This window comes from Dyadobacter psychrotolerans (assembly GCF_004349265.1).
In the GTDB taxonomy this organism is placed as follows: Bacteria; Bacteroidota; Bacteroidia; order Cytophagales; family Spirosomataceae; genus Dyadobacter; species Dyadobacter psychrotolerans.
The window spans coordinates 1-167970 of the sequence record NZ_SMFL01000015.1; the positions used below are offsets into that span (position 1 = coordinate 1).

The window sequence follows — 167970 nt, forward strand, 5'->3', positions numbered from 1 at the left end:
TGCTGAGTTTGCCCCACCAACGGTCTGAATATGTTGATAGTAATTCCTTAATTCCGCCCTTAACATAACTATTCCAAAGCCGTTGTGATTGTCGTTCGCCCAATCCAATCGCAGCACCTGCACGAGCTTGGCTACGATACTCTCCCATTTTTAGCGATCTTATAAATCGAATTCGATCACGACGCATTGCATTCTTTTCACGCTTTTCCATGAAAAGCAAATCAGCTATACTTTCCTTAATAATGTCAGCATATTTCATATATAAATATACGACTTTTTATTTTGAAATTAGTATTATAAGCAGAAATGATAAATGTTTCAATGGCGAGGAGTTAAAAGTCAGATGTTCTTTTGGGGCAATATCGTTTATAGAAAGATAAATTAATGCAATTTATTAAACACGTTGCCTCATCATTTCAAATAATACGTTAAACTTAACTTTGCAAAAAAAGGGCTTCCGGCAGTAAAATGTATTTCGTTGACCGGCTCCGTTTCATTTTTTAAACGGCTTTCCGTAGCAAACTGCGTTTGTTTCCATTTGGTGTTCAAAATATTCATCACCGATAAACCGATGTTGTATCTCGATTTGGTATAATTTACCAGCGCATCTGCAATAAAATATCCTTTTGCGACAATGCTGTTATCTTCGTTTGCAGGACGGTCGCCTAAATACCGGTAGCGCAACGAACCGTTCCATCCGTTGGATTTTCGGTATGTAAAACCTCCTGTTGATGAAAATACCGGAGCTAACGGAATATAGTCATTACCATTTTCTTCGTCAATAGAGCGGGGTTTTGTCACGTTTAGGTCCGTGTCAAAAAACAAATTATTAGCCAGCTGATAACGGATAGTCAGATCAATTCCCTTGCGAACTGTGCGGCCGCTGGGTTCCACCACACCCTCATCGCCTACGTAAACAAATTCCTGTTTAAGCCACAGATACCACGCCGCCGCATTGATGTACAGTTTTGGAATTGGCTTCCAGTTAACTCCCAAATCTGAGCCGTAAGCAGCAGGCAGAATATCCTTTCCTTTTTGTTCTACAACGAGCGGAACGCCGCCCGCACGGGAATCATTGGAATGAAAGCCTTTTCCCACATTCACATAAAGCTGAATATTCTTTACCGGCGCGTAGTACAAATTGACTTTTGGGGAAACAATACCTGCATGTGCCTTTCCCTGGTGTGCTGTTAAAAGGTTTAGATATTGATTGTTAAACCAATCATAGCGAATACTGGCATTTAAACTGATCTGACTGGTTAGGTTTACTGTTTGGTTCAGATAAAAACCCATATTCATCTCATTGATATCGCCCAGCATCAGTGCACTGGTTGTCGTTGTTCGGTTAATTGTTCTGGAAAGTTCAGTATTGTTGGTTACATCCTGACGATAACTAATGCCAACAGAGGTTTCCAGAGTTTTGCTGCCGATATATCCGGTGTGGCTGTAACTGCCATTGTAACCAAACAAATTGCGTTTTTCCTTTTGTTTGATCTGATCGCCGTTGAGAGGATCAACCAGAAAAAATGTAAAATTTGAAAAAAGCTCGAAGTTGTAATTTGAATAAAAAAGCTGGTTTTTGATGATATCGCCGTCTGCGGTTTTTGTTGTGAGTTTCAAATTGGCATTCGTTCGGGAAGTAAGTCCGCCTTCCTTGTCGTCGATGGCTCCAAAATGAGAAATGAGGCCCGATTCAACCGCCCTGTCAGGAATTTGACCGGAGTGATTCCATTTCGACCAAAAGTGTGAGACAGAGGCATTGAAAATGGAATTGTCGCCGATTTTAGCGTTATATTTTGCAATACCGTTGATGCGCTGGAAATTTTGAGGAGAGTCAAAATAACTGTTGCTGAAATTATATTCACCAGCGATGTAGGCCGATTGTCTATTTTGTTTATCACCGAGCAGATCAAAAGTACCCAATGCCCGGTATGTATCAAACTGGCCAAGTTCAGCTTTCATAAAACTTCTGTCAAGCACATCTTTTGTCTGAAACTCCACCCAGCCAGCGGTCGCAAAGTTTCCTTTTTCGGCAGTGTACGGACCTTTTTTGAATGCTACATTATCAATCAGCTCAGGTATGACAAAGTGAAGATCGGCATAACCCTGGCCATGCGCATGTGACACCATGTTAACAGGCATTCCATCGGCCATGATGCTGATGTCAGTTCCGTGGTCAATATCAAAACCTCTTAAAAATATCTGCTCTGCTTTTCCGCCACCCGCGTGCTGCCCAATAAAAAGTCCCGGAACCATCCGCAACACTTCCTGTGAATTGTTGACCGGACGCAATTTGATATCAATCTGACTGATAAGCTGTTGGGTGTGTGTGTTGGGAGCCTGTACTTTTATTTCTGACAAATCAATCGAGCCGTTTGTCATATTAAAAGTAAGTGAAGTAGTTTCTCCGTCTGAAATTTTAAACGATTGAATCACCGATTGAAAACCAATGAAAGATATTTGTACCTGATAGTTTCCGGGATCAATATTCTTGATTTTAAATTCTCCCAAATCATTGGTGTAGGCTGAAAAGTCTGTACCTGCAATGTGAACTGAAGCACCTTTAAGCGGAGTTTTTGTAGCCGCGTCGTAAACAAACCCTTGTAATGTGCCCTGGTGTGCAAATGCTGTTAAATAAATTAAACAGAAAAGTATGGTTAAGTAAGGTGTTTTCATAAGCGCATTTTTATTCGCCTGCAAGTTTACCATTTTATCTGTTTATGAGATGAAAATAGTTACCATAACCTTATTTGTGGTGGTTAAAAGCCAATAACCTGTTTGGCCTTTGGATAAAATCGAAGTGGCTATATCCTCTTAAAATCCATCCCGTCAAATACCAGCGTATCTACTTTTCCGGTGGCACCGAGCGTAAAACGGGCTGTGGCTTTTCCGTGCCACGCTTTTTCAAACGGGCCGTTAAAAACGTCGTAATGCCAGTGGTAAAGCTTTGCTTTTAATACATTATTTACATTGACGTACAGGATGTTGTCCTCCACTGTAATTGTCGCATCGCCGTATAAAGGGCTGGTGTACCGGCCTGCATATTGCGCAAAAGGCAAGGAGGGAAAAGTATTCGGAGAGCGTTTTGCTATAAGTTCCAGCGCCTTCTTTTTGCTGTCGAGCTTCATCTTATCATAAAGCGCTTTAAACTCTGCATTCCAGTCGCGTTCCCCGCCGAGTGCAAAATGGTCAAATGCCTTGTACATCAACACATGACGAAGCTCTGCGTGATCGTAATTGCCAAAAACAAAAATACCCAGATTTTCTTCGGGAAGCTGAGCCGTGATGGCCGTTAATCCCGCATGACTGCCGGTATGAAAATTGATCTTTTTTCCTTTATAATCGTGTTGATACCAGCCCAGTCCGTAAGTCATCCAGTTGGGTTTGACAATTTTTAGCGTTGGATATTCTTCGACAGGAAACATGGTTTGCGGTTTGAAAATCTCTGTCCACGATTCCGCGCTGATCAGTCTTCCACCTTCATATTTACCGCTGTCGAGCATACAAATCACCCATTTGCTTATATCATCCGCACACGACCAGACAGCACCTGCAGAACCGATTTCACTGTCTATTCCATAATCGATGACCTGAATCGTATCGTTAATTTTATAGTGGGGCCTGGTCTGGTTTTGGGTTTTGATAAACTTTCGTTTTGGCGCCGTAGAGGTCATTTTTAAAGGTGTAAAAATCCTTTCCTGAATCACATCAGACCAGAGTTTACCGGTTAACCTTTCGATTATACGGCCTGCTGCGGAGTACATAATATTTTGGTATTCAAATCCTGCACGCATTGAATATTGCGGTTTGATCAGCGCCATACGCCGGAACATTTCGTTTACAGGAATGTTCATCGCTCCGGTAAAAAAATCGGTATTGCCCAATCCGCTGTCATGAATCAAAAGGTCGCGGATTTTAAGTTCGCGTGTTACATAGGAATCGTAAAGCTGAAGTTCAGGCAGGTATTTGTAAACCGGATCATCCCATTTAATTTTTCCTTCATCGACCAGCATTGCCATCAGCGCCACAGTCATCGCTTTGGTCGTTGAAGCGCAGGCAAATAAGGTTTGTGTATCGACAGGATCAGGTTTTCCGATTTCTTTTACGCCGTAGCCTTTTTTGAAAATAACTTTTCCGTCCTTAACAACTGTGATAGACAAGCCTGGCACTTCCCATTCTTTTCTGACGGTTTCGACGTATTTGTCAAACTCTTTAATCTGTTTCCGCGAGATACGGTCCTGGGTAAAGCCGTTTAACGCGGTTAAAATCAAAAGAATAGTCAGTAGATTTTTCATGCAGGAAGGAATGGTATGGTTAGGCTACTGAAAAAGAAAATAGTCATAAATGGAACGTGTAAGATGAGCAATGGTTTGCTCTCGTTGCTCAATTGGCTGCTCCGAGTCCGCTACAAAAATAGCAATTGCAATATGTCCTGCTCCGTCCGGCAGGGTTATAATCCCCACGTCGTCGGTCGCGGTGGCATTTAACGAACCTGTTTTGTGCGCAACCAGTGTGGATGGCGGAAGGTAACCTTTTAGCCTCGCTGCACCGCCACGACATCTTTCCATTACTGCCAAAAGGTTATCCCGGCTTTCCGGTTTTAATACTGTATTCTGGTAAATTCCCGTTAGCAGATTGACCATTGCCAGTGGGGTAGCGGTATCACGGGGATCTTTTCTGAGTTTCATTTCTGCCGCCGTTCTGGATTCGGCTGTCGTATTTTTTAATAATTTATCATAAAATCCAAGCCTCCATTCAGACTCTGCGGGCAAAGTCACACCTTCCAGATCAGCAATGAGCTCCACAATGGTCCGGTCAACAGACATTCCCTGAATTCCAAGATCTTTAATTTTTTGATCAACCGCCTTTGGGCCACCAGCCAGCCGAAGTAGAATATCTGTCGCAGAATTATCACTGATCACCATCATCAGTTCCAGCAGGTTTTGAACAGAAAGCTGTACGCCCGGTTTGGCAAACAATACGTCCAGCGTGCCGCTCCCGGGATGAAGATCCGAAGGCTGCAAATCCACCATCGTCATCAGAGAAATTTCTCCTTTTTCGATTTTATTAAAAAGCTGAACGGCGATGGCAACCTTAACGGTGCTTGCCATTGCATAAGCTTCATTTAGGTTCAGACTGATTTGTTTCCCACTTTCCAAATGGCGCGCACAAACTCCAACTCTTCCTTTGGCAAGTTTGGCAATGCGTTCAAGCTCATTTTGAAGCCTTGGTGAAACAATCTCAGCAGTATTTGTAACTTTTTGCTGTGACTGCGCGGAACTGGCAAAAAGAAGAAGTCCCAAAACAACAAGATGTCTCAAAGCTAAATTTTTCCGGATCATCGCAATCTGTTTTTTTTAAATTTAAGGTACAATGTCTCAAATGCAATGCGTTGAAAATAGCGCATTTAAAATCGCTTATGAGTTGAAATAAATTATTGATTATCAACAACAAAACTTAGTGCCTGTTCAATATCTGCGATCAGATCTTCAACATTTTCAATCCCAACAGAATAACGGATCAGACTCTCCGGAATGCCCAGCAGCGCTCTTTGTTCTTCGCTAAGCTCTACATGGCTTGTCGTCCGCGGAGGACCTGCTAGTGTGCTTACCGAACCAAGGCTGGCGGCAAGATGCACCAGTTTTAATTTTGGTAAAAATGTTTTTACAGAATCGTAACTGCCTTTTAATGAAAAACTTAAAACGCCGCCAAATCCCGACATTTGTTCTTTTGCAATTTCATGTCCGGGATGTTCTTCCAGTCCAGGGTAAAAAACCGAATCTACCTTTTCGTGTGCTTTAAGATAGTTGGCGATAATCATTGCCGAAGCATTTTGACGTTCTATACGCAGTTCCAGTGTTTTCATACCGCGAGCAATAAGGTAAGCAGCATCTGCCTGAAGACTTGCACCATTGATTTCCCGGAAAGCATAAACTTTTTTAACAAGTTCTTTTTCGCCGCAAAGCAGTCCGCCCATCGCATCCGAATGTCCGCAAAGGAATTTTGTTGCACTGTGGACAACCAGATGCGCACCGAGTTTTATCGGGTTCTGATTGATTGGTGTACCAAAAGTATTGTCGACTACCACAATAGCTCCGACTTGACGCGCAGCGGCAGAAAGACGTTTGATATCAATGACTTTCAGTGTCGGATTAGTAGGCGTTTCCAGATATAAAATGTCACAGCCCTTGGCTACTTCTGCTTCAATCTGCTCATGATCCGTTGTTTCGCAAAGCGTTACTTCTACATTGTAATGAGGGAGAAATTCGAGAAACAATTTACTGGTGCCACCGTAGGTATCTTTAATGGAAACCACTCTTTTTCCCGGTCCCAGCAGCGCAAACAAAGTATTACTGATGGCTCCCATGCCCGTTGCAAAAGAAGTAGCTGCTTCGGCGCCTTCGAGCAAACGGATTTTTTCTTCCAGAACATGAACAGTCGGATTGGTGTTTCGGCTGTAAATATGTCCTTCTGATTTGCCGGTTGCCACCGCATACCATTCGTCAAGATCATCATAGGAAAAAGCAACGCTTTTAACGATCGGTGTTGTAGTAGCTCCGTCGGCGAAGCGCTCTGTTTCACCTGCCCATACAGAAGTGGTTCCTTTTTTTGCGTTCAATTCACTCATTATCTTATGTTTGATAAATATCTTTTTTGATTAAATTAGCTGATCATTCCGTTTGGCAGATCATCGGTTGGTAGTTGCGAAGGATGGCTTGTATCGTTGTCTTTGAGTGTCACGCCAGTAATCTGTAACCTGAACGCTTCACGGACAAGATACATAATTTTGTCTACCGCCAAAGCCGCTGAAAGTCCTTTTTGCCGAATATTAGAAATGCAGTTACGTCTTTCGTCGGTAAGTCCCGGCGATGGTGCGTAGGTAATGTAAGCGCCCATGCTGTCAAAAGAACTTAACCCCGGTCTTTCTCCTATAAATATAATACTCATTTTTGCTTTGAGTAAACCGCCGATTTCATCCGCGATGGCCACGCGGGCCTGTTCAACCAGCGAGATGGCTGATACAGAAAATCCCAGTTTTTTTGCTGCCTGAATCAGTAAACTTACAACCGGCCAGGCATTTTCATTGATTGCAGAAGCAGACAAACCGTCGGCAAGAATGATGCATAAATCGGCAGGCTGAACGTGCAGCTGCTGAAGTTTTCTGACTGAATCATCGGCCAGCCTTCTGCCCAGGTCGGGTCTTTGCAGATAAATGTCACGGTTTGCTGCCTGGCTGTGCAGCGAAACCACCGGCTGATGTATTTCTTTTAGCAAATCAATCAAAGGCCCCTGATCCAGAGAGGAATAAACAGCATCTTTGGCATGGGCGTGGGCTAGTTTAAACGCCAGCGACTCGGCCATTGGAATCGATACACCGGTTTTCCCCAAGGCAATACGCGCGTCAGTATATGCTCTCAGCGATTGCCATTCGTCGGGTTCTATATTTGTTTTTAAGATTTTGTTCATGCTTCAAAGAGTCCTGCGTAAAGACTTTTTTGGTTGCCGGTAAATAGCCGGTTGCTGTCCGAATCCATAATTCCCTGCCGAAGCAGCCAGCTTTCAAACTCAGGTGCGGGTTTGAAGCCTAAGACCCGTCGCAGATAGAGTGCGTCGTGAAACGAGGTGGACTGATAATTGAGCATAATATCGTCTGCTCCCGGGACGCCCATAATGAAGTTGATGCCGGAAACGCCCAGCATCGTCAGCAGTGAGTCCATGTCATCCTGGTCGGCCTGGGCGTGATTGGTATAACAAATATCCATTCCCATTGGTAAGCCCATCAATTTTCCGCAAAAATGGTCTTCCAAACCGGCGCGGATAATCTGTTTTCCGTCAAAAAGATATTCCGGACCAATAAAACCCACGACCGAATTGTGCAAAAATGGCTTGAACTGCCGCGCTACTGCATAGGAGCGGACCTCGCAGGTTTGCTGATCGAGTCCCAGGTGCGCATTGGAAGACAGAGCACTTCCCTGGCCGCTTTCGAAGTACATGACATTGTTACCAACTGTACCGCGGTTCAGAGAAATGCCTGCCTCGTATCCTTCCTGCAAAATGGCCAGGTTGACGCCAAAACTGGCATTCGCCTTTTCCGTTCCTGCAATAGATTGAAACACCAGATCCACCGGAACATTTTGTTCGATGAGTTCAATGGTAGTAGTGATATGACTTAAAATGCAGCTCTGGGTCGGGATTTCGAAACGCTCTCTTAGATCGTCGATTAAATAAAGCAGTTTAGCGGTCGCGGCCGGACTGTCTGTGGCCGGATTAATGCCAATTACTGCATCGCCACTTCCGTAAAGCAAACCATCAAGCACGCTGGCCGCGATACCCCGAACATCGTCAAGTGGATGATTTGGCTGAAGGCGAACAGACAAGTGGCCTTTTAAACCAACTGTATTTCGAAAACGGGTGATGACTTCGCACTTTTTTGCAACCAAAATTAAATCCTGGTTACGCATCAGTTTTGAAACTGCGGCAACCATTTCCGGTGTCAGCCCCATCGTAAGCTTTTGCAAAGCGATCGTATCTGCCTGGTCGCTAAGAAGCCAGTCACGAAGTTCACCAACCGTAAAATGACTTACAGGAGCAAAGGCATTAAAATCGTGCGAATCGATGATCAGCCTGGTGACTTCGTCACTCTCGTAAGGTATTATCGCTTCGTTTAAAAATCTTTTTAGAGGTACATTGGAAAGTGCCAGCTGAGCGGCTACACGTTCTTCGTAGGTTACAGCAGCCAGTCCCGCCAGCACATCGCCGGAACGAAGCGGGCTGGCTTTGGCAAGCAATTCCCTCAGGTCATCAAAACGGTAGGTAAACCCTCTGATTGTATATTGATAAGACATGGAAATCTATGTTTTAGTCTGCCGTAACAGCTGACTCAATTATTTTACGGTGCATACCAGTTGCGAAGAAAATCGCCGAAATGATGGCAAGTCCGCTAAAAAATATCAGTCCCAGCCAGGGATAGAAATACATCATTGCAATCAGTGCTACCAAGGCTAAAAGCAGAGCAATAGCAGGAAAGTACGGATAAAAAGGTGCCTTGAAAGGCCTTTCCATATCAGGCTGGCTGCTTCTTAATTTGAACAGAGAAAGCATACTGATGACATAAACAACTACCGCTCCAATGGTGGAAATGATTACCAGTTTCATGGTATCCAAAAGCAGCAGCGCAATGATACCCAGGATAGCACCTGCAATTAACGCCAGGTAAGGAACCTGTTGTTTTTTACTTACTTTCGAAAGTCCTTTTGGCAGGTAACCTGCGCGGGCAAGGGCATACATTTGTCTGGAATAAGTGATGATGATGCCATGAAAAGAGGCGATCAGACCAAAGAGGCCCACACTGGCAAATAATTTCGTCAACGCATTCTCACGTCCTAAAACAAGTGCAATCGATTCGGGAAGAGGATAATCCAGATTGTCCAGATTTTCCCAATGTGCAATTCCACCGACACTTATCATCACAGCCAGTGCAAGTACAGTCAGTGTTAAAAGCGCAGAAATATACCCTTTGGCAATTGCCTTTTTTTCGTCTTTCACTTCTTCTGCAACCATGGCTACGCCTTCCAGACAAACATAAAGCCAGATTGCAAAAGGCATGGCTGCAAAAACACCTCCCCAGCCGAAGGGCATCGGATTGTGCATGAAAGTCTCCAGCTTAAAATGGGGAGCAACCACGCCAATAAACAGCACAAGTTCGCCAATGGCAAGCAGTGTCATAATCAATGAAAACCAGGCTGCTTCTTTGATTCCAAGTAAATTAATGACCGTAAAAAGTATAAATGAAATGATCGATGCCATCAGCACCGGAACGGTGGGGTATAGGAAATGAACATAACTTCCCAGTGCCAGTGCAATGGCAGGTGTAGCAAACAAAAATTCGATCAAAGTGGCATAACCTGCCACCAGCGCCCCCAACGGGCCAAACGCTTTTAGTGCATAGGCAAAAGGGCCACCTGCGTTTGGAATGGCAGTTGTAAGCTCCGTGAAGCTGAAAATGAATGTAAAATAGAGCAGGGTAATTACCAAGGTTGCGATTAAAAGGCCGATTGTCCCAGCCACGCCCCAGCCGTAATTCCAGCCAAAATATTCTCCCGAGATGACGAGTCCAACGCCTATGGCCCACAAATGAATGGGTTTTAGTGCTTTTTTAAGCGTAACCTGCTCGTTTTCCATCGGCTATTAATTTAAAGAACTATTATAATTGGTGTAAATGAACAACGGAAAAGCGGTAGCCTGTCAGCCATCCGCTTTCCCGTTTTAAGTTAACAGTATTTTACTTAAGAATATACATCTGAAGGTTCACATCATCACTTCCGCCGTACTGGCTGCTGATGGCCTGTTTAACATTCTCGGTATTGTAATCAAGTTCTTTCTGCGGATACAGCCAGCGAATCGGCATTTTTGTTGCAGGTGTATTTCCGTTTGATGCCGGGTTGATCGGGAACGCCGGGTAGCCGGTACGTCTGTTTTCAAAAAAAGCATTGTACGGAGCCTGTAAAAACGTCGCCAAATATTTCTGGGTGATAATCTGGCTGAGTTGCTGTTCGGTTGTACCAGCCAGTTTCACTTTGTCTGAAGCCACGTAGGAAGCAATATAAGCATCCGTCATTTTCATGTTGTGGTGATACAAAGCATTGTCAGGCGTGTAAGACGCTGTGAATTGCATTGCTGCTGTTATTCCCTCTGAATAATAGGCCGATGCTGTTGAGGTTGTGACCCATCCGCGAAGCGCCGCTTCTGCCAGGATAAACTTCATCATGGGGTAGCTCAAAAGAAATACAGGCTCTGAGTTGGGTAGTTCTGTATAACGGCTGTTGAGCGGAGAGTAATTTTTGGTACCAAAAATACTGCTGATCGAAGAATAAATCATCGAAGGATCTGTTCCAATGTAAGCAGTTGGATCGTTCACAGCAGAACCTGAGGCCACTTTAACTGGTGAAGGATTTGCGTAATAATACAAACGATTATCATCCAGTGATTTTAATTTTCCAACAATCGTTTCAGATATCATTGGATAAATCACCGCGGGATTACCCAGTTTGTAAAACGGGTAACGCTGGCCGGCCTTGTCAGAATATACCAGCTGAAAATTATCAGCATTGCTGGTAAAAATTGGTCTGCTGGTAACAATTTCTTTAAAACGCTCCACAATACGGAGATCAGTTTCCGCTGTTTTTTTATAGAGATTTAAAAGAACCTGAAGTTCAAAGGTATTAACCAGTTTGCGCCATTTGGTAATATCTCCTGCATAAACCGGATCTCCGTCAAATTTTGTACCCGCGGCAAAAAGTTTATCCGCCTCATCAAGCTCCGTCAAAATACCTGCAAATACCTGTTTCTGCGTATCGTATTTGGGAGCCACAGTACCTTTTTCTCCGCTTAGTGCATCGCTGTAAGGAATATCACCCAAACGCATTGTTAAATCGAAAAATTTCCATGAACGGATGAATTTACCCAAAGCCGTATAAGAATTTTTCAAGGGTTCGGTCGGAGCAAAAGCAATCATTTTCTCGATGTTTGTCAAGGTCGGTATGCCGTCGTAATTAGTCCTGCCCAGATAATTGTATTGTAAATCTTCCGCAAACTCGGTGTAAATGACGGATTTACTAAGAAAATGAGGAGAAAGAAAACTTTTTCCCGATGCAATGGTAACGTCGGTGATATTCAAAATCAGTCCTGTTGCCAGCATGGAAGAACTGGTTTTGACAGCGGCGTCAGGATTGGTGTTGAGTTCATCAAAACCTGAACAGCCAACCAGGGACAGCACAGTCAGTCCTATTGCTATATATTTTTTAGATAATGTTCTCATTGATAAATGCTTTAAAGTTTTCAATTAAAATGTCAATTGAAGGCTACCTCCCAGATAGCGTACAGAAGGAGCTGTCAGCTGCGTATCGTCAGCCTTGTCCGGATCTGCAAAACGGAATTCTTTTGTCCACATCCATACATTCTGGCCCGTAACAGAAACCATGATCGAACGTGCTCCCAATTTTTTAGATATGAAACCCGGAAGTGTATAGCCGATTGAAACCTCACGCAATTTCAGAAAGGTCGCATTAGTTACACCTCTTGTGCCATCACCATAAGAACGGGCGTAATCCTGGTAGGAAACTTTGGTTTCATTTTTGGCATAGGTTCTCGTATCGCTGGTGATGTTTCCGTAGCTGTCGAATTTCACTTCACCGGAAGCTACAACAACTCCGGTTCCAACATAAGATTTGTTTTTATTAACCACTTCATCGTATCTGTATTGATTATCCGAATCAGGGTGTGAGCCGGTATCCCACATTTTATATGAGGTGTAGTTGTTAAGGAAGCCACCAACACGACCGTCAAAGTTTACACCGAAACGGAAGTTATTCCAGCGAATGTTGTTGGCCAATCCAAAGATGAATTTAGGGTCTGTGTAGCCATAAAGGTAGTTGTAGTCACTTGCCAGTGCCAGACCATTTGTTCTGTGAATGACATTGCCCTCAGGATCTTTGAGCCATGTTTTTCCCGTGTAAGTATCATAACGTCCGCCCTCTGTTGTCCACAGGTTTTTAGCCGAGAAAACAGGATCTAGTGTTTTGTAGTAGCGGTGGTTATAAGACCAGTTCGCTGATGCATCCCACTGCAGACTGCTTTTCTTTACAATCGTTGCGTCCAGGGTGAGCTCCACACCTTTGCGGATATAAGTCTCATCAATATTAATCAAGGTGGTGTTAAAGCCTGAGGCAGAAGATACATTGGCACTTCTTTGAATGTTGTAATTATACTTATTAAAATAGGCTGCGTCAAATCTCAACCGCTTTTTCAAAAAGTAAGCTGCTGTTCCAATTTCCCAGGTACGGTTGGTTTCTGGTTTTACAGAACCGCCAATAATGGTTCCGGGATAAAAAGCAGAATTCAGTGCATCCCAGTCTGCTGTAACGGTCGAGTAAGTTTGATTTGTAGCGTAAACACCTAAGTCAGACTTTGAAACGGTCCATGATCCCCGCACTTTCCAAAAATCCAGAAAATTAGGTAGTGATTTAAAAAATTCACTTATGACCACACTACCACCGACTGAGGGATAAAAGTAGGAACGCGAAGTTTTTGGCATAGTCGAACTCCAGTCATTACGGCCGGTAACATCCAAAAAGATACGGTTTTGATAAGAAATTGTGGCTTTTCCAAGCAAGCTGTTTACCTGTTTTCTTCCAAGAAAGGTGTTATCAGAAATGTTTTTGTTAACTGTTACATCAGGACGTTCCACTGAATTGTTTAATGAATAGTAGCCGGGAATAACAAGTCCACCTCTGGTCGCACTATAGAGCCCTTTATTTTGATACCGGTAAATAGTACCGCCGGCAAGCGCGTCAATTCCTATTGGTCCAAATGTCTTGTTATAGGTTAGCAAGGCATCACCATTAAAACTGTAGCCTGTTCTTTTATCCAAAGAATACAAACCCGCAGCATCCCATCCTCTGGTTGAAAGGATATTTGGTGGGTTTCGTTTGGTTTCATCATTTTGGTAAAGATCAAAACCTGGTCTGATCATCAGTTTAGCTCCCGGAAACAGCTCGTAGTTGATGGTAAGACTGCTATTCATCTTGTTTTGTTCAATACCATTCAGTTTTTCATAGGCCATCAAATAAGGGTTGTCGTACCATGCCTTGTAATGCCAGTTTTGCTGTTGGTCTTTCACCAGCCAGTAATCTTTGTATTGGCTCAAATCGTATTCCGGGCCCATCCAAACCAGGATGTTGTAAATATAACCTTGTGCACTATACCCTGCCCCGGAAATCTGCGGAGCAGTTACACGATTGTATCCAACCTGAGAGGATAGTGTCAGTTTTTCACCAATCTTTATATCTCCGCTCAAAGAGAAGTTAATTGTATTGGATTTAAGGTTAGGAAATTGTCCTTTGTTGTAAATATGATTTAACGAAACCCGAAGACTTCCGTTTTCGCCTGTCTGGCTCACACTGATGTTGTTATTACTGATCATACCCGACACAAGGAAGTCCTTAAAGTTATCCCTTCCGCGTGAAGTAAGTTCTGTATTTTCCATTTGTTTGGTAATCGGATTCCACTGATTAGCCATTTGTCCGATATCCAGTTTTGCTCCCCAGATATAGTCGGTAGGGTCATAAACACCACCCAAGCCGGCACTGTAGCTTTTTTGGTTGTCAGGAAGCATCAAAAATCCTGCATTGAACATGTTGTTCGTATTAACCGTAACGGTCAGGCCTTTTGAACCCGCCCCTCTTTTTGTGGTCACGATAATTGCACCGCTTCCTCCGCGTGAACCATAAAGGGCCGCAGCAGTAGGTCCTTTCAAAACATCAATACTTTCAATGTTGTCCTGTGGTATACTTCCCAGGTTCATATTTCCAAAAGGCACACCGTCGATGACGAGCAATGGCGTTTCCCCGCGAAGACTGATAGTTGGTGCTTCGTTAAATTCAGAACTGTTTTTGATCCATAGACCGGCAACACGGCCAGTCATTGAGGTTGCCACATTAGTTCCTTTCACCGTTTGAAGAGTGGAGCCGCTAATCTTCTGAACAGCGTAACCAAGCGATTTTTCGTCGCGTTTGATACCAAGTGCAGTTACAACGACTTCGCTAAGCTGCTGCTGATCATCTGCCAGTGAAATGTTGATTTCGGTTCTGGTTCCAACAATTTCCTCTTTGGTTACGTAACCGATGAAAGAGAAAATCAGGACGTCTTCGCTTTTCGGAACGGTGAGTTTGTAATTACCATTTGCATCAGTAGTCGTTCCGATTGTTGTCGCTTTGACGATCACGTTCACACCAGGCACTGGCTGATTGGTTTGAGAATCCTTAACCTGACCGCTTACGGTTATTTCAGCAACAGCTGATTTTGTTTGATGCAGGGGAGAATGTTTTGTTACCGAATGAGCGAGGGAAGCTGAGGCCGTCAGCGAGAAAAAAATCAGCTGAAAAAGCGAATATTTAAGGAATGCCTGCCGGCAGACCTTGTTAGTTAAAGGTTGTTTCATACATTTACATGGTTTTATTTCTAGAAAAAATAGGACAATGGATTCCTTTAATTATCCGGGTAGATAATAACATCGAAAGGATCTACCAATTAGGGCTGGCTGCGGTAGGACGCAGTCAGCCTTTTGATATAGGTGGTTTAATCAGGTAGTGTTTTATATCATAGGTTAATTTTAAGTTTGGTCGGATATCTGCATTACTTCAAAAAATCGTTAACAGGCCATTGAATGCAGGATTTATGTTGGAAAATTACCAATTGCCCGAAACGATTTGATTTCAAATATAAAGAAAGAAATAAGTGTGCAGTATTACCAAGACGTTATTTTTTTATGATCTGATTAATTATCGCAAAATTAAAGATAGGTGAAATGAAAAAATGTAAACTTTTCTATAATCTGTTCTAAAAAATATAAATATCAGAAAAGTTAAATTAATTTACCTTAGGGCACAAATTACAAAAAGCGGAGTGTGTTCGAGAACAAACACACTCCGCTTTTTGTAAAATCCAGGACAAATGACTCGCTAACCTGAAATCTGTTCCAGGGCTTCCCGGACACTTTCTACCGGCAGCTGACAGGTTTTATCAAAACAAACATAAATTAAGGCCTTGCCATTTCTGTCCGTCCGGCCCTGAATCAGAGGAAGACCGGAAGTTGTCGCAGTTCCTAAAACCACTTTATTCGGAATGAAAAACCGGTCCAGATCTTTCCGGAGCGAATCAGCATCACTACCTACAAAAACAACTTCTGCTGTTGGAGTTAAACGCAGGCAATACAATGCTCCCCAGTTGGTCACCCATTGGAGATCCGTTTTTAAAATTTTGTGCATCTTCAATAACATCTGATCCGAAAGTGACAGATAATCTTCGCGATCCAGAATTTTACCAAGCGTATACATATTTGTCGCCATAATAGAATTGGAAGCCGGAACGACGTTGTCGAATAGTTCCTTTTTCCTGGCAATCAGCGCTTCACCCTGCGCATCGGTAAAGAAAAAGTAGCCATCCGTTTGATCGTAGAAGTTATCAATGGTGTAATCGGCCAATAAACGCGACTGATTTATCCAGCTTTCATCAAATGTGATTTGATACAGGCCAAGATATCCTTCCATGACGGCAGCATAATCTTCGAGAAATCCGGTGATGGATGCTTTTTGATTTTTGTAACTATGTCTTAACTGACCATTTAGAGTGACTTTTGACGCAATAAATTTTCCGCAGGACACCGCCATTTCACGAATAGATTCATCACCCAGCGCACGGTAAGCATCAGTCAGTCCTTTTATCAGCAGACCATTCCAGGAAGTAAGGATTTTGTCGTCAAGACCCGGGCGGATTCGTTCGGCTCTTTTTATAACAAGTTTCTCAAGGGCTGCTTTATACTTTGCTTCAAACTGCTCCGTATATATTCCCAGCGCTTTCGCTGTTTGGGATGCAAAGTTCGTGAGGTGCAGATGATTGTAGCCATGCTCCCAATTACCATTTTTGCTTACGTTGTAAAGTTTGGCAAACCAGCTGAAATCTTCTTTCAGTATATCTTTCAGTTCATCTTCTGTCCAGATATAAAATTTGCCCTCAATGCCTTCGCTATCCGCATCCAGAGCAGAATAAAAACCGCCACCCTGACTTAACATTTCATTTTTCAACCAGCTGATCGTCTGACGGATTCTGTCGGAATATAATTCATTTTGCGTCAGCATAAACGCTTCCGAATAGATACTTAGCAGCTGAGCGTTATCATACAGCATCTTCTCAAAATGCGGTATAAACCAGTCTTCGTCCACCGAGTAACGCGCCCATCCGCCGCCTGCATGATCGTAAATACCCCCAAGCGCAATGCGGTTCAGTGATAGTTCAAGCTGTGCAAGTGCTTCGGGGTTCTGAGTAACGTCGTAATACCGCAGCAAAAATTTATAAATGGATGGCATCGGGAATTTTGGTGCCCGGTCCGTGCCTCCGTTTTCCGTGTCAAAATGTTTTTTCAGCTGTTCAAACATTTCGTCCAGGTCATCGACTGAATAGTTACCGTTTGCAGCATTCAATCCATATTTTTCAGTCTCTGATAAAACCATGTTATCGACAAACCCCTGAGCAGATCCGGCCAGTTCGTCGTAATGATTAGTGAAAGCGTTATCTATACTTTTCAGGAGTTGTACCCAGTTTGGAGCAGGTAAATAAGTGACTCCGTAAAAAGGCTTGGCATCAGGGAGCAAAAAAACATTCAGTGGCCAGCCCCCGCGTACACCCATCGCCTGGACGGCGTCCATGTAAACCGCATCAACGTCCGGCCGCTCTTCCCGGTCTACTTTAATACAAACGAAATGTTCGTTCATTACCGCAGCAATGTCTTCCTTCTCAAAACATTCCCGCTCCATCACATGGCACCAATGACAGGCCGAATAGCCAATACTGACCAGAATAGGCTTGTTTTCTGACTTTGCTTTGGCCAGCGCTTCATCCGACCAGGCATACCAGTCAACAGGATTATAAGCATGCTGGAGAAGATACGGGCTGGTTTCCTGGCTTAAACGGTTCATAAGTTGATTGTTTTAAAATAAGATTGCTCTTCGGGAGCGTTAAAAAAGCCATTCCTGCAAGCTGATCTCAAATATATTACTGAATCACAACCACCTTTCTGGTGAAAACGCGGTTCTGGTTTGAAAAGCGGGCAATATACATCCCGGAAGCAAGTTTGGGAAGGGGAATGAGTTCTTTGGTTTCCCCGGCAAATGATTTTATTGTCTTTTGCATGATCAGCTGCCCCTGAATATTGAACAGCGAAAAGTCAACATCAGCCATACCGTTTACGCCGGTAAGCAACACATTCAGATCTTTTCCGGCCGGGTTGGGGAAAATGGCTACCTCCGCTAAAAAAGGTGCCGTCGAATTAATGGTATCATTCAGGTCAAATTTGCATAGAAAAACTTCCTTCCCTTTCAGCGTAATCGTTCGGTACCATTTGTTGTAATAAACATTTACAATCGTTTCGGCGTTGTCGGCCGCATAAGGATTTTGAGCTGCGATAACGATATCGGTTCCTTTTACTACGCCACGCCAAACCGGATTTTGCTGCTCCATATTATCCCGTGCCGATTGCGGGATCACCAGCTGATGGGTTCCTTCGAACATATCTTTGAATTCAGAAAGTCGATACAGTCCATAAATGAAATGCTCATAAGCTGCATAATTTTCCTGACGGGAACCTGGGAAAAACGGATTTTCCCAAAGCCAAAGTCCGGTAGCTCCTGAGAAAAAAGGAAATATTGCGGTCGCCTCTGCCATAAAAGGCGTAATCATCGGCGTATTCGGATCGTAACTGTCATGAATCCTGAGCCAGACAAACGGCACAATTGGTTTGTCGCTCCAGGCCCGGTTCACTTCGATATGAAAAAGCAAATAGGAGAGGTAGTCCTTGCCAAAAGGGTTGTCGTATCCGTAGTAGTAGTAAGGAGAAGGTGAAAGAATGGTGAGTTCATTTTGGTAAAGGCCTCCAACTTTGCCTGCATTATCCTGATTTAAATAATGGGTTCTTGCCACGTTGGTGGTCCAGTCCTGCCAGCTGTTGGAAGTGATATTGAGCCAGGTATTACGGACCGGTACATCGCTGTACGCGCTTATGAGCGTTGCAGGATCAATTTTAGCCTTTAATCTTTTCACTGCCTCAGCGTGCCACCAGCGGATATCTCTTTTGTAGGTGGCAAGAAATTCATTGTCAGACAGGTTACGGTACTGTAACGGAATCTGTGCGTTGGTTTTCAGGGCAAGAATATCACGGTCTTCACGTTGCATACGTTCAATATCGAGACTAACAATATCGGCCTGGACCGTACTTGCGAAATTATCCCAATAATTTCGGTAAACGGTTGTATCATTCCCCCAGGGGCTGCGTAAAACATTGTCCGCCCAGGGTTGCTGGCCGGCATTGGTAGCCACGCCGTACCAAAGTACAGCCCGGTTTTTCACCGGAATTGAACCCGGTTCTGGTCCGCTATATGCGGCTATATGTGAGAATCCGTGTTTTAGCGGCTGCGATTGGGTATCACCAAAACGGGGACCGCTGTATATAATTTTAAACGGAAGACTGAATTGAGGGAACTTGCTCCACTCGATATTATTGTTGGAGCTAACCGGATTGAGTTTATAGGCTGGCTCGCAATTTTGGGAAAAGCAATAAATAGGGTTGATTATCAATAGTATAATTAACACAGAGTACTGCAGTAAGTTCATTTTTGTAATATGTATCATAAGATTGCCCGAACAAATTCGTTAATTTTGCAGAATCTGTTTTTCTGCTTGTATCAAATCGCCAGTTAGTCAGGTTAATTTGCCTGCGTTTTTTTTACAGATATTTAAATGGATATCAATAAGTTGAGTACTATTACCAAACACAACATGAAACGAATTTTCACTCTGATACCGGTCTTGGCCATCCTATTTTTTATCTCGTCCTGTAAGGACAAAGATAACAACCTACCAACCGAAACAGACAAAATACTTGTTAATTATCCCTGGAACCTAACCAGCGTAACCGATTTGTCAGGAAAAACCATATCCCCAACCCAGCTGAACGAAACAACAAGATTTCTTCCTCTGATGAACATTGAGTTTCAAACTGGAAACAAGGTTGTTGCCAGAGGGATCGGAGATTCTCAGGTTATTAATGGCGGAACCTGGTATTTAATCAATGAAAATAAAATGATAGATATTAACGTTTCGGGCTTTAAAGGGCAGTTTGGCCTTGAGGAATTATCCAACAGTAAAATGAGACTGAAAAGTACGATGCCGGTTGGCGGGGTAGACCAGGAAGCGATCATGGTTTTTACTCCAGTGATCAAATGAGTTTTAGTGGCAGGTAAAGATAATGTTTTGAAAAGCGGCGGAATTAATCTGCCGCTTTTCTTATTTTGCAGGAAATTTCCCCTTCATGCAAAAAAATAATCCCCGTATCGTCAATGCCTGGTGTATGTACGACTGGGCTAACTCGGTACATGCGCTGGTAATCGTTTCTAGTATTTTTCCTGTTTACTTCACTGCCACTGCACTGAGCGCCTCCGGTACGCCGGAGACAGACTTTTTTGGTTTTACAATCAAGAGTTCTGTTCTTTTCTCCTACACGGTTTCTCTTTCTTTTCTAATCACCGCAGCACTCATTCCGCTTTGTACGGCTGTTGCAGATTACACAGGAAGCAAGAAAACTTTCATGAAGTTCTTCTGTTATACCGGTGCGCTGAGTTGTATGCTGCTGTTCTTTTTTACCCGGGACACGCTGACTTTTTCCATCCTTGTTTTTGGTCTCAGTCTGATCGGATGGAGCGGGAGCATCGTTTTTTACGATTCTTATCTTCCCGAAATTGCTACCGAGGATAATTTCGACCGTTATAGTGCCCGCGGTTTTTCGATGGGTTATCTGGGAAGCGTGCTCCTGCTGCTTTTTAACCTTAGTATGATTCTGTTTCCCAAATTATACGGAATAACAGACAAAGGAACACCGGCAAGAATTTCATTTTTTACGGTGGGTGTCTGGTGGATATTATTTGCACAGATACCTTTCCGTTATCTTCCGTCTGGTAAAAAAAATAGTTCGGTAAAGCAGGGAAACTGGATATTTAATGGCTTTAAGGAGCTAAAAAAAGTTTACCACGATCTTCACCGGCAGCCTTATCTGGCTAAATTTCTCTCTGCCTTTTTTATCTACACCATGGGACTGAGAACGGTCATGTACGTTGCAACGATCTTTGGAGCCACAGAACTGAAACTTCCCTCTCAAAGTTTGATCATAACCGTTCTTTTAATTCAGCTTGTAGGAATAATAGGTTCTTTTAGTTTTGCCTGGTTATCCGGAAAAATTGGAAATATTTATGCGCTGATGATAGGTGTGGCCATTTGGATCGGCATTTGTACCGGAGCCTATTACACTACCCAGGCCATGGAGTTTTACGTACTGGCCTGTACGGTTGGGATGGTGATGGGCGGTATCCAATCACTTTCCCGTGCGACCTATTCCAAACTGATTCCAGAAAACACAGAAGACAGCGCATCCTATTTTAGCTTTTATGATGTAAGCGAAAAGCTGGCTATTGTGCTGGGAACCTTTATTTATGGAGTAGTGGAACAACTCACAGGCAGCATGCGAAACAGCATTCTGGCACTTTTACTGATTTTCGTAGTAGGTCTAATCTTGCTTTCTCGAATTCCTTCGAGAAAAGTTTATCAATATCAACCAGAAAAAGCAAAATAATTGGATATAGTCTCAATAAACTAGTTGTTTTCCGTGATTGCTTTATAAATTTCTACAAGCTTTGTAGAAGTTTCATAATCTTTATTACATTTGTTGCAGTGAGGGCCTTGTCAGGGCCTTTTCTAAGTGAAATAGTGTTGTAAAATGGTAAGCTCGGAACACTTTGAGTTTACTATTTTTGTGTACGGGCTTTTTTAAGTTGTGAGCAGTGGACTGAAAAGCTTCCTGAAAAATATGACAGATCAAAAAATAAGGAACCATAAGTCCCTTATTTTAAAATGTATACTCCAAAAATTACTTCTCACTAAATCGTTATCCTTTCACATCGCCGACCATCTCATAGGCGACTTCGCCGTTGTTATCTTCATGGCCGTTTTTTTAAACTATGCAGTCAATGCATATTCATTTGAGATCAGGTAGGGATAGTTTTCCCTGATAAGCTGCTGCAATCTCACACGCGCCCGTACATAATGCGACCTGATTGTGGCTTCATTGATCTGTAACATTTCCGCTATTTCTCTATGGTTATAGCCGTCTACCACATGCAACAGAAAAACTGTTTTATAATGTGGTTTGAGCTGCTGGATGAGCTCCAGAATTTCATCAGCCGTGATCTGGCTAATAACATCGTCTTCCATTTTTATGTAAGGCGCATCATCCAGTGCCATCCTGTTCTCGCTGTGCTTTTTATGTTTACGATAATAGCTGATCGCTGTATTGATCATAATCGTTCTGATCCAGCCTTTAAAAGGGAAGGTTGAAACATAAGTTTTCAGATTATTGAATACTTTCAGAAAGCCTTCGTTAAGTACCTCTTCGGCTTCTTCGGTGCTTGACGTGTAACGCAGGCAAATGCTTTTACAGTAACCAAAATATTTTTTGAACAGATAGCGCTGCGACTGACTATCACCGGCAATACAGCCGGCAATTACCGATTCGAAATCGTTTAAGTTATATGTTGGTTTATTTGAAAAGGAAAACATAGAATTTGTCAGGAAAATGATACACGAGAACTTTTGCTTTTTGTTCTATACAAATTGAATCAAAACCGATTTTAAAAGAAAACAGCTTAGACACATAGGGAAAATCTCCTGACAGAGAGTCAAAATTTCCCGTCGAAACCGGCTTTGCCGAAATCGCTGAGCAGGTCCATACGGAATCTGACTTTTAACGGGCAAATATCTTTATCTAACCTGATAAATCGGTTTTCCGTCGAATGTCTTTTGATGTGGACACAGCTATGCCAATCTTGCGGTTTAATTATTTAAAATGGGAAACGAAAAACCGAAAAGAGGAGTAGTCGTGGCGGTCCATCTGCTTGCCTGGATATTGCTCGGATTTGTACTTATGTTTTACCAGCCATTGTCGTGGGGCGTAAAGCTTCCGATCGCTTTCTGGGTTAAGCAGCTGCTTAATTTTGGATTACTGGCCGGCTTGTTTTATATCAATGCGCTGGTGATGGTGCCGTCGTTTCTTTTAAAAAATAGAATTTCGGCTTTCGCCTTATGGATTCTTGTTTCAGTGATCCTGCTTTTAATAATTAGTAAACTAATTGACCTGCAGCTGAATATATGGCAGGAAATGCACGCAGTAATGCCTCGCCCGGGCCCTAAACACCGCGGCGTGATTGATGGTTTTTTACTGATGACCTCTTCTCTGGTGCTTGGAATCAGTACCAGTCTGGCTGTGATCCAGCGCTGGCAGACAGATGCACAGATCAGAAACCAGGCTGAGAAACAGAACATTTCAACGGAACTAGCTCTTCTAAAAGCACAGATTAACCCACATTTTTTCTTTAATACACTCAATAATATTTATTCCTTAACCTATACAGATGTTCCCCTTTCCAGGGACGCGATACTAAAACTTTCGAGGATGATGCGGTATTTGTTGTATGAAACCAGCCAGGATTCTGCGCTGTTAAGTCAGGAAATATCTTTTATGAAAGACTATATTGAGCTTATGAAACTGCGTCTTCAGCAAAACACAGAGGTGATTTTTACTGAACCGAAAAAGGAAAAAGATTACGCAATTGCTCCCATGCTTTTATTACCGTTTATCGAAAATGCTTTTAAACATGGTGTCAGCAATATGCAAAAATCACACATTGTTGTCAATCTGGACGTTGAAGATGACGTACTTACATTGTATATTGTCAATCAGATCTTTCAGGATAAAAATGGCTTAAATGTAGAAAGCGGCGGAATCGGTCTTGCCAATACACAGCGTAGATTGCAGCTGCTTTATGGTCCAAAGCATTCTTTAAAAATAGCGGAAAATAAAAACGAAAATTCTTTTCAGGTTACCTTAAAAATTAATCTGCTTTAAAGCCGTTCCAGTCATGAAATTGAATTGTATTGCAGTTGACGATGAGCCGCTTGCGCTTTCACTGGTTAGCTCGTTTGTGGAGCAAACACCGTTTTTAAATTTATCAGGAAAATTCGGCAACGCTGTGGATGCACTGGACGCGATCCATAGCCTGGAGGTTCATCTGGTGTTTTTAGATATTCAAATGCCGGATCTGAATGGGATGGAACTGGCACGCGTGCTTAGTCAGAGCAATTCTACTTTTCATACCAAAATTGTTTTTACAACGGCTTACAACCAGTTTGCTGTAGAAGGATATAAAGTCGATGCATTGGGTTATCTGTTGAAACCTTTTGGATACGAGGAATTTTTGGCGACTGCTATGAAAGCGAAAAATTACTTTGAGCTTATTCAGGATAATCAATCCGCACCCGAACCGGAGGTTAAGGATAATTTTTTGTTTGTTAAGTCGGATTATAAACTTGTGAGAATCGACTTTGATACAATTTTATACATCGAATCATTAAAGGATTATGTGAAAATTCATCTGGCCGCTCCTGCGAGCCCGGTTGTTTCTCTGAGTAGTTTAAAAGCAATAGAAGAAAAGCTGCCTGCTTCGAAATTTCTTCGTATTCACCGTTCTTTTGTGGTCAATATCAGTAAAGTGGATTCTATTAGTAAAAACGCCGTTCACATTTCTGCAATGGATATTTCGGTTGGAGAGCTTTACCGGGATGCTTTCAAAGAGCTGCTTTCCAGGTGGAATTAAGCGTAGTTTAAAAATCTTAAAAAACCTTAAAAGCAGTTCGTCACGCCACAATGTGTACTTACTTGCAGTATGGATAATTAACAGTATCCCGCTTTGGGATAGTTTATTTTTTTCTATATAATCCAAAATTCTGCCTGTATACGGTGCTCACATGAAATAATCTTTACCGGAAATTTTCCAGTTTTATTCAAACGATTTTTTTATGAATGAGCAACTTCGTGCTTTACTGGCTGCAAATGCCGGCCTTCCTTATCAATCTGTAACAGATGACTCACATCTTTCAAAGGATCTTGGCCTGGATAGCCTTGACACCGTAGACATTGTTTTACAGCTTGAAGACATGTTTCAAATTGCCATACCGGATGAAGATTATCAGCAGCTGCAAACCGTGCGACAGTTTTCAGAATATCTGCATAAAAGACTGACAGCTGTGCCTAACAGTTACTCGCCTGTAAATAATTGGCTTTATCCGGCCGTTTAACACACTTGTTTGTAAAATTGAATCGGGATGATTTAAGAGTAAATGAGGATCGTTTTTTGCCTTTGTTTGTTTTACCTGAAAGTATCAGTTAGGCACTAGAGGGTTGGCTGAAATTCATTCGTTTTAAATCATGAAAAAATTACTGATTATTTTTTTGTTGTGCATCTCTGTTAACGTGTTTGGACAAAATTATGATGAGGCAAAAGTCGCGGCTTATACTTTGCCGGACTTACTGATGTCGGTAAACAAAAAGAAAATTACAACGGTAAAAGACTGGGAGAACATCCGGCGGCCGGAAATCCTTTCACTATTTGAAGAAAACGTGTATGGCAAAATGCCAAGGCAATTTGATAACATAGTCTTTGAGGTCAAAGGTGAAAACAAAAATGCGATGAATGGAAAAGCGCATTTGAAAGAAGTTGAAATTGCAGTCACCAGCAACAAAAAGACTGTACGAATCAATTTGATCCTGTTTGTGCCTTCAAAGATAAAAGAACCGGTCGCGGCCTTTCTTTTAATTAACAACAGAGGTAAGGAAAATACTTCACCGAATAGAGAAGTAATCAGTGGTTTTTGGCCGGCTGAACGTCTTATTGAGGCAGGATATGCAATTGCAGCGTTTCATTACAGCGATGCAGCCCCGGACAATGAGGACACTTTTCAAAATGGCGTACTGAGATTATATCCTGAACAATTATCAGCTGGTGACGGAATGAAGGCGGTAGGTGCATGGGCCTGGGCGGCCAGCAGAGTGATGGATTATTTTAAACAGGACAAGGATATCGATGCGTCGAAGGTAACCGTGGTAGGACATTCGCGTGGCGGAAAAGCTTCGCTGTGGGCAGCAGCACAGGACACCCGTTTTGCTATGTGTGTCACCAATTGTTCCGGTAATACGGGTGCTTCGTTGTCGCACCGGCGGTTTGGCGAAACAATTGAGCGGATTAACACCAGCTTTCCTCATTGGTTTGCTGACAATTATAAAAAATATAACAGCAATGAGAAGGGGCTTCCGCTGGATCAGCACATGTTGCTTGCACTTGTAGCACCACGGCCTTTATATGTAACCAATGCTTCGCAGGATCTTTGGGCAGATCCGAAAGGAACATATCTGTCTGAAAAAGAGGCTGAGAAAGTATATCGTTTATATAAGCTTACATCCAGCCTGCCCGTTTCACCGCCTGCGGTAAATATGCCTTTTGTTAAACCACCTTTGGCATATCACATCCGTGAAGGCAAACATGATCTAACAGAATACGACTGGGCACAATTTATCAAACTGGCAGATAACCATTTTGGCAAAAAGAAATAAGATCCTTTTTATACCAGGTTAATTAGCCACTATTCAACTATTTATCAGATCCTTTCGGAATGCAGCCGGTGTAACGCCTGTTTTATTTTTGAACAAACGGTTAAAATACTGCGGATACTCAAACCCCAGTTTAAAAGCCGTTTCATTAATGGATAAATTGGTAGTCAGTAAAATCTGTTTTGCCTTTTCAATCAGCAGATTGTGGATGTGCTGCTGTGCACTGAGACCGGTGAGCGAGCGTAGCATATCACTTAGATAATGCGCCGAAACGTTCAGTTCGTCGGACAGCTCCTGTACGCTGGGAATTGATTTTATGTCATCCTGCTGAAAAATATTTTTGATCAGTATTTCAAAACGGGCCAGAGGTTCCTGTTCAGAACTTTTGCGGGTGATAAACTGACGGTTATAAAATCGGTTGCAATAATTGAGTAAAACTTCAATGTGCGAAACAATAACATCCTGACTGAAACCATCAATTGGCTGCCGATACTCAGAGCGTATATCGTGTGTAATTCTTGCAATGAGCTCTTCCTCTTTTTCAGACAAGTGCAGCGCCTCGTTAATGTTATAGGAGAAAAAACCGTAATTTTCTATTTTGGCGGCCAGCGGATATTGCCTGATAAAATCAGGATGTATTAAAAGCATCCAGCCCGTAAGCCGGGAATAATCCAGGTTTCTGTTAATTGTAAAAACCTGCATAGGTAATGAAAATCCCATCAAACCATTACTGAAATCATAATACTTACGACCATAACCGATCGTACCGTCGATATTCTTTTTAAGAAAAATCGTATAAAAATTATAGATAAGCTTGTTATCCGGCAGATCGATCAATTCGGCACGACATGCCAAGTCGATTACACTGATAAGCGGATGTTCCGGCTCAGGCAGATCAAGTAGTTTGTGATATTCTGCTATGGAATTAATAATGTGTGGATTAGCTGAGGATTTCATGGGAGTATCCATTTAAACACAGGAAAGTCAACCTCTCCTGTGCTAAGTTTATCTGTGATTTTAAGCTTAAAGGTTAATACCCGACATGGAAGTCTGATCGTAGCGGTCACCGGAGGTTTTTCCAACCGGCACGATTGATTCAAGCGCTGCAAGTTCTTCGGAAGTAAAAACGATATCCGCTGCTGCATAGTTTGCTTCCAGATTTTTTACCCTTCTCGTTCCCGGGATCGGAACCGTTCCCTTGGTCAATGTCCAGGCAATAGCAAGCTGTGAAGGTGTAACAGACTTTTCTGCGGCCAGTTTTTGTATTTCCTTTACCAATTCAAGATTTCTGTAAAAATTTTCTCCCTGGAAACGTGGAATGCTGCGACGGAAATCATTGGCATCAAAATCATCCGGGCTTTTTAAGTCACCGGTTAAAAACCCGCGACCCAGAGGAGAGTAGGCAACAAAGCCGATACCAAGTTCTTCAAGTGTATCCACCAGGGCATTTTCTTCAGCGCTTCGTTCAAATAGCGAATATTCCGTTTGAACAGCGGTGATCGGATGTATATTATGCGCCTTTTTTAACGTTTGAGCCGAAACTTCCGATAACCCAATGTACTTTACTTTACCGGATGCGACAAGTTCCGCCATTGCGCCAACGGTCTCTTCAATAGGTGTTTCAGGATCAACCCGATGTAAATAATACAAGTCGATATAATCTGTTGCCAGGTTTTTAAGCGAACGTTCAACAGCTTTTTTTACATAATCTGGCCTGCCGTTGATACGCCAGGTTAGTTGTTCATTGTCATCGACCTCGTAGCCAAACTTTGTAGCTATAATGTATTTTTCTCTTTTTGAGAAAATGGCTTTTTTGATCAGCCTTTCGTTCAAAAGAGGGCCGTACAAATCTGCCGTATCCAAGAAATTGATTCCCAGTTCCAAAGCGCGGTGAATCGTTGCAATTGCTTCTTTTTCATCTGCACTTCCATATATTTCCTGTCCGGCTAAGGTAGTCATGCCCATGCAACCAAGTCCTTCAACCGGTACTTCGAGTCCCTGACCTCCAAGTTTTATCGTTTTCATGCTGCTCATAATTTTGCTGTAATAACTGTAATTGTAACAGCACAAAGGTCAGCATATTAAAGTGGGTAGGGTTATACAAATCAGTGTAATTTGTATACAAACCGGAGCATATCGGAATGGGTTGGTTTAAGAGATACGTCGTAAAAAGTTAGCCGATTATTAAGAAAGAAATTTTTGTATTACCTTCTGAACGATCTCAATAAGACCCTTAAATGTATTAGGCTTGATAAAATATTTATTAATGCCCGATTTAATCGCTCTACCCGCTAGTACCGGATCATTGGACGTGGAAATCATTACAGCAGGTACTTCGTCCAGTTCCGGGTTAATTCTGATTGCCTCAATGGTTTCCAAACCGTTCATTACGGGCATATTCATGTCAAGCATAATCAGTGAAGGATCCGGTATTTCAGGGTCCTCAATCTGATCGAGCAATTCGGCCCCATTTTCCGCTTCAACAAAATTTACATCAGGATTTACCTGAGTCATTGCCTCTTTAATGAGGAACCGGTCATCAGCATCATCATCTGCAAGGTAAATCGTTTTTGGTTTTTCCATTTTGGCAAACGACCTATGAATTGTGAAAGGTAAATTTTAATCAAATGTAGCAAAAAAAATGCAGGCACGATATTTTATAAAATATGTATATTGGACAGGATGTGGTGTAATTTTCCCCTAGTAATGAGAGATTCTTTTAAACTATTGGTGATTGATGATGATCAGGATGATCATGAAATCTTTCGTGGTGCCTTGGATATTGCCTTCCCAAAGGCATTTTGTGAGTTTGCGTTAGATAGAGCCGACGCAATAAAAACCCTGAGTAACAATAAAAACGTTGCTCCGGATTATATTTTCATGGATTGGAATATGCCCAAAATGGATGCTGAGGAATTTATGAGACAGCTCAGGTTACTGCCGGATATGCAGGGTGTGGGTGTTTTTGTACTTTCTGGTTCTGCTCCTTATGTTGAGCTGGAACATCTTCATGCTCTTGGCGTTAAAAAAGTGTTGATGAAGCAGGCTTCCATTGCACTTCTTTCACACGAACTTATTAATGCAATAGGTTCAGGTGCAAATTAAATTGAATAATTTTTAAGATATAATAAGGTTACTATCCAATAACAGAAAAGCCGGCTCCGAATATTCGGGCCGGCTTTTCTGTTATTGGGCTTTTATATTTTAAAGCGTTCTCTTTACTTCACGTAATTCAAAGCTTTCGATAATATCACCAACTTCGATATCATTGTAATTTTTAATACTTAAACCACACTCATATCCGTTTCTAACTTCCTGAACGTCATCTTTGTAACGTTTTAATGAGTCAATTTCACCGGTTAGAAGTACGATACCGTCACGAACAATTCTGATTTTGTTGTTTCGTTTCACAAAACCATCTGTTACGTAGCAACCTGCGATTGTACCAATCCTGCTGATTTTGAATACTTCACGTATTTCAATGTTACCGGTAATAATCTCTTCAATAGAAGGTGCAAGCATACCGGTCATCGCATCTTTGATCTCATCAATAGCACTGTAAATCACAGAGTAGTGACGGATCTCGATCTGATCCTGCTCTGCCATTTTCTTGGCATTTGCAGATGGACGAACCTGGAATCCGATCACGATCGCATCGGAAGCAATCGCAAGGTTCACATCCGATTCAGAAATTTGACCCACACCTTTGTGAATAATATTTACTTGAACCTCAGAAGTAGATAGCTGCAATAATGAGTCAGAAAGTGCTTCAACAGAACCATCCACGTCACCTTTTACGATCAGGTTCAATTCACGGAAGCTACCGATTGCCTTACGACGGCCGATTTCTTCAAGTGTAATATGTTTACGCGTTCTGATTGTCTGTTCGCGCTGTATTTGCTCGCGTTTAACTGCAATCTCACGGGCGTCACGTTCATTTTCAAAAACGTTGAAACGATCACCAGCCTGCGGAGCACCATTTAATCCCAGCAACTGCACCGGCATAGACGGTCCTGCTGTTTTCAATTTTCTTCCCAGGTAATCTGTCATCGCTTTCACTTTTCCGAAGTGTGCCCCTGCAAGAACCACATCACCAAGTTTCAAAGTACCGGTTTCGACAAGAAGTGTTGTTACATATCCACGGCCTTTGTCAAGTGAAGCTTCCACAACCGTTCCGTTTGCACGGCGGTTCGGATTTGCTTTCAATTCCAAAAGTTCTGCTTCAAGGAGTACCTTTTCAAGCAACTCATCAATACCAAGTCCTGATTTGGATGAGATTTCCTGAGTCTGGTATTTACCACCCCATTCTTCTACAAGCAGGTTCATGTTGGCAAGTTCCTCACGGATCTTCTCAGTATTGGCGCCAGCTTTGTCCACTTTACTAAAAGCAAACACGATAGGTACACCAGCAACCTGTGCGTGATTGATTGCCTCACGTGTCTGCGGCATGATACTGTCGTCCGCTGCAATAACGACGATAACAACGTCAGTTACTTTGGCACCACGGGCACGCATCGCTGTAAAGGCTTCGTGACCCGGCGTATCCAGGAAGGTAACCTGCTTGCCTACTTTTGTTTTTACGCTGTATGCACCGATGTGCTGGGTAATTCCACCCGCTTCACCGCTTGCTACGTTTTCTTTACGAATATAATCCAGTAAAGAAGTTTTACCGTGATCTACGTGACCCATGATCGTTACGATTGGAGCCCTTTCAATCAGGCTTTCTTCGGTATCCACTTCTTCAACAACGTCATTCTGAACTTCTTCCTCTGCCGAGATAAACGCTACTTCAAAACCAAATTCATCAGTAATAAAAGTAATCGCTTCCGCATCCAGACGTTGGTTGATCGAAACAAACATACCCATGCTCATACAAACAGAGATAACCTCCTGCACGGTAACGTCCATCAGTGACGCCAAATCGTTGGCTGACACAAATTCGGTTACGCGCAATACTTTTGTTTCTTCCTCATCCTGTGCGTTTGGATCGTTCTGATCTGCACGGTCACGGCGTCTGAGGCCTCTTCCTCTACCTGCCGATTTAGAGTTACTGCCACCACCCATACGGGCCATGGTCGCACGGATGTTATCTGATACTTCTTTGTCAGATACTTCTTCGCGTTTTCCTCCTCTGCGGTTATTTGCGGCTCCGCGTGCTCCTGTTTTGGAAGCTGCGCTGCCTGTACCAGCTGCGGGAGTAGTTCCCGGTGCAGCCGGGGTTCCAGGAGTTCCCGATGCCGGTCTGTTACCGGTTCTGTTTCCTGTTGAAGGCGTAGCAGTGCCTTCGTTTGTGTTACGCCTTGGTGCAGTACCAATAATTGGTCCCTGCGGAGCCGGTGTTGTCGTTGCCGGTTTGGCAGGATCGCCAGGTACTGCAACTCCGTCACGAATGCGTTTTCTCTTACGACGACGTTTTTTATCTGCGGCTGTATCACTGCTGGATGCAACCGGATCTTTTTTCTTGAATTTGTCAGAAGGAAGTTCAATCTTTCCAATTACACGCAGTCCGCGTAACTGTTCTCCTTTGGCTTCAATCAGTTCCGATGCTCCCGATTCATCAGGAGTAGCTTCTGCTTTAACCTCCGTTGGCTGCGGTTGTGCCGGCGCATCAGCCGGTTTATCAGCAGCAGGCTGCTCAGCTACAACTTCTGTTTTCTGTACAGGTTGTGGTTGCTCAGCAGGTTTTTGTTCAGGGACGACTGGTTTGGCTTCGGCAGGAACCTCAGCTTTTACTTCTTCTTTTTTCACCTCAGCTACAGGAGCAGGTAATTCTTCCTTAACCGGTTCCTGTACAACCTGTGGTTTTTCAACCGCAACAGGTGCTTTTACCTCTTCCTTTTCAGGAATGACAACAGGAGCAGTTTCAGGTTTTTTCTCTTCAGCTACTGGTTTTGCAGCTTCTGGTTCAGGTTGTTTTACAGCAGGAGTTTCCGGCGCTGTGTAAGCGGGCTTTTTAGCATCCAGGTCAATTTTTCCAACTACCTTAATTCCAGGCAGACGGTTTTCAAAAGCAGGAGCAGCCGTTTCTTGTTTTTCCTCAACCTGAGGTTTTTCTTCAGCAGGTTTTGCAGCGTTGTTTCTGAAATACAGGATTCCGTCTACGTCGCTTTTAACCTTTTCTTCTTTTATTTCCACAGGTGCTTCAACCGGGGCTGGACGCGGAACCATCGAGGTTCTCAGGTCATCCGATTTGAAATCCTTTGCAAGAAACTCAATTTGATCAGAATTAATTTTGGTATTAGGGTTACTTTCCACCTTATACCCTTTGGCAGACAGATGATCTACGATCGTAGTAATTCCTACGTTCAGGATCCGTGCCACTTGGCTAAGGCGCATCATTTTATCTTCTGCCATATTAGCAATTAATAGAAAAAGTTTTGCATTTGCGGACTTGCTAACACCAGTGTCAGTTCATCCAAATTTATTATTCAAATTCTTTACGCAGGATATCCAGAATCTCTTCAACAGCTTCTTCTTCCAGATCCGTACGTCTTACAAGTTCTTCTTTATTGAGGGCGAGAACACTCTTCGCAGTATCCAAACCGATCTTATGCAATTCTGCAATCATCCAGTCCTCAATTTCATCAGAGAATTCAGACAAGTCAACATCCTCGTCGTTGTGTTCTTCAATATCTCTGAACACATCAATTTCCATTCCAACAAGCTTGCCCGCCAATTTTATATTCTGCCCTCCTTTACCGATTGCCAGTGAAACCTGATCCGGTTTTAAGAAAACGGAAACACGTTTTGAATCACGGTCAATCTGCATCGAACTTACTTTTGCAGGGCTAAGTGCTCTGCTGATAAGTAACTCAAGGTTTTCGGTGTAGTTGATCACGTCAATATTTTCGTTGCCCAGCTCGCGAACAATCGAATGGATACGTGAACCTTTCATGCCGACACATGCTCCAACCGGATCAATTCTGTCATCGTAAGATTCAACCGCCACTTTTGCACGTTCCCCTGGTTCACGAACAACTCTTCTTACAGAAATAATTCCATCATAAATCTCAGGAATTTCAACTTCGAAAAGTCTTTCAAGGAAAACGGGAGAGGTTCTTGAAAGTGTTATTTTCGGAGAACCATTGTTCATGTCAACCTTGTGTATCACTGCTTTGACCGATTCGCCTTTACGGAAACGATCTTTTGAAATCTGCTCCGTACGTGGAAGAGAAAGTTCATTTCCTTCACTGTCCATGATGATTACTTCATGACGCAGGGTTTGGTAAACTTCTCCGCTGATCATTTCGCCCACCTGATCTTTGTACTTTTCATACATGATCTCCTTCTCCATATCTTTTATTTTCTGGATCAGGGTCTGGCGGGCTGTCTGAACAAGCCGGCGTCCGAATTCAACAAGTTTAACTTCTTCGGCAACTTCTTCACCGACTTCAAAGTCATTCTGGATTTTACGCGCTTCAGCAAGAGGAATTTTATTATAATCCCATATATCTTCCGAATTGTCATCAACAATTTCGCGAGTCCGCCACATTTCAAGGTCTCCGCTTTCAGGGTTAATGATTACATCAAAGTTATCATCGGTGCCATACTTTTTGCGAATCATTGTACGAAATACTTCCTCTAACACACTGATCATCGTCGGACGGTCAATGTTTTTCGAACTGGCAAACTCTGCGAATGATTCAATTAATACTCCGCTATCCATTTTTATGTTAAAGAATATTTGCTGATACTAAGTTAAACATATTATATACTACATCACAAATCAACCAACAGGCTGAGACGTAAATTATTTAAACGAGATCTCAATCATTGCTTTTGCAACATCACCCAGACTAATTTCTCTGATCATGGATGCGGGATCAACAGGTACTTTGGATTTCTTTTTTGGCTCAGGCAACTGTAGCTTTAAATTATCTTCTCCAACTTCAATCAGATTTCCCGAAACAGCTTCACCCGTTTTTAAGGTCACTTTCAGGTTTCTGCCAATATTTTTTCGGTACTGTCTCAGCAAAACCAATGGCTGGTCAAGACCCGGAGACGATACTTCCAGTGTATAAGCTTCTGCGAAAACTTCAAGTTCTTCGAGTTGTTTCGCTAATCTTCTGCTTATTGAGGTACATTCCTGAATCGTAATGCCTTCATCACTGTCGATCAGAATGATCACTTTTTGACTTACCTTGGAAGGTTTAATGATGAGATCTACAAGAAACAAGTCGCCTTCCTCCAACATTGGATTCAGTAAAACTTCTAAATGCTCTTTTATGGACATGTATGGCTTGGTACAAATAAAAAAGGGGATTTAAGACCCCCTCAATCAACCGATCAACTCGAATTATGATGCAAAGGTAAAACTATTTTATCATTTGTACAAGTTATGGTTTCAGGTTCTGAAAGGTTAAGCTATTTTTGTTGGCAATTCAAAACAACCTCCATGAAAAGAATTAAGAAGACTTTTTCCTTTTTTTACAAATGTTTTGTCATCTACACACTAGTTGTTTACGCACTGCTTTTCTGGTTTCCGTTCAAAGGCTGGTTTTGGGGTTTTGTCATGATGTCCTTCCCGGTAGTCATCGCCGGGCATTTGATCATTCTTGCCTTTTCTCTTTTTTCCAGCCGTAAAAATGTACTTCTCCCTTTGCTAGTGCTTTTACTGGGGTGCATTTTCCTGCCGCGTACGTATTCTTTCAGATCTGGTCCGGAAAAGGTAACATCCAAACAGGAAAAATCATTCAAGGTGATGAGTTATAATGTACATGGTTTCCAGCACAATTCTCAGGCTTCCAAAGATCAGGTTAACCGTGACATTAAGGAAATGAAAGAATGGATTGTCAATACAAAGGCGGATATACTTTGTCTGCCGGAATACATCAACTACTCCAATACTGAACTAATGGATGCGACACTGGAGTTGAAAAGGGCAGGTTATAAACATGTAGCTTACCTCAACCAGACAAAATGGAACATGCCACACAGTTACTGGGGAATGGCCATGTTTTCGAAATATCCGATCATAGCGCAAAAGGATACTGTTTTTGAGATGCAAAATGGAATGATCCAATCCGATATTAAAGTGCAAGGCAATACTGTCAGACTTATTTCTCTGCATCTGCTTTCTATGACCTTGAAATTGAATGCGTTCAGGCAGCAAAAAACGTTAAAAGGTGTTGCCCGTGAGTCTAAAAAAACCACTAAGTTAATTAAAAGAGGTTTTGACAACCATGCGCTGGAAATGACCGTACTGGAATCCTGGATTAAAGAGTCGCCCTATCCGGTAATCGTGTGCGGTGACTTTAACGAAACACCTTACAGTTATGTCTACGGGAAAACAAGGTCATTATTAAAAAGCACATTTGAAGAGAAGGGCAGGGGCTTTGGTTTTACATTTAATAAGCTCCCATATTTTATCCGGATTGATCACCAGTTCTATGACAAAAATAAATTAGACCTTGTGGATTTTCAAACTGTTGATTCGGTAAGATACTCCGACCATTATCCACTTATCGGAACCTATGAGTTTGCCAAGGCCAGGGACTGATTTCGATAAATAGCTATAAATGAGAAAAGCCCCATGTCGGGGCTTTTCTCATTTATAATTAACTCCTAAACTATCCAGTTCTTCGAGCGTGACAGTAGGCGGAAAAACCGCATGCTCTAATTTGTAAATGACCAGACCGGCCGTTTTTAATGCCAGCTCTTTACTTTCAAAACTTTTTGTACCCGGCACGCCAGGCAAAAAAGGTTGTTCTATAATGGCTGTGGTGTCCTGTAAAATCAGGTATCCCCAGCCAGTTTCTCTTTGAAATGCCTCCGCTTTTAAATTGCGAAAGCCTTCGCTGCCCGGCCCATTACTTACTTTCGAGCGGTTCGAGAAGTAAAAAAAGGCTGCAACAGCAAAGGCTATCAGGCAGATCAGAACAATTATATTTTTGTTTCTGCTGCTCACGGTATTTTAGTTATTATCGTCAGCGTTGACCGGTGAAGTAGGATCAAATGCCCAGAAATCATCCACATTGATAGATCCAGAAACACCTGTTCCGATAAATCCGATATCTCCGAAACTGAATCCTGCTGCATAACTTCTTGCAGAGCCTGATTCAAATGGTGTCATAGCTGTCCAGGTATTGGTTGTTGGTGCATACTCCCAAACATCAGAAAGTCCTGTTCCGCCTACGATATAAGCTTTGTTGTTGATAACCAGCGTAAATCCAAATGCACGTGCTGTAAGATCCGTCCAGGTATCTCCGGTATCCACCATCTTATTCCATGAGCCCAATCCGCTATTTCCGGCTGGATCAAACTGGTAAAGGTCTTTTGTGTTGGCGGTAGAGTTGTTCTGGCCAAAACCAACATAAGCTTTTCCGTCAATCACAAATGAATTTGCTCCACGGCGTTTACCACCTGTAAAGGTTGCAACTTCAGCCCATTTATCCGTTGCCGGGTCGTAGCTGTAAAAATCCTGATAGAAGTTTGTTCCGTTGTATCCCAGACCCACATAGCCTTTTCCGTTTACAACAAATGCAGATGCGTTGTTACGTGTTCCGGCAAAGTCAGCAACTTTTTTCCACAAGTTGGTAGCAGGATCGTATTGGTAGAAATCTTTTTTGTATCCGTTGTCTACCAAAGTATTTCCATCGTAACCTGTTCCTACGTATGCTTTTCCGCTGATTACGAAGGCAACTGCATCATGTCTTCCTGTGCCTGTGTAATCTGCGATCTGTGACCAGATTTTAGTGCTAACATCATAAGCCCAAAAGTCCTTAACACGGGAAACGGTTTCGCTTGTACTTCCTGTTCCGATGTATCCCTTACTGCCGATTGAAAAACTAACTGCACGGCTTCTTGCAGATCCTCCGAAGGACGGCAGTCCAGCTTTGTACCAGTTTCCAACTTTGTCTGCTTCTACATCATCGTTATTACAGCTAAACTGAAGTAAGGCAGTAGACGCAACCAGGAGGGCTAATGAGGTCTTTTTTAAAGTATTAAACATGAAAAAATTATGGTTTGACTAATTGTTACAAATGAATTATTCTACTTGGTTTTTAAACTTAACTTAAATATCGTGGATATTTCCGTCGGGCAGCACGGAGGTTTTCCAATGAAATTTTCTGCAAACATAACATCTTGAACCTGCTAAGAGAAATATATATGTACTTTTTAACAAAAGTTATGATACCTGATTGAATTTTTAACGCATAATAGTTCGTTATGTTGTTCGGAAAAGGTGTTCATATATCAAAATTCAACGCCTCAGCTAAATGCTAAATAATGCAGTCAGGGATAAACAGGTTATGTTTTCTTTCCTAATTTTTAGTGTCTGCCACTATTTCCGGTCAGTCTGCGTAGTGTTGTAAAACGCAGGTGAATTACATTTATATACTTTTCCATTCACATTAATTATCAATACGCCCCGGCGTTTTGTTTTGTTGCATAAACGTTGATATTCATAAATTTTACCTTTTATAGTAATTACATCTTGTTATTAACGTTACATCTGATAATTTTGCACTTTTACCGTTCTTGCCTTAAATGAAATTTATTTCCTCTTGTTTCAAAACGTTTTCCGCTGTTGTTCCTAAATTTCTGGTTGTAACAGGTTTAAGCCTTGCTTTTGCGGGCTGTCAGTGGGGCGACCAAATAGAAGCCATCGAACAACCAAATCCGGATGACTTTACTGCTTTATACTCCGATACCACTTCTATAAGTATATCAACCGTTGCACCGGACTCGGTTATGACAGGTTCTTCTTCCAGATTATTCTTTGGGAGATATAAAGATCCGTATCTGGGAAAAATGCACGCGGCTTCCTTTTTTCAGCCATCTCTGGGAGAATCTTCCATAGCACTGGCGGATAAGGCTGTCTATGACTCACTGATTTTGTCACTGCGTTATGATGGCTATTATTATGGTGATACAATGAAAGTAATGAACATGTCGGTTCATGCGCTGACGGAAGACATTACACTTAAAAATGCCTATTATAACAGCAATACAACTCCCTACGAGGCACAGCCAATTGGGAAAATCAGCTTTTACCCAACACCCAGACCAAACGTCAACAATGCGAGAAGAGATTTAAAAATCAAACTGTCTAATACGCTTGGACAAAAGATTTTCGATATGGCTAAGGCTAATTTGATAACTAATAATACGGAGTTTATTAATGTATTAAAAGGGATTGTAGTACTTCCCGGTGCATCAGATAACGGATCGGTTGTTGGCTTCAAGACAATAGACGCCAATACTTCTATTCAACTGCACTATCATACTCCGGACATTGAAGGTGTAACCAAAGATTCTACAGTCCTTCAGCTTGCAGCACTTTACAATCAGCTTGGCGGTGATAGGAGCCAGACAGCTTTGGCTAAATTGCCTCATACGATTCGTGTCGCACTTCCCTCTGCCCAGACGCAGAATATGAGTTTCATTCAGGCAGGACCAGGCATTATGACACGTGTTGATCTTCCAACGGTTCGTCAGCTAAAATATAATAACTATTCCTTTGCTAACCGGGCATACATTTACATTGAGCCTTTGAAGTTATCCGCGGAATATCCGTTTGTGGCGCCCCAAACATTATATGTGTATTTGTGTGATAAGAACAATGAATACATCCGAAGCGCTGGCTATCCGGTGGAACTTTCTACACTCAGCGGTGCCCCTGTAACAGCTACATTAACCAACGACCTGGTCAACAACAAATCATTTTACCGTATTGACGTCAGTCAGTATGTAAGCGATATTCTCAGAAGTGATTCCGAGGAAATTTATGGATTGCTTTTAAGGACTTCTGCAATTTCTACAACTGATCCTTCTTTTCCGGATTTAAATACGGAATTCAGCAAAGGTTTTAACAGGCTGATCATTGGAAATCAGGCAAACCAGAATGGGAAATTGAAACTGGAATTGTATTACACAACAGTGAAGATCAACTAGAAAGAAACATAGAGTAGCTTTTTCAGGCCTGCAATTTTTCGAAATTGCAGGCCTGTTTTTGTTACATGACGTAACCGTTCTTTGGCAAAATCTTATCCGGAATATTTTCGTCTCCGATCAGCTGGAGCAAATTGATCTCTATGGTTCTGCATAAAGATGTCATTGGAATGTCGTTTGGTACATTTTCGAAAGGACTTTGCATTACATATGAAATGTTTTCCATATAGAAAAATAGGAATGAAATCAAAAATGTAATTGGAATGGAGATACGTCCAATACTTTCTATAAGTCCCATTGGTAAAATAATGGTAAACAAAAAGATGACCAGATGGACAAAGAAACTGTATTGCGTAGGAAATATTGTATTCTTGATCCGCTCACATTTACCCATGGAGTCGCACAGGCGGGCAATGGTGCCATCCAGACTCTGAAACAGGATCCGGTCGATTTCTCCTCTTTGAAAAGAGTTTGTCAATCTTTCCTGTATAAGCTGTAAAATCGCATTGGGTATGTTGTCATGCCCTTTTACGTAAAGTAATTCATCTGCCTTTAAATGAAGATCTGCCATAATTAAAATGGGTTCTTTTCTGAGGGAGTTGCTCAATGCATAACACCATGCGATTTGTAAATGCGTTACATTTTCAATTATTTCAGTTCTTTCCCTGGCCTTGGGATCGATAAAAGACATTGCCTGCCGGATTAATGTCCTGCTGTCATTTACGATTGCTCCCCATATCTGGCGAGCTTCCCACCAGCGGTCATAAGCTGAGTTGGTACGAAACCCCAAAAGCAGGGAAAGTGCCGTACCGACTATGGTAATCATGGAAATCGGGAAAACCAAAAAGTCCCAGTTGTGATATTGATAAAGATAAAAAACCAGCGCAGCGTAACTCGTAACACCAACGACGCCAATCCAAATGCCTTTCAGCAGCCGCCAGATTGAAAATACTTCTTTAACGTACATAAAAACAGGTAGGAAGATGAAATAATAAAAGGGCTGATTCGTACTGAAAGAAAAACAATTATACCAATGTAGTCTAAAGCAAACAAGCACGGAACAATTGCCCCGCGCTTGTTTAAAATTATTTATTATTTTGTTCAAACAGCTTTGTTTTCCTCGGCAGCTTTTTTGAATTTCTTTTTATTTGCTATTTTTTCAATGGCTACAAAAAGAACCGGAACTACGAAGATCGCCAGTGACGTTGCCGCAAGCATACCGCCGAATACAGTCCAGCCAATTGTTTTACGAGATTCAGCTGCTGCACCGCTGGCAAATGCCAAAGGAAGTACCCCAAGTATAAACGCCAGTGAGGTCATGATAATGGGCCTTAAACGAAGCTGCACTGCTTCCAGCGTCGCTTTGACAAGCTCCATACCACCATCTACACGCTCTTTGGCAAATTCAACGATCAAAATCGCGTTCTTAGCCGCAAGCCCAATCAGCGTAATCAAACCAATCTGCGCGTAAATGTTATTGGTAAGGTTTGGAAGCAATGTTAAAGTGATAATCGAACCGAGTGCACCAATAGGAACGGCGAAAAGTACAGAGAACGGAATCGACCAGCTTTCATACAGTGCAGCCAGAAACAGGAATACAAAGACAATCGATATGGCAAAAATGGTGATCGTACTGTCTCCCGCCTTTATTTCCTCAGAACTCATACCGGAGAACTCATAGCCATAACCGGCCGGTAATGTAGATGCAGCTACTTCGCGGAAGGCCTGGATTGCCTGGCCGCTACTGAATCCCGGTTTAGGAACTCCGTTAATTTCTATGGATCGGTAGATGTTATAGTGAGAAATCAAAGCAGGGTTTTCAACGACCTTCGAGCTAACCAATGCACTAAGCGGGATCATGTTTCCTTCTTTATTTCTGACATAAAACTTATTGATCTGATCCAGGTTGGAGCGGAAACTGCTGTCAGCCTGCACCATCACACGGAAGTTACGTCCGTAAAGGTTAAAGTCATTGATATAACTGCTACCCAAAAGTGTCGATAACGTACTAAAAACATCATTCACCTGAACGCCCAGTTTTTTGGTTTTGTCGCGATCTACGTCAATCTGGTAACTTGGTGTTCTGGCATTAAAGAAGGTATATGCCATCGCAATTTCAGGACGCTGATTTATAGCAGCCAAAAACTTTTTGTTAACCGCTTCAAACTGCTGGATGTTATCCGTGCTCGTGGTCTGCTGAAGTTCAAAGGTAACCCCCGAAGTTTGCCCAAGTCCCGGGATAGCCGGCGGTGCAATAGCAAGTACACGTGCTTCTTTTATGTCTGCGGTTCTTTCCGAAATTTGTTTAATCACTGACTGCACATGGTGTTCTGCTCCTTTACGGTCAGCCCATGGGTGCAGGTTTACAAACATGGTACCAACATTGGATTTGTTCGAGAAACTAATAACGTTCAATCCTGCAAGACCACCCACTGTACGCACTTCCGGAATAGCCGAAACACGTTTCATGATTTCCTTGATCATCGCGATGTTACGGGTCGTCGATGTTGCTTCCTGCATCTCATAAGTCACGAAAAGACGGCCTTCATCTTCAACCGGGATAAATCCTGATGGTTTGTTTTTGAAAAGAAATACAAGACCAACAATCAGACAGATCATCATGATCACAACGTACGGAGTTCCTTTAATCCATTTGGCAACTCCACGTGTGTAAGAATGGGAGACTTTATCAAACCAGCTGTTAAAGCGGTCAAAGAATTTTTCCAGCCAGTTCTTTTTCTCACCTGCTGCCTTGGTAGGTTTCAGCATGATGGTACATAAAGCAGGAGTAAGAGAAAGGGCTACAAATGCAGAAAGCAAAACGGAAACCGCGATGGTAATTGCAAACTGTTGATAAAGCCGCCCGACAATACCCGGGACAAAACTCACCGGAACAAACACGGCTGCCAGAATAAGCGCAATCGCAATAACGGGACCGGATATTTCGGTCATCGCTTTATGTGTAGCATCCTTCGGTGACATCTTCTCATGGTCAATATTATGCTGTACGGCTTCCACAACCACAATAGCATCATCCACCACAATACCAATCGCAAGTACAAAGGCAAACAGGGTAAGCGTATTGATCGTAAAGCCGAAAGGAATAAAGAAAATGAATGTACCGATCAGCGAAACAGGAATAGCCAAAATAGGGATCAGCGTAGCACGCCAGTTCTGAAGAAACAGGAACACCACAATCACAACCAGGATCATCGCTTCCGCGAAAGTATGCAGTACTTCTTCAATCGAAACGCGCACAACCGATGCAGTCTCAACCGGAATTACATAATCAACATCCTTTGGAAATGTCTTTTTCATTTCTGTCAGTGTTTTCATCACACCGTCGTAGGTATCCAACGCATTAGCACCGGGAGCCTGGTAGATCAAAACAAAAGCAGCTGGTTTACCATCTACGAAAGCATTGCTGCCGTAATCAAATTTTCCCAGTTCAACACGTGCGATATCTTTCAGATAAACAACACTTCCTTCCGAAGGAGACGAGCGTACAACAATGTTTTCAAACTGGTCTTTCGTATTTAAACGGCTGTTTGTCAAAACGCTGTACTCAAAGCTCTGCTGATTAGGCTGTGGATTTCCGCCAACTGTACCGGCTGCAACCTGCAAATTCTGCTCTGCCAGCGCTGCTGAGATATCGCTCGGGGTCATTCTTAAGCTGGCAAGTTTTTCAGGATTTAACCAGATACGCATACCAAAGTCATCCGCTCGGGAAACGATATCACCCACACCTTTTACACGCTGCAAGGCATCTTTAAGATAGATGTTTGCATAATTCCCTATAAACTGAGCATCATGTGTTCCCTTTGGAGAGTAAAGCGCCAACGCGATCATGATCGAAGGCTGTCTTTTACGAACCGTTAAACCAAGTCTTTTTACAGCATCCGGAAGGGCAGGTTCTGCTACACTCACACGGTTTTGTACATCAAGCGCTGCAATGTTTACGTCTGTACCAACATCAAAAACGACGTTGATACTGCTTTGGCCGCTACTGGTTGAGTTGGAAGACATATAACTCATACCAGGCACACCATTCACCTGGGTTTCAATTGCTGTTGTCGTAGTTTGCTCTACGGTCTGAGCGTCGGCTCCGGTAAAGTTACCGGTAATTGTAACCGTGGGAGGGGTTACATCCGGATACTGTGCTACCGGCAGGGTTGTTAAGGCAATAAGACCAACCAATACGAGCACAACCGAAGTAACGATCGCCGTAACGGGTCTTTTTATAAAAATATCTGCAATCATTTTTTTAGTATTTAAGAGAATCAGAAGGAGTGAAAGACTTCATAAGCCAACATTCCGTATTGCTTATTTTTTAGCAGGCGATCCGGCCGCAGGCGCACCGGCAACGGGAGCAGGCTGTGTGTTTATCACAGCACCTTCGCGCAGGTTCTGAACACCCTCCACAGCAATTTTTTCACCTTCTTTTAAACCTTCTTTAACAATGATGCTGCTTCCAAGCGGCTGGCCAAGAACAAGTCTTCTCTGGCTCACCTTGTTGCTGTCTCCGGCAACGTAAGCAAAGAATTCGCCAAGTTGTTCAGTTACCGCCTTGTAAGGAATAACCACCGATTTGGCAGCTGAATTGTTAAGCACACGTACGGTTGCAGTCATACCGGAGCGAAGCAGATTGTCATTGTTTGGGAAAACAAGACGCGCTTTAATCGTTCCGGTCTGCGGATCTACTGCACGGTCAAGAAGCGTTAACTTTCCTGTATACGGATAGATGTCCGTTCCGAATGCAAGTGTAAAGGTTGAATCTGATGTTTTTGCTTTACTGAGAAGACTGGTAAAACGGAAAATTTCTTTTTGGTCTACATTAAAATCAACCGCAAGCTGTCCGTCAGAAGAAACCGTATTTAAAACCGTTTGTCCGGCAGTAACTGCCGCGCCAACTTTAACCAGCGAGATTCCGATTGTTCCGTTAAATGGAGCAAAAACTTTGGTATAACGCACGCTGGTTGAAGCCGCAGCGATAGATGCTTTTGCAGCGTCAGCCTGTTTTTTTGCAACTTCAAGTGCTGCATCTGCATTGTCTACCAATTGTTTGGCAACCGCGTCATTTTTATCCAGTTCGTGATAACGGTCAGCATCTTTTTGCGCTTTTACGACATTGGCCTGCTGTACGTTCAGGTTTGCAACAGCCTGGTCGTAGTTGGCAGAATAAAGCTGCGCGTCGATGGAATAAAGCAGTTGTCCTTTTTTAACTTTCGCTCCGTCTTTAAAATGAACACCTGTAACAAATCCAGTCACCTGTGGACGAAGTTCAACCTCATTGAGTGCTGTAACACTGGCTGGATATTCATCATGATAGGCTGCTTCGCTGGTTGTTACTTCCTGCAAAGTCACATTTACGGGCGGGGGGCCTTGCTGAGCTGCTGCCTGTTTGTCGTCTTTTTTTCCACAGGAAGCCAGTATTAGAACTGATAAAGCCGCGGTATAATATGTTGTTGTATTTAAAAACATGGTATCAATGTGGTTTCAATAATTAATAATTAAGTTGGCCAAGGGCTCTTTGTACGTCAATTTTATTTGCAAGTACCTGATAAAGTGCGTTGTAATAATTGATTCGGGCCAATCGAAGGTCTGTTTCGGAAGTTATCACTTCCAGGTAGGTTTTGATACCCGATTTATACTGCAGCTGGATCACATCATAAACTTCGCGGGCCAGGTCAACATTCTCTTTTTGTGCAATCAGGTTGGCAAGACTGCCTTTATAATAGCCCAGTGCGTTTACATATTCTGAGTTGACATTCATCTGAAGGTTTTTAATATCCAGGTCAGCTCTTTTTACCTGCCACTCTGCCGAGTTGATATTGGCTTTCCGTTTTCCTCCCTGATACAAAGGCAGCGAAAGTGTCAGCGCGGCAAAAGAGTTTGGGAAATTATTGCCATATAACTCACCCAGACTATTATTAAGATAGTTGAAGTTATAAGCACCGTTTGCAGAAACCGTAGGAAGGAAACTCCACTTGTTGTAAAGCAGGTTAGCTTCCAGAAGTCTTTTTTGTGTACTCAAAAGCTGATACTCTATGCGTGAAGTAATCTGCGGGCTTTGCAGCGTATCCAGCTGAATATCCCTTTCCATTTGCAGACTGTCATAACTGATCTTTAGCTCCTGATTGGCGGGATAACCCATCAATGCTTTCAGATACTCAACTTTTCCTTTGAGAATTTCTTCGTTGCTTTTCTTGGCAGCCTTGGTGTTGTTCAGGGAAATGGTAGCTCTTTTAAAGTCAATCTTATCGGTAATGCCTGACTTGTACTGATTCTGCGCGTCCTTCAAACTTCTTTCCAGACGTAGAATATCCTCAGTGGAAACGTCGATTTGCTGGGTTGTTGCCAGTACATCGTAAAAGGCTTTTGAAACATTTACCGCTAAGTCTGTCTTGTTGGCAGAAGTGTTTTGGCTGGCCTGAAGGCGAACGTCGTTTCTGCTCCTTTTGGCAAGCAAAACATCCCGGTTGAAAATAGCCTGGGAAACTGTAAACTGTGCACCTGAAGTATTAGCCACACCCAGCTTTACGGGATTACCCGCGATGATGCTGGTCTGTACGATAAAGTTGTGCTGAAGGTTGTAACCAAAATTAATTTGGGGATACCAGTCAGCCAGTTTGCTCTTAATCGTATTTTCTGTAATACGTTCGTCAATAACAGACTGCTGAATCAAAGGTTGATTTTTAATGGCGTACTGAATGACTTCTTCCAATGTGCCGGTGCCAATCGTATTCTGCTCAGATGTGCTCACAACCGTATTTCCCGTTTGAGAAAATACAAATGCCGGAGCCAGTAGCAGAAGTGAAATACTAAGTGCTAAAAGTCGTATGCTCTTAGCTTTTAAATAAAAATCCATGTAAAGGAGAACGTTAATTTGATAATAATTTTGATGGTGTTAATGAATCTTCAGGAGGTTGGTTTACGTCATTCAACTATCCGCGGGCAGGTTTAATTCCTTTTGAAGTGTATCCCTAAACAATTTTTTCAGGTGAATACTTAACCTTTTCCTGATGTCCTCTTCCAAATAATCTTCGGTAACATCCTGCATATCATTGATAATCCGGTAAAAAGGTTTGGTTGAAAGCGCCTGATTAATTGTTCCGAATAATGCAGTGGAAAGCATTAAAACATCAACGTCCGGCCTGAACACACCTAGTTTTTGTCCATTGTGAATGATGTTTTCCATAGCCCTTAAATTGTTAACTTTAAGATCCCGCAGAAGGGCAGATATAATTGGTGTTCTGCTGTCTGTCATCAGCTGTTCCCTTGCGACAATGTTATGAAAACACTGTTTTTCAATCAGACGGTCAATGATGCCGTCGATCATAAGGTTCACCTGTTGAAAGGGGGACAAATCGACGTTCATCAGCAGATCTTCCAGCCGTTTTCTAAATTCAACAGCCCGGACTGTAAACAGCGCTTCGATCAGCTTTTCTTTGGATCCGAAGTAGTAGGAAATCATCGAAACGTTGATATCTGCTTCCTGTGAAATATCCCGTATGGAGGTGCCTGAAAATCCTTTTGCTGCAAACAGTCTTTCTGCTACGGCGATAATTTGTAATTGTTTTGGATTGTATTCCATTTGAAACTTTCACCGCTTGCTTAGGTAGATCAAGTGCAGCGAACGACCAAAGGTATGGGAATAAAGAAAGTAAATCAAACGTTTGTTTGAATTTAGTAAACACTTATTTGATTATTTAAAAATATTATTTGTTAAACACCAAACTTGTTTTTATCCTAAATCTGTGAAGGCAATTTAATAGAAGAATTATTCAATTTTTGCGGCCAGATTGTCTCGATAATCCAAGCAAAGCCAATGACTAGCACGCATCCGATAAGGTTAAGCCACAGAAATGCGGTAAGATCCAATATGTAACTTATGATCACGAAAACTTCACCAAGCAACGTTCCCCAAAATACTGCGCGACCTCCGATTTTCTTAAAGTAAAAGGCAACCAGAAAAATTCCCAGTATTACACCATAGAATAAAGAACCCAGAATATTGACTGCTTCAATCATACTGCCCAACCGTGAAGCATATTGTGCAACAGCAATACAGAAAATCCCCCAGAAAAAAGTAGCCCAGCGAGAAGCGGTAACGTAGTTTTCGGTGTCCTGATCTTTCCGGTACATTCTTTTGTAAATATCCACAACCGTACAAGAAGCAAGTGAATGATATGCCGAAGCGACAGATCCCATAGATGCCAAAAGAATGACGGCAATAAGAAGACCCACCATGCCGACAGGTAAGTAATCAATCACAAAACGGAGGAAAATGTAGTTAACGTCATTTACATCCGAGCCGGTTGCCCTGGAAAGTAATGTTTCAGCTTCCTTACGAACCTCCTTTACTTTGGATTCGGTATCTGCAAGAATAGTTCTTGCTTTTTCAATAGCCGGCTGATCATCCTTTTTTACGGCTTCAGTGAGTGCCATCACCTGCTGATGTTTTCCGCTTTGGATTAGTGTATGTTTTTTTTCAAGATCCTGGTATTGCGGTGCATAGGCTGTCGTTTTGATCTTGTTAACCGCTGTTTCATTAAAAAACAAGGGCGGTGTTGTAAACTGATAAAAAGCAAAAACGAGCACACCTACCAGCAAAATCAGAAACTGCATGGGAATCTTCAAAAGCCCGTTCATGGCCAGTCCCAGTTTGCTTTGTCCTTCGGAGCTGCCGGTTAGAAAGCGTCCCACCTGCGATTGATCTGTACCAAAATAGGAAAGCTGAAGAAAGAATCCGCCTATCAATCCTGACCATACGTTGTAGCGGTTATTGAGATCAAAAGTAAAATCGATCACATTCGTTTTACCCATTTTACCCGCAACGTGCAGCGCATCAGTGAAAGAAACCTGCTCTGGCAGCATGTGTACAACCATGAAACCAGCCACAACCATACCGATTGTAATTATAGCCATTTGCTGCATGTGGGTATGTGAAACAGCACCTGAGCCTCCGGAAATGGTATAAAACATGACAATTCCGCCAGAAATAATGTTTGTCCAGGTAATATCCCAACCCAGGATGGTCGATAAAATCAGTGAAGGAGCATAAATGGAAAGACCGGTAGACAAACCGCGCTGTAAAAGAAAAAGAAACGATGTAAGTGCACGGGTCCGCAGATCAAAACGGCTTTCAAGAAACTCGTAGGCAGTAAATATTTTAAGCTTATGAAATTTTGGAACGAACGTGATGCAAAGAATAACCATCGCCAGCGGAAGTCCGAAGTAAAACTGCACAAAGCGCATCCCGTCGGTATATGCCTGACCGGGAACAGATAAAAAAGTGATCGCACTGGCCTGGGTAGCCATCAGCGAAAGCGTTACGTGATACCACGGTAGCGACTGTCCTGCCAATAAAAAAGAATCCATTGTCTGCTTTTCCCGGCTTCGGTAGATGCCATAGGAAACGACAAAGATCAGTGTAAGCGCAAGTACAATCCAGTCAAGGTAGTTCATTGAAAATGTTTCATGAATAAATAGAAGAAAACGATCAGCACGACCAGCGTACCCAATAGCAGTCCATAGAGCTGGGGCCAGTTTTTAACAAATGGCGGAAGCCCGTCGCGATCCTGCGGCGTGTTTTCATTTTCGTTCATGAGCAGCTGAGGTTTGGAAAAAAATCCGGTCAAAGGTTACATTGGCAAAAATAGAACGCTTTTTAGATTGTTTTAGCATAAAATCGGAAAAAGGTAGGTTGGTAAGAGATTGGAGCAGGGAAAGATGTAAGGAATGGCGAGGATAATTTTCCAAAGGATATAATTGCCCATTCAAACTGAATAATGTTTTTCGCGGAGCCTTTCAGCTTTGATTACAACACCATTTACAGCTATAGTTGTATTTAAATGATAATATATTGTCATGACAATTTAATTGACTCAAAATGGTGACTATGGCATGATCTTTCGTCTCTATGATTCTCATCAAACCAAAAATCACAATGAAAATTAGATTTTTAACTATGTCGCTTGGCGTATTGTTATCATGCGGCGGGCTGTTTGCACAGGTTGTTTCAAAGGATTCAATTCAGGCGCTGGAGCAGCAAAAAGACGCAATAGAGCTTAGTAAGGATGTTAATGATAAAAAAACACAACTCGCTAAACTTCAAAATGATCTTGAAAAGAAAAATAAGGAAGCTCAGGAATCGGCAGCAAAAGCGGAACGGTCGGCAAGAGAAAATCAGACAGCTGCTGCCAGGTTGAGCAGCAATGCCCAGGATAAAAAATTAGCTGACCAGGCAAAAAACAGCGCAAGACGTGCAGAACGTGATGCAAAAGCTGCAAGAAAAGCCGCAGATAACCAAAAAAGCACCCAGGAAGATATCGCCAAACTACAAAGCGAAATCTCTGAGCAGGAGTCTAAAATAATTGCTGTCCCGGCCGCAACGTTTTCAGGTAATGCAGTAAACACAGCTGCCGGAGCACCAACCGCTGTAACTTCGGCTCCATCACCGCAGCCATCAACAACTTCAACTGTGAATCCTGTAACTTACCGTGTAGATACAACTGCCTCCTCTAACGCTGCTGTAAAAAACATTACCGACAGGGTAATTGAGTCTACTTACAGGAACTATCCTCAGCAGCAGGGGCAGCCATCCATTATCATTAATAATATCATCATTCCTTCGGATTATGAACGTCCGGCGGCAAAGCCTGCCGACAGAGACAGATTGCCACAAAGAAATGCGATGCAGGCTGACGAGAGGAGAAACGATCCGGAATATGAAGAATTCCTTCGTTGGAAAAACGAAAGAAGAAATTCACAGCAATCTGCTTACCGGGCGAACACAATAGCTCAGGAAGACCGGCAACAGGAAATTACTTCTCATAAAATGGGTTTTAAAGACCGTTTTGGAGAGATGCCAAAACGTAAATCCGGATTATGGGTCATTCCGCTGGTTGGTATTCATGCTTCCGGTTTTGATGCGGATTTTACAAGCAGCGAAGCAGAGGGACGCACAGGCTGGAATGCAGGTCTTGATTTCAGGTTTCATGCAAAACGCTTTTTCATCCAGCCGGGAGTACACTATTTCAATTCGTCTCTTCGTCTGACAGACAAAGATAGTTTGTCAAGTGCACCGTTGCTGGATGGCCCCAGAATCCATTCGTTGAAAGTTCCGTTAATGCTGGGTGTTTATCTGACAAAGGCAAACAGCGGTTTCTTTAAATTCAACATTAAAGGTGGTGCAACTGGTAACTATATTATTGCAGTTGATAAAGACAGCAGGAGTACTTTCCAAAAAGATGATGTAGAAGAATATTCTTACGGTCTTGCGGCAGGAGTAGGACTTGAATTTGGTCTGATTACTTTGGATCTTTCCCATGAGTGGGGAATGAGCTCATATCTTAAAAATACGGATGTAAAAAATAACGTGCTTCGGGCAACTTTGGGTTTGAAGCTTTAAGGAATTGATGTTGACTTTAGATAAAAATGCCTGCTTTTCAGCGGGCATTTTTTGTATCCCATGATTCCTGCAAAAACCTTACAAAGTATATCCGACTTTCAGCGTTGCGTAATCCCTGTTATTATAAACCTTTTCATCTATCAGGTGCACTTCTATCGCTACCGAAAAAGCTCTGACATTCAAACCGATACGCGGCGAAACACCTAACCGGGTGCCTAGTCTTTGGCTTTTTGTTGGAATTTCATGTGCAGGATCATTTTCAACCATACGCTCACCACTCCCTAAAAAATAAGCACCAGCTCCTAATCCGATAAACGGCGCATACTGGTTTTTCCAAAGTCTAATGACATCACCGGTAAAAGAAAGAGAACCAATCGGATCGGCTTTAATCCTGCCGCCGCCTGACAAATTGGATTTTGCGAAAGTATACTCTGCCCTTGCACCTACGGCAATGTAATTGGTAAGTCTGTAACTCGGCTCTGCTGACACTGATAGCGTAGCAACATCCAGGAAATTTCCTTTATGGCGCCATGTTGTTCCCATTCCGGCTCCAAGTCTAAGATTCCATCTGTTTCTATATTGAAGAAAATCCGGTGATTTTTGATCGTAGTTCAGTGGACGAACATATTCCTCTATATTTTGCCCAAAGGCTGAATTTATAACGAAAAGTAAAAAGGCAGTTTTGATTATTTTATCCATTTTATGAATTTATTGAGTAAAGCCAGGGTATTCAGGATTGGTGAGAAACTTCTACCCGCATACCACTGGCTACATTTTTATGCCAAACGCATTGCTTTTTTTTCTAAAATATTTATTTAGCGGTCGATTTTTACTGCAAAGTTGTATCCGCTTATATACTTGACGAAAATCCCTTTTTTATCAATTATCCATACGAAATTTGGCATTCGGTTGTGGCAGGCAACATTTATGACCATGACAGCACAGGGTAGTTGTGTTAAAAATAATCATTTATTTTCGGCGAATATTACAAACGCGTAGCTTCCAATTTCTAAACCTGTTATCTGTGAAAAATTTTCTTCTTGTCTTATTGTTTCTTTTTTGTGTTGAAAAATACCCCACAATAGCCCAGCAGCTACCTCCGATTTTTGATAAGACCTATGAATCCCAAAAAGACTCCCGGATCAGACAATATCTGAGTCCGAAACGGATCGTTTGGATGTCGGATAAAACAGGACAGAGTATCATTGATCCTCAGAATCTGATCAAATTGGGTACCGGACAGGCAGATCTGGTTCATCGGAATATTAGCAGGCTGGTAAGCACACACGAAGTGCGTCCGGGACTGGTGCTCGATTTTGGAAAAGAAATACAGGGAGGTTTACAGCTTATTACAGATCAGCCCGGCGATCATCGTCCGATCAAAATACGTATCCGGTTTGGCGAATCGGTAAGTGAAACGATGTCTGATGTGGATACCATTAGTGGTGCAACCAACGACCATGCAATGCGGGATTTTATTATTGATGTTCCCTGGCTGGGTATGATGCAGATTGGGAACACTGGTTTCCGTTTTGCGAGAATCGATCTTGTGGATCCCAATCGCGACCTTCAGTTAAAAGAAGTAAGGGCGGTTTTTGAATATCGTGACATTCCTTACCTGGGTTCCTTCAAAAGTAATGATGACCGTTTGAACCAAATCTGGAACACTGGTGCTTACACAGTTCATTTGAATATGCAGGAATATCTTTGGGACGGAATCAAACGTGACAGGCTCGTTTGGGTAGGAGATATGCATCCGGAGGTGATGACGATTAATGCCGTTTTTGGCAAAAATGATGTGGTTGCAAAAAGTCTTGACCAAGCCCGGGATATTACGCCTCTTCCTGGCTGGATGAATGGCATTAGCGCCTACTCGATGTGGTGGGTTTTGATTCACAGAGACTTATACAAAAATCAGGGTGACCTTGAATATCTGCGTAAGCAACAGAAATATCTGGTTGCACTGCTTGACCAGATTATGCAGAAGACAAAGGATAACAAAGAAAACCTGGACGGCGGACGTTTTCTGGATTGGCCATCGAGCGAAAATCCTTTGGGCGTTCACGCCGGATTACATGCCATGATGGTGATGACGCTGGACGCCGGGGCCGAGCTATGCACCATTCTTGATGAACCTGCACAGGCTGCCAAGTGCAAAGAGGTTTCAACAAACCTGAAACTATATGTGCCGGATGCCAATAATTCCAAACAGGCTGCTGCGCTGCTTTCTCTGGCCGGGCTGGTCGATGCACAAAAGGCAAATACGGAAGTGATTTCACAAGGAGAATGCGAGCGGTTTTCAACCTTCTACGGTTATTACATGCTCCAGGCAAAAGCCAAAGCAAAAGATTATCAGGGCGCAATGGATTGTATACGGAATTACTGGGGTGGCATGCTTGACATGGGCGCGACCACATTCTGGGAAGATTTTGATTTGGCATGGACTAAAAATGCAGCACCTATCACTGAGCTTGTTCCGGAAGGTAAGGATGACATTCACGGAGATTTTGGTGCATACTGTTATAAAAATCTGCGACACAGTCTTTGTCATGGATGGGCTTCGGGACCGACTTCCTGGCTGACCGAGCATGTCCTGGGTGTAAGTGTGGTAGAACCGGGTTGCAAGGTAATCCGCATTCAGCCAAATCTGGGAGATCTGCAATGGGTTGAAGGAACATTCCCGACTCCAATGGGCGTAGTGAAAATCCGTCACGAAAAACAGGCAAACGGAAAAATTAAATCGGATATCGATGCGCCGAAAGGGGTTAAGGTACTTCGTTAACAATTCTGACGCTCGGGCCCATTTTCAGCTATGCATAATTCAGAAATGATTTAACTCAATAATATCTTCTGTATGAAATTCATTTTTTGCTTTTTACTTCTTTCTCTGACGATTTTTAATCTCGCAGCAAAAGGTTTGAAGCCGGTATATCTGCGTTGCGAATACAAGGAAAATCCGGTGACCGACGCTGCCGCTCCAAGATTAAGCTGGGAGCTAACTTCTGCCGAAAACGGACAGTTACAAACAGGATATCAGATCCTGGCAGCAAGTTCGGAAAGTAAACTTACCGAAAGCCTGGCTGATCTTTGGAATTCCCAAAAAGTAAACGGCCGGGCTACTTCACAGGTTGAGTATGCCGGTAAGCCGCTTTTGTCCAGACAAATCTGTTTCTGGAAAGTGCGCAGCTGGGATAAAAACGGTACGCCGGGAGAGTGGAGCTCAACTGCAAAATGGGAAATGGGACTTTTGGATAAAAAACAATGGATAGCCGACTGGATTGGCCTGGACTTGGACAATCTTGGAAAAGGAAAAACCTATCATTTGCCGCCCGCGCCTTATTTAAGAAAAACCATTAATATAAAACCCGGCTTTGTAAAAGCAAGGCTTTACGTGACAGCGCTGGGTTTATACGAATTCTCGATCAATGGGAAAAAAACGGGTGACGACTTTCTGACCCCAGGCTGGACCGACTATGACAAGCGGGTTTATTACCAGACGTATGATGTAACTTCTCAGATCAAAGCCGGGGCGAATGCGCTTGCTTCGCAGCTTTCCTATGGCTGGTATGCAGGTTATCTGGGCTATTCACTTTTAGTTGGTAATCCTGTTGTGCGTACGTTTTACGGAAAAGTCCCTCTTTTAAAAGCGCAGCTTGAAGTGGAATATGTAGGAGGAAAAATAGAAACTTTCGCAACAAGTGGCCAGTGGAAAGCTTCCGTCGGGGCACTGCTGGAATCAGATCTCCTCAATGGCGAAACCTATGACGCAAGAAAGGAATTTTCCGGCTGGAACATTGCAGGTTTCAAAGATCAGGAATGGCAGAACGTGCAGGTTTATCCCGATAAAGCGGATCGGCAGATTCAGGTTTACCCTGGCCCGCCGGTTAAGGTTACTCAGACACTTGCTGTGAAAAATACAATTGCCCGCCCTGAAGGAAGTTACATTTTTGATATGGGACAAAACTTTGCAGGCATCATTCGTTTGAAAGTTAAGGGAAGTGCAGGTGATACAATCAGACTTCGGTTCGGAGAAAAGCTGCATCCGGATGGCAGGCTGATGACGGAGAATCTTCGTATGGCCCGGGCAACAGATACCTATATTTTAAAAGGTGATGCAAAAGGTGAAATGTGGGAGCCAAAATTTACCTATCACGGATTTCAATATGTAGAGATAAAGGGTCTGAAGGAAAAACCATCCGAAAGTACATTGACTGGCCTTGTGATTGGTTCGGATACGCCGAAGGTTGGTTCTTTTGAAACGGACAATAAAATGATTAATCAGCTGTACAGTAATATCGATTGGACCCAGCGTGCAAACTATGTGGATATTCCCACGGACTGCCCTCAACGTGACGAACGTGTAGGCTGGACCGGTGATGCGCAGGTATATGTGAAATCAGCGACTTTTAACCGGGATGTTGCCTCCTTTTTTACCAAATGGGTTGTTGATCTGAATGACGGGCAATATGAAAATGGCGCTTATCCGCTTTATGCACCAAGACCTAATCTTCGTAAAACAGATACATTTTCCCCTGGCTGGATGGAAGCAGGTATTATTTGTCCTTATCAGGTATACCGGAGTTATGGAGATACCAGGATGATCAGTCAGGGCTGGCCGTACATGGTCGCATTTATGGATTTTCTGGAAAAGCGTGGTAAAGGCAACGGTGTTTTTAAGGAAAAATCTTTTGAGGACATCGATCCAAAAGGCGGGTTTGGCGACTGGCTTTCATTTGGTAAAAAGACGCCACCGGATATGCTCGCTTCATTCTACTATACCTATTGCGCCGATTTGATGGCTGAAATGGCAGGCGCAATAGGTAATGTAAAAGATCAGGAAAAATTTACAAGCACAGCGGCGAAAGTACGTAAAGCAATACTGGAACATTACACGGATGCGAGCGGTAGGTTTGTCTGTGATTCAGCGGCTTATGGCAATGGAGCGGGTTATGTAGATGGCCAGCTTGGCTTTACAGGAAATACACAAACCGCCTACGCCAACGCGATTTACATGAACATTCTTTCAAAACCTGATCAGCGAAAAGCAGGACTTTATCTTACAGAACTGCTTGAGAAAAACGGCGGAAAACTGGCGACTGGCTTTTTGGGTGCCAAGCCTTTACTTCCGGCGCTTTCTTCCACAGGACATTCAGATGCAGCCTATAAATTATTTCTCAGTAAAGAATTTCCTTCATGGGGTTTTGAAGTCGAAAATGGATCTACAACAATCTGGGAACGCTGGGACAGCTTTACAAAGGAGGATGGCTTTAAGTACAACGCGGCAATGAATTCGTTTAGTCATTATGCTTTTGGGGCTGTGTGCGAATGGATGTTTGGAAACGCCGCAGGGATACAAGCCTCCAAACCCGGCTTTGCTGAATTTGACATAAGACCTGAAATCGCTCCGGATGATTTGGGCGATGGCGGGATCAAACATTTGAAGGCCAGTTACCACAGCATCAACGGTACAATCCTCTCCGAATGGCAAAAGCAGGCTGACAAGCTTGTTTTAAAAATATCGGTCCCGGTAAATACCGTTGCAAATGTGTATGTTCCGGGTAAAATGTCGGACCAGTTGCTGGTTGACGGCAAAAAAATCGGTAGCTCCGCTTTTGTCAAATTAAAGGGAGAACAAGCCGGTTATGTTATTTTGGAAGTTGGTTCCGGGAGCTATTCCATTGAAAATAAACGATAAGATTTTCCATGTTTTAAAAATGAAATGCTTGCAGGATAATGGTACGGTTTACCAAAAATCACTTTAACTGTATTTAAAAGAACAACAGCGGTCGTAAAGAGCGCCAGCAATATAGCCAGAGGAGCGAAAGCCAGCAGTGGAATCAGGATTACAAGCATGCTCAATTGAAAGTTGATCACATCAATGCCTTGTTCTTTGATTCCCCTGACACGGTCCTTCTCGAAAAGCCAGATCATTAAAGATGGTAAAAAAAGCAGACCGCCTAAATGCAGCCAAACCAGCAGACCTTTGTTTTCCGGCACTGTTTCTTGTCGCATAGGCGCTTCTTTAATATCTGAGTAGAATGTTGCCGGGTCACAGCCAAGAACTTCCGCAATCGTGTGAAGGGAATGCAGCCTGGCAGCGACTTCTCCGCTTTCAATTCTTTGGATTGTACGTACATTAATGTTGGTCTTATCCGCAAGCTGTTGTTGGGTAAGACCTTTACTTATTCTTAAAGCTCTGATTTTTTCTCCCTGGCTCATAAATATTTGTTTTAAATGACACCTGCAATTTACAACAGGATCGCTAATCTATGTTATGGCATCACCCGGCATTTACACGTCATTTAAAAACCTGCTGAGGATCAGGAACAGAGGATCATTACCATGGAGAGGTAGCCGATTTTTTCACGAAGGATACGCAGACATTTACTGATGTGAAATTCAATCGTCTTTTGGGTGACGCCCTGCATCCGGGCAATTTCTTTATTGGAAAGTCCGCTCCGGCTCAGTGCAAACACTTCTCTGCTTTTTTCCGGCAGATTGCTCAGTTCATAAGCATACTGTTCTTCGAGTTCTTTTAAACTTACCCAATCGTCCACAAAATTCGATGATTGTTTTAGTAAGGTTTCCGCATCCAGTTCATCGAGTGGGATCGCTTTCCGGATCATTTGTTTTCTCAGATGTGAAATAATCCGGTTTTTAATTGCTGAAAACAAATACAGGTTCACAGCCTTTTCAATCGTAATATGAAAGCGATTATCCCAGAGTGCTATAAAAAGATCCTGAACCAGATCCTGAGCAACCTGCTGATCTCCGGTCTTTCTGGAAGCAAGCGTGTACAATTGTTGTGAAAATCTTCGGTGTAGCTCAGCGAAAGCCGCCTGATCAGACTGTTGCTTTATCAGTTCCCATAACCACCTGTCGTCTGCTTTTTCCAAATTGTAACCCATACATAACCAAACAGCATTGTAATCAAAAGTTACTGTTGGGTAATTTAAAATATTATAATATTTCTTCAAATCTCACTAGGGTATGCGGTTTTCTGTGCGTCCTTCTTATATAAGGCTAATTTAATCAGTGTTTTATTTAATAAATAAATGCATAACAGTCAAGTGGATCCCGAGCTTTTGCGGAAATATTTACAGGGAAAGTGTAATCCTCAGGAATCGTTTTTAGTCGAGCAGTGGTATGCTGCGATCAATAAAGAATCAGCATCGGACGAGCCATTTGATCAGCAGGCACATTTGAAATCAATTCAGGAAAAAATCGGTCTTAAAATCGATTCCGGTGATGATTCGGATGAAAAGATTAAGAAATTTTGGCCTAAACTTACCCGATATGCTACTGCTGCATTCATTGTCCTGGTGTGTGGAGTCAGCTTTTATTTATACCGGTCCGGAGGTCTCAAAACCATGCCGCTGAACAACGCGCTGACTACAATTGCAAACACCCATAAACAGGTAAAAAAACATTTTTTACCAGATGGCAGTGTTGTCTGGCTTAATCCGAATGCTGTTTTAAGTTATTCGCCCGAAGCCTTTTCTGCGACATCCAGGGAGGTGAACATCCAGGGGGAAGCTTTTTTGGACGTAACCAAAGATGCTTCCCGGCCTTTTCTGGTGCGTACCGCCGGTTTACTGGTTAGGGTGTTAGGAACCAGTTTTAATGTGAAAGCCAACGACAGGCAAAAACATTATGAAGTTTCCGTCGTCAGCGGTAAAGTGCAGGTTTCAACAGCTGCCGAAATGGAGCCTAAAAAATATGTGATGCTTCTTCCGACACAAAAAGCGGTATTTCAACTCAACACTGGTGTGATGACAGCCACACAGCTCGGGTATGCGGAGCAGAAAGCAGAAACCTGGCAGCCGGTTTCGCTCACATTTGAAGACGAAAACCTGGGTGAAGTTATCAAAAGGCTTCAAACCAAATTTGGGATTTCGATTCGTCTTGCAGATAAGGATTTAAATAACTGCTTCCTGAAAGCCACATTTGAAAACAACCGCCTTTCGGAAATTCTGGAAACAACCACCCAAATGCTGAACGCCAGCTATGAAATGGAAGGCGATTCAATCGTGATCTACGGCGAAGGATGTCAGCCCGAAGAAGATAAATCCATGTAAATATCAGACTGGTTCTATTACCAAAATTTTAATTAAATGCTCAAACATTTTAACAATCCGTTTCAACTAACCTAAACCCATGCCATCTTTACTTAAAAGCAAAAAGCCAAATAGTATTATGAGGCTTTCAATTCCGCAGTTTTTACTTGTTTTACTTTTAAGCACGGCTATCGGCGCAAGAGGTAAAGACGCTCATCAGGATCTGCTCGGCCAAAATGTAACTGTAAACCTGAAAAACGTCGCGCTCTCAAAAGCACTTTCAGAAATTGAAAAGCAGGGAAAAATTCGTTTTGCTTACAGCAGGAGTTTAATTCCGGTAAAACAGATCGTCAGCGTGAATGCCGACGGACAGCCATTGTCTTTGGTTTTGGATAAGTTGCTGCTTCCTTTGGCAATAGAATATCAGTCTGTAAAGGGGCAGATTATGCTCAAAAGGAAACCTGTCTCCGAAAGTGTCACACCGCAGCAAAAGACTTTAAACACTGAGTCGTCCCCCGAACAACCGGCTGATTTAAACATTTCCGGTAAGGTCACCGATGAAAAAGGCGACGGACTACCCGGCGTAAGTATCATCGTGAAAGGCACGCAAACCGGCAGCACAACCAATGTGGATGGAACCTATTCACTGGCAGTGCCCGACAGCAAAGCTGTGCTGATTTTTTCCTTTGTAGGTTATTTAAGCCAGGAAGTTATTGTTGGAAGCCGCAGCGGTGTTGATGTGGTTTTAAAAGTCGATGAGAAGGCGCTTGAAGAAGTGGTTGTGGTCGGATACGGAACCCAGAAGCGGTCAGACATTACAGGAGCGATTTCTTCGATCAATGTAAAAGACCTTGATGGTGTACCTTTAAGATCGATGGATCAGGCTTTACAGGGACGAGTTGCGGGTGTGTTTCTGACATCCGGAGGCGGACAGCCAGGTGCTGCAAACAGCATCCGGATCAGGGGTGGGAACTCTATTAACGGAAGTAATGAGCCGCTGTATGTTATCGATGGTATCCCTATTTATGTTGCGCCAACCGACGGGGCAGCCAACAGTCTGAATCCGCTAAACTCGATTAGCCCGACGGATATCGCCTCCATTGAAGTATTGAAAGATGCTTCTGCGACAGCGATTTACGGAGCGCGTGGAGGGAATGGGGTTGTTTTGATTACCACCAAAAGAGGAAAAGCGGGTGAAAGCAGAATTGATCTGGATGTTTCTTATGGTTTTCAAAAAGAACTGAAAAGATATGATCTGCTTAACGCCAAGCAGTTTGAAACGCTGGCCAACGAAGCCAGCCAGGCAGATGGCGGTCCGTTGTTGTATGACCCAAATGCTAACCCGGAAACCACCGACTGGCAGAGCTACATTTTTCGACGGAATGCTCCGATTAAGGACTACAAATTGTCGGCTTCCGGCGGAGATAAAAGCACGCAGTATCTTTTAACTTTTGGTTATTACAAACAGGACGGTGTGATGAAAAACACCGATATGGAGCGTTATTCACTTCGCCTAAATGTTGATCGTCAGATCAAAGACCGTATTAAAATCGGCAATAATCTTACGTTCAGCAACGTGCAGTCAAACAGAAGCAGGACGTCAACCATTCTCTTAAATGCTCCGGATTTACCGGTTAGACAGCCCGATGGATCCTACACCCGTTATGACAAAGACGGTGTGGGTTTCAACAATCCGGTTGGTTTGCTGAACGATTCAAGAAGTCTCAATAAGGTTTTCAGAGGTTTGGGTAATGTATTCGCAACGGTTGAAATTTTAGAGGGATTGAATTTTAAAACCATGTGGGGGCTCGATGCGAGCTTTAATAAAAACGATTCTTATACACCCCAGTCGGTACACACGGGCGCCGAGGTAGGTGGAAATGCATCTGTAAATACAAATCAGAATCTGGTCTGGCTAAACGAGAACACTCTTGATTTTACCCGTGCTTTTAAAGATCATAAGATTAACATTCTGGCAGGTTACACACAGCAAAGTGCCCGTTACGAAGCGCTGAGTGCTTCTGCAACAGGTTTTCTCAATGACAATACCGGTAGTAACAACCTCGGTCTGGGTAATCCTGGCCAGGCCGTTCTTCCGGGTTCTTCAACAGCTGCCTGGTCGATTTTAAGCTGGATCGGAAGGGCAAACTATACTTTTAAAAGCCGCTATCTCTTTACGGTTACGGGCAGGTATGATGGATCTTCCCGTTTTGGAAACAACAACAGCTGGGGCTTTTTCCCATCGGCAGCACTGGCCTGGCGAATTATTGAGGAGCCTTTTATGAAGAATCTAAAGGATATCAGTGATTTTAAACTACGTGTAAGCCATGGTGTGACCGGAAACCAGGATGGTATCGGGAATTATCCGGCGCTGGATCTTTGGGGAGCGGCCAATTATGTACTGAATAATCAGGTTGCAACTGGTATCACTCCCACCCAACTTGCCAACAAAAACCTGAGGTGGGAATCAACTGCGTCCACCGATATGGGTTTGGAGCTGGGATTGTTTAATAACCGTCTGAGTTTTGTTTTTGACGCTTATTATAAGAAAACGTCAAATTTACTGCTGAACATAAGCGTCCCTGCGACCTCGGGTTTTATCAATGGAACAAAAAACATCGGTTCGGTTCAAAACAAAGGTTTGGAATTTACAGTCAATGCCATTCCTGTTGATGGCCAGTTTAGCTGGAATACCAGTTTTAACGTTGCTTTGAACCGTAACAAAATTCTGAACCTGGGTGGAAGCGATGAGATCATTCCTTCCACGGACAAAAAATCAGCGCTGTTGAAGGTTGGACAGCCGCTGGGTAATTTTTATGGATATATCAGTGACGGACTGTTTCAGTCGGCTCAGGAAGTGAAAGACGGAGCGCAGCCTTTAGCAAAACCGGGAGATGTACGTTTTATCGATTATAACGACGACAAGATTATTAACGCCACCGACAGAAGAGTGATGGGAAATGCGCAGCCAAAGCTTTACGGTGGATTTACCAATACTTTCTCTTACAAAGGGATTGAGCTCTCTGCCTTCTTACAGTTTGTGTATGGCAATTCAATTTATAATGAAAACACATTGAACCTTGAAAATATGCTGGGATCTGCCAATCAGAGTATCACTGTGCTTGACAGATGGACGCCGCAAAATACGGATACAAACATTCCCCGGGCTACAACTACAAAACCAACGGGTGATCCTTACGACCGCTATGTGGAAGACGGATCGTATCTGCGGCTGAAAAATGTACAGTTATCTTATAACATCCCGCTGAAAAAGCCATTGCTTATCGGCATACGCACAATAAAGGCTTACATGAATGTACAAAACCTGCTGACTTTTACAAAATACTCCGGCCTGGATCCCGAAGTAAACAGGTATGGCAGCAACAATGTGCTTCAGGGTTACGATCTGTCGCCTTATCCAAATGTTCGCACCACAACCTTTGGGCTTAATATCGGTTTTTAATTTCGCATGATAAATCCAGAAAAAATGTATAATCATATCAGACCATTAATCCTCGTGCTGCTCCTGACTTCATGCGCTCAGCTCGAACAAATTCCCGACGGAACCAATACGACGGCCGGTTTATTCAAAAATCAAAAAGATGCGGAAGCAGCCGTGAACGGCATGTATTCCGCACTGCAATCTCAAAATTTGTATAACCAGTTTAATGAAACCATCCAGTCTCAGGGAACCGACGACGCCGAGTGGGGTTTCGGCCGGAATACCAATAATACCGACAAGCTGGCGCTGGACAAATTTACCTACACGGCTTCCACCAACCTGGCTTATGCTTACTGGCGCACGCTGTATCAAAATATTAACAGAGCCAATCTGGTCCTGAAATATGTTGCGCCTATGAGTATTCCCGAAGCTAAAAAACAGCAGTATCTGGGCGAGGCGCACTTTATCCGGGGACTGATGTATTTTACTCTGTCGCGATTGTATGGAAGTGTTCCCATTGTCACCGAAGCAACAGAAGATCTGGATGATCTGGAAGTGGCCAGGTCCCCTCTGGAAGCAGTTAACCAGCTAATTGCGGAAGATTTTCTTTACGCAAAGGCAAACCTGCCGTTGACTTATCAGACCATTGACAGGGGAAGGGCTACCAAGGGAGCAGCCATGGCGCTTTTGGCAAAGGTTTATTTAACTGGCAAACAATACCAGAAAACGGTCGATGAGTGCAAGGAAATTACGGCTTTGGGCATTTATGAACTTTGGCCGACTTATGAAGAGGTGTTCAGGATTACAAATAAAAATCAGAAGGAATCGATTTTCGAAATTCAGTTTAGAAGTCTGGGAAGTATTGGCAATAATAATGGCTCGACGTACAACGGCTTTTTCAAGCCACCGGCAACAGTTGTGCCCGTTCCGGCAGGGAAGTTTGCAGGTTACGGCGACAATCCGGTAACTGAAAATCATTATAAAGCCTATCCGGCGGGTGATCTGAGGCGTGAAGTAAATGTGAAATATTATCCGAATGCGCCTAAATCGATCCTGTATCCGTATTATGTCAATAAGTACGTCGATCCTGCTGCATTCAATGTCAATGATGGAGGAAATAACTATTTCATCGCCAGGTATGCCGATATTTTGCTAATGCAGGCCGAAGCACTGCATGAAATCACGGTAGGCAGTAAGGAAGCCTATGAGCTTTTCAACAAAGTAAGAAGGCGTGCATACAGTCTTCCGGTTAGTGTGGTATCGATACATGATTTGAAAGAAGGACTGACTGTCGAGCAGTTCCGCGACACCATTCTTTTGGAACGCAGACTTGAATTTGCATTTGAAGGACATCGCCGTTTCGATCTTTTGCGAATGGGTAAATTAAAACAGGCAATGGCTGTTCAGGATCCATCAATTGTGGTGGCAGACAGGCACCTTTTGCTGCCTATTCCTCAGGATGAATTAATTGTCAATCCATTACTGGACCAGAACCTCGGTTATTAAACCAATAGGGGCGCTATGCTATAATCCTCGTCAGTTAATCAATCTGCATGCAGCCTAAAAAACTGTATGCAGATATTTTGTTTGTTGAGGCAGATGACGAACTTTGACATCCGTCTGAAATTTTGCCGGTTTAAAATTAAGATCTCACAAATCAAGTATGTTTTAATCTATACGCGGCTTTTGAAGAGGTTAAGCGAATCTATCATTTGGCATTTAATATGTTTATTATTTTTAATTACTTAAAAAAACACCTGACGGCTGTTGGGATATCAGTTTTACTTCTGGGCTCGGTTTTGCTGACGGGTTACACCGATAATAAAGACTTTACTCTAAACAGTGCTGATTCCCTACAGTTAAACCCTTTTGTAGAGCCTGACTTCCCGTTTATTTCTACTTCGCTTGATGCGCGCAAACTGGGCAGTTCATTTCCAACTGATAACATGTCGGCCAGAAGTCTTGCCTTGCAGCTTGGTGACAGCGCTTATGTTTGTTTTGATACGGATTTGCTCAGATGGACGGCCGGCTGGACTGGTAAATTTCTGCCGATGGTGCTTATGGCCCAGATTTCTTACAAAGATTTTTTTAATAAAAATAATAAAGTAACAACCGTTCTGGGATCGCCAAAGATTGCTACCGGGCTCTATCCGGGCTGGTCTGAGGGGAAGCCTGTTTTTGAAGATATTCGTCCGGCAGCAGAGCGGCCGGGTGAACCTAAATGGGGAGCGATTGCAGCTGACAAGGGACGCTGGAAAGGTCTTTATACTTATGGTGAAAAGGCTGTTTTGAATTACTCGGTAGGAAGTGCAGATGTTTACGAAATGCCGGGTAGTTTTCGTTTTGACGACCAGACTGCCTTTACAAGAGCGCTTCAAATTGAAGGCGGTGTCTCTGATTTATATCTTACTGCTGCTGAAATTGACCATGCAGCAGGTTCCGACTCAAAGGGAAATGTGGTGTACATTTATCAGGGTGTGAATAACGATACGGTCACAGCAATCGGAATTTTGGCAAAAGGCCAGTTGAAAATGAAACCTGCTGCAATCGATAACCGGTATCTGACAGTGCATGTTTCGGCAACAGCAAAAAGAGCAGAAGGTACGGTGGTTGTTTGGAAAGGTCCAACGAGCAAAAAATCTGCTTTTGAAAAGTTTATGCGTAAAAAACATGCTGCACTTCCTGATTTCAGAAAAGGCGGAGCGCCTCATTGGAAAGAGACTGTCGCAACGGCCGGGAAAATTTCACCTGATACCGCCACGTTTGTTACTGATAAACTTACACTTCCTTTACCAAATCCCTGGAAAAGAAACGTACGTGTTGCCGATATGGCCTTTTACAGTGACGGAAGAGCCGCGGTCGTTACTTTTGAGGGTGATGTTTGGATGCTGGAAGGTATCGATAAGGAGCTTAAAAATATCAAATGGAAACGATTTGCTTCCGGCCTTCATGAGCCTATGAGTATAGAAGTTGTTAAAAACGAAATTTATGTTTTTGGCAGGGAAGGTATTGTCAGGCTGCACGATTTGAATGCAGATGGTGAAGCGGATTTTTATGAAAATTTTTCCAATGTCATGGCCCAGTCTCCTGAATCCAGAGAATGGGCAGGGGACATGGTTTACGGACCTGACGGCTGTTTTTATATTGCAAAAGGCGGAAGCCAAAGTAATGGTCCCGGTGTTACTGCACAGGTAGCAAAGGGTTTCAGAGCCGGGTCGCAACACAACGGCACAATCATGAAAATTTCAGCGGACGGCCGCGATTATGAAATGATCGCAACGGGTTTGAGAGGACCCTATCTGGGAATGCATCCGCAAAAAGGAACAATTACTGCTTCGGATCAGCAGGGGAATTTTGTTCCGTCCACGCCGATTTATCTGATTAACAAGGGCGATTATTATGGAGTACCTGCAACGGCTCACCGCAATGATAATCCGCCGATTGCTCCGCCACTTACCTGGATACCGCATAGTGCCGATCGTTCCAGCATAAGTCAAACCTGGATTACATCAAACAAAATGGGGCCTTTGAACGGCGATCTGATCCATTTTTCATTCGCGCATCCGGGATTGTTTCGTGTATTAATTGATAGCTCGTCGAAAATCACGCAGGGTGGTGTTTCCTTCATAAAAGCAGATTATCCGGCTCCAACTTCAAAAGGCGTGATCAGCCCGGCAGACGGACAGCTTTACATTACCGGTTTTAATCTTTGGGGATCAAGCTCAACGGGAATCAGTTCACTTTTGCGGATGCGTTACACAGGTAAACCAAGTTACATGCCTAATCAGTTTAAGGCAACCGGGCAGGGTGTAATGCTGGGTTTTGACTGCGAGCTGGATGCAGCTAGTGTGAATCCGGCAAGTTTTGCGGTGAAACGCTGGAATTACAAACGGACACAGGAATACGGGTCGGGGCACTTCAAAATGGATGGAACAACAGGACAGGAAACCATGCAGGTAGCAGCAGCTTATCTCTCGTCAGACAAGAAAAAGGTTTTTCTTTTAATTCCGGAGATGAAAGAAGTGATGCAGATGGAAGTCACGTACAAACTGACTGCAAAAGATGGCAAAAAAGTTGATGATGTCTTTTGGTTTACTGTAAACAATACTTCTGAAGCTAAACCTGAAAAAGAGGGCTTTTCCAATGTTGATCTGGCGCTGTTGACAAAGAAAAAAACAGAAGAGGTAGTTAAAACTGATCTTGCATCGGTAGAAGCGGGTAGGGAAGTGTTTCAAAAAATGGCATGCTCAGGATGTCATTCGGAAGGGTTGAAAACCAAGGGGATGTATGGCCCTCCATTTCAGAATCTCTATAAATCGGAAAGACATTTTGAGGACGGAACCACGGCGATTGCAGATGAAAAATATATCCGTGAATCAATTCTGACGCCTTCGGCCAGGGTAGTGAAAGGCTACAACGAAGAAATGCCATCTTTTGTAGGTATCCTCTCCGACACGGATATTGCCTCTGTAACGTTGTTTATTAAATCACTTAAAAAGTGAAATTTGTGCGATCAGTTATGTGTCCGAAACTTTCAGAATAAGAGCGTAACTGATCGAATAAATGCCTCGATTCAGGTTTTGAAAACTGCGTTTAATTCAAAAAAGCCAGTTTAATAACGGAACCTGAATTTTCTCCTGCCTTAACCTCCAGTTTGATTTTTAGAAGAATGCACAAGTCTTTTACAATAATGAGTCCCAATCCCTTGTGATCTGGCAGCTCATAATCGCGCATCCATTCATCGTAGCTTTTATAGTTTTTATTAAGCCACACCACTATTTCGTTGGAAAGGCCTTCTGCTGTATCTTCAATAACGATGCATCTCCCGGTTTCTGTCATCTCAAAGGAAACCGTTACGATTTCCTCGCTCAGCTTAACTGCATTGTCCATTAAATTTTGAACAATGATGGATAAAAGTTTGGCATCACTTCGTACAGTCGCTCTTTGACCTACTTTGTTCACCAGGGTTACATCTCTGAAATTCGCAGTTCCGGTCAATAACTGACATGTTTGTGATACCAAATCAAAAACATTTACCTCCGACAGGCTGATATTGGCAATGTCATTTCTGTTCTGGCTTTTAATGTATTTAAGAAGGTTAGTAGTATGTGTACGTGCGCGGTTGATCGTATCAATGGTTTCCGTGCTCAGTCTGCTAATAAAAGCGTTTTCCGGATTGTTTTCTGTTACAAATTTATGAATCTGTGACACCGAGCCGGCAATGTAATGAAGCGGAGTTTGTATGTCATGATTAATGGCAGCAACAACCTGATTACTAATATGGTAACGCCGGTGAAGACTTTTCGTTTTTTGCTTTTTTAACAGAAAGCTGGTATGGGCCTTTAATATAAGCCAGAAAACGCCAAGCAGCAAAATGGCCGTAGCGATCCGGAAAAGCCAGGTTTCATACCAGGCTGGAACAATATAAAATTTAAAGACATCATAAGAAAAATTATTTGGCCCAAATCCGTTTTGTTTTCGAACCGTCAGCAAATGCTCACCATAAGACCTGTTGGGGATCAGTACGGTAAGATCAGACAGAACCGGCAGCCAAACCGTGTTTTCATCCTTTTTTGCAAGTGAATAGGAGATATGCAGGTTGCTTATATCGCCAAAGTAAGGAGTTGTCAGAGTAAGTTTTAATTGCTCAAAATCTCTGGGGACATTACCAAGATCAGCAAGCGGAATTTCTTTTCCATCAAGTTCTACATTTCCAATAAACAGATTGTTATCGGGCAAATCGGTTTTTATGTTTCCCGGTTTAAACCATACCAAACCGTCAATTGATGGAAAAGAAATCATCTGACCCCCAAGCTGTAAGCCACAAGGCTGGCAGCCTCCATTGAATTCATTGGAGTTAAAACCGTTGCGTTTATTGTAATAAAAATAAAAAACCTCTGATTGCTTTTTATTTGCATAAGCGATCAGGTCACTTTTTAATACCTGAAAAAGTCCTTTATTGGTCGTTATCCAGAAGAAACCTTCTTTGTCTTCAATGACGCAATGTGCTGTTGCCATGAACTGCTTTTTATCCATGGGTAGCTTTGTCAGGTTGCCGTTTCTAAGCAGGTAAAGCCCGTCACCATAGGTTGTTATCCACAAACCCTCTGCTGAATTATACAGGCTTCTGATATTAAAATTCTCAAATCCTTTAACCGGTACAGGCTGAGCATCATTCCTTTTATACTGAAAGAGCCCCTTTTTTGTACCCAGCATCAATCGGTTATCAGGCAATAGCAACATGCAGGAGATCTCTCCAAAGTTTCCATGGGTAATAAGTTTTGGAGTGGCCTTTTTATCAATCGAATTGATAGCATAAAGTGAGTCTTTCTCACCACCAATCCAAAGTATATCGTTATCATCCACATAAAGAGCCTTAATTCTGGTAGAAAACCGATAGGCTGAAATTATTTTTCCGTTGTGAGGATCATAATTATTGAGCTCGGGCGAAATCGCTTTCCAAATGGCACCATCTTTACCTTTTGCCAAAAAAAATTTACTTTCTTCCGGATGTCCCCAAAGCCGCTTTTGGTCGGTTCTTTTTAACAACCCTTGTTGTTCTCCGAATACTTCGCCTTGAGAGGATAAAATCACATGTTCCGCCAACTGGACCTGAGCATAAAACTCATTTCTGTTGTTTATTCTCCGATTACCGGTTGTCGCAAAATCCTTCGGACGAAGGACATATAATCCGAGCGTATTACTTCCTAAAAAAAGATAATTATGACTTTTATCCTGATAAACCGTAGTAATATTGGCAGTATCAAAATCGAAATCTTTCACAAGCAGGGTGGTGGTCAACCCGCTGTGGTTATTTCCTCTAAGCAATGAATAAAATCGCCTGTTGCAGTACATGTAGGCTTTCTGGGCAATGTTATTCCAAAAAAGCTTGTAGCCTGAGCCAGTTAATCTAAAGGATTTATCATTCAAAATATCTCCTGTAATACTGACAACACCCGGTGTTTTTGCTGCTGTGATATGCACCAGTTGCCCATCACTCATTTTCCCGTAAGGATGAGAATCGATCAGAAAAAACTCTTTCAAATTTATTTTAACCGAATATGAAATTTTATTCCCGGTGTAAAACTGAATTTTATCCTTGCACCAGACATAATAGGTATTGTTGCCGGCGGGGAATAGAAACGGCTCGTGTTCAGTGGAAATTTCATTGATGGAAGGCAGACTTCGCATCACAAAAAGGCCTCCCCTGACTTGTCGTCCAAAAGGTGTTTTTAGTTCATGATTCCGCGCATACATTGTATCCAGGCTAACACCACCTGCATTGTTTATATTGATGTACTGAATATTTTCAGTGATAGCCAGAAAATCCGGACTGGAGATATTATAGCGGTCCTGAGACGGAACGAAACCATGGATTCTGTTTCCGGTAAGAGGAGAATTGGTTTTATTAAATGTGAAAAAATTTTGTCCGTCAAACCTAGCCAGGCCGTCTTCCGTAGCAAGCCAAATAAATCCGTTTGGATCCGGCATAATTGCTTTTATACTATTCTGCGGCAGTCCGTTTTCATCAGTATAATGGATTACAGAAAAGTCAGTTATTTCTGTAATTTGTGCTAAAATTTTACCGAAATGGAGAAGGAATAATAGTGTTATTCCTGTTTTAATAAATCTCATTCAGCGACCCTGCTGTGTATACGTGTTATGAACTTATCTGCCCCAAATTAAGTCTATTCTGTCTATTAACCTTCAAGGGTTTAAAATATTAGGAGTTTTTTTGCAATAATTTAAATCTTACCCCTGAAAAATAAGCTCATCTGGCTTAGTTTGAGAACAGAACCAGGTGGCGTCACAAAAAATCAAACCTCCGGAAATATCCAGAGGCTGAATGTTTTCTCAACAATACCAACTCTGTGAATCGATTCTTTATCCGAAAGCAGGCTGCCTCTCTTCAAAACATGTATTATCAGATCCGGTGTGTTTAAGTGACGGCTATTTCTGAATTTTTTTCTTCGGATTGGTGCCGTAAATCATACCCCGTCAGTTCGGAAAGATCCAGTGATTCGGGGCATTCATTTAATATTAATTGCAGTATATCGGGACAAAAGTAACGTCTGCCATTCAGTACCGTATGGATGCATTTCAGCACTTCCGAAAGCTCATTTGTCTTAAGAACATAACCTTTAATTCCTTCGGTTATTCCGGCTACCGCTGTGTTATAATGAATTTTTCCAACCAAAAATATAATACCTGTTTCAGGATGGTTTTTGCGGATAGTTCGTAGTTGATCAAAATTTATTTCCGGGCATTCTTCGGAAATGCCCACAATAATCAGATCCGGTTTTTGTTCATGAAACAGGTTAATGAAAACTTCGAGGGTACATATTTGTACTAACTTCAGGTTTGGAAACGAATCCCTGAGCAGCAAATTAATACCTCTGCGAAGAATTGGATGCTGGTCAATTAGGGTGATGTTCATTTTATTTCTATCGGACTGCAAAAGTAGTATTTCTAAAATCCGGAGTTTTCGAACAAAATTTTATTGCAGTTAAACAGAATTTTGAATTACTTTAACAAAAGTTTATCGCTGTTAGAAGTAGTTCTAATACATTGTAATATCATAGGGACCTGCAGCCTACCTACAATAATGAATGCCGACTGTGTGAAAAAGATTTTAGTTGCAGAAGATCACCCTCTTGTACTGATGGGGATTCAACAAACTATTGAAGAGATTTTACCCGGGTCAACCGTGTCGAAAGCAGATAATTTTCCAAAAGCTTTAAAATTACTTGGAACCGAAAATTTTGACATGATGATTATGGATATTAATATTCCGGGTGGAGATAAGGTTTCCATGATAGAAGCCATTCGTCTTAAACAGCCGGCACTTCCTGTTTTGGTTAATTCCAGTTATGACGAACAGCTGTATGCTTTGCCTTTTTTAAAAGCAGGTGCAAATGGATTTATATCTAAAACAGCTCCAAACAGAGAATTCAAAAATGCAATTGATGCTGTTTTAAAAGGAAAGGTTTATGCCAGTTCTTCGGTGCTTCAGAATGCATTTTCCTTGCTTGCTAACCCGGGCAGTTCCAATGATCACGTTACCTCAAAACTTACTGATAAAGAACTGGAAATTGCCAAACTACTTTCAAAAGGAATGAGTACAAAAGCAATTAGTGAGTCTTTAAACCTGTCATCTTCGTCGATCAGCAATTATAAAACCCGTATTTTTGATAAACTCGGCGTGGGCAATGTCATTGAACTGACAACCTACTTTGAATTGAATTGATACTTTACAGATCAAATTTGATTCCGGACTTTGATTCCAATTGAAAAATATCCGACAGAACCTCATTCGCCCTGTCGGATATTCTTAATTTTAGTCTTCCTCGGGCTCGGTACCTTTTGCAACAATAACACCGTCCTGAAGTTTTACCGGTTTGCCTTCCTTTGCTGATTGATAAATAGCTTCCATCAGAATATGATCCTGTAGGCCTTCTTCACCGGGGGTAAGCGGCATTTTGTTGCTGATAATACAATCTGAAAAATAGTCCATTTCGGTTGCGAACTGGTTCTTTTCTGCCAACCCGATATTTTGCTGTAATTCAAGTTTTCCATCAGCCTTAGCACCGGTCAGTTGCTGTCCTTTGTAAGCATAAGCCTTGTCCATATTCAGCCATCCTCTTTCACAAAGTACCCGGTAGTGGCGGCTTTCATGTACGTTGTAGTGGGTCGAACAGTTTGCCACAACGCCGCTGGGAAAGCGCATTTGCCATGAAACCATTTCTTCTACTTCGGTAAAAAGCGGATTGCCAGGTGTACTGTATTGGTATGCAAATACTTCTGCTGGTTCCTCTCCCAATACGAACCGCGTTGTGTTTAGGCAGTACAGTCCGATATCGGGCAGTGCGCCTCCGCCGGCGAGTTTAATCTTATGTCGCCAGTGGTCCGGGTTGGCGCTGCTCTGGCAGTTGGAAGCTTCTATAAATTTGGGTGCTCCGAACTCTCTCTTTTGCACCATTTCCCTAAGTTTACGGTTATGAGGCTGATACTGAATCCGATATGCTACCATCAGCTTTACCGCAGCTTTTTTACAGGCATCGATCATCCCCCTGCATTCCTCTGAGGTGTTTGCCATCGGTTTTTCACAAAGAATGTGTTTACCTGCTTTTGCACCACGGATCACATACTCTTTGTGCATTCCGTTCGGCAGCACAATGTAAATTACATCTACTTCCTTGTTATTTTTGAGCTGGTCATATGTCTGATAGGAGTAACAGTTCTGTGATTTGATGCCATACTGAGCTGCAACCTTTTTCATTTTTTCCGGCGTTCCGCTAACCAGCGCCACCAGCTTTGATTTTTTACAGCTGAATAAGGCAGGAATAATTTCTTCCAAAGACAAATGTCCAAGCCCAACTACTGCATACCCGATCCTTCGGTCCGGCGGAAGAGGAGTGGGCACCGGGCCGGATTGCTGGTCTACATCCGACTTCCATTGTTCCAGCACAATAGGTTTGTCGTCAATGGGTGCTGGTGATTTTGGCGGCGTCTGAGCGTTCGCATCACCTGTGATCGAATTGCCGAATACGAAACTTCCCACCGATCCGATGGTTACAAATCGGGTTGTTTTGGAAAGAAAGTCTTTACGGGAAATATTAGATTTGAAATTCGCGTCTGTGTTTATAAAAGGCTCATTGGGCCGGGTTATTGGTTCCATTGTTTGTTGATTAAGTTTTTCAAAAAGGCTTTTGAAAACCGTCAACAATAATTGTTCCTGTCCTGATAAACTTCTTTAATCTGCTTACGAACAATTTAAATAAAATTAGAAAACAGACTGGATGAATCTGTTTTCTAATTGGCAAATCAGGCCGGCTGCATTGCATTCAAAGCTTCTGCCGGTGAGCTTAAATAAAGGTCATAAATGTGTTGTGTGTTGCCTACCCGGATCTCATATAGATCGTTTTGAAGCGCTTCTATAAAATCACTGGCAACTGCCGAAGCGGCCATTCCGTTTTTACCGTTGATGGGTGCCGAGAACTCAGTATCTACTAAAGGTGGCATAAGCTCAAAAACTTTTACGTCGCTGGTGCGGGCAAGCGCGATACGAAGAGACTGAGAGTAGGAGTGAAGCGCGGCCTTACTCGCAGAATAAGTCGCCAGACTTCCCGGCACAAACGCAACCACAGAAGATACATTAACAATAGCGGCTTCTGTCCGAGATTTGAGCAAAGGTAGAAGTTTTTCATTCAAGCGAATGACAGCCAGGTAGTTGGTTAGTATTTCATCTTCAGCTTTTTCGAAAGCTCCTGCACTATTTGACACATCGTATAAATATGCCTGGCCGGCGTTGTTGATGACAATGTTAAGATCAGGAAAATCATTTACTAAAGTTTCTACCAATGCTTCAGTGTCCTTGCTGTCGCTAACATCAGAGACGATCCCGGTTGCGTTGTTTAGCTGGCTCAATGCTTTGTCAAGCCTCTCCTTGTTTCTCCCGGTGATGATAATTTTGTTCCCGTTGGCAGAGAATAATTTCGCGATTTCAAGGCCGATGCCTGCACTTCCACCACTGATCAGCACCGTATTATTTGTCGTTTTCATTTTATTTTTTGGTTTTAATTAAATATAACTATTAATGACCGAACGGTCATATTTTTTGCAAAAAAAATCACAGCACCTGTGCCTCAATTTCATTTTTTAGTATTCGTGCTATAACCTTCATTTTATCTTTGTTACCAGACACTTTGGAAATCATAATGCCACCTTCCAGCATAGCGAATGTTTTAACCGCAAATTCCTCGGAATCCCATTCCGTTTCAAATTCACCTGCGGATTTTCCCTCTTCGATCATGGCCGTAATATTTTCCTGCACACTTTCGATCATCCGGTTTACTTTTTTGCGGATAACAGGATTTGTATCATCAGCTTCCATGCCAAAATTGATCATCGGGCATCCACCAAAGATGGGAGAATCCAGCGGATTGCTAAAAAAATCAATGAAGGCAAATAATTTAGCTCTGGCCGTCTGCTGTATGTTCGTCGATAAAGCTGCTTTATCTGCCAGCGTTTTTAAACAATAATCCACCACGCAGGCCGAAAGCTCCTCTTTATTTTCAAAGTGCACGTAAAGGCTTCCCTTAGCCAGTTTGGTCGCTTCCATCACATCGCTCATTGCAGTAGCCGCAATACCCTTCACATTGAAAACCGGCGCCGACTTTTCAATAATAAACTGCTTTGTTTTTTCTGCCTTTTTCATGATGATAACTGGTTAACAATACAAAATTAAATGACCGATCGGTCAATTCCTATAATTTTGTAAATAAAAATTAATAAAAATAATAAAGCGAGACAAAGTGCTGATTGTCAGGTTTGTTTCGCTTTTAGTAACTCCGGGATAATAATTATTCCAGTTCTTCCAGATTAAAATAGACAATATTATCTTCACCTATCCGATCCATTTTAGTGAGAATTTCACTTGGTGTAACCTCGCTAAACTGGATAAAATAATCGTAGTCTTCCACCTCGCTGTAATTGTCCAGCGCTTCAACGTCTTCTCCGTATTCTTCAAGCTCGTCGTAAGTAATTCCCAGCCAGGCTGCTAATTTTTCTCTGAACTGATCCTGCTGGTTGGGTAATGACATGTTGTTTGGTTTAGATAAAATTTTAGTAATGTTTTAAAAAAGACTTCTGGCGAATGATTCTCTCGCTTAGTGATTTCTGTTATACTAAGCGGATCGACTCCGTTTAAGCGTTCAATGAAATGGGTTGCTTTTTTTCAATGGCGACTGCTATACCATCCCACAAACTGATCCTTTGATTGAGCGCCTGAGCAACCGCTGTTGTTGCCTGTTGCCATTTAACCGGGTCGTTGCCGCAAAGGGATTCGGTCATCTGGTAGGCGAGATGCGAATGATGGTCGCCGTCTACTTCAATGTGCCTTTGCAGATAATAATTAAAGATGCTGATACTTTCAGGAGCATGTTCATGCAATTCGCTTACAAACGAGATAAACATTCCCGGAATCAGATCTTCACGGCCGAAAGTAAAGACGGCAGCCTGAACATGGGCCTGCTCATGATCAATTACAGAAAACGTATGTTTTACAAAATCCACAACAGGTTTTTCTGCGCCGCATTGTTCCAAACATTCCGTAAGCGACTTTCCTTCCTGCAAAAATTTCAGCATACTTTGGATTTCCTCGGTGCCCGCACCTGCCTGCCTCATCGCATCTAAATATAGCTCAAAATGGCTGCAACGCCTTCCCTGCTGATCGACATCACTTTCCTCGCCTGTAACGATTTCATTTATTAAGAATCGGGTTTCCGCGTTACCGACCGGCACCCATGGAACCGATACACAGGTAAGTTTCTGCTGAAGGACTTTAAGTAGCGACATGAAATCCCAGACAGCAAATACATGGGATTCCATAAAAATACTAAGATCTTCAAGAGACTTGATTTGGCTGTACAACCGATGGTTTATCAGTGCATTTCGGTAAGTAGCGGTCGACTCTTTTAGGTTTTCGATCTGGTTCATTTAATTTTCAATACGTGTATTCTTTTTGTAAAGAAGTTTTTTTCGGGTTGCAAAGTTATGTCCTTGCTGTTACAATTCTGCTATTTGCTTCGACGCCGCCGGTTGAACTTTTAAGTTTTAACCTTGTCTACTCAAAGGTTCCATCCAGATAAAACCAGCGTCCGTCTTCAAACACAAATGATGACTTTTCATGGTGAACCTGCTTTTTCCCTTTGCGGTCCCTAAAAAGCGCTTTAAACTCGACCGTATCTTCATCGGCATATAAAATTTCCAGCGAAAGCCAGACATTACTTTTCGCCCAGTCGAGGATGTCTTTTCTTGCCAAACTGCCTCTTTTAGAAATATGGGTGGTATTTAAAAGGTAGTCGATGGCACTGGTAACATAAGCGCTGTAACGGGAGCGCATCAGTTTTTCAGCGGAGTCCGCAGGTATATTTCCTTTTATCAGCGGATTACAGCAGGCTGAAAAGGGTTTTGCTGTTCCGCAAAAGCAATTTTTCATAAATAATAAACTTTCAATTTCATTGACAAAGTTACACTGTGCGTGCAAGATTCAACCGGCAAATCATATTGGCGGGGATTAATTCATTTTGAAGACCCTAAATTTTGACGTTCTGCTGATACGGTAAATGACCAGCTTTGTCGTCTTGTTTAAAAACAAGCTTACCATTAATCCTATAACCCAATGAATTACCGCAGTTTTTTTCTTTTCGTTTTATTACTGATAACAGGAAAACCTTCGAAAAGTCAGGATCTGACTTCCTGCAGGGCAATCCTGAAAAACGATACACTAACGATTGAAAATAATTTCATTCGCAGGGATTTTGTCTGGAATAAGGGAAACCTGATGACGGTAAGTCTTACGGATAAAAAAAAGAATAAGATTTGGAAGTGGAAAAATACGGCCCCGGACTGTGCGTTTCCAGGCCATGAAAAAGCGGATGGCGAGGGCGATCTGAAAGTTGAAAAAGTTATTGGAAAGCCCAACCAGTCGGATCACCTGGAAGTCATTGTCACAACGAAACTGGGTTCGCTGGATGTGAAACGTATTTATCAAATTTTTACAAATACTGCCACGATCAGCTGCACTTTTTATCTGAAAGGGACCGCTTCCCAAGCATGGCAAAATGCAGAAACTGTATCGACTACAAACGCTAAAAATATTGAATCGGTTAAAGAGTTGACGCGCCCGGCTGCTTCTGTTCCGAGGATGGATAAGTTGTCGTTTCAGGGTAATCATTTTAAATTAAAATCTGTATTGTTTTCTGATATTACCGATCGGAATAATACGCTTGTCAATGAAACGGAGCTGAATCTGTACAGACAGGCGGGTTATTTAAAAGGTAACTTGCTTGTGATCAAAGAACTGCCAACTGCCAGTAATTTTTTTATATTAAAAGAATCGCCGGGATCTGTTGTACAGCTGGCTAATCCCGGATTTGATTTTCTTGCTAAAAATGAAGACATACAAACTGTTGGTCTGGGCGTTTTGCCGGCGAATCTGTCACAGACAGACTGGCTCAGGTGTTACGGGTTTACCATCGGACTGGGCGGAACGAGTGAGCTCGAAACGCTTCAGGCACTTCGTTCTTATCAGGATGTCAAGCGTCCGCGTCGCACCAACCGTGATGATATGATCCTGATGAATACATGGGGTGACAGAAATCAGGATAAAAAAATCAGTGAGAAATTTACAGTTGAAGAAATTAAGAAAGCAGCGGACCTTGGCATGACCTATTTCCAGCTGGATGATGGCTGGCAGACCGGTAAATCCGGAAATTCAGCCTTTAAGGGCGGATCATTTGTGGGTATGCACCGCAACCCTGATTATTGGAAACCCGACGTAACCCGCTTTCCAAACGGGCTCAAACCGATTGTTGATATTGCAAAAAAAAGTGGGATCGAACTGTCACTTTGGTTTAATCCAAGCACAGACAGCAGTTTTAAAAACTGGGACAAAGATGCCCGGGCGCTGATTGGTCTGTATAAACAATATGGCATACGTACTTTTAAGATTGATGGTGTTCTTATTGAGGACAAACTGGCGGAAGTCAATTTCAGGTCAATGCTCGATTCGGTTTTAAGAGATACCGGTTATGAGGTAGTCTTCAACATGGATGCTACCGCCGGCAGAAGAAATGGCTATCATTATTTTAACGAGTACGGAAACATTTTTCTGGAAAATCGCTATACCGACTGGACTAATTATTATCCCTACTGGACACTCAGGAACTTCTGGAATCTTTCGCGTTACATGCCTGCTCAAAATCTTCAGATTGAATTTTTAAATAAATGGCGCAACACCGATAAGTATCCCGGGGGCGATCCTTACGCTCCGGCTGTTTATAAGTTTGATTATTTGTTTGCCATAACTATGATGGCCCAGCCTCTGGCATGGTTTGAGGCGACAAGCCTGCCTGAAGAAGCTTTTAGTACAGCCAAATTGATTAAGTCATACGGTAAATTGCAATCGCAAATCCATTCCGGACAGATTTTCCCGATTGGGGATGAGCCAAATGGCAGTGAGTGGACAGGTTTTCAATCGATTATATCTGCGACAAAAGGTTATTTATTGGTTTTCAGAGAAGATAATGCTAAAAAAAGCAAGGCCGTCACTACCTGGTTTAGGCAGGGAGAGAAGGTGCAGTTCAAACCGGTGCTTGGTTCAGGAAAAGCTTTTGCTGCTTCAGTAAGTGAGAATGGGAGTATAAGTTTTACTTTGACAGAGAAAAACAGTTTTGCACTCTACGAATATCAGGTTTCAAAATCCAACTGAACTAAAAGCTGGTTACAAATTTGCTAACCAGTCAGCAGGTTAGCATTTGCACCAGAATCAGGGGTATTCAGTGCAAAAAATACTTTTAAACCATTCCCTCAATCCTTCATGAACATGCTGACAGATGAGAATGGATCACCTTTAAGTTCGAGTGATAAATTAAAGAATTATCAGAATCCTGGTTATAATTAATAATTAGGGTGAAGTGATTAAATTACCTGCATAAATTAGAAGTACTTACGGGGCTGGGGAGAAATCCCGGCCCTTAAAATTTCATGATTATGATTAAACAAATTAAACTACTGGTTGTCTGTGTATTGCTGTTTACTAAGGTTGCAGCCCAGTCGCCTAACATCATATTTGTCCTGGCCGATGATCTGGGTTATGCGGATATTGGTGTTTATGGTCAAAAATTAATTAAAACGCCTAACCTTGATCAGCTGGCTAAGGAGGGCGTTATTTTTACCGATTTTCATGCAGGTGCTCCCGTATGTTCTCCTTCCAGAAGTGTGTTGATTACGGGACTTAATTCCGGGCACACCACCATTCGCGGAAACATGACGAAACAAGGTGGTAAGCCGGGCAAAAAAGGAGATCAAACCATTTACCGGGCAAACCTGAGTGAGAAAGATTTCACGATCGGAAACCTGTTGCAGCAGTCGGATTACACAACGGCTATGGCCGGAAAGTGGCACCTGGATGGGTATGATACTTTGGCGGCTCCCAACCACAGAGGATTTGATCATTTTTCCGGCTGGCTGATCAGTTATCCTAAAACCTACGCTAACGGCTACTGGCCGGCAGAGCGTTACGTAAATGGAAACACTAAATCCATTGATAAAAACCGCAACGGAAATAAAGGAGCTTACATGGATCAGATTGCAACTGACGAGGCGATCGATTTTTTATCAGGACAGAAAAATGCAAAAAAGCCATTTTTCCTGATGGTTAATTACAACAATCCGCACTCGCCGCTGGACGCTCCGGATGAGTTGTTATATGCGGATAAAGATTGGACGAAAGATGCGAAAACCTATGCAGCCATGGTTTCGAACCTGGATCAGTCGGTTGGTAAACTGAAAAAGTATCTGGTTGATAACGGTCTTTCAAAAAACACGATTGTGTTCTTTTGTTCTGATAACGGACCAAGATCAGAGCCTACAAAACAGCTGACTGCAGTTGCCGATTTTTTTGATTCCAATGGAGATCTGAGAGGTTACAAACGGGATTTATATGAAGGCGGAATCCGCGTTCCTCTGATTGTGTGGGCACCAGGTTTGGTGCCGGCGGGGAAAGTAAACGACACGCCTGGTTATTTCGCCGACATTATGCCCACTTTTGCCGATATTGCCAAATCCAAGACAAATTTTACATCTGACGGAACCAGTCTGTATCCTTTGCTCAAAGGTCAAAAAACTGGGGCGCAAAGATTTTTGTACTGGGAATTTTTTGAAAACGGCTTTGAGCAGGCAGTACGTTTTGGCAATTGGAAAGCTATCAAAAAGGATGGTAAAATTGAACTTTATGATTTAAAAACGGACCTTGGCGAGATGCGTGACGTATCCGTGAGCAATAAGGACATCGTTAAAAAAATTGAGACATATTTAACTACCGCACGAACTGAATCTGCATTCTGGCCGGTGGATTAATTAACTTGTGAAAATATAAAGTTCACAACGCCCTTCTCCAACTCAGGAGAGGGGCGTTGTCGTAGCAAAGTTTCTGTCAGTTTGAAGTTTAACATTAAATAACATTACCGTAATATATTTTGAGCGTTATTGGTATGAAATTTATAGTAGGTAAAATACATAAATCAATCACGACCAGCTCAATGGCCTTAGTTAATATTGAAGATCCGACATTAACACTTCCGACTCCTCAGCACGTTGAGGAAACAATCAATTTGATATACCAAAAGCTCGAACGTCCTGAAATGAATCATCCGGCCAACGCCGCAATTCGGGAAGGTTATGAAGAGGCTGCCGACATCCTGTTCGAAAATTACAGAACCTACGCAGGTGTATCCAGCACCACCATTCAGGGAAGATCCATTGCCGTCATGGCCGTTGACTATTTGAATGGAAACGTTAGTCAGAAAGTATTGGTTGGCGTGCCGCCGGTTAGTGTTGCAAGCTTATAACGAGAAAACGGAAATTGGTTTTTTTAAAATCGATCTGATAGAGAACAACTGCCCGAACACGTTGGTGTTTTCAGCATAACGTATTTCTTGAAATACAGTACCCAAAAGCTTTTAAGAAGCATCCGGAATACCAGCCCTAAAGTAGATGAGTGTCAAAAATGGGAACCCAACCCTGGGCAAAACCTAATTTGAAATTGCCATTATTCGGTTTTGATTCTACAAAAGTGTCCTTCCTGCCTTGAAGTCTTCCCAGTTATAGTTTAAAATCCTGTTTTGTAAAATAAATTCCTGATGATGGTATACGTTAATGATAATCCGTGGAGATAATTTTTAAGTACACAGGCTGTTATATTTGACTGGAAAAGCAGATTGAATAAATACAAATATGGAAATAGAAATACACCAAATCAATGATTCCAGAATTGCTGAAGTCATTTCGGGCAACATCATTCTTGCCAGTGTAGAAGATGGCGTTGATTTAATCGGGAATTTGTATTATCAGGATTTCGATAAAATTATTATTTATGAAAAAAATATTACGCCTGATTTTTTTGATTTATAAACGGGTATCGCTGGTGAAATACTTCAAAAATTTTCAAATTACAGGATGAGTCTGGCCGTTGTCGGTGAATTTAGTGCTTATCAAAGTAAAAGTATAAAGGACTTTATTTTTGAAAGCAATAAGCACGGGCAGATCAATTTTGTTGCCACAAAATCAGAAGCGATCGGCAGGTTGTCAAATAAAATGTGAAGGAGTAAATGAATCGGTTAAATTTCAAATTTCTATTTTATGCTTAAATTAAACGTTGCAGTTGGCCTTGCCTGCCTGTCATTTTTCTTTTCAGAAATGAATCAGAAAACAGGCTTAAAAGAGCCGGTTTCAATAACAGTCAGTCAATCAGAAGAAACAAAGTCTGCCTTTACACCGGGTGAAGTTTGGAAAGACGTAAATGGTGAAGTGATCAATGCGCATGGCGGCGGGGTGCTCTATCAAAAAGGAACTTACTATTGGTACGGCGAAATTCGCGGAGAGCGTGAGTCAAAAGGAGTTAATGTTTATTCTTCCAAAGACCTCTACAACTGGAAACCGGAAGGGATTGCGTTGGCAACCGTATCGGATACTGCAAGTGACATCGTAAGAGGAAGTATCATTGAACGTCCAAAAGTAATTTTTAATAAAAAGACAGGAAAGTATGTCATGTGGTTTCACCTCGAACTGAAAGGTCAGGGCTACAACGCGGCCCGTGCTGCCGTTGCTGTGAGCGACAAACCAACAGGGCCGTTTATTTATCAGAAAAGTTTCAGGCCAAATGGACACATGTCCCGCGATATGGGCTTATTTGTAGATGACGACGGCTCGGCTTATCACATCTATTCTGCAAAAGATAATTATGATCTGCGCATCTCGAAACTGGAAAAGGACTATTTGAATCCCTCCACACAAGATACACTTTTGTTCAGCAAACACCGGGAGGCTCCTGCCTTATTTAAAAAGGATGGGAATTATTATCTGATCACAAGCGGATGCACCGGCTGGGCTCCGAATAAGGCTACGCTGCATGTTTCAAAATCACTTTTTGGTCCCTGGCAACTTGTTGGTGATCCTATGTCCGGTCCGGATGCTGCGCTCACTTTTGGCGGACAATCGACGTTTGTCCTGCCCGTTCAAGGTAAAAAGAATGCATTTATTTTCATGGCAGATAAATGGAACCCGAAGGATCTGAAAGACAGCCGTTATCTGTGGCTGCCGATTCAGTTTAAAAACGGTACGCCTGGCGTAGAGTGGAAAAACAGCTGGGATCTTTCTCAGTTATAGTTAATTGATATTGACGTTCAACCCGTCGGGTTTATTTTTATCATCTATGATCTTAAAATCCCCCGGTTTTGCCGGGGGGTATTCATTTTGAAGCCCCTGGGCTTGAAGTCAACTTGTGAAGATGAGATTGCAATTGTATGGTTTACTTTTGCAGGTCAATCAACTTCCATTCTCCCTCGGGTTCTTTTTTCAGCTGAACATTTACCGAAACGTTTTGATCGTTTCCCAGGACCTTAATACCAAGCTGGGCCTGGCCATGCCCGTTTATGATGTTGATAGATCCGGTTGGTATAAAACCATAACCTTTAATCCCGCCGGTCTCGGTTCGAATTTCTTCATTTTTCTCAATTTCCCGAATCGCTGCTTTGTAGGCATCCGAACTTTTCATGACGTTTGCCGTAAATAAAAGTGTAAATGCAAAAAAGGAAATTATCAATACCAGTAACGCCAGAATCCGGGGTTGTTTGGTGGGTTTATCCGGATTTTGAACGACGATGGTTTTTGCAACTTTATCGCCAAGTCGCTTTTTATCATCATTTGTTGCCAAAATCAGAACTTCGACCGGCCAGATTACCAAAAGTAGATTTCGAAGAAAAAGTCTTCCCGCAGAAGGGGTTTGCTGCTTGTTTTCAGCATCACGGACCATAATGCCCATAATCCATTTTCCCGGGCTGATTCCACTAAAACTGTCTTTTCCAAAATAAAGCAGAAATCCTGGCAGCGTAACGGCTAAAAGGATTAGCGGAAATTTTTCCATTCCTGCTCTATTCATCAAGTCCTGGCCCAGTGCCAGAAAAGTGGCAGAAACCATGATTGAAGTTATTACAAAATGGTCGATCAGAAAAGCCGCAACTCTTCTTTTCCTGCTTGCCAAAATTGTGTTCATTTTCGGGAGGGTTAAGTTTTCTTCTCGTATAAATTACAGAATAATTCGTATCCGTAAGTAATCTTATTATCAGTAGTAAGAAAATGTTTCTTCAGGTTTACTCAGATAAGTGTAACATCCTAAAATTTAGCAGCGCGCCCGCATTGGTGGTATGGATGTTTTAATACAAGTAATTCAGTTTGAAATCGATGATGTTATTTCTGAAATAGTAAAACGGCTTCCTCTGGTTAACAAATACTAAATCGGGTTAATGAAATATGTGGATCATTTGGGCAATTATGGCTGCTATTTCTGCGGCGTTGGTTACAGTCTTAACAAAAGCAGGTTTAAAAAAAGTTGATTCAAGCCTGGCTTTTGCGATCCAATCCGTTCTGATTTTTTGTATTACCTGGGGTGTTGTGACCTGGCAGGGTACATTTGGCGGAATTAAGGAAATTGAAGCCAAAGCATGGATATTACTACTTCTTGCAGGCCTGGCAACCACGCTTTCCACTTTATTTTCATTTAAAGCATTATCGATAGGACAGGCCTCTTATGTAACAACAATTGAGCGGTCGTCCGTTGTTGTTGCTATTTTATTGTCTGTTTTATTTCTCAAAGAAAAAATTACCTGGCAGCTTGTTGTGGGAGCAGTTTTGATCATCAGCGGCGCGGTTTTAATTGCTCTGTCCGACACAGGTAAATAACGGTTTTTAAAAGTATTTAACAGATCAAAATGAAAGAAAAAACACCTTTACAACGATATCAGTCCATGGTGGACTGGAATTTGTACCGCCTCAAACAAAATAAAGCCTCACTGGAAAAACTGAACAAACTGCTGCCCGGATTTGATTACACCGAGGAGGCAGACGAAACTTATAAGGCGGATTATGACGATCTGCTTTCTCTGAAAATTATCTATGAAACAGGCATCAGAAATTTTGAAAGTAAAGTAGATTATTACAGAGCTTTAATCCTCGAAACCGAGTCCGCGAAATAAACAGGCAGGTAAATAATATAGTGCTTGTGTTAGTTTTTGAGTAATAAACCATGATAAAATCCTTGTAACTTTATTTATATGGAATATCATGACTCAATTATATCGCCCCACAATTCTTCTGATTTTATTTTCTTGCCTGGCTATTCTTTCTTTGTCCGCACAGCCCTGGCCCAAAGTGAAAGATGTTGATCTCAGCAAACTTAAACCATCGGATTTTACAGATGATGAACTTGATCTGCCCTATTATCTGAAACACTTTCATACGGTTGCTAATAGTGTGAGGGAAAGCGATCCGGACAAAGGTTTTATCGATCTTCCGATCTGGAGGCGACCGGCTGATAACAAGCCTTACAATGCGAGGATTATGGAAAACATACTTTCTCTCGCTTACTTTTATAGTACCAAACGTCCCTGGAATCCCTATTACAAAGATCCCGCAGTAAAAATTCGAATTGAGGCGGCTTTGCATTTTTGGATACGTTTACAGGACAGCACCGGCAGATTCAGTGAATATGGTGTTCAAAAGTGGAATCTTGCAGGAACATCGTTTGCTACCTTATGTATGGGCCGCACCCTGGAATTTCTGGAAAAAACCGGTGGAATAGATTCCGGAATTTTAAGAAAAACCAGGGAAGCAGACAGAAAAGCGATCATGTTTATTCTTCGTGATAAGGAGTTTTATGACCATGGTAAAAATTATACAAACCAGTTTACCGCATGTTTTCCCGGTGCACTGGCCTATATTAAACTCTATCCGGATAAAGAAATGGAGGTTCTGCTTAAAAAGAAAATCGCTGAAACCGTAAAAGATTTTCAGAGTCCGGCTGGTTTTTTTTATGAAGGGGGAGGAACGGATCATGGTTACAATCTGAATACACATCATAGCAACATGCGTTTGATTTATGATTTCACACGGAATTCAGAAATTGGAAAAGGAATAATTGAAGAAGAGAAACGATATGTAGACTGGATTGCGTTAAATTCTGTGAAAGAGCCGGACAGTAAGTTCTTCACACTGAACAGAGCAACAGAAACCCGTACTTCCGCTCCGGTTATCGCTGCCTATTTTCCGCGAAGCCCTCTGGGTGGATCAGTAGAACTGCTGCGCGCTTTTACACCTTCAAAAGAAGAAATTGACGAAACCAATAAACAAAAAAGAAAACAGATTGTAGAAAACTGGCCTGAGGTTGACAAACTTGAAGTGTATTCCCCCACCATTTTACTACACCTTAATCGCTATCAATGGTATCCCACCAACGAGCAAAAACAAGCGGCGGTTAAAAAACTTCCTTACTTCACTAAAAGTGAATTTATTCAACAGCGTACCGATAGCCGGCAGCCAACTTCTTTTACCTTTATCCGGCAGCCTGGTTATTATGCAGTATTCAATTCCGGGCCGGTTATCAATAAGCGTCAGCGTTATGGCCTTGGACTTCTATGGAACTCCCGCTCGGGATCATTCCTGCAATCACAGGCTGATTCTGATGTAGCTGCCTGGGGTACCAAGGCGGCTGGAGGGAAACTTTACGAATCCGGTGATCTTCCGGCAAAAATGACCGTAAACGGTCAGCCGGTTATTGCACAGCCGGGAATTTCCGATTTTCCGGCAGGTGTGTTAACGGTAATTTATGCACTGGGCAGCCAGGGTGAAAAATCATTGAAATTCGATAAAGAGCAAATAAGTGTCACCGTGAAACATGCAGGAGCTTTTACAGAAACTCTTCCATTGCTTATAAACGAAGATGATAAAATCGATCTTTCAAAACCGGGAGAAATCAGTCTCAGGAAAAACGGTGAAACAATCACAATCATTTATGATGATTCGGCAAAGCCTCGTTTAGAAAAAACAAGCCTGAAGAGCGGCACACAGTCTGTTGTGTCTGTCGTAATCGAGACGCAGGACAAACTTATCTATGTGATCAAAGCCCAGAAGTAACCCCTGTTTTACTGTTTCAGAGTCGATTTAATAAGGCCGTTGTACTGCTGCATCACCCGCGCAACTTTTCTATTCTTAAAAAACAGCTATATACAACCATAGGCTCTAAATGGCGGTTCTGGCCTGATTTTTTAAATAGCGGCACCAATTACAAACTAAACACCAACACTTATATCATGAAAAAGACCATTGTTTTTATACACGGAATGTTCCAGAATTCTAAAAGCTGGGATAATTGGGTTGCCTATTTCACAGAACGCGGATACAATTGTGTGGCGCCATCATGGCCCGACCACGCCGGTGACCCTGAGCGGTTAAAGAATAATCCGCCGGCAACTCTTTGCGATCTGATGCTGGAAGACGTGATCAACGCGATGGAGGCAGAAGTAATAGCTGCAGGTGGCAATAATGTGGAAATAAACGAAAAACCGATCATTATTGGACATTCGGTAGGAGGGTTGCTTGCACAAATTTTTGTAAACCGAAATCTGGCAAGTCTTGCCGTTCCCGTATGTCCTGTTGCTCCTAATATGATGATGACGCTGGACTGGCCGTTTTTCAAAAATGTGGCGGCAATTGCAAATCCTTTTAAAGGAGATGAGCCATTTAAACAAACACCGGAAGGTTTCCATGAAGCTTTCTGTAACACTCTCGACGAAGCTGCCGCACGTATCGCGTACACGGAAACAGCAACGCATGACAGCCGGAATGTGTTACGCGGATGTCTTGGACCTAACGGGCACATAGATCTGGATTTGCCACATGTACCGCTTTTGTTCATCAGCGCAAAAGAAGACCAGATCATTCCGACAGAATTGGTTGAAAAAAACAGCAAAGCCTACACCGATGACGTGAGCGGAGAAGCTTCGTTCCACGAATTCGAAGGTAGATCACATTATATTTGCGGGGAGCCGGGATGGGAGGAAGTAGCATCCTATGTTCACAACTGGCTGGAAATGCATCAGGTTCATACAGCGGTATAAACACAGCAGGGAAACATTATCAAGAGGTGAAAAGATCAGGGTAAAAGCTGATCTTTTTAGTTTTATGAAAATAATGCGGGTTGAAAAATAGATAAAACAGGATGCGTTATGTCTGATAATCAGTATCTTATCTATTTTTAAATATTAGAAAAATAATTTTCAAAAAACCAGAATTTATGAGCTTTCAGGCATGGTTTTGTAAGTAAACTATATACAACTAAAAACCAAAACACTTATGAAAACTTCAATCAGATCATCAAAGCCGGTGCATGCAAATTTGTTAGATTCACCAATGCATTTTAGGGAAGATACCAATCCTTTTCAAAAGAGTAATCAGGAAGAGAAAATGCCTTCTCCATATTCCAACAATAGTGAAAAGTCGCGGAAAAGGCCACGAATTTTGAAACCGGTTTATTCTGTACGATTATTTTAAAAATAGCAATGGTTTCAAACAAACACTTCAAATTAATGTCATTGAATGCGATTCCCAAGGCCGAAGCCTTGGGTTATTTTTTGTTCAAAGGAATTTGTTTTTATTGAAAAGGAAGATAAACACTAAACGTAGATCCTCGTCCGGGTTCGCTGGTGACCGAAATGGTACCTCCGTGATTGGCCGCAACCCGGTCGCAGATAGCCAATCCTATCCCTGTTCCAGTATATTCGCTTCTGCCGTGCAGGCGCTGGAAAAGCTGAAAAATGCGGTCCGCATATTTCTGGTCGAACCCGATGCCGTTGTCTGACACTTCAAATTTATAGTATAAACTTGCCGCCCGGCTCGGAACAACCGATAGGGGCAAATCGTTATTCGAAACAATTTCAGATCTGATATTTATGACCGGGTTCACATTCGGTTTACGGAATTTGAGCGCATTGCTGATCAGATTTTGAAACAGCTGTCCAATCTGTGTAGGATCGCCCTGAATGTCCGGAAGATGAGTAACTGTAACTTCGGCAGCGGATTCCTGGATCACTAATTCCAGGTCTGTCAACACATCATGAATGACTTCCGATAGTGAAATCGTTTGCGTATTCTCTTTTTTACTCGAAATCTTAGAAAACGTTAGCAGGTCTTCAATTAAATCGGACATGCGTTTGGCAGCGCTTTGCATCCGTGAGAGATAACCAACACCTTCACCAAGCTGTTCGGAATACCGGTTAACCAGCAGATTTCCAAATGACTGTATCTTGCGAAGTGGTTCCTGTAAGTCGTGAGAGGCAACGTAGGCAAATTGCTGCAGGTTCAGGTTGGATTGCACAAGCAGGTTGTTGGACTCTGCAAGTTCTTCATTGGTTGCAACATACTCTTCGTTTATAGAGGCAAGTTCTTCGTTCATGACTTCCAGCTCTTCGGTTCGTTCCTGAACTTGCTGTTCCAGAGCAAGTTTTACTTTACGCTGTACAGTAACGTCCTGAGCAGTACCAACAACTTTATAAACTTCTCCCTTTTCATTGTAAAAAGACTTACCCTGCGCATGTATAATTCGTTCCATTCCGCCTGTATCCAAACGGTACTCTACATCAAAAATACCATCAGTACCCATCTTTAGGGCATGATCCATTGCAGCTTGCATTACCGGTTTATCCGATTCCCTGATAGGCAGAAAACCTTGCTCAGGTGTAATGGTATCCTCTTTTTCAAAGCCAAACCATCCTTTCAGCCTTTCAGAAAATTCCAGTGTTCCATTAACAATATCCAGCTGCCAGGTTCCCAGGTCTGCTAATTCGATAGCTCCGCGCAGGGAACTTTCGGCTTCTTCTATTTTTTGCCTTGCTTCAACCTGCTGCGTAACATCAGTGGCTACTACAAACACGCCGGTGATATGATTTTCTGCATCACGCTGAGGTTGGTAAGTCAGATCAATATAAATTTTTCGAATTTCATTGTTACGCAGTATGTCAACCGGCTGCTCTTTTGAAAGATATGGAATACCTGTAGACATAACGCTCTCTATAAGCTTTTCAAAACCTTGTCCAACTAGTTCAGGCATAGCTTCAAGCATAGGTTTTCCAATAACCTCCTCAATTTTTCGTCCGACCATTTCTCCATAAAATGGATTGGCCATCGTTATCGTCAGGTTGTCCTTACTAATGATTGCAATTGCGATTGGTGATTGTTCAAATAAGTCGAGAAGTTGTCTTTCACTTTCCTCAACCTGTTGTTGGGCAAGGACTCTTTCAGTAACATCTATGGCGATGTCCAGAATTGCATAAACTTTACCTTCATTATCAAAAATAGGAGAGTAAGTGATATTGTAGTAATTGTGGCTCATTACTCCATTTTGCACTATATTGACCTGTGCGCCGAAGCTTTGATACATAATTCCGGTAGTAAATACGTCGTCCAGAATTTGCAAAAATGCCTGGTTATTAAGTTCCGGCATTACCTCACGAAGCGGAATACCAACAATGTCCGGCCCTTTTCCCACAATGTCAATAAAGGCTTGGTTAGGCATTTCTACAATCAGATCCCTGCCCACGAAAAGTCCTATGGCAGCGGGAGCAGAAGCGACGACAGATCGTAATTTTGCTTCGCTTTCTTCCAGGGCTTTTTGAGCAAGTACCTGTGCCGTGACATCAATGGACATATTGACTATTCCATAAACCTCACCTTCACCGTCAAAAATTGGTTTGTATGTAAAATTAAAATAGTAGGTACTCATTACGCCACCGACTTCAATTTCAACCGGAGCGTTTTTTGAGCTGTAAGCTTCGCCAGTCGTTAATATCTCGTCCAAAATATCTAAGAATGGCTGGCCTTCCAGTTCCGGCAATGCTTCACGAAGCGGTTTGCCAATAACCGATTTATCCTTACCCCAATAATCGATCATGGGTTGATTGGCCAGCTCAACGACCATGTCTTTTCCAACAAAAAGGCATGTCGCAACCGGAGCCTGATCAATCAGTGCACGGAACTTGGATTCGCTCTCGGCTAGATTTCTGATGGCATGATATTGTCGCGTTACTTCGGTGGCAAGGATCATAATACCGTTTATGACACCATCATCATCACGCATGGGTGTATACACAAAATCGAAATATACATTTTCCGGAGAATCGTTACGAATAAGTTTTGCAAGCATTCCATTGCCGTAATACGGCTCTCCACACTCATAAACATCACCCAGAATTTCCATGAAAACCTGGTCTTTAATCTCAGGAAGTGCATCAATTAACCGTTTTCCGATAACGGACGAATCTTTACCCCAAACTTCAAAAATCTTTTCGTTTCCCAGTTCTATGACAAAGTCCCGACCTTTCAAAAGACCGATAGCCATGGGCGCCTGTTCAACGATTGTTTGAAAGCCCCGCTGGTGCTTTTCCCCCTCTCTTACCTGTTCTCTGCTTAGAACATCTTTGGTTACATCGATGAAGGTACCCAGAAAGCGGTTAGTGTTATTCGAAGGATCTACATGGATTTGGCCTTTGCAGGAAACCCAGATTGTATCCGCTTCTACTTTTTCGTCTGCACGAATTTCGACCGATAATGTATTGGGAGAAGGATGATAATTTAAAAACTTTAATGACTCCTCAAATAACTGACGGTCAGCATGGTGAATCTGCTCCAGTAATTTTTCAAGAGGCACAATGTCGTCGCCACTAAAATGGAATAGCGCTTTGGTCCTGTGGCACCAACGCACCTGACCTGTATTAAAATCCAATTCCCATGTCCCTATTCCTGCGGATTCGAGCGCCAGTTCCAGGCGTTGTATCTCTGCCGCACTATCCGGACTAAATGGCTTAGATGTGCCTTCCATGTAATAAAGTTTTTGTAAACATAACGTGATTAAAATATCAGACGAATAAAAGAATATCGTATGTCCTGGTTCTTTGTAGCCAGTTAATTAATGTCTGCAAACGAAAGATATACCCAACTTCTGACATTACGTATATCTTGAATATTATTTGGCACTTTCAAAACTTTGTGCCAGAAGCCTTTTACCGATTGAGAAACCTCTTTAAGTTTTTATACAACGTATGTGGGGAATTACAAATAAGTTTGTTTCATTATTTTTGTCACGTTAAAAACTGGATTACAGAGGTTAGTTAAACAGCACCTGCTCATTGGTATAATATGTTTTTCTGCTGCCGACTTTGTCAATCAGTATTTCTCCTCCGGTTGGAGAAGTCTTTTTCTTACTGTTGTGTACAACCATAAAATCCCGGATTTCACCACTGATGATATCGGGATTTGATTTCAGGATTTTCTTTTCCGCATCTTTTAATACCTCATTTATGGATTTTGCCAACATTTTAATCTGTTTTTGAGGAATTTTAGCAGCAATCGATTTTGGGTGAATCTTCGCATCCCACAGTATTTCATCCACATAGGCATTCCCAATCCCGCCGATTACCTTCTGATCTGTCAAAACGGATTTGATTGCAGCTTTGCTTTTTTTTAGTTTTTCTGATAACCATTCTGCTGTAAGTTTTTCGGACAAGGCATCCATCGTATCGCTCAGTTCCGGATTCAGATCGATTTTTGCAATTTTCTGAAAGTCGGTGAGGATGAGCTGGGTACCGTCTTTAAAGATAAAATTGACAAGCGCATATTTGGGTAGCTCATCTTCTTTCATCTGCATCACAAGTTTTCCATGCAGCATCAGGTGCATACTCACCAGGGCATCTGCACCAAAATCGAAAAACAATTCTTTTCCAAGCCTGTAAACTTTCTTCAGCGTTTTACCATCAAGATTTTCACTCAGCTCTTTTTCACTGACCTGAGTTTTTTGTTTTACTAACACTTCCAGCTTTTCAAGCTTCTTTCCTTTGAGCTCCTTAGTCAGATTTTTACTGAAAGCCTGCAAGTCAGGTAATTCGGGCATGGTGCTAAATTTAGTCTGGTGAAACGAATCTTAAAGACAGTAAAATGCTGATTAAAATAACAATACCAGCACTGTCAGGCGATTTCGTTAAAATTAATCTGTTTCCCCTCAAACGGCAATTAATAAAGTCGGCGAGCTTATTCTTTTGAAATAGGACAAATTTTTTAAAAAAAATAAAAAAATGACTACGTATGTTTTGCTTCAAATTTGTCTTTACCTATAACTGACTATTGCTAACCTGACGCCTGATCCTAAACGTTAATCCATGCAAGCCAACTTTATTCCTGAAATTACTGACCCAAAGTCTGGAGTACATCCCAGTCCGGAAAGGATGGGTGATGCGGCTCATGAAACTCAGGAAGTGTATGTTGAGGTTTTTATTCGGAAAACCTTTGAGGAAAACCCAAGAAAGGGATGTGAAATGCTGTTCCGTTTGTATTACCGCGGTTTATGCACCCACGCTGTCCGGTATGTTTATTCCAAAGAAATCGCTGAGGATCTCGTTGCCGACGTTTTTTATACTTTTTGGAACACCCGGGCTTTTCTCTCAGTCACATATTCTTTCCGCTCATTTCTGTTTCGGAGTGTCAGGAACCGGGCTTACAATTATTTGATGAACGAAATGAAAAAGACCGATGACGGAATTATACTGGTGCATGTGATGAAAGATAATCTGGTGAATAGACTGCCACTGAAACAGGCCATTTCTGAGGGAATATACGGAAGGATTCGTCCGGTAATTATGATTGCACTTTTGGGTTCGCTCGGACTACTTCCCGCTGCGCTGTCCAACGGCATGGGATCCGAAATCCAAAAAACGTTAGCTATTATGATCGTTGGCGGTTTGCTGATTTGTATGTTCCTTTCATTTACGGTTTTACCCCAGATTTTCTATTTGGCGTATCGAAAAAGTAAAAAGGAAAAATCAAGTTAATCCCGTAATATGCATGGCTTCAACTGAGTGTTTGTCTAAAATAAAAGGCTGCACAATATGTTTTGAATTCTCATTGCCGGATAATTCCGGAACTTATGACTTGCCCTTTGGGGGTGAGGTTGATAAGTTTTCCGGAATTTTTTCATTATAGCCGGTATTAAATTTACTTAAAGTCTTCATCTCATCAGAACCGGAACAGCTTTGTCCGGTAATTTTGGTATACAAAAAGTTTTTTAATCCGGATTATATCAGTGAATTAGATGCTTTAAATATCTAAAGTGCGGGGAACGACTTTTGTATATTTCCGTAAGCAATTGGAACTGCTTTATGCCAGAATATATTTTTGTGCAAAAAAAAGTGTCCTTTTGTATAATTTGCCGTCAATAGTGCATCACATAAAACACTTGTTATGAAAAGTTACATTTTATCGTTTGCAACCGTTTTCTGTTTATTTATCTGCGGTGCTAATTCGTTTGGCCAAAGTTTATCTGTTGAAAATTTATTGGACAAGGCCGTGACCCTTTCTCAAAAAGGAGATTCAACCGGAGCTACTGAGGCTCTGACAAAAGGTACAAGTGCATTGGAAACAGAGGCAAAATCCGCCGGCGGAAGTTTGAAGGATAAACTTTTGAGTCAGGCCGGTAATTTGAAATCACTCATTCCCCTGGCATCTTCCGGCAAATTAAGTTCCGGTGTTTTGGGCAAGGCTGTAAGCGCTGTAAAAATGCTTGTGGGAGCAAACAGAATAAGCAGTCTGCTTGGCAAAGGAGAAAGCGGCTTGCTAGGCAATGCAGCAAATCTGACAAACAATCTTGGTCTTATCAAAGCCGGATCATCCATTTTAGGTTCTGAGTCACAAAGCCAGTTGGGAGGGCTTTTAGGAGAGGCAACCAAAGCCGTTAGCGGTTTGGATAAAAAAGGTGTTACAGGAAAACTGGCGGCTACTGCGTCATCAAAATCGTTGGGGACTATTGTAAAACTGGTAGGTTCTGCGCTCTGATTAAGTTTTAACGAAATTTTAATTTTGTCACTTTTATCAATAAAAAAATGGCTTTTTTATTTTTCCGTTATTTCCTAAATGTGAAAATTGTGAAATGCAAGTGCATATTTTTGATCGCCTGATTTATTAAATGTTGTCCAACTATTATTACTTTTTGAAATAAACAAAAACTATGAACAATACATGCTGTGTGCAGATTAACAGTGCGTTAAGGTGAATGTTGAGTAAAAATTGGTAATCACTCGTTAATTGGACTATTAAATATTAATCTCCTTTGGTTACATAATATAGGTGATTAACCGATCATATTTAGACTGTATATTTATTGCCTGTCTTTGATAAGAATCTAATAGCAAAATATTTTATAGCTGATAAAATAAATGGTTTACAAATCAGTTTTTTTCAATGTGTTAACAGGATATTATTTAATGTAAATTTTAATTGCAGATAATAATCAATTAATTTAGCAAAAATATGTCACCAGATCACTCAATTTTTATCTATGAAAGTTAAAGCAATTAAGTTTTTCTCACCAAATGAAAATGCGCCGGTTACTGCAAAAGCAATATCAAAACCAGCGCCAACCGGTTACATTTCGTCAACCGGAAAACTAGTTCTGCCTTCTGCTACCCTTGAAGAATTAGGTATTGAAGCAGACTCAGCAAAATTTAAAATCGGAGCGCAGCAGGGAAAAAGAACACTGAAATTTCTTTATCTGATACCTGCTACTGAACAGGACGAAGCTTTCTCTCTTGAAAAAAGCGGACGTGGATATGTTATTCCGTTGGCACTTATATTGAAAAAAGGCGGAGTGGATTTCGAAAATGTGAAATTTACTTTTAGCATCACGCTTTTTAATTATGAAGAAGGCGTTGTAGGTTATGAGCTGGCTTTGGAGAATCCGCTTCCAAAACCTGAATATACCGGTAAGCCTCGCGGACGTAAAAAGAGAACAGAAGAAGTGGCATAATATAAAAATGGGAGGCTTAGTCAGAGCCTCCCATTTTTGATTGGGTAATCTTCAACAGAAATAACTCACTATAACCGAATAACTTTATTCTTCCTCTTCGGTATTTTTCAGTTTGGATAGTAAAGTATAAGCGCCCTTCAAAACAATTCCTGACTTCGTGTTTTCGTAATCTTTTGGAAATTGTACTTCCGTAAATCCGTTTTCTGAAACACCCTTTGTGATCTGAAGCATTTCAAAAGCAGTTCCTGATTTTTTAGCACTCTGCTTAGGTTTTTCAAGGAAAATATAGGACTGTCCTTCATAATCTACAATTGCTTCATCAGGTAATGCTGTGACAGGATTGGCTCCCGTTTCTATAATTGCTTTTACAAAGTTTTCTGGCATCATGCCGTGTTCTTCGTTTGTCAAATGGCAATGAACCCTTACTGTGCGGTCTTCATTAATTTTTTGATTGATTAAATAGACCTTAGCCAGATGTTCCTTTCCGGGATTGTTACTCACCGTGAAACGTACAAGCTGGCCAAGTTTTACCTTTTGGATATCATTTTCAAAAACAGAAAGTTCGACATGCAGATGGTCTGTATCTACGATTTCAAACATCACATCCGTCGGATTTACATATTTGCCAAGATTAACGTTTACTGTTGTTACCGAACCACTGATGGGCGCGTATATCGACGCATGATTTACAATGTTACCGGCTTCAAGTGTTTTCATGTTTATTCCGGCTGTCCTCAACCTTTCGGTAAGACCGTTTAGTCGTGCCTTTTGTATTTTTACTTCTGATGCCGATTGCTGCAGTATTTTTTGAGCATTGATATTTTCTTTACTCAATTCTGTTTGGCGTTTTAATTCCAGTTGAGCCAGATCCAGTTTGCTTTGCGTTTCCAGATAATCCTGTTGAATCTGAATGAATTCGGGGTTTTCCATTACGGCAAGCAATTGTCCTTTTTTTACCTTCATACCTTGGAGCAGTTCTGTTTTTCGGACAAATCCGCCCATTGGTGCTGAAATACTTACCAGGTTTTGAGGCGGGATGTCGATAAGTCCATTGGCTGTTACAACATCGCTCAGATTTCGGATGCTGGTAGATCCTGTTTCAATACCGGCAGTTTGATATTGCGCTGCTGTAAGTATTATCTCAGTATCGGTAATCTCCTCAGTTTTCTCTTTTTCCTGCTCTTCTTCTTTTGTTTGTTCACAGGCGAATAGGGCAGTGAAGAGCAATATGGTCATCAATACATTTTTCATTTTATCGGATTTTTATACAAAATATTTTTCTTCCGGTTTGTGCCAACCGAATTATTTATTGATGAGAAATTCAATTTCAATAACAGAATCATTGTGAAGTTTAAGCAGGTTAAGATGCGTTAACTGAATGTTTAGCGCTTTTGAAAGTGACTGCGAAAACTCAATGTAGCCGATTTCCCCTGCCTCATAAGCCTTGGTTGCATTGCTGCTGATTTCATTGGCAAGCGGCAGCGATCTTGATTTAAATACGGAAAGACTTTCAGCAGCTTTTTTATAAGAGTCCAAAGCTTGCTGAAATTGACTCATCAAACGTTGGTTGCTGATTTCTAACTGATTTTGAGCCAGCTTTTCACTAATTCCTGCTGCCTTTATTCTTGCTTTTGTAGCTCCGTTAAATACCGGCAGCGATAAGCCAACTTGAAAACCCTGAAACCGTTTACCGGAACCGAAAAAAGTTTCCGTTCCATTTACATTCTGGAATCCTGTCAGCGATTGATTAAAGTAGCCCAAACTAAAATCAGGCAGTAAGTTGCTTCGCTGGAGGCTGGTGAGCTTTTGTTCCAAACCGATCTGTTGTCTCAGGTAATTCAAATATGGGTTATCTGAGATCAAAGAACTATCGGGCAGAACAATTTCTAAAAGGCTCAAACTATCATCCGAAGTTACGACGGGATTTGGGCTGTTCATTAATAGCTGTAATTGCCTTTCCTGCATACGCTGATCTGCTTGCAAATTGATTATTCGTGCTTGTAAATCAGCCTGTTCGCTGAGGGCCACAGAGTATTCGAGTTTGTTGGCTTCGCCGGTTTTATATCTAAGTTCGGCAGCTTTCACAAACCGGTCGGTTCTTTGGCTTTGCTGATCCAGCAAAATTTTTTGATGATTAGAAAAAAGCAGGTCGATGTAAACTTTTTTTACCTGCCTGGTCAGTTCGGCTTTGGTGATTTCGAGTTTTGCATGGACAGTATTAACCTGCTGCGAGAACACATCTTTTCTTTTTCTGACCGTTGCCGGATTTGGTATCGATTGCGAAAAAGTAAAATGATTGTCGAACCGGGTGCTGTTATATTGTCCGGCCATCCAGGAAAGCTCCGTTTTGGGAAGATCAGCCGCTGTTTTTTTCAATGCTTCCTGAAATTCAATTTGATAAAGTCCGTCTCTAACTTCCAGGTTTTTATCCGTTGCTTCTCTGATGGCATCCTGAAGCGTGATTTCACGAACTTTGATATCCGGCGTTTGAGCCGATACTTTGGATGGGATCAGTGAAAACGTGATGAATACAAGCAAAAGCAGCGATACAGCTTTGATCGGATTGCCCGGATTAAAACGTTTTTCAGTTAAAAGGTATAACACCGGCAAAACCAGCAATGTCAGCAACGTGGCCGATACCAGTCCGCCTATTACGACGGTTGCCAGAGGGCGCTGCACTTCTGCACCCGCATTTGTGGAAAGTGCCATAGGCAAAAAGCCGAGTGAAGCAACGAGAGCCGTCATTAAAACCGGTCTCAGGCGGGTTTCGGTTCCCTGCTGAATAACCTGTTTCAAATCATTTAATCCTTGTTTTCTTAAAAAGTTGAACTCAGCGATCAGTACAATGCCATTCAAAACGGCAACCCCAAACAGGGCAATAAAGCCAATTCCTGCAGAAATACTAAAAGGCATACCCCGAATCCACAATGCCAATACACCGCCGATCGCCGATAGCGGAATTGCTGTGAGAATTAACAGACTTTGCCTAAGTGAGTTAAAAGTAAAGTACAGAAGTACAAAAATGAGTAAAAGCGCAATAGGTACGGCGATGCTTAAACGCGTATTTGCTTCACGCAGATTTTGAAATTGTCCGCCATAGGTTGTGTAATAGCCAGCAGGGAGTTTAATGTTCTGGTCAATTTTTGACTGAAGTTCGTCAACGATGCTGCTGACATCCCTGCCACGAACATTGAAAGAAACAGTGATCCGGCGTTTGGCATCCTCTCGCTGAATTTGATTGGCGCCAGTTTTAATTTCAATAAAAGCAATTTGTTCAAGTGGTATCAGCTCTCCGTGGGACGTTGATACAAATAACTTGCTCACATCGTCCATCGTTTTTCTGCTTTCCTGATTGAGCCTGACTACCAGATCAAACCGTTTTTCTCCTTCGTAAACAATTCCCGCGGCACTTCCGGCAAAGGCAGTGTTGATGGTCCGGTTGGCATCTTCTATACTCACTCCAAACCTGGACATTTGATCTCTTTTGAATTTGACTACAATTTGCGGTAAACCGCTTATCTCTTCCACATAAACATCTTCGGCTCCTTCCACCGAACGGACCAGTTTTCCGATTTTTTTTGCCTGCTCTGCAAGTACTTCCAGATCTTCCCCGAAGATTTTAATTGCAACATCCTGTTTGACACCGGTCATGAGTTCGTTAAAACGCATTTGAATAGGCTGTTGAAATCCGAAGGTCACACCTGCAATTCTTTCTTCGAGAACTGCCTGCATTTTTTCAGCAAGCTCTTCCCGGTTTTTTGCCTTTTTCCATTGCGATTTATCTTTTAGAATAACCATCAAATCGGCAGCTTCCACCGGCATTGGATCCGTTGGAATTTCGGAAGAACCTATTTTGCCAACCGTTTCTATTACCTCGTCCGGAAATTCTTTGTTTAATATGCCGGAAGCTTTTTGTACCGCATCAACCGTTTCAGAAAGGGAACTTCCTGTTAGCACACGGGTTTCTACTGCAAAGTCGCCCTCATCAAGCTGAGGGATAAATTCGCCGCCCATATTCAGGAACAGGTAAACGCTGATCGCAAAAAGAACAACAGAAAGAAAAATGGTAACAAAGCTTCTACGGAGGCTAAAAGCCAGTGCCGGAATATAGAGCCTGTGGAAAAATGCGATTATTTTGTCAGAAATATTGACCTTATGTGTATTCTGTTTGCTCAAAAATAAAGCAGACACCATCGGTACGTAAGTCAGAGAAAGGATGAATGCGCCTAATATAGAGAAGCTGACAGTCTGAGCCATAGGCCTGAACATTTTTCCCTCAATACCAACAAGGGCTAAAATCGGCAGATAGACGATCAGGATTATGATTTCACCAAAGGCGGCGGAATTGCGGATCTTGGAAGCGGACTCAAAAACCTCCTGATCCATTTCGGGTTGCGAAAGTCTGTGCGTATATTTTTTGCCTAAAATATGATGCAAAGTTGCCTCCACGATAATGACGGCTCCATCGACAATCAGCCCAAAATCAATTGCTCCCAGGCTCATCAGGTTTCCTGATACTCCAAACAGGTTCATCATACTCACGGCGAACAGCATTGCCAGCGGAATTACCGAAGCCACAACAAGCCCTGCCCGGAGATTTCCAAGCAGCAAAACCAAAACAAAAATTACGATCAGGGCGCCTTCCAGCAAGTTCCTGGAAACGGTACTGATTGCATTGTTGACTAGTTTTGTGCGGTCCAGAAATGGCTCGATCACCACACCATCGGGCAGTGTTTTGCGGATTTGTTCAATACGTTCCTTTACATTGGCGATTACCTGAGATGAATTGGCACCTTTTAACATCAGCACAAGTCCGCCGACAACTTCACCCTCATCATTTCGCGTCATGGCACCATAGCGCACAGCGTGGCCGAACCGTACCGTTGCCAGATCACGGATCAAAACGGGCAGGCCGTCGGGTGTTTGTTTTACCTGTATCTGACCAATATCTGTCAGGCTTTCGATAAGTCCCTCGCTTCGTATAAAGTAAGCATTGGGTTTTTTGTCGATATAAGCGCCGCCTGTGTTCTGGTTGTTTTTTTCAAGGGCAGCAAAAATATCACTGATCGAAATTTGAAAACTTCTTAGTTTGAAAGGATCAATAGCGATCTCATATTGTTTAAGAAACCCGCCAAAACTGCTGACGTCAGCCACACCGTCGGTTCCCAGCAGTTGCCGGCGGACGATCCAGTCCTGCACGCTGCGAAGTTCCATGGGCGGATACCTGGTTTCATAACCTTTTTTTGTATGCAAAACATATTGATAAATTTCGCCCAATCCGGTAGTGACGGGCGCCAGTTCGGGCGATCCTATACCATCAGGAATTTGTTCTGAGGCGGTTTTAAGTCTTTCGGTAACCTGCTGTCTGGCCCAGTAAACATCGGTCTGATCTTTGAAGACGATGGTGATTACGGACAGTCCGAACCTGGACATAGAACGGATTTCCCGAATGTTGGGAATGGTAGCCATTGCCGTTTCAACAGGAAAAGTAACAAGCCGTTCCACTTCCTGAGCGGCGAGCGACGGACTTGTGGTGATAATTTGTACCTGATTGTCAGTGATATCAGGTACTGCGTCAATAGGTAATTTTGTTACGGAATAAACTCCCCAGATCACCAGGGCAGCCGTAAAAAGTCCTATGATCAGTTTGTTGTGTATTGAAAAATAGATGATTCGATCTAACATCAGAATTTAGATAACGTGTAAGAATAGCCGTTCACTGTGGAGCAAACCACAGAACCGGCAAACCTGAAAAGTTATAATCTTCTAAATCCTGGGAGGTTGCCAGATGGTGGTCAGATTAGTGGAATTGATCTGGGGTGTATAAACAAAGGCATTCTCCTTCAAAAAGGAGAAGGTGACAGATTCAGGCAAGCAGGGAACCTGTTGTTGTATGGTGATCCCGGAACAGCATGCGCAAATGCAAAATGGGGAACACAAATCTGGCACTTGTTCTCTGGGAAGTTCAGATGCAGTTCTTACTGTTATTTTTGTAGTATCATGGAAACTCATCAAAACTTCGTCCTGACAAGGAATGCAGGACAGCAAAACTGTGTAAATGGCCAGGAAATAATGTGCTAGCTTCATGATGCTACAAAGGTAGATGAAATACAAATGCAACAGGTAGTCAAAAATGTCACTATTAATTATGCAGTGAACCAGGATTGAGATGACTTGTTGTAGAATATTTTTCAAAAGCAGATGCAAAACATTACTGCTCTGATTTACAGCAGGTAAAGTATTTATCAATAACCGGCTTGATTATGCACAAAACGACTAACGAATAAAAAATTTAAAAATATTTTACCTAGAAGTTATACTACCTTTTGTTTTATAATTTATTCGTATTATAATTGTAAAGAATTTTACATAATGTAAATAGAGGAGGGTAAGATTTATAAGAGTTCCACGCTTGGGGAACTCTTTATTTGTTTATGGTGCTCCAAGTTTACCCTGAACATACTTTCGAATAATCAACAGAGAGCCTTGGCAACCGTATATGCCACTGGGTTCTTACTTTATTCTCCTGATAACATCGACTGGCTTGTTACCATCATAGTCAGATATATCCGTTATTAGTGCAAAAAATCTTAAATCAGATTATATTTTCAAATAAATCTTACTAGATTGTACTGCGAACGGGCAGAAATCGCTCCGTGCATAGTCGTAAACCTATCACAAATCAAGAATACAATACTATTTCACTGAAGCGCACAAATAATAACGTTATGAAACACCACTACTTATCACAGGTTTTTAGGATAACCACCTTCCTGGCCGAACTGACACGGCACCGGGAAGAAAATAATGTTCATTACCTCATTTTACAGGAAATAAACATTACGAACGATTTTGTATCTGGTTCCAGGATTGCGATTGAATAGAAGTTTTTCTTATTCATTTTTTTAGTATTCAGAAGCTATTGACCCGGCTTTCTGAACATTACTCATATTGTATAACGATAAAAACGTCTTCTTTTGAAACCCAATCACCATCAACCGATTCCGGACTGCGGACCGCTGTGTCAAACGGAACATGTACCTGCAAGACACTTGGAGGCCACAGCCATTCCGGATCAAGTTACTGCGTTTTTTAAAGGCCTGTTTGACACCGGTGACTGGCCGGCACGCTGGGGATGTGGAACCTGGTCTGATTTTCACGGTTGGTTTTATATCGCTTCCGATCTGTTAATCTGGGCGGCATATTTTTTGATTCCCCTTTTTCTTATCAGACTAACGATCCTTCGTAAGGATTTTCCTTTTCCTAAAATTATCTGGCTGTTTGGAGCATTTATTGTTCTTTGCGGCACAACCCATTTTATAGATGCCATCATTTTTTGGTGGCCGGTTTATCGTCTGAGCGCATTTGTCAGATTTTTAACCGCCGTCGTTTCTATTTCTACGGTTTATGTACTTTATAAAAAACTGCCAAATGTACTTTTGATACGTTCGGTGGCGGAACTTGAGCATGAGATTAATGAACGGCGCCTGGTAGAAGAAAAGCTTGCTGCCAGTGAATTTTTACTCTCAGAGGCTGGTCATGTTGGGCGGGTAGGAGGCTGGGAGCTTGATGTGCCAACCAATAAATATTTATGGTCGAAGACTGCTTATGAAATTTATGAAGGTGACGAATCCCTCAGGGCTGGACATGATGGTACCATTGCTTTTTTTACTGAACCACATCAGGAAATACTAAATCGTACACTTTGCCAGGCACATGAAAACGGTGAAGGCTGGGATCTGGAATTGCAGATGGTTACTGCAAAAAATACAAAAAAATGGGTGCGCTATTACGGTAAACCGTTGTTTGATCAAAATGGTGTATTGATAAAAATGAGAGGCGTTTTGATGGACATTGATAAGTATAAAATCAATGAAATTGACCTGAACAAATCAATTCAGCTGATGGCACAGCAAAATAGCCAGCTGAAAAATTTTACACATATTTTGTCACACAACCTGCGAAACCATACCAGCAACATTTCGCTGCTTGCCGAGTTTGTAGACGAGTCGACCCTCAGTGAAAACAATACAGAGGTTTTTCAGAAAATAAAAAGTGTTTCAGATGTTCTGGGAAATACACTGGATGATCTTTCCAAAGTACTTAAGATCAGGGAAAGTTATCTGCCAAGCGAAGAACTTGTTTTTGCTGATGTGACCGAAAAAGTTCTGGAAGTTCTGGACGTTGCGATTCAAACCAGCAACGGTGAAATTAATCTTGACTTCAAAGTTGACACGATTTTGTTTCCGAGTATATATTTGGAGAGTATAATAATGAACCTGGTTTCTAATGGTCTTAAATATAAAAAGGAAAATATGCCTGTTCAGATTTCGCTGAAAACCTACCTGAATGAGAATCAGGTCAAAGTTTTGGAATATACGGATAACGGGGTGGGCATTGACCTTGAATTACATGGAGATAAGATTTTTGGATTGTACAAGACTTTTCATGAGCATAAGGATGCACATGGCGTAGGACTATTTTTAATAAAAAATCAAATTGAATCCCAGGGCGGGGTGATAGAAGTAGAAAGTAAACCCGGTGAAGGAACAAAGTTTAAAATCACATTTAATGAAAAAAGTTAATCTGCTATGTGTCATCGATGATGATAAGGTTTATACTTATCTCATCAAGAGGATTATCGAAGCCGCGGACGTTGCAGATAATCTTGTTTTTTTTGAAAACGGCCTGGATGCGCTCAAATATTTTGACAGGCATAAGGAGCAGGCCGACAAGTTGCCCGAACTGATTTTGTTGGATATCAACATGCCAATCCTGGACGGCTGGCAGTTTATGGATGCGTATTCAAAAATCAGATCTGTATTCCCAAAACCGGTTAGTTTATACATGACAAGCTCTTCAACTGATGAAGAAGATTACCACCGTGCGCAATCAACCGAACACGTTTTGGATCTGCTGAGAAAACCTGTGTCGGTTAATATTTTGAAGAGTCTGGTTGAAACCTTATAACTGAAAATATTTACAAATATGTAAAGCTTTCGGACAATGCAAATACGTACCTTTCGCCGAAAACTTATATAAATTAGTCAACCCGTTCAAATGAAAAAAATAATTGTTCTCTTCCTGATCTTTGTCAGTGCGGATCTTATTGCACAGGAAGTGCCTGCCAGTCTGGGGTTTACCAGCATCAATCACCTGGCTTTACAGGTCAAAGATATGCCGGCCAGTAAGGATTTCTATAAAAATATTCTTGGGCTGACACCAGTGGCGGTTCCGGATAGTATGAATGCAATCCGTGGCTGGTTCAACACCGGAAATGGTCAGATGATACACCTGCTTGCCGGCCGGGTAACTCCTGTTGTCAACGATAAAAACGGAAGTCATTTTGCTATTTTCGTCAGTTCCATCGCTAATGCTGAGAAATTTCTGACTGCTAAGAAAATTCCTTTCCATAAGCAGGTTCGTTTTGACAAAGCCGTTCAGATATATTTCGCTGATCCCGATGGCTATCTGATTGAGATGAATGAGAAGAAGTGAGGAGTAAAAAGTAAAAGATTAAAGTAGGTGGCGTGGTCTATTTGGGCTGCGCTATTTTGTCAGGCATGAATTTTTAGAACCGCCTCTAAATTCTTATGACCATGGCAAAAAAAGCAAAGAAACCGGCAGCAAAGAAAAATAAACTTGGTGTGAAAAATTCATTGGTTAACAACATCAATGCCAGGAAAAAGAAAGGAACCTCTCATAGCAAAAAGGATTCTACTGTATCAAAAAAGGATTACGGTAAAATGGAAAAAGGGTGGGACGACAAGGATAAAAAAGACTAAATTTTATGTGGCAATCTTTAACTTGATATTGTGGAAAATTGATCAGCAGTCAAATCCATCGTTGCTTTTTACTGTTAACTCAACAACTGTTAACTAAGTACCAATTGACTTAACCCTGGTCCGCAGGTTGTTCTGCAATAACGGGCTTTTTATTCTCCTGTGTTTTTGGTTTTAAACGTTGCCATAAGCGTAACTGCCTCCACCACTTTTCCTTACTTCCGACAGGCAGCCCTTCCAGATTTTTCTTGAAAAACAACAGTGCATCGTCCATTTCATTGCTGATTGCTTTCAGAGCAAGACTGGATTCACGTATTAATAGTACACTGACATAAAACAGCATCAGCGCTCCGATAATACTAAGTAAAACCGGCAGCCAGGTATGTTTTGCATTAAAAATATCCATAATTCCCAGACTGATACTTGTTGCTACAAAAAGGCTCAGGCACAGATACAACGTAACCATTGCTCTTTGCAGCAGATTGGTCCGGAGCGTGGATTTATTTAGCTGGTAAAACAGTTTCGCACCTTCCTTGGTAATCACTTCACTTGAAGCATCGTGATCCCTTACCAGTTGTTTTAGTTGTTCGGTAAGCTTCCGGCTTCTTTCGATCACACGGCTCAATCGCTGCGAAGTGGTGGTGATTAACGATCCGCAAGCAAGTATCAGCACCACGGGTGCAATCATTGAAGACAGGATCGTTAAGGTTTGCGATATGGTATTCATCTTTTTATAGTTTAATACTTAGTAATCGGGTTAAAGTCTGCTATCAAAAAAGTAAGCCAGGCCGGTATTGCACCTAACCAAAGCAGCTGCCGTGGAAGAAATCATTTTCTGTGTATCTTTAAAACCACATTTACCAGAACATGGAGAAAAAAATAAATATCATTTCAACAAAAAACGCTGCTGCACCAGGTGGACATTATGTGCAGGCGACTGAATTTCAGGGTTTGGTTTACATTTCAGGACAGTTGCCGGTGAAAGCGGACGGCAGTCATACAACCGGCGAGCCGTTTGAAGTACAGGTCAAACAATCATTGGAAAATCTGCTGGAAATTCTCAAGGCGGCTGGCGGGAGTTCTGCGGATTTATTGAAAGTTACTGTTTATCTGGTCGGTATTGAAAACTGGCCGGCTTTTAACAGGATTTATGCGGAGATACTCGGAGATGTAAAACCTGCCCGTTCAATCGTGCCGGTTCCGGAGTTGCATTATGGTTATTTGATTGAGATCGATGCAGTAGCTGCTGTTACTACGGGTAAAAGTGAATAATTACTCCTAAGATATTTTATTTAATCGTTAAGTTGATCAATCTGCCAGACCGATCTATCTTGCAGCTTCAAAACCCCGTAATCATCTATCATGGTCCAAATTAGTTACAAGCTTACAAAAGACGAACTTTACAAAGGGTTGGTTGACAATTCCAATACAAGAGTCATTACCAAAGTTTTAAGGATTTTCGGAAGTGTTTTACTGGCTGTGATGCTCTATCTGACAACGGTAAACATTATCAACGGAATCAATTATTTCAGCATGGGCTACGCCTTCCCAATGTTCCTGGGTGCTTATCTGGTGTTTTTGCCGGAAGCTACCGCGAAAATGCAGGTTCCCAATCTGATCAAAACTAAAAATCCTTTTACTGAAAATGTGATTGTAAGAATAGACCGAGCCGGTTTCCGTACAAAAGGGGAGACCTTCAGTAATAGCCATTCGTGGGACAGCGTACATTCTATTGTAGAAACAAAAGATAGTTACCTACTGAAACCCACCGAATCTACGGTAACCGTTTTACCGAAAAGAGTATTTACAACAGAGCAAACCGACGAATTTAAAACAATCGTGGCATCAGTTACCGGACCGGTTGTGAAAATGAATTAAATATAAAAAAAACTGCTGACCATGAGTGATCGGCAGTTTTTTTAATGTTTCCTAAGTTTTAAGTTTACCAACCAATCCCGTAATCTTCACCATGGTTGCTGGAACCTCCCCACATACTGCCGTGGATCCAGTCAAAATAGATGGCATTAATCGGGCCGCTTGTTCTTGGCTGATAAGAATTGCGATATCCCATTCTCGAAAGCTCCTTGCGGGTCCAGTCGGGCATATTGTCATTCAGGATCAGTCCACCCGGATCTTTTTCATGTTCTCCGAAACTGGCATACATCTGTAATGTTTTAAAGCTCGGCGCTTCCGTTGCTTCCTGAACCGTCATACCAAATTCAACGATGTTTAGAAAAAACTGAAGCAGCAACTGATCCTGCTCGTCACCTGCCTGTTTTGCAAAAGACAAAAACGGCTTTCCGTCTTTCAGGGCCATGCTTGGCGTTAGGGTCACACGCGGACGTTTGCCCGGTTCAACCACATTGAATGGATTTTCCTTAGCATCCAGTACAAACGACTGCATACGCTGACTTAATCCAACGCCTGTATTTCCCGCAATGCAAGCCGGAACCCAGCCACCGCTTGGTGTGATGGAAACAACCCAGCCTTCTTCGTCCGCAGCTTCCACAGAGGTTGTTCCGGCGGTGAATTCTTCCATAAATTTATCATTCAGCCCATGCTCATTCCGAAGTGAAACCTGCTTGGTACCCCAGGTTTTGATTTGATCTGCAAAAGGGTTTGTTTTGCCCTCAAACGGGTAGGGATCACCTGGTAAAACTTTCGGATCATTCTTTTCCCAGTTAATTTGCTTGATACGTTGTTTTGCATATTCTTTGGAAAGTAAGCCCTTCATAGGTTCTTCCGGAGCAAAAGCAGGATCACCGTAGTAAAAGTCACGGTCTGCAAAGGCAAGATTCATGACCTGATACATTGTGTGTACATATCTCGACGAGTTGTATCCCATTGCTTTTAAATCAAAGTTTTCAAGCATATTTAATGCCTGTAACATAACGGGACCCTGCGTCCATGGCTGCATTTTGTACACATCAATTCCCTTGTAGTTGGTCACCAAAGGCTCTTCGATTTTTACTTTCCAACTGGCCATGTCCTGTTCTGTAATCAAACCGCCCTGTTCCTGGCAGCCGCGTGCGATTTCCTTGGCAATGTCGCCTTTGTAAAAGCGATCATAAGCGGCATAAATCGCCTCTTTGCGATTTTTCCCTTTTTTAAGTGCCTGAGCTTCTGTATCTACCAGTTTTTGTAAAGTGGCAAGAAGTTCTTTTTGAACAAAAATTTCACCTGCGTCAGGTGCTTCTCTTTTTTCTCCCGGGTGTGTCAGAAAAACTTTTTTTGAATAAGGCCATTCCTTAATCTTTTCTTTCCCCCTTTCAATTGAATTAGCGGTCTGTGCTTCAATCGGGTAACCTTCTGCAAGCTGCATTGCCGGCGCAAGCACCTCTTTCAAACTCATCGTACCGTATTCTGCCAGCATGGTCATCAAACCACCAGCTGTTCCGGGAGTCGTTGCGGCGAGTGGGCCATATTCCGGCGGATATTTCATTCCTTTATTTTTGAAAAAATCAGCAGTTGCACCGGTGGGAGCAACACCCATCGCATTCAGGGCGATCACTTTTTTCGTTTTTGGATTGTAGATCAGCGCCTGAGTTTCTCCGCCCCAGCTAAGTACATCCCACATTGTGCAGGTAGAAGCCAGCATGGCACATGAAGCATCAATAGCATTACCGCCTTTACTGAAAATCATAGCTCCCGCTGTTGCCGCAAGTGGTTTTCCGGTAATTGCCATCCAGTGTTTTCCATGAAGCGGCGGTTTTTGCGTGGTAACAGGAAAGTTGTTAAAAGCCTGTCCGAATGACTGGAAATAAGTGCCAGCCATCGCCAGCGAAAATACCAGTAGTTTAATTTTCATATAGTTACCGTTTTTGTAAAATTCTGTTAAAATATTTAAATGCAAAAGGAAGTATGGCAAAGTCGCATTTGGTTGTTATAAATGTAGGTAAAAATTGTAAAATGTTAAGGTGTGCCAGCCGGCAGATCAATATTTATTCTGCTTTGATTAATTCCTGTATAGGACGGATTTTCGAGTTGCTTTAAATTAGAAAAACTTCATAAAATTGGTTAGAAAAGCAAAAAGAAAACCCGCAGGGAACAATAACGCTCCTGCGGGTTTTTGTAAAATGAAAATTCTATAAATATTACTCCTTCACAATCACGTCATGCGCTCCGCCTTCAACAATACTTACAGACGAAACCAAGGTGATGCTCGCTTTTTCCTTCAATTCTGCAATCGAGATTGTTCCGCAGCTGCACATGGTTGATTTGATTTTACCAAGTGTCACAGCCAGATTGTCTTTCAAGGTACCGGCGTAAGGCACGTAGCTGTCTACACCTTCTTCGAATTTCAGACCGTCGGTATCGCCCATATCGTAACGTTCCCAGTTACGGGCACGGTTGGAACCTTCGCCCCAATATTCTTTCACATAATTTCCGTTGACCATCAGTTTGCGTGTCGGGCTTTCGTCAAATCTTGCAAAATAACGTCCCATCATCAGGAAGTCCGCGCCCATGGCAAGTGCCAGTACCATGTGATAATCCTGAGCAATACCGCCATCGGAACAGATAGGTACATAAATACCGGTTTGCTGAAAATACTCATCACGTGCTGCTGCTACTTCAATAAGTGCAGTAGCCTGTCCGCGGCCTATACCTTTGGTTTCTCTTGTAATACAGATCGATCCGCCACCTACGCCTACTTTAACGAAATCCGCACCCGCTTCTACCAGATATAGAAATCCATCTCGGTCAACGACGTTACCGGCGCCAACCTTTACAGCAGATCCAAATTCCTTTTTGATATATTGGATCGTTTCCTGCTGCCATTCCGAAAATCCATCGGAAGAATCGATACACAGAACATCAGCACCGGCTTCGATCAATGCAGGAACTCTTTCCTTATAATCCCTTGTATTTATCCCCGCACCAACAACCAGTTTCTTTTGTTTGTCGGTAAGTTCAAGCGGGTTTTCCTTATGATTGTCATAATCTTTTCTGAATACAAAGAATTTAAAATTATTTTCTTCATCAATAACAGGAAGACTGTTCAGTTTATGTTCCCAGATCAGATCATTGGCCTCTTTCAGGGTTGCACCCAGTTTGGCGGTGATCAAATGATCAAAGGGAGTCATAAACTCCTTTACTTTTTTATCCAGAGAATCTGTTCCAACGCGGTAGTCGCGGCTTGTTACGATTCCAAGTAATTTTCCCTCAGCAGTTCCGTTGTCTGTAATTGCAATGGTGGAGTGTCCTGTTTTTGCTTTCAGCGCGATCACGTCTTTCAACGCATGATCCTGAGTAAGATTAGCCGTACTGATTACAAACCCGGATTTATGGTTCTTCACTTTGCTGATCATCGAAGCCTGCTCCTGGATTGACTGAGAGCCGAAGATGAAGGAAAGTCCGCCGTTTTTAGCGAGGGCTATGGCCATGCCGTCATTGGAAACAGACTGCATTATAGCAGAAACAAAAGGCACATTAAGTTCTATATCAGATGTTTCGCCTTTCGTGTATTTTGTGAGTGGGGTTTTTAGTGAAACTTTCGCAGGAACACACTCTTTCGTCGTCAGACCTGGTATTAATAAGAATTCGCTGAAAGTCCTGGATGTTTCGTTTAAGTACTTGGCCATTGTATTGATTTTAATGTAAAGGCATTTATGGTCGTTATCAGCGACCGATTCTGTATGTAACTAAAATTAGCTGCAGGTAATTCGTTTTTGGGAAAAATATTTTAACAAATATATAAACCGGTTAAATGCAAGTTGCCATCAAGCAAAACGACTTATCTGAGTGGTTGCATTAACAAGACTGCAATTTCCGATATTTTGCCGGGGTATAAAAATGATGAGATGCCTTTGATTTTTTTATTTATCCGAAGCACGGCGAAAAGCTGTACTACGGATGGTACCGGTCGGATGGCTTTTTCGCCATCCGACCGGTAAAAAAACAAGAGATATCTTCAACCTGATGTTTGAAAGCTATACTTTTGAAGTCCTTAACTTCATAATGACAATATGTATAAAACCTTTTCCATTTTCTTCTACCTGCTTTTTCAGGTGACGCTGGCAGCCGGACAAGGAAAATGGCAGTTGATTACGGAAAAGCAAGGGACGAAGGTTTATTCAAAAGAAGTAGCCAACAGCAAAATCAAGGCCATAAAAGCCGAGTGTGTTTTAAATTCTTCCGCATCACAGCTTGTCACTTTGCTAATGGATGTCCCGGTTGCTGAGCAATGGGTTTTTCATACCAAATCATGTGTTTTGGTAAAAATAATATCACCATCAGAACTGTACTATTATTCGGAAGTAAGTTTACCCTGGCCGCTTGAAAACCGTGATTTTGTAGCGAGGATTCGTGTTACCCAGGACCCGGTTACAAAAATTATAACAGTGGATGCACCGGCGGTTCCGGGATGGGTACCGGTCAAAAAAGACCTTGTCCGAATTAGTCACTCGGTTGGCCTTTGGATTATAACGCCTCTGGACAAAGAACATGTAAAGCTGGAATACAGCTTACAGGTTGATCCGGGTGGCGTTCTCCCGGCCTGGCTCGTTAATGCATTTGCCGCGCAGGGACCTTTGGAAAGTTTTAAAGCTATGAAAGAACATCTGCTTTTGCCGAAATATAAAAATGCATCACTTCCGTTTATAACAAATTAAGTTTTCATGACTCCGATTTTTGTGCCTTTCCAGTCAGGAAAAAGTGTTTTGTCGTTTTTAAGGCCTAAGTGTTTATCTGCAACTTCACTGAACACACTTCTGAAATCCGTAGTCACGGCCAGATCTCTTCCGTCTTCCAGATTTTCTACCGCCAGCGGCTGAACGTTGCCGTGAACCAGACCGCCTTTTATGTCATTGCCAAGAATAAAATTGCATGAAGCTCTCCCGTGATCGGTTCCTCTGGTTCCATTCTGGCGAACGGTGCGCCCAAATTCGGTCATGGTCATTACGGTCACATCATCCTGGTAACTGCTCAAATCATTCCAAAAGGCTGTGATGCTATTGCTTAAATCTGCAACGTTCCTTGCGAAAACGCCGTTTTCAGTTCCCTGGTTAAAGTGCGTATCCCAGCCATTCGATTCTGCAAAAGCTACTTCAAGGCCAACATCCATTTTTATCAGCTGCGCAACTTGTTTTAGAGAATTACCAAGTGCAGACGTCGGATAAACGACATTATTGGCTGGTTTATAGTTTTTTATATCTGTTTTGTTCAGCATTTTCATTGCTTCAAAACTTTCCTTCCCGGTTTCCTGCAACAATCCGGAAGCTGTTTTGTCATACAGATCTTCAAAGCTTTTCGCAGCCATATTGGCTCCTGACTGGTTGCCACGCATCTGAATTGAAAAGTCCTGTAAGTTGCTGATCGCCACCGAAGGATTATCTCCATAAAACGACCTGGGCATCGCAGAAGTAAGACTTACCGCTGTAAAAGGTGTGAGTGTATCATGACCTAAAAGTCCGACAGCACGGTTCAGCCAGCCGCTTGCTGTTCCTTTGTTAAACGGAGTACCGGATTCCATATAATCCTGCGCATCAAAATGAGAGCGGGTGGTGTTTGGAGAACCAATTCCGTGAACAATCCCCAACCGATTTTCGCGAAACAGCGGTTCAAAGGACTTCATCGACGGATGCAAACCAAACCGGCCATCGAGATCGATCAACGGTTTGCCGGATGCATTTTGCGCAGCTGACATAAAGAGACCCGGTCGTGCTTCTTTCAGAAAAGTATCTGTGAAAGGTGTCACCGCCATCAGACCATCCATCGCCCCGCGCTGGAAAATGCAAACAAGCGTTTTTTTCTTTTTATAAGGCAACACTAAGTTCGTACCTGCGGCTGCTTGTGCAATAAAAGCAGGTATGCCGCCTGACAAACCAACACCAAAAAGTGCCAGTCCGCCTGATTTGAGAAACCCTCTTCTTGATAACATCAGTTTTTCTGTTTTGAGTTAACGTCTTTGATATTCCGGTGAGCCGATGATAACACCTACAACCTGAGCCAGCATAGCGTTACTTCCAACGCTATTTTGCATTGCTTCCTGTTTGTTTCGACGTGTTTTTATATCAGGTTTTGGGTCCATCTGAACCACATTCATCTGATCCTTTTCAATCGGTGAGGTGGCGTTGCTTGCCTTATCAACTTTTTCAGTGAGTTTCGGATCGTTGAGCATGGGTGAAAGCCTTTCAATGGTTTGCTCCGTGTTGCGTTCAGGAATGATTAGCTTGCTATATGTGATTAAAGCAGCTTGGGAACTTTCGGGCTCATGGTTATTATTCAGTGCTGCCAGGTTTACTTTAATTCCCGGAATTCTTCCGGAAGCAAGTGCCAGGCCAAAATTCATTCTATTCAGCAAAGCGCCGGTGTTGATCCAGTATTGACCTCTATCGGGAAATCCGGTCGGTGCCTGATATGCGTACATTTTTTCACCCATTCGGGTAATCCAGTTATATAGCTGATACGGCTGGGTAATTTCCGCTTTCAAACTGCGTACGGAACCAATAACAAGTTCAAATGGTGATTTTGTTTTTTCTCTCAAAGAAGCCGCCGACCAGAATTCAGGTGAGTTAACCATCGTGATCAGTACTGATTTGATATCTCCATTTTGATCCAAAAATGTTTTTGCCATACGGTCAATCAGCATTTGGGAAGGATTGTCGCTAACAAAACGAACAGCGATTTTTTTAGAAATAAATTTGGCTGTTCCTTGATGATTTGCGAGTTCATGAAGTAACGTTACACCTTCCTGATAACCATTTTCAGTAGTTCCGTAACTTTTACCCAAAACCATTTTTTTACCAGTGTCGTGTCTGTTTGCAGCGAATAAAAAGTCGCCCTCATGAATAAAACCCCGCTTTTCCAGCCGGTCTTCATTTTGGTTTAGTCCTTTTGTCCTGTTGTAAGCAGAAGATGGAAAAACAGTCCAGCCAGTGAGTACCCGAGCTGCCTGCGTTACGTCCTGCTGCGTGTATCCGCCATCGACGCCAAGAGTATGCAGTTCCATGACCTCACGTGCGTAGTTTTCATTTAAACCCTTTTCTTTTTTTGCCTTTTGAAGTTTTGTCATCAGCGAATCCATTTTGCCCTGGTTGTCAGGATTTGCAGCTTTTTTGCGGGAGCGTAAATTCGTGTTTTTATCATTGGCCGAACTGCTGAAATTATCAAGATAGTAAAGCATGGCAGGAGATTTTGCAGTTGCAAGTAACATCACACTGAAATTTCCCAGCGCATTTGGCCTGATCACATCCCGCTCATAGGCAGGTATAAAAGGAGAGCAGTCATTTTTGGTAAGTGAAACATTAAAATGATTAAACCAAAAACTGGTCATTACTTCCTGTAACTGATTCTCGGTATAGGCGGCACGGAGTATTTTCTGGCTAATAAACTGGCGGGTTAGTTCGCGCTGCGGTTTTAATCCCTTTTGCTGCATATAAATGTCCAGCGCCTGACGGTACTGCACCTTATTTGTTTTTACAGAATCCTTGTCGATTGCTCCGTCTTTTACGGCCATCCGCAGTGTCTGTCCCGCTTTGGGATAAATGGCTAAAACTTCTGAATTGGAAAGTTTCAGTGCATCATAATTGGCAAGAAGGCTTTCGAGTGTATCGTCGGGCAAACCTGCAATTAGCTGTTTTTGAAACCAGTTTTCAAGTCCCTGCTTCACAACTTCATCAATTTCTGCCGGTGTGGCTCCGTAGGTGAACCGGCTCAGCAAATGCGCTGCGGCTTGCCGTTCTGTCAGGCCTGCTTTTTTATAGGGGAAATTTGAAGCAGATATTTTGGCCGGATCGGGGTTTTGAAAAGAGGATAAAAACATCCATCCGCCCAAAATAATTAGTACATAACATGAAATAGCTTTCATAAATAAATCCTAATTAATAATGATATGGTACTTGGACAGCTAAATAAGATTAGGTTTAATCCGTCAGGAAAAATTAGTTGTTATTTCTTAATGAGGCTGTTGCATCATTGCAGTAGAGCTTGCAGAATAGACCCTTTTATTTTCAAATCTAACAAACAGATTTCTAAGCATTTTCATTTCAACGACAAACTAACATGAAATACTTCAAAAAAATCGTTTCGCTTTCACTGACTTCCGGAAAAACGGTTGCTTTTCTGATCATTTTTATAGCCTGCGAGAAAGGGGAATCTCAGGTTGCAAAGCCGGCCACACTTCAAGATGCATCGTCCTTTCCGGTTGGTTTTGCCATTGACCCTACGGCAATGAAGGACAATGCGACTTATCAAAAAACGGTACTGGATCATGCGGGCAGTTTTACTGCCGAAAATGTCATGAAGCCCAGTCGTATCAATGCACAAAAAGGTGTTTTTAGTTTTGATAAAGCAGATTATCTGATTGATGTTGCCCAGGCGCAGGGAAAACGTGTACATGCTCATACATTCGTTTGGTACACCAATACGGCACCAGCCTGGATGAAGCAAATCAAAGACTCCACAGAACTGGAAACGGCTTTGAAAACCTATATTCAAACAGTCGGAACGCATTTTAAAGGAAAGGTTGCTTCCTGGGATGTAGTCAACGAAGCCTTTGACAATACAACTGGTGAAATCAGAATGGCATCCGTAGACGACAAGGGGCAAACCCTGCTGAATCTCGGAGGAGTGATCGGAAAGGATTATGTAGCCCGCATGTTTCAGTATGCGCATCATGCGGATCCAGGCGCATTGCTATTTTACAATGAATACGGACAGGAAACCAATGCCAAAAAACTGGATGCGGTTTTGAAAATGGTAACGGATTTTAAAAAGCGTTCGATCCCTATTCACGGTCTGGGTTTACAAATGCACATCAACATCAATACGCCCAATGTAGGAATTGAAAATGCGATTCAAAAATATGCGGATACTGGTTTGATGGTACATATTTCAGAACTGGACATCGCCGTTAACCCAGCCAAAACAAAAGACCTGACTATTACTGCCGAGCTTCTTGAAAAACAATATGAGAAGTACAAATTTGTTGTAAATACCTACAAGAGAATTGTTCCGGTAAAACAGCAATTCGGAATAACGATGTGGGGTGTGAGTGATGCAAACAGCTGGATACCTGGCTTTTGCAGCTGTACGGATTTTCCATTGCTGTTTGACAGCCAGTACAAGACAAAACGTGCTTATGATGGGTTTCTTGATGGTTTAAAGTAAATTCTGTTGATTCACTTCTTTAATATCGTATTGAAATATTAAAGATTTTTAATAGAATTTTTCTAAATCGTTAAATGAATAAATCTTCCTTACTGTTCTCGATTTTAGTTTTTATCACTGTACATTCTGCTAATGCACAAAAGCAGAATTTGCTCTCTTCAAAAGAAAAGAAAGATGGCTGGACATTGTTGTTTGACGGTCAGACCACAAACGGATGGCGGGGCGCTTACAGCACTGAATTTCCTAAACATGGCTGGATTGTTAAAGATGGTGAACTGCGGGGAGAACTTTCTGCCGGTGCAGAATCGGGAGATGCAGGAGATATTGTAACGCTGAAAAGGTACCGTAATTTTGAGATGGTTTTCGACTGGAAACTGGGTAAAGGCGGAAATTCCGGTGTAAAGTACTTCATTGAAGAACGCCAGCCAAAACCGGAAAAAGGTTCTCAGGCAGGTTACGAATATCAGCTGATCGATGACGCGGATTATATTTATATGGATAAAAAACTTCCGCAGGATCTGAAAACCGCTTCAATTTATGATGTAATAGCCGGTGATAAACCGGATGCCAGAATGGATGTCTGGCATAGCTCCAGAATTCTCGTAAACAATGATCATATTGAACACTGGCTCGACGGTAAAAAGGTTTTGGATGTGAACCGGAAAGATACAGTTTTTAAAAACGGAGTTACAGACAGCAAATATAAGAACTATAAAGGTTTTTCAGAGATCCCCGATGGTCATGTGCTCCTGCAGGATCATGGCCATAGCGTCGCTTTCAGGAATATAAAAATCAAAGAACTATGAACCGAAGGAATTTTATAGAAAAGTCATCACTAGCGATAGCAGCCTTTGGAATGCCAACCATTGTTCCGGCTTCTGTTTTTGGAAAAAATGCGCCTTCGAACAAAATTACGATTGGTATGATCGGGACGGGCAGGCAAGGTTTCGGACAGAATCTGCAGGGCTCTGATATGAAAAGTATTGGTACAAGAGTTCCCGGTTTGCTTGATGTGAATGATGCACAGGTGGTCGCCGTGAGTGATGTGGACAGCTGGCGGATGAATAAAGCCAAAACCGTTATCGAGGCGCATTATGGTAAGAATAGTGCTAACGGAACGTACAAAGGCTGCGGTACACATACCGATTTCCGCGAAATGTTAAACCGCAAAGATATCGATGCCATCATGATCTCAACGCCGGATTACTGGCATGTGCCGATGGGGATCATGGCTGCAAAAGCCGGCAAACATGTAAGCTGCGAAAAGCCGCTAAGTATGAGCGTACATCAGGGCAGGGAATTGGTAGATGCTTTAAAAAAATATGGCGTTGTTAACAGGACGGATAGTGAATTTCGCTCTGTACGTCCTCAAAACCATGCTGTTGAACTCGTACGGAACGGCCGGATCGGTAAGCTGCAAAAGGTTGAAGTGTCGTTTCCGTCTGATCCGACCCCGGTAGCTCCGCAGGCAGATATGCCCGTGCCGAAAGACCTTAACTACGATTTATGGCTCGGGCCGATGCCTTACGTACCGTATACAGATATGCGGGTGCACACGCCCTTCGACATTACAAAACGTCCGAACTGGATGAGGGTTGATAATTATGCCCAGGGTATGATTGCGAACTGGGGAGCACATTATTTTGACATGGCGCAGTGGGCAAATAACACTGAATATTCCGGTCCGGTGGAAGTAGAGGGTAAAGGTGAATTTCCAAGAAGTCTTTGGAATTCGATGATCAACTTTGCTGTCACCTACCGGTATGCAAACGGCGTTGAACTCACCTGCGAACAAACACCAACAAGTAAACCGTCTATCAAATACACCGGAAGTGATGGCTGGATTCTGGTTGCGGATTTTCCGGGAACCATCAAGGCAAGTAATCCTCAGATACTCACTTCCAGGCCTGGGAAGGGCGAGCTGGATCTGTCGCAAACGCTTTGGGATAAAACGGATTTTATAGAAGCAGTAAAAACCAGACGTAAAACACTCGAACCGATCGAAGTTGGCCACAGAACAATCTCGATTTCACAGATCGGTCTGATTGCTTGCCAGATTGGCGAAAAGCTCAAATGGGATCCGGCAAAGGAACTGTTTGTGGGCAACAATGCTGCCAACGCATTACTGGCTTCTCCTTTGGCAAGAAAAGAGTGGATCCTTTAAATCTAAAACTTATGAAAGAACTTCTGCTGTGTTTGATTTTTGTTTTTTCTGCAAAAACCGGTTTTACGCAAAAGGTAACAAACGATTTTTTTACACTGCATAATATCATCCGGGGAGACTCGGTTTACAATACATTTGACAAACAAGTGGAACTGATTAAAAAAGCCGGTTTCGCCGGTGTTGAAATTAATCAGACTGAAAGCTTTGAAGGAATGAAAGCGGCGCTCGATAAAAACAATTTTACGGGCTCGTATTTTTATGTAAAACTCAGGCTGGACGAACCGCATGTTGACCCTAAACTTAGACTTTACATCCAGCAGCTGAAAGGAAGCAAAACCATCATCGCGCCCTTTATTTTAAATGATTCCAAAAAGTTTAAACCTTCGTCCCGTGAGGCTGATACGCTGGTTATAAAACTCGTCAGAGAAATTGGTGAGTGGGCGAAAGCGTCGGGTTTGCAGGTTGCTATTTATCCGCATCTTGGCTACTATGTAGAAAGGACCGATCATGCTTTGGAACTTGTGAAAAAGATCAATCAGAAAAATGTCGGGCTTACTTTTAATCTATGTCACTGGCTGGCGACTACTACGGCTGAGGAACGTTCTGATTTGAATCCTCACCTCAATGAACTTAAACCTTATCTGAAAATGATAACTATTTCAGGGGCAAATGACGTTTTTAGCCAGCAAAAAAATGTGTGGGAGGATTATATTCTTCCGCTTGGGAAAGGAAGTTTTGATACTTACGGGATGGTTAAATATTTGGTGAAGGATCTTGGTTTTAAAGCGCCGATTGGTGTGCAGTGTTATAACATCAAAGGTGACAAACCGGAGCTGATAAAAATAACAACTGCTGCCTGGAAGGATTACAAGGTAAGAATCGAAACCGGCAAATGAATCTGGTCACCGAACTTCCGCAAGCCGTTTCCGGTCAAAAACCTTCGTCCATGCGATGGTATATTTGTGCCTTGCTGTTTTTTGCAACGACAATCAATTACATCGACCGGCAGGTTCTGGCCATTCTCGCCCCGCAGCTGCAAACAGAAATTGGCTGGTCGGAAATTGAATATGGTTACATCGTTACGGCTTTCCAGTTTTCCTACGCGATTGGCCTTCTGCTTGCGGGCAAACTAATCGACTTTCTTGGCACAAAAAAAGGATATATAATTTCCATTATTATCTGGTCTTTTGCGGCCATATCACATGCCTTTGCCGGTTCTGCTTCCGGCTTTGGTGTAGCAAGACTGACTTTGGGGATTGGAGAATCAGGCAATTTTCCGGCAGCGATTAAAACGATTTCAGAATGGTTTCCCAGAAAGGAGCGTGCACTGGCAACAGGTATTTTTAATTCAGGTTCCAATATCGGAGCCATTGTTGCACCGCTTTTGGTGCCGGTTATCGCGCTAAACTATGGCTGGCAGTGGGCATTTATAGCTACGGGAATGCTGGGTTTTATCTGGCTTTTGTTTTGGTTGAAGATGATGAAAAAACCAGCTTTACATGCACAGGTAAATGCCTCTGAACTTGCGCTAATCGAATCGGATCATGACTTTGATTCAGGACAGCCGTTGTCGATCCGGCAAATTATCAGCACCAGGAAGGTTTGGGCAATTGCAATCGGTAAATTTCTGACCGACCCGATCTGGTGGTTTTTTCTTTATTGGCTGCCCAAATATCTGCACACGACCTATGGACTGGAACTGAATAAAATAGGACTTCCGCTAATTACTGCTTATCTGATCGCCGATGTCGGCAGCATCGGTGGGGGCTGGGTTTCTTCGAAGTTTCTGAAAATGGGCTGGTCAGTAAATGCTTCCAGAAAGACGACGTTACTGATTTGTGCAGTGCTGGTAATACCCATTTATTTTGTTTCGGGTATTTCCCAGCTGTGGCCGGCAGTTTTGTTGATCGGGCTCGGCATGGCAGCACACACGGGCTGGTCTGCAAACATGTACACGCTCGCCACGGATTTTTTTTCAAAAAGGGATGTAGGTACAGTTGTAGGATTTATCGGTATGTCGGGTGCTGTTGGTGGTATGCTGATGGCCTCTGCAACCGGACATTTGCTTGAAGCCACGGGAAGTTATAAAAGCGTTTTTGTAATTGCAGCTTCCACATACAGTCTCGCCCTTTTAATTATTCATTTACTGGTTCCTGATATCGATTCTGTTAAATCTTAATAAAGAAAAAATGAAATTTACGAAGGAAGACCTTGATACCTACCACCGCGACGGCTACGTGGTGATCCGTAATTTTTTTAGCAAAGAAGAAGTAGATCTGCTTTATAAAATTGCAACGGAAGATGATGTCATGAGTACCAAAAGTTATGACCGTACCGATGCATCCGGCCTCAAAACGAAACTCGCTTTGTGGTATGCACTCGATGAAAGTTTGTACAGTAAGTTCGCTCGCTCAGAGCGGATAGTTGAGGCAGTTGAACAGATACTTGGTGGTAAGGCGGCACACTATCATTCCAAACTAATGCAAAAAGAACCCCGCAAGGGCGGAGCCTGGGAATGGCATCAGGATTATGGTTATTGGTATAAAAACAATGGTTTTTTGCTTCCCGAAATGCTTAGTGCTCTGACGGCTTTGACCCCTGCAACAAAAGAAAATGGTTGTATGCAAATGATAAAAGGTTCGCACAGGATGGGCAGGGTAGAGCATGGTTTTGCTGGCGAACAGGTTGGCGCGGATATGGAAAAAGTCAATGAGGCCCTGAAAATTATGGAGCTCGAATATCTGGAGATGGATGCAGGAGATACAGCTTTTTTTCATTGCAATACCTTACACGCTTCGGCGGCAAACTTGTCTGAAAAACCACGATGGTCTATTATTACAGCCTACAATCTGGCAAGCAATAAGCCGTACAAAGATGTTCACGTAAGCAGTTACAAGCCGATAGAGCCATTTAAAGGGGATTTGTTAAAAGAAGAAGTGCTGAGTATTTCCGATGATGCAGATTTTCTTGTGAAGTAAATCCGGTTCCGATTCTACTTTATAAAATACTGTACGATTATCAACGATTTATGAACATCCGATTTTATGCTCCGCATTGGGGTAACCTGCTGCCTTTTGATACTTTTTGTAAAAATGTAAAGTCTGCTGGGTATGATGGTGTGGAACTGGCATTTTCTTTTGACCAAATGGAAAAACAGGAAATACTCGATACACTTAAAAATTACGACCTGGATTTTGTAGCACAATATTATCAGTCATTTGAAAAGAACCTGGATGAACATGCCGGTAATTATGAGAAACATCTCCGGAATCTGATTGAAGTAAATCCTGCATTTATCAATTGCCAGACAGGGAAGGATTATTACTCTTTTGACCAAAATAAGCGTCTTTTTGATCTGGCAGCAAGGCTTTCTCAGGAATCGGGTATAAAGATTATTCACGAAACACATCGAGGTAAAAGTCTTTACGCGGCAAATATTACATTTCAATATCTGACCCAACTGGCCGATACGCGGATTACGCTGGACATTTCACACTGGTGTAATGTTCACGAATCGCTTCTGGCCGATCAGCAGGAGGAAGTAACTTTAGCCATTGCCCATACCGATCACATTCACAGCCGCGTTGGTCATCCAGAAGGCCCGCAGGTGAATGATCCCAGAGCACCGGAATGGGAGGAGGTACTGCAAACTCATTTAGGCTGGTGGGACAAAGTTGTGGAAACGCATCGGAAGAACGGAACTTCACCAACCGTAACCACAGAATTTGGCCCGGCAACATACATGCCCGTGATGCCATACACACAGCTGCCGCTGGGAAATCAGTGGGAAATTAATGTTTATATGATGAATTTGTTAAAAAAGAGATACACGGAATAAAGTTTTGCCACGGATGGAAATTTAACCAGCTAATAACATTGGTGAAAATTCGTGCATCCGTGGCAAAGAAATTATTGTGGCAAAAAAGTTATTTGCCTTCTCCAAAAATATCCTCCCAACGATAATAGTGAAATACTTTTCCCTCCGACATCACAACAAACAATCCCTTCTGAAACTGTGCATTGAGCGGAAGACTGGTAACGTCTGACCCGTCGCTTTTCAATGCTGAAACTTTTACTATTTTGATCAGTTGATGATCATGTAAGTTGTCGGCGGTACCTTCCCGATTGAAAATGTGGAACTTGCCGGCTCCCTGATCCGAAACGAGAATGTATCCTGATTTCTCTCCGGTTTTATAAATCGAGATGCCTTCATTGTCTTCGGTAAAACCTTTGTTGGCTATCAATGCAAGTTCGGAGCCGCTGCTGTCGGGATCAGCAAAATATTTACGGACGCCAACCTGTTCGTCTGAATAAAAAATGTAGCCGTTTTCATTGTCAGCCGCAATGGATTCAATTTCCTTTTTGCCACTATACTTTCCGAATTTGCGGACGACCTCCCCGGTAACATTTCCTTTTCCGTCATCAGCCAGTTTATATTGCCAGAGGTATCCGTCAGCAGGACCGGTTTTACGGCCAACAATTGCGAAAATTGCTTTATCCGATGGTCGTGTGTAAAGCGAAATACCCATGGGGTCCTGAGTTGTTTCGCCTTTAAAAACTTCGATGCCGCCGTTGTCAATTGCCTTCATATCCGGCAAACTGTAAATGCGGATTTTATTGGCTTCCCGTTCAGTAACTACTGCTATGTCTGTTGGTTTTCCATTAAGTACCAGTCCGTAAGCAATGTCAACATTATTGGGGCGTTTGAGATTTCTTACGACTTTATCCTGAATAATTTTGCCTTGCAAATCAAACACATAAAGTGCCCCGTCCTGGTCTTTGTCTGTTCCGATAATCAGACTTTTGGATGCATCGGCCGGGTTGATCCAGATCGCAGGATCGTCCGTGTCATGTTTAACAGGTTCAGTGATGACTACCGGTTTAATCGCTGACGGATCTGGGGTTGTTTTTAGTGCTTTTTTTGTGCAGGAGGAAAAGGAAAATACAATGGCTAAAAACAGACAGGAAACTATATTTTTATTCATTTTAATAAATTTTTATTTAAAAAACATGAGCCCGGCCGCGGCCAGGCTCATGTCACATTTGAGAACAAAGGTATTATTTGGTAAGGTCAAATTTTAATCCAAGGTTAAATCTCGGGCGGTAGTATTCAGCCTGTACTGTCCGTGAGGAAATGCTTTGGTAATAACGCAACGGCTGGTTGGTCAAATTGTTTGCTTCTGCAAATACGCGCAGATTTTTGGTGATTTTGTATGCCGCGTTTGCATCCAGGAAAAACTGCTTGTCGTAATAAATATCATCAAAATCACTTCCGCCAAGTGCATCAAGGTAAGCAGCGGTGTAATTGGCTGACAGCCTTGCGGAAAAACGTTTATCTTCCCACGATAACGATGCATTGAACATGTGTGGCGCAGTTCCCGGCAAAGTAACATCACTTCTTACATCACCATCTTCATTGTAAACACCATTGGCAAAGGATTTCGTAAACGTGTAATTTGTGTAAATTCCAAAGTTTTTAAGAAAACCCGGAAGGAAATCAAGCTGGCGCTGGAAAGCTACTTCAAAGCCAAAAACATTTACACTTTCGCCGTTTCTCGACTGGAAAAAATCCCATTGTTCGCCAGCTGCAACCGGATTGGCTGTGTTTGGAAAATCGGCAGCAAAGTCTGCGGAGCCATACTGCTGATTACGATATGTGTAGATAAAGTTTTTCAGGTTTTTGTAAAATGCGCCACCCGAAATCAAACCTACTGATTCAAAATAGTTTTCGGCCATTAAATCGAAGTTATAGGAGTAGGTCGCTTTCAAATCAGGATTACCCGCCCGGATTTCCCTGTCGCCCGGAATCGTGCTGATGTAGGGAGCCAGCGCGTAGTAATTAGGCCGTGCAAGTGCGGTGGTTGCTGCTGCCCGCAATATCAGATTTTCGGTCGCATTGTATTTAAATGAAAGGTTTGGCATTACGTTCAGATAATTATTTTTCACTGTACGCTGTCCTGTCAGTTCCTCCTCATCTTCAATCAGGTTTCCGGTGTAATCAATAGAAGTATTTTCTAATCTTGCCCCCAGAATCATCGATATTTTTTCATTCAAATCCTGATCCCAGCGAACATAACCTGCAACGATGTTTTCCTTCGCATTGTAATTCACGCCTAAAAACTCACTCGGAACAGTAGCGGACTCAAAAATCGAAGTGTTGCTCAGGTTTAAACCGCCCAGGAATTTGTTGCTGGCAAACAATCCCGGAACCAGGTGAGATCCTGCCTGGAAATTTCCATCGTTCCAGTTAACAGTCGGATTCGTTCCCAAAGTTGCGAAGTCATCTTCGTTAACCGGGGAATATTCATAAAAGATATTATCACGGTCTTTCGTTTTTAATCTCAAACGACCACCCACACGAATTCTGCCCTTCTGATCGGCAATAACCGAAAACGGAAAACGTACATTTACTTTAGCGCCAAATTCCGTTTCTTTTGTAAAATCATGATTTTCACTGATTTCGTTCAGTCCTATGGAAGAAGCATCCAGACTTGCTGCTGTGAACATCGGCGAGCGGCTGTCACCATTGTAAGTCAAGGCATTTCCGCTTTTTCGAAAATCAATGTAACGTTCATTTGGGCGATCCTCACTAGCCGTTGAATAACTTACCGACCAGTCCAAATCCACCTTTGGGCCGAGCAAATGGTCGCCTTTCACGGAGTAGTTCTGCACCCGCTGATCTTCCAAACGTGTGTTTTTGTTGCGGCTGTTGTCAATTCCACCTTTTGTCTGGCGTCCGATTCGTCCTTCAAAGCCGGTTATTTTGTCATTGTTGTCATACACCGGTTCAATGTTATCTATGCGTAAACGGTAACGGTTTTCACGGTCGTCACGCCAGTTGTACATCGCGTTGGCAGTGATCGTGTGATTTTGACCTAACTTAAAATCAAATGCTGCGGATAAACTTCTTCTGATACGCTGCACATCATATTTACGAACATCGCTTTCATTGATATATACATTCCCGAAATCATCTTTTGCCCAGGAAGCTTCGACGTCATCCGACCCATATGAATTGTTGTTATAAGACCCGCCAAGTACCATCCCGATGGAGTTTTTTGCAAATCTGTTGGCATATAAAAATCCACCGGTGTACAAAGCTTTTCCACGAATCGGGTTAAAACCACTGGACAGCGTAGCCGAGATCCGCTGACCATTCGGTGCTGCCCTCGTCACCAGATTTACCGAACCACCAATTGCATCTGCGTCCATATCCGGGGTTAAAGTTTTGTTTACCTCAATAGTGGAAATCATATCAGACGGAATTAAATCCATCTGCACACGGCGGTTGTCACCTTCCGCTGACGGTATCCGGTCGCCGTTCATGGTAACTGAGTTAAGTTCAGGTGCTAGTCCACGGATGATGATATTACGAGCTTCTCCCTGGTCATTTTGCATCGTGATACCAGGAACCCGTTTAAGTGCATCGCCAATATTAGCATCCGGAAAACGACCCACCTGATCGGAAGAAATGATGTTGCTGATGTTTTCGTTGTTACGCTGCTGGTTGAGCGCTTTGGCCTGTCCTTTCAAACGGTCACCCATCACCACTACCTCGTTCATGTTCAGGCTGCCTTCTTTCATGATCATTTCAACCGAAATAACCTGGCCTGCCTGTACGGTCACTTCCTGTGAAAAATTCTGGTAGCCGATATAAGTTGCTTCCAGTTTATAAGTTCCTGCGGGAACGTTGAGGAGTTCAAATTTTCCGCGTACATCCGAAATGGTATATTGATTTCCCGGCGTGAGTTTAAGTGTCGCACCCGGGAGGGACAACTTCTGTGCATCCATGATATTCCCCGTTATCAGCCCTTTTTGGGCAAAGGAAAAGGTCACAAAAAGTAAAAAACAAAAGGTAAAAAAGATTTTCCTGTTAGATGTAGATGTGTTCATAAAGCTGATTTTATTCAGCTGCAAAGGTCACCTCGCCGTGTTAAGCTTATGTTTCTTTTGTGTTATCAAATTGTTATGATGAAAGAATTGTCGATTTATTTATTTGATAATGAGCTTGTTGCAATTTTTGCTTTAAGGTTTATGTGGACTTGTCTGATGGAAATCTTTCTTTGTTTATTTAAATTATAAGTATTAAAGTTCAAACGAAAAGTGGCATACTTAGTAAAAACAGACATTCCGGATGCTAAAATTGGTTCTGAGTAATGCGGGTTTAAAAGTACTGGCCTGCATTTTGCGCTATGGACTTGATAAGGTTAATAACATCGATACATACGACATTCTGAAAATCAATTTTTATGGAAAAGACTATTTTAGTAGCAGGCGGCACAGGAGATTTAGGCGGACGGATTGTAAGATTTTTGCTTGAAAAAGGTGCCGGCGTACGAACCATCGTTCGGCAGGATGCGGACCCGGCCAAAGTAGAAAAGCTGGAAGCATTAGGTGTTGAACTTATTCAGCTGGACATGACGGACCTGATACAGTTAACAGCTGCTTGTGAAGGTGTCAGCTGTGTGATATCTGCTCTGCAGGGTTTGGGTGATGTAATTGTAGATATGCAGTCTGCCATACTGGAAGCTGCGGTAAAAGCAGGTGTTCCAAGGTTTATTCCTTCTGATTTTTCCAGCGATTTCACAAGGCTGACTCCCGGAGAAAACCGGAATTTTGACCTGCGACGCGAATTTTACGAACGTATCGATAAATCACCCATCGCAGCAACAACAATCTTTAACGGGGCGTTTGCCGAAATTTTGAACAACAATATTCCGTTCCTTGATTTTAAGAAAAAGTCGGTCGGTTATCTCGGAGATCCTGATTTCAAACTTGATTTTACCACGATGGATAATGCGGCCGAGTTTACCGCAGCTGCTGCTCTGGACGATTCTACACCCAGGAATTTAAATATCGCAAGCTTTCAGGTTAGCGCAAATGAAATGGCAGAACTTGCAGCAAAGGTTTTAGGGGAAGAATATAAGACAGCTAGTTTAGGAAACATTGAAGATTTTGCCGCTGGTGTAAAAAAAGCCCGTGAAGCCAATCCGGATGGTGAGAAGGAGCTTTATCCAAGATGGCAACAGGGACAATACATTCAGTCCATGTTTAGTGTTCAAAATGATAAACCCGATAATGACCGTTATCCGGATATTAAGTGGACAACGCTTGAGGAATATCTGACCGCACGGAAATAGACATAAAGATTTGCCTGAAAGACTGTCAAAAAACGCAGTCTCTTAGGCAAATTATTTATAACCGATCCAGTTGTTTATCAATTTCAAGTGCAGCGCTGATCAGTGCCAGATGCGTAAATGCCTGTGGAAAATTGCCTAAATGTTCGGCTTTGTGACTTATCTGTTCGGCGAAAAGTCCAAGATGATTGGCATAACCATTCATTTTTTCGAAACTGTCCAGTGCTTTGGTTACTTGTCCGCTCTTGGCCATTGCTTCTATAAACCAGAACGAACACATATTGAAAGTACCTTCCTCACCTTCGAGTCCGTCAAATTTATCAATGCCATTGCGGTAACGATAGAGTAGTACGTCAAGTCCCAGCTCACGTTCGACAACGTTTAAAGTTGACAGCCAGCGGGGCTCATGGGGCGAAATGAAGTGCATCAGCGACATAAGCAATACACTGGCATCCACATTGTCGGAACCTTTGTACTGAACCCAGGCACCTACTTTATCATTCCAGAAATTGTGATAAATATCCAGGTAAATTTCAGTACGGATATCATTCCATTGCTCTTTAGGATAGGGAAAAGAACGGTGATCCGCAATTTTGATTGCACGGTCCATTGCCACCCAGCACATCAGCCGGCTGTGCAAAAATTCTTTTTCGATATTTCTTATTTCCCAAATGCCATGATCTGCTTTTTGCCAGTTTTCAATAACCATTTCAATTTGTTTGACAATAGTCTCCCAAAATTCATAGGTAACGGCTGAATGCTGTTTGTTATAGATGTATATCGTATCTATTAATTCTCCGTAGATATCAATTTGCAGCTGATCCTGTGCTGCGTTCCCGATTCTGACGGGTAACGATTTTTTATAACCTTCCAAATGTGAAAGCTCTGATTCTTTGAGATCATGACTGCCGTCGATGGCGTACATCAGATATAGTTTGTCGTCCGTGCAGCGGTCGTGTATCCATTTGAGAAAGGCGGTAGCTTCGTCGGTGTAGCCAAGCCGCAGAAAGGCGTACATGGTAAAAGCGGCATCGCGGATCCAGGTGTAGCGGTAATCCCAGTTTCGGCTTCCCTGTAAGGTCTCGGGCAAACTGAACGTGGGTGCAGCCACCATTGAGCCATGTTCGGATGAGGTCAAAAGTTTTAAAGTGATCGCCGAACGGTTTACGGATTCCTTCCAGCGTCCCTTGTATGTAGATTTTTTTGACCAGTTTCTCCAGTAATTGATCGTTTCAAATTTGGTTGTTTCCTTATATGCGTCAACAGGATCTGGCGTTGCATTTTGCTCTTTACCACATTCAAAAATAAGGTAAGCAACCTCCGATTCTTTCAGGGTAAATTCAGCGTAACCGAAGTTTTCTTTTACCTGTAAGGTTACGTCAGCCATCAGCCGCATTGAAGTTTGTTCTTCATTGTGAGCAGTGAAAGTCACGATATTGTCTTGCAGTTTACAGTTATGTTCTGCCTGGGCATAATCAAAAGCCGGATTGCATTTTACGCTGTAAGTAATATTTCCCCGAACTGATTTTACTTCCCGCACAATGGCATTGGACATCTTGGTATGTCCGTCGGTTAGAGGCATATAGTCGGTAAGTTCGGCGATACCTTCTTCGGAGAAAAATCGGGTAAGCAGCACAGCGGTGTCGGGCAGATAGAGTTGTTTGGTTTTGTACTCTTCAATTTGCGGAGTAATTGAAAAACTTCCTCCTTTATCACTGTCAAGAATTTTGGAAAAAACGGTAGGAGAATCAAAAGTAGGATAACACATGAAATCGATCGAGCCATCCATGGACACGAGCGCCACGGTTTTCAGGTTTCCAATTTGTCCGTAATCTTCAATAGGGTTGTATCCTTTGTTGAAATCCTGCATTACAAATGGTTTGAGTTTGCCTTTTAATGTTTTGAGGTGAGGTGAAATAATCAGGCCAGCAGGTTTGATTGGCTAATAACTGAGGAAGCGGGTAGAGGAAATGTGATCCCGACTTTTATAGTAAGAGTTCATCGAATTGTCTGGTGTGAAATATTATCAATTTTCACTTAATCAAATGAAAACCATGAAGCCATTTTCAACAATCCTGTTTCTTTTCTTATCTGTCAATGTTTTTGGGCAAACAAAATGGGACAGCGCAGTAAATCACGCCGGCTTAAAAGTAATCCATAGGGAGAAAAATGGGAGCAGTGCAATGTTTTACTTGAATGGAAAACTGATGCATAGCAGTTTACATAAAACGCTGAACCCGGATTTTGTCGCAGACGTAGATGTTCTGGAAGGAAAAATTTATATCAAAACAAAAGCTGATTACAAGCCCCAAATTATCTCTTTAAATAATCTGCGAAAAAAGTATCTTGCTCAGCAGCCCAAACCGGCACTGTTTATGATCGATGACGAAATGGTGGATGGAAACTATGAAAGCATTTTAGTAGATGAAAACACTTTGCTTTCGATCGTTACCGAAAACTTCCTTAACAGGGAGGAGGGACTTGATCTGATTTTGATCAAACTGCGGACTAAATCGAAGGAGAATATAAAAAAATCGAAGGAGATAATGATACGCGGAAATGCTATATGATTTTTGAAGACCTGTCAGAGAATCCTTACATCGAAATAGGAAACCAGAGCAACTAGGGCATAACCTTGCTGGTTTGTGGTCCGGAAGAATAATCAAGAAGCTCAGACTTGTTTATCAGATTATTGAGGAAACTATAAATGTTTACGTAGTTGCTGCTAAGGGACATTATTCCGATAAGTAGTAATATTTCCACAACCTCTTTAAAGATTGGATTTGCATTTAAAGTTATGTATCCTTTTTTGAGAAATTGGGTAGTAAATGCTTTTGTATAACTTACATTTAAAATTGTAACCTGAACTTTTTGAATGCAAAGTACTACTACTCCGGTACGCTTTATTGCTATTGACGACAACCCGCTTGACCTGCTTGCCATTACTGAATATGCCAAAGCATATCCGTTCCTGATCAACTGCGGCACCTTTTCCAATGCACTGGAAGGGGTGGAAGCTACCGGTTATATCAAACCGGATCTTATTTTTCTGGATATTGAAATGCCGGGAAGCACCGGTCTGGAGTTACTCAGGAAGATCAGAGCAGATGTTCCCATGGCGGTGTTTATTACTTCACATGCAGAATTCGCCCTGGAAGGATTTGAGTTGTCGGCACTGGATTTCGTCCTTAAACCACTTACCGAAGAGCGTTTTGTTCAGACTGCCAGGAAAATAGGTGAGTACGCGGAAATGAAAGCAAAGTCGGAGGCGTATGAAGTCCTGTTTGAGAAAGATATGCTGACGATCAAAGAGGGGTATAACCAGGTACGTTTATCTCAAAAGGATATTATTTATCTGGAAGCAATGCAGGATTATACCAAAATCGTTACAGATAAAAAAAACTATATCACGCTGTCTTCACTTTCCTTTTTCATGGAACAGCTTTCACCTGACCGGTTTTTACGTGTGCATCGAAGTTATGCAGTTTCTATAAGCCGGATCAGCGAGTTGCGTATTTCAGAAATAATTTGCAGCAACACAACCATTCCCGTAGGAAAAACTTATCGCTCAACCGTTGCAAAGCTGAAACTATAAACCATGAAACATGTTCTGCTGATCCTGGTTTTGCTGGCAGTGACCAGCGCTGAGGCTGTTTGCCAAATCCCGGATTTACGACCCTATAAAACGCTTTCCCAAAAATTAAAAAGGTTACAGGTTGTCTGCGATTCACTTGCGGGAAAAGGGAAAATATCAGAAGAAAAAATAGTGGCCAGGCATGGCCTGAAATTAACACCAGCCAACGATCTGCTGAACCTGGCAAAATTTCATTTTTATCTCGGGTTCGTCTATGGCGAATTAGGCTCTGACAGTTCGGTTTATCATTTTGAAAAATCAATCGATTATTCCCGGAAAGCAAAAAATCCTGAGGCTGTTAAAAACGCGTTGGAAAGGGTGATGTTTACCTATTCCAGCTTTGGGAAATATAAAGAGAAGGCAAGGTTGGCTTTAAAAGAGCTTCTGGCAATTATTGATACAACCAAAAGCGAACCTGGGAAAGTGGACATGATGGCCACGATCGGGAATTACTACGGAATGAATGGCCAGTACGAAAAGCAGATGCAGTTATTGCTTCGTGGTATCGAAATTAAAAAGCGCCTGATCGCAAGCGGCAAAATCAAAGACCGTGAAGACGTGGTTGCGGATCTGATGAATCTGGGGGAACTATATGTGGAAACAGATCAGGCAGAAGTTGGGTTTAAATATATTCAGGAAGCCAGAAAGTACATTGTTGCTTACCCAAACTACATCGCCCATTATTACAAAGATATGGCCGATGTATTGCTCATTCTCGATAAACCATCACAGGCGAGGGTCTATTATGATAGCCTCACCGCCATGCTGACGCCTGCCAACAAAAGTTCCGTTCATCGTAGCAACAGAATAGCTTCTGATCTTGCATTCACAGAATATTACCTGACAAATAACAAAACCGACAGCGCGTCCATACACATTTCACGCGCAGTTGAAATGTCCCAGAAATGGCCTGATGAGTACCTGACCCCACAAATTGATTACATGAGGGGAAAGGTTTATTTTGCCAGGAAGGAGTTTGCCAAAGCGCTTACTTTCCTGGAATCATCCGAGCCGCTTGCAAGAGATTCGGACCCACAGATGTATGTTTCACATTTACAGCTGCTTGCGCAGAGTTATGGAGCCGCCGGTCAGTGGAAACAGGCATACAACACCTATGAAAAGTATGCTCCGCTGAGAGATTCGTTGTACATTGAAGCGTCGAAAAAAAGCATTGCCGACGCGGAAGCACATTATCAGAATAAGGATAAACAATTACAGATCGAGTTAAAGAATGTGCAGATCGATGATGCAAAAAAGCAGCGAATCTGGTTTATTTCGGGTTTGGCATTGCTTGCGTTTTCACTCGCTTTGCTCGGTGTGATTTATCGTAATAAAAAACAGAATGCGGAAATACTGGATGCTAAAAACCGGCAAATGGAAAAACTGATCGGTGAACTGGAAGAAGCGAACCGTACCAAAGCAAAATTGTTCAGTATCATCAGCCATGATCTGCGTTCCCCGATCAGCCAGGTTTATCAGTTTCTTAAATTGCAGCAGCTTAACCCAAAGTTGCTGAATGATACGCAGCGCGCTGAACTAAGTGAGCGAATACAGACTGCCACCGGTTCACTTTTGGAAACGATGGAAGATCTATTATTATGGTCCAAAACGCAGATGAATCAGTTTCAGGCCGATGTTCAGCCCACCTCGCTTTTGCCGGTTGTAAGTCAGTGTCTGAAATTGCTTCAGTTGAACATTGAAGCAAAAAAGTTAAATATTGAAACACTCATTTCTCATGAAATGGTGGTACAATCTGATCCTTATTATTTGCAGGCAATTGTCAGGAATTTGCTTCAAAACGCAATAAAGGCAACCGAGGAGTCGGGTGTCATTCGGGTAGGGATAACCGGATCTGACGAAAATAAAGCTTTGTCAATCGAAAATTCAGGTCCCGTTTTTACCCAGGAAGATTACATCAGGATTTTATCTCAAAAAGATAATACCCAGGGTTTATCCGGATTAGGTCTGAGGCTGGTTGATGAGCTTTCAGAAAAAACCGGTTTGAAAATCAGGTTTGAAAACCCGGACGGAAATTTGACGAGGGCGCTGGTGGTGTTTGGATAAAGGCACAGAGTTAACTGCGGAATTAACATTACTCTGGCACCAACTCATATTCATTGGTTGTGTTTCCCGTTTTTCTGCTTTCCGTTGTGCGTTTTAAAGTCAGTTTAGTTTCGGAACTGTTTACAATGTAAAACTCTACATTGCCGGAAGTTTCGCTTGGCGGCGGAGTAAGGTTTTCCAGAATCAGGCGCTTGTAGTCTGTCGCAAGGGACCATTTTCCGGTTAATTTTCTGCCGTCAATATCCGAAAAAGTTACCTGGTCTGTAACGGTTAGGTCGAGCCGGAAACGGGAATAACCCGGCCGCGTGTTTGCTGCATTTCCTTCCGTGTAAACCAATGTTCCGTTTTCTTTCACGGTCAATGCCTTCCAGACTTTCCGGACATTTATCGTATCAATTTCTTTCGGCTGGCAGCCCGCCAGAAAACTGCACAGAACTGCGGTTATTAAATATTTTTTCATTGGAATAAAATGATTTTCTCGCTGATTACCTGCTTGTCTGTTTTTGCCAAAACGATATAAATTCCTGGCGCCAGATCGTGAAGGTCTGTTTGTGAGGTTTGCGGAGATATAAACTGTTTTAGTTTTGCACCTTTTATATCAACCAAAGTTATGTCTGCCTTTTGAGATCCGGCCAGCTTTATGTGAAGCGTTTTGTCAAAAGCATAAATCAGATGTTTGGAAGCGACAGGTTCTGTTCCTGTGATGATTGAGAATGCCTCCACTTTCGCCACATTGCTGTAAAGGGAACTGCCCGCAGCGTTGGTTGCTTTAATCCGGTAATAATAGTCGGCCACATCCAGAATCTCACGGTCAGCAAACTGAATGATGGATGCGGCTTGTTTTCCGATCTGGACAAAACCCTGGTCGGGCCTGGTTGAACGCTCGATAATTACCTCAACGGCGTTGGCAGACAACGGCGACCAGCGAAGCTGTATCAAATCAAAATCCAGGGGAATGGCTGTCAGGTCGCGCGGCGCATCCGGGATTGGCGCCTGTGGTGTCGTTACCTCTGCAACATTACTTAAAGGTGAATTGCCGATTGCATTAAAAGCAAAGATTCGGAAATAGTATTTGGTCAATGCATTCAGGCCTTTGTTTTCGTAGGTAGTTACATTAGCAGCCACATCCGCCACTTTTGTAAAATTGACGCCATCCGTAGATCGCTGTATCTGGAAGCCTGTTTCATTTCCAGAAATATCTGCCCAGGACAAGTTCACCTGTTCGTAAGTAATGGCAACGGCGGTTAACCTTGCCGGAGCAACAGGTGCAACATCCATTGTGGTTGCAGAGGCAATATTGGAAAAAGGAGATGGGTTGGCTGTATTTATTGCCCTTACTCTGAACCAGTATTGGGTCGCGGGATTTAAGCCTGTATTTTGATAGGTTGTCGTATTGGCTGGGAGATCTGTTATTTTGGTAAAATTGGTTCCGTCTGTCGACCGCTGCAATTCAAAGCCAGTTTCGTTGGTAGACACATCTTTCCAGGTTAAATTGATCTGACTGCTTGAAATAGTGGCTGCTGCTAAATCGGTGGGAGCAGCGGGAGGAATATCAAAAGTTGTCGCTTCGGCGACGTTTGAAAAGCCGGAACTTCCGATATTGTTTTTTGCTTTAATCCGAAACCAGTACTTGGTAAGCGTGGTCAGTCCGGTTGCCTGGTACGTAATCGTGTTTGCGGAAAGATCTGCCAGTTTGCTAAATGTGGTACCATTGAGTGAAATCTCCAGCTCAAAACCGGTTTCATTTGAAGAGACATCTGCCCAGGAAAGATCGATTTGAGTGTTGGAAACGGGCGTCGCAGTCAGTCTTGCCGGTGCAACAGGAGCTACTTCCGCTGTTGTGGCATCTGCAACATTGGAATAATCCGAATATCCGCCAGCGTTTTTAGCGCGGACTTTATACCAATACCGGGTTGTCGGACTAAGTCCGGTATGTTGGTAAATTACGGTATTTGCAGGCAAATCGGCGAGTTTGGAATAGCTCGTTCCATTCAAAGAAAATTCGAGTTCAAAGCCGTCCTCATTAATAGCATTGTCAGTCCAGCTCAGATTTATCTGGCTTCCTGATGCAACGGTTGCAGTCAGAACAGTAGGAGCGGCCGGTCTGACGATAGGTGCAGTTCCCGTTGTGGCACAAACCGGACCGGCATATTCAGAGTTTCCGACTGCGTTTTTTGCCCTTACTCTGTAACAATACTGACTTGAAGCATTTAATCCTCTGTCCTGGTAAGATGCTGCATTTGGGCCAAGATCTGCGATTTTTTGAAATGTTCCGGTGGAAGTGGTTCCGCGTTCAATCTCATAACCTGTTTCATTAGCAGCCAAATCTGCCCATGCCAGATCAATGCCGGAAGAAGAAACGGAGGTTGCTGTCAGACGTCCCGGAGCCACAGGCACGACCTGCGTGGTGGTAGCACAAGAGGAATTGGAATAACCAGATTCTCCGCTTGTATTGTGTGCCCTGACTCTATAACAGTATTGAGTGCCCGCAGATAATCCGGTATCGTCAAAGGAGAGGGTGCGATTATAAGGAACGATGGCAATTTGTGAATATGCGCCTCCTGCTGACATGTTGGCACGCTCCAGATAAAATGTAGTACTCCCGTCGTTATTACCATCCCAGGTAATACGAATCGTGTTGGCGTTTAATAAAGCTGCTGCAAGGTTACCCGGCGCAACCGGTGGCGCGATGGGTGTGTTTACCTGGACATCATTAGAAAACGAAGAATTTTGTGTTGCCGATTTCGCCCGAACTCTGTAATAATATAACGTGTTTGCAGAAACGGTTAAATCCTGATAGGTAGTTACATTTTTTCCGGCAGAGCCGATCAATACAAAGTTATTTCCCAAGCCGCCGTCCCGGAAAATGTCAAAACCTGTTTCCAGCTCTCCCGAATTGTCCTTCCAGCTCAGTTCAACCCGGTTATAAACCGGAGCTGTGCCAGCAAGACCGGTAGGAGCAGGCAGGACTGTTTGGGAAAAACTGTTTGCTGAAAATAGGAGGACAGCGTAAATTGTAATTTTAAGTGTTGAGAAGAAGTTTTTCATATCGTTTTATTTAACATCCACTTCGATAATTTTAGAAAGTCCTGATTCCATGCCATCCTGGTATATTACCCGCACCGCATATTGGGTTAACCCTTTTTGGGGACGTTTGTCACGGTATTCACGTGTATCATAAATCGAATCATAACTCGCAAAACCTTCATTTTTCAAAGCTTTGTAAATGACAAACCGGCAATTTGGAATATTGTAAGTCCAATACAATGATACGCTTTTATCGGGATTCAGAAATGCTTTTAGTCCGTTTACCGAAGCAGGCGTAATACGTGGTGTTTTTACATTAAGCGGAAAGGATACATCCGAACGTAATCCGGCCTCATCCACCGCCACCAGAGCATAACCATATTCAGAATGGCCTTTGATTGTTTTATCAGCAAAATTTGAAACCGAATTTTCCAGTTTTGCGAGTTCAACCCAGCGCTCCGTATTTTTTCCACGCCGCATTAGAATTTGGTTGCTCACGTCGGCACTGCTGCTGGGCGACCAGGAAATAACTACCGCAGTGTCACTGACGGTGTAATTTTGAATTACGGGAGCAACAGGTTTAAGAAGATCCGGTCGTTTTAATTCAAAAATGTCCGATGGTTCGCTGGGGTTGTAACTTTTATCGTAGGCAATAACACGAAAGTACTTTTTCCGTGTCAGCGTCTGCAGGGTTGTTGAGTCATTAAAAACGGGCAACGCCAGATATCCTCTTGTATCACCTGTGAACACATGATCGGGTGCGTTAGCTGAAATTACGCGGTAGCCCAGCAGATCGGGTTCCCTGTTCATATCCCAGACCAGCCTGACAAATCCGGTCGTGTCGATATATCCCTGAACTCCCATTGGTTTTGAAGGGCCTTTGCTATCCTTAATTACGCAGTAGGCTGGAAGTCCCAAACCGATGTTGCTTGCCGTGTCAATCGCAACTACCCGATAATAGTTCGGAAGATGGGGGAGTGCCGTTGTGTCAACAAAGTCTAACGCCGCCGCTCCGAGTGGCTGGGACGTCAATGGGGTAAACGGTCCATCCAGGTTCATGCCTTTTGCTACTACAAAACCTGCCAGATCGGCTGGCCTGTCGTTATATTTCCAGGTCAGCTTCACGTTGCTTCCCTGTAAGTGAGTAGCTTTAAGGTCTTCAACGGCATGGGGAGCCGTGCGGTCAACTGCTGAGCCTGAGACGATTTCAGAAGCGACGAGTTCACCAAAAGGTGTGATGCCCAGAACCCTGTATTGGTAAGGCCGGTAATTTTGTTTTACAGAATCTGTGTATTCAATTTTATCATCTAAAACCGAAGTTGGCGCTTGGATCCAGGGTCGTTTCGTAATTCGCCGGAAGGTTTTTCCGCCATCGTCGGATCTTTGTACATAATAGCATGAAAACAAATTTTCAGATAACAGGCGGTTCCAGCTCAGCCGGATCAGATGTTCTCCCGAAGTTACTTTCACCGGAGTCATACGCTGCGCTTCCGTCTCTTTTTCGTTTGTGACAGAAGTCACAGCCATTTCAACGGGATACAATTCAGGATTGGTCAGCGGTGTGAGGTAATAGCTGTACCGGACACCTTTTTTAACGTTTTTATCAACCCATCCCAGCGCCATTCCCGTCGCGTTTCTCGGGCTTACATCCGCAAGTAATAATGCAATCATCATCCGCAGGTCATTCTGGTTTTGCTGATCAAGAATTTTATCAAGCGTAATCGCATCGTTGGCACCGATGGGTGTGTTTGTACCATTAACCAGCTGAGCAGATGCCGCCGCCAGGGTGTCTTTTGCTGAAACATTTTTTAGCCATTCCGCTGTCGTCCATGGTTTTACTGTGATCTGGTAGTCCAGATGCATTTTTTTATCCGGCGTTAAGCTTCTTCTCGTCAGCAGGTAACCTTGTTTTAAAGCCTGGCGAAAAAGTGCTGCATGGTTAGGAGCCCAGCGGACCACAACCGAATCGCCAAATGCTTTTGCCATAATGCCCACCCGGTACCTGCCGGTTAATGAAGTGTCGATCCTGGGCTGGGGCCGTTTTGAAATATCATCCGCTTGCTGCCCAAGACAGATTCCGCCTGTAAGCAATATACTTAGGAGCAGAACAAGAGTGCTTGATAAGACGGATTTATAAAATATTTTCATGATAAATAAGCTTACTTGGCAGGGTTAAAAACGGAGGCTGTGCGAACTTTGTTGATATCGAAAAAACCAAATGCCTGCGGCGAGGGACATTTGTAATAAGAGTCATATAATTCATGAAGCTTCCCGTCCTTGGTCATTTGCTGCATTTGTTTCATGTTGCTTACGAACACACCAAAGTCCGAACTCTGATTTTTATAATATACCAATGGTTTGTAAAGCATGTTCCAGCCGGCATAATTTATATCGGAAGTAAGTTTGCTGTCGCCCTTAACTTTGTCGATTCTTGATTTGGCGATAACTACTGCCAGTACGCAGTTTACTTTGGCCAGATTACTGGTCATCATAAAAAATCCTTTTGACCACTCATTGTTGCAGGGAATTTTCTTTCCATCTTTATCTACCTGGTAATAGGAATCATTGCAGTACACCAGATATTGCTTTGTCTTGTTGTAGATATTATAAAGGTGATCATCGAAATAGCTTGGCTGTTCACTATCTTTTGTAAAAGGATCAGCAGCGAATTCTTCATGAATCGCTTTTCTAAGCATAATTTTGGACTGCAATGAATTGTAGGTACCATGGTTTTCTGCCAGAAGAGTGAGCTGGTCTCCGATAGCTATAGTAATCATTTTTTTATAATTGCCATCATAAATCTGATTGTTAAGTTCCTCATAAGTAGACACATGAGGAAGTATGTATTTGTCATAGGCGTTACGCACGGGAATGGAAGAATAAGTGACGCCATATTGTTTGGTTCCCGGTTGGCCAAAAATGGTTTGCGTGATATGCTCCTCCACATATTTTTCTATTGCAGGCGAATTTCCGTCCATAACCGCATCCGAAACAGTAAGCCCGCCGGTTGTCTTTAATCCACTAACCGGCGACCCATTAGCAATGGACTGCATGTCGCCCAATGAGTAGGTTTTGGGCGCTATATTTGCATTTTTGCTAACGTTCAGCTTTACTTTCTGCCCCACCAGTACAAGGCAGTTTAATAAAAAGAATATTGTCAAAATCGTTTTCATAATCGTGAGTGCGTCGGCACTATTTATGTTTTCTTTCTGTATAAATCAGGTTGTAGATATCTTCATTTTTAAAAGGCTTCTGAATATCATCATATATGTGATTAAACTGCACCATCGACCGGCGGAACAAATCAATAGCTTCATTCTTATCACCGAATGGTTTAGTCAGATCGGCTTCTTCGTAAAAATGGCTCGGAATCCTTTCAAGCATTTCAGCTATCGGAATAGCTACTGTCTTAAACCAGAAACTTTCTTTTCCGGCTTTTAACAGAACCATTGAAGGCCTGAAAGTGCCGTTTCCTAAAAATTCACTTTGCATTTCATAAGAATCAAAACCTTCTTGGGATTCCATCTTTGTTGTAAGCGCATCCATCATTTTGGCAATGGCATTTGTCTCTGTCAGCGGAAACTGTGCTGCCATTACCTTTTCAGAAAGTTTGTTAAACTGACTGGTTTTAAAGTAATATTTATAAAGAGAAACTTCCAGTTTTTTTGCCAGTTTGGCTTCTTCCTTAGCCTTTGCTGCGTTTTCATTGATTTTGACGATCAGACTTCCCGTATTATAAAGCATTTCTGATCCGGCAGTTATTTTGTAGCTCGTGCCATAACCCTGCGCAATCTTTTCGTAGGTTTCATTCGATACTTCTGTGTAAGTATCAACTGTATTATTATACTTCGCATTTACACTGGCTGCGGCTCCTGAACCTGCTCCCGGAAACGGTGATTTATAGCCGGATTTCCATGCCTGTCCGTTAAGCGAATTGAAGCCCTGATTAACTGCAACGTAAATGTTTGCAGTCGATATTTTCTTAGCCGACTCTTTTGCTTTTTTTGCTTCTGCAAGCTGCTGATTGACAAAAGCGGGCTTTGGAATCCTTACAAGTTCAAATCTGTAAAAAGTTTTGTTCTTAATGCCAGCAGGCAATGTATAATTAACCTGGTCGCCGGTAAATACTGCTTTGGCCGTCATTACAGAAAGTGGTTTGTCATCGGCAAAAGTGGTTCCTTCCAACGGAGTAAATCTTGCCATGAGATCATAATTGGCGTCTGAGTTCAGATTTGTTAAACAGCACGTCATTTTTGTTTTCAGCCGGATAAAAGTTACGGCGTCCTCACCTTTCATAAAATACCGCTGGCCTTCGTAAGGATAGGACGATAAAATTGCATCATCATCGGAAGAACCTTTTGACAAAACAGTGATACAATCGCCCGTCTGAAATTCTACTGATTCGGTTTGCTCCACGGTCTGGTTCTTGAAAATGTATGGTTCGAGTTTACCGTTATTTCTGATATGTACCTGCAAATCCAAAGATACCTTGTACGACGATTTGGGTAAAAGGGCAGAATAACGGTAAAATGTGACGTTGTAATTCGGGTCGCCATTTTCATTTCTGTCATAACTGTATCTACCGCTATTGTCCGAATCGCAGCCTGCATATTGTGGGTCAACTTTTGTGGCAACGGTTGAAAAACCTTTTTTATACAACAATTGAAACTCACGGTGTAAGATCGTGTTTCCGTTTGGCGCAACCGACGTTGTTCCCTGCGTACCGGCTTCCACTTTTTGTCCCTGCGGAACTTCCAGATCAATGATCAAATCACTTTGAACAGGGTAGTTGAATTCCGCATAGTATGGTGAAAGAATGGACGTTTTTTTATCAGTTCCTGACGGACCGACGGCAGCGATAAGAGGCTGTCCTGCAAACGGATTTGGTGGTGCAAAGGCGGGTTCGCATCGCTCTCCTTTATTATACCAAAAGTCGAGATTGACCTTTCCCTTTACCAGTCCGCCAAGTACGCGGTATTTTAGCAAAACATGTCCATTCAGCCAGATAGGATTGACCATCCCGCCGCGCAGCAGTGCCGCCGCTTCCAGTTCTACAACGGTGAAAGTTCCTTCATAAACCCAGGTATCAATGTCCAGATCAAGTGCAAAGTGCATGTAAGCATAAATTTGACCCATCGCATACCAGCCATTTATTCCCGGAGTTTTGCCATTACAAAGATCACTCGATTGAGATAAGGCAAGGTCAAATCCGACGGCGCCATCAAAACGCAAATGAAAAGGACCAACGCCAAAATCGGAATTGAGACTATAACCTGAGCCAAAGGCAATCAGAGGTGAGCCATCCTTAAAGGCAGTAGGCGTATTGCTTTTATAACCAAGTTCCTGCAAAATCCCTGGCCGTTTATCAAAGCCATATGGTGCTGGTGGCAGCGTTGAGCCCGAGCCATTATAATTTCCAAGCATAAAATAAGTGCCAAATTTGAAACTGGCCAGGCTGGCAATATCGATTTTCAGACCGATACGATCCTGAGGAATTCCCAGCGAAAGAAACCAAAGGCCGGCACCATCCACATGTAATTTTGTGCTTTTTACCTCTGCGGTTATGCTTACACCCGGCAACGAATATCCGGCAGCAAGATCCAGCTGGGCATCGAAAATTTTATTCTGAAAATCGTAGACCATATCGCCACTCCCTTTGGCAAATGCAGCAGACTTTGTATCCCCAAGCAGCCAGGCGTCAACGTGAAAGGACATTTTACCAATACCGCTATTCGCTGTCATTTCCATCCCAAGTGTTCCCTCCATGGTGAGTACGCCGGGAGTGACCAGTCCAACGCCTACCAGCGCTTCAAAGCCCATGCCCGTTTTGTCATCAGGCGTGTAGTAAACTTCACCCTGCGGGTTCGTTTTTCTGGTTACTTTTGAATACAAACCACCACCAAAACTTCTGAAAACGAGAGGAGAGGGTGGGGCAAAAGGTATTCCGGATGCGCCAATGCTTATCTTTCCGCCTACATACCAATAACGGAACCCACCCTGGCCGGGAGTAGTGCGTCCGAAGCGCGCGGAAACATCACCTCCTAACAAACCACTTATTGTCATCTTAACAGTCCCGTTCAGACCGTTCCCATAGACACCGTCGTTGTTGTAAAATTCCAAAGAACCCTTCACCTGAACCGGTCCCAAAGGGGCATCCACAGAAACTTTATCAGGAGTTACATCGTCAAACGACCAGTTTGGTCTTCCTTTTGACAACCCTGTTTTGAAAAAGAGCGTTGCTCCGGCATCAGCTGTTAACCCGGCTCCCTCTCCGCCAGTCAGATCCAGTTTTCCTGCGAACTTAAATCCAAACCGTTCAGGGTCGGAGGGATCTACTACCAAATCCGCCGAGGTTAACGTTAAGGGAAAATCATCCATGAGTTTTTGCGGCGATGCAAAACCCATTTTTAAAGATTTTAATCCAAAATACGGCGCCTTGCTGGTCAGGGTAAGTTCTTCAAATTTGGCACCGGGTATCGTAAAGTATTCAGCATCAATATCAATTCCTCCGTTCAGAACCGCCTTCGCTTCCACACCTTCGTTGCCACTGTAAGTCACACTGACATAACTGCTGCCTTCCAGTTTTAATTTGGCCCGCCAGATGTCTACGCTCATTTCGTCGGTGGGTTTGGCCGTGAACTGTACTGTCAAACCGCCGCTTTGTTCTTCTTTTGAAAGGGTGCAGCTATAAGGTAACTGCGAAGAACCTTGTGTCGGATCTTTAAATACTGGTAAAACTATTTTTCCGCTCATTGCAGAATTTTGGAATGTACTTTTCAGGAAGCTGACAGATAATTCGTCAATTGAATAATACCAGCTTGCCAGTGAACCGTCCCCGATGTCCAGGATGTTTTTCATAAATGCTTTTCCGGAAAAACCATTGTTATCTGAAATCATATCCTGCACACCAACGGTGAGCGGCTTCCCATCGCTTCTTTTGATGAAAGCAGGAAGTTCAAGGTTGATTTCCGGAAAATAAAGTCCCTGCCAGAGATTAATTTCCGGGCCGGCCAGATAACCTTCCGGTAACTTCGCGGGTGTAGTCATTTCCGAATGATCGTAAATCGCCGGTTTACCTTCCTGCATCGAGAATTTAAAATCAGAAAGTCCGTTTACATAAAATTTGGGAAAACTCAACTGTGCCGTCCAGTTTTGAAAATTAACCAGACCCGTGTTTACGCTGATTTCAACAGGACCTTTTGTAGCTGCATCAGTCAGGCCGGGAGGGGTAAGCAACCCGTGAACCCGCATTTGTTTGAAACCCTTATCATCAAAAACAACATGTGTAACCTGAGCCGTATCCGGTCCCATAAAATTTTCACCCATAGGTGCGCCCTCTGCTCCTTTTAAAGCAAAAAAAGGGGAAAGCTGCATTTTGTCGGCAAGATATAAGACACCTTCGCCACAGAGTTTTTCCGGAGTAAAACACATGTTGAAACCACTCAGCGGAATGCCGGAAACCAGTGAATTCGCTGTTTTGACCCAGGTATTGGCATCAAAAAAGGCTTGGTTTGGCATAAAGGTCATGTTAGTGATCGCAATGACCGTATTCACCGGGCCAAAGGTTTTATCAATTCCAAGCGGCAACTCGAATCCTACACTTTTGGCTGAATTTGTCAGAGAAGAAACAAGTTGATCTTTGGCGGTTGAAAAGAATGTACTCAGGTTCTGCATCGTAGCGGGCGTCATTTCCAGGGCCGGCATTTCAGGTTGGTCGTAACCAGGCGTAAAACCCGGCGCTCCTTCCTTGTAAATCGCTCTTGCAAAACCACTGATTACCTGTCCCTGTGCATTACACTGAATATCAAAGAGATTTACCCGCAGCTTTACATAACTGTTGTTGATCATCGGAACCGGAATCATGCCTGTTCCCGAAAGTGCTCCTTTTTCTTCTTTAACGTTAGCCAGCAAATCGAGCTGAAAACCGGCAATTGTCGCTTTTCTCGTTTTCAGAACCTGGCTGTTGTCTACTTTCTCACTTTCATTTACAGGAACCTTGCAGGAACAATTGGCCGGAAGCTTTGCGAAAAGCGCCGTTTTTTTCGGGGTGGACGTGGTGTCTACCGGAAGCAGACTTATTGGGATGATGTTTTGAACGACCTCGATTCCCGGCAAAATAATCTTCTGGAACTGACCATAGGTAAATGCCTGCACCGGGCTTTTTCCGTCATTTAAAAAATTTAGTTTTCCATTGACGGGAACCGCCTGAACGCGCCAGGCGTAGCGTTTCCCGACCTGTAATGGAGGATGCTGCGGTCCGTAAAGAAAGGTGGTCAATTTCAGATTTTTAACTTCGAGACCCGACTTTGGTAAAACAACTGCATCAATAAAAACATTTGGGTCTATATCCAAAGCAGGAAGTTCGACGATCCGTAAAGTATAATCAACCTGGTTAGGCAGAATTCCCACCGGAGCAGTCCAGGTAAAAACCTGTGTTTGTGGCGTATTTGCGTTTACCTGCATATCGGCCTGAGGGAAAATAAGGATCGGAGGCTCTATTACCCGCATCGGTATCAATCCGCTGCATCCCATTGGAAACTCCGCTGAAAGCGGGCGAATCGTTGCGTTGTCGAATGCCTGAACACACAATTGGTAATTTCCCTCCGGAAGTGGTAATCCGCGGTAAAGCAGGTTTTTGTTCATTCCCTGGACCTCAATCTGATTCAGGTCAAACAGACCTTCCAGCTCGCTGCGGGTAATCAGCCGGTTTACATCCGTTGGCCGCAGTTGTAGCGGCTGCTGTGGCCGGTAATTTGATGAGGTTTTGATGATCACGCCATTATCCCCTTCCAGTTTTCCCAGTAACCGCACGCTAAGCGCTCTCCCCGAAAGATTACTTATAAATACCTGAACCCGGTTTCCTGTTCCCGGATAATCCTGAATGTAAGGGCTGTAAGGCGGCAGCACATTGGTGGTAATGCGGACCATGTCCTGCGCCGCGGAATAAAAACCTGTTGCCAGAAACAGCAACAGAGAAAAACAGGCAATTACACAGTTTCTGTGTTTTATTATTTTAGAAAGAAATTCCATATCCGATGTTTCCTCTGAATTCGTTAAATTTTTCCGCTTCTATTCCCGTATTGGAGTTTAAATAATTAAGCATGAGATTTAAACTCTGCCTTTTCGAAAGCTGATAACCCGCATTTGCAGAAGCTGTTAGTAACTTTCCGGTAACTCCAAATTGCTTGTTGATGAGGTACGATACGTTAGCGGAAGTGGTTATTTTCTTTTTTAAGAAAGCGTAATTTGTGCCGACGGTAGGTCCGTAATATTTCACCTTCGAATTTTCCTGACCGGGCATGGAAACCGGCAGGCTCGTCTGTGTATAGGAAAGTGTGAGGTTCAGTCCAAAACCACTTTGATTTTGCACGAAAAAATAACCCAGGTTCAGATTCTGGTTGTTATTCTCTGTTTGTGCAGCTGTGGTCTGGTTCAGATCTGAAAGTTGCTGATGCGTCGCTGTGAATGTAAAAATGTGGGACAGTTCCGGATTTAAAACAGAGTACCGTGTATTGACGGTTGCCGAAAGATTGTTCTGTGCAATCCGGAGTGTATCGATAAGTGGTCGTAAACCTGCTTTTTGACTTAAACCGTAATTCGACAGCGAAATGTCAAAACCAAAAGTCGGGTTGGGGTTCACAGAGGCCATCAACGATCCGATGGACCGGCCGGTTCCTGCGTTTTTGTTATTGGCAAGATTATCAAACTGCCGGCCGTAACTTCCTGTAATTCTTGCCTTTCCTTTTAGCAGATTTAAAGATGTCGCAACGGTATAACTTTCAATATCACTTTGAAAATAGTAAGCACCCATTGTCTGGAAGTTAGGGTCAATGCGTTTGTACTGCACTTTTAGCGAACCCCATTTGTCCTGATAACCAACTGCGGCCTGCGTTGCCTGCGTTAACTGAGATGAAAGACGCGGGGTAATCATTTTACCAAACAGCCTGACCAGGGGATTCTTTCCCTCTGCCTGGATTTCTGTCGCCAGCATGTCACGCGTGTAAGAACTTGCAGCGGCATCAAGTTCTACCAAAAAATGCTTTACAATTAAAAGGCGGGAGGTGATACCCACAACCAGATTTTCGGCAGGAGTGAGGTTTAACTCGGGAGAAGGAGCTACACCGGCAATGGAGTTGGTGTCATCCTTTGCACGCAACATCACCAGGTCTACATAATTATTTGCTTTACCGTAACCCAGTTTGACGGAATATCCGGTACGTTTAAAAGACGGAATCACGTTTGGATCAATAATGGTTGACGAACTGGCTTTGTTAAAACGACCATAAACAATACCCACACGGAGTAACCCGGGATTGAGTTCGACGCCACCACCCAGAAAAGTATGCCCTGCCAGAGTGAAAGGCGAAAAAGAAACATTACGATATCCGGCATGTAAGGTCGCCCATTTGTAACCCGGACTTACACCAAACTGGTTGAATGGCTGACGGAAACTTGTTCCCTGATTTCCTAAAACACCTGAGAATGGTAAACTGATGCCCCCTGGTAAGGTTAGGGTTATGGCTCCGCTAAGTCCGAAAGGCGTGGGCTGGTTCCGGGCGTTGATTCCGTTGGCTGTGTAAAAACCGGCGTAAGCATTCAGACCTCCTGAAACCTGCACGGCTTTTGTTTTCGGAGCATTTTGTCCCATTACCCGAATGGAAACGGGTAGCTCCAATATTATCAATAAAAAGAGTAATAGTTTATTCATAAAATGCTGATAACACTGTGATAGTCCGCGCCGGAATTATCTGATGTGTTGAAGTTAACCACACCGAAAAAACCAAACATGTAAAAATCGATGAAGGGTATGCAATAATCGCTGAACGATTACTTACTGCCAAAGAAGTGGTTATAATTGTTTGATGATCTTATTAAGCGGTTAATAAAATAGAAGTTTAAAGAAAAAGTCAGGTGTTACTTCAACCAGAAGACAGCAGGAGAGTTGCTCCTTTAAAACTCTATACATTTACAAACGTTACTTTTTTTCATCGACATAGAAAAAATGTGAGGAAAGAGACGCGAAGTATCTACATTGGGATGAAAGGAAATTTAACACTGATAATAATGTCGCTTTCGGCTTTCCCAGGCTGTTAAGGACCCTAAATTGGTCAGAAATTAAGGGTTCCTGTTTTGGATATTGCGTTTATGTAAAAATATAAAATGAAAAAAATGACACCGATTAGTCGCAGAAAATTTGTTAAAAACAGCATGATCCTGGCAGCTGTAATCCCTGCGACAAATACCGTTTCTTTACCTGATTTGGGAAAAAAGAAAGGAGAAATACTGGAACCGGTTATACTTAACTGGCTGGATTTAAAGGTTTCCGGAGCTGGTGCCGGTACGACCTGGGGGATTCCCTGGCGAAAAGGTTTATTAAAAAAAGACACACCTTTAAAACTGCAAAGTCAGGATGGTAAAGAAGTGGCCATTCAAACGTGGCCACTTGCGCAATGGCCGGACGGCACGGTTAAATGGTCGGCACACGCAATCGGACCGATGGAGAATACTTCGGGTAAATTTTTATTAAAACAGGGAAAACCAGCTGTCATAGAAAAGCCAATTGTCTTAACTGATAAAGCGGATAACATTGAAATTGATACGGGAATTATCGTTTGTAAGGTAAACAAAACAGGTAATGACCTTATCAGTTCAATTTCAAGGACTCGTAAAGTGACTGCGCAAAACGGCCGGCTGATCCTGCAGATTCAGGACAAGGCTGAGGCTGAAAGCGGAGAATCGCTCAAAACGGAGTTTTTTGATGGCAGAATTGACAGCGTAACCGTTGAGCAAAAAGGGCCGGTAAAAGCGGTTGTTAAAATTGAAGGAAAACATAGCAGCGGTCAGCGCGGGCTGCTGCCTTTTATTGTCAGACTATACTTTTATCAGGGTAGTGATGTTATTCGGGTTATGCATACGATCATTTATGACGCGGATGAAAACAAGGATTTTATAAAAGGAATCGGCATCCGTTTTAATGTTCCGATGGAAGAGGAGATGCACAACCGGCATGTCCGGTTTACGGGAGAAAACAAGGGTGTGTTTGCCGAAGCCATACGTGGCCTGACAGGATTACGGCGCGATCCGGGAGGAGCGGTAAAAGATGCACAAACCGGAGGAAAAGAGACGCCGGCGGTTTCCACGTTTCCGCAGACCGTATCAAAACGGCTGAATTATATTCCCGCCTTTGGTGACTATACGCTATTTCAGCCAACACCAGATTCTTTTGAAATACAAAAAAGAACCAAAGCAGGACATGCCTGGATACAGTCGGCATATGGCGGACGATCTTCAGGAACAGGATATTTGGGATCACCAAAAGGCGGCATCGCATTTGGAATAAGAAACTTCTGGCAAAGCCATCCGGCTCAGCTGGATGTTCGCAATGCGCATACTGATCTTGCGGAAGTTACCATGTGGGTTTGGGCTCCCAAGGCATCTGCCATGGACATGCGGTTTTACCATGACGGGATGGGGCAGGATACTTTTGAAAAACAAAGGGATGCATTGGAAATCACCTATGAAGATTACGAACCGGAATTTGGAAGGCCTGTTGGTGTCGCCAGAACCAGTGAAATGCAGATCCGCGTGCTCCCGGCAACACCTTCCGGTGCAGAACTCACTGGGATATCCCAGGAAATACAAAATCCTCCGCAATTGATTTGTGATGCAGGGTATTATGCGCAAGCCGGGATTTTTGGCGGTGCTTTCAGCGCAATAAATACGGCCAACCCCGAGGAGGTTAAAATTGAAAAACAGCTGGAATTTTATTTTGACTATTACCAAAAACAGGTCGATCAGCGTCACTGGTATGGATTCTGGAATTATGGTGATGTGATGCACTCCTATGACGAGGATCGTCACGTTTGGAAATATGATGTGGGCGGTTTTGCCTGGGACAACTCAGAGCTTTCCACTGACTTGTGGCTTTGGTATTATTTTCTGAGGACAGGTAGGAATGATGTGTTCCGAATGGCCGAAGCGATGACCAGGCATACGGGAGAAGTCGATGTTCATCATATCGGGCCTTTCAGTCCGCTGGGTTCCAGACATAACGTGATGCACTGGGGATGCAGCGCAAAGCAGTTACGGATTAGTACCGCAGCTAACAGACGATTTTATTATTACCTGACCGCTGACGAAAGGGTGGGTGACCTCATGCGTGAGCAGGTTGATGCAGACAGGACACTACGCACCATTATTCCGGGAAGGAAAATCGGACAGGTTGCACCGGAAAACGATCCGAAAGGAGAACTGGCCAGTATTTCTTTTGGAACCGACTGGGGCGCGCTCGCGGCTGCATGGCTCACTGAATGGGAACGGACGGGAAATGAAAAGATAAAAAATAAGCTGCTCAACAGCATGCGCACCATTGCCGGACAACCCCACGGATTTTTTACCGGCGTGTCTACCATGGACTTGAACACTGGTAGATTTATTTCCGCTGATCCGGCGAAGCTAAGCGTTTCACATCTGAGTTCCGTTTTTGGCCTTGCAGAAATATGTGCGGAGCTGATCGGTGTTTTTGATATGCCTGAGTTTGAAAAAGCCTGGGTGCAATACTGCCAGTTATATAACGGAACAGCTGAGGAACAGAAAAAGGCATTGGGACAAAGTCTGACAAAACTCAACCTGAAACAAGGACATTCACGGTTGACGGCATTTGCTGCCTTACGAAGAAAAGATAAAAGACTTGCAGACAGAGCATGGAGCGAATTTTTTGAAGGCGAGGCGGGGATTAAAAACCCAAACCCTAAGGTAATTCACCTGCAGGGCCCGGAAGTGCTTAATCCAATTGATGAGGCGGTGGGCATTTCAACAAACGCTGTTGCGCAGTGGGGACTGGCTGCGATGCAATGTCTTGCTTTTGCAGGGAGCGATTTAAAATAAACTTCAATTTTTTTGAAACATAGCCTTTTGCCTGCTTATGTACGGCTCAAGGCTATGTTTTTTTTATTAACGTGGTTTAATCAAAAATTGGAACTAAATTTCAGCTACATAGGTCATCACTGCTTCCTCTGCACGTTTGTTTGGTTTAATTGAAGGTGGCATAACCGCTTCTCTTAATAACCGATAATATTGCACCGTATTCTGCAGTGCGTTAAGACAGGACTCCCTGTTTTGTTCTGCGATGGTACTTTTCATCCATTGCAAATCTTCCTCCGGCAAGAGCTGTTCTATTTTTCTTACTCCTTTGGGCAGTTCCTTGTTTTTTATCAGAGCCAGGGGGCCTAACACGTTTTGCTGCATAAAGGAAAAAAAAGTTGTCGTTTCAAAGTATTCCCCACGGCCAATTTTTGCTGCGGCGTAATGAATCCAAATCCAAAAACGGTCTTCGATCCATTGGAAATCCGGGTAAGGAAATTCTGCGGTTGATTGACTTAGCAGGTTTGTCAAAATGCTGTCGCGCTCCCAAATTACGACAGGATCTTCAACCCTGGATGTCATATCAGTAAGGTGAACGAATTTCAGGTCGACGTGTAGCATGGGGTTATTGTAAAGACATATCAGCAAACGGGGCTCGCCAACGTGTTCGCCGGTAAAACAAGCCAGTAAATCACCTGCAGATTGGGCCACAGCCTTTCTCTGTTCCAACGGCAGTGTTTCAGATCGATGGACGATTACCAGATCAATATCTGAGAACCGGTCCATTCGTCCGTCAATCCAGGAACCTCCGGCCGCAAGTGCCAAAAAATCTTTGTCTGATGAAAGCTTGTCTGAAAAAGAAGCGATAAATTGCTGGAAGAAAACTGGTTTCATAAAATTCAGAATTGATTAGAAAATTATTGTGTAACAGGCTGCGGCCATGCTTTAGTTCATCCCCGTACTGCCTGGTTCGGGGTTTAGATATTTTTACCGATGGCTGCAACTCGAATAGAAACAGATAAACTCTAAACCACATTGCGGATTTGTAAAATCGTTATCTTCGGAAAGAAAGTTAAGCGATACTTCGAAACAGCATAGTTATGAGAAAAAATGAAATTTTTGCAGGTCTTGTAGTCATTCTGGTTGGCGTTTCGAGTCTTGCGGCAACACTTCCCTTTTCCGGTACGGCAGGTTTATTTAATTTTCGTAAAGGAAAATGGGTGACTTTGTTTGACGGAAAAACGATCGCCGGCTGGCATAACTACAACAAAGAGGGAGTAACAGGATGGTTGGTTGAGGACGGGGCCCTTACTCCTGATGGTACCGGGGGAGACCTTGTTACTGATAAAGAATATGAAAATTTTGATTTGGAATTCGAGTTTAAAATTCCGGCCGGAAGCAATAGTGGTATTTTATACAAGGTAGTCGAAAAACCTGAAATCAAAAGAACCGTATTCTCAGCGCCTGAATATCAGATTATTGATGACAAAGCTTACGTCTGGCGAAACCCAGAAGGCGAACCGATCACAGTGGATGCACAGGGTATGAAACTTAAATTAAAAGAAGGACAGCTTACAGGAGCTAACTACGATATGAACCCTCCTTCTGATAAAGCAGCAGCAAAGGCTGTGGGTGAGTGGAACACCGGGAGAATCGTGGTGAACAAAGATCATGTCGAGCATTATCTGAATGGCAAAAAAGTGGTGGATTATCTGTACGGAGGAGATGAGTGGAAAACTTTACTGGCTAAGAGCAAGTTTACCGAATGGCCTTATGCCACGCCTCACGCCAAAGGCAAAATTGCCCTGCAAAACCACAACGCACACGAAAAAGTGTGGTTTCGTAATATTCGTATTAAGGAGCTTTAAGAAAATTTTAGAAACGTTCAGGCATCAGCGGGAAACGGCTGTTGTTTTTTTATTGCTTTAGCAGAATCAGTTCGGATAAACCGGATCTGGCTTCTTTTTCCAGCTCAGGCACCAAGGTTTCGATATCAGGCGGCCAGACTTTACTTTTTAGATTTCCTTCAATTACTTTGTACTTATCCGCTGTTGACAAAAGTCCTACTGAAAACAACGAGGACCGGTATTTATGAACGGCCTGAATCAGACTTTCCGCATCTCTTTCCTTTTCCGCTTTACTGATTACGGAAAGCTGGATTTCACTTTCGTGTTCAAACATCGAAATTAACTCGTCACGAAGCTCTACGCTGCCTCCTGTTATTTCATCCAGATAGCTCATGTTCAGAATAGAACTTGGAGTTGCCGGAGCTTTTATCTCAGCAGTTTTAAGATCAACAGCAGTACTTGTGGCATCTTTACCGGTTACCTGCCAGATGGTACTGATCAGCTCTTTCTGTTTAAATGGCTTGGAAATATAGCTGTTTGCACCAATGCTGAGACACTCTTCTTTTTCTCCAATCAAAGCATGTGCGGTCATAGTAATGATCGGAATTGTGGTTGAAATGTCTTTTCTGATTTTTTTGATCGCCGTATAGCCATCCATGATCGGCATCTGCAAATCCATTATAATCAGGTCATAGGCCAAACTTTCTTCCAGCAGATGAACTGCTTCCAGGCCATTATTGGCAATCGTGAATTCAAGTCCAAGCCTTTCGAAAATAGCACGCAGGAGTTTCTGGTTAAGCAGATTATCTTCGGCTACCAGCACATGTAATTTTGGCAAAGGCGTCAGTGAGGCCGATGCGAATTCGTCCACTTTCTCATAAGAATCGGTGGCCATGACCTTGAATGGAAATTCAATGATGAAGGTTGTTCCTTTACCTGGAAGGCTTGTCACTTTTATAGTGCCGCCCAGCAGCGTTACCAGCGATTTTACAATGCTTAAACCAAGTCCTGTTCCTCCAAAAAGCCGGGTTGTGCTTTCGGATGCCTGAACAAAACGTTCAAATATTTCATCGATCTTTCCTTCCTGTATACCGATTCCCGTATCTGAGATCGAAAAGCGAATTGTTTGAAATTCATCTTCTATGTCCGAAATTGGCTCAACGGAAAGCGTTACGCTGCCTTTTTCAGTGAATTTGACAGCGTTCCCGCAGACATTCAGCAATATTTGAGTAAGGCGCAGCTGATCAGTTTGTATGATTTGAGGAAGTTCTTTGGACAAAACAACGTCATATTGAATCCCTTTTTCCCTTGCTCTCTGGCTTATCAGAACGGAAACGGAATCGATCAACTCTCTTAAAGATGTTGTTGTTTTTTCAATCTGAATATGTCCTGCTTCAATTTTTGAAAAATCCAGGATGTCGTTGATCAGATCAAGTAAATTCCTTCCTGCCAGTTGTATGTAGCTTACATATTCAAGATTCCGCGGATCTTTAACTTCCCCTTCCAGGAGATTTGTGAAGCCGATAATTGCGTTCAGCGGTGTACGAATTTCATGACTGACATTTGACAGAAAGATATCTTTTACTTTTAGTGACTGTTCAGCAATGATACGCGCATTTTCCAGCATGGTCTCATAGTTCACACGCTCTGTAATGTCTCGAATGACTGTTATCGCACTCGAAACCGTGCCGTCCGTTTCGTAAATCGGACTGACGCTTGTTTCCAGATTTTTGACTTTTTTATCAATCAGCAGGTTCAGTTTGTTGCCGGGAAGTTTTTCTCCTGTCAAGGCTCTGCTTATGGGTAAGGAGTTGGTTTCAAAAGCGAACCCGGGGTCGTCGGGATGAACCAGTTTAACATTTTCCATCAAACTGTCGAGTCTGTCATACTGCCCTTTTTTCAGTCCCAGCATCTCTTTGCCAGATTGATTTAAGAGCACAATCTCTTTGTTGGTATTAATTACCATCAATCCGTCAGGAACAGCTTCAACATACTGTTTGAGAACACCTTCTTTTTTATTGATCTCATTTTGCATCTTGATCTGCTTTTTCTGATCTCCGGCAAGGAAAGCCAGTGCAGCAAGTGTGAGCAAAAAGCCGGCAAGGCCCGTTCCGATGATAAAAAGTGTGGTACTTTTTTCGGTATCAACAACCAGATGCCTTCTGTTTTCCAGGTTCAGATTTTCGTAGCGATCAATCTCCCGAATCTTGTTCATCAGAAGCTGATTAAGCCGTATTCCTTCACCTTTTCTGATCATATTCCTGGCAGAATCAATTCCCGCCCGATTGTATGTACTCATCACAGAATGGGAGAAAAGTGCAATTTTACTTGAGACTTCAAGTAACTGCCGCACACGGTCTGTTTGGCGCTGATCACCTTTCATCAGATTAAAAAGTGTGTCGCTTATTTCAATCAGCTGGACCCTTTTCGTATAATTATCTTTAAGCAGATCAAGGCTATCGGTATTCAGGTAGCCGTGCATGTTTAGCTGGATATCTTTTGCGCACTGTCCGAAGCTGGCAGTCTGATGCAGAATACGGGTCGTAGTATTAAGCTGGCTATTGTGTGACGCCAGATGCTTAACACTTTGATATGCAAAATATTGAGATCCGAAAATAAGAAGCAAACCCAAACATATGCTAAGTAGGGGGCCTCTGAATTTTCTGCTGATTAACGCTGAGAGCATGAAGTTAACTTTCTATCTTTAATCTGATGTACAATCTTAATAAACATCCTTCTATTGTTTGCTGGTTAAAACAAACCGGGCAGTCTTCAAAGTAAAAAACACCTTCATTTTTCAACTTTGAATTCATACTAATTTCTGAATTAATAGAGTATTTTAGTGTGTCAATTCGAATATATTTATCTATTAATATACAAATAGTTTTACAAAAAACAAGTTTGTCTGTAAACGGTATGTCTTAGTCAACCGGTTCGATATGAATCAAAATGTTACCCAATTCCGGAATCTGACGGCGAAGCGTGTCCTGTAACTGATGTGAAAGTTTATGTCCTTCCTTCACCGAAATGTCTGCATTGACCTGCGCGTGAAGATCTACATGATATTTCATGCCTGATTTTCTGATATAACATTTCTCGGTGTCTTCAATGCCTTCAACGCTTAGTGAAACTTTTCTTATTTCCTCGATCAGGTCATCGTATAAATTCTCGTCCATGATTTCTCCCAGGGCAGGTCTGAAAATCATAAAGCTGTTATAAAGGATAAAACCCGAAGCTAAAAGTGCAGCCCAGTCATCGGCCGATTCATAGCCTTTTCCGAGGATTAATGCAATGGAAATGCCTGCGAAAGCGGCAACTGAGGTAATAGCATCACTTCTGTGGTGCCAGGCATCTGCCTTTAGCGATGAACTGTTGGTTTCCACGCTTCTTTTCATTACCAACCGAAAAGACAATTCTTTCCAGACAATGATTGCTCCTAAGATAATCAGTGTCCAGGGTGCCGGTAATTCGTGAGGCGTCTGAATGTTGATGATACTTTCATAAGCAATAACGGTAGCGGATGTGATCAGAAAACCAACTACCAAAAAAGTAATAAGTGGTTCCGCGCGGCCATGACCATAAGGATGATTTGCATCTGCCGGGCGGTTGGAATATTTTATACCAAACAAAACCAGAAACGAGGCGAAAATATCTGCTGTCGACTCAATTGCGTCAGCGATCAAAGCATAGGAATTACCAAAATAGCCTGCAAATCCTTTAATGACAGCCAGACAGGTATTACCTACAATACTAAAATACGTGGCTTTGACTGCTGTTTGTTCGTTTGTTGAAGTAGTGATTTCTGGCATTTATCCCGGGTCTCGTTGTAACCGGCAGCGCTTAAATCTGCCGGTTTACTACAAATGTAGATGAAATAGCCAGTTTTGCAGTTTATGAAACACTTAATCCTGAAAAATGAGTATTCGTTTTTATAAACTTACAGTCAAAACAGGCCAATCTAAACACGAACTTTCCAGGGTTTATACAAAATGTCAAAGCAGCTTATCGGGTGTAATCGGCAATTGGCGAACCCGCTTTCCGGTTGCGTTGAAGACTGCATTGGCAATAGCTGCTGCTACGCCCACAATACCTACTTCACCAATACCTTTAACACCCAGTTTATTGCCCGCTTTGTCTTCTTCACGAATAAAAATGGCCTCCATAGTTCCAATGTCCAGGTTTGAAGGTACATGGTAATCGGCCAGCGACCGGGTTGCAAAATTGCCCCATCGGGGATCGATTAAAGATTCTTCGGTGAGCGCCATGCCGATTCCCCAGGTATTTCCGCCAATAATCTGGGAACGCGCGGTTTTTGGATTCAGAATTTTTCCGGCGCCGGTCACTGCCAAAAATCGCTCGACTTTTACCATCCCCGTAGATATATCCACCCATACTTCTGCAAAGTTTGCATTAAAGCTGTGTGAAGAATAGTTCTCAGCGCCTTCCAGCTCTTTTGAGTCTGCCCTGGTTTGAAACTCCGATACATTTTCAGAGATCATCAGTTTTGCTGCGGTTGGACGCACGAAAAATTGTTTGCCGGATCTTGCAATCAGTTCATCTGTAACTTTGATACAGGCATCGTTAACGACATTGGCATAACTCGTAGCGCCGACAGAACCAACGGAACCTGCGGCAGGTGGAAAGTCAGAGTCTCCGATTTTTACATTTATTTTATTGATTGGAAGATCAAGAGCATCGGCGGCAGTTTGAGCCAGAATGGTGTAAGTTCCTGTTCCCAGATCAGCGGCAGCCAGTTCGATTGTTGCGGTAACATTGTTTCCATCGCGTTTGAGTTTGACATTGGCTGAACTTGGTCTTTGATGTGCCGGGTAAGTCCCGCAGGAAACGCCATAACCCACAAGGTAATTTCCCTGTTGATTCTGACCCGGTTCGGCTTTGCGCTTTTCCCAGCCGAATGCCTTTGCTCCCTCTTTCAAACATTGCACGGTTGTCCTGGACGACCACGGTTTTCCGTTTGATGGATCGCGTTCGGGTTCATTTTTTAACCGAAACTCAATCGGGTCCATTTTAAGTTTAAACGCCAGTTCATCCATAGCCGATTCAAGTGCGAAACTTCCGGTTGACTTTCCTGGTCCCCGCGTGTAGGTGGGCAGGATCAGGTTCATCGCTACAACCCGGTAGGTTATGAGAGAATTCGGGCTGTCGTACATAATTTTTGAACAGTCACCGCAAGGTTCTACAAACTCATCTTGCATCGCTGCATGGGTTGTAATTTCATGAGCAAGAGCTGTGAGTTTTCCATCTTTGGTCGCAGCCAGGCTCACTTTTTGCAAGTTGCGCTGCCTTAATCCAACCGAATTGAACATTTGCTGGCGGGTCAACGCAAGTTTTACCGGGCGATTTACCATTTTTGCCGCAACCGCTGCCAATACCAAATTTCCCCACTGACCGCCTTTTGAACCAAACCCGCCGCCGATGTAAGGCGAGACGATTCTTACATTTTCAGGTTTGAGATTTAATGTAGCAGCTGCTGCACTTTGCGCTCCGTTAACGATCTGGGAACTGTTGTAAAGGATCACATTTTCTCCCTGCCATTCCGCGATCGTCGCGTGGGGTTCCATTGGGTGATGATGCTCGATCGGGGTTGAATAAATCTCTTCCACCTTCACGTCAGCAATTTCCAACGCTTTTTTAGCGTCACCTCTTTTCGCATCAGCTTTTTCCTTGTCCTTCGGCAGAACTGCGTCTTCTGCCAGTTTTTCAAAATCAAGTTTTCCCTCTTTTTTCTCATATTTAACCTGTACTAAATGCGCAGCATGCCGGGCTTGTTCAAAGGTTTCGGCCACAACAACGCCGATATGTTGCCCGTAGAAATAAATATCCGGACTTTGCAGCATCGCTCCGCCCCGAATTCCTCCTTTCGTGTTAAGCTTAGGCGCATTTTTATGTGTGATGACCGATAAAACGCCGGGTGACTTTTCAGCCAGGGAGGTATCTATATCCGTAATTTTTCCTGCTGCGATAGTGCTTTTAAAAATGACAGCATAAGCCGGATTTTTTATAGGATGATCGGTCGAGTAATCTGCCTTTCCGGTCACTTTTAAAATCCCGTCGATACGGCTTACAGGTGTGCCGGTAATTGTATTTTTATCTTCCATAGAATTGATGGATTTTATAGAAATCATGATCTGCCGCTGTTAAATGCCATTTGTAAAGCCCTGACGATGCTGCGGTTTCCCAGTTCGACTTTGAATTTGTTATGTTCCAGTGGCCTTGCATCGGCCATTTCAGCATCGGCTGCCATTTTGAAATTTGCTTCGGTAGCCTCTTTTCCAACAAGCATTTTTTCGGCTTTTAGTGCACGCCACGGTTTGTGCGCCACTCCGCCCAGAGCAATTCGGGCCTGGACAATTTTGTTGCTATTCAGTTCCAAAGCAGCCGCAACTGAAACGAGTGCGAAAGCATAAGAAGCCCTGTCGCGTACTTTCAGATAGTAGGAATGTGCAGCAAAATTATTTTTTGGTATTTCAATAGCTGTGATAATTTCGCCCGGATTCAGATTAGTATCTTGTTCGGGTTTGTTTTCGGGTAAACGGTGAAAGTCTGAAAAAGCAATACTTCTTTCCTGGCCGCCTGCATTCCTGACTGTCACCGCAGCGTTGAGTGCAGAAAGTGCCACGGACATGTCTGATGGATAAACCGCTACGCATTTTTCTGACCAGCCAAAAATCGCGTGCATCCGGTTTATTCCTTCCATGGCCCCACAGCCTGATCCGGGCTGGCGTTTGTTGCATGGCATGTTTACGTCGTAAAAATAGGAGCAACGTGTCCTTTGCAGCAGGTTCCCTCCATTGGTCGCCATGTTGCGGATTTGTCCCGATGCCCCCGCAAGAATAGCCTGCGTTAAAAGCGGATAGTTTTGACGAATTATGGGATGATTGGCTGTCTCGGTATTTCGCCCAAGTCCGCCAATTGAAATTCCGCCGCTATTAGCTCCGGCAGTAATAATCTTAATCTGCGCCAGATCGAGCCGGGTTATATCAATCAGCTCATCCGGCTGCTCCACATCTTCCTTCATCAAATCCAGCAGGTTGGTTCCGCCTGCCAGAAATTTTGCTTTTACATTTCCTTCCAGCAATTTGGTAGCCGAGGAAATATTTTTTGCATTGGTATATTTAAATGGTCTCATGGTGATAGCTTAATCAGTGATATTGCCCTGGAAGGCGGTGCCGAAGAATTGAGATATGCTGGTTTATATTTAGAAAGCGGCTAGCCAACAAAATCCCAGGTTTGCTCGACTATTTTTCCGCTATGGACTTCCTTAATTGCCGCAACAATGTTGGGATAAGCGCCGCAGCGGCATAAGTTTCCTGACATGCGCTCGCGGATTTCTTCGTTGGAAAGCTGAACCGGAGCCGGTTTCTGACGAACATCTTTCGTTACATAACTCACGTCGCCTTTTTTTGCTTCATCCATCAAGGCCACAGCTGAGCAAATTTGTCCGGGTGTACAAAAGCCACATTGAAAACCATCATGCTTCAAAAATGCAGATTGGACCGGATGCAGCTGGTTGCCTGTTGCAATACCTTCAATCGTTTTCACTGAACGGCTCTCACAGCTGGCAGCCAGTGTCAGGCATGATAAAACTCGCCGGCCGTCCACGATGACGGTACAAGCGCCGCATTGCCCGTGATCGCAGCCTTTTTTTGTGCCCGTAAGTTCCAGTCTTTCGCGTAACGTGTCGAGCAAGGTCATTCTTGAATCGATGAGCAGCTTTTTGGAAACACCATTTACTTTGAAGGAAATAGCAACGCCGTTTTCAATATTTGCTGCGGTAAATCCTTCCGGTGAAGCGGAGAGCGGCCTGGTAAGAACCTGCTCTGCAACCGCCGACTGCCAGGCCAGCATGCCTCCCCCAGCCAGAGACATCAGTTTTAAAAAATGCCTTCTGTTAACACCTGTATCCAAAATTTCTTCCAGTTCCTCAGGCATCAGGTCTTCAAATAACTTTTTTTCGTCTTCGGTTAATCTCAGTTCATTTTCTTCCTTCATAGTGATTTCGGAATTGGAGTTGTCTGATTTAAAAGGATGGGAGAGGTGATAACAATAACGGAAAGCCGTAATAACCAGGGTCTTTCAGTTATGATATTTTGAAGAAGAGATGTTCAATAACTATGCCAGAAGTTATCGGGAAAGATGAATTATGAATGTAATTTTAACATAAGTACAATGTTGAATTTCTTAGCATTCAATCATCATAGCAGGGCTGCTCCGCGCTTTGTTTTTGCTTGAATTTTTTTCTTCATCCACTCCGGATATCCGCTAACATTTTCAGCGCTGTATATCCTCAGATTTTGGTCCGGACTATCTTTTAATAAGTCGTCCTGGCTGCAATTCAGTATTTTTGCTGCTGTCTGCACACCTGAGTAGGTAGCACCGGCAACGCCGTTTGCGAGTATGCTTGCTCCGCACAAATACAGATTTTCAATTTCACTTTTTGTTTTAAAAGCAAAAGCACCGATCTGCCAAAAGCTCTTTTCTGTTCCATACACACATCCGTCTGTTGAGTCGATGTAGAACATATTGGTCATCGGCGTTCCCAGTTCTTTCTGAACAATTCTACTGCCAATACCAGGAACCACTTTTTCGATACCTTTGATCAGCTTTTCAGTCAGGAGTTCTTTAAAGCTGGCATATTCCGGTGAGTGTTTGTTTCCTTCATTTTTAAATTGGTCAAAAGATTTGTGATCGATAAACGTAATCACTTCCAGTGTGTGATGCCTGCCATCAAAACTTGTAGGGTCTTTCAAAGTGGTGCAGCTGATGAAAAGTTCAGAAAATTCTTCGTCTGAAGTTATATCGGCAGTAGGCTGTTGAGCGAAATTAAGATCTGAATCTTTTTCGGTTTTCAACCAGAAGTTGCCTGAGTCAAGCCCGGCCTGGCGCAGATCCATATCTACCGTTAAAAACAGCATCAGGGATGCCCGGGAGTATTTTGTTTCAGCCACCTGCTTACGCAATTTTGCGCTGAGATGGGAGCGGCCCACCAATTCTAAATAGGTTTTGCCGGGGTCGTTGTTAGAAATAACCCTTTTTGCGTAAATTTTCTCTCCGCTTTCAAGTTCAACTCCAATCGCCCGTTTTGTTTTACCTTCATCCAGTAAAATCCGCTTTACCTTCTGGCTTGTTCTCAGTTCGCCTCCATGCTTTTTTAGAGCATTCGTCATGGCTTTTACAATCGCGCCGCCACCGCCCATAGGATAAAATCCGCCATTGGAATAATGATCCATCACCGCGCAGTGATAAGGAAAACTCGCTTTGCCCGGAGGCAGGCCATGATCACCGCACTGAATATTCAGAATCTGTTTCAGCAAAGGATTTTTAATATGCCAGTCGATAACCGTTTTTAAACTAAAAAGTCCGTATTTACCCAGATGTCTGGTGCGCCAGGGAATGGTGATATTATCCCAAAAACCATTCATTTTAGGAATCAGCGCCAGTTGACTGCTTACATTACGAACTGTAGTTAAATACTTTCTGATTCCCTTTTTTTCTTCGGGGAAACGTTCTGCGAGAACCTGATATAATTCGTCAAAATCAGCCGGAATGTCAATGCGTTCTTTACCAATGATGCAGTGTTCATATCCATCCGGATTCATGGTAAAAAAAACGAGATCATTGGCAATACCCAAACCTTTGTACAACGCATTGGTCGACTGCCCTTCGGAAAGTTTGCCGATATAATGAACGCCGGGAGAAAAACGGTGACCTCCGAGATAGAAACTATGACACCAGCCGCCAGGAACATCATGCTGTTCCAGTACAAGAACTTTTTGGCCTGCCCGCGCCAGACAGATTGCCACCGACAAACCGCCTGCTCCCGAGCCGATTATGATATTATCTAAATCCATTTAAACAAAAATTTATGTCCAAAGGGTTTTGTCGTCAGGCGGCCTTTCATGGGTTCGATATTTTTAGATAAAGTCTTCTTTATAATCGTTTGCAAATATGTTAAAAATCTTGAACCACAGTGCAGTTGTTGAACAATTTACGGAATTATGAGAATTGTAGATGAAATGACTGGAAACAAGCAGGCATATAGGGAAAATATTAACTCACTTACCAAGTAAAGCGAGACGATTTTTCGCTCTTGATAACCATGGTTGAAAGATAGGTGATACTTTATTTAAATTCTATAAAAGACTTTTGATGATTTAGCTGGTTTAATTAAGCTAATAAGTGGTTAATATCAGCTCTGAAAATTGATTGTTGTCGCTGTAATTTTAGGCCTGATAATCGCTCCATAAAAATCGTATGAAAAATATCTTTCTGGCTGTATTGATTTACATTTTGTTGCCATCTGTGTCGGTTGCACAGGAAACAAGGTCTGTTGAAATTAGAAAAGGTATTCCTTTGGATTCCATCGTTTTAAGTGATCCTTTTATCCTGACAGATCCGAAAACGAAGATGTATTACATGACCGGAACCGGTGGAAGACTGTGGAAAAGTAAGGACCTCCGTGCCTGGGACGGACCGTATACGATAGCGCAAACGGATTCAACTTCCTGGATGGGGCCAAAGCCGATGATCTGGGCTGCTGAGATTCATCAGTTTAAAAACAAATACTATTACTTTGCAACCTTCACCAACCGGGCGGTAAAGATTGATACCGTTGGAGAAAATGTCATTGAGCGACGGGCTTCTCACATACTTGTTAGCGACAAACCCGACGGCCCTTATCTGCCGATGAAAGATCCTATTTACCTGCCTGCTGATATGCCCACACTGGACGGTACTTTCTGGATCGATAAGGATAAAAAGCCTTATATGATTTATTGCTATGAATGGCTTCAAAACGGAAACGGTACCATGGAGAAAATCGAACTTAAACATGATTTAAGCGGATCGATAGGTAAAGGAAAACTGTTGTTTAAAGCCAGCGATTCACCCTGGAGCCGTGAGAAAGATAAAAACGGGCAGGATAAACCCAACAAAGTAACCGACGGACCATACCTGTTTAGAACAAAAACCGGCAGACTGGGCATGATCTGGACGAGCTGGATTTACGACGTTTACACACAGGGCGTTGCATATTCACAAAGCGGTACGCTGGACGGTCCCTGGGTTCATGAAAAAGATCCGATCACCCCGTCAAACTACGGGCATGGAATGTTGTTCACTACGCTGGATGGTAAATTATTGATGTCGGTTCACAGCCACAGAAGTGTAAAAGGTAAATACATACGTGTTCCCAAATTGTTTGAAGCAGACGTTTCCGGTGATAAATTAAAGATCGGAAAGCTTTATGTGCCATGAGAGGTGCATTACGTCTCGACAAAGTGAATCAGGTTCTCACGTTATTTGGAAAACAGGTTGGTGTAACGGATTTAAATTCTTTGTCTGATGGCTAGAAAACTTGCCCTTACCCTTAATGGAAAAAAGGAAGTTATCAGAAGCCGATTTTGATGTTTTTGCAAAGGGTTTCAAACTACCGGAAAGGGCCGTTTTAATATTTACAGGAAGTTTACCAGCAACAGAGAAAAAGTTTTGGAACTATTCATTCCTCATTTCTACCGATTGAGCTTAAAACCAGATACCTGGAAATTTGGGATCATAAAATTAAAATTCTGGACACCTGCTGTTAACTGCCGACTTTCTACAAGTCATACTTCATTTGAACAGCCCTGATCTCACTGGTTCCCGGCTTGTCTCCCGACACATTGATCCCAATTCTCGGTGCCCGGTCCCAGCGGGGAAGCCAGGATGCTTCTACTTTCACAGAATTTGTCAGCGAGTCGATCTTTTGTCCTTTCACATCCCAGCTAAATTCATAAAACCGGCCATAACGGCTGCGTACCTTTAAGTTAATATTTTTGTAATTTTCCGGAATTTCCTGTGTTTTAACTACTTCATAAACACCGTCTTTTACCTGCCACAGATCGATGTTGTTTTTTCGGATACCGTAACCAACGGCGTTGTTGGCGTCACCATAAACGATGATGCTTTGCTTCTGCTCATTTTTGGCGATTACTTCTGCGGTAAAAGTATAACTGCCTTTTTTGATAGTCAAACCAAGAAAGTTTCCGGTGCTGATGTTATTGTTATTTTCAATCTGAAGTGATCCGTTTTTTACCACGAACACAGGTTTTGGGAAACTTACATCATAGACCCAGGGTGCCTGAATTGTATCCAGATCGTAGTTGATGAGTAGGCTGGGATTGATAAACATACCAGGGCCTTTCGGAGATTCGGCCTGGGCTGGCGTCGTTTTACCATAACGAAATGCTGGCCATTTCGAGCTCTCGTCCCATATCAGTTCACTTAATACACCCTGTCTGCCGGTAAAGGTAAAATCAACTCCGTTATAGGCATGATGTAGATAAAAATAACGGTTATCAGGCGTTACCACGACGGTTCCGTGGCCGGGACATTTCCAGGTCTGATCGCCGAAAAGTACCGGATTTTCTGCATATTTCGTCCAGGGTCCCTGGAGCTTTTCCGCCCTTGCAAAGCCCACCTGATAGTCGCACTGGTCACCGCAGCAGGCATTCCCCGAGTAGAGCATATACCAGTAACTTCCTCTTTTAAATATAGCCTGACCTTCTGCTCCTCCCGATTCCCAACCGGTAGCCTCTGCTTTAATCAGGCTGAATTCCTTGCCAATTACCTTCAAACCATCCTGTGAAAGTTCGGCACCGAGAATTTCAATTCCTTTGTCTTTGTCCAGACCGTATGCTTTCCAGGTGATGAATAATTTTCCGTTGTCTTCTGCTACGTAGGCGTCAATAGCTTCTTTTGTCCATTCAATGATGATCCCGTGATCTTTAAAACCTTTTTTCAGGTCTTTTGTGCTGGCCACGCCAATAAAAGACTGTTTGTCAGATTTGCGGCGTGCGGTGTAATAAACATAAAAAGTACCATTGCGGAAAAACAATTCCGGCGCCCAGAAACTACCCATCGTCCATTCCGGGAACGCAGCAAAAACAGGCCCGACATACTCCCAGTCAACCAGGTTTTTCGAACTGTAAATAGGGTAGGCAGGGCCCCATTCTGAAGATGTTCCTGCTGCATAATAGGTATCACCTACACGGATGACAGATGGATCCGCAAAATCACCGGCAATGACCGGATTTCTATAGGTTATAACCGGGCCGGGATTTAGTTTTTGTGCAAAACCATTACCGGTCAAAACCAGTGTCAGCGAAAACAGAGCAAGCAGGAATTTCATTACTTAAGTATTATTTGGAGAAACAAGAAAAGGATTTATTTTGGGAATAGGAATTGTGTACAGGTTTTGATAAAAATTGTTGAAAATTTTCGTTTTGTGTTACGAAAAATTTCGGTATATTTATCAGGTTAAAACTTTGAGTTATGAAAGCCGTTTTAAATCAGCCCGCCCGCAGTATCAGATCTAAATTTGATGATCTTGGTATGGCAACCAACTTTGATATTGTTGTCTCTGCCCGCAAAGGGTTACAACCGAAAGTGTTTTATGATTTTGCTGATGCAATCAAAATGCCTGAAAAAAACCTGGCTGCTCTGATCAACCTTTCTTCTCGCACAATTAGTAATTATCAGGAGTCTAAAAAGACGCTTGATCCATTGTATGGAGAGCATTTGCTTAAACTAATCGGGTTGTTTGAGAAAGGAGAGCAAATTTTCGGTAGCGTAGATGAATTTAATTATTGGCTTCGCAAGCCGTTCTGGAATTCGGAAGAAAAACCTTTGGATTGGCTGGGTACATCCGGAGGCGTCGATTTTTTATCGGATGAACTTGATAAACTTGCCCTGGGATATCCTGTATAATTATTATGCTGGTTTACAGAATTGTACATAAAATGTATAGCAGTTCACTATTTGCATCCGGAATGCAGGGCCGCTGGAACAGTGCAGGTAACAAGGTGCTTTATGCTGCAGAATCGATTCCTCTGGCATTTCTTGAAAATATGGTGAGGAGGCAGGGTGTTGGGTTCAACAACGATTTTCAAATAATGTTTATTTCCATCCCGGATCCCGTCTCTATTGAAGTGATCAACTTAGTAGAATTAGGCATGACATGGAGAAATCCGAATGATTACTCCGCATGTTTGCCATTGGGAGACAAATGGTTCCGAGAAGGTAAGTCACTGGTTTTAAAAGTTCCTTCTGCAGTTATGCCCGAAGCATCTAATTATGTAATCAATACATTTCATCAGGATTACGGCAAGGTTAAACTAGCCGGAGTGACAAATCTGGTTCCGGATCCCAGGATTGATGATATTTTGAAGAGGTATAGGTAGTGTTAAAAAGGATCAACATGCCAAACGCACATCAATCCTTTCCATCAACATTAATCAGAAACCTACTCTCCAATCTGCAAATTGGTACTTATCGCGATTCTGTTCCAGGCGTTTATGGTTACGATAGCCATGATGATCTGTGCGATCTGATTTTCTGTAAAAAATTTGAGAGCGTTTTGATATGATTTGTCACTCAGACCGCCCTGGCTTATAAGCGTGATTTCTTCCGTCATTGCCAAAACGGCACGTTCTTCCGGGGTGAAAAGTTCAGTTTCATGCCAGGCGTTCAGCAGGAAAATCCTTTGATTAGTTTCTCCGTTTTTAAGCGCATCCTTGGTATGCATATCGATGCAATAAGCACAGCCGTTTATTTGTGACGCCCGGATTTTGATGAGTTCTTTTAAAGTTTTAGATAACTGACCAGATGCCAGATAACCTTCCAAAGCATACATTGCTTTAAACGCCAAAGGTTCTTTTCCATTAATATTAACCCGCTTTTCCATTGTTTTTCATTTTTAAATTTTGACAATGCAAAGGTGAAAAACCGCGCGGCGGAAAAACTTAAACTGGTTTAAGAAACTCTTTTGGCCCTTATTTCACTAAGATATTCAGGCGTGAAACCTAAGAAGGAGGCGATTAAATATTGGGGAATACGCTGGATAAATTCAGGATGTCTTTTTTCGAGTTGATTATAAAATGCCTCTTTTGAAAAACTGTAAAGATATTTGATCCTCATCTGCGATGCCGCATAAGCACGCTGATAAATAAAGCGGAAGTAGCGTTCCATAACCGGAAATTGTTCCAGTAGTTTTTCCTGTGCCTGTGCGTTGATGACCAGGATTTCGGAATGTTCTACGGCCTGGATATAAAATTCAGTCGGCAGCTGATGTTCGTAGGCCAGGTTGTCGGTGATCCACCAGGTTTCTATGGCAAATTCGGTCGTCTGTTCTACGCCTTTATCGTTCACGAAAAACTTTCTTAAACAACCTTTTAAAACAAAATAATGAGATTTACAGATCTGTCCTTCAATGAGCAAGTTTTCTTTTTTTCGTACGCTGACGGGTTCAAAGAAAGAAAGGATAACAGGAAAATCTTCCTCCTTTAGTTCAATGAATTTCTTTAAATGCGCCTTAAAAATTTCAGACATAATTTCTCATAGCAAGCTTATTTTCTTTTACTTATTTTGTTCAAAGTAATCTGCCGCTGTAATGAACTTTTGAACCTGACAAGCTTTGTTTCCTGTAATTTTAAATGTTTGGTAACCCTTCCATGCACGCGTTTTCGCCACATTTTGAAACTGGAAACAGTCATTTCTTTTCTCATCAGCTCAATAACCTGTTGCTCATTGAGTCCGAACTGAAGTTTTATGGCATCGAAAGAAGTTCTGTCTTCCCAAGCCATTTCAATAACCCTGTTTTTATCCACGGCGGTAAGGCTAGTCATATCTGTTTCATTAGTCATATCAGCTTAGTTTGTTTGATGAATTTTGTAAAATAGTAAGATTAACAATTACTGAACCGTTACTTTAATTTTTAAATTCCCACGTGTAGAATCGCTCAGCGCCTTATACATAACAAACACTTTATCAGTATAATCTTCGGAAGAAATCAGTGGGGACGTGAAACGGCCAGCGGGAATTCCGATTCCGCCGTTGATAACAAAAATTGAATCCGAAGACCAGGACAACGCCGCTATATGAGAGAGATTCCCTTCCAGATTTATTCTCATTGAAAATGGCGATTTAGTAGTGCTAACCACAAACAAGCTATCCCGGTTTGGTCTGACAACCTCGAAGTCAAAACTTTCGGCAGGTTCGAAGTCAGGGTTTTTACAAGCTATAAATCCTCCAACCAAACATAACAGCATAGTTGCTTTCCAAAGTAATCTTCTCATTTTCCATTTTTTAATTCAGACTAATATAAAAACGGTTACAATTGATTTTTACTTATTTTTTTAACAAAAAAACAACATTTGTCCGCAAGTATTGTCGATAGAAAATCAAATGCTTTTCTATGAAATGAAGCTGACCAATGAGGCAGATTATACCTGATTGATCAGCTTTGAAATGCAATTGCTTTGAGGAAAACTCTTATTTCAAAAAGTTGTTTTTCAAAGTGTCCCATACCTCCTCACCATCTCCCTGAAGTGTTTGTTTCAGCATATAATACTAATTTCAAAATAAAAAGTCGTATATTTATATATGAAATATGCTGACATTATTAAGGAAAGTATAGCTGATTTGCTTTTCATGGAAAAGCGTGAAAAGAATGCAATGCGTCGTGATCGAATTCGATTTATAAGATCGCTAAAAATGGGAGAGTATCGTAGCCAAGCTCGTGCAGGTGCTGCGATTGGATTGGGCGAACGACAATCACAACGGCTTTGGAATAGTTATGTTAAGGGCGGAATTAAGGAATTACTATCAACATATTCAGACCGTTGGTGGGGCAAACTCAGCA

Annotated in this window: 124 protein-coding genes and 2 pseudogenes; 55 read left to right on the forward strand and 71 right to left on the reverse strand. The window is 42.7% G+C overall.

The window, feature by feature from the left end; genetic code table 11:
• From E0F88_RS27670 to E0F88_RS27725, 12 genes are all read right to left on the reverse strand, one after another.
• A partial coding sequence (locus tag E0F88_RS27670) for a hypothetical protein (protein WP_131960851.1) occupies nucleotides 1-259 on the reverse strand: 259 nt, incomplete at its 3' end.
• Between the two features lie 152 nt (nucleotides 260-411).
• Nucleotides 412-2676: a TonB-dependent receptor gene (locus E0F88_RS27675; RefSeq protein ID WP_131961587.1), complete on the reverse strand. Its 2265-nt coding sequence runs from the start codon at nucleotides 2674-2676 to the stop codon at nucleotides 412-414.
• A 128-nt stretch (nucleotides 2677-2804) separates the two neighbouring features.
• A complete protein-coding gene (locus E0F88_RS27680; RefSeq protein WP_131961588.1) occupies nucleotides 2805-4295 on the reverse strand; it encodes a serine hydrolase in 1491 nt (496 codons plus the stop codon).
• A 24-nt stretch (nucleotides 4296-4319) separates the two neighbouring features.
• Complete coding sequence (gene bla, locus E0F88_RS27685; protein WP_131961589.1) at nucleotides 4320-5342, reverse strand: class A beta-lactamase; 1023 nt, start codon at nucleotides 5340-5342, stop codon at nucleotides 4320-4322.
• A gap of 92 nt (nucleotides 5343-5434) precedes the next feature.
• Nucleotides 5435-6628: a cystathionine gamma-synthase family protein gene (locus E0F88_RS27690; protein WP_131961590.1), complete on the reverse strand. Its 1194-nt coding sequence runs from the start codon at nucleotides 6626-6628 to the stop codon at nucleotides 5435-5437.
• Nucleotides 6629-6663: 35 nt separating this feature from the next.
• Entirely contained in the window at nucleotides 6664-7467 is an 804-nt protein-coding gene (gene eutC / locus E0F88_RS27695) for an ethanolamine ammonia-lyase subunit EutC (RefSeq protein WP_131961591.1), read from the reverse strand.
• On the reverse strand, nucleotides 7464-8846 hold the full coding sequence (locus E0F88_RS27700) for an ethanolamine ammonia-lyase subunit EutB (RefSeq protein WP_131961592.1): 1383 nt from the start codon (nucleotides 8844-8846) through the stop codon (nucleotides 7464-7466). The genes eutC and E0F88_RS27700 overlap by 4 nt, the downstream gene beginning before the upstream one ends.
• A gap of 13 nt (nucleotides 8847-8859) precedes the next feature.
• On the reverse strand, nucleotides 8860-10182 hold the full coding sequence (gene eat / locus E0F88_RS27705; protein WP_131961593.1) for an ethanolamine permease: 1323 nt from the start codon (nucleotides 10180-10182) through the stop codon (nucleotides 8860-8862).
• A gap of 100 nt (nucleotides 10183-10282) precedes the next feature.
• Nucleotides 10283-11818: a SusD/RagB family nutrient-binding outer membrane lipoprotein gene (locus tag E0F88_RS27710; protein ID WP_131961594.1), complete on the reverse strand. Its 1536-nt coding sequence runs from the start codon at nucleotides 11816-11818 to the stop codon at nucleotides 10283-10285.
• A 24-nt stretch (nucleotides 11819-11842) separates the two neighbouring features.
• A complete protein-coding gene (locus tag E0F88_RS27715) occupies nucleotides 11843-14998 on the reverse strand; it encodes a SusC/RagA family TonB-linked outer membrane protein (RefSeq protein WP_131961595.1) in 3156 nt (1051 codons plus the stop codon).
• A gap of 520 nt (nucleotides 14999-15518) precedes the next feature.
• On the reverse strand, nucleotides 15519-17531 hold the full coding sequence (locus E0F88_RS27720) for a thioredoxin domain-containing protein (RefSeq protein WP_131961596.1): 2013 nt from the start codon (nucleotides 17529-17531) through the stop codon (nucleotides 15519-15521).
• A gap of 76 nt (nucleotides 17532-17607) precedes the next feature.
• On the reverse strand, nucleotides 17608-19221 hold the full coding sequence (locus E0F88_RS27725; protein ID WP_229213937.1) for a T9SS type A sorting domain-containing protein: 1614 nt from the start codon (nucleotides 19219-19221) through the stop codon (nucleotides 17608-17610).
• Between the two features lie 126 nt (nucleotides 19222-19347).
• Here E0F88_RS27725 and E0F88_RS27730 point away from each other — a divergent pair, with 126 nt between their 5' ends.
• The gene (locus E0F88_RS27730; RefSeq protein ID WP_229213938.1) at nucleotides 19348-19833 is read left to right on the forward strand and encodes a hypothetical protein; all 486 of its coding nucleotides are present in this window, start codon (nucleotides 19348-19350) and stop codon (nucleotides 19831-19833) included.
• Between the two features lie 85 nt (nucleotides 19834-19918).
• Nucleotides 19919-21232, forward strand: a complete 1314-nt coding sequence (locus E0F88_RS27735; RefSeq protein WP_131961599.1) for an MFS transporter — start codon at nucleotides 19919-19921, stop codon at nucleotides 21230-21232.
• 383 nt (nucleotides 21233-21615) lie between these two features.
• On the opposite strand, the gene E0F88_RS27740 is transcribed toward E0F88_RS27735, so the two are convergent.
• A complete protein-coding gene (locus E0F88_RS27740; protein ID WP_131961600.1) occupies nucleotides 21616-22215 on the reverse strand; it encodes an RNA polymerase sigma factor in 600 nt (199 codons plus the stop codon).
• 286 nt (nucleotides 22216-22501) lie between these two features.
• On the opposite strand from E0F88_RS27740, the gene E0F88_RS27745 reads away from it, so the two are divergent.
• The 4 genes from E0F88_RS27745 to E0F88_RS27760 all read left to right on the forward strand — a co-directional run bounded on the left by E0F88_RS27745 (nucleotide 22502) and on the right by E0F88_RS27760 (nucleotide 26101).
• Complete coding sequence (locus E0F88_RS27745) at nucleotides 22502-23560, forward strand: sensor histidine kinase (RefSeq protein ID WP_131961601.1); 1059 nt, start codon at nucleotides 22502-22504, stop codon at nucleotides 23558-23560.
• Nucleotides 23561-23573: 13 nt separating this feature from the next.
• A complete protein-coding gene (locus tag E0F88_RS27750; RefSeq protein WP_131961602.1) occupies nucleotides 23574-24308 on the forward strand; it encodes a LytR/AlgR family response regulator transcription factor in 735 nt (244 codons plus the stop codon).
• Between the two features lie 202 nt (nucleotides 24309-24510).
• Nucleotides 24511-24789 (forward strand): acyl carrier protein, encoded by a 279-nt coding sequence (locus tag E0F88_RS27755; RefSeq protein WP_131961603.1) that lies wholly within the window; start codon nucleotides 24511-24513, stop codon nucleotides 24787-24789.
• 130 nt (nucleotides 24790-24919) lie between these two features.
• On the forward strand, nucleotides 24920-26101 hold the full coding sequence (locus tag E0F88_RS27760; protein ID WP_131961604.1) for an alpha/beta fold hydrolase: 1182 nt from the start codon (nucleotides 24920-24922) through the stop codon (nucleotides 26099-26101).
• 33 nt (nucleotides 26102-26134) lie between these two features.
• On the opposite strand, the gene E0F88_RS27765 is transcribed toward E0F88_RS27760, so the two are convergent.
• The 3 genes from E0F88_RS27765 to E0F88_RS27775 form a co-directional block, all read right to left on the reverse strand.
• Nucleotides 26135-27055, reverse strand: a complete 921-nt coding sequence (locus E0F88_RS27765) for a helix-turn-helix domain-containing protein (protein WP_131961605.1) — start codon at nucleotides 27053-27055, stop codon at nucleotides 26135-26137.
• Between the two features lie 66 nt (nucleotides 27056-27121).
• Nucleotides 27122-28123 (reverse strand): aldo/keto reductase, encoded by a 1002-nt coding sequence (locus tag E0F88_RS27770; RefSeq protein WP_310589735.1) that lies wholly within the window; start codon nucleotides 28121-28123, stop codon nucleotides 27122-27124.
• A gap of 159 nt (nucleotides 28124-28282) precedes the next feature.
• A complete protein-coding gene (locus E0F88_RS27775) occupies nucleotides 28283-28681 on the reverse strand; it encodes a response regulator (protein WP_131961607.1) in 399 nt (132 codons plus the stop codon).
• Nucleotides 28682-28804: 123 nt separating this feature from the next.
• Between E0F88_RS27775 and E0F88_RS27780 the strand changes: the two genes are divergently transcribed.
• A complete protein-coding gene (locus tag E0F88_RS27780) occupies nucleotides 28805-29203 on the forward strand; it encodes a response regulator (protein ID WP_165940170.1) in 399 nt (132 codons plus the stop codon).
• A gap of 99 nt (nucleotides 29204-29302) precedes the next feature.
• On the opposite strand, the gene infB is transcribed toward E0F88_RS27780, so the two are convergent.
• From infB to rimP, 3 genes are all read right to left on the reverse strand, one after another.
• A complete protein-coding gene (infB, locus tag E0F88_RS27785) occupies nucleotides 29303-32452 on the reverse strand; it encodes a translation initiation factor IF-2 (protein WP_131961609.1) in 3150 nt (1049 codons plus the stop codon).
• A gap of 70 nt (nucleotides 32453-32522) precedes the next feature.
• Entirely contained in the window at nucleotides 32523-33764 is a 1242-nt protein-coding gene (gene nusA, locus E0F88_RS27790; RefSeq protein WP_131961610.1) for a transcription termination factor NusA, read from the reverse strand.
• An 84-nt stretch (nucleotides 33765-33848) separates the two neighbouring features.
• On the reverse strand, nucleotides 33849-34331 hold the full coding sequence (rimP, locus tag E0F88_RS27795) for a ribosome maturation factor RimP (protein WP_131961611.1): 483 nt from the start codon (nucleotides 34329-34331) through the stop codon (nucleotides 33849-33851).
• Nucleotides 34332-34493: 162 nt separating this feature from the next.
• Between rimP and E0F88_RS27800 the strand changes: the two genes are divergently transcribed.
• A complete protein-coding gene (locus E0F88_RS27800; protein ID WP_131961612.1) occupies nucleotides 34494-35597 on the forward strand; it encodes an endonuclease/exonuclease/phosphatase family protein in 1104 nt (367 codons plus the stop codon).
• 48 nt (nucleotides 35598-35645) lie between these two features.
• Here the strand turns inward: E0F88_RS27800 and E0F88_RS27805 are convergent, their stop codons facing one another.
• Both E0F88_RS27805 and E0F88_RS27810 read right to left on the reverse strand, forming a co-directional pair.
• Nucleotides 35646-36005: a DUF4907 domain-containing protein gene (locus E0F88_RS27805; RefSeq protein WP_131961613.1), complete on the reverse strand. Its 360-nt coding sequence runs from the start codon at nucleotides 36003-36005 to the stop codon at nucleotides 35646-35648.
• Nucleotides 36006-36011: 6 nt separating this feature from the next.
• Nucleotides 36012-37049, reverse strand: coding sequence for a Kelch repeat-containing protein (locus tag E0F88_RS27810; RefSeq protein ID WP_131961614.1), 1038 nt, complete (start codon nucleotides 37047-37049; stop codon nucleotides 36012-36014).
• Nucleotides 37050-37588: 539 nt separating this feature from the next.
• Here E0F88_RS27810 and E0F88_RS27815 point away from each other — a divergent pair.
• Entirely contained in the window at nucleotides 37589-38995 is a 1407-nt protein-coding gene (locus tag E0F88_RS27815; RefSeq protein WP_131961615.1) for a DUF4270 family protein, read from the forward strand.
• Between the two features lie 61 nt (nucleotides 38996-39056).
• On the opposite strand, the gene E0F88_RS27820 is transcribed toward E0F88_RS27815, so the two are convergent.
• The 7 genes from E0F88_RS27820 to E0F88_RS33820 form a co-directional block, all read right to left on the reverse strand.
• Nucleotides 39057-39959, reverse strand: coding sequence for a bestrophin family protein (locus E0F88_RS27820; RefSeq protein WP_131961616.1), 903 nt, complete (start codon nucleotides 39957-39959; stop codon nucleotides 39057-39059).
• 134 nt (nucleotides 39960-40093) lie between these two features.
• Nucleotides 40094-43252, reverse strand: a complete 3159-nt coding sequence (locus tag E0F88_RS27825; RefSeq protein ID WP_131961617.1) for an efflux RND transporter permease subunit — start codon at nucleotides 43250-43252, stop codon at nucleotides 40094-40096.
• A gap of 63 nt (nucleotides 43253-43315) precedes the next feature.
• On the reverse strand, nucleotides 43316-44473 hold the full coding sequence (locus tag E0F88_RS27830; RefSeq protein ID WP_131961618.1) for an efflux RND transporter periplasmic adaptor subunit: 1158 nt from the start codon (nucleotides 44471-44473) through the stop codon (nucleotides 43316-43318).
• Between the two features lie 22 nt (nucleotides 44474-44495).
• A complete protein-coding gene (locus E0F88_RS27835; protein ID WP_131961619.1) occupies nucleotides 44496-45860 on the reverse strand; it encodes a TolC family protein in 1365 nt (454 codons plus the stop codon).
• 72 nt (nucleotides 45861-45932) lie between these two features.
• Nucleotides 45933-46586, reverse strand: coding sequence for a TetR/AcrR family transcriptional regulator (locus E0F88_RS27840; protein WP_131961620.1), 654 nt, complete (start codon nucleotides 46584-46586; stop codon nucleotides 45933-45935).
• A gap of 155 nt (nucleotides 46587-46741) precedes the next feature.
• The gene (locus E0F88_RS27845) at nucleotides 46742-48460 is read right to left on the reverse strand and encodes a sodium:solute symporter family protein (protein WP_131961621.1); all 1719 of its coding nucleotides are present in this window, start codon (nucleotides 48458-48460) and stop codon (nucleotides 46742-46744) included.
• A complete protein-coding gene (locus E0F88_RS33820; protein WP_165940171.1) occupies nucleotides 48457-48600 on the reverse strand; it encodes a hypothetical protein in 144 nt (47 codons plus the stop codon). The genes E0F88_RS27845 and E0F88_RS33820 overlap by 4 nt, the downstream gene beginning before the upstream one ends.
• A 341-nt stretch (nucleotides 48601-48941) precedes the next feature.
• On the opposite strand from E0F88_RS33820, the gene E0F88_RS27850 reads away from it, so the two are divergent.
• Complete coding sequence (locus E0F88_RS27850; RefSeq protein WP_165940172.1) at nucleotides 48942-50405, forward strand: outer membrane beta-barrel protein; 1464 nt, start codon at nucleotides 48942-48944, stop codon at nucleotides 50403-50405.
• 78 nt (nucleotides 50406-50483) lie between these two features.
• Here the strand turns inward: E0F88_RS27850 and E0F88_RS27855 are convergent, their stop codons facing one another.
• Entirely contained in the window at nucleotides 50484-51104 is a 621-nt protein-coding gene (locus E0F88_RS27855; RefSeq protein ID WP_131961623.1) for a hypothetical protein, read from the reverse strand.
• A 325-nt stretch (nucleotides 51105-51429) separates the two neighbouring features.
• On the opposite strand from E0F88_RS27855, the gene E0F88_RS27860 reads away from it, so the two are divergent.
• Both E0F88_RS27860 and E0F88_RS27865 read left to right on the forward strand, forming a co-directional pair.
• Nucleotides 51430-53187: an alpha-L-rhamnosidase-related protein gene (locus tag E0F88_RS27860; protein WP_229213939.1), complete on the forward strand. Its 1758-nt coding sequence runs from the start codon at nucleotides 51430-51432 to the stop codon at nucleotides 53185-53187.
• Nucleotides 53188-53259: 72 nt separating this feature from the next.
• Nucleotides 53260-56100, forward strand: coding sequence for a family 78 glycoside hydrolase catalytic domain (locus E0F88_RS27865; RefSeq protein WP_131961624.1), 2841 nt, complete (start codon nucleotides 53260-53262; stop codon nucleotides 56098-56100).
• Here the strand turns inward: E0F88_RS27865 and E0F88_RS27870 are convergent.
• Both E0F88_RS27870 and E0F88_RS27875 read right to left on the reverse strand, forming a co-directional pair.
• Nucleotides 56076-56624: a helix-turn-helix domain-containing protein gene (locus E0F88_RS27870; protein ID WP_131961625.1), complete on the reverse strand. Its 549-nt coding sequence runs from the start codon at nucleotides 56622-56624 to the stop codon at nucleotides 56076-56078. The two genes, E0F88_RS27865 and E0F88_RS27870, sit on opposite strands and share 25 nt — an antisense overlap.
• Before the next feature lie 101 nt (nucleotides 56625-56725).
• Nucleotides 56726-57382: an RNA polymerase sigma-70 factor gene (locus E0F88_RS27875; protein WP_131961626.1), complete on the reverse strand. Its 657-nt coding sequence runs from the start codon at nucleotides 57380-57382 to the stop codon at nucleotides 56726-56728.
• A gap of 78 nt (nucleotides 57383-57460) precedes the next feature.
• Here E0F88_RS27875 and E0F88_RS27880 point away from each other — a divergent pair, with 78 nt between their 5' ends.
• The 4 genes from E0F88_RS27880 (at nucleotide 57461) to E0F88_RS27895 (ending at nucleotide 66406) form a co-directional block, all read left to right on the forward strand.
• Nucleotides 57461-58483 carry a FecR family protein gene (locus E0F88_RS27880; RefSeq protein ID WP_131961627.1) on the forward strand — a complete coding sequence of 341 codons (1023 nt, stop codon included), beginning with the start codon at nucleotides 57461-57463 and terminating at the stop codon, nucleotides 58481-58483.
• A gap of 79 nt (nucleotides 58484-58562) precedes the next feature.
• Nucleotides 58563-61925: a SusC/RagA family TonB-linked outer membrane protein gene (locus E0F88_RS27885; protein WP_131961628.1), complete on the forward strand. Its 3363-nt coding sequence runs from the start codon at nucleotides 58563-58565 to the stop codon at nucleotides 61923-61925.
• Nucleotides 61926-61949: 24 nt separating this feature from the next.
• Complete coding sequence (locus E0F88_RS27890; RefSeq protein WP_131961629.1) at nucleotides 61950-63410, forward strand: RagB/SusD family nutrient uptake outer membrane protein; 1461 nt, start codon at nucleotides 61950-61952, stop codon at nucleotides 63408-63410.
• 218 nt (nucleotides 63411-63628) lie between these two features.
• Nucleotides 63629-66406 (forward strand): DUF6797 domain-containing protein, encoded by a 2778-nt coding sequence (locus E0F88_RS27895; RefSeq protein WP_131961630.1) that lies wholly within the window; start codon nucleotides 63629-63631, stop codon nucleotides 66404-66406.
• Nucleotides 66407-66497: 91 nt separating this feature from the next.
• Here the strand turns inward: E0F88_RS27895 and E0F88_RS27900 are convergent, their stop codons facing one another.
• Together E0F88_RS27900 and E0F88_RS27905 are read right to left on the reverse strand one after the other, a co-directional pair.
• Complete coding sequence (locus E0F88_RS27900; RefSeq protein WP_131961631.1) at nucleotides 66498-69539, reverse strand: ligand-binding sensor domain-containing protein; 3042 nt, start codon at nucleotides 69537-69539, stop codon at nucleotides 66498-66500.
• Between the two features lie 304 nt (nucleotides 69540-69843).
• Nucleotides 69844-70341 carry a response regulator gene (locus tag E0F88_RS27905; RefSeq protein ID WP_131961632.1) on the reverse strand — a complete coding sequence of 166 codons (498 nt, stop codon included), beginning with the start codon at nucleotides 70339-70341 and terminating at the stop codon, nucleotides 69844-69846.
• A 183-nt stretch (nucleotides 70342-70524) separates the two neighbouring features.
• On the opposite strand from E0F88_RS27905, the gene E0F88_RS27910 reads away from it, so the two are divergent.
• Nucleotides 70525-71151 carry a response regulator transcription factor gene (locus E0F88_RS27910; protein ID WP_165940173.1) on the forward strand — a complete coding sequence of 209 codons (627 nt, stop codon included), beginning with the start codon at nucleotides 70525-70527 and terminating at the stop codon, nucleotides 71149-71151.
• Between the two features lie 90 nt (nucleotides 71152-71241).
• On the opposite strand, the gene E0F88_RS27915 is transcribed toward E0F88_RS27910, so the two are convergent.
• The 6 genes from E0F88_RS27915 to E0F88_RS27940 form a co-directional block, all read right to left on the reverse strand.
• Nucleotides 71242-72582 carry a Gfo/Idh/MocA family protein gene (locus E0F88_RS27915; protein WP_131961634.1) on the reverse strand — a complete coding sequence of 447 codons (1341 nt, stop codon included), beginning with the start codon at nucleotides 72580-72582 and terminating at the stop codon, nucleotides 71242-71244.
• A gap of 146 nt (nucleotides 72583-72728) precedes the next feature.
• Nucleotides 72729-73466: an SDR family oxidoreductase gene (locus tag E0F88_RS27920; RefSeq protein ID WP_131961635.1), complete on the reverse strand. Its 738-nt coding sequence runs from the start codon at nucleotides 73464-73466 to the stop codon at nucleotides 72729-72731.
• Nucleotides 73467-73533: 67 nt separating this feature from the next.
• A complete protein-coding gene (locus tag E0F88_RS27925) occupies nucleotides 73534-74121 on the reverse strand; it encodes a TetR/AcrR family transcriptional regulator (protein ID WP_131961636.1) in 588 nt (195 codons plus the stop codon).
• Nucleotides 74122-74266: 145 nt separating this feature from the next.
• Entirely contained in the window at nucleotides 74267-74506 is a 240-nt protein-coding gene (locus tag E0F88_RS27930) for a hypothetical protein (RefSeq protein ID WP_131961637.1), read from the reverse strand.
• A 103-nt stretch (nucleotides 74507-74609) separates the two neighbouring features.
• Nucleotides 74610-75401 (reverse strand): DUF3050 domain-containing protein, encoded by a 792-nt coding sequence (locus E0F88_RS27935; protein ID WP_131961638.1) that lies wholly within the window; start codon nucleotides 75399-75401, stop codon nucleotides 74610-74612.
• A gap of 127 nt (nucleotides 75402-75528) precedes the next feature.
• Nucleotides 75529-75903: a YchJ family protein gene (locus E0F88_RS27940; protein ID WP_131961639.1), complete on the reverse strand. Its 375-nt coding sequence runs from the start codon at nucleotides 75901-75903 to the stop codon at nucleotides 75529-75531.
• 183 nt (nucleotides 75904-76086) lie between these two features.
• Between E0F88_RS27940 and E0F88_RS27945 the strand changes: the two genes are divergently transcribed.
• The 5 genes and pseudogenes from E0F88_RS27945 (at nucleotide 76087) to E0F88_RS27965 (ending at nucleotide 82133) form a co-directional block, all read left to right on the forward strand.
• Nucleotides 76087-78177, forward strand: coding sequence for an alpha-galactosidase (locus E0F88_RS27945; protein ID WP_131961640.1), 2091 nt, complete (start codon nucleotides 76087-76089; stop codon nucleotides 78175-78177).
• A gap of 281 nt (nucleotides 78178-78458) precedes the next feature.
• Nucleotides 78459-79826: an arylsulfatase gene (locus E0F88_RS27950; protein WP_131961641.1), complete on the forward strand. Its 1368-nt coding sequence runs from the start codon at nucleotides 78459-78461 to the stop codon at nucleotides 79824-79826.
• A gap of 182 nt (nucleotides 79827-80008) precedes the next feature.
• Nucleotides 80009-80317, forward strand: coding sequence for a hypothetical protein (locus E0F88_RS27955; protein WP_131961642.1), 309 nt, complete (start codon nucleotides 80009-80011; stop codon nucleotides 80315-80317).
• Between the two features lie 385 nt (nucleotides 80318-80702).
• Nucleotides 80703-81068: pseudogene (locus tag E0F88_RS27960) on the forward strand (DUF4180 domain-containing protein).
• Between the two features lie 39 nt (nucleotides 81069-81107).
• Nucleotides 81108-82133, forward strand: coding sequence for a glycoside hydrolase family 43 protein (locus E0F88_RS27965; RefSeq protein WP_131961643.1), 1026 nt, complete (start codon nucleotides 81108-81110; stop codon nucleotides 82131-82133).
• A 142-nt stretch (nucleotides 82134-82275) separates the two neighbouring features.
• On the opposite strand, the gene E0F88_RS27970 is transcribed toward E0F88_RS27965, so the two are convergent.
• On the reverse strand, nucleotides 82276-83019 hold the full coding sequence (locus E0F88_RS27970) for an RDD family protein (RefSeq protein WP_131961644.1): 744 nt from the start codon (nucleotides 83017-83019) through the stop codon (nucleotides 82276-82278).
• A gap of 257 nt (nucleotides 83020-83276) precedes the next feature.
• On the opposite strand from E0F88_RS27970, the gene E0F88_RS27975 reads away from it, so the two are divergent.
• The 4 genes from E0F88_RS27975 (at nucleotide 83277) to E0F88_RS27990 (ending at nucleotide 86917) form a co-directional block, all read left to right on the forward strand.
• Complete coding sequence (locus E0F88_RS27975) at nucleotides 83277-83705, forward strand: EamA family transporter (protein WP_131961645.1); 429 nt, start codon at nucleotides 83277-83279, stop codon at nucleotides 83703-83705.
• 29 nt (nucleotides 83706-83734) lie between these two features.
• Nucleotides 83735-83998, forward strand: coding sequence for a hypothetical protein (locus E0F88_RS27980; protein ID WP_131961646.1), 264 nt, complete (start codon nucleotides 83735-83737; stop codon nucleotides 83996-83998).
• Between the two features lie 88 nt (nucleotides 83999-84086).
• Complete coding sequence (locus E0F88_RS27985; RefSeq protein WP_131961647.1) at nucleotides 84087-85934, forward strand: hypothetical protein; 1848 nt, start codon at nucleotides 84087-84089, stop codon at nucleotides 85932-85934.
• 176 nt (nucleotides 85935-86110) lie between these two features.
• Complete coding sequence (locus E0F88_RS27990; protein WP_131961648.1) at nucleotides 86111-86917, forward strand: alpha/beta hydrolase; 807 nt, start codon at nucleotides 86111-86113, stop codon at nucleotides 86915-86917.
• 533 nt (nucleotides 86918-87450) lie between these two features.
• Here the strand turns inward: E0F88_RS27990 and E0F88_RS27995 are convergent.
• Nucleotides 87451-90672, reverse strand: a complete 3222-nt coding sequence (locus E0F88_RS27995) for a PAS domain-containing protein (RefSeq protein ID WP_131961649.1) — start codon at nucleotides 90670-90672, stop codon at nucleotides 87451-87453.
• Between the two features lie 285 nt (nucleotides 90673-90957).
• A complete protein-coding gene (locus E0F88_RS28000) occupies nucleotides 90958-91740 on the reverse strand; it encodes a DNA-formamidopyrimidine glycosylase family protein (RefSeq protein ID WP_131961650.1) in 783 nt (260 codons plus the stop codon).
• 265 nt (nucleotides 91741-92005) lie between these two features.
• Here E0F88_RS28000 and E0F88_RS34120 point away from each other — a divergent pair, with 265 nt between their 5' ends.
• The 3 genes from E0F88_RS34120 to E0F88_RS28015 all read left to right on the forward strand — a co-directional run bounded on the left by E0F88_RS34120 (nucleotide 92006) and on the right by E0F88_RS28015 (nucleotide 94644).
• On the forward strand, nucleotides 92006-92674 hold the full coding sequence (locus tag E0F88_RS34120) for an efflux RND transporter permease subunit (protein ID WP_220466392.1): 669 nt from the start codon (nucleotides 92006-92008) through the stop codon (nucleotides 92672-92674).
• Between the two features lie 409 nt (nucleotides 92675-93083).
• On the forward strand, nucleotides 93084-93674 hold the full coding sequence (locus tag E0F88_RS28010; RefSeq protein ID WP_131961651.1) for a hypothetical protein: 591 nt from the start codon (nucleotides 93084-93086) through the stop codon (nucleotides 93672-93674).
• 502 nt (nucleotides 93675-94176) lie between these two features.
• Nucleotides 94177-94644, forward strand: coding sequence for a hypothetical protein (locus E0F88_RS28015; protein WP_131961652.1), 468 nt, complete (start codon nucleotides 94177-94179; stop codon nucleotides 94642-94644).
• An 84-nt stretch (nucleotides 94645-94728) separates the two neighbouring features.
• Here the strand turns inward: E0F88_RS28015 and E0F88_RS28020 are convergent, their stop codons facing one another.
• The 3 genes from E0F88_RS28020 to E0F88_RS34885 form a co-directional block, all read right to left on the reverse strand.
• Nucleotides 94729-95895, reverse strand: coding sequence for an efflux RND transporter periplasmic adaptor subunit (locus E0F88_RS28020; protein ID WP_131961653.1), 1167 nt, complete (start codon nucleotides 95893-95895; stop codon nucleotides 94729-94731).
• A 51-nt stretch (nucleotides 95896-95946) separates the two neighbouring features.
• On the reverse strand, nucleotides 95947-100329 hold the full coding sequence (locus E0F88_RS28025) for a CusA/CzcA family heavy metal efflux RND transporter (RefSeq protein WP_131961654.1): 4383 nt from the start codon (nucleotides 100327-100329) through the stop codon (nucleotides 95947-95949).
• 81 nt (nucleotides 100330-100410) lie between these two features.
• On the reverse strand, nucleotides 100411-100731 hold the full coding sequence (locus tag E0F88_RS34885; protein WP_374756328.1) for a DUF6660 family protein: 321 nt from the start codon (nucleotides 100729-100731) through the stop codon (nucleotides 100411-100413).
• A 641-nt stretch (nucleotides 100732-101372) separates the two neighbouring features.
• On the opposite strand from E0F88_RS34885, the gene E0F88_RS33825 reads away from it, so the two are divergent.
• From E0F88_RS33825 to E0F88_RS28045, 5 genes are all read left to right on the forward strand, one after another.
• Nucleotides 101373-101528: a hypothetical protein gene (locus E0F88_RS33825; RefSeq protein WP_165940174.1), complete on the forward strand. Its 156-nt coding sequence runs from the start codon at nucleotides 101373-101375 to the stop codon at nucleotides 101526-101528.
• Nucleotides 101529-101621: 93 nt separating this feature from the next.
• The gene (locus tag E0F88_RS28030; protein WP_131961655.1) at nucleotides 101622-103229 is read left to right on the forward strand and encodes a sensor histidine kinase; all 1608 of its coding nucleotides are present in this window, start codon (nucleotides 101622-101624) and stop codon (nucleotides 103227-103229) included.
• Nucleotides 103216-103614, forward strand: a complete 399-nt coding sequence (locus tag E0F88_RS28035) for a response regulator (protein WP_131961656.1) — start codon at nucleotides 103216-103218, stop codon at nucleotides 103612-103614. The genes E0F88_RS28030 and E0F88_RS28035 overlap by 14 nt, the downstream gene beginning before the upstream one ends.
• Nucleotides 103615-103704: 90 nt before the next feature.
• Nucleotides 103705-104142 (forward strand): VOC family protein, encoded by a 438-nt coding sequence (locus E0F88_RS28040; RefSeq protein WP_131961657.1) that lies wholly within the window; start codon nucleotides 103705-103707, stop codon nucleotides 104140-104142.
• Between the two features lie 101 nt (nucleotides 104143-104243).
• Nucleotides 104244-104429: a hypothetical protein gene (locus E0F88_RS28045; protein WP_131961658.1), complete on the forward strand. Its 186-nt coding sequence runs from the start codon at nucleotides 104244-104246 to the stop codon at nucleotides 104427-104429.
• A 109-nt stretch (nucleotides 104430-104538) separates the two neighbouring features.
• Here the strand turns inward: E0F88_RS28045 and E0F88_RS28050 are convergent, their stop codons facing one another.
• Nucleotides 104539-105153 carry a DUF2721 domain-containing protein gene (locus E0F88_RS28050; protein WP_131961659.1) on the reverse strand — a complete coding sequence of 205 codons (615 nt, stop codon included), beginning with the start codon at nucleotides 105151-105153 and terminating at the stop codon, nucleotides 104539-104541.
• A 140-nt stretch (nucleotides 105154-105293) separates the two neighbouring features.
• On the opposite strand from E0F88_RS28050, the gene E0F88_RS28055 reads away from it, so the two are divergent.
• Together E0F88_RS28055 and E0F88_RS28060 are read left to right on the forward strand one after the other, a co-directional pair.
• The gene (locus tag E0F88_RS28055) at nucleotides 105294-105698 is read left to right on the forward strand and encodes a RidA family protein (protein ID WP_131961660.1); all 405 of its coding nucleotides are present in this window, start codon (nucleotides 105294-105296) and stop codon (nucleotides 105696-105698) included.
• 90 nt (nucleotides 105699-105788) lie between these two features.
• Nucleotides 105789-106304: a YcxB family protein gene (locus E0F88_RS28060; RefSeq protein ID WP_131961661.1), complete on the forward strand. Its 516-nt coding sequence runs from the start codon at nucleotides 105789-105791 to the stop codon at nucleotides 106302-106304.
• Nucleotides 106305-106368: 64 nt separating this feature from the next.
• Here the strand turns inward: E0F88_RS28060 and E0F88_RS28065 are convergent, their stop codons facing one another.
• Together E0F88_RS28065 and E0F88_RS28070 are read right to left on the reverse strand one after the other, a co-directional pair.
• Nucleotides 106369-108201: a gamma-glutamyltransferase family protein gene (locus E0F88_RS28065; protein ID WP_374756329.1), complete on the reverse strand. Its 1833-nt coding sequence runs from the start codon at nucleotides 108199-108201 to the stop codon at nucleotides 106369-106371.
• A 319-nt stretch (nucleotides 108202-108520) separates the two neighbouring features.
• On the reverse strand, nucleotides 108521-110008 hold the full coding sequence (locus E0F88_RS28070; protein WP_131961663.1) for an IMP dehydrogenase: 1488 nt from the start codon (nucleotides 110006-110008) through the stop codon (nucleotides 108521-108523).
• 384 nt (nucleotides 110009-110392) lie between these two features.
• Here E0F88_RS28070 and E0F88_RS28075 point away from each other — a divergent pair, with 384 nt between their 5' ends.
• Nucleotides 110393-111037 carry an START domain-containing protein gene (locus tag E0F88_RS28075; RefSeq protein WP_131961664.1) on the forward strand — a complete coding sequence of 215 codons (645 nt, stop codon included), beginning with the start codon at nucleotides 110393-110395 and terminating at the stop codon, nucleotides 111035-111037.
• Here the strand turns inward: E0F88_RS28075 and E0F88_RS28080 are convergent.
• Together E0F88_RS28080 and E0F88_RS28085 are read right to left on the reverse strand one after the other, a co-directional pair.
• Complete coding sequence (locus E0F88_RS28080; RefSeq protein ID WP_131961665.1) at nucleotides 111034-112305, reverse strand: DUF1501 domain-containing protein; 1272 nt, start codon at nucleotides 112303-112305, stop codon at nucleotides 111034-111036. The two genes, E0F88_RS28075 and E0F88_RS28080, sit on opposite strands and share 4 nt — an antisense overlap.
• Before the next feature lie 18 nt (nucleotides 112306-112323).
• Nucleotides 112324-114234 carry a DUF1800 domain-containing protein gene (locus tag E0F88_RS28085; protein WP_131961666.1) on the reverse strand — a complete coding sequence of 637 codons (1911 nt, stop codon included), beginning with the start codon at nucleotides 114232-114234 and terminating at the stop codon, nucleotides 112324-112326.
• A 194-nt stretch (nucleotides 114235-114428) separates the two neighbouring features.
• Here E0F88_RS28085 and E0F88_RS28090 point away from each other — a divergent pair, with 194 nt between their 5' ends.
• The 7 genes from E0F88_RS28090 to E0F88_RS28120 all read left to right on the forward strand — a co-directional run bounded on the left by E0F88_RS28090 (nucleotide 114429) and on the right by E0F88_RS28120 (nucleotide 121537).
• Entirely contained in the window at nucleotides 114429-115535 is a 1107-nt protein-coding gene (locus E0F88_RS28090) for an endo-1,4-beta-xylanase (protein ID WP_131961667.1), read from the forward strand.
• A 74-nt stretch (nucleotides 115536-115609) separates the two neighbouring features.
• Nucleotides 115610-116341, forward strand: a complete 732-nt coding sequence (locus tag E0F88_RS28095) for a 3-keto-disaccharide hydrolase (RefSeq protein ID WP_131961668.1) — start codon at nucleotides 115610-115612, stop codon at nucleotides 116339-116341.
• Nucleotides 116338-117699 (forward strand): Gfo/Idh/MocA family protein, encoded by a 1362-nt coding sequence (locus tag E0F88_RS28100; protein WP_131961669.1) that lies wholly within the window; start codon nucleotides 116338-116340, stop codon nucleotides 117697-117699. The genes E0F88_RS28095 and E0F88_RS28100 overlap by 4 nt, the downstream gene beginning before the upstream one ends.
• A gap of 11 nt (nucleotides 117700-117710) precedes the next feature.
• Entirely contained in the window at nucleotides 117711-118595 is an 885-nt protein-coding gene (locus tag E0F88_RS28105; protein WP_165940175.1) for a sugar phosphate isomerase/epimerase family protein, read from the forward strand.
• Nucleotides 118592-119878, forward strand: a complete 1287-nt coding sequence (locus tag E0F88_RS28110; RefSeq protein ID WP_131961671.1) for an MFS transporter — start codon at nucleotides 118592-118594, stop codon at nucleotides 119876-119878. Before E0F88_RS28105 ends, E0F88_RS28110 begins: the two co-directional genes overlap by 4 nt.
• Nucleotides 119879-119888: 10 nt before the next feature.
• On the forward strand, nucleotides 119889-120677 hold the full coding sequence (locus tag E0F88_RS28115; RefSeq protein WP_131961672.1) for a phytanoyl-CoA dioxygenase family protein: 789 nt from the start codon (nucleotides 119889-119891) through the stop codon (nucleotides 120675-120677).
• 50 nt (nucleotides 120678-120727) lie between these two features.
• On the forward strand, nucleotides 120728-121537 hold the full coding sequence (locus E0F88_RS28120) for a sugar phosphate isomerase/epimerase family protein (protein WP_131961673.1): 810 nt from the start codon (nucleotides 120728-120730) through the stop codon (nucleotides 121535-121537).
• 88 nt (nucleotides 121538-121625) lie between these two features.
• Here E0F88_RS28120 and E0F88_RS28125 read toward each other — a convergent pair whose 3' ends face one another.
• Both E0F88_RS28125 and E0F88_RS28130 read right to left on the reverse strand, forming a co-directional pair.
• Nucleotides 121626-122684 (reverse strand): phytase, encoded by a 1059-nt coding sequence (locus E0F88_RS28125; RefSeq protein WP_131961674.1) that lies wholly within the window; start codon nucleotides 122682-122684, stop codon nucleotides 121626-121628.
• Between the two features lie 73 nt (nucleotides 122685-122757).
• Nucleotides 122758-125592: a TonB-dependent receptor gene (locus tag E0F88_RS28130; protein ID WP_131961675.1), complete on the reverse strand. Its 2835-nt coding sequence runs from the start codon at nucleotides 125590-125592 to the stop codon at nucleotides 122758-122760.
• A gap of 356 nt (nucleotides 125593-125948) precedes the next feature.
• On the opposite strand from E0F88_RS28130, the gene E0F88_RS28135 reads away from it, so the two are divergent.
• Nucleotides 125949-126839 (forward strand): NmrA family NAD(P)-binding protein, encoded by an 891-nt coding sequence (locus tag E0F88_RS28135; RefSeq protein ID WP_131961676.1) that lies wholly within the window; start codon nucleotides 125949-125951, stop codon nucleotides 126837-126839.
• Nucleotides 126840-126894: 55 nt separating this feature from the next.
• Here E0F88_RS28135 and E0F88_RS28140 read toward each other — a convergent pair whose 3' ends face one another.
• Nucleotides 126895-128706, reverse strand: coding sequence for a glycoside hydrolase family 15 protein (locus E0F88_RS28140; protein WP_131961677.1), 1812 nt, complete (start codon nucleotides 128704-128706; stop codon nucleotides 126895-126897).
• 175 nt (nucleotides 128707-128881) lie between these two features.
• Here E0F88_RS28140 and E0F88_RS28145 point away from each other — a divergent pair, with 175 nt between their 5' ends.
• The 4 genes and pseudogenes from E0F88_RS28145 (at nucleotide 128882) to E0F88_RS28160 (ending at nucleotide 132534) form a co-directional block, all read left to right on the forward strand.
• A complete protein-coding gene (locus E0F88_RS28145) occupies nucleotides 128882-129406 on the forward strand; it encodes a hypothetical protein (RefSeq protein WP_220466393.1) in 525 nt (174 codons plus the stop codon).
• A gap of 28 nt (nucleotides 129407-129434) precedes the next feature.
• A pseudogene (locus E0F88_RS34890) lies at nucleotides 129435-129587 on the forward strand (type II toxin-antitoxin system YoeB family toxin); the annotation flags it as partial.
• 124 nt (nucleotides 129588-129711) lie between these two features.
• Nucleotides 129712-130431 (forward strand): LytR/AlgR family response regulator transcription factor, encoded by a 720-nt coding sequence (locus E0F88_RS28155; RefSeq protein WP_131961679.1) that lies wholly within the window; start codon nucleotides 129712-129714, stop codon nucleotides 130429-130431.
• Nucleotides 130432-130434: 3 nt separating this feature from the next.
• On the forward strand, nucleotides 130435-132534 hold the full coding sequence (locus E0F88_RS28160) for a tetratricopeptide repeat-containing sensor histidine kinase (protein WP_131961680.1): 2100 nt from the start codon (nucleotides 130435-130437) through the stop codon (nucleotides 132532-132534).
• Nucleotides 132535-132562: 28 nt separating this feature from the next.
• On the opposite strand, the gene E0F88_RS28165 is transcribed toward E0F88_RS28160, so the two are convergent.
• The 6 genes from E0F88_RS28165 to E0F88_RS28190 are packed head-to-tail and all read right to left on the reverse strand — an operon-like array spanning nucleotide 132563 to nucleotide 146269.
• Nucleotides 132563-132994, reverse strand: coding sequence for a hypothetical protein (locus E0F88_RS28165; protein WP_131961681.1), 432 nt, complete (start codon nucleotides 132992-132994; stop codon nucleotides 132563-132565).
• The gene (locus E0F88_RS28170) at nucleotides 132991-135582 is read right to left on the reverse strand and encodes a fibronectin type III domain-containing protein (protein WP_131961682.1); all 2592 of its coding nucleotides are present in this window, start codon (nucleotides 135580-135582) and stop codon (nucleotides 132991-132993) included. The genes E0F88_RS28165 and E0F88_RS28170 overlap by 4 nt, the downstream gene beginning before the upstream one ends.
• 6 nt (nucleotides 135583-135588) lie before the next feature.
• Entirely contained in the window at nucleotides 135589-137709 is a 2121-nt protein-coding gene (locus tag E0F88_RS28175; RefSeq protein WP_131961683.1) for a fibronectin type III domain-containing protein, read from the reverse strand.
• Nucleotides 137710-137720: 11 nt separating this feature from the next.
• Complete coding sequence (locus E0F88_RS28180) at nucleotides 137721-138734, reverse strand: hypothetical protein (protein WP_131961684.1); 1014 nt, start codon at nucleotides 138732-138734, stop codon at nucleotides 137721-137723.
• A gap of 19 nt (nucleotides 138735-138753) precedes the next feature.
• Nucleotides 138754-144591 carry a hypothetical protein gene (locus E0F88_RS28185; RefSeq protein ID WP_131961685.1) on the reverse strand — a complete coding sequence of 1946 codons (5838 nt, stop codon included), beginning with the start codon at nucleotides 144589-144591 and terminating at the stop codon, nucleotides 138754-138756.
• The gene (locus E0F88_RS28190) at nucleotides 144575-146269 is read right to left on the reverse strand and encodes a hypothetical protein (RefSeq protein WP_229213940.1); all 1695 of its coding nucleotides are present in this window, start codon (nucleotides 146267-146269) and stop codon (nucleotides 144575-144577) included. Before E0F88_RS28190 ends, E0F88_RS28185 begins: the two co-directional genes overlap by 17 nt.
• Nucleotides 146270-146730: 461 nt before the next feature.
• Here E0F88_RS28190 and E0F88_RS28195 point away from each other — a divergent pair, with 461 nt between their 5' ends.
• Nucleotides 146731-149448 (forward strand): exo-rhamnogalacturonan lyase family protein, encoded by a 2718-nt coding sequence (locus E0F88_RS28195; protein ID WP_131961703.1) that lies wholly within the window; start codon nucleotides 146731-146733, stop codon nucleotides 149446-149448.
• A 93-nt stretch (nucleotides 149449-149541) separates the two neighbouring features.
• Here E0F88_RS28195 and E0F88_RS28200 read toward each other — a convergent pair whose 3' ends face one another.
• Nucleotides 149542-150318 carry an aminoglycoside 6-adenylyltransferase gene (locus tag E0F88_RS28200; RefSeq protein ID WP_131961686.1) on the reverse strand — a complete coding sequence of 259 codons (777 nt, stop codon included), beginning with the start codon at nucleotides 150316-150318 and terminating at the stop codon, nucleotides 149542-149544.
• Nucleotides 150319-150524: 206 nt separating this feature from the next.
• Between E0F88_RS28200 and E0F88_RS28205 the strand changes: the two genes are divergently transcribed.
• Entirely contained in the window at nucleotides 150525-151292 is a 768-nt protein-coding gene (locus E0F88_RS28205) for a 3-keto-disaccharide hydrolase (RefSeq protein ID WP_131961687.1), read from the forward strand.
• A gap of 49 nt (nucleotides 151293-151341) precedes the next feature.
• Here E0F88_RS28205 and E0F88_RS28210 read toward each other — a convergent pair whose 3' ends face one another.
• The 6 genes from E0F88_RS28210 to E0F88_RS28235 all read right to left on the reverse strand — a co-directional run bounded on the left by E0F88_RS28210 (nucleotide 151342) and on the right by E0F88_RS28235 (nucleotide 161143).
• Nucleotides 151342-153957 carry a hybrid sensor histidine kinase/response regulator gene (locus E0F88_RS28210; protein WP_131961688.1) on the reverse strand — a complete coding sequence of 872 codons (2616 nt, stop codon included), beginning with the start codon at nucleotides 153955-153957 and terminating at the stop codon, nucleotides 151342-151344.
• 235 nt (nucleotides 153958-154192) lie between these two features.
• Complete coding sequence (locus tag E0F88_RS28215; RefSeq protein ID WP_131961689.1) at nucleotides 154193-155080, reverse strand: cation diffusion facilitator family transporter; 888 nt, start codon at nucleotides 155078-155080, stop codon at nucleotides 154193-154195.
• A gap of 183 nt (nucleotides 155081-155263) precedes the next feature.
• Nucleotides 155264-157417: a xanthine dehydrogenase family protein molybdopterin-binding subunit gene (locus E0F88_RS28220; RefSeq protein WP_229213941.1), complete on the reverse strand. Its 2154-nt coding sequence runs from the start codon at nucleotides 157415-157417 to the stop codon at nucleotides 155264-155266.
• Nucleotides 157414-158421 (reverse strand): FAD binding domain-containing protein, encoded by a 1008-nt coding sequence (locus E0F88_RS28225; RefSeq protein WP_131961690.1) that lies wholly within the window; start codon nucleotides 158419-158421, stop codon nucleotides 157414-157416. The genes E0F88_RS28220 and E0F88_RS28225 overlap by 4 nt, the downstream gene beginning before the upstream one ends.
• An 80-nt stretch (nucleotides 158422-158501) precedes the next feature.
• The gene (locus tag E0F88_RS28230; RefSeq protein WP_131961691.1) at nucleotides 158502-159284 is read right to left on the reverse strand and encodes a 2Fe-2S iron-sulfur cluster-binding protein; all 783 of its coding nucleotides are present in this window, start codon (nucleotides 159282-159284) and stop codon (nucleotides 158502-158504) included.
• A gap of 203 nt (nucleotides 159285-159487) precedes the next feature.
• Nucleotides 159488-161143, reverse strand: a complete 1656-nt coding sequence (locus E0F88_RS28235; RefSeq protein ID WP_131961692.1) for a phytoene desaturase family protein — start codon at nucleotides 161141-161143, stop codon at nucleotides 159488-159490.
• Between the two features lie 403 nt (nucleotides 161144-161546).
• Here E0F88_RS28235 and E0F88_RS28240 point away from each other — a divergent pair, with 403 nt between their 5' ends.
• On the forward strand, nucleotides 161547-162548 hold the full coding sequence (locus E0F88_RS28240) for a glycoside hydrolase family 43 protein (protein WP_131961693.1): 1002 nt from the start codon (nucleotides 161547-161549) through the stop codon (nucleotides 162546-162548).
• A gap of 340 nt (nucleotides 162549-162888) precedes the next feature.
• On the opposite strand, the gene E0F88_RS28245 is transcribed toward E0F88_RS28240, so the two are convergent.
• Nucleotides 162889-164460 (reverse strand): glycoside hydrolase family 43 protein, encoded by a 1572-nt coding sequence (locus tag E0F88_RS28245; RefSeq protein WP_131961694.1) that lies wholly within the window; start codon nucleotides 164458-164460, stop codon nucleotides 162889-162891.
• A 143-nt stretch (nucleotides 164461-164603) separates the two neighbouring features.
• On the opposite strand from E0F88_RS28245, the gene E0F88_RS28250 reads away from it, so the two are divergent.
• Together E0F88_RS28250 and E0F88_RS28255 are read left to right on the forward strand one after the other, a co-directional pair.
• Nucleotides 164604-165038, forward strand: coding sequence for an Xre family toxin-antitoxin system antitoxin (locus E0F88_RS28250; RefSeq protein WP_131961695.1), 435 nt, complete (start codon nucleotides 164604-164606; stop codon nucleotides 165036-165038).
• 5 nt (nucleotides 165039-165043) lie between these two features.
• Nucleotides 165044-165511 (forward strand): RES family NAD+ phosphorylase, encoded by a 468-nt coding sequence (locus E0F88_RS28255; RefSeq protein WP_131961696.1) that lies wholly within the window; start codon nucleotides 165044-165046, stop codon nucleotides 165509-165511.
• 62 nt (nucleotides 165512-165573) lie between these two features.
• Here E0F88_RS28255 and E0F88_RS28260 read toward each other — a convergent pair whose 3' ends face one another.
• The 4 genes from E0F88_RS28260 to E0F88_RS28275 form a co-directional block, all read right to left on the reverse strand.
• On the reverse strand, nucleotides 165574-166014 hold the full coding sequence (locus tag E0F88_RS28260; protein ID WP_131961697.1) for a carboxymuconolactone decarboxylase family protein: 441 nt from the start codon (nucleotides 166012-166014) through the stop codon (nucleotides 165574-165576).
• 68 nt (nucleotides 166015-166082) lie between these two features.
• Nucleotides 166083-166658: a Crp/Fnr family transcriptional regulator gene (locus tag E0F88_RS28265; protein ID WP_131961698.1), complete on the reverse strand. Its 576-nt coding sequence runs from the start codon at nucleotides 166656-166658 to the stop codon at nucleotides 166083-166085.
• A 17-nt stretch (nucleotides 166659-166675) separates the two neighbouring features.
• Nucleotides 166676-166972, reverse strand: a complete 297-nt coding sequence (locus tag E0F88_RS28270; protein ID WP_229213942.1) for a TIGR03643 family protein — start codon at nucleotides 166970-166972, stop codon at nucleotides 166676-166678.
• A 48-nt stretch (nucleotides 166973-167020) separates the two neighbouring features.
• Nucleotides 167021-167404, reverse strand: a complete 384-nt coding sequence (locus E0F88_RS28275; protein WP_131961699.1) for a hypothetical protein — start codon at nucleotides 167402-167404, stop codon at nucleotides 167021-167023.
• A gap of 307 nt (nucleotides 167405-167711) precedes the next feature.
• On the opposite strand from E0F88_RS28275, the gene E0F88_RS28280 reads away from it, so the two are divergent.
• Nucleotides 167712-167970, forward strand: a 259-nt coding sequence (locus E0F88_RS28280; protein WP_131960851.1) for a hypothetical protein, incomplete at its 3' end; no start/stop codon positions are given.

Bases quoted from the DNA above. Each gene is read 5' to 3' on its own strand.
- E0F88_RS28265 (WP_131961698.1), bottom strand. From the start codon at position 166,658: ATGTCTGAAATTTTTAAGGCGCATTTAAAGAAATTCATTGAACTAAAG.
- E0F88_RS27720 (WP_131961596.1), bottom strand. From the start codon at position 17,531: ATGAACCGTTTAAGCCAGGAAACCAGCCCGTATCTTCTCCAGCATGCT.
- E0F88_RS27830 (WP_131961618.1), bottom strand. From the start codon at position 44,473: ATGTTTTTAAATACAACAACATATTATACCGCGGCTTTATCAGTTCTA.
- E0F88_RS28225 (WP_131961690.1), bottom strand. From the start codon at position 158,421: ATGAGACCATTTAAATATACCAATGCAAAAAATATTTCCTCGGCTACC.
- E0F88_RS28245 (WP_131961694.1), bottom strand. From the start codon at position 164,460: ATGAAATTCCTGCTTGCTCTGTTTTCGCTGACACTGGTTTTGACCGGT.
- E0F88_RS27735 (WP_131961599.1), top strand. From the start codon at position 19,919: ATGCAAAAAAATAATCCCCGTATCGTCAATGCCTGGTGTATGTACGAC.
- E0F88_RS27925 (WP_131961636.1), bottom strand. From the start codon at position 74,121: ATGAAAAAGGCAGAAAAAACAAAGCAGTTTATTATTGAAAAGTCGGCG.
- E0F88_RS27810 (WP_131961614.1), bottom strand. From the start codon at position 37,049: ATGTTTAATACTTTAAAAAAGACCTCATTAGCCCTCCTGGTTGCGTCT.
- E0F88_RS28160 (WP_131961680.1), top strand. From the start codon at position 130,435: ATGAAACATGTTCTGCTGATCCTGGTTTTGCTGGCAGTGACCAGCGCT.
- E0F88_RS27845 (WP_131961621.1), bottom strand. From the start codon at position 48,460: ATGAACTACCTTGACTGGATTGTACTTGCGCTTACACTGATCTTTGTC.
- E0F88_RS28040 (WP_131961657.1), top strand. From the start codon at position 103,705: ATGAAAAAAATAATTGTTCTCTTCCTGATCTTTGTCAGTGCGGATCTT.
- E0F88_RS28200 (WP_131961686.1), bottom strand. From the start codon at position 150,318: ATGAAACCAGTTTTCTTCCAGCAATTTATCGCTTCTTTTTCAGACAAG.
- E0F88_RS27970 (WP_131961644.1), bottom strand. From the start codon at position 83,019: ATGAACACAATTTTGGCAAGCAGGAAAAGAAGAGTTGCGGCTTTTCTG.
- E0F88_RS28065 (WP_374756329.1), bottom strand. From the start codon at position 108,201: ATGGCTGGCACTTATTTCCAGTCATTCGGACAGGCTTTTAACAACTTT.
- E0F88_RS28155 (WP_131961679.1), top strand. From the start codon at position 129,712: ATGCAAAGTACTACTACTCCGGTACGCTTTATTGCTATTGACGACAAC.
- E0F88_RS28220 (WP_229213941.1), bottom strand. From the start codon at position 157,417: ATGATTTCTATAAAATCCATCAATTCTATGGAAGATAAAAATACAATT.
- E0F88_RS28275 (WP_131961699.1), bottom strand. From the start codon at position 167,404: ATGAGAAGATTACTTTGGAAAGCAACTATGCTGTTATGTTTGGTTGGA.
- E0F88_RS27985 (WP_131961647.1), top strand. From the start codon at position 84,087: ATGACTCAATTATATCGCCCCACAATTCTTCTGATTTTATTTTCTTGC.
- E0F88_RS28170 (WP_131961682.1), bottom strand. From the start codon at position 135,582: ATGAAAAACTTCTTCTCAACACTTAAAATTACAATTTACGCTGTCCTC.
- E0F88_RS27905 (WP_131961632.1), bottom strand. From the start codon at position 70,341: ATGAACATCACCCTAATTGACCAGCATCCAATTCTTCGCAGAGGTATT.
- E0F88_RS28205 (WP_131961687.1), top strand. From the start codon at position 150,525: ATGAGAAAAAATGAAATTTTTGCAGGTCTTGTAGTCATTCTGGTTGGC.
- E0F88_RS28080 (WP_131961665.1), bottom strand. From the start codon at position 112,305: ATGTTATCAAGAAGAGGGTTTCTCAAATCAGGCGGACTGGCACTTTTT.
- E0F88_RS28025 (WP_131961654.1), bottom strand. From the start codon at position 100,329: ATGTTAGATCGAATCATCTATTTTTCAATACACAACAAACTGATCATA.
- E0F88_RS28045 (WP_131961658.1), top strand. From the start codon at position 104,244: ATGGCAAAAAAAGCAAAGAAACCGGCAGCAAAGAAAAATAAACTTGGT.
- E0F88_RS27920 (WP_131961635.1), bottom strand. From the start codon at position 73,466: ATGAAAACGACAAATAATACGGTGCTGATCAGTGGTGGAAGTGCAGGC.
- E0F88_RS27675 (WP_131961587.1), bottom strand. From the start codon at position 2,676: ATGAAAACACCTTACTTAACCATACTTTTCTGTTTAATTTATTTAACA.
- E0F88_RS27820 (WP_131961616.1), bottom strand. From the start codon at position 39,959: ATGTACGTTAAAGAAGTATTTTCAATCTGGCGGCTGCTGAAAGGCATT.
- E0F88_RS28230 (WP_131961691.1), bottom strand. From the start codon at position 159,284: ATGAAGGAAGAAAATGAACTGAGATTAACCGAAGACGAAAAAAAGTTA.
- E0F88_RS27835 (WP_131961619.1), bottom strand. From the start codon at position 45,860: ATGGATTTTTATTTAAAAGCTAAGAGCATACGACTTTTAGCACTTAGT.
- E0F88_RS27745 (WP_131961601.1), top strand. From the start codon at position 22,502: ATGGGAAACGAAAAACCGAAAAGAGGAGTAGTCGTGGCGGTCCATCTG.
- E0F88_RS28135 (WP_131961676.1), top strand. From the start codon at position 125,949: ATGGAAAAGACTATTTTAGTAGCAGGCGGCACAGGAGATTTAGGCGGA.
- E0F88_RS28100 (WP_131961669.1), top strand. From the start codon at position 116,338: ATGAACCGAAGGAATTTTATAGAAAAGTCATCACTAGCGATAGCAGCC.
- E0F88_RS33825 (WP_165940174.1), top strand. From the start codon at position 101,373: ATGAAACACCACTACTTATCACAGGTTTTTAGGATAACCACCTTCCTG.
- E0F88_RS28020 (WP_131961653.1), bottom strand. From the start codon at position 95,895: ATGAAAAATGTATTGATGACCATATTGCTCTTCACTGCCCTATTCGCC.
- E0F88_RS28115 (WP_131961672.1), top strand. From the start codon at position 119,889: ATGAAATTTACGAAGGAAGACCTTGATACCTACCACCGCGACGGCTAC.
- E0F88_RS28070 (WP_131961663.1), bottom strand. From the start codon at position 110,008: ATGGCCAAGTACTTAAACGAAACATCCAGGACTTTCAGCGAATTCTTA.
- E0F88_RS28000 (WP_131961650.1), bottom strand. From the start codon at position 91,740: ATGCCCGAATTACCTGACTTGCAGGCTTTCAGTAAAAATCTGACTAAG.
- E0F88_RS28210 (WP_131961688.1), bottom strand. From the start codon at position 153,957: ATGCTCTCAGCGTTAATCAGCAGAAAATTCAGAGGCCCCCTACTTAGC.
- rimP (WP_131961611.1), bottom strand. From the start codon at position 34,331: ATGTCCATAAAAGAGCATTTAGAAGTTTTACTGAATCCAATGTTGGAG.
- E0F88_RS28120 (WP_131961673.1), top strand. From the start codon at position 120,728: ATGAACATCCGATTTTATGCTCCGCATTGGGGTAACCTGCTGCCTTTT.
- E0F88_RS28175 (WP_131961683.1), bottom strand. From the start codon at position 137,709: ATGAAAATATTTTATAAATCCGTCTTATCAAGCACTCTTGTTCTGCTC.
- E0F88_RS33820 (WP_165940171.1), bottom strand. From the start codon at position 48,600: ATGAACGAAAATGAAAACACGCCGCAGGATCGCGACGGGCTTCCGCCA.
- E0F88_RS28090 (WP_131961667.1), top strand. From the start codon at position 114,429: ATGAAATACTTCAAAAAAATCGTTTCGCTTTCACTGACTTCCGGAAAA.
- E0F88_RS27995 (WP_131961649.1), bottom strand. From the start codon at position 90,672: ATGGAAGGCACATCTAAGCCATTTAGTCCGGATAGTGCGGCAGAGATA.
- E0F88_RS27880 (WP_131961627.1), top strand. From the start codon at position 57,461: ATGCATAACAGTCAAGTGGATCCCGAGCTTTTGCGGAAATATTTACAG.
- E0F88_RS28235 (WP_131961692.1), bottom strand. From the start codon at position 161,143: ATGGATTTAGATAATATCATAATCGGCTCGGGAGCAGGCGGTTTGTCG.
- E0F88_RS27890 (WP_131961629.1), top strand. From the start codon at position 61,950: ATGTATAATCATATCAGACCATTAATCCTCGTGCTGCTCCTGACTTCA.
- E0F88_RS27740 (WP_131961600.1), bottom strand. From the start codon at position 22,215: ATGTTTTCCTTTTCAAATAAACCAACATATAACTTAAACGATTTCGAA.
- E0F88_RS27710 (WP_131961594.1), bottom strand. From the start codon at position 11,818: ATGAGAACATTATCTAAAAAATATATAGCAATAGGACTGACTGTGCTG.
- E0F88_RS28190 (WP_229213940.1), bottom strand. From the start codon at position 146,269: ATGAATAAACTATTACTCTTTTTATTGATAATATTGGAGCTACCCGTT.
- E0F88_RS27950 (WP_131961641.1), top strand. From the start codon at position 78,459: ATGATTAAACAAATTAAACTACTGGTTGTCTGTGTATTGCTGTTTACT.
- E0F88_RS27980 (WP_131961646.1), top strand. From the start codon at position 83,735: ATGAAAGAAAAAACACCTTTACAACGATATCAGTCCATGGTGGACTGG.
- E0F88_RS34120 (WP_220466392.1), top strand. From the start codon at position 92,006: ATGCAAGCCAACTTTATTCCTGAAATTACTGACCCAAAGTCTGGAGTA.
- E0F88_RS28250 (WP_131961695.1), top strand. From the start codon at position 164,604: ATGAAAGCCGTTTTAAATCAGCCCGCCCGCAGTATCAGATCTAAATTT.
- E0F88_RS28215 (WP_131961689.1), bottom strand. From the start codon at position 155,080: ATGCCAGAAATCACTACTTCAACAAACGAACAAACAGCAGTCAAAGCC.
- E0F88_RS28165 (WP_131961681.1), bottom strand. From the start codon at position 132,994: ATGAAAAAATATTTAATAACCGCAGTTCTGTGCAGTTTTCTGGCGGGC.
- eat (WP_131961593.1), bottom strand. From the start codon at position 10,182: ATGGAAAACGAGCAGGTTACGCTTAAAAAAGCACTAAAACCCATTCAT.
- E0F88_RS34885 (WP_374756328.1), bottom strand. From the start codon at position 100,731: ATGAAGCTAGCACATTATTTCCTGGCCATTTACACAGTTTTGCTGTCC.
- E0F88_RS27715 (WP_131961595.1), bottom strand. From the start codon at position 14,998: ATGAAACAACCTTTAACTAACAAGGTCTGCCGGCAGGCATTCCTTAAA.
- E0F88_RS27815 (WP_131961615.1), top strand. From the start codon at position 37,589: ATGAAATTTATTTCCTCTTGTTTCAAAACGTTTTCCGCTGTTGTTCCT.
- E0F88_RS28075 (WP_131961664.1), top strand. From the start codon at position 110,393: ATGTATAAAACCTTTTCCATTTTCTTCTACCTGCTTTTTCAGGTGACG.
- E0F88_RS27990 (WP_131961648.1), top strand. From the start codon at position 86,111: ATGAAAAAGACCATTGTTTTTATACACGGAATGTTCCAGAATTCTAAA.
- E0F88_RS28240 (WP_131961693.1), top strand. From the start codon at position 161,547: ATGAAAAATATCTTTCTGGCTGTATTGATTTACATTTTGTTGCCATCT.
- E0F88_RS27945 (WP_131961640.1), top strand. From the start codon at position 76,087: ATGAATTACCGCAGTTTTTTTCTTTTCGTTTTATTACTGATAACAGGA.
- E0F88_RS28145 (WP_220466393.1), top strand. From the start codon at position 128,882: ATGAAAACCATGAAGCCATTTTCAACAATCCTGTTTCTTTTCTTATCT.
- E0F88_RS28035 (WP_131961656.1), top strand. From the start codon at position 103,216: ATGAAAAAAGTTAATCTGCTATGTGTCATCGATGATGATAAGGTTTAT.
- E0F88_RS27700 (WP_131961592.1), bottom strand. From the start codon at position 8,846: ATGTCTTATCAATATACAATCAGAGGGTTTACCTACCGTTTTGATGAC.
- E0F88_RS27725 (WP_229213937.1), bottom strand. From the start codon at position 19,221: ATGAACTTACTGCAGTACTCTGTGTTAATTATACTATTGATAATCAAC.
- E0F88_RS27760 (WP_131961604.1), top strand. From the start codon at position 24,920: ATGAAAAAATTACTGATTATTTTTTTGTTGTGCATCTCTGTTAACGTG.
- E0F88_RS28110 (WP_131961671.1), top strand. From the start codon at position 118,592: ATGAATCTGGTCACCGAACTTCCGCAAGCCGTTTCCGGTCAAAAACCT.
- E0F88_RS28130 (WP_131961675.1), bottom strand. From the start codon at position 125,592: ATGAACACATCTACATCTAACAGGAAAATCTTTTTTACCTTTTGTTTT.
- E0F88_RS28085 (WP_131961666.1), bottom strand. From the start codon at position 114,234: ATGAAAGCTATTTCATGTTATGTACTAATTATTTTGGGCGGATGGATG.
- E0F88_RS28015 (WP_131961652.1), top strand. From the start codon at position 94,177: ATGAAAGTTAAAGCAATTAAGTTTTTCTCACCAAATGAAAATGCGCCG.
- E0F88_RS27680 (WP_131961588.1), bottom strand. From the start codon at position 4,295: ATGAAAAATCTACTGACTATTCTTTTGATTTTAACCGCGTTAAACGGC.
- E0F88_RS28010 (WP_131961651.1), top strand. From the start codon at position 93,084: ATGAAAAGTTACATTTTATCGTTTGCAACCGTTTTCTGTTTATTTATC.
- E0F88_RS27765 (WP_131961605.1), bottom strand. From the start codon at position 27,055: ATGAAATCCTCAGCTAATCCACACATTATTAATTCCATAGCAGAATAT.
- E0F88_RS28180 (WP_131961684.1), bottom strand. From the start codon at position 138,734: ATGAAAACGATTTTGACAATATTCTTTTTATTAAACTGCCTTGTACTG.
- E0F88_RS27885 (WP_131961628.1), top strand. From the start codon at position 58,563: ATGCCATCTTTACTTAAAAGCAAAAAGCCAAATAGTATTATGAGGCTT.
- nusA (WP_131961610.1), bottom strand. From the start codon at position 33,764: ATGGATAGCGGAGTATTAATTGAATCATTCGCAGAGTTTGCCAGTTCG.
- E0F88_RS27750 (WP_131961602.1), top strand. From the start codon at position 23,574: ATGAAATTGAATTGTATTGCAGTTGACGATGAGCCGCTTGCGCTTTCA.
- E0F88_RS27775 (WP_131961607.1), bottom strand. From the start codon at position 28,681: ATGGAAAAACCAAAAACGATTTACCTTGCAGATGATGATGCTGATGAC.
- E0F88_RS28125 (WP_131961674.1), bottom strand. From the start codon at position 122,684: ATGAATAAAAATATAGTTTCCTGTCTGTTTTTAGCCATTGTATTTTCC.
- E0F88_RS27855 (WP_131961623.1), bottom strand. From the start codon at position 51,104: ATGGATAAAATAATCAAAACTGCCTTTTTACTTTTCGTTATAAATTCA.
- E0F88_RS27900 (WP_131961631.1), bottom strand. From the start codon at position 69,539: ATGAGATTTATTAAAACAGGAATAACACTATTATTCCTTCTCCATTTC.
- infB (WP_131961609.1), bottom strand. From the start codon at position 32,452: ATGGCAGAAGATAAAATGATGCGCCTTAGCCAAGTGGCACGGATCCTG.
- E0F88_RS27865 (WP_131961624.1), top strand. From the start codon at position 53,260: ATGAAATTCATTTTTTGCTTTTTACTTCTTTCTCTGACGATTTTTAAT.
- E0F88_RS28255 (WP_131961696.1), top strand. From the start codon at position 165,044: ATGCTGGTTTACAGAATTGTACATAAAATGTATAGCAGTTCACTATTT.
- E0F88_RS28185 (WP_131961685.1), bottom strand. From the start codon at position 144,591: ATGGAATTTCTTTCTAAAATAATAAAACACAGAAACTGTGTAATTGCC.
- E0F88_RS27825 (WP_131961617.1), bottom strand. From the start codon at position 43,252: ATGATTGCAGATATTTTTATAAAAAGACCCGTTACGGCGATCGTTACT.
- E0F88_RS27895 (WP_131961630.1), top strand. From the start codon at position 63,629: ATGTTTATTATTTTTAATTACTTAAAAAAACACCTGACGGCTGTTGGG.
- E0F88_RS28095 (WP_131961668.1), top strand. From the start codon at position 115,610: ATGAATAAATCTTCCTTACTGTTCTCGATTTTAGTTTTTATCACTGTA.
- E0F88_RS27955 (WP_131961642.1), top strand. From the start codon at position 80,009: ATGGCCTTAGTTAATATTGAAGATCCGACATTAACACTTCCGACTCCT.
- E0F88_RS27770 (WP_310589735.1), bottom strand. From the start codon at position 28,123: ATGAAAACGATAAAACTTGGAGGTCAGGGACTCGAAGTACCGGTTGAA.
- E0F88_RS28140 (WP_131961677.1), bottom strand. From the start codon at position 128,706: ATGCAGGATTTCAACAAAGGATACAACCCTATTGAAGATTACGGACAA.
- E0F88_RS27965 (WP_131961643.1), top strand. From the start codon at position 81,108: ATGCTTAAATTAAACGTTGCAGTTGGCCTTGCCTGCCTGTCATTTTTC.
- E0F88_RS27840 (WP_131961620.1), bottom strand. From the start codon at position 46,586: ATGGAATACAATCCAAAACAATTACAAATTATCGCCGTAGCAGAAAGA.
- E0F88_RS27850 (WP_165940172.1), top strand. From the start codon at position 48,942: ATGAAAATTAGATTTTTAACTATGTCGCTTGGCGTATTGTTATCATGC.
- E0F88_RS28050 (WP_131961659.1), bottom strand. From the start codon at position 105,153: ATGAATACCATATCGCAAACCTTAACGATCCTGTCTTCAATGATTGCA.
- E0F88_RS27800 (WP_131961612.1), top strand. From the start codon at position 34,494: ATGAAAAGAATTAAGAAGACTTTTTCCTTTTTTTACAAATGTTTTGTC.
- E0F88_RS28270 (WP_229213942.1), bottom strand. From the start codon at position 166,972: ATGACTAATGAAACAGATATGACTAGCCTTACCGCCGTGGATAAAAAC.
- E0F88_RS28060 (WP_131961661.1), top strand. From the start codon at position 105,789: ATGGTCCAAATTAGTTACAAGCTTACAAAAGACGAACTTTACAAAGGG.
- E0F88_RS27940 (WP_131961639.1), bottom strand. From the start codon at position 75,903: ATGAAAAATTGCTTTTGCGGAACAGCAAAACCCTTTTCAGCCTGCTGT.
- E0F88_RS28195 (WP_131961703.1), top strand. From the start codon at position 146,731: ATGACACCGATTAGTCGCAGAAAATTTGTTAAAAACAGCATGATCCTG.
- E0F88_RS27780 (WP_165940170.1), top strand. From the start codon at position 28,805: ATGAGAGATTCTTTTAAACTATTGGTGATTGATGATGATCAGGATGAT.
- E0F88_RS28260 (WP_131961697.1), bottom strand. From the start codon at position 166,014: ATGGAAAAGCGGGTTAATATTAATGGAAAAGAACCTTTGGCGTTTAAA.
- E0F88_RS27690 (WP_131961590.1), bottom strand. From the start codon at position 6,628: ATGAGTGAATTGAACGCAAAAAAAGGAACCACTTCTGTATGGGCAGGT.
- E0F88_RS27870 (WP_131961625.1), bottom strand. From the start codon at position 56,624: ATGAGCCAGGGAGAAAAAATCAGAGCTTTAAGAATAAGTAAAGGTCTT.
- E0F88_RS27915 (WP_131961634.1), bottom strand. From the start codon at position 72,582: ATGGAACCAATAACCCGGCCCAATGAGCCTTTTATAAACACAGACGCG.
- E0F88_RS27930 (WP_131961637.1), bottom strand. From the start codon at position 74,506: ATGTCATTACCCAACCAGCAGGATCAGTTCAGAGAAAAATTAGCAGCC.
- E0F88_RS27755 (WP_131961603.1), top strand. From the start codon at position 24,511: ATGAATGAGCAACTTCGTGCTTTACTGGCTGCAAATGCCGGCCTTCCT.
- bla (WP_131961589.1), bottom strand. From the start codon at position 5,342: ATGATCCGGAAAAATTTAGCTTTGAGACATCTTGTTGTTTTGGGACTT.
- E0F88_RS27730 (WP_229213938.1), top strand. From the start codon at position 19,348: ATGGATATCAATAAGTTGAGTACTATTACCAAACACAACATGAAACGA.
- E0F88_RS28055 (WP_131961660.1), top strand. From the start codon at position 105,294: ATGGAGAAAAAAATAAATATCATTTCAACAAAAAACGCTGCTGCACCA.
- E0F88_RS28105 (WP_165940175.1), top strand. From the start codon at position 117,711: ATGAAAGAACTTCTGCTGTGTTTGATTTTTGTTTTTTCTGCAAAAACC.
- E0F88_RS27935 (WP_131961638.1), bottom strand. From the start codon at position 75,401: ATGAACCAGATCGAAAACCTAAAAGAGTCGACCGCTACTTACCGAAAT.
- E0F88_RS27975 (WP_131961645.1), top strand. From the start codon at position 83,277: ATGTGGATCATTTGGGCAATTATGGCTGCTATTTCTGCGGCGTTGGTT.
- eutC (WP_131961591.1), bottom strand. From the start codon at position 7,467: ATGAACAAAATCTTAAAAACAAATATAGAACCCGACGAATGGCAATCG.